The following is a 225,149-nucleotide window of genomic DNA, read 5'->3' as shown; positions in this document are numbered from 1 at the left end:
GCAGCCAGGGGCCCGACGTCGACGACGTCGAGGTCACTGACGACGACGTGCTGCTGCCGGTTGCCGGCATCCTGGATGTCCTCGAAAACTACGCGTTCATCCGCACCTCCGGTTACCTCCCGGGCCCGAACGATGTCTATGTGTCCCTGGCACAGGTCAAGAAGTACAACCTGCGCAAGGGCGACGCCGTTGTTGGCGCCATCCGCGCACCGCGAGACGGCGAAGACCGCGGCCAGCAGTCCGCCCGCCAGAAGTTCAACGCGCTGGTCCGCGTCACCTCGGTGAACGGCAAGACCGCCGAGGACCTCAAGGACCGCGTGGAGTTCGCCAAGCTCGTTCCGCTGTACCCGTCCGAGCGCCTGCGCCTCGAGACCGACCCCAAGAAGATCGGCCCCCGCGTCATCGACCTGGTCGCCCCGATCGGCAAGGGCCAGCGTGGCCTGATCGTCTCCCCGCCCAAGGCCGGCAAGACGCTCATCCTGCAGTCCATCGCCAACGCGATCACCACCAACAACCCTGAGGTCCACCTCATGATGGTGCTGGTTGACGAACGTCCCGAAGAAGTCACGGACATGCAGCGCACCGTCAAGGGCGAGGTCATTGCCTCCACCTTCGACCGTCCCGCAGACGACCACACCACCGTGGCCGAACTCTCCATCGAACGCGCCAAGCGCCTCGTGGAAATGGGCATGGACGTCGTGGTGCTCCTGGACTCGATGACCCGCCTGGGCCGTGCCTACAACCTGGCAGCGCCGGCCTCCGGCCGCATCCTGTCCGGTGGTGTGGACTCCGCTGCACTGTACCCGCCCAAGCGGTTCTTCGGTGCCGCCCGCAACATCGAAAACGGCGGCTCGCTGACCATCCTGGCAACGGCCCTTGTGGAGACCGGATCCAAGATGGACGAGGTTATCTTCGAAGAGTTCAAGGGCACCGGCAACATGGAGCTCCGCCTGTCCCGCCAGCTGGCTGACAAGCGCATCTTCCCCGCCGTGGACGTCAACGCCTCCGGCACGCGCCGCGAAGAAAACCTGCTCTCGGCCGAAGAGGTCAAGATCATGTGGAAGCTGCGCCGCGTTCTCTCCGGCCTTGAGACCCAGCAGAGCCTGGAACTCCTGACCAACAAGATCCGCGAGACCCAGAGCAACGTCGAGTTCCTCATGCAGGTTCAGAAGACGACGCTTGGTGCGAAGTCGGATAACGACAAGTAGCTGCGCTCACCGCTCAAAATATGCCGGCCTGATGGCCGGCATATTTTGGGCGGTTCGTCGTTAAGTCCCGTGAATCTAGACTTGTAAGAGTCGAAAGAGGTTTTGAAAATGTTTGAGTCCGTACAGGGCCTGCTTGATGAGCATGATGCTATCCAGGCGCAGCTTGGGGATCCGGCTGTTTATGCTGACCAGCGGCTGGCGCGCAAGCTGGGGCGGCGGTCTGCGCAGCTCAACGGCATTGTGGAGGCCTACCACAAGTGGCACGGAATCCAGGATGACCTTGCTGCCGCCAAGGAAATGGCTGCCGAGGACCCCGAGTTCGCTGCTGAGGTGCCCGAACTCGAGGCCGCCCTTGAGACGACTGCCGCGAAGCTTCGCCGGCTGCTGATTCCCCGGGACCCGGACGATGCACGCAACGTGATCCTTGAGGTCAAGGGCGGTGAAGGCGGCGACGAGGCTGCCCTGTTCGCCGGCGACCTGCTGCGCATGTACACCCGCTACGCCGAGTCACGGGGCTGGAAGACCGAGATCATCTCCGCCACGGAATCCGACCTCGGCGGCTACAAGGACGTCCAGGTGGCCGTCAAGGGAAGCTCCAACGATCCCGCCGAAGGCGTCTACGCCCGGCTCAAGTTCGAGGGCGGCGTGCACCGTGTCCAGCGCGTGCCCGTGACCGAATCGCAGGGCCGCATCCACACGTCGGCCGCGGGCGTTCTTGTCCTGCCCGAGGTGGATGAGCCCGAAGAGCTTGAGATCAACCAGAACGACCTCAAAATCGACGTGTACCGGTCCTCGGGCCCCGGCGGCCAGTCCGTCAACACCACCGACTCCGCCGTCCGCATCACGCACCTCCCCACCGGAATCGTCGTGGCCATGCAGAACGAGAAGTCCCAGCTGCAGAACCGTGAAGCCGGCATGCGCGTCCTCCGCGCCCGGATCCTGGCGCACCAGCAGGAACAGATCGACGCCGAGAACTCGGCTCAGCGGAAGTCCCAGATCCGCACCATGGACCGGTCCGAGCGGATCCGCACGTACAACTACCCGGAAAACCGGATCGCCGACCACCGCACGGGTTACAAGGCGTACAACCTTGACCAGGTCATGAACGGCGACCTCGAGCCGGTCATCCAGTCCGCCATCGAGATGGACGAGCAGGCGCGGCTGGACGCCATCGGCGACTAGGAGCCCCGGGATCACATGACATCCGAGCACACTTCGGAGCCGCCTGCCCAGTCCCTGGCTGCTGCGGTCCGCGAGGCGACGGAGCGCCTGACCGAGGCCGGCGTGCCCAGCCCCCGGGTGGACGCCGAGTTGCTGGCCGACCATTTGCTGGGCGTGGGCCTGGCCCGGCTGCGGGCCATGATGCTCGGTGATGCGCCAGCCCCGGCAGGCTACGCCGAACTTGTTGCCGAACGCGCCGCCCGGATTCCGCTCCAGCACATCACCGGAGTTGCGCACTTCCGCTACCTGCAGCTCGCGGTTGGGCCCGGCGTCTTCATTCCCCGCCCGGAAACCGAGTCCGTGGTGCAGCTGGTCATCGACCGGCTGCACGTACTGGAACGTGCCGGCGTGGTCCGCCCCAAAGTGGTGGATCTTGGCACCGGCTCCGGTGCCATCGCCGGATCAGTCGCGCACGAGGTGCCAGAGGCCGAGGTGTTCGCGGTGGAGTTCAGTGAATTCGCGCACGCCTGGGCGGCGAAGAATCTCCGGCCGCTGGGGGTCACCCTGCTGCTGGGGGACCTGCGGAACGCGATGCCGGAACGGAACGGAACGTTCGACGTCGTGGTGTCCAATCCGCCGTACATCCCCGCCGAAGCCATCCCCAATGAACCGGAAGTGGCGCTCCACGACCCTCCGGAGGCGCTCTATGGCGGCGGAGCGGACGGCATGGAACTTCCGACGGCGGCCGCCGCCTCGGCGGCACGGCTCCTGGTTCCCGGCGGCTACTTCGTGATGGAACACGCCGAAGTGCAGGCCGGCTGGATATCGACGATGCTGAAGCGGACGGGGCTTTGGACCGACGTCACCACGCATTTTGACCTTAACGGCAAGGAACGCGCCACCAGCGCCGTCCTTGCTTTCCCGCCCGCGGAGTAATGAAAGAATGAGGCAGTGACCACTACGTACAACTGCACGGCCGACGACGAGCGGACCGCCGGAATCGCCCACGCACGGCGGGCGATCCTCGAGAAGAAGTGCGTTGTCCTTCCCACGGACACCGTCTACGGAATCGCTGCCGATGCCTTTTCCCCGCAGGCCGTCACCATGCTGCTGGTCTCCAAGGGCCGCGGCCGGAACATGCCACCGCCCGTCCTGATTCCGCGCCTGAATGCGCTCGACGGGCTGGCCACCGACGTGTACCCGGATGCCCGCGACCTGGCCGAAGCCTTCTGGCCCGGCGGGCTGACCCTTATCTTCCACGCACAGCCGTCCCTGGACTGGGACCTGGGCGAGACCAAGGGCACCGTCGCCCTTCGCATCCCGGACGATGAGGTGGCGATCGACCTGCTGACGGTTACCGGACCCCTCGCCGTGTCCTCGGCAAACCGGACCGGCCAGGCTCCGGCACAGACAGCCTTTGAAGCACGGTCCCAGCTCGCGGAGTCCGTGGAGGTCTACCTTGAAGGCGGCTTCCGGCCGGTCGAGGGAACCGACGCCCGGCCGTCCACCATCGTGGATGCCACATCGTTGCCGCTGCGCGTGGTCCGTGAGGGGGCCATCAGCATCGAGCGGCTGCGCGAGGTGGTTCCCGGAGTTCTCGACATCAACGGCAACGCGGCGGATGAGGCTGAGGTCGCCAAAGACGAGGCCGAGGTCACCGCGGCGCCGACAGCCGCTGCAGCAGGGGCAGCTGCGCCCGAGGGTGCTGCGGAAGCTGCTGATCAGCCCGACGCCGGCGAAAAGCCCGCAAGCGCCGAATGACGCTGCAGAGGCAACCGATACCGGTCCTCGGAGTGGACGCCACGCCCTTGGACGTCGACGGACTCACCGCAGTCCTCAACGGATTCGTCGCTGACGGCACCACCAGGACCGTCGTCGGACACAATCTCCACAGCGTGACGCTTTTCCACTCCGAACCCGAGTTCAGGAAGTTTTACGAGAACAGCGACGTTGTCCTTCTCGACGGTGCACCGGTCCTCTGGCTGTGGGGGAGGAGCCGGGAAAGGACGGGCCTGGACACACGGCCTGTCATGGACTATCGGCTTGGTTCAACGGACTGGATTCCCGCGCTGGGCCAGCTGGACGGGCTCCACAGCATCGCGGTCCTTGGGGCGGGCGCGACTGCCAACGCCAAGGCCGTGGCGAAGCTGCAGGACATCGTGCCGGGCGCCACTGTCTCCGGAATGCCGGGGGAGGGCTGGGACCCGGATTTGGAAGAGAAGGCCGCGGCGTGGCTGGCCGAAGTCCAGCCGCAGCTGGTGCTGATCGGCCTTGGCATGCCGTTGCAGGAAGAGGTGCTGTGGCGCCGCCTGCCGTCGCTGCCACCGGCGGTCTATTGCGCCGTCGGGGGAGCCATCGAGCAGATCGCCGGCATCCAGAAGCTGGCGCCCCGCTGGCTTGGCCGGCTTGGCCTGGAGTGGGCCTGGCGCCTGCTGCTGCATCCGCGCCGCGTGGCGTACCGGGTGTTTGGCGAGCCGTGGGTCCTGCTGGGACTGCTGGTGCGGCGCCGGCTGCGCGGCCAGAGCTGACAGAACAGGGCTGACAGGCCGGGCAAAACAGGCCGCGCGCCCCGCCTACGCTAGAACTTCTGGTCCTTCAGCGGGCCAAATCCCTTGCCGCGGAGCCCCGTGGAGAACGCCCGGAACCAGTCCGCGAGCCCGTGCAGATCGCCCCTGCGGAGGAAATAGCCGAGGTAGCCGCCCACATCGGCCACCAGGGATTTCACGCGGAAATGGCGGCGAATCAGGTAGCCGCGATTGCGGTAGTAGTAGTAGCGCTTGAAGGCGCCCTCCGGGACGATGACGTGCCAGCGGGCTCCAAACACGTGCTTCGTTTCGGAAAACGCGTGCGGGTGCATGATCGCAGCCGTGGTGACGGTGCCGAAGCGGATGCCCGCCTTGCGCAGCCGGATGGTGAAGTCCACCTCGTCGCCGCGGATGAAGAGGCGCATGTCCGGCAACCCCACCTTGAAGAAGACATCGGAGCGGATGAGCGCGCCGTTGAAGAAGTGGCCGTCGTTCGGCAGGAACCCCACTTTCTCGAGCGCGGCCCGGTCATGCGAGACCTTGCCGTCCAGCCGGAAGAAGAAGGAGAGCTGGTCGGGATGCCCCGGAGCCACCACCAGGGGCACAACAGCCTCCAGGTCCCGCGCTTCCGCTTCCCGGATCAGCGTGGCCAGGCACTCGGCATCCGCCGGCTCGGCGTCGTCGTCCATCATCCAGACCCAGTCCGCGCCGCTGGCCACGGCCTTGAGCGCTGCAAGGGAGAAGCCGCCGGCGCCGCCAAGGTTGGCTTCCGAACGGATGTAGTCCACATTTGCATGCTGGGCGGCGACGTCCTTTGCAGGCACCGTGCCACTGTCAACGAGGCAGATTGTGGACACCGGGGCCGTCTGCCCATTGATGGCTTTCAGCAGGACGGCGAGCTCATGGGGACGGTCAAACGTCACGGCGGCAACTGCGACCGACACTGGCATTGCGGGGATCCTTTCAGCACAGCCGTCGGCAAGTTTCCCGCCGGCGTAAGGCCGTGTGACGCGAAGCGATGTACCCGTTGGCGTTAGTATCTTGACTAGAGTCCACTGTAATACAGCCCCGTCAGGCACTATGCACTGCCTGTCTGTGCGCATGGCGACGGAGAAGTTTCATTTATTGCACGTCAGATCCACACCCAACGAGCCCGCATGGTCCGCCCGGCCTGACCCCGAATCCGCATCCGTATAACCTGCAGCATTCCAGCCTGCACCGCGGCAGCGTCTTGCGTTGCGTCAGCAGCGAGTACTGGTCCGGCGGCAAGCACTCTGCCGGCAGCATGCACAGTGCCACGGGAACGGTGGCCGCGCCATGATCATGTACCTGTCCATGATGCTGACGGCGGCGTTCGTCTCCTACGCGGCAACGTGGGGTGCACGGCTGATCGGCAACCGGCTGGAGCTGTTCGCGCCCATCCGCAGCCGGGATATGCATTCCAGCCCGGTCTCGCGGCTCGGCGGGCTGGGGATCTTCGCCGGCGTGCTGGCGGCGCTGGCCGTGGCAAGCCAGTCGTTCTTCGTCAAGGACATCTTCCGGAACAACGGTGCTCCGTGGGGTGTGCTGGCGGGTGCCGCCGTGATCGTGCTGGTGGGAGTGGCGGACGACCTCCTGGACCTCCGCTGGTGGGTCAAGCTGATCGGGCAGGCTTTAGCCGCGCTCGTGGTGGCCGTCTGGGGCGTGCGCATGACCATCATCCCGTTCATACCGGAACCGATCCGCTTCGACTCGGACCCGATCAACATCGTCCTCACCACAGGCCTCATCGTCGTCACGATGAACGCGTTCAACTTCATCGATGGGCTGGACGGTCTGGCGGCCGGGGTAGCAATCATCGGCGGGTCCGCATTCTTCCTCACCGCCTACTGGGTCCACCGGAACGCGCCGATCCTGGACCGTTCGGACCTCGCCACGCTGCTGACGGCAGTCCTCGTTGGCAGTTGCCTGGGCTTCCTGCCACACAACTGGTTTCCCTCAAAGATCTTCATGGGCGATTCCGGCGCGATGCTGATAGGCCTGCTGATGGCGTCAGCCGGTGTGGTCTCGACCGGTCAGATCACCTCGGGGCTTTATGACCGCGTCAACGGTATCCCCACAATCATCCCCATCCTGCTGCCGTTTGCCGTGCTGTTCCTGCCGCTCCTGGACCTGTGCCTCGCGGTGGTGCGGCGCACCGCCGTCGGCCGTTCGCCGTGGTCCGCCGACCGCGGGCATCTGCACCACAAACTCATGGACATCGGTTATTCCCACCGCACCGCGGTCATGCTGCTGTATTTGTGGGCGGCAGTGCTGTCCTTCGGCGGTCTGGCCTTTGCCGTCTACCCGTGGCAGGTTGTGCTCGCAGCAATGGTCGCCGCCACGCTGATCATGGGTCTGGTCACGGCCTGGCCGTATCTGAGCCGCCGCGGCGAGAACACCGGAGTGGGACAGGCGCCGGAGTAATACGCGCTTTTCGGAAAATTTCTATCTCGTGTAGAATTCAGGTGCGGGTCTTTCCTGCACCACTCCACCCTGCCCCGAAGATTGGGTTCGCATGACCTCCAACGCCGAGCCCGGACCTGCGTCCGGCAAAGGACCCGTTGGCGTCTCCGGGCCCACGCGGTCGCTCTGGCTCGGTCTGCTTGGACTCAGTTCTGCAGTCGCCGGTGGAGCCCTAATCCTGACCGGCGTGGTGGCTGCCCTGCTGAATGGCTGGACCGGTGTTGTGTCCAGCAGCCTCGGCGGCCTGTTGGTGGTCCTGTTCTTCGCGATCAGCCTGTTGATCGGACACTTCGTGGGGCGCAACAACCCCTCGGGTGCCGTGGGCCTGTTCGTGGCGACTTACTTCGTCAAGGTCATCGGTTTTGCCGTGGTGCTGTTCGCCGTCGGTGCTCCCGGCTGGCTACACGGCCGCTGGTTCGTTATTGGCGCCGTCGTGGCCGTGGTCACATGGCAGGCGGCCGAGATCTACGGCTTCAGCAAAGCCCGGTTGCAGATCTTCAACGACCCCGAACCGGACAAGGGAAGCTCCGATGACTAAGCGCAACCACGCCGAGAAAAACGAGCCTGGGACACCCGAACCGACGCCCGGTCCTGCCGCTGTACCCGGCGAGAATTCCGACGGCGGTTACAACGCTGGAATGGCCGTCTTTAGCTACATAATTGGCGGAATCATCGTCTGGAGTTTGATAGGGTGGGGACTGGATTATCTGTGGGGAACCCGCTGGATTGTGCTCGTAGGCGCTCTGCTTGGAGCTGCGGGAGGGTTCTATCTGTCCCATATGCACGGCCTCACCAGTTCAAGGAACTCAACTGGCGGGAACAGTGCAGCCAGCGGCCCGTCCGAGGACGGGAACAGTAATGCCAAATAATTTCACGAGGGGGAGGGCAAGCATGACGCGCGCCGGAACCCGACCAACGCCCAACGATGGACACTGCAGAGAGGAAACGCGTTGATCGCGCTTGCGCTCCCGGCCCAAAATTCAGGAGAGTTCACACCTCCCGGAATTGAAGAAATGCACCTGCCGGCAATCCTGCCGTGGGGTGCGGCAGACGGATTCTCCAAGCAGATGCTGCTGGTTATCCTGTCCGTCGTCATTATCGCCACATTCTTTGTGCTCGCTGCGCGGAAGCAGCAGCTCGTTCCCGGCAAGCTGCAGTTCGCAGGTGAAGCCGCCTACGGCTTCGTCCGCAACAGCATCGCCAAGGACATCATCGGCGGCAGGGACTTCATCAAGTACGTCCCGCTGCTGTTCAGCCTGTTCTTCTTCATCCTGGTGAACAACATCTACGGCGCAATCCCGCTGATCCAGCTCCCGAGCTTCTCACACGTCGGCGGCGCCTACGTGCTGGCTGCCATCGTGTACGTCACCTGGATCGGCATCGGCATCAAGAAGAACGGCTTGCGTTACTTCAAGCTCGCCACCGTTCCCTCCGGTGTCCCGGTCTACATCCTGCCGATCGTCATTCCGATCGAAATCATCTCCAACTTCCTGGTCCGCCCGGTCACGCACAGCCTCCGTCTGTTCGCCACGATGCTCGCCGGCCACCTGATCGTCATGATTGCCGGTTCCGGCATCGAATACCTCGTCCTGCAGGAGAACGTCCTCCTCAAGGGCACCTCGGTCCTGGTTCTCGCCGGTGCGATTGCCATGTACATGCTGGAAGCGCTGATCATGGCGCTGCAGGCGTACGTGTTCACACTGCTGACCGCGATCTACATCGAAGGCGCACTCCACGCCGACAGCCACTAGGCACCTCAAACTTCCCCTCGCGGGGATGAAGCAACCCAAACAACCTGCCATACACATGGCATCTTGAAAGGAAGAAAAATGGAAGGCTCCATCAACGGCTCCCTCAACCTCATCGGCTACGGTCTCTCGGCCATCGGCGGTGGTATCGGTGTGGGTCTCGTGTTCGCCGCCTACATCAACGGTGTGGCACGTCAGCCGGAAGCTCAGCGCGTCCTGCAGCCGATCGCATTCCTCGGCCTTGCGCTGACTGAAGCCCTCGCCATCCTGGGCCTGGTCTTCGCTTTCGTTCTCAAGTAAACCTTCAGAACTAAGCGAACATTCAGAACCGAGTAGATAAGGACGGGTGAAACATGAATCAGCTGATCATCTCAGCCGCCACTGAAGGCGCCGAGGCGGCTAACCCGCTCGTTCCCAATCCCTGGGAAATGGGCGTCGTCCTCGCCGGCTTTGCTGTCCTCTTTTTCATCGTGGTCAAGTTCGTTGTCCCGATGTTCGAGAAGACGTTCGCAGAGCGTGCCGAGGCCATCGAGGGGGGCATCGCCAAGGCTGAGAAGGCACAGGCTGAGGCTTCTGCCGCACTCGAAGAGTACAAGCAGCAGCTCACTGATGCCCGTGCCGAGGCCAACCGCATCCGCGAGGAAGCACGTGCCGAAGGCGCTCAGATCCTGGCGGAACTGAAGGAGAAGGCTGCAGCCGAGTCTGCGCGGATCACCGCCCAGGCACACGTGCAGATCGAATCCGAGCGCCAGGCGGCAGTTGTGTCGCTGCGTTCAGAGGTGGGCACTCTTGCCACCACGCTTGCGGGCCGCATCGTTGGGGAGACCCTCGAGGACGACGCACGCGCGGCACGGGTTGTTGACCGCTTCCTGGCCGATCTGGAGTCCCAGAACGCAGGTGTAGCTAAGTAATGGCAGGTGTATCGAGCGAATCGCTGACCAAGGCGCTGACCGAGCTGGAGCCAAAGCTTCCGTTTGCATCGCTGCAGTTGGCAAAGGAACTTTTCGGGATCCTGGCAGCGGTGGACAGCTCGGCTGGCTTGCGCCGCGCCCTGACCGACCCCTCCCGCAGCGGTGAGGAAAAGTCGGGGTTGATCAAGCAGCTCTTTGGCGGAAAGGCTTCCGCCGAAGCCGTGGACATCGCAGCCGGTCTGGCCAGCTCACGCTGGGCATCGGCGCGGGACATCGGCGATGCACTCGAGACGCTTGCCGCAACGGTGGTCATCGCCGTTGCTGAAAACAAGTCGGCCGTTTCTGCCTCCGGTATTACCGGTCTGGAAGAACTGGAGAACGATCTTTTCTCCTTCAACCAGGCCGTGGCTGCCAGCCACGAGGTGCAGCGTGCCCTGTCTGAACCGCAGGCCAGCGCTGCAGCAAAGATCACACTGGCCGAAAGGCTCGTTCCTTCCGCAAGTGAGGAAGCCAAGGTCCTCATTGGACAGGCGGTGACGCAACCACGTGGCATCAAGGCAACCAGGCTCGTAACCCGTTTCGCCGAGCTCGCCGCCAAGCGCCAGCAGCGCTGGATTGCGACGGTCAGCGTCACGCGTCCCCTCACGGGGACGCAGGAGAACCGCCTGAAGACGGGACTGAACTCCCTCTACGGGCGCGAGCTGAAGGTCAACTTCAACGTTGACCCCACGCTGATCGGCGGCATCCGTGTCCAGGTGGGGGACGAAGTGCTTGACGCTTCGGTCCTCACCCGCCTGAACGACCTTCAGCGCCAGCTGGCCGGCTAGCCGGACAAGCACAACAAAACTGATAGAAACCCCGGTCATCGTGAGCAACGATGATCACGAATACAGGAGAGCAGGGACTGCAGATGGCCGAATTGACCATCAACGCCGACGACGTCCGTAATGCGTTGAACGAATTCGCGGCGTCCTACGAACCCGGAAACGCTGAGCGCGTAGAGGTCGGCCGTGTGACCGCCGCAAGTGACGGCATCGCCCGTGTTGAGGGCCTTCCCTCGGTCATGGCGAACGAGCTGCTTCGCTTCGAAGACGGCACCCTGGGCCTCGCCCAGAACCTCGACGTGCGCGAGATCGGTGTCATCGTCCTCGGTGACTTCACCGGCATCGAAGAGGGCCAGGAAGTTCACCGCACCGGACAGGTTCTGTCCGTGCCGGTCGGCGACGCCTTCCTCGGCCGCGTGGTTGACCCCCTGGGTGTGCCCATCGACGACCTCGGCGAGATCAAGGCCGAGACCACCCGCGCCCTGGAACTCCAGGCGCCGGGCGTTACCCAGCGCAAGTCTGTGCACGAGCCGATGCAGACCGGCCTGAAGGCCATCGACGCCATGATTCCGATCGGCCGCGGCCAGCGCCAGCTGATCATTGGTGACCGCCAGACCGGCAAGTCGGCCATCGCCATCGACACCATCATCAACCAGAAGGCCAACTGGGCTTCGGGCGATGTCACCAAGCAGGTGCGCTGCATCTACGTTGCGATCGGCCAGAAGGCATCCACGATCGCTGCTATCCGCCAGACCCTTGAGGACAACGGCGCGCTTGAGTACACCACGATCGTTGCCTCCCCGGCTTCCGACCCGGCCGGCTTCAAGTACCTTGCCCCCTACGCAGGTTCGGCAATCGGCCAGCACTGGATGTACGGCGGCAAGCACGTCCTCATCGTGTTCGATGACCTGTCGAAGCAGGCGGAAGCCTACCGCGCCGTGTCGCTGCTGCTCCGCCGCCCGCCGGGACGCGAAGCCTACCCGGGCGACGTGTTCTACCTGCACTCCCGCCTTCTGGAGCGTTGTGCCAAGCTCTCCGACGACCTCGGCGCAGGCTCGATGACCGGTCTTCCGCTCATCGAAACCAAGGCAAACGACGTTTCGGCTTACATCCCGACCAACGTGATCTCCATCACCGATGGCCAGATCTTCCTGCAGTCGGACCTCTTCAACGCCAACCAGCGGCCCGCTGTTGACGTGGGTGTCTCGGTGTCCCGCGTTGGCGGTGCCGCCCAGGTCAAGTCCATGAAGAAGGTCTCCGGTACCTTGAAGCTGGATCTCGCCCAGTACCGCGACATGCAGGCGTTCGCGATGTTCGCGTCCGACCTCGATGCTGCATCCCGCCAGCAGCTGACCCGTGGTGCACGCCTGATGGAGCTGCTCAAGCAGGGCCAGTACTCGCCGTTCCCGGTTGAGAACCAGGTCGTGTCCATCTGGGCAGGCACCCAGGGCTACCTGGACGATGTTCCGGTAGAGGACATCAGCCGCTTTGAGTCCGAATTCCTGGAGCACCTCAAGCACAAGTCCTCCATCCTCACGACGCTGGCTCAGACCAACGTCCTGGACGACGACACCGTGGCAGCTCTGAAGACCGCCATTGTGGACTTCAAGAAGGGCTTCTTCGGCGAAGGGGACGACAAGCTGGTAGGTGCGGGCCACGAGGAGCATGAAGCTATCTCGGAGGGTCAGGTCGACCAGGAAAAAATCGTCAGGCAGAAGCGCTAGTTTCGCTGGCAGGGACTGCCGGAACCCTTCGGGGATCCGGCAGTCCCGGCCATCGGGATCTTAGGAAAGGATAAGTATGGGAGCCCAGATCCGGGTCTACCGTCAGAAGATCAGCTCGACGACGTCGATGCGCAAGATCTTCAAGGCGATGGAACTGATCGCTACCTCGCGCATCGGCAAGGCCCGCGCCAGGGTAGCAGCTTCACTGCCTTACGCGAACGCGATCACGCGCGCTGTTTCCGCCGTCGCAAGCCAGAGCGAAATCGACCACCCGTTGACCACCGAGCCGGAGTCAATCCGCCGGGCCGCTGTCTTGGTAATCACCTCGGACCGCGGCCTTGCAGGCTCGTACTCCGCCAGCGTGCTCAAGCAGGCCGAAGGCCTGAACGAACTGCTCCGTGCCGAAGGCAAGGAAGTCAAGACGTACCTGGTGGGCCGCAAGGCGCAGGCTTACTTCGAGTTCCGGAACCGCCCGTACGGGCGCGTCTGGACCGGCAGCACCGATGCCCCGGAGTTCGCCACGGCACGGGAAATCGGCGCGGCGCTGCTCGAGGATTTTGCCATCGACTTCGAAGAGGGCGGCGTGGACGAGATCCATGTTGTGTACACCCGCTTCAAGTCCATGGTGACCCAGGAGCCGACCGTCATCCGACTTCTTCCCCTCGAAGTTGTGGAAGAGCAGGCGACCTCCGAAGCCGAGCTGCTGCCGCTGTACGAGTTCGAACCGGAGCCGGAACAGGTGCTCAACGCCCTGCTGCCGCGCTACATCGAGTCCCGTATTTTCGCGGCCATGCTGCAGGCTGCGGCTTCTGAGCTTGCTGCACGCCAGCGGGCGATGAAATCCGCCGGTGACAACGCCACGGACCTCATCAAGAAGTACACGCGTCTGCGCAACACCGCTCGCCAGGCAGAGATTACGCAGGAGCTTTCCGAAATCGTGGCCGGTGCCGACGCACTCGCGTCCTAGCCGCCGGGATCTCGGATTCAGCCAGACCTGCACCAACAGATAAACTTAACCCCACGCCATCTACGAGTGAAGTGAGAGAGATGACTGCCACCGCTACCGAACACGTAGCCGCAACGTCCGGTGCCACCGGCCGTATTGCACGTGTCATTGGCCCGGTTGTCGACGTCGAATTCCCGGCTGACGCAATCCCCTCGATTTACAACGCACTCACCACCGAGATCACTCTCAACGGTGAGACCAGAACCATCACGTTCGAGACCTCCCAGCACCTGGGTGACAACCTCGTCCGCGCAATCTCCCTGCAGGCAACCGACGGCCTGGTCCGCGGCACGTCCGTAGTGGACAGCGGCTCGCCGATCTCCGTGCCTGTTGGCGACGGCGTCAAGGGCCACATCTTCAACGTCCTCGGCAAGCCGCTGGACGTCGACGAGTCCGAGATCCAGGCTTCGGACTACTGGCCGATCCACCGCAAGGCCCCGTCCTTCGCGTCCCTTGAGGGTTCCACCGAGATGCTTGAAACGGGCATCAAGGTCATCGACCTCCTCACCCCGTACATCAAGGGTGGAAAGATCGGCCTGTTCGGTGGCGCCGGCGTGGGCAAGACCGTTCTGATCCAGGAAATGATCACCCGTGTTGCCCGCAACTTCGGTGGTACCTCCGTGTTTGCCGGTGTCGGCGAGCGTACCCGTGAGGGTAACGACCTCTGGGTTGAAATGGAAGAGGCAGGCGTCCTCAAGGACACCGCGCTTGTGTTCGGCCAGATGGACGAGCCGCCGGGAACGCGTCTGCGCGTGGCCCTGTCCGCCCTGACCATGGCGGAGTACTTCCGCGATGTCCAGAACCAGGACGTGCTGCTCTTCATCGACAACATCTTCCGCTTCACGCAGGCAGGTTCCGAGGTTTCCACGCTGCTGGGCCGCATGCCTTCCGCGGTGGGTTACCAGCCGAACCTTGCCGACGAGATGGGTCTCCTGCAGGAGCGCATCACGTCCACCAAGGGCCACTCCATCACCTCGATGCAGGCCATCTACGTCCCCGCAGATGACTACACCGACCCGGCACCGGCCACGACCTTCGCACACCTGGACGCGACCACGGAACTTTCCCGTGAAATCGCTTCCCGTGGTCTGTACCCGGCCGTGGACCCGCTGACGTCAACGTCCCGAATCCTGGACCCGCAGTACATCGGCAAGGACCACTACAACACGGCTGTCCGTGTGAAGCAGATCCTGCAGAAGAACAAGGAACTCCAGGACATCATCGCCATCCTCGGTGTTGACGAACTGTCCGAAGAGGACAAGATCGTCGTGTCGCGTGCACGCCGCATCCAGCAGTTCCTCTCCCAGAACACCTACACCGCCAAGCAGTTCACCGGCGTTGAGGGCTCCACCGTTTCCATCAAGGACACCGTGGAAGGCTTCACCGCCATCTGCGACGGCGAACTTGACCACGTAGCAGAGCAGGCGTTCTTCAACGTCGGCGGCCTGGACGACGTCGAGCGCCAGTGGGCCAAGATTCAGGAACAGACCAAGTAATATGGCTGAGCTTGAGGTTGAGATTGTCGCAGCGGACCACTTCGTGTGGTCCGGGGCGGCCAAGATGGTCAAGGCCCGCACCAGCGATGGTGAAATCGGAATCCTGCCCGGCCACTCGCCCGTGCTGGCGATTTTGGCCGAGGGTCAGCTGGCAATCGAGCCGGTTTCCGGCGACCGCATTGCCGTAGATGTTGACGGCGGGTTCTTCTCCGTCGACAACAACCGGGTGGTAATTGTTGCTGACAACGCCCAGTTGGGTGACGCGGCCACTGCGGGGATCCGATAGCACAACCCTGATGGACGTTACTTCCTTTCCGTTCATCGCCATAGCGACCGTGTTTGCGGTGCTGATTTTTACGCTGTGCCTTTTCGGGGTGCGCCGCTTCAACCTGCGGCGCGCCCTGGGCACGGTGGACGCCTCCATTCGTACGGCTGGAAAGAGCTGGCGGATGGGGGTTTGTCGTTATCAGGACAATGAGCTGGAGTGGTTCAAACTGCTGTCTCTCAGCGTCCGGCCCCGCCACCGCTTCAAACGGAGCTCCCTTGAGCTGCTGGGCCGGCGCCAGCCCACGGAGGCTGAGCTGGTCAAGGTCCAGCCCGACGTTGTGATCGTGGAACTTCGGTACGAGGGACAGGACGTTTTCCTGGCAATGAAGTTCGACGCCTACACTGGCCTGTCCTCGTGGCTCGAAGCGGGGCCGGTCATCGGCGTCGGGACCTGGCGCTGAGTTCCAGCTCCCTCTCGGCCACAATACGGCGCCAGCGAATGTTTCAAAACCTGAAAATATTAGTGACACAAAAAATGATCCCCGGCACGAATGCCGAGGATCATTTCGTTTGAGATAAATCTAGACGACGGTTACGCCCGTAGCCTGGGGACCCTTGGCGCCCTGGCCGATTTCGAACTGAACGCGCTGGTTCTCGTCGAGGGTCTTGAAGCCACCGGTCTGGATCTCGGAGTAGTGAACGAAGACATCGCCATCGGAGTCGTCCGGGGTGATGAAGCCGAAGCCCTTTTCAGCGTTGAACCACTTGACGGTTCCCTGTGCCATTTATTTCTCCTCAGTATGGAACTTTTTAAGGCCAGCACACCTCGTACTGGTCTTGGTTACTCCGCGAGAAGAATCCTGGCCTGCACTCCCGATAACCGGAATTGCGTTGCAGGAGCTTCGCGCTCGCAACATGTCTTGCGAGCATGAAAAACACCTACACAAAGACTGATATAAGAATTTCATGGGCAAACCGTCTGGTCAACGGGCAAAACGCGAATTCCGGCAAATTTTGGGCAAATCCGGAGTAAACGGCTGATCACCGGTGGCTACGGAGCCGGGCAGTCAGAAAAGCCGGGATTCGATGTCGTCAACGCCCCGCATCGCGTCGTAATCCAGGGTCACGCAGTCAATGCCGCGGTCCGCCGCGAGCACTCTGGCCTGCGGCTTGATTTGCTGGGCCGCGAAGATGCCGCGTACCGGTGCCAGCAGCGGATCCCGGTTGAGCAGTTCAAGGTACCGCGTCAGCTGCTCCACGCCGTCGATGTCGCCGCGGCGCTTCAGTTCAATGGCCACCGTGGCGCCGCCCGCGTCCCGGGCAAGGATGTCCACGGGCCCGATGGCGGTGAAGTACTCCCGCCGGATCAGGGAGAACCCCTCGCCGAGGGTTTCGATCTGGTCGGCGAGGAGCCGCTGCAGGTCGGCCTCGACGCCGTCCTTGATCAGGCCCGGGTCCTGTCCCAGTTCGTGGGAGCTGTCGTGGATCTGTTCATGGATGTTGATGATGAGCCTGTCGTCCGTCTTGGCCGACTGCACGGTCCACTGCTCGACGACGCCCACTTCGACGTCGGCCTCCTCCGGGGATGTGACGCGGAGAACGGCGGGCGGGCTCATCCAGTTCAGGGGCTTGTAGGAGCCGCCGTCGGAGTGCACCAGCACGGAACCGTCGGCCTTCACCAGCAGGAGCCGGGTGGCGAGGGGGAGATGGGCTTTGAGCCGGCCAACATAATCAACGGAGCAACGGGCTATGACGAGACGCACGCCCTACACCATACCTTCTCCGCAGCCCCTTCTCGGCCGGTGCGCCGTTCACCGGTGGGACACTTGGCCTGCAGTAGCACGGTGTCATGCAGGGCAGGGGAGGGCCACCGGCTGAGGCAGAATGGAGGCATGCCCCGCTCGAACCGTCCCCGCCGCGCCAAAGCCGGACGCGGTGCGGCCGGAAATGCCCCGGGCGGAGGAAAGCACGGCGCAGGTCCCGCCCCGGAACTTGACCTGGAGCGGGCCCGCGCGGGAATCGGCCGCCGGGAAAGTGCGCCGGACGGCGACTGGATGGTGCGGACCATGACAGCCCGCAACGCCGAAAAGACGTACATCTGCCCGGGCTGCTCCACCGCTGTGCTGCCCGGGATCGCCCACCTTGTGGTCTGGGCGGACGACCACCTGTTCGGAGCTGCCGCGGGGCTGGCCGAGCGGCGCCACTGGCACACCAACTGCTGGACGTCCCGCAACTTCCGGTACCGGTAACGCAAGGTGACCCGTGCCGGGGGCAACCCGGCCGGAAGATAAGCTGGTGCGCATGACTTTTGACCCGGCGTCGTACGTTTTCAGCCAGCCATCAGCAGCCACCGCGATCCGCGCCTCCACGGTGCTTCCCGCCCGGCGCGAAAACATCGAAATCCGCACCGAGGACGGCCATACGCTGGTGGGCGAACTGGCGGTGCCGGAATCGGGTCCAATCACTGCCACGCTGATCACCCTTCACCCGCTGCCCACGCACGGCGGCTTCATGGATTCCCACGTGTACCGCAAGGCGTCCTACCGGCTGCCGGCGCTGGCGGGGGTGGCCGTACTGCGCTTTAACACCCGCGGCACGTCCTCGCCGCGCGGAACCAGTGACGGAGCGTTCGAAGAAGGCATCGGCGAGCGGTACGACGTGGAGGCGGCGGTGCGCTTCGCCGTCGAACGGGGGCTGCCCAACCGCTGGCTCGTGGGCTGGTCCTTCGGCACCGAACTCGCCCTCATGTACGGCGCCGTGGAACCGGTGGCCTCCCAGGTGGAGGGCGCCGTACTGCTGTCACCGCCGCTGCACCGCGCCACCGACGAGCACCTGTTGCTCTGGTCGGCGTCCGGCAAGCCGCTGACCGTCCTGGTGCCCGAGCACGACGACTACCTCCAGCCCGCCGCCGCGGAGGCCCGCTTCAGCCTCGTGCCGCAGGCCAGGGTGGTGGGGGTCGACGGCGCCAAGCACCTGTGGGTGGGGGAAAAGCAGGCCGCCCGGGTGCTCAACGAGATCGTCGACGACGTTACGCGTGACGGCTCAGGATCCGCGGGCCTCCCGCAGGAGTGGGAAGGCCCGGTGGCCACTGCCGCCGTCTGAGGCGGACGCTCTAGTGCTTGTCCTGGCGGACGATGTAGATCTCCTTGATGAGCAGCAGGGTGGCAGCCGCCGTCGGGATGGCAATCAGTGCCCCGAGGACGCCGAGCAGGCTGCCGCCGGCAATCACCGAGATCACCGCGACGGCGCCGGGTACCGCCACCGCCTTCTGCATGACGCGCGGCGAGATGAAGTACGCCTCGAACTGCAGGTAGGCGAAGTAGCAGATGGCATAGGCCAGGGCGGACTGCCACCCCAGCGTGAGCGTGATCAGGATGACCACCACGCCGGCGATCATCCCACCAACCAGCGGAATGAAAGCCAGCAGCGCCACGACGAACGCCAGCAACACGGCGAACGGCACGCCGATGATGGACATGACGATGAAGGCGAAGGTGGCGTTCAGGAGGGCCACGACAGCCTGGCCGATGACGTAGTTGCCCACAGAGCGGGTGATCTCCTCGGACAGCGCCTCGACCCGTGAGCGCCGCGAGCGGGGCGCCAGCCGGTAGCCCCATTTCTTCATGGCCGGCAGAGCGGCCAGGAAGTAGAGGCTGAGCACCAGTACGATCAGCGTGCCGAAGAGGCCGTTGGCCACCGTCGAGCCGAAGCCGACCACACCGCCGAAAATGCCGCTCATGGCCTCCGGGTTCTTGACGAACTTGTCCAGCTCCTCCGTGATGCGGTCGCGCACGCCGAACTGGTTGTCCACCGTCCGGAAGAAATCCGAGTTGATGAAGTCGCGCACCCACACCGGGGCCTGCTTTACGAGTTCGGTCACCTGCTCCACGATCGTGGGGATGAGGGTGGCAAAGAAACCGACGACCGCGAGCATCAGCACGGACACTGCCACGAGGATGCCGGCGGGCCGGGGAATCTTCCGGCCCTCAAGCCAGCGCACCACCGGGTCCAGACCGAGGGCGATGAACAGGGCAGCCACGATCCAGAGCAGGAGTTGGGTGGTGTGGGATCCGATCCAGTAGACCAGCAGGGCCAGGCCCACGCCCACGGTGCCCATGAATCCCAGATACAGCGGGTGCTGCGCCGAGATGCGGGGGCCGGGAGAACCGAAACGTGCCCTGTCCCCGGGTTCCTCGGCCCCGAGGTTGTCGGGATGTTCCGGGGGGAACTCAAAACGGAGCCTGGGCTGCGCGCCGGGGATTGGCTGGCGCAGGCGCCTCAACACCGCGTCCAGGGCGGCGGGACGGGTCTTCGTCCGTGCCGGCTTCTGCGGCGTCGCGGGCTGCGGCGCGGTGCCGTGACCTGCCGCGTTCTTTGCGGCTGAGTCCTGGGGTGCCGGCAGGCTCTGGGGGGAGTCGGCGTCGGGCAGATCCTCGGGGCCGCGCGTGGACGGATCCGTGTGTTCAGTCACTGCTTTTTGATGCCTTTACCGTCCGTGGCGCCGCGGCTGCGGGCCGGGTGTGATGATCATCGCAAACACTATCAGCAGCCTTGTGAATAGCCGGGCGGGCGGCGTTTCCCCGGAGTGGCAGCCGCGGCCCTGAACCCCCCGATCCGGCCTATTGGTAACAAAACGGTTACTATTGGAGGTAAACCCCCGCTGATGATAGGTATTCCTTTGCGTTTCAAGACTGCAGTTGCACTTGTGCTGCTGGGCCTCCTGACACTGCTGGCCGGCATCGGGCAGACGACCTTCTGGGCCCCCGCCGAGACAGTGACGGCAACGGCCGCCGCCGGCGAAGCCGCGCCCCTGACCGTTATCGACCAGAAGCTGCGCACCCTCGAAGGTGGATCGGTCACCATCAAGGTCAAGGGCGAGGGCAGCTTCCTGCTCGCCGCAGGACGCCCGGATGATGTCGACGCCTGGGTGGGCAAAACCGCCCACAATACGGTCACCGGACTCTCCGATGACAAGAAGTCGCTGCAGGTGAAGCACACCGACGGCGAAGCCAGCGCGCCGTCGCCGGCCGGCTCTGACCTCTGGGTCAGTACCGAGAACGCCAGCGGCGAGCTCGACTACACGTGGTCCGCCCCGGCCGACGGCGATTGGTCCCTGCTGCTCGCAGCGGACGGAAAGAAGCCTGCGCCGTCGTCCATTTCCATGACGTTCCCCAATGACACCTCCATGCCGTGGGCCGTGCCGCTCATGGTCCTCGGCGGGCTCCTGATCCTTGCCGGTGGGGCACTGCTGGTCCTCAAGCCCAAGGGCGGTGCGTCCGGCGACGGCGGATCCTCCGACGGCGGGTCCTCGAGCAACGCGTCCGCTGACAAGGCCAGCGACAAGCAGGGCAGCCCGTTCGCTCGGCGCGCCCGCGCCAAGGCAGCAGCCAAGGCCGGCGAACGGCCCTCCTCCGCCCGGCTCAGCGTGGTGGTTGCGGCCACCACGGCCGCTGTCCTTGCCGGCGGCGCGGCTGCCGCGCAGGCCAGCACGTCGTCTGCTCCGGCCTCTACCTCCGCTGCATCCACGACGAGCGCATCCGCGGCCCCTGAAGCCGGCGGCACGCCGGTGGTCCTGGACGCCCAGTTCCGCCGCATCCTGGAACAGGTGGCCAGCGCCACCGACGCCGGCGACGCCGCGAAGGACGCCAAGAAGCTTGCCGCCCGGGTTGCCGGGACGGAACTTGAGGTCCGCACCCAGAACTACAAGATCCGGTCGCGTGTGGCCTCCTACGATGCACGCATGCCCGTGCGCTCCACAAAGCTGCTGACTACGGTGGTCACGGACAAGCGCGAATGGCCGCGCTCCGTCCTGGCCGTCACACAGGGTGAAGGCAACGTTGTGCCGCAGCTGCTCACGCTCGTGCAGAATTCCCCGCGGGAGAACTACAAGCTCGTGGGCACGTCACCGCTGCAGCCCGGCACCACTTTCCCGGCGATCGCACGCGGCGGCACGGAGTCCCTTGCCGCGGGCGACAAGTCCGGCCTGCTCTACAGCGGGCAGGAAGCGCTCTCCGGCCTGGCAGACCGGCTGACCAAGTCCAACTCCACGTTCAAGAGCAAGCTGGTGGAAGGGGAGTCCTCCCCGTACATCGCGGACACGCTGTCCTACCAGGCTGACATTGTGAAGGACGGCGTGGACGGCAAGTTCGCGTTCACGCACAAGGTTGTTCCGGAGAACACTGTCGTGTTCCGGACCGAGGACGGCGGGGCCCTGGTCCTTGGCCGCCTGACCTTCAACTTCGACGGCACCCCCAAGGCGGAAGGCGACAAGCTGTCCATTGGCAACGATGCGGCCGTGCTCGCCGGCGGCAAGGAAACCACCACCGGCATGGTGCTGAAGTTCGCCGAATCCGTGGCCGTGTACGTGCCGCCGGCCGCCTCGAAGGATCCGATGAAGCTCGTGGCTGCCACGCGCGGACTGGTTGGCGCCAGCTTCAAGTAGGGAACGGCTTTCCGTAAACCTGCTGTCACTGGAGCGGCCGCGGTGCTTACCGCGGCCGCTCTTGTGGCTAGAGTGGGAGCTATGAGTTCGCCAGCTTCCCGCCCTGTCCCTTCGGCCGCGAGCCAGCTTAACCTTCGCGGCGCCGTCGATCTCTCCTCCCTCAAGCAGCGGCCGGCGCCGCCGGTGCCGCCGGTGCCCAACAATGCTCCCGCGGCAGGCGACCCAGAGGCCCCGCAGGCCGACGGCGGACCCGCCCTCCGCGTGGACGTCACCGAGGCGAACTTCCAGAGCCTTATCGAGCTCTCCGCCCAGGTGCCCGTGGTGTTTGTCCTCTGGGCCGCCTATTCGCCCGAATCAGCCGGCGTGCTGGATGCGCTTGACCGGAACATCCAGAGCTACGGCGGCCGGCTGGTCCTCGCCGCTGCGGACGTCGAAGCGTTCCCTCAACTGGCTCAGGCCTTCCAAGTGCAGGCCGTCCCCACCGCCGTCGCCGTGCTCAAAGGCCAGCCGGTTCCGCTCTTCCAGGGTGGCGCGGACGAGCAGCAGGTCCGCCTCCTGCTGGACGAACTGCTGACGGTTGCCGCTGCCAACGGGGTGACCGGCAGCGTCGGAGGCGGCGCAGGTTCAGCTGAAGAACCCGGCCCCGCCCCTCTGCCGCCGCTTCACCAGAAGGCCTTCGACGCCATTGAAGAGGGTGACTACGCCGCTGCGGCCGCTGCCTACCGGCAGGCGCTCGCCGAGATGCCGGCGGACGCCGAGGCCAAGGCGGGCCTGGCGCAGGTGGAGCTCATGGAACGCCTGCAGAGCCTTTCCGGACCCGAGGGCGAGGCCCTGCGCCTGCTCGCCGCGGATGAACCCGACAACCTCACGGCCCAGCTGGGCGTGGCTGACCTCGATCTCGCGGGCGGCCACGTGGAGGATGCCCTGAACCGCGTGGTCGCGTTCATTGGCAGGAACTTCGGGCCGGAACGCGAGACCGCCCGCGTGCGCCTGCTCGAGCTGTTCGAAGTTGTCGGGACCACGGACGAACGCGTGGGCAAGGCCCGCCAGGCCCTGGCCCGGGTGCTGTTTTAGTGGCAGTGCCCGCGCTGTTCCGGCCCCTGACGCTGCGGTCCCTGGAACTGCAGCACCGCGGCTGGGTTTCGCCGATGTGCCAGTACAGCTGTGAACCCGACGAGGCCCCTGGCGTGCCCAACGACTGGCACCTCATGCACCTGGGATCATTCGCCGCGGGGGGAGCGGCCCTCATCCTGACCGAGGCTGCGGCAGTGAATGCAGAGGGGCGCATCAGTCCACGCGACGCGGGGCTGTACAACGACGAGCAGGCGCTGGGCTGGGAGCGGATCGTCCGCTTCGTGCACCGCCACGGTGTCGCCGACACCAAGATCGGTGCCCAGCTCGCCCATGCAGGACGCAAAGCGTCCACGTACTGGCCGTTTTCCGGCCAGAGCGGATCGGTTCCGGCGTCCGACGGCGGCTGGGAGACGGTGGGTCCGGGCGCCCAGGCCTTCGACGGCTACGCGCCGCCCGCCGCCATGACGGAGGATGACATCCAAGGCGTCATCGCCGATTTTGCCGCCGCAGCGTCCCGTGCCGTGGACATCGGTTTCGACACCATCGAACTGCACGGTGCCCACGGATATCTCCTTCACGAGTTTCAGAGCCCCCTGATCAACGACCGCACCGACTCCTGGGGCGGCAATGCGGAGGGGCGGAACCGGCTGACCTTGGCCGTCATCGATGCTGTCCGCAACGTCATCCCGGAGTCCATGCCGCTGCTGCTTCGGATTTCGGCAACCGACTGGGCAGAGGGCGGAATCAGCGTCGAGAACTCGGTCAGCCTGGCCGCGCAGGCCGCCGAGCGCGGCGTCGATCTTGTGGATGTGTCCAGCGGCGGGGCCGTGGCGCACCAGCAGATCCAGCCCGGACCGGGCTACCAGACAGATTTCGCAGCCCGGATCCGCCGCGAAACAGGAGTCGCCACCGGTACCGTGGGGCTGCTGACGTCCCCGGACCAGGCGGAGCATGTGGTGGCCACCGGGCAGGCCGACGGCGTCTTTATCGCCCGGGCAGCACTGCGGGATCCGCATTGGTGGCTCCGGGCCGCCTTTGAACTTGGCCACGACCTGCGCTGGGCGCCGCAGTATGAACGGGCCGTGCCGCGCCGTACTTTTTGACGGCCGGGCCTTCTGTGTTTTCTACTCCTTCCGGAGGATCCCCCCGGTGACAGGCCGCGGCTAGGGTAAGGGCATGAGCACTCCCTTAACAGCCCTTTCGATCAGGGGGCTTGCCAAGCGCTTCGGCACCAAGATCGCGGTGGACGGCATCAGCCTCGACGTTCCCGCCGGTTCGTTCTTCGGCATCGTCGGGCCCAACGGTGCCGGCAAGACCACCACCCTGTCCATGGCCACGGGCCTTCTCCGCCCGGACTTTGGAACGGCGGTGGTCCACGGGGTGGACGTCTGGGCGCAGCCGCTGGAAGCCAAGAAACTGATGGGCATTCTGCCTGACGGGGTGCGACTCTTTGACCGGCTCAGCGGTGAGCAGCTGGTCACCTACGCCGGGCTGCTCCGGGGCATGGACCGGAACGTGGTGGCGGCCCGGGTGGGGGAGTTGCTCGCAGCTTTGGACCTCAGCCAGGACGCGGGCACCCTGGTGGTGGATTATTCCGCCGGCATGACCAAGAAGATCGCGTTGGCATCCGCACTGATCCATGCTCCGAAGGTCCTCGTGCTGGATGAGCCCTTCGAATCCGTGGATCCCGTCTCCGCCGCCAACATCAGGGACATCCTGGACAGGTATGTGGCCACGGGCGGCACCGTGATCGTGTCCAGCCACGTGATGGACCTCGTGCAGCGGATGTGCGATCACGTGGCCGTTATTGCCGGCGGCCGGATCCTGGCCGCCGGAACGGTCGACCAGGTGCGTGCCGGCGCCACCCTGGAGGAACGGTTCGTGCAGCTCGTGGGCGGCAGGAGCCAGAGGGAGGGGCTCGAATGGTTGCGCACCTCCTGAGGCTGAAGCTCACGCTGCTCCGGAACGGCCTGCGGCGGAGCCCCTGGCAGCTGGTGGGGCTGGCGTTCGGCGGACTGTATGCGCTGTTCATCGTCGCCATGTGCGTGGTGCTGCTGGTCCTGCTCCGCCAGGAGGACCCGGGCCTTGCCCAGACCGTCGTGGTGCTTGGCGGCTCGGCGGCCCTGCTGGGCTGGGGGATTGTGCCGGTCATTGCCTCGGCCGTGGACATGACGCTGGACCCTGCCCGGTTCACGACGTCGGCCGTGCCCATGCCGCAGCTTCTGGCCGGACTCGCGCTCGGCGGCCTCATCGGGCTCCCGGGGATGGCCACCTCGCTCGTCGCCCTGGGCACCGTGGTCACCTGGTCCCGCGGCGTGCTGCCAGCTGCGGGCGCGCTGGTGGGCGCCGTCCTGGGCGTGCTGACCTGCGTGGTGTTCTGCCGGGTCGTCACTACGGCTACTGCGAGCCTGGCGGCCTCACGGCGGTTCAAGGACGTCAGCGGCATCGCCTTCATGGTTCCCCTCGTTCTCCTGGGTCCAATCACCGCCGGCATTTTCCAGGGCATGGCTGGTTCCGGAGCCTTCCTGTCCGACTTGGCCGGCAAGATTTCCTGGACGCCGCTGGGGGCCGCCTGGTCGCTGGGCGGCGATCTCGAAGCCGGGCAGCCCGGCCCGGCGGGACTCAAGCTGCTCGTTGCCGCGGCCACGCTGGCGGGGCTTTCCTGGTGCTGGAAGCTGCTGCTGGAACGTGCGCTGGTCACGCCGCCGTACAGCGGAAGCAGCCGCCGGAAGGGCGGCCGGCTGGGGCTGTTCTCCCTTCTGCCCGCGACGCCGGCCGGTGCCGTCACGGCGCGGGCCCTGACCTACTGGTTCCGTGATCCCCGGTATTCAGGTTCGCTGGTGGTCATTCCGCTTCTGCCGGTTGTACTGGCTTTCCAAGGCAGCCAGACCAACGACTATGGCGTTCTGACGATCACCGGGCCGCTCACGGCGTTCCTCCTGGCGTGGTCCATTTCGGGGGATGTGTCCTACGACAACACCGCATTCGCCCTGCACGTTGCGGCCGGTGTGCGGGGAATCCATGACCGGCTGGGGCGTGCCCTGGCCTGCCTTGCCTTCGCGTTGCCCACGGTGCTGATCCTCGCCATCGTGCCGTTCTTCATCACGGGGACTGGGCGTGGTGGCCCGCCATCCTGGGGATGTCCGTGGGAGTGCTGCTGACCGGGCTGGGCCTGTCCTCCGTGGTGTCCGCGCGCTACACGATTGCCGTGCCACTTCCCGGCGACAGCCCGTTCAAGAAGCCCCCGGGCAATGTGGGGCAGACGCTCGCCGTCCAGTTTTGCGGGATGGGTGTCCTTCTGGTGCTGGTCCTCCCGGAGGCCGGCCTGGTCCTCGCGCAGGTGCTCACCGGAGACCCGCTGTTTGGCTGGATCAACCTGGCACTGGGGCCGGTCCTTGGCACGGCACTGTTCATTGTGGGGGTCCGGGTGGGCGGGCGCTGGCTCGATGCCCGCGGCCCGGAGCTCCTGGCCCAGGTCACCCTCAACCGCTGAAAACACCCAACCCCAGAATTCATCTGCCGGGCGGCGACCCGCCGTGGTTGACTAGCAGGACAGCTGAGAGAAAGGCCGAAAATGGAGGTCGTCATACTTCCGGGCGGCAGGCAGGTTGCCTCCCTCGTGGCAGACGCAGTGGAAAGCCTGCTGCGCGGCAAGCCCGACGCCGTGCTGGGGCTGGCCACGGGATCATCGCCGCTGCCGGTCTACGACGAACTCGCCCGGCGCCACGAGCAGGCCGGCCTGGACTTCAGTCGTGCCTACGGATTCACCCTGGATGAGTACGTCGGGCTGGAACCCGGACACCCCGAGTCCTACCGGGAGGTGATCCGCCGCGACTTTGCGAACCGGGTCAACATCGACCCGGACAACATCCTGGGACCGGACGGAAGCGCACCGGACATCCCGGCGGCCTGCCGCGCCTACGAGGACCGGATCAGGGAGCGCGGCGGCATCGATCTGCAGATTCTGGGCCTTGGCACCGACGGACACATCGGCTTCAACGAGCCGGGGTCGTCCCTGGCCTCCCGCACCCGGATCAAGTCGCTCATCGAGCAGACACGGCGCGACAACGCCCGCTTCTTCCGCAGCCTTGAGGAGGTTCCACACCACGTGGTGACCCAAGGCCTGGCCACCATCCTCGAGTCGCGGCACGCCATCCTGCTGGCCACGGGAGCCCAAAAGGCGCAGGCCGTGCACGACCTGGTCGAGGGACCCCTCGCCGCGATCTGCCCTGCCTCAGTCCTGCAGCTGCACCCGCACGCCTCCATCGTGTTGGACGAGGCCGCCGCGTCGTCACTGAAGCTCGCCGACTACTACCGGCACACCTACGACCACAAACCCGCGTGGCAGGGCCTCTGACCGGAACCTTCGCCCGGGTCCTCCCGCGGCCGCGCCGGCGGAACGGCTAAGATGGTTGCCATGAGTAGCATGACGGATCCTCTCGACAACGACCCCATGCGTGAGCTTTCCGGCGCCGGATCGTCCACCGCAACGATTGAGCGCGAGGAACTGCGCCAGGAAGTGGAGCCCGGCGACCGTGAGCGCTTTGCACACTACGTGCGCAAGGAAAAGATCATGGAGTCCGCGATGACCGGCGAACCGGTCATCGCGCTGTGCGGCAAGGTCTGGACGCCCGGACGGGATCCGCAGAAGTTCCCGGTCTGCCCGATGTGCAAAGAGGTCTATGACGGCCTCCGCCCGGGCAACGACGGCGGCAGCGGGTCCGGCGGAGACTCAGGCAACAACAAATAGTGACGGAGACACTCTTCGGCGGACCCACCCTGCCCCCGGCTTATCCGGAACGTGCAGCCTGGGGAACCGCCCCGAAGCTCCGTGCCTGGCAGCAGGAAGCCCTGGATCTTTACTTCAGCAAGGCTCCGCGCGATTTCATGGCCGTAGCCACCCCCGGCGCCGGCAAGACCACGTTTGCCCTCCGGGTGGCCTCCATGCTGATCGAGGCCGGCACGGTGAACCGTGTCACCATCGTCGCGCCCACAGACCACCTGAAGCGGCAGTGGGCTGACGCTGCCGCACGCGTCGGCATCGCCATTGACCCGAACTTCAAGAATTCGGACGGCCAGCACGGCCGCGGGTTCATCGGCGTCGCCGTGACCTACGCGCAGGTGGCCAGCAAGCCCATGCTGCACCGGGCCAAGACCGAGGCCGCCCGCACCCTGGTGATTCTGGACGAAATCCACCACGGCGGCGAGGCCCTGTCCTGGGGCGACGGTCTCCGCGAGGCCTTCGACCCCGCGGCCCGGCGGCTGTCCCTGACCGGTACGCCGTTCCGGTCGGACACCTCGCCGATTCCGTTTGTGGAGTACACCGAGGACCGCGAGGGCATTCGCCGCTCGAAGTCGGACTACACCTACGGTTACGGCAACGCGCTGCGTGACCACGTGGTGCGTCCGGTCATCTTCATGGCGTATTCGGGGCAAATGCGCTGGCGCACCAGCGCTGGCGACGAGATGGCCGCTTCCCTCGGCGAGGCGGCGGTCACCAAGGACATCACGTCACAGGCCTGGCGGACCGCCCTGAACCCGGCCGGGGAATGGATCCCCGCCGTTTTGGCAGGAGCGGACAAGCGGCTCAGCGAGGTCCGGCGGTCCGTTCCCGACGCCGGCGGCCTGGTGATCGCCACCGACCACGAGGACGCCCGGGCGTACGCCGGCCAGCTCAAGAAGATCACGGGCGAGTCGCCGACGGTGATTCTGTCCGATGATGCCAAGGCCTCCAACAAGATCGAGGAGTTCAGCGCGGGCGACAAGCGCTGGATGGTAGCCGTGCGCATGGTGTCCGAAGGCGTGGACGTGCCGCGCCTTTCGGTGGGCGTCTACGCGACCTCCACGTCCACCCCCTTGTTCTTCGCCCAGGCAGTGGGGCGCTTTGTGCGGTCCCGGAAGCGGGGCGAGACGGCCTCTGTCTTCCTCCCGTCCGTTCCCCAGCTGATGGCGCTGGCCAACAGCATGGAAGCCGAACGTGACCATGCCCTGGACCGGCCACAGAACGATGACGCGGACGGCCTGATGGACCTCGAAGAGTCGCTGATGGACGAGGCGAACCGCGAGGAGAAAGCCTCGGACAGCCTGACCAAGGGCAAGTTCGAGGCGCTGGACTCGCAGGCGTCCTTCGACCGCGTGCTGTTCGACGGCGGCGAGTTCGGCACCGGAGGCGACATCGGCTCCGAGGACGAACTCGACTTCCTCGGCATCCCGGGCCTGCTGGACGCCGAGCAGGTGGGCATGCTGCTGCGCCAGCGCCAGCACGAGCAGCAGGGCCGGAAGAAACGCCAGAGCCCCGCAGCTGCGCCCGCCGCCCCCGCAGTACCGGACCACCGGATGCTGATGGACCTGCGGAACGAGCTGGCGAAGAACGTGGCGGCCTGGTCTGCGCGGACGGGCACCCCGCACGGCGTGGTGCACACGAAGCTCCGGACCGTCTGCGGCGGGCCTCCCGTGGCACAGGCGAACGAGGAGCAGCTTCAGTCCAGGCTGAAAAAGCTCCAGGACTGGTTCATCGGCAGGAAATAGCAGGGTGGGAACCTACTCGAGGTCCACGCCGCCCAGCTCCATTTCGGCGTAGGTGTCGTCGAGGTTATCGGCGATGCCCGCCGTCAGCCGTTTGATCACGGTGACCGAGTAGCCGGCCTGGACCGCATCCAGTGACGTGGCCATGACGCAGTGGTCGGTGGCGAGGCCCACCACCACGACGTCCTCCACGTCGTGGCTCTGGAGCCAGTCGTCGAGGCCGATCGCGTCTTCTTCCGGCGCGTAGTCGGGGTCGGCCGCTCCGGGCAGGGAACCTGGCTGCCGTTCGCCGGTGGGGACGGCCTCATCCGGTGCCAGCAGGCCCTCGAACCCGGAGTATGCTGCGGTGTACAGGCCCTTGTGGAAGTACGCCTGGATGTGTTCGGTGTCGAGCTCAGGATGAAGCTCGGCGCCCGGGGTCCCGGCGACGCAGTGCGTCGGCCAGGTGTCCTTGAAGTCCGGGGCTTCCGAGAAATGGGCGCCCGGATCGATATGCCAGTCCTGCGTGGCCACGATGTGGTCGAACTGGCCGTGGTGGTTCTCGACGTATTCGCTGATGGCCCCGGCCACGGCGGCCCCGCCCTCCACGGGAAGCGCGCCGCCCTCGCAGAAGTCGTTCTGGACGTCGACGATGATGAGTGCACGTGCCATCAGATCTCCTCAGTTCTCTTCGTAGATTGTGGGGATTGCCGGCTCGCCGCGATGCAGGCGGTGGACCACCGCCGGCAGTTCGGCCAGGGAGTCAGCGTGACGCTGCCGGGCACGCAGGACGCCTTCGTGGCCGGTCCAGCCCGGCAGGAGCTCGCCGTTCTTGACGAACTGCTGCAGTAGCGTGCGGTCGTTGCCGTCGTCCGCCGGCCGGTGGCCCACACCGATGAGCTCCTGAGTGGCCGTGCCGTTGTCGTTGAGCCGGCGGAGGGCGTACTTCCGCCCGCCCTTGCTCACCTTGTTCTTGGCGGCCTTGGCTACGGAGACGAACTCCCCGGCGTCGTTGGTCCGGCTGACCAGCTTGTAGACCATGCTCGCGGTGGGTGCGCCGGAGCCGGTCACGAGGGAGGTGCCCACACCGTACGAGTCAACAGGGGCGGACTGCAGCGCCGCAATCGCGTATTCGTCCAGGTCCGAGGTCACCGTGATGCGGGTGTGCTCGTTGCCCAGGTCATCCAGCAGCTGCCGAACCCACTGCGCCTGCTCAACCAGGTCGCCGGAGTCCAGCCGCACGGCGCCCAGCTTGTCACCGGCGATGTCAACGGCCGTACGGACGGCGGTTTCGACGTCGTACGTGTCCACCAGCAGCGAGGTGCCGGCCCCCAGGGAGGCGACCTGCGCCTCAAAGGCGTCCCGCTCGGTGTCATGGAGGAGCGTGAAGGAGTGGGCGGCGGTGCCCACCGTCTTGAGGCCGTACCGCAGACCGGCCTCAAGGTTTGAGGTGCTGTCGAACCCGGCGATGACGGCGGCACGGGCGGCAGCCGTGGCTGATTCCTCCTGCGTCCGCCGGGACCCCATCTCAATGCAGGGCCGATGGCCGGCGGCCATCACCATGCGCGACGCCGCCGAAGCGATGGCGCTGTCGTGGTTGAGGACGGACAGGACGTACGTCTCCAGGATGCATGCCTCGGCAAACGTCGATTCGACGATCAGGATGGGGGAGTTGGGGAAGTACGCCTCGCCCTCGGCATAACCCCAGATGTCGCCGGTGAACCGGAAATCGGCCAGGTAGTCGAGCGTCTGCTTGTTAACCACGCCGGTGCGCGCCAGGAATTCGAGCTCCGCCTCGCCGAACCGGAACGCCATGATGCCTTCGAGTAGCCTGCCCGTACCGCCCACAATCCCGTAGCGGCGGCCGTCCGGGAGCCGGCGCGCGAACGCCTCGAACACGGCCTTGCGGTGCGCGGCGCCGGAATGGAGGGCCCCCTGCAGCATGGTCAGCTCGTAATGGTCGGTGAACAGGGACGTGCGGGGCTGCTCCCAGCTGGCGGAGTTACTCACAAAAATCACTCTAGTCCCCACCGGCTCCCACGTCTCGCTTCGCTTCGCCGCTGGGCCCTCGCCGGTGTGGGCCCAGCATCGCCATAGAATGGACAGATGACCTTAAGCGTTGCGCTCGGCCCTGACACCCAGGAGAGCATCCAGACCGGAACGGCGGTGTCCACCGACGCCCTGACCGCCCCGGACGTCCCTTGGAACCTTGTTATCTGGAATGACCCAGTCAATCTGATGAGCTACGTCGCCTACGTCTTCCAGAGCTACTTCGGCTACTCGGAGACAAAGGCCAACAAGCTGATGCTCGAGGTCCACAGAAAGGGCCGGTCCATCGTTGCCCACGGCAGCAAGGAACAGGTGGAGCAGCACGCGGTCGCGATGCACGGGTTCGGCCTGTGGGCCACCGTGGAGAAGGCCACCGGCGGAGACAGCGGGGGCGGCAAAAGCGGCGGCCCGGGCAAGGGCAAGGGAAAACGTGGCTAAGGCTTTCAAATACGGACTAAAGGGCATCACCGGTTTCCTGGAACCGGCCGAGAGGGAACTGCTGCGCAGCCTGTTCGCCGACGTCATCTCCATGCTGGAGCCGGCGGACCGCGGCTCCGAAGATCCGCTCGCCGCGATGATCGGACTGGACATGGAGGTCCGGGAACCGTCGGACCGAGCCCTCCGCCGGCTGCTGCCCAACGCAGTGAAGGACGACGCCGCGGCCTCGCTTGAGTTCCGCCAGCTCACCGAACGCTCACTGCGGGAAAGCAAGATCGGCGCGCTGCGCGCTGCCGCGCTGGGCCTGGACAAGGACGAGCTCGTCCTGACCCCGACTGATGCCCGGCACTGGTCCACGGCGCTCAACGACGTACGGTTGGTGCTCGCAGAGCGGCTCGACATCCGGGACGAAGCGGACGCCGACCACGTGCACCAGATGCAGGACTGGTCCCAGGCCGAGGACGTGGAAAGCTACCTCGCCCTGGTCTACAACTTCACCACGTGGCTGCAGGAGTCGCTTGTGCAGGCGATGCTGCAGTCACTGGACGCCCGGCCCTGAGCGGTTCCGGCGGTGAGCGGTTCCTTCGGCCCCGGCCGGTTTCGGCTGCGCCAGATGTGACAAATTCGACATGAGTCGCTCGCCACAAGTGATGGCCGCACCTCACGGGAAGACCTATCCTCAAATAATCATGACTTCAGCATCGAGCATGGATCCGGCAGCAGGAGCTGCAGCGGAGTCCGCAACGGCCGACGGCGTAAATGTGGGATCGCTGCCGATCGGCGTCTTCGACTCCGGGGTCGGCGGCCTCACGGTGGCACGGTCGATCATCGACCAGCTGCCGAACGAATCCATCCTCTACGTCGGCGACACCGCCCACGGCCCGTACGGGCCACTGCCCATCGCGGAGGTGCGCGCCAACGCCCTCGGCGTCATGGACGAACTCGTGGACTCCGGTGTCAAGCTGCTCACCATCGCCTGCAACTCGGCGTCGGCCGCGGTGCTCCGGGATGCCCGTGAGCGCTACACGGCGCGTTACGGAATTCCCGTCATCGAGGTGATCCAGCCGGCCGTGCGCCGTGCCGTCGCGGCCACCCGCACCGGCCGGGTAGGCGTGATCGGCACCTCCGCCACCGTGGGGTCCCGGGCCTACGAGGACACTTTCGCCGCGGCGCCTGACCTGGAGATCACGTCCGTGGCCTGCCCGGCGTTCGTGCCCTACGTGGAGGCAGGCATCACCACGGGGCAGGAACTGCTCGACGTCGCCCGGGAGTACCTTGAACCGCTGAAGACAGCGGGCGTGGATACCGTGGTGCTGGGCTGCACGCACTACCCGCTCCTGACCGGCGTGATCTCCTACGTCATGGGTGAGGACGTCACCCTGGTCTCCAGCGCCGAGGAAACCGCCAAGGACGTCTACCGGGCGCTGGCCAGCAACGGCCTCGAACGGACGGACCCGGCGCCGCCGGAGCACAGCTTCATCGCCACCGGGGATCCGGCCCAGTTCGAAGCCCTGGCCCGCAGGTTCCTCGGGCCGGAGGTGCTCAGCGTCAAGCACGTGGACCACGTTGCGGCGCAGTACCCCACGGGCAGCCTGGCACGGATCACCCCCGAAATGATTGCCGCCGCGCGCAATGCGGCAGCACGCCCGCGCATCTCCAACTTCGTCGGGCAGGCGGCCGGCAGCGGAGCAACCCCCGGGGGGTCCTTCCTGTGAAACTCACCATCGTTGGCTGCACCGGCTCATTTCCCGGTCCCGGATCACCCGCCTCCTGCTACCTGTTGACCGCCAACGACGGCGAGCGGGTCTGGAAGGTGGTCATGGACCTCGGCAGCGGGGCCCTGGGCGCCATCCAGCGGTACACCGACCTTGAGGACATCGACGCGATCTTCCTCACACATTTGCACCCCGATCACTGCATGGACCTTTGCGGCCTGCACGTGGCGGTGCGCTGGAAGCCAGGTGGCTGGGACCGGGGCAGGATCCCCGTCTGGGGTCCCGCCGCCACCGCCGACAGGATGGCAACTGCCTACGGGCTGGACCTGGACCCGGGGATGCACGAGGAGTTCGACTTCACCAACTGGACCGAGCGCCAGTCCGTCACCGTCGGGCCTTTCACCGTGACGCCGTTCGCCGTGAACCACCCCGTCGAGGAGGCCTACGCGCTGCGCGTGGAGGTGACCGAACCGGACGCCGCCGGGAATGCCGTGACCCGCGTGCTGACCTATTCGGGCGACACCGATTCGTGCCGCGGGCTGGAAGAGGCGGCCAAGGACGCAGACCTCTTCCTCTGCGAGGCGGCCTTTGAGGAAGGCCGCGACGACGGCATCAAGGACGTCCACCTGACCGGCAAGCGGGCCGGGGAGGCTGCCACCGCCGCCGGCGCCCGCCGCCTCCTCCTCACCCACATTCCGGTGTGGACGTCACAGACCAAGGTCATGGCCGAGGCGCGTCCCGCCTTTACCGGTGACGTGGCCGTGGCCGTGGCGGGCGTGCACTACACGGTCTGACTGGCATTGACTGACGTGGCACTGACTGACGTGGCACCGACTGACCTGGGCACTGACTGACGTGGCACCGTCCCGCCTGCAGCCTCGATAAGCTAAAGGCATGACTTCCGAAGCAACCACTGCCCCCGTCATCCGTGCCGACGGCCGCACCCCGGACCAGCTCCGGCCCATCAGCATCACTCGCGGCTGGTCCAAGCAGGCCGAGGGATCGGCGCTCATCGAGTTCGGCAATACCCGGGTCCTGTGCACAGCTTCCCTCACCGAAGGCGTTCCGCGCTGGCTCAAGGGCGAAGGCCGTGGCTGGGTGACCGCCGAATACGCCATGCTCCCGCGTGCCACGAACACCCGGTCCGACCGTGAGTCCGTCAAGGGCAAGATCGGCGGCCGCACGCACGAAATCTCCCGCCTGATCGGGCGCTCGCTGCGTTCGATCATCGACACCAAGGCCCTGGGCGAGAACACCATCGTGCTGGACTGCGATGTCCTGCAGGCCGACGGCGGCACCCGGACGGCCGCCATCACCGGCGCCTACGTGGCGCTCGCCGAGGCCATCCGCTTTGCCCGCGAGAACAAGATGATTGCCCGCAACGCCCAGCCCCTGATCGACACCATTGCCGCTGTGTCCGTGGGGATCATCGACGGTATCCCCATGCTGGACCTTCCGTACATCGAGGACGTGCGGGCCGAAACCGACATGAACGTGGTGGTGACCGGCTCCGGCAAGTTTGTGGAGGTCCAGGGCACCGCCGAAGGCGCACCCTTTGACCGGGACGAACTCAACAAGCTGCTGGACTTGGCCCTGCTGGGGACCGAACAGCTGGCGGCCATCCAGCGCGAGACCCTGGCCGAAGCGCCGTGAGTGGGGACAACGCTGTGAGCGGCGGGCCCGCACCCCGGCTGGTGCTGGCCACACGCAACGCCGGCAAACTGCGGGAGCTGCGCGAGCTGCTGCGCGGGCAGATCCCCGGGCTCGACGTCGACACGCAGGTGGTGGACGCGGCCGCCGTCGGAGCCCCCGACGTCGCGGAAACCGGGGTGACCTTTGCGGAAAACTCGCTGCTGAAGGCCCGAGCGGTGGCCGAGGCCACGGGGCTGGTGGCCATCGCCGACGACTCCGGGCTGTCCGTGGATGTCCTTGGCGGCGCGCCAGGGATTTTCTCCGCGCGCTGGGCCGGCCGCCACGGTGACGACGACGCCAACCTGCACCTGCTGCTGGCCCAGCTGGCCGACGTGCCGGATGGGCACCGCGGTGCCGCCTTCGTGTGCGCGGCGGCCCTTGCCGTGCCGGCGTCGGCATCCGGGGACGGGGCCCGCGAAGTGGTGGAGTACGGGCAGCTTGCCGGCACGCTGCTGCGTGAACCGCGGGGCGAAGGCGGGTTCGGCTACGACCCCGTCCTGGAACCCCTGGGCCTGGACCGCAGCTGTGCTGAGCTCACCCCGGAGGAGAAGAACGCCATCAGCCACCGCGGCCAGGCGTTCCGTGCGCTGCTTCCCTCGATCGTCGAGGCGCTGCGGTGATTGCTGACAACTGCTAGTCGCTGTAAACAGAAAGGCACCTCAGTTCTGAGGTGCCTTTCCGCGTTTGGGGGCTCTGCCCTCCTTGAGGGAAGCCTGCCGGAGCGCCGGTCAGTCGAGGTTTGTTTTGCGCTCGGTCTCGGGCGCGTGCTCCTCGATGAACTCTTCCACCGGATCCGTCCCGAAGGCGGCGGCCTCGCGCTTGGCGGCCATGCCGCGGATGACTTCAATGCCCACCGGGATCACCGAGAGGAGGACAATGACGATGAAGATGATGTCGAGGTTGTCCCGCACCCACGGGACCTTGTCGCCCAGCAGATAGCCGAGAAGCGTCACACCGCCACCCCAGAGGACAGCGCCGATGACGTTGAACAGGAAGAACTTCCGCTTGTCCATCGCGGCGACGCCCACGATGACGGGAACGAAGGTGCGGATGATGGGCACAAAGCGCGCGAGGATCAGGGCCTTGCCGCCGTGCTTTTCGAAGAACTTGTGTGCACTGTCGACGTTCTCATGCTTGAAGAGCCTTGAGTCCGGCTTGTTGAAGATGGCAGGGCCGGCCTTGGACCCGATGAGATAGCCCGTCTGGTTGCCAATGATGGCGGACACGATGATCAGCGCGGCGAAGAGCCAGATGTTGAATTTGATCGTGTCCGTGGCCACGAGCAGGCCCGCCGTAAAGAGCATGGAGTCCCCGGGCAGGAAGAAACCGATCAGCAGCCCGGTTTCGGCGAAGATGATCCCGCATACCAGCAGAACAACCCACGGGGCAAGGGCCGGGTCGGCGAGGAAGACCTGGGGGTTGAGCCAATCGGGCAGGAATGATGCCAGATGCGGCTGGACGGGGCCGGCGCCACCCAGCGCGGGCACGGCAAAGTCGCTCAATGCATTAAAGTTCACGTTTCAAGGGTACTTGACCGGCTCGGGGCCACCGCCGGGCTACAGTTGTCCCCGTGAGTTTGGACTTTACGGCGATCGACTTCGAGACCGCCAACGGCTTCCGCGGTTCGCCGTGCGCCGTTGGCCTCACCAAGGTCCGCGGCGGCGTCATCGTCGAGGAGGCCTCGTGGCTGATGCGGCCGCCGGAAAACCACGACTCCTTCGATTACCACAACATCCGCGTCCACGGCATCAGGCCCGAACAGGTGGCCGGCCGGCCACGCTTCGGGGAGCTGTTTCCGGAGATCGGTGCGTTCATCGGCGGCGACATCCTCGCGGCCCACAACGCTGCCTTCGACCTCGGGGTGATCCGGTCCGGGCTTGAGGTCTCGGGGCTACCCGGTCCTGCCTACGACTATGTATGCACCGTGATGCTGTCCCGGCGCTGCTACTCCCTGGTTTCAAATTCACTGCCCTTTGCCGCCGAGGAGGCGGGCGTGCCCCTCGTGAACCACCACGACGCGGCCGAGGACGCCCGGGCGTGCGCCGGCATCCTCATCGACATCGCGGGGCGCAACCGGGCCAACAGCATTGCCGAGCTCTACCTTTCGCTGGGGCTGGCCATACCGCAGCAGGCCGCGTTCGATCCTTCCAGCGGTGAGCTTTCAAAGGCAACCGCTTCAGCACTCGCCGCCGCGGGCGGCGCCAGTGTGACCCGGCCGTTCCGCAGCGGATGGCCCGAGGAAGGCCCCAACCCCGAGCCCAATCCCGACGCCGAACCGGGGAACCCGCTGTTCGGCCAGACCGTCGTGTTCACCGGCCAGCTCGCGATGCCGCGGCCCGAAGCGAAGACGCGGTCCGCTGAACTGGGGGCGCGCCCGGAAAGCCGGGTCACGGCGCGGACCAGCGTCCTGGTGGTGGGGGACGGCTTCGTGGCCGGCGACCTGCGCTCCGGCCGGCTCACCGGCAAGGCAAAACGCGTGCTGGAGCTGCATGACCGCGGCCAGGCCATCGAGGTGATCTCCGAAGGGGAATTCCTGCAGATGGTGGGCGGCGCACCCGTACACATGGCGCAATAAAGCTTCCCCCGCCGCGTCCCCTCTCCTAGCCTTGCCCCATGGGCGAACGAGGCGAAGTGGGCACACAGGGCAAACCGGCAAGTCAGGGCGGGCTGGGTTCCGTCTTCGCCTTTCCCAACCCGGTCAACGAATACGCGGCGCGCATCACCGCCGGACTGGTGGTCCTGCTGGCTGCCGTAACACTGCTCACCGGCTTCGGCTGGGGCCTTGCGGTCATTGCCGCCGGGTTTTGGCTCCGCGTCCTGTTCGGGCCGAGGATCTCCCCGCTCGCCCTGCTTTCGGTCAGGGTCCTCGCCCCGCGGCTGGGACGGGTCAAGCTGGTGCCCGGGCCGCCCAAGCGTTTCGCGCAGGGCATCGGCGCCGCGATGTCCACGGCGGCCGCCGTCCTGCTGGCCGCCGGCCTTGCCCCCGCCGCGTGGATTTTGCTGGCCGTGCTCATTGTTGCCGCCTCGCTGGAGGCCTTCGCCGGGTTCTGCCTGGGCTGTGCCATCTTCGGCCTGCTGCAGCGCCGTGGCCTCGTCCCCGAGGACGTCTGCGAGGCGTGCAACAACATTCCGCTCAGCCAGATGTGACGGCAACCAGCTGCCCGGCCATGCTGCGGATCACCTCGGGGGCCTCAAGCGCTGCCAGCCAGTCCGCCGGCAGGCAGGCCGTGCCGTAGTACGCGCCCAGGATGTTGCCGGCGATGGACCCCGTGGAATCGCTGTCGCCGCTGTGGTTGATGGCCACGGCGATGGCGGCCCTGAAATGGTCCGCCGGATCGGGCGCTCCATCTCCTTGTGTCCCGGGAGCTGTGGCCAGGACCGCGTAAAGCCCGACGGCGAGAGCCTCCTCCGCCACCCAGCCCTCACCGAGTTCACGGACCAGTTCCTCCGGGCTGAGCACCGTGCCTGGTCCGGCTTGGCCGGCGAGGCGGATTGCAGCCTCCAGCCGCTCGTGGAGTTCAGGTGCTGCCTCCGGATCAGCCAGCACATGGGCTAGCGCTGCCTGCGCTGCCTCCGGCACGCTGGCGCCCTGCACAAGCAAATGGATGAGCAGGCTGAAAACACCCGCGCTCTGCCGGGCCGAAGGATGCCCGTGCGTGAGTGAGGCCGCGTCGGTGCTCAACTTGTAGACGGAGTCTGCCGGGATGTGCGGAACCAGGCCGAAGGGCGCCGAGCGCATCACGGTTCCGCAGCCCTTGGAATCTGGGTTGACCGGCCGGAAGACCGTTCCCATCTCGCCGGTGGCCAGCCCGCTCAGGCACGCGTTGCCGGGATCCCGCCTGTGCCGCAGCACGTCCTGGCCGTCAATCCAGCGAGGCTGCGGCTGCGGCGCCGAGTCGGGAAGGGGCACGCCCTGCGTGTCCAGCCAGCGCAGGTACGCCAGCCACACACAGGCGTTGGCGTCGGCACCGACGCCCGAGTTGGCCCACTCCAGGGCCTCGACGATCCCGTCGACCGTGTACAGCGTCATTTGGGTGTCGTCCGAGAAATGGGTTCCGCCGCCGAGCGCGGAAAAATCCCGGAGTCCGGCGGCGCCGAAACGGCGCCGGATCTCGTCTATCGGATCGAACTCGACGGCGTAGCCGAGCGAGTCGCCCAGGGCACCGCCGAGCAGGCAGCCATGGATGCGGGACTCGGGGGACGGAACGGTGCCGGGATCATTGCTCATGCAGGCAAATTTACCTGCCCGCCGGATCTCTCCCGACTCCGTGATCTTGGACGCTGTGCTGTTGGATGCTGTGATGTGGCGCTCCCAATGCCGGGCGTCCGGTCGCCGGACGATAAGCTCGGATTCAGCAACCGCCCAGACTTTGCTGCCAGACTGCTGGGGCCGGCTCCCGACGTGAGCGGCATTCCCCGCTGACGAAACAAAGGATTCCCACGCCATGACCTCCCCTGTGTCCGTCCACCCCACCGACGACCGGCCTTCTGCCGGTGACAACGGATTCCGGCCCGGACTGCTGTCCAGGCTTGGAGCGGAGGCGTTCGGAACGCTGTTTCTGGTGGTCGCCGGGCTGGGTGTGCCGCTCTTCACCCTGCCGCAGTCCAACCCGCTACCCGGCGCACTCGCCGGAGGCCTCGCCGTGACAGCGGCGATGCTGGCCTTCGCGTACATCTCGGGCGGGCACTTCAACCCGGCCATCACCTTGGGCAACCTGGTGGCGGGCAGGATCGGCATCGCCGCCGCAGCGGCGTACATCGGGGCGCAGCTGGTTGGGGCGGCGGCGGGCGCGCTCACCCTGTTCGGCATCCTCCGCACGGTGCCCAACATTCCCGACCCGCGCACGGCCTTTGACACTGTCACGGCAGGGTTCGGTGAGCACTCCGTGATCCAGACGTCGATGGCCGGCGTCCTGCTCGCCGAAGTGCTGGGAGCGGCCCTCCTGGTCGCCGTGTTCCTTGGCATGACGGCCCGCCGCAACAACCACGCGGCCGCCGCCCCGTTCGCCGTCGGGCTGGCGTTTGCCGTGCTGCTGCAGCTGGGCCAGGCCCTTGGCAACGCGCCCTTCAACCCGGCCCGCGCCACCGCTTCTGCGCTCTTCAGCAGCAGCTGGGCGCTGGGGCAGCTGTGGCTGTTCTGGGTGGCCCCGATCGTCGGTGCCAGCATTGCAGGCCTTGTTTTCCGTGGGTTCGCCGACGCCCGGGGCCGCGGTGCCGCCGCCGACGCGGACCACTCCTTCGACGCCGCAGATCCCGAGTCTGACCTCACGGACGACTTTGACGAAGACCCGGACGAGCACCCCTCGGCCGCCGCGGAATCCCGGCCGGCCGAGGGGCACGTCGCTGACGGTCACGGGGCTGATGGACATGTGGCAGACGCGGGCCGCACGGCCGGATCGGCTGACGCAGGCCGTGACGAGGCGCGCGACTTCTTCGACGGGCCGCGCGGCAAGGAGTCCTGACGCGCCGAAGCGCGGGGTCGGCTATTTTGTCAGTGCCCGCGTCTAGCTTATGAATATGCGGTTATTGCACACTTCCGACTGGCATCTGGGCCGGTCTTTCCACGGCGTCGGCATGCTGGACGCCCAGCGCGCCTTTGTCGACCAGCTGGTGGCCCGGGTCAGGGAACTCTCCGTCGACGTCGTGCTGATCGCCGGCGACGTCTACGACAGGGCACTGCCCGGGGTCGACGTCGTCGACCTCCTGGACGACGCCCTGGTCCGGCTGACCGGGGCAGGCGCCCGGGTGATGCTGACCAGCGGAAACCACGACTCCGCCATCCGGCTCGGCTTCGCTTCGCGGCTTCTGGAGAAGGGCGGCGTTCATCTGCGCACCCGCCTCCAGGAGCTGGACGCCCCCGTGATCCTGCCGCTCGGCGGCGCGGGCACGGACCCGGTACTGGCGATCTATGGCATCCCTTGGCTCGAACCCCGGCTGGTCGCTGAGCAGCTCGGGGTGGACACCGCCAGCCACTTCGAAGTCACCCGTGCTGCCACCGAACGCATCAGGGCCGACGTCGCCGCGCGAGCCGAATCCCGGCCGGTCCATTCGGTTGTGCTGGCACACACCTTCGCCAGCGGCGGCATCAGCTCGGACAGCGAACGCGACCTGAGCATCGGGGGAGTGGGGGCCGTGCCGCTGGACCTGTTCGACGGCTTCAGCTACACGGCGCTCGGCCACCTGCACGGCCGGCAGTCCCTGTCCACGGCGGTGCGGTATTCGGGGTCGCCGCTGGCCTACTCCTTCTCGGAAGCGAAGCACCAGAAGGGCGGCTGGCTCGTTGACGTCGACAAGTCCGGGGTCACGGCCGTGGAGGAGGTCCTCTGGGAGGCGCCGCGGAAACTTGCCGTCCTCCGGGGGACGCTCGACGTGCTGCTGGAGTCACCTGAGCACGCCTGGGCCGAGCAGGCGTACTGCCAGGTGACCCTGACGGACGCCCAGCGGCCGGCCCAGGCCATGGAGCGGCTGCGTGCCAGGTTCCCGGACACGCTCGTCCTCGGTTTCGAGCCGGAGGGGGCGCCCGCCGGCTCCGGCGCGAGCTACAGCAGCCGGCTGGCGAAGGCAGAGGATGACCTCGCCGTCTGCTGCGGATTCCTGGAACACGTCCGCGGCGGCCGGGAACCCGACGCCACGGAACAGGCCGCCCTCACCGAAGCTTTGGAGAACGTGCGTCTGCAGGAGGCATCACTGTGAGGATTCACCGTCTGGAAATCTCCGCGTTCGGGCCGTTTGCCGGAACCGAGGAAATCGATTTCGACCGGCTGAGCGCCCACGGGCTGTTCCTGCTCAATGGCCCCACCGGCGCCGGCAAGACCAGCGTGCTGGACGCCATCTGCTACGCCCTCTACGGGTCCGTTCCCGGCGCGCGGCAGGACGGCAAGCGACTGCGCAGCGACCATGCGGACCCGGCCGCCGAACCCCGCGTGACCTGCGAATTTACGGCCCGGGGCAGGCGTTTTGAGGTTTCCCGCACGCCGGCCTGGGACAAGCCCAGCGCCCGCGGACGGAACGGGTTCACCACGCAGCAGGCCAAGACCCTCCTGCGCGAACGGGTGGCAGGCGCGTGGGTGGAAAAGTCCGGCCGCAATGACGAAGCCGGGGCGGAAATCACCGCGCTCCTTGGCATGGACCGGGAGCAGTTCACCCGCGTGGTTCTGCTCCCCCAGGGGGACTTCGCCGCGTTCCTCCGGTCCAAGGCCTCGGACCGCCTCGAACTGCTGCAGAGGCTTTTCGGAACCGAACGTTTTGAGGCAGTGGAGCGGGAGCTTGCGTTACAGGCCGCCGGGGCCGCGAGGGAAGTAGCCGAGCTTGAGGGCAGGCTGGGCCTGCTGGTGGCGAGGGCCAGCGCGGAGGCCACGGCTCTCGAAGTCGATCCCGACGCAGCGCCGGAACCTTCCGGCGGTCCCGAACTCCTGTCATGGCTGGAGGCTGCAGCCTCGGAGCGTGCCTCGGCACTGGCCGGGGATGCAGAATCCTGCGAGGAGCAGCGCCGCCGGTGCGCGGAGCGGCTCGAAGCGGAGCTGGCAAGGGAGGGAAGACGCCTGAAGCTTGCTGCCGCCCTGCGCCGGAGGGCAGAGGCGGAGGCCGCCGCCCCCGGTCTGACCAGCGCGGGAGCCGCCCTTGACCTGCACCGGAGGGCCGAGCTCCTCGGAGGCCAGTTGAAGGCCGTGACCGCGGCAGAGGCCTTGTTTGCCCGGGCGGAAAAAGCCTTGGACCTCGCCTCTGCCGGCGTGCGGGAGGCAGCGAGGTCCGGCTCCGAACTGGCAGCCACGGAGTCCAGCCCTGCAGAACGCAGCCCTGCAGAACACAGCGCCGTCGTACAGCACATTGCCGTCGACGTGGCCACCGAGCTTCCGCGGCTGCGGGCGCTGGCCGCCGTGATCGGCGAACGCCTTACCGACGAGGACCGGCTGGGTGGCCTGCACGCGCGGGCCGCCGGGCTCGCGCAGCGGCGGCAGGAACTCACCCGTGCCGGAGATGACCACGCCGACCGGCTGCGTTCCCTGCGCACCGAGATGGAGGCCCTGCGTGCAGCCCTGCAACCGCTTGAACAGCTGGCAGGGGAATCCGTGCTGCGCACCAAGGAGGCGGCGGCCGCCGACGAGCTGGTGGACGTTGTTCGGCGCTATGGAACGGCGGCGGCCGGGTGCGCTGCCGTCACCGAGCGGCACCTCAAAGGCAGGGAACACCATCAGGAACTGCGCCGGCAGTGGCTGGACGTCCGCGAGGAACGCCTGTCCAATGCGGCGGCCGAATTGGCTTCGCGGCTGGAAGACGGGACGCCCTGTCCCGTCTGCGGCAGCCCGGAGCACCCCGAGCCGGTTCCCGCCGGGGACTCCGTCCTAGGGCTTGCCGAGAAAGAGGAACGAGCCAAGGAGCGCAGCGAGGCGGCCGAGAGGGCGCTGTCTGCACTGGAAACCGAGCTCTCCGAGGCCAGGCAGCTGGTAGCCGTTCTCGCCGGCCAGGGCGGCGACACCGATCCCGCCGAAGCGGAGGAGGCCGCCCAGGCCGCCCGGGAAGCTGCTGCCGAGGCGGCCGCGGCTGTAACGGAGCTGGCAGCCAGCAGGAGCCGGCAGGAGGAACTGGCCGAACGCATCGACGCCACCGAGCAGGTACGCGTGGACACGTTGTCGCAGCTGGCGCAGGCGGAATCCGCCCTGACCGAAGTCGAAGGGCAGTGCGCCGCCCTGGAATCGTCGCTCGAAACGCTTCGTGCCGGCCACGCCAGCCTCGGTCTCCGCAGCGACGCCGTCGGCCAGGTCGTCAGCATTCTCGAACAGGCTGACGCTGCCCGGAGGCAGCTGGACCAGGCTGCGGCCCGCCTGGCTGAGGCACGGAGCGAGCTGGACCGCGCTCTTCCCGAGGCCGGATTTGCATCGGCCGCTGAGGCCCGCCAGGCCCTGCTGCCGGGGACGGAGGCGGCGAGGCTGGAGACGGCTGTCCAGGCCGGACGGGACGAGGAGGTGCGGCTTGAGGAACTGTTCGCCAGCGAAGAGCTCGTTGTCGCTGCAATGGAACAGACAGCCAGGGAACGTGATAACGGCTCCGCGGCCGCCGCGCCGGACCTGGACCAGCTGCGCACCGAAGCCGAACAGGCGGCCCAGGCAGCAAAGGACCTTGGACTCGCGGCGGGCATGGCGCGGCAGGCAGCCAAGACCGTGGGATGCCTCCGTGCGGAGTATGAGGAACTCGCTGAATCCGGCCGGGAGCCCCGGGAACGCGCTGAAGTCCTGAAAGGCCTTTCCGAAGCGGCCCGCGGCTCCGGCGACAACAGCTACCGCATGAGCCTGAACGCGTACGTCCTGGCGGCACGGCTCGAGCAGGTAGCCATTGCCGCATCGGAAAGGCTCGTCGCCATGAGCGACGGCCGCTACACGCTGCAGCACTCGGACGCGCGGGCGGCCCGGAACGCCAAGTCCGGGCTGGGGCTGGAAGTCGTTGACGAATGGACCGGCCGACGCCGCGACACCTCGACTCTCTCGGGCGGGGAATCCTTCATGGCCTCGCTGTCGCTTGCCCTGGGCCTGGCGGACGTGGTGCAGCAGGAGGCCGGCGGAGTTGACATTGAAACGCTGTTCGTCGACGAAGGCTTCGGCAGCCTCGACGAACAGGCGCTGGAGCAGGTCATGGATGCGCTGGAGGGCCTCCGTGACGGAGGCCGCGTGGTCGGCCTGGTGAGCCACGTGGGGGAGATGAAGCAGCGCATCGGCAGCCAGCTTCAGGTGGTGAAGCAGCGCAACGGCTCCACGTTGCACATCGTTGATGCACTCCTAACGGTCTGAACCCGGTGATGCCCGCCGTCAGGATTTCAGCGTCCGGTATCACGGTTCCACTATCATGGGACTGTTACCGGGTTCGGCGCATCGGGAGGAGGGACGATGCGCACGTCTGAACGAGCCCGCATACATGAGCACTTCAACGGCGCCCCAACCACCCGCCGACCCCCGTCCCATCACCCCGGCCGCCAGCACCAAGGCGCCGGCGCCGCAGTTCGGCGGCCGTTTCGCGCGCCTGCCGGCACTGGCTGGCAGGAGATTCCTGCCCGTGGGCCTGTTTGCCCGCCTGCCCCTCGCGATGCTGACGCTGGGAACCCTCACCCTTGCCACGTCGGTCACCGGCTCGTATGCCGTTGGCGGAGCCGCTGCCGGCGCCGTCGGTATCGGCTCGGCCGTCGGCGCGCCCATCCTCGGCTGGCTGGCTGACCGGTTCGGCCAGCGCCCGGTACTGCTGATCTCGGCGGGCCTGAATGTTGTGGCCGTGCTGGCCGTCATTGCCACCGCATATTTGCTTCCCGGCGTGCACGACGTCGGCGCCGCGTGGGGCGTCATCGCGGCCGCGTTGGCGGCAGGCCTCAGCTGCCCCCAGGTCGGCCCGCTGGCCCGAGTCCGGTGGATGGCCCTCACAGCCGAAAGCCGGCGCGCTGGGGACAGCACCGATCTGGACGTCGCGCTGTCCTATGAGAGCACGGCCGATGAACTGACCTTCGTGCTCGGTCCGGCGCTCGTGGGCGTCCTGGCCAGCCTGGTCGCCCCTTGGCTGCCGCTGGCCGTGGCCGCCGCGCTCACGTTGACGCTCGTTCCCGCCTTCGCCGTCCACCGTACCCACACGGCTGTTCCGCGGCGGCCCGCCACCGGTGCCCGCGCGGGCACCGGTAGTACGGGCAGCGGAAGTGCAGGAACCCGAGACGGCAGCCGGCTTGCCGGCCTGGCCCCCGTGGCACTTCCGGTCCTGGCCATGGTGTGCATGGGCACGTTTTTCGGCTCCACACAGGCAGCGTTGAGCGCGTTTGCCGCCGGTGTCGCAACGTCAGAGGCGGCCGGACTCCTGTACGCCGTCATGGGGGTCAGCTCGGCCGCGGCCGCCATCTCGGTGGCATATTGGCCAGCCGGCTTCCCGGTGACTGCCCGCTGGGTGACCGGGGCGGCAGCAATGGCCGGGTTGTCGGCCCTGCTGTTCCTTCCAACCGACGGCGGGGGCATGGTGCTGGTCCTGCTCGCACTGGGCCTGCCGGTGGGTCCGGTCATGGTCACGGTGTTTGCCATCGGCGGGCTCGTGGCACCGGCGGGCCGGCTGGCTACTGTGATGACGGCGCTCGCCAGCGGCATCGTCGCCGGCACCGCCCTTGGTTCGTCCATCGGCGGCCAGCTGGCGCAGGAAGGGGGCCACCAGGCCGCTTTCGTCGTCTCGGCCGCGGCCGCGGCAGCGCTGTTTGCTCTCGGGACGGCGGCCGCCGTCGTCGTCCTTTCCCGGAAGCGGTCAGCTCAGGCGAGCTGACCTTCGATCCGGGCCGCGCTGGCGGTTAGGGCAGCGGCCACCTCGGACGGATCCTGCGACGAGCGGATGTAGACGACGGCGACCGCCGCCGGACGTCCGCCGGGCACCCGGACCGGTGCGGCAAGCGAGGAAACCCCGGCGATAACCTCGTCGTGGCTTGCCGCGTAACCGCGCTTTCGCGCCTCGGCAGCTTCGGGGCGATAGGGCACAGCGGGAGCCAGCTGGCCCCACTCGTGCTCCGTCAGGGCGGACTGGATGGCGATGCCGGGTGCACCGGAACTGATCGGATGGCGGGACCCCGGATGCTGGACCACTGTGGCGGCCGAATGCCGGGGTTCCACCGTCACGAGCGTCACGCAGTCCTGGTGGTCCCACACAGCCACGAAGGCCGTCATGTTGAGTGTGTTGGCCAGCTGGGTCAGTTCCGGAAGGGCGGCGGTCTGCAGGTTCCGCGAAACGCCGCGCGCCAGCACCGCGAGGCCGGGGCCGGGCTGGACCCGGCCGGCGTCGTCCCGTACCAGCAGGGAATGGTCCTCAAGGGTTCGCAGAATCCGGTAGGCAACAGAGCGGTGGACGCCCATGGCCTCCGAAAGCTCGGCGATGGTCAGCGGGCGGTCGGCTTCGGCAAGGATTTCCAATGCGCGGATGCCCCGGGAGAGGGTCTGCGATGGGGAGGCCTGGGCGGGCGCAACCTGCGCTGCGGCACCGGCGTTGGGAGTCATGGTGTCCATCCTAGGCATGTCAGCGGGGCGGCTAAGCAAAAGGGCTTGTGTGGCCCGTCACCTTGGGCTACCGTTCCATATAGGAATTGCCTGTTCAACTATAGAACAGTTCATCTACGGAACAGTTTAGAGCTACTGCGGCACGGTGCGCCAGAGACAGGGACGGTGCACCCAAAGGATCAACGATGATGGCCAATCCAGCAGCGGGCCCCGGTATTCCGGGCAGGACCTCGGTGCCCCGCGCCCACCGCTTCCGCGGCAGTCTGGGCCGATTCGCCACGGGTGTCGCCATCGTCACTTTCGACGGCGTCACCAAGCGGCACGGCATCACCGTCAATTCCTTCACGTCCGTCTCCATGGACCCGCCACTGGTCCTGGCCAGCATCGCCCGCACCGCCAAAGCCCACGACGAGCTGGCAGGCCGGCCCTTCACCGTCAATATCCTGGGGGCCGAGCAGCGGCAGCTAGCCATGCACTTTGCGGGGCGTCCGGGTCCGGAGCCCAGATGGGTGGAAGGGGCAACGGCGCCCCGGCTCTCCGGCGTGCTCGCCTACTTCGAGTGCCGGCCCTGGGCAGCGTACGACGGCGGCGACCACACCCTATATCTCGGTGAGGTGGTGGACTTCGACCACCGCAGCGGCGACGCCCTGGCGTTTGCCAACAGCGCCTTCACCACCATCCCGGAGAGCCAGCTGGGGATAGAAGACCTGCTGTAGGCGGCGCTTTCCACCATTAAGTGACAGTTTCAACGACGAATGGAGGCAGCAATGGGCATCAGAACCGGCCAGCAGTACTTGGACAAACTCAATGCGATGACCCCGCACATCGTGATCGACGGTGAAGTGGTCAGCGAAAAAGTTGCCGAACACCCGGCCTTCCGCAGCGTTGCCCGGCAGTACGCGAAGCTGTTCGACATGCAGCACGACCCTCGGCACCAGGGGGCTCTGACCTATGCCTCACCGACCACGGGGGACCTCGTCAACGCGTCCTTCCTGGTTCCCCGGACCATCGAGGACCTGCAGCACCGGCGCCGGGCGACCTCCACGTGGGCGGAGGCGACCAACGGATTCCTCGGCCGCACTGGTGACTACATGAACTCCGCACTCACCGCCCTGGGCACGGCCGGGAAGTGGTTCGCCCAGGCGGATCCCAAGTTTGCCGAGAACATCGGCAACTACTACGAGTGGGCGCGCGAAAACGACATGCTGGCAACCCACACGCTGATCCCGCCGCAGGTGAACCGGTCGGTTTCCGGTTCGGAGCAGCTGGGCGGACAGCTCACGGCACACATCGTGGAGGAGCGCGACGACGGCATCGTGGTCCGCGGCGCGCGCATGCTCGCCACAATCGCACCAATAGCCGATGAGCTGCTGGTCTTCCCGTCCACGGTGCTGCGTGGCACGCCGGAGGATGCACCTTATTCCTTTGCTTTCGCCATCCCCAATGACACGCCGGGGCTCCGGTACCTCTGCCGGACCTCGCTGTACAACGGCGGCAGCATCCACGATGAACCACTGGCGTCCCGCTATGAGGAAATGGACGCGGTGGCCGTCTTTGACGACGTCTTTGTTCCAAGCGACCGCATCTTCATGCTCGGCAATCCGCAGCTCTGCAACTCGTTCTACGCCGAGACCGGTGCCGGTGCCCTCATGACCCACCAAGTGGTCACCCGGACCATCGCCAAGAGCGAGTTCTTCCTTGGCCTGGCCTCCGAACTCGCCGATTCGATCGGCATCGACGGATTCCAGCACATCCAGGAGGACATCGCCGAGCTGATCATCGACGTCGAAATCGGCAAGGCGCTGGTCCGCGCGTCGGAGGCCGACGCCGAACTCAACGAGGCTGGCATGATGCTGCCCAAGTGGACCACCCTCAACGCTGCCCGCAACTGGTATCCGAAGGTGGCGCAGCGCTTCCCGCAGATTATCCGGAAGTTCTCCGCGTCGGGACTGATGGCCCTGCCCGGCGAAGCGGACGTCAACAGTGATGCCAGGGCGGACATCGACCTGTACCTGCAGGGGAAGACGCTGACCGGGCCCGAGCGGGTCCGGCTGTTCAAGCTTGCGTTCGACGCCTCGATCTCAGGTTTCTCCGGCCGGCAGTCCCTCTACGAGTACTTCTTCTTCGGGGACCCTGTCCGGATGGCCGGGGCGCTGGTCAACACTTACGACCGCGAACCGGCCAGGGCGCGGCTGCGCGAGTTCCTGCACCGGACGGACTGAGGGGTGTGTCGGATCACACTTTCGTAGTATCCTCACACTAACTGACCGTTCGATCAGTAAATCACCGCTCTTCATCACCACCGGCAGTAGCACTGCCCCCATCCACGGAGTTTCAATGACCGCAGCTTCACACGTCGATTCAGAGGCGGGCCCGAGCAGCAAGCGTGAGGAACGCAAAGTCCTCGCCGGCACGCTGGTGGGCACAACCATCGAGTGGTACGACTTCTTCATCTTTGCCCAGTTGACGGCAACGCTGCTCTCGCCGCTGTTCCTGGCTCCGCTGAACGAGTCCAACCCGGGCTTGGCGCAGATCCTCTCCTTCGCCCTGATCGGCATCAGCTTCCTGTTCCGCCCGCTCGGCGCGATCATTGCCGGGCACCTGGGCGACCGCCTGGGCCGAAAGGCGATGCTGGTCTTCACGCTCATCATGATGGGTGCGGCGACGGCGCTGATCGGCATGCTGCCCACCTACGCCCAGATCGGCTTCTGGGCTCCGGTCCTGCTGATCACCCTCCGGATCGTCCAGGGCTTCTCCGCCGGCGGCGAATGGGGCGGTGCGGCCCTGATGGCAGTGGAACACGCCCCCAAGAGCAAGCGCGGCCTGTTCGGCGCCTACCCGCAAATCGGCGTTCCCGTCGGCATGATCCTGGCCACCGGACTGCTGTTCTTCATCAACACCAGCATGTCCAAGGAAGACTTCGCCTCGTGGGGCTGGCGCGTTCCGTTCCTGCTCTCCATCGTGCTGATCGTGGTGGGCTACCTGATCCGCCGCGCAGTTGCCGAGAGCCCCGTCTTCAAGGAAATGATCGAGCGCAAGGAGAAAGCCAAGGCCCCGCTTGGCCAGCTGATCAAACACCACAAGAAGTCGGTGCTCTACTCCACCATGATCTTCATCGGCAACAACGCAGCGGGCTACTTGCTGATCGCGTTCTTCATCTCCTACGCCACCAGGACACTGAAGATGCCGGTAGCGGAGATCCTGCTGGCCACTACCCTGGCGTCCTTCGGCTGGCTGATCTTCACGCTCGTGGGCGGCTGGCTCTCCGACAAGATCGGCCGGGTCAAGACGTTCCTCATCGGCTACGGCATCGTGTTCGCCTGGATGATCCCGATGTTCGCCCTGATCGATACCAGGAACATCATGCTTTACGGCCTGGCACTCTTCGTGCTGACCATTGGCCTCGGTCTGTCCTACGGTCCGATGTCAGCCATGTATGCCGAGATGTTCCCGGCCAACGTCCGCTACTCCGGCATCTCGATCGGCTACGCCTTCGGTGCGATCCTGGGCGGCGCATTCGCCGCGACCATCGCCGAAGCCTTGATGCAGAGCACGAAGTGGACCGGGTCCATCGGCATCTACATCATGATCCTGTGCGTCATCTCGGGCATCGGCGTGATCCTGGCGAAAGAGACGAGGGGCAGGCCGCTCGGCGTCAGCCGGCACTGAACCGTGCGTCAGCCGGCACTGAGCCTGGCTGACTGGACAGCAAAGCGGGTCCGGACCGAACGGTCCGGACCCGCTTTGCTCTGTGTTGAAAGATGGGGGCCCTAGAGTTGAAAGACCGGGCCCTAGATGCGGGCGCCGTGCAGCACGGCAATGGCGTCTTCGTCGCTCAGTTGGTCAAAGTGCCGGTAAAAGGCTCCCACAGCGCGGAATCTTCCCGGCAGGTGGAGACACAGGACGTTGCAGACCCGGGACAGTGACTTCTCCGCCTCGATCGATCCGACGGGCGCGGCGGCCACTACCGCTGCAGCGCCGGCCATCCGTACCGCCTCGACCGCTGCCCGCATGGTGGCCCCGGTCGCCAGGCCGTCGTCCACCAGCAGGGCCGTCTTGCCATGCACATCGGGGTCCACGGCCGGATAGCTGCCGGCGCGGCGCATCAGTTCGGTCCGCTCCCGGTGCTCCACCTGATCGAGCCACTCCTGCCGCACGCCGTCGTCAAGAATCCGCTCCACTAGCGGCCTGTTGAGAAGGCGGACGATCCTTCCGCCTGAGTAGGCCAGCGCGCCGAATGCTGTCTCGTCATGGCCCGGGATGCCAAGCTTGCGGACCAGTAGGGCCCCGAAGGGCAGGTGGAGGACCTCGGCCGCGGCGGCGGCCACCGGGATGCCGCCCCGGGCCAGGCCCAGAACCAGAGTGTCCGGGCGCTCGCGGAATTGCGGAAGGGCGGCCGCAAGCTGCCGTCCTGCGTCTTCCCGGTCCTCAAAAACCACGGCCATGGATTCCTCTTCCGGTGTCTCCGCCCCCCAAAGTCCAGCCTACGCCCGTCGGCTCCGGCGGGAGCTAGCTGCCCAGGAACGTGATGGCCGCCTGCTTGAAGGCGCGGCTGGTGATGGCGTTGGTGTGCGTGCGCCCGGGCAGGACGAGCTGCTCGGCCATGGAGCCGGCCTTCAGGGCCAGTTCGGCAAGCTGGGGCATGGACGCGGCGCGCTCATCGTTTTCACCGGCCACCAGCAGCACGGGCATGTGCGGCACGGCCTCGGCCGGGTCGTACGGTTCACCCTTGATCGCCTCAACCAGGGACAGCAGGGCGAAGATGTTGTTGCTCGGCAGCGCCTGCGCCATGCTCAGCAGTCCGGCCGTGGACGCGTCATCAATGGGCGTGCCGTCGGCCAGGTACCGCTGGGCGGCCACGAGGTCGAAGGCCGCCAGCGGGTCGGCCATGTTCGGGCCGCCCAGGACCAGCCGGTGGACCAGTTCCGGCTGGGTGGCGCCGAACTCCCAGGCGAGCCGCGAACCGAGGGAATAACCGATCACGTCCAGCCCGCTGCCGGGGTCAGCATCCCGCAAAGGCCGGGCGCCGGCGTCGAACGCGATCTGCAGGAGGTCCGCCCTGATCCGGCTGGGGGAGTAGGAGTCCATGTCCTCCGGTGCGCCGCTCCGGCCGTGGCCGGGAAGGTCGACGGCGATGACGCGGCGACCGGCCTCCAGGAGCGCCGGGATCCAGCCAGTGTCCTCCCAGTTCAGCTTGCTGGACGCAGAGAAACCGTGGATGAGGAGGATGGGGCGGAGGCCGGCGTCCTTCCCGGGTTCGTGCACTTCGACGTATAGCTGGGGGTCGGTGCCCTCGACCGTGTGGGAGTGCTGTTCGCCGGTGTGTCTGCCGCTCATCGCCTCAGTCCTCGTCAAGTCTCAGTCCTTGTCAGGTACAGGGCTCGCCGGGACTGCTTCGTCGCCGGTCCGCCGTGGATGGGCACCACTCTACCTGCCTGCGGACCGGGGAAATCCACGGCTAGGAGTGCCGGGCGCGCCGGGATGCCGCGAACCGGGCGCCTGCCCAGCAGGCGGCGGCGATGCAGGCAATGAGCAGCAGTGTGCTGATCAGCTGGATGCGGCTGCTCTCAGCGCTGAAGCCCACGGCAAACACCACCCCAAGCAGCACGAGGCCGAACACGGTGAGCCCGGGGAAGCCCTTCATCCGCAGCGGCAGGGGGGTGCCGTCGCGGTCCGCCCGCCGGCGCAGGATGAGCTGGGAGACCAGCGCCGAACCCCAGACCACGAGGCAGGTGGACCCCACCAGTTGGAACAGGGCGGGCAGGATGCGCTCGGGGAACAGCAGTTCCAGGACCGTGGCGATGAAGCCGAACGCTACGGAGACGCCGACGGCGGCCATCGGCACGCCTGCGCGGCTGAGCCGGGACAGGAATCCGGGAGCCTCGCCGCGCTGTGCGAGCGAGAACACCATGCGGGACGCCCCGTAGAGGTTGGCGTTGAGGGCGGACAGCAGGGCGACGACGGCCACCAGGGTGATGGCGGTGGCGGCACCCGGGATGCGGGCGGCATCCAGGACGCCCGCGAACGGCGAGGACAGGGCCCCCGAAGTGGCCGGAAGCACTGCTGCGATCACGAAGACTGAGCCGATGTAGAAGACGAGGATCCGCCATACGACAGTCCGGATGGCCTTGGTGACGCTGTGCTCGGGGTCTTCGGTCTCAGCGGCTGCAACGCTCACGATCTCTGTGCCGCCAAACGCGAAGATCACCACGAACAGTGCCGTGGCAACGCCGGCCAGGCCCGATGGCGCGAAGTCTCCCGTGATGTTGGCCAGTGCCGGGGATCCCACATCCGGCAGGAGCCCCAGGAGCAGCGCGGCGCCGATGGCGAGGAACAGGACGATGGCGGTCACCTTGAGGATGGCAAACCAGAACTCGAACTCGCCGAAGTTCTTCACGCCGGCGAGGTTGATACCCGTGAATAGCACCATGAACACCAGGGAGAGCGCCCACACCGGAACCACCGGCCAGACCGAAAACAGCAGCCCCGCGGCGCCGAGCGCTTCGGCGGCGATGACCACCACCAGCTGCAGCCACCAGAGCCAGCCCACGGTTGCCCCGGCGGTCTTGCCCATGGCGCGTTCGGCGTAAACGGAGAAAGCGCCGCTGTTGGGGTTGGCTGCTGCCATCTCGCCGAGCGCCCACATAACCAGGATGATGAGCGTGCCGGCCACAAGGTAGGAAACCAGGACTGCAGGGCCGGCCGCCTGGACGCCGGCGCCCGAGCCCAGGAAGAGCCCGGCGCCTATGGCGCTGCCCAGGCCCATCATGGTGAGTTGGCGGGGCTTCATGCTGGGGCGGAGCTGAACTGCGGGTCGCTCTGCTGTGGACTTCATCGTCATGCTGCGTACCTTCTTGGGGTTTGGGGGAACTGGTCCTTTTGGGACCTTTCGAATTTACACCCAACTTCCGGCGAAACATTTTGCATCCCGGGCCACCGGCCGTAGAATCAGTTTGAGTCAAGTTGACTATAACTAATCCAGGGCGAGTCCGAACGGTCTGGCCGATCGCAGCGAAGCGGGTGATCCGTGTACACCACCTCAGCCAACGTGGCCGAGCGGCAGTCCGCGCCGCCGTCGCTGGCCATTTCCACGGTGATTTTCGCGCTCCGTCCCAGCGAGTCTTCCGGCCGCCCCACGCTTTGGATCCCGCTGGTGCGCCGGATCCGGGAACCATTCAAAGGCCAGTGGGCACTCCCGGGCGGTCCGCTTACCCACACCGAGTCCCTCCAGGATGCGGCATCGCGGAACCTGCAGGAAACCACGGGGCTGGCACCCAGCTACCTCGAGCAGCTCTACGCCTTCGGCGGCCTGCACCGCTCACCCACCCAGCGCGTGGTGTCCATCGTCTACTGGGCGCTGGTGCAGCCCACCGAAGCCGCACTCGCGGACGAATCAGAGAACGTCCGGTGGTTCCGCGCCGACAAGCTCGGTAGCCTGGCCTTCGACCACAACGCGATTGTGGACTATGCCCTCTGGCGCCTGCGGAACAAGCTGGCCTACGGCTCCATCGCCTACCACTTCCTGGGGGAGTACTTCACCCTCGCCCAGGTCCGCGAGGTCTACGAAGCCGTGCTGGACACGCAGCTCGACCCCGCCAACTTCCGCCGGCAGATCAAGTCGACGCCGGAAATCGAAGAAACCGGTGAATACCTCCAGGGCGGCAAGCACCGCCCGCCGCGTCTTTACCGATTTACCGGCCGGCCCGGCCTCGACCCAGATAACAGGAGCACCCCATGAGCAGCGTCAACACCGCCATCCAGCTGATCACGCGTGAACAGGCCGAGAAGGCCACTGCAGCCGGCACCGGCGGCACCTGCAGCCCGGCGCTTGCCAAGGGGCCCTGGGAGTATGACCTCGCGGAAACACTCGCCGGTGTTCCGGCCTACGGTCCCGGAGCCTCCAGCGCTGACGTTGCACCTGCCTCCACGCCGCGCCAGGGCCAGCTTCCCAAGGCATACAAGCTGGCCGGCGAAGCCGAGCTCGACGCCCGGATCCGCGCTGCCAAGGCGGCGCTGGGTGACCGGGCCGTCATCCTGGGCCACTTCTACCAGCGCGACGAGGTTGTCCAGTACGCAGACTTCGTCGGCGACTCCTTCCAGCTGGCCAACGCCGCACTGACCCGGCCCGACGCCGAAGCGATCGTGTTCTGCGGCGTGCACTTCATGGCCGAAACCGCTGACACCCTCTCCAAGCCCGAACAGGCTGTCATCCTGCCCAACCTCGCCGCCGGATGCTCGATGGCCGACATGGCCGACGCCGATTCCGTGGAGGACTGCTGGGAACAGCTGGAGGAAATCTTCGGCACCGAGCCCGACGCCGAAGGCCGCGTTCCGGTCATCCCCGTCACCTACATGAATTCCTCCGCCGCACTGAAGGCCTTTTGTGGCCGGAACGGCGGCATCGTCTGCACGTCCTCCAACGCCAAGACGGTCCTCGAGTGGGCCTTCGAACGCGGCCAGCGTGTCCTGTTCTTCCCGGACCAGCACCTCGGCCGGAACACTGCAAAGGCGCTGGGCGTCCCGCTCGAGCAGATGCCCATGTGGAACCCGCGCAAGGAACTCGGCGGCAACGACGAACAGGTCCTGCTGGACTCCCGCGTCATCCTCTGGCACGGCTTCTGCTCGGTCCACAAGCGCTTCAGCGTCGCCCAGATCGAGAAGGCCCGCGCCGACTTCCCCGGCGTCAACGTCATTGTGCACCCCGAATGCCCCATGGAAGTGGTGGACGCAGCCGACTCCGCAGGGTCCACGGACTTCATCCAGAAGGCCATCGCGGCAGCCACCGAGCCCACGGTCTTCGCGATCGGCACTGAGATCAACATGGTTAACCGGCTGGCGGCCCAGTACCCGCAGCACACCATCTTCTGCCTGGACCCGGTCATCTGCCCCTGCAGCACCATGTACCGGATCCACCCCGGCTACCTGGCCTGGGTCCTCGAAGAGCTCGTCGCCGGCCGCGTGGTCAACCGCATCACCGTGGACGATGACGTGCAGCAGGACGCCAGGACAGCACTCGAGCGCATGCTCGCCGCCAAGCCCTAATAGAGAGCCCACAATGACCAGCGAAAACGGAACGGCCGGCCGCCGGTTCGCCGTCGTCGGCAGCGGCATCGCCGGCCTCTACGCCGCCCTGCTCGCGGCGGAGGGAGGCGCCGACGTGGTGCTGCTGACCAAGGGCGCGCTCGCGGACAGCAACACGTACTTCGCCCAGGGCGGCATTTCCGCCGTCCTGGACGAGCCGTCGCCAGGGGACACCGTGGCCGCCCACATCGCCGACACCCTGAAGGCCGGCGCCGGGCACTGCAACCCGGCGGCTGTCCGGGTGCTCTGCACCGAGGCGCGCCGGGACATCGCCGGGCTCGGCCGCTTTGGCGTCCGCTTTGACCTGGACGACGACGGCGACCCCGCCCTAGGCCTCGAAGCCGCCCACTCCGCGCCGCGGATCCTGCACGCCGGCGGCGACGCCACCGGCGCAGGCATCGCCAACGCCCTGATCTGCGCCGTGCTGGCAGCGCAGGCCACGGGCAGGATCCGGCTGCTGGGCCACGCCAGCGTCACCGCTCTTCTGCAGCATGGCCGACGGGTTACGGGAGTCGAGTTCCTGCAGGACGGCCGGCCGGGCAGAATCCAGGCCGACGCCGTGCTGCTGGCGACGGGCGGGGCAGGGCAGCTGTTCGCGCAGACCACCAACCCTTCCGTTGCCACCGCGGACGGCCTTGCCCTCGCCTGGCGCGCCGGTGCTGCCGTCGCGGACCTGGAGTTCTTCCAGTTCCACCCCACCTGCCTGGTACGGCCAGACGGGGGACCAGCGGCCGGGGACGGCCAGGACCCGCTGCTGATCTCCGAGGCAGTGCGCGGCGAGGGTGCCATCCTCGTTGACGCCCAGGGCCGCCGGTTCTTGCACGGCTACCACCCCGACGCCGAGCTCGCCCCGCGCGACGTCGTTTCCCGGAGCATTGCCCTGCATCTGGCCGCGTTCGGCGACCCCAACGGCCACGTCTACCTCGACGCCCGGGTCATCGAGGACGCCAGGGGAGCAGGGTTCCTGGCGCGCCGCTTCCCCACGATCACCCGCCGCACCCTGGAAGCCGGCATCGACTGGACCCGGGAGCTCGTCCCTGTCGCGCCGGCCGCACACTACTGGATGGGCGGCGTCTCCACCGACCTGCACGGCCGCACCACAGTTCCCGGGCTCTTCGCAGCCGGCGAAGTTGCCTGCACCGGCGTCCAGGGCGCCAACCGCCTGGCCAGCAACTCGCTCCTCGAAGGATTGGTGTTCGGACGGCGGGCCGTTGAGGCGTTCCTTGACGACGCTACTTTGGCTGCGTCTCCCAACGGCACCGGATCGCGTGCTGTCTCGGCCGCTGGCGGCCTCCCCTTGACGCACGCTTCCGGGGCACCGTTAGTCGACTCCGAGGCCGACGACGGCACCCCTGCGCCCTATCCCGAGGGAAAAATAGGGGATGCGTTTTCGCGTAGTGCCCTGCGGCGGCTGATGACTGCTCAGGCCGGGGTGCTCCGTACCGGCGGGCTGCTGCGGGAGGCGGCGGCCGTGCTTGCCGAGTGGGCCGCCGTCGTACGTCCTGCAGCGGTGCCGAAGGCAGCGGACCCGGGGACCCACGAGGATGCCAACCTGCTGCTCGCCGCGCAGCTGCTGGTCCACGCGGCGCTGGAGCGGCGGGTATCGCTCGGCGCGCACTACCGCGACGACGGCCTGCCGGTGCCGGTCACCAGCCTGGACAACCAGGCGCACGACCTAGACGAAGAATTCAGAATGAGCCCGAAAGCGAGCCTTGTCCATGACTAGCCTGACCCTCCCTGCAGCACCCGTCCGCGAGATCCTGGAGCGGGCCTTCGCGGAGGATGCGCCCAGCGGCGACATAACCTCGCAGCTGCTGATCCCGGCCGAGGCCAGCGCCACCGCTGTGCTCAACGCCCGCGTCCCGGGGGTCTTCAGCGGCGGCAGCGTGTTCCGTGACGCCATGCTGATGGTGGACCCGGACACGCATGTGGAGCTGCTCGTGGCTGACGGCGAGGCGTTCGCGGCCGGAACAAAACTCGCCCGGGTCACCGGCCGGGCGCGAAGCGTGCTGCTCGCCGAGCGAGTCGGCCTGAACCTGGCACAGCGGATGAGCGCCATCGCCACCAAGACGGCGGAATTCGTGGCTCTGGCCGCCGGCACCAAGGCACGCATCACGGACACCCGCAAGACCACCCCCGGACTGCGCGTCCTGGAACGGTACGCCGTCCGCTGCGGCGGCGGCGCCAACCACCGCTACAGCCTTTCCGACGCCGTACTGGCCAAGGACAACCACCTGGCCGTCATGACCGGGGGAGACCCGGCCCGGCTCACTGCGCTGCTGGCCGACGCGAAGGCCCAGCTGGGACACACCACGCACTTCGAGGTGGAGGTGGACAGCGCCGACCAGATCGAACCCGTCCTGGCCGCCGGGGTGGACACCATCATGCTGGACAACTTCGGCCTCGAGGAACTCCGAGCCGGTGTCCGGCAGGTCGCCGGGCGCGCCTTGGTGGAAGCCAGCGGCAACGTCAACCTCCGCACGGTGGCGGACATCGCCGCCGCCGGTGTGGACGTCATTTCCGTCGGCGCCCTGACGCACAGCGTCACGGCCCTGGACCTTGGCCTGGACGTCGAACTGACAGTGGGGTGAACGCACCATGATCTTCCTGGACGCAGCAGCCACAACACCCGTCCGCCGGGATGTGCTGGAGGCCATGTGGCCCTACCTCACTGGCGAATTCGGCAACCCGTCAAGCCACCACTCGCTCGGGGACTCGGCTGCGCGGGCGCTCGCGGATGCCCGCAAGACTGTGGCCGCGGTTTTGGGCTGCAGGGCCGCGGAGATCGCCTTCACGTCGGGAGGCACGGAGGCGGACAACCTCGCGGTCAAGGGTATTGCCCTGGCACGGCAGGCCGCGGACCCGACGCTGAACCGGGTGGCGATCAGCGCCGTCGAGCATCCCGCCGTGGAGGAGTCCGCGCGGTACCTCGAACGCTTCCACGGCTTCACCGTGGACGTCGTGCCTGTGGACGGGAACGGGATGGTGACTCCGGAGGCGCTCGCTGCGGTGCTGCGGGACGAAACCGCGCTGGTCAGCATCATGTACGCCAACAACGAGGTGGGCACCGTCGAGCCGGTGGCCGAGCTGGCGGCCTTGGCGAGAGGGCGGGGGATCCCCTTTCACACCGACGCCGTGCAGGCCGCGGGCTGGCTGCCGCTGGACGTGAAGGCGCTCGGGGTGGACGCGCTGAGCATCTCCGGGCACAAGCTCGGGGCGCCCAAGGGCAATGGAGTCCTGTTCGTTCGGGGCCGGACCCGCATCGAGCCGCTGGTGCATGGCGGCGGCCAGGAACGCGGCCGGCGGTCCGGCACCGAAAACGTTGCGGGCGCCGTGGCCCTGGCCACCGCCCTCACCCTGGCGCACGCCGACCGGCCCGCGCTCGCGGCCCGCGTCACGGGCCTCCGCGACCGCTTTATCGCCGCGGTAATGAACGGCGTTCCCGGAGCCCTGCTGACCGGCCATCCGTCCGAACGGCTGCCGTCCGTGGCGTCCTTCTGCTTCCCGGGAACCAGCGGGGAGTCCGTTCTCCTGGAACTCGAGCGCCAGGGCGTGGTGTGCTCCAGCGGTTCGGCGTGCGCGGCCGGATCGGATGCTCCGTCACCGGTGCTGGTGGCACTCGGCATCGAAGCGGAGGTGGCACAGACTGCCGTGAGGTTCAGCTTTGATTCGTCGGTGACCGCCGCCGACCTGGAGGCTGCCGCCGCGGCGGTGGCGTCCGCCGTCGGAAGTGTCCGGAACCTGGGCGGCGTGCCGGTCAGCTAGCGGCCGTGACGGGGTTGGTGAGCTCGCCGATTCCGCCCACCCGGCAGGTGACGGTGTCGCCCGGCTGGATGCCGGCGCTCGAGGCCGGGAACCCGGTGAGCACCAGGTCGCCGGGGTGCAGGGTCATGAACGACGTCAGGTAGACGAGGATCTCGTCCACCTTCCAGCCCAAGCCGGCCGTGCTTGCCGCGGGCAGTTCGGTGCCGTTGTGGACGACGCCGACGGGCAGGTCCGTGTGGTCCAGCCCGGTGACAATCCAGGGGCCGGCTGGCGTGAAGGTGTCCTGGCTTTTGGCGCTCAGCCACAGCTCATCCGACTTCTGCCGCCAGCGTGCGGTGACGTCGTTGCCGATGGTGTAGCCCAGTACGGCGGTCCGTGCGGTGTCGGGGGTCAGGTGTTTCGCGGTACGGCCGACGACGACGGTAAGTTCCGCCTCCGGCTCCACCAGTCCGATACCGCCCGGCAGCTCAATTGCCTCGCCCGGCCCGATCACGCTGGTGGCGGCCTTGTGGAAGGCCTGCGGGGGAAGGTCCCGGCCGGCCTGCCCGGTGTTGTGGGCCATTCCAAGGACATTGGCCGGCACGCTGGGAGCCAGGAACGTGAAGCTCTCCTCGGAGACCTCAGCCCCGGGCTCCCATCCTCTGCGGTGGCCGCTGCCGGCGTTGGCGCGTGAACCGGGAAACGGGGACTCCACCACCGTCCATGTCCGTCCCGCGGGGCCGGCGAAGTCCGCGGCGTCATTGGCCACGAAGAACTGTTCAGGAAGCTGTGCCGTGTCTGAGTCCGTCTCTGTCACTATGTCTGGGGACGACGACGAGGCAGGGTCGAGGGGCCGGACGCGGGCGATCCGCCGCGGGAGAGCTGGGGTCATTCAGCCATCGTAGGTGCCCGGCGAGCCGTCCGGAACTGCGTGACAGTGCTGTCCGGAACTGCGTGACATCAGTACAGCTCGCCGACGGGGATCTCCACAGCCAGCCGGTTGGCCGGGCCGGCGAGCGGGCAGGCCCAGGCCTCGTTGTAGGCGCACGACGGGTTGTAGGCAAAGTTGAAGTCCAGCACATACTGGACTTCCGGGCCCGAACCGCGGACGACGCCATGGAATGCGCCCTTGATGGTGTCCAGGAGGTAACGGCCCGCGCCGTAGCTTCCGCCGGGCTGGCCAGCGGTGGCGTCCCGGAACGGGACGAAGATCCCGCCCCCGTAGCCCATCAGCTTCCACACGGCCAGTTGTCCCAATTCCGGCAGGTCGAAGGTTCCCAGGCGGACAAACCGGACCACACCGTCTGTCCCTGTTTCGACGTTCATTTCCCGCCCGGCACCCTCCTTGGTCAGGGGGACGTAAAAGCGGTAGATGGGGTCGTAGTCGGCAGTCTTGAGGCCGTAGAAGGACGCCTTGGCCTCGGCTGTCAGGGCCGACGCCGGATGGGTGCCGAACATGCGGTCACGCTCCTGGCGCCAGTAGGCGTGGGCCTCATCCGGGCTGTCCGCGGCGATCTTGCGCACGGTGTCGTAGAGGGCGAAAGTCCGCAGCCGCCAGTCTGCAATGTCGAGCGCGGACATGTTCGCCTGGGTCTCCTCCGCTGGGTCCAGTTCATGTTCGGCCATGACTTCAGCCTAGACCCTTTGTGATGCCCGTCCGCCCAGGCCGCCGGGAACAGGGAGACCGCGAAACGCTGGCGCGCAGCCCCGGGATGGGACCGGCGTCCCGGCTAGGCTGGAGCCATGACAGGGATCACGGCTTCTGGACGTAGGGGCATCGCCGCCGTCGTACTGTTGACGGCGGGACTGGTGGCTGGCTGCAGCAGCGACGGCAAGGGTGCGCCCGCCTGGACCGCGGAGCCTGGCACCAGCCCGGCGACCGGTCCGGCATCGGGTTCCGCGGGCCCTTCCGCAACGGCCTCGGCCGGTGCCACCTCGACAGCCGGGGCCACGGCAGCTGCCTGGAAGGTCTTTAGCGACCCTGCCAAGACCGTGAGTTTCGAGCTGCCGCAGGATTGGATCGCCCAGGCGGTTGACCCTGACAAGGGGACCCTTCCCGGCGCCGTGAAGGTCGAGGTCAAGGATGCCGAAGGCACGTACCTGGCCACGCTGCAAACAGGCCTGCCCGATACCAACGCGGCGGGCTGCGCCGCTCCCGCCCGCAAGCCCTACGTCGTCGTCAGCAGTGTTCCCGTGGAGCTGCCGCACAGCGGCGGGCAGGGGACCATCGATCCGCACGTGGTGTTCAGGGTGATCCAGGGCTACCGCTACTTCGGCTCCTACGGCATCACCAACCTGGTGGGCGGCGCCGATTCCAAGGCATGCCAGCTGCAGAACGTGGTAAAGGGCCTGGCGGGCAAGGGGAACTACTCGTTCAGCGACGTGCGCTCGCTGAAGGCGTTCGCGCCGGATGAAAAGGTGGCCCCGGCCAAGGCCTTCGACACCCTTGACCAGGCCGCCGGCTACGTCAACAAAGGCTCCGAATTCGCCAACGTCCAGCGGATGCTAATGTCTCTGGAGATCAAGAACTAGTCCCGCTGCCTCCGGCACACCCCAGCCCGCAGCCGGGACTGACTGACGCCGCCTCACACCCCGGAGACCAATGGAACGAACTGTTGCTGCCCGCCTGGTATTCAAGACCGTGGCCGACACCAAGGTGGCGATGGCCATCTCCGTGGCGAGGAACGCCGGCTACACGTCCTTGGACGAGAACCTCAGCGTCACGGCCGGCGGGGAACAGGTTCCTCTGACTGAGCTTTCGGACCACCACGGGGGCAGGTTCCATTACATGGAGTTTGCTGACCCCACTGAGGTCACCGTGGATTACTCGGCTACGGTTGCGGGCCTCGCGGAACCTGAGGAGCCCTCCCTGATGGAGCTGATCCGCTATGTCCGGCCCAGCCGATATGCCGAGTCCGACCGGCTGCTTCCCACGTCCTATGCCGAGTTCGGCGGACTCCAGGGCGAGGAACTCCTGCACGCCGTACGCAACTGGGTGTTCAACGAACTGCGCTACGTCAGCGGCTCCTCCCGGGGGACGGACGGCGCCGTGGAGACCCTCCTGAACCGGCGGGGCGTCTGCCGCGACTATGCGCACCTGGCGATCTCGCTGCTGCGTGCCAAGAACGTGCCTGCGCGCCTGGCGGCCGTATATGCGCCGGGCCTTTCTCCGATGGATTTCCATGCCGTGGCCGAGGCCCACATTGACGGGGCCTGGCACGTGATCGACCCCACCGGCCTGGCGCCTAGGACTGCCATGCTGCGGATCACCGCCGGGCGCGACTCCTCGGACACGGCCTTCCTGTCCACCGTGGGCGGAAGCCTCTCCCTCCGGGAGATCAGGGTCTCCGCCACGGTGAACGGAGACCTCCCGGCGGATGATCCGGACAAACTGGCCGTCATCCGCTGACCGCAGGGCGGGGAGGCGAGCGACGGCGGGTCTGGCGTCCCGCCGTCGGCCGTCCCGACCACGGGGCCACAGGCCGTCCCGCTAACGGGACGGCAGCGACGCGCGCAGCTTCTCCGTGAGGCGGAGCAGCTCCCGCTGCTCCGCCGCCGTCAGCGCCGGGGCAACAAGCTCGGCGATGTCCCGCACGTGCTCCCGGCCGATTTCCTTCTGCAGCGCCGCGCCCTCCTCCGTCAGCTTCAGCAGCACACCCCGGCCGTCGTCCGGGGCCGCCATGCGCTCCACCAGGCCGCGCTTCTCCAGCCGGTCCACCAGCCTGCTCAGGCTGGACTGGCTCAGGAGCACGTTGTCGTTCAGTTCGTTCAGCCGCAGCCAGCCTGACGGGCACCGCGACAGCGTGAACAGCACGTCGTACTCGTTGACCGCCAGGTTCCGGAAGGCAGGACCGGACTGCAGCCGCCGCATCACGGCGACCTGCGCGCGGAACAGCGACTCCCAGGTTTCGGCGGCCAGCCGGACGGCGGACGTCGCCGGTGCATTCCGGGGTGTCATCACGCCTCCGTCGGGGAGGGAACGGCAGCTGTGTCCTGGCCGATCCCGGCGTCCGGGGCAGCGCCCTCACCTGCAGCGCCTTCGGCTGCGATCCGTGCGGCGACGCGTCCGGCGTGCGTGGGCGGAGCCGGGATGTGCGCGGGGGTGCGTTCCGCGTACTCCTTGCGCAGGACCGGCAGGACTTCCTCGCCGAACAGGTCCAGCTGCTCCAGGACGGTCTTCAGCGGCAGGCCGGCGTGGTCGATCAGGAACAGCTGGCGCTGGTAGTCGCCGAAGAACTCGCGGAACGAGAGGGTCTTCTCGATGACCTCCTGCGGGCTGCCGACGGTTAGCGGGGTCTGCGAGGTGAAGTCCTCGAGTGACGGGCCGTGGCCATAGACGGGGGCGTTGTCGAAGTAGGGCCGGAATTCCCTGACGGCGTCCTGCGAGTTCTTCCGCATGAAGAACTGTCCGCCCAGCCCCACGATGGCCTGGTCCGCCTTGCCGTGGCCGTAGTGCTCGTAGCGCTCGCGGTACAGGCCGATCAGCTGCTGGTAGTGCTCCTTGGGCCAGAAAATGTTGTTGGCGAAGAACCCGTCACCGTAGTACGCCGCCACCTCCGCAATCTGCGGCGTGCGGATGGATCCATGCCATACAAAGGGCGCCACGCCGTCGAGCGGGCGCGGGGTGGAGGTGAAGTTCTGCAGCGGCGTGCGGAACTTTCCGGACCAGTTGACGGTGTCCTCGTCCCACAGCTTGCGCAGCAAGCTGTAGTTCTCGATGGCGAGCTCGATCCCGTCCTGGATGTTCTTGCCGAACCAGGGATAGACCGGGGCCGTGTTGCCGCGGCCCAGCACCAGGTCCACGCGGCCGTCGGACAGGTGCTGAAGCATGGCGAAGTCCTCGGCGATCTTGACCGGATCATTCGTGGTGATCAGCGTGGTGGCCGTGGACAGCGTGATGCGCTCGGTCTGGGCGGCGATGTACGCGAGCGTGGTGGTGGGGGAGGAGGAGAAGAACGGCCGGTTGTGGTGCTCACCGAGGGCGTAGACGTCCATGCCGATTTCTTCGACCTTCTTGGCGATCGCCACGGACGCCTTGATCCGCTCGTGCTCGGTGGGGGTCCGGCCCGTGGTGGGGTCCTGGGTGATGTCGCTGACGCTGAATACGCCGATCTGCATGATGAGCCTTCCGTTCGCCGAGTTGTTCGGGCCTGTGCTGACAGTGTACCCGATTTCCATGCATTTGCATGTACTCGCCTCAACGTCTCCGGCGCCAGGATATTCCCGCCCCTCCCAACTAGATAGCAGTTCAGGGCGTTCCCGGGGTTGGGAACGCCCTGAACTGCTACTCAGACGGGGACCAGCCGCGCGCCAGCAGCGCCAAGCCGACCTTGCGGACAGCTGCCCGCGAATCGTTCTCCATGTGGGTCTTGCCGATCCGCACCAGGATCCAGTCCGCGGCGGCGAAATCCTCGTCGCGGCTGATGTCCTTTAGCACCTGCGCCGGATCCGAATGGCCCTCGCCGTCGTACTCCACGGCCACACTCACGTGATCCAGGTAGCCGCAGAGGGCGTTCCCAGCGCTGGGAACGCCCTGAACTGCTACCTAGTCGGGAAGCGGCAGGTCAGTCGGGGGAGCCGGGGGCGGCGCGCCGTCCGCTGAGCCTGGACACCCTGCCGGTGGTCCAGTCGGCGAGCTCAGCATCGACGTCGTCGTCCGCAGGGGAGAAGCCGGGCCTTTCCTTGAGCTGGCGCATGAGCTCCTTTTTCTCTTTCCGCCCCTCCACCAGCCGGTACAGCACGGGGACGAGCACCAGCGTGAGCGCCGTGGAGGAGACCAGGCCGCCGATCACCACGATGGCCAGCGGCTGGGAGATGAACCCGCCGCCGCCCGTCATGCCCAGGGCCATGGGGGTCAGCGCGAAGACCGTGGCCAGCGCGGTCATCAGGATGGGGCGGAGCCGCTGCCGGGCGCCGTGGGTGATGGCGTCGGCCACGCGCATCCCCGGTTTGCCGCCGTGCGGTTTACGGTACTGGTTGATCAGGTCGATCAGCACAATGGCGTTGGTCACCACGATGCCCACGAGCATCAGCATGCCGATCAGCGACGGCAGCCCCAGCGGCACCCGCGTGACCAGGAGCAGGGCCACCGCTCCGGTGGCGGCGAACGGCACCGAAACGAGGAGGATCAGCGGCTGCACCAGGGACTTGAACGCCGCCACCATGATCACGTAGACGATGGCGATGGCGGCCAGCAGCGCGAGGCCCAGCTGCCGGAAGGATTCTGCCTGCTGGGTGGTGGCGCCGCCGATTTCCGCGGTCACTCCGGCGGGAAGGTCCACGGCCTTGAGGCGGTTCTGCACCTCCGCGCTGACGGCGCCCAGATTGGATCCCGACGGCGTGATGGACACCTGCGCGGTCCGCTGGCCGTTGCTGGAGGTGATGGAAACGGGGACGTCGACCTGTTCGACGGCGGCAATCCGGCCGAGCGGAACAACACCCGAGGCGGTGGGGAGCGGGATGTCGCGGACGGCGGCGATGCTGGTGAAGCGTTTCCCTTCCCCGATCTGGACGGGGAAATCGTCCGTGTCGATTCGCACGGTGCCCGCGGGGACGGGGCTGATGGTGGAAGCGAGAACACCCGCCACCTGCTCTTCGGTCAGGCCGGCGGCAACGGCCTTGGCCCGGTCAACCTTCACCTGCACCACGGGCTGGCTGGCAGCCAGGTTGGTGGTCACCTCACTGCTTCCTGGAACTCCTGTCATGGCCTTGACCATGGCGTCTCTGGACTTCCTCAGGTCTTCGGAGGTGGCCGCCTTCAGGGTGATGTCCACCGTGGAGGACGCTCCGAAGCCGCCCTGCTGGGAACCGACGGAAATCTTGCCGGCAGCATGTGCCGCCGCCAGTTCGCTGCGGACGGTGTCCTGCAGCTTGCCCTGGTTCGCTTTTTCGTCAGTGACAACCGTGAACGAGGAATTGGAGGCGCCGGAGGACGTCAGCGCGGTGAAGCCCGCCTGCGCATTGCCGGAGGTCACCTGGACGTCCCTGATCCCGTCGATGCCAAGGAGCACGTCCTCGACCTTCCGGGCCGCGGCGCTGGTGTTTTCAAGGCTCGTGCCGGCCGGAAGCTCCTGCTTGACCGTCATGCTGTTCTCGCCTGAGCGTCCCAGCAGGTCGGTGGCGAGCAGCGGCGTCATTGCGGCGGTCCCGCCGAGGACCAGGACCGCCGCGATCAGGGTGAGTACCGGGTGCTTCTGGGTCTTGTTCAGGACGGGCAGGTAGCCGCGCTGGAGGATGCTTCGCTGCTCGGCCTCGTGCGCTTGCGCCTGGACTTCCCCGGCGGACCGCGGGGCCTCGCCGGCGCCTCCGTCCGCGGGGCTCTTCAGGAACCAGTACGCGAGCACGGGAACGATGGTCAGGGACACCAGGAGCGAGGAGAGCAGCGCAATGGTGACCGTCAGGGCGAACGGACGGAACAGTTCGCCCGCGAGCTCGCCGACAAACGCGATCGGGAGGAAGACGGCCACGGTCGTCAGCGTCGAAGCGGTGATGGCACCGGCCACCTCACGTATGGATGTGAGGATCGCGGTGAGCTTGGCTTCGCCGTAGCTCAGATGCCGCTTGATGTTCTCGATCACCACGATCGAGTCGTCCACCACCCGGCCGATGGCGATGGTCAGCGCACCGAGCGTGAGGATGTTCAGCGAATATCCCGTGCCGGAGAGGCCGATGAAGGTGATCAGCAGCGACAGCGGAATTGAGACGGCGGTGACCAGGGTGGAGCGGACGGACATGAGGAAGAGGAGAATGACGGTCACCGCGAAACCGAGTCCCAGGAGGCCTTCCGTGGTGAGGTCCTTGATGGACTTCTCGATAAAGGGTGCCTGGTCGAAGACGGGGGTGAACTTGGCGCCGGGGCCAAGCTCGGACTCGAGCTGCGGCAGCAGGTCCTTCACCGCGTGCGAGATTGCAACGGTGTCGCCCTCGGGCTTCTTCGTCACGGAGATGGCCAGCGTTTCGAGGCCGTTTGTCCGGGTGATGGATGTCCGGGCGTCGTCCTTGATGCTGACGTCGGCCACAGAGCCGATGGTGGTGCCGGCGTCGGCCCCGCTGAGCGGCAGGGCCTTCACCGCGGCAACAGAGTCGATCGGGCTGCCGATCTGCAGGGACAGGCTCTGGCCCTTTTCCTCAATCGTGCCCGCCGGGACAAGGTCGCCGTTGTTGGTCAGGGCGCTCCGGATCGACTGGATGGTCGCTCCGCTGGCGGCCATCTTGGCTGGGCTCGGCAGGATGAGGATGTGCCGGCTGGCGCCGCCGGTGACGTCGGCGCCGCGGACGCCGTCGAGCTTTTGCAGCCTCGGTACGGACAGCCGCTGCAGGTCTGTGTTCAGCTCACTCAGCGGCTTGTCGGAGGAGACAGCGAGGAAGACGATCGGGAAGTCGCTGATGCTGCCGGCGATTGCCTGGGGCTGGACGTCGTCGGGCAGCGTGCGCTTCGCGTTGGAAATCGCCCGATCGATCTGGTTCCGGGCCCGGTTCAGGTTGGAACCGTAGGTGAACACCAGGCTGATCTGCGAGACGCCGTTGCGGGAGGTGGACGACGTCGACTCCAGGCCTTCCACGCCGTTCAGCGCCGTCTCCAGCGGCCTGCTGACTTGCTTGTCCACCACCTCGGGCGACGCCCCGGGCATCGACGTGATCACCGTGATCCGCGGGAACTCAATCGAGGGAATGAGCTCCTGCTTCAGCGAGGACATGGTGATCACGCCGAACACCGAGGCGAGGATGGTGATCAGCGCGATGAGCGCGCGGTTCCCGAGGGATAGATGGGCCAGCCGGAACATCGCATGATCTCCTGGGTCGACGGACTGTTTGCCTTCAGTGGAGCCTGCCGCAACCCCGCGCCGGGTCAGCGCTGGACGGTCACCGCTGGACTGCGGGCGATGCTTCCAGCTGGAGGCTCTTGGCGGTGGCCTTCTCAAGCTCCGCCGCCAGCTCCGGGTGTTCGTTAAGCTTGACGCCGTAGCCCGGCATCATGTCCTTGAGCTTGGACTGCCAGCCCTTGAAGTTCTTGGGGAAGGACTTCTGCAGGAGCTCGATCATGATGGGCACGGCCGTGGAGGCTCCCGGTGAAGCGCCGAGGAGGGCGCCGATGGAACCATCGCGGGCGGCAATCACCTCGGTTCCGAACTGCAGCACGCCGCCCTTCTTCGGATCCTTTTTGATGATCTGCACACGCTGGCCGGCGGTGATGAGTTCCCAGTCGCTGTCCTTGGCCTCGGGGTAGTACTCGCGCAGCGCCTCCACCTTGTCGCCGTGGCGCTTGGCCACTTCTTTGACCAGGTAGGCGGTCAGGTCCATGTTGTCCTTGGCCACGGCGAGCATCGGGATGATGTTGCTCGGCCGGATGGACAGCGGGAGATCCAGGTAGCTGCCGTTCTTCAGGAAGTTCGTGGAGAAGCCGGCGTAGGGGCCGAACAGCAGGGAACGCTTGCCGTTGACGTAGCGGGTGTCCAGGTGCGGCACGGACATGGGCGGCGCGCCGACGGAAGCCTGGCCGTAGACCTTGGCGTTGTGCTGGGACGCGAGGGACGGGTCCGTGCAGCGGAAGAACTGGCCGGAGACCGGAAACCCGCCGAAGCCCTTGCTTTCCGGGATGCCGGAAGCCTGCAGCAGGTGCAGCGCTCCGCCGCCCGCGCCGACGAAGACGAACTTGGCCCGGATGCTGCCGCGCTCACCGGAAGCGGGGTGCTTGAGCGAAAGGTCCCAGCCGCCGTCGGAGGCCCTGCGGACATCGGTGACGTTGTGGCCGTAGTTGATTTCGACGCCATTGTTGGCCAGGTAGCCGGTGAGCTCACGGGTCAGGGCACCGAAGTCGACGTCGGTGCCTTCGGCAGCGCGGGTGGCGGCGACGCGCTGCTTCGTGTCGCGGCCCTTGACGATCAGCGGCGCCCACTTGGCGATCTGCGCGAAGTCCTCGGAGTACTCCATGCTCCGGAACAGGGGGTGCTCCTTGAGCGCGTTGTACCGGGTCTTGAGGAAGTTTGAGTTGTCGTCGCCGATGACGAAGCTCATGTGCGGAACGGTGTTGATGAAACCCTTGGGGGAGCCGATCAGGGAGTTGTCCACCAGATGGGACCAGAACTGGCGGGACAGCTGGAACTGCTCGTTGATGTGCAGTGCCTTGGCAGGATTGACCGAGCCGTCTGTGGCTGCGGGGGAGTAATTAAGCTCACACAGCGCCGCGTGTCCGGTACCGGCGTTGTTCCACGGTCCCGAGCTCTCCAGGCCGGCTTCGTCAAGCCGCTCGAACAGGGAGATGGTCCAGTTGGGTTCGAGCTGCTTGATGAACGCACCTAGCGTGGCGCTCATGATGCCGCCGCCAATAAGGACGACGTCGGCATGTTGGGTCTTGGAAATGAAGGTCACAATCAGTCTCCGATAGGCGGCTCTGGCTGTCACAGAATATCCCTGCACCGCCCACTAACTGAAATTGCGCCCCGGCGTCAAGGCCTCAGCTGGACCTTGGTGAAAACTTCATTTAATACCGGCGAGGCTGGATAGCTGATCACCCGGTCCGACAGGGCCAGGGCGGAGATCGGGAAGGCGATGGGGACGGCGGGCAATGACTCCGCGATCTGGGCATTGATGGTCTGGTACAGCTGCGTGCGTTCCTGGCCCTCCGGGAGTCCGCGGGCACGGTCGATCTTGGCGAACACCTGCGGGTCCTGGTAGCCGAACTCGCCGTTCTTCTCGCCGAAGAGCGGCGCGAGGAAGTTGTCCGCGTCGGAATAGGAGCCGTTCCAGCCGAGCAGGTGCAGGGCATGGTCGCCGGGGTTTTGCACCTTCTGCAGGTAGCCGTCCGTCCAGTCCACGGGGACGGGCTGGATGTTCAAGCCGACTGCCGTGAGCTGGCGGCTGATCTCCGCATAGACCTTCTCCGGCGTGGGCAGGTACGGCCGCGTGACGTTCATGGGGTAGTAGAACTTCAGGGCCTGGCCCTTGTAGCCGGCCTCTGCCAGGAGTTCCTTCGCCTTGGCTGGATCATGGCCCAGCGCGGGTGCGTTGTTGTTGAACCCGCTCAGCTTGGGCGGAACGAACTGCGAGGCCTGGGCGGTGTTGTCGATGAAGAAGCGCCTGATCAGCGTGTCTTTGTCGATGGCCAGTTCGATGGCCTGGCGGACCTTGAGGTCCTTCAGCACGGGAATTTCCTGGTTCATGCCCAGATACATCACGGAGAACGGGTCCCGCTGGATGATTTGCATGCCGCGTTTGACCAGCTGGTCGAAGTTCCCGACAGTCACGGCGTCATAGCCGTCGATCCTGCCGTCCAGGAGGGCCTGCAGCCGCGTCTGCGGATGGTCGTAGGTGACGAACTTGAGGGTGGCGATCTGTCCCCGGGTGCCCCAGTACTCCTTGTTGTCCGCGAGGGTAACGCCCGCACTGTCCCAGGCCGAGAAGCGGAAGGGGCCGGTGCCCACGGGATGGGTGGCGTATGCGGATAGCGCCTGGCCGCCGCGCCGCAGGCTGAGCCGGTCGGCCTTCCCCCCGGCGAGTGCCTTGGGGGAGGACATAGCAAAAGCGGGAAGTGTCAGGGCCTGGAGGAAACCGGTGAAGCGCTCCGTGAGGCTGATCCGCACCCGCAGCGCCGACAGGGCCGTGCAGGATTTGAAGACGGACAGTTCCTTGTGGTCGGAGTGTTCCTTGAACACCCCTTTGAAGGTAGTGCCCGGAGCCTGCTTCCGGAGTGCCTCGGAAAAGTTGAACCAGCGGTCGAAATTGGTGCACACGGCGTCGGCGTTGAAAGGGGAACCATCGTGAAACCTGATGCCGGGGCGAAGGGTGAAGGTGTAGGACATGCCGTCCGCCGATTCCGTCCACTCCGTTGCCAGCAGCGGCGTGGGCTCGCCCGTGGTCTGGTCGACGCCTACAAGTCCCTCCAGGACCTGCCGCGTGACCCGCTGCGATTCGACGTCGTTGGCCAGGGCGGGGTCCAGGCCCAGAGGCTGCGAGGCTGTGCCGAACGTGAAGGTCTCGGAAGGGGCAGCGGCGGCTGTTGTGGTGCGCGCCGCAGCGGATGACGGCGTGGGCTCAGCTTCGCTGGTGCAGGAAGTGAGGGACAGGCCCAGAAGAACGGCGCCGGTCTTGAGGGCTGTACGGCGCGGGATACTGCTGCTGGGCACTCGATTACCACCTCTGGACTGCTGGGGTGCGCGTGGGCGGCTGGTTGCCCGCCACCCAGTCTAATTGACGGATCGCGCGCCCTTGGCTTATGCGTGAGCCAGGACACGCCGGGCCGAATGGCGGCCGGACCGGCGCCGGGGCGGCGCAGGGGGGGCAAGCACAGCAAAAGGCCGCGGACCGCACTGTCGGGTGCGGACCGCGGCCTCTGCCCGGGACGAGTCCCGGACGAGGTTCAGCGATTACTTGGGCATCAGCACCGAATCCACGAGGTAAACGGTGGCGTTCGCCGTCTGGACGCCGCCGCAGATCACGTTGGCACCGTCCACCTTGAGGGCATCCTTGGTGCCGGTCACGGTTACCGATCCGCCCTGCACGGTCTTGTGCGTGCCCACGATCTTGTCCGGCGTGATCTGGCCCGGGACTACGTGGTAGGTGAGGATCTTGCTCAACAGGGCGTCGTCCTTCTTGAGGGTCCCGATCGTTGCTGCATCGACCTTGGCAAAGGCATCGTCAACCGGCGCGAACACCGTGAACTCGCTGCCGTTCAGCGTGTCGACGAGGTTGACCTTCGGGTTCAGCTTGCCGGAGACCGCGGCTGTCAGCGTCTTCAGCAGCGGGTTGTTCGAGGCGGCGACGGCGACGGGGTCCAGGGCCATGCCTGCGACGGAACCCTTACCGCTGGGAACCTGCTTGGCGTAGTCGGCACAGCCGGGCCCCGCGAGATTGGCTGCCGGATCCATGGCCGCCGTCGACGTCGCTGACGGTGATGGCGCCATGCTGGAGGCAGACGGCTCGGCGGCGGCCGACGAACTGCTGGACGTGCCGGCGGAGCCGCCGCAGGCGGTGAGGCTTAGCAGAGCGGCGGCTGCAATGCCTGCGACGGTGAAGGTTGAGCGCTTGAATGACTGCATTTCGATTCTCCTTAGTTGCGCCGAGGAACGGGACCGGAGGAAGTGCGGCGTCCTCCGGATCCTTCCGACTGTGGGGCACCGGCCCGGGTTGTGGGACAGGTGGGCGGTGTCTCACTGTGTATTCGCCTGGTCGGCAGCATCGGATGGGTGAACCGGGAAAGATTTTCCGGGGGCCTCATGGGCGGCCGGTTGACAGCGGCGCGTTAAACGAGGAAATCCCGGGCCGTGGCCCGGGATTTCCTTATTGCTGTTGTGCGCAAGGGGGGACTTGAACCCCCACGCCCGAAGGCACAGGAACCTAAATCCTGCGTGTCTGCCAATTTCACCACTCGCGCCCGGCTCCGCCTGGTGCGCCCTGCATACTGTCAGCAGCAGAAAAACGTACGACGGCGGATGCCAGCCTCAATTGTACCGTCACCTGTGCGGTCCTTGCGCAGGCGCGGGCAGCTTGTCAGGCGCAGGGTTATCCAACCTCTTCGAGCTTGAGGTCCTTGCGCAGCTTGGCGACGTGCCCGGTGGCCCGGACGTTGTACTGGGCCACGGCAACTTTGCCGTCCGGGTCTACCACCACGGTGGAACGGATGAGGCCCTCGTAGGTCCGGCCGTAGTTCTTCTTCTCGCCCCACGCGGCGTATGCCTCGGCAACTGCATGGTCCTCGTCCGACAGGAGGGGGAAGGTCAGGCCCTCGGCGTCGGCGAAACTGGCCAGCTTGCCCACCGGGTCAGGCGAGATCCCCAGCACTTCGTAGCCGGCAGCCTGAAGGGATGCCAGGCTGTCCCGGAAGTCGCAGGCCTGCTTAGTGCATCCGGGCGTGGCGGCGGCCGGGTAGAAATACACTATGGTGTTCCGGCCGCGGTAATCGCTGAGGCTGACGTCCGCTCCCGTTGCGTCCTTCAGTGTGAAGCCGGGGGCGGTGTCGCCCGGCGTAAGTTTTTCAGCCAACGTTGTCTCCTTGTTTTGGTGCAGGACATTTCAGCTTAGTAAGGCTTCGTGTCGGGTACTAATCAGGCTTAGTTATACTTAGTGGTATGCCTGATATGGATCGCTGGCCCACAGGGCGCCTCTTGTCTACGGCGGCCCGCCTCGTTGAGCACTCATGGAACGAGAAGCTGGGCGCCATTGGCCTGACCCACGCCGGCGTTATCGCCATCGAGGTGCTCTACAACAGTGGCCCCATGACGCAGGCGCAGCTGGCCCAGCTTGTCCGGGTGCAGGCCCAAACGATGGGTAAAACGCTGAGCCGCCTCGAGTCGCACGGGCACATCGTTCGCCAGCGCAGCACTTCGGACCGGCGCAGCCACGTCGTATCGCTCACGGAGCGCGGCACCGAAGCCGTCATGGCTGCAGCGGACATGGAACGGTCGGTCCTCGCCGCGGCGTCCATCGACCCGGACCTGCTCCGCCAGGAACTTCAGGCCGTGGTCCGGGAGCTGGCCAAGCGATTCGCATCGCCGGAGACTAACGCCATCGTTGCCGGCGCCGACTCCGGGATGACCGTCGAGGCCAATTCCTAGCACTGGAGCCGATTCCCAGCATCGGCGGCTACCCGCCGGCAGGGGGAGCGGCAGTGGTCCTGCGTGCCACCAAGTGCGGGGTCCGCACAACATGCCCGGCCGGCTGGGTTCCTTCTATCCGTGCCACGGCGCGGTCGACGGCCGCGGCGGCAAGCAGCGGCGCGTCCTGGCTGATCGAGGACAGCTGGACATAGCTGAGCCGCGCGAACTGGCTGTCGTCGTAGCCCAGCACTGACACATCTGCCGGGACCTGGAGCCCCTGTGCCCGGAGGCTCTCGATGACCCCGAGGGCTGACCGGTCGTTGAAGGCGATGACGGCTGTCGGCATGTCCGGGCCGAGGGTGTTGCCAGCGGTCATCCCGTCTTCCTCCATCGCGCCGCCGGCAACAATGGCCGGCTCCAGGCCGCGGCGTTCCATCTCCGCCCGGAAGGCAGACCGGCGCGGTTCTGCAGAAACCGCGGAACCGCCGTCGATATGGACGATCCGCCGGTGCCCCAGGGACACGAGGTGCTCCACCGCCATTCGGATTCCCTCGTAATCGTCACTGCTCACGGAGTCGGTAAGTTCGCCGACGTCGTTCCGGAGGAGGCTCACCACCGGCACCTGGCCGGCATACCGCCCCAGTTCGTCGCTGCTGAGCGTGGGCGAGATCAGGATCAGCGCCTCGGACCCGAAATCCAACAGAGCCTCGATCGTCCGGGCCTCGGGCCTGCCGCTGGTGACGCCGCCCAGTGCGAGTTCGTAGCCCTTGGCACAGGCCTCGGCGTAGGCGGCGTCCACAATTTCGGCGTGGAACGCGTGGGCCGTGGAGAAGCTGAGGCCCAGGAGTTTGGTCCGGGTGCTGCGCAGCAGCCGCGCACGGCTGTCTGGCCGGTAGCCGAGTTCGCGCGCGGCGTCGAGCACCTTCTGCCTCGTGGCTTCGGCCGCACCGGGCGCGCCGCGCATCACGATGGAAACCAGGGCCCGTGATACGCCGGCCGCGTCGGCTACGTCGATCAGGGTGGGGCGCCGTTGCTGTTCAGTCATGTGCCTCCTTGCTGCCAGAAGTCTATAGAACGATCTAGACATAAAACCAAAAGTTGTGCCACCATCAGTCCACTAGAACGATCTAGAACCCTGAGAAGAGGACTGAATCATGACCTACGTCCAGCAACCGGCCAGTGACAACCACCCCGTTCGTCTCGGCCTGATTGGAGCCGGCTGGATCGGCGCCTTCCATGCCGAGTCCGTGGCCCGCCGGATTCCCCATGCGCGGCTGGATGCCATCGCTGACCCCACGCTTCCCGCCGCCGGGGCCTTGGCGGGCAAGCTCGGCGTTGCCAGAATCACCGCAGATCCGGCGGACGTGATTAATGACCCCGACATTGATGGGGTCCTCGTGGCATCGCCTGCAAGATTCCATTCAGGCCTTATCGCGGCTGCGGCCCGGGCAGGGAAGGACGTGTTCTGCGAAAAGCCGGGCGGCCGCACTGTCGAAGAACTGGACGAGGCCCTGGCCGCTGCAGACGACGCCGGGGTCAATGTCCAGTTTGGCTTCAACCGGCGCTTCGCTGCGGACTTCGCCGCCGCTAGGAAACTTATCGACGAGGGCGCAGTAGGCACCCCACAGCTCCTCCGGTCCCTCACCCGGGACCCGGGTACTGCGGCCGGAATCGCCTCCCCGGAGCGGATCGCGCCCGGAACGATCTTTCTGGAAACGCTGATCCATGATTTCGACACCCTGAACTGGCTGAACCCGGGCGCGGTTCCGGTGAAGGTGCATGCGGTGGCTGACGCGCTGGTCGCCCCCGAAGCGAAAGCCGGGGGCCTGCTGGATACTGCGGTGGTCACGGTAACGTACAGCAATGGCGCCATCGCGGTGGCCGAAGCCAACTTCAATGCTCTGTATGGCTACGACGTGCGGGGTGAAGTCTTCGGATCGGCCGGAATGGTCTCTGCGGGCGGGCCGCAGGCATCAAGCGCCGTGAGCTACACGGCCGCAGGCATTGCCTCAGACACCGTGCGGCTGAACATTGATCTCTTCCATGACGCGTATACCGCGGAACTCGCCCGGTTCGTCGACGGCGTTGCGGCCCGCCGGGCCGGACGCGCGCCGGGCGGAATGGCGGTTCCGGGCGGCATTGATGCCCGCAACGCGCTGGCGGTGGCGCTGGCGGCGATCCGGTCGCACGAATCTGGCCTCCCGGTGGACGTTTCGGCTGTGGCACATCTGCAAGCGGCGGAGCCAGGGCTGCGGCTGGCGGGGCGGCAGCTCACGGGAGCGCAGCCTGCGGGGCCGGGCGCATGAGGTTCCGGCTGGCAGCGTGCGCCGAGATGATCTACGGCGAGTTGTCCCTCATCGAGCGGGTGCAGCGCATTCATGAGCAGGGGTTCGAGGTGGAACTCTGGGACACGCGGAACCGGGACATTCCAGCACTGGCCGCAACGGGTGCCCGATTTTCTTCCATGAGCGGATACTTCGGCGGCAGCCTCATCGACCCGGACAGTGCGGACCGGGTTGTTGAATCGGCGGAGAAACTCATTCCGACCGCGCTTGAGCTGGGTGTCGAGCGGATGGTTGTTCATCCGGCGGAACTTGGCGATGGCGGGGTCGCCGTGCGGCCGCTCCACCGCTCCACCGGACAGATGTGGCTGACCGGGCTGCGCACCCTGGAGCGGCTGGGCCGGCTCGGTGAACGGCATGGCGTGGTCTTTGCGCTTGAAAACCTCAACACGGTCCTGGACCACCCGGGCATACCGCTGGCCCGGGCCAAGGACACCCTGGCGCTGGTGTCCGCAGCTGACCACCCGCACGTGAGGATGATGCTGGATCTTTACCATGCCCAGATCGGCGAGGGAAACCTGATTGAACTTGTCCGCGGAGCTCTGCCGTGGATCGGGGAAATCCAGGTGGCCGACGTTCCGGGCCGGTTCGAGCCCGGAACGGGGGAGATCAACTACGGCGCCATTGCCGGGGCGCTCGCCGAGGCAGGCTACGGGGGCGTCATCGGGCTGGAAGCGGGTGCCTCGGGTGGGCCCGGGCTGGCATCGGGGGACCAGGCCCTCTCTGCCTTCCGGCACGCTTTCGTGGCGGGTTAGTCACACGGCCAAAACTATTATCGTCCTAATGTTAGGACAAACATTGACAATTGTGATCCGAGTCACGATGATCGGAGATATCAACATTTCGGCTGGTGCGACCTGGCACGGCCGAAGCCCGGATCAAAGGAGATTTTCGGTGAAGAAATTTTCATGGCGGAAGGCGGCGCTGGTTGCCGCTGTCGTGCCGATGATGGCCCTCAGCGCCTGCTCATCCACCGGCGGAAGGCCGGCGGAAAACGGAAATGCCGCGGCCGGCGGCCAGGCCGCGTCGACGCCGCGCATCAAGGTCGCCCTCATCACGCATGCCGCTCCCGGGGACACCTTCTGGGACATTGTCCGCAAGGGCGCTGAGGAAGCCGCAGCCAAGGACAATGTGGAGCTGCTCTACACCTCGGACCCCGAAGGCGGACGCCAGGCACAGCTTGTCCAGCAGGCGATTGATCAGAAGGTGGACGGCATTGCCGTGACACTGGCTAAGCCGGACGCGTTGAAGGACTCCCTCAAGAAGGCCACGGACGCGGGTATTCCTGTAGTCAGCCTTAATGCCGGCGAATCGGTCTCTGCACAATTGGGCGCCTTCACCCACTTCGGGTCAAACGAAAAGCTCGCTGGCGTCGCCGTCGGAACGAAGCTCAGCGAACTGGGCCTCAAACACCCCATCTGTGTCATCCAAGAGCAGGGGCATGTGGGTCTGGAGGCCCGCTGCGCAGGGGTCAAGGAAAAGGTGCCGGGAACGGAGATCCTGTACGTTCCCGGTACTGACATGGCCCAGGTTTCCTCCACGGTTACCGCCAAACTGCAGGCTACTGCTGATGCCGATGCCATCGTTGGCTTGGGTGCGCCCTACACATTGACCATCCTGAAGGCCGTGACCGGCGCCGGCAGCAAGGCCAAGGTGGCCTCGTTCGACATGAACCCTGAGCTCGCCCAGAAAATTGCCGACGGAGATGTCATTTTTACAGTTGACCAGCAGCCGTGGCTGCAGGGCTACGGCTCAATTGATGCACTGTGGCAGGCCAAGCGCGGTGGATTCAAGATCGGCGGCGGGCAGCCCGTGCTGACCGGCCCGTCCATCGTCGACAAGGCAGCAGCCAATGACGTCCTCAAGTTCGCCAAGGACGGCATCCGCTAACAGCCCGCCAGCCGGGCCCGGCCAACGCCGGGCGCGGAAGCAAGGAGAATCATCATGACCATGACCCCAACAATGACAAAACCAGCTGTGGCAGATGAGCGCGTTGCAAAACGCAACCCCCTGCAGAAGCTGCTCGGACGCCCGGAAGTTGGCGCCCTCGTCGGCGCGATCGTCCTCTTCGTCTTCTTCGCCTCGGTATCGCAGACGTTCATCCAGCCGAATGCCTTCGCCACAGTGCTTTACGGCAGTTCCACCATCGGCATCATGGCCGTGGGTGTGTCCCTGCTGATGATTGGCGGCGAGTTCGACCTTTCCACAGGCGTTGCAGTCATCAGTTCCGCCCTCACAGCGTCGATGTTCAGCTGGTACTTCAGTATGAACGTCTGGGTCGGGGTGATCCTGGCCCTCGTGGTCTCGCTCGGCATCGGGTACATCAACGGCTGGATCCTGATGAAGACCAAGTTGCCCAGCTTCATCGTCACGCTCGCGACGTTCCTGATGCTGACCGGCCTTAATCTTGGCCTGACCCGCATGATCGGTGGCGGCGTGTCCTCCCCGTCCATCTCCACCATGGACGGCTACCAGGCGGCTCGTGCCATCTTTGCCTCCTCGGTAAACATCGCCGGGGTGGATGTCAAAAACACCGTCTTCATCTGGATCGCCTTGGTTGCCGTGGCATCCTGGGTGCTGCTGCGCACCAAGGTGGGCAACTGGATCTTCGCGGTCGGCGGTGACGCCAACGCCGCCCGCGCCGTGGGCGTCCCTGTCAAAGCGACCAAGATCGGCCTGTTCATGGCGGTCGGTTTCTGCGGCTGGATCCTAGGCATGCACAACCTGTTCGCGTTCGACGCCGTCCAGTCCGGCGAGGGTGTGGGCAACGAATTCCTCTATATCATCGCTGCCGTCATCGGTGGCTGCCTGCTCACCGGCGGATACGGATCTGCCGTTGGCGGTGCCATCGGCGCATTCATCTTCGGCATGGCCAACAAGGGCATCGTGTACGCGCAGTGGAACCCGGACTGGTTCAAGTTCTTCCTGGGCCTGATGCTGCTCCTGGCCACCATCGTGAACCTGATCGTCAAGCGCCGCGCCGAACTGAAGTAGAAGGGGCCGAACACCAATGAATGCACACCGGATTGATCAGCAGACACTGCTGAAAGAAGAAAAAGACCCGCTGACCCACACCCCCGTGCACCTGCTTTCGCTTGAGAATGTGGGAAAGCATTACGGGAACATCGTCGCCCTCACGGACGTCACCATGGCCGTGGACAACGGCCGGGTCACTTGCGTCCTTGGCGACAACGGCGCCGGCAAATCCACTCTGATCAAAATCATCGCCGGCCTGCACCAGCACGACGAAGGCGTGCTCCACATCATGGGCGAAGAACGGAAATTCGATTCGCCCCGCGATGCACTGGACGCCGGCATCGCCACCGTCTACCAGGACCTCGCCGTCGTCCCCCTGATGCCCATCTGGCGCAACTTCTTCCTCGGCTCCGAGCTGACCACCGGCTTCGGCCTGTTCAAGCGCATGGACGTCCAGGCCATGAAGGACATCACCAAAAAAGAACTTGCCGATATGGGCATCGACCTGCGCGACGTCGAACAGCCCATCGGGCAGCTCTCCGGCGGTGAACGCCAGTGCGTCGCGATCGCCCGCGCCGTCTACTTCGGGGCGAAGGTCCTGATCCTGGACGAGCCAACGGCAGCGCTCGGCGTCAAGCAGTCGGGCGTCGTATTGCGCTACATCCTGCAGGCTCGCGATCGGGGACTGGGCGTCATCTTCATCACCCACAACCCCCACCATGCCTTCCCGGTCGGGGACCGCTTCCTGCTGCTCAAACGCGGCAGATCGATCGGCTATTACGACAAGAAGGACATCACCCTCGACGAACTCACCGCCCAAATGGCCGGCGGCGCCGAACTCGCGGAACTCGCCCACGAACTCGAACAGCTCGGCGGGCACGGCGACGTGGTCAAGGAAGTGCAGGCCGAAGTCGCCGACGTTGCTGACTCCACGGCCGACGCCCGCCGGGCGTCGAAGTAGGGGAGCCGTGACAAGGACCAGCATGACAGAAGTAACTCTCGGACTCGTAGGAGTGGGCCGAATCGGCGCCATGCACGCCCGGAACATCACCGGCCTCAATGAGCTGATGGGGCCGCAGGGCGCCCCGGTGCACCTCAAGCTGACCGACGTTGCCGCAGAACATGCCCGCTCTCTGGCCGGCGGAATCGGCGCCGGGTTCTTTCCCTCCGTTGAAGCCCTGCTTGACTCCGGCATCGACGGGCTGGTCATCGCCACCGGAACCGCCACCCATCCGGACCTGATCAAGGCCGGTGTGGACGCCGGAATCCCGGTCTTCTGCGAAAAGCCGGTCGCCGTGAACGTCGAGGAATCACTGCCTGTCCTCGACCATATCCGGGCCACGGGCGGCACAGTGCAGATCGGCCACCAGCGCCGGTTTGATCCGGGCTACCTGGAAGCCAAGCGCGCCTTCGACGCCGGGGAGCTGGGATGGCTCCACACCGTCAGGGCGGTCACCTGCGACATGACACCGCCGCCGGTGGAGTTCCTTGCGACATCTGGCGGGCTCTTCCGTGACTGCTCCGTCCACGACTTCGACATCCTCCGGTGGCTCACCGGCAAGGAAATCGTGGAGGTTTTCGCCAAGGGTTCCAACAACGGTGATCCGGCAATCGGTGCCGCCGGCGACGTCGATACGGCGCTGGCCGTGGTGACGTTCGACGACGGCAGCGTCGGAACGGTCTCGGCCACCCGCTACAACGGGGCAGGACATGACGTCCGGCTGGAACTCCAGGGATCGGCAGGGTCCGTCATGGTGGGGATGGATGCCCAGATGGCGATGTCCTCCGCAGAGCCGGAGGTGGGTTTCCCGGCCGGGCCGCCGCACAGGACGTTCGCCGAGCGGTTCCACACGGCGTACCGTGCCGAGATGGCGGCCTTTGTGGAGCTGGTGCTGGGGCAGCGGCAGAACCCGTGCACACCGGAGGACGCCGTCGCTGCTTCGATGGTGGCCGACGCCGCCCAGGCATCGCTGCACTCCGGGGAGCCAGTGCGGGTCGCGCTCCAGGCGGCGGGCTGACGCAGGAAGAAACTTCGCTGTCTGCCGCTGCCGAGGCGGAGTTGGGACGACAAAGCCCCGCCTTCAGGCTTGCGGCCTGAAGGCGGGGCTTCGGTGGTGCACCCCCCGGGACTTGAACCCGGAACCCATTGATTAAGAGTCAATTGCTCTGCCAATTGAGCTAGAGGTGCATCTGTTGTTTCGTTCATCCGTGGGCTTTTGTTTCCCTCGTTGACCTCCGCAACGACATGAAACTCTACACGAAGTTTTGGCCAGTGTGAAATCGAGCGGCGTGGAGGGTCCTGCCGCTAGCGTGGAAGCCTCAAAATCAGCGCAAAATCAGGGTTTTGATTGTTGCTTATGGCCCACAAATCCCCGTTCGGGGCCATCGAAACGTTCCTGATCCGCCCGAACTCCCGTGTGAAATAGCCCACAGGAGTGCCGGCATTTTCGCCGTTGAGCGGGACTGCCCAGATGCGCTGGCCCCTCAGCGCACCGAGGTAGGCCGTGCTGCCGACAATTTCGAGTCCACTGGGGGAGGAGTCTGCTGTCGACGGCCAGACAACCTTGGCGTCGATGAAGCCGTCCCGGTGGGGTGCCCCGGTGACTTCGGGCCACCCGTAATTTCCGCCGGGCTGGATCAGGTTGAGTTCGTCATTGACGTCGGGTCCGAATTCGCTGGCCCAGAGCCGGCCCTCGCTGTCCCACGCCAGGCCCTGGACATTCCGGTGGCCAAGGCTGTAGACGGGATTGTTAGGGAAGGGATTGCCGGGCGCGGGGGCGCCGTCCCTGGTGAGCCGCAGTATCTTGCCACCCAGGGCGTTCCGGTCCTGCGGCTGTGCCCTGCGCTGCGAGTCGCCCGTGCCGACGTAGAGGAACCCGTCCGGGCCAAAGCGGATCCTGCCGCCGTTGTGGGTGGAGGCCTTGGACATGCCGGAGAAGATCACCTCCGGCTCACCCAGCCGAAGGCCCCCGCCGCTGGCTGCCCCGGTGCCTTCCAGGCGCATGCGGGCAATCCGGTTGTCATCGGCCGAAGTGAAGTAGGCGTAGAGATAGTGGTCCGAGGCAAAGCCGGGCGACAACGCCAGGCCCAGCAGCCCGCCCTCACCGCCAGGAACGACGCCGCGAACGGCCCCGATGGTTCTGACCTTGCCGTCCGTCACGGATTTGAGCAGGGCGGAATCGCGTTCGGAAATAACTGCAGTGCCGTCCGGCAGGAACACCGTCGACCAGGGAATCTGCAGTCCCTCGATCCTGCCCCGCACTTCCGGCGCCCGTGGCGATGGGGCTGCCGTGCCGGAAGCAGCCGGCGCACTTGTTCCCGAGGTGCTAGTCCCCGGTGTGCCGGTGCCCGGGGTGGATGTCGCAGTTGCCCCGTTGGCCGTGGAGCCGGTGCTGCCCGGGGCGGGCTGGCCGCCGTCGTCCGTGCAGCCGGATAGCGACATCGTTAAAGACAGTGCCAAGGCGGTCACTGCCAGGGGCATGGCGGCGGCAGCCGTTGCGGGCTTTCGGGGGTGGTTGCGTGTCATGGCGTCCTCCGTCCGCAGTCTGCCGCCGCCGCGCGGGCGTTAGTGCCGGGACCGGCGCGGCGCCCGGAACCCAGCAGCCTCGGCGTGCGCCGGGGAAAGGAACCAGACTTCCGCCCTGGCGTCCTGGTAGCCCGCGCTGTCTTCGTCGTAATAGGTCATGGCGCTCACGTCGCCCTTGACGGCGTATCCATCCGGGGCGCTGCCGTCTGCGGCCGGCGAGGCCGAACCCTCGCCGTACGGCCGGTCCGCCGCGGTTTCTGAGTCTTCGCCGGAGGCCTGCTTGTGGGGGATGGGCTGTTCGCCGAAACCCCGTTCCGCACCGAAGCCCTGTTCCAGGTGATGAGGCTGGGGTTCGCGGTGATGAGGCTGGGCTTCGTGGCTGGCTCCGGCTTCCGTGGCAGCGGAGGACTGGATCCGCTGCTGGGTTTCAGCCTCAGCGTCCAGGGATTCGGCCGCGGCCGATTCCGCGCCCGGCAGGGTGGGGGCGTGCGGGTCCGTGTACTCGGCGTGGTGCGTCGGGGTGGCAGGCTGCGCCGCAGCCTGCTCGGTGGAACTGCCCGCCTCGGCACTGCCTGCATCCGACCACTGGGCATCCCATTCGGCCTTGTCACCGTCGTCGTCCCAGTCGTCAACATCCCCTCCGGCGGACCGCGCCGAGGAGGGGCGGGCGGTGGCGGCCTCCCAGGATTCGATGTCGGGTTCCACGTCCTCGGGGTCCGGGCGCGTGGCCGCGGGGGCGGGCTGGCCCGACAGCGGCGCGGCTTCGGCGGCTGCCGGCCCGGCGTCCGGTTCGGCCAGGCGGCCTGTTTCCGGTACGGTCCGGGTGGTGTCTGACGGAGGCCCCACCGCCGCTGTGGCGGCAGAAGCGGCCGACGGCGTCTCTTCCGTTCCGGTTGATGCTGCGGGAACGGTTCCGGCAGGGGACGTCACCTGTTCGGTCCGGGCCGCGCCGGTTGCCGTTCCCCGCGAGTTCCGGTTCAGCAGCCACCAGACGATGGCGATGATCAAAACAATGACAATGACCCAGATAATCCACTCCATAGCAAAGCCTTTCATCCGTCGCACGAGGTTGCCGTTGCTTGACGGTACGTCGCTGTCAATAGGGCTGTCTAGGTTTGTCAACGCCACCGGGGCAGAGGGCACGCAGGCCCTCTGTCCCGGAATGTGAGACGCGGGTCCACTATTTGATCGAAATTTTCTGGAAAATGGGCCAAACCGGCCACTTCCGGTCGTTGGCGGCCTTTCAGGAGTCATAGACTTTGACCCATGAGTGAGGACACCCAGATCGCAACCGATAACAAGCCTGACATCAAGCCCCGGAGCCGGATTGTCACCGACGGCATTCACGCAGCTCCGGCACGTGGAATGTTCCGGGCCGTGGGCATGGGCGACGACGACTTCGCCAAGCCCCAGATCGGCGTCGCGAGCTCCTGGAATGAAATCACTCCCTGCAACCTGTCCCTGAACCGGCTGGCCCAGGGTGCCAAGGAAGGCGTCCACGCCGGCGGCGGGTTCCCGATGCAGTTCGGCACCATCTCCGTTTCCGACGGCATCTCAATGGGCCACGAGGGCATGCACTTCTCCTTGGTCTCCCGCGAAGTCATCGCCGACTCCGTGGAAACCGTCATGCAGGCAGAGCGCATCGACGGCTCCGTGCTGCTGGCCGGCTGCGACAAGTCGCTCCCGGGCATGCTCATGGCCGCCGCGCGCCTGGACCTCGCCAGCGTGTTCCTGTACGCCGGCTCCATCATGCCGGGCTGGGTCAAGCTTGAGGACGGCTCCGAAAAGGAAGTCACCCTGATCGACGCCTTCGAAGCCGTCGGCGCGTGCGCTGCCGGCAAGATGAGCATGGAAGACCTCACCCGCATCGAGAAGGCCATCTGTCCCGGCGAAGGCGCCTGTGGCGGCATGTACACCGCCAACACCATGGCCTGCATCGGTGAGGCCCTGGGCATGTCCCTCCCCGGCTCCGCAGCTCCGCCCTCGGCAGACCGCCGTCGTGATGAGTTCGCCCGCAAGTCCGGCGAAGCAGTTGTGAACCTGCTGCGCCTCGGCATCACTGCCCGCGACATCATGACCAAAAAGGCGTTCGAGAACGCCATCGCCGTGACCATGGCATTCGGCGGCTCCACCAACGCCGTCCTGCACCTGCTCGCGATCGCCCGCGAGGCAGAGGTCGAACTGACCCTCGACGACTTCAACCGCATCGGCGACAGGATCCCGCACCTGGGCGACCTGAAGCCGTTCGGCCGCTACGTCATGACCGACGTCGACAAGATCGGCGGCGTGCCGGTCATCATGAAGGCCCTGCTCGACGCCGGCCTGCTGCACGGCGACTGCCTCACCGTTACGGGCAAGACGGTCGCGGAAAACCTCGCATCCATCAACCCGCCGGACCTCGACGGCAAGATCCTCCGCGCGCTGGACAACCCGATCCACAAGACCGGCGGCATCACCATCCTGCACGGCTCGCTCGCCCCCGAGGGTGCCGTGGTGAAGAGCGCCGGCTTCGACGCCGACGTCTTCGAAGGCAGCGCCCGGGTGTTCGAGCGTGAACAGGGCGCCCTGGACGCGCTGGACAACGGCGAGATCCAGAAGGGCGACGTCGTAGTCATCCGCTACGAAGGCCCCAAGGGCGGTCCGGGCATGCGCGAGATGCTCGCCATCACCGGTGCCATCAAGGGTGCGGGCCTGGGCAAGGATGTCCTGCTGCTCACCGATGGCCGCTTCTCCGGCGGCACCACCGGCCTGTGCATCGGCCACGTCGCCCCCGAAGCCGTCGACGGCGGCCCCATCGCCTTCGTGAAGGACGGCGACCGGATCCGCGTGGACATCGCAGCACGCACCTTCGACCTGCTCGTTGACGACGCAGAACTCGAAGCCCGCAAGGAGGGCTGGGCGCCACTGCCGGCCAAGTTCACCAAGGGAGTCCTGGCCAAGTACGCCAAGCTGGTGCACAGCGCCTCCACTGGCGCTTATTGCGGTTGATTCCTTCCCTTGGTGCGCGGCGCGGGCGCCGCGCACCAGAGGCCCTCGGAATCCTCCTATTAAGCCTGCCGCCCTGTGTGGGCAGGCTTCGGTAAGGTCCTACCGTTGAAGGGATCAGTTCGTGGACAATGATGTCCACATGGTGAGATCGCGGTTCGCTCCGTTGACACGCTTCTTACCAGAGGGAAAACTGAACGCATGATCGCATTCGTTACCGTCGGCGCCGTCGTCGTACTTACCAAGCGCGTGGCTCCATAGCCCGACTGGTAACGAACTGTCACGCGCAACCCCTCGAAAAGCCATCAGGCTGAGGGGTTTTTTTATTTTCCGGGCGGGACGAACGTTCAGTTTTCTCTAGCACCACACCAATTCAAGATCCACTAAGGAAGAGTTCGATGAGCAAAGGATCGCCCATCAGCCCCTCGCTGATGGCTTCAAAGTCCGCTGGAGCCGCCAAGGCTCCGGAACGCGTCGACAAGCCGGCTGAGGCCGGGGTCGACACTGCTGCAGCCGCCTCTCCTGTCCTTGGGCCGAACAACGTCGTACCCCCGACGGTGATGACCGGCTCAGAAGCAATTGTCCGCTCGCTCGAAGAACTCGGCGTCGACGACATTTTCGGTTTGCCCGGTGGCGCGATCCTGCCCACCTACGACCCCTTGATGGCCTCCAAAATGAACCACGTTCTGGTCCGTCACGAACAGGGAGCCGGCCACGCCGCGCAAGGCTACGCCATGGTCACCGGGCGGGTGGGCGTCTGCATCGCCACCTCGGGTCCCGGTGCCACCAACCTCGTCACCGCCATCATGGATGCGCACATGGATTCCGTTCCGCTCGTGGCCATCACCGGCCAGGTTGCCAGCGGAGTAATCGGCACCGATGCCTTCCAGGAAGCCGACATCGTGGGCATCACCATGCCCATCACCAAGCACTCGTTCCTGGTGACGGACCCCAACGACATTCCCCACGTCATGGCCGAGGCCTTCCACCTCGCCTCGACAGGCCGTCCGGGCCCTGTCCTCGTGGACATCGCGAAGGACGCGCAGGTGGGGCAGATGACCTTCTCCTGGCCGCCGAAGATCGACCTGCCTGGTTACCGCCCGGTGGTCCGCGGCCACAACAAGCAGGTCCGCGAGGCGGCGAAACTGATCGCCGCGGCCAGTAAGCCCGTGCTTTACGTGGGCGGCGGCGTGGTCAAGGCGCATGCCTCGGCCGAGCTGCGTGAGCTGGCCGAACTGACCGGCGCCCCCGTGGTGACCACGCTCATGGCCCGCGGTGTCTTCCCGGACTCACATCCCCAGCACGTGGGCATGCCGGGTATGCACGGTACGGTCTCGGCCGTGACCGCGCTGCAGCAGTCTGACCTCCTCGTCACCCTGGGCGCCCGCTTCGACGACCGCGTCACGGGCGTTCTCAAGACCTTCGCGCCGAATGCCAAGGTCATTCACGCGGACATCGACCCCGCTGAGATTTCCAAGAACCGCACCGCCGACGTTCCCATCGTGGGCTCGGTCAAGGAAATCATCCCGGAACTGACGGAAGCTGTCCGCGCCCAGTTCGGGACTTCCGGAACTCCGGACCTGGACAACTGGTGGGCTTTCCTGAACAACCTGAAGGAAACCTACCCGCTGGGCTGGACCGAACCCGAAGACGGCCTCAGCGCGCCGCAGCGCGTCATCGAGCGCATCGGCGCCCTGACCGGGCCCGAGGGCATCTACGTTGCCGGCGTCGGCCAGCACCAGATGTGGGCGGCGCAGTTCATCAAGTACGAGCGCCCGCACGCCTGGCTGAACTCAGGCGGTGCCGGCACCATGGGCTACGCCGTCCCCGCCGCCATGGGTGCCAAGGTGGGGGAGCCGGACCGTGTGGTCTGGGCCATCGACGGCGACGGCTGCTTCCAGATGACCAACCAGGAGCTGGCCACCTGCGCCATCAACAAGATCCCCATCAAGGTCGCTGTCATCAACAACTCCTCGCTGGGCATGGTGCGCCAGTGGCAGACCCTCTTCTACGAAGGCCGCTACTCCAACACCGACCTGAACACCGGCCACGAAACCATCCGGATCCCGGACTTCGTCAAACTCGGCGAGGCCTACGGCTGCGCGTCCTTCCGGTGCGAGCGGGACGAGGACATCGACGCAACAATCCAGAAGGCGCTGGAAATCAATGACCGCCCCGTGGTCATCGACTTCGTGGTCAGCCCCGACTCCATGGTGTGGCCGATGGTGCCCGCCGGGGTCAGCAACGACCAGATCCAGGTTGCCCGCAACATGACCCCGGAATGGGAAGAGGAGGACTGATCATGAGCCGCCACACACTGTCCGTTCTGGTCGAAGACAAGCCCGGTGTGCTGACCCGCGTGGCCAGCCTTTTCGCCCGCCGCGCCTTTAACATTAACTCCCTGGCCGTAGGCCCGACGGAAGTTCCGGGCATCTCCCGGATGACCGTCGTCGTCGACGCAGACGGTGACCTGATCGAACAGGTCACCAAGCAGTTGAACAAGCTGATCAACGTGATCAAGATTGTTGAACTGACCTCCGAATCTTCCGTACAGCGCGACCACATCCTGGTCAAGGTACGTGCGGATGCCGCAACTCGTCTGCAGGTGACCCAGGCTGCAGACCTGTTCCGTGCTTCAGTGGTCGACGTCTCCACAGACTCGGTGGTCATTGAAGCAACTGGCCATCCCGAAAAGCTCACGGCACTGCTTTCAGTGCTCGAGCCCTTCGGTATCCGCGAAATTGTGCAGTCCGGCACCTTGGCCGTTGGACGGGGATCCCGCTCCATGAGTGATCGGGCGCTGCGCTCCGCTTAGGCAGAGCGCAACGCCTGCAAACGCAGTACCGACAGACACATCTACAAGAAATCCACTCAAGAGGAGTTACGCAAGTGACTGAAATGTTTTACGACGACGACGCAGACCTGTCGATCATCCAGGGTCGCAAGGTTGCCATTGTCGGCTACGGCTCCCAGGGCCACGCCCACGCGCTGAACCTGCGCGATTCCGGCGTCGAGGTTGTCATTGCCCTCAAGGAAGGCTCAAAGTCCACCGCCAAGGCTGAGGAGGCAGGCTTCCAGGTCAAGAACGTTGCCGACGCGGCCGAATGGGCCGACGTCATCATGATCCTGGCACCGGACCAGCACCAGCGCTCGATCTTCAACGACTCCATCAAGGACAAGCTGACCCCGGGCAAGGCCCTCGCCTTCGCACACGGCTTCAACATCCGCTTCGGCTACATCAAGGCACCGGAGGGCGTCGACGTCATCCTGGTCGCCCCGAAGGCCCCCGGCCACACGGTTCGCCGCGAGTTCGAAGCCGGCCGCGGCATCCCGGACATCATCGCCGTCGAGCAGGACGCTTCCGGTTCCGCTTGGGAACTGGCCAAGTCCTACGCCAAGGCCATTGGCGGCACCCGCGCCGGTGTCATCAAGACCACCTTCACCGAAGAGACCGAAACGGACCTCTTCGGCGAGCAGTCCGTCCTGTGCGGCGGCGTGTCGCAGCTGGTCCAGTACGGCTTCGAAACCCTGACCGAGGCCGGTTACCAGCCCCAGATCGCCTACTTCGAGGTGCTGCACGAGCTCAAGCTCATCGTTGACCTCATGTGGGAAGGCGGCATCGCCAAGCAGCGCTGGAGCGTCTCCGACACCGCTGAGTACGGCGACTACGTCTCCGGCCCGCGGGTCATCACCCCCGAGGTGAAGGAAAACATGAAGGCTGTCCTGGCTGACATCCAGTCCGGTGCCTTCGCCAAGCGCTTCATCGACGACCAGGACAACGGCGCCGTCGAATTCAAGGAGCTGCGTGCCAAGGCAGAGTCCCACCCGATCGAGGGCGTTGGCCGCGAGCTGCGGTCCCTGTTCTCCTGGCAGCAGCAGGACCAGGACTACGTAGAAGGCTCTGCAGCCCGCTAAGGCTGCGCCCTTCACAGCGACAGTGAGGCCGGGTTCACACTTAACAATGTGAGCCCGGCCTTTCCGTACGCCTAGACTTTATTTACCCCCAGGACTTCAACGCAGAGGATCAGCTGTGTCAAAACCCGTAGTATTGCTTGCCGAAGAACTTTCACCCGCCACCATCGAGGCCCTTGGCCCGGACTTTGAAATCCGTCAGACCGACGGGGCCGATCGTTCCCAGCTGCTCTCTGCCATCGAGGACGTTGACGCCATCCTGGTCCGCTCCGCCACCAAGGTGGACGCCGAGGCCATTGCCGCCGCGAAGAACCTGAAGGTCATCGCGCGTGCCGGCGTTGGCCTGGATAACGTCGACATCAAGGCCGCCACCCAGGCCGGTGTCATGGTGGTCAACGCCCCGACGTCGAACATCGTTTCCGCCGCGGAACTGACCGTGGGCCACATCCTGAGCCTGGCCCGTCACATCCCGCAGGCCAGCGCCGCCCTGAAGGACGGCGAGTGGAAGCGCTCCAAGTACACCGGCATTGAACTCTTCGAGAAGAAGATCGGCATCATCGGCCTGGGCCGCATCGGCGCCCTGGTGGCCGCCCGCCTGCAGGGCTTCGACACCGAGATCCTCGCGTTCGACCCCTACATCACGTCCGCCCGCGCGGCACAGCTCGGCGTGAAGCTCGTCACCCTCGACGAGCTGCTCGCGCAGTCTGACTTCATCACCATCCACATGCCCAAGACGCCGGAAACGGTCGGCATGCTCGGCGCCGACGCCTTCAAGAAAATGAAGAACACGGCCTACGTGATCAACGTGGCCCGTGGCGGCCTCGTGGACGAGGAAGCCCTCTACACCGCACTGCAGGACCGCCAGATTGCCGGCGCCGCCGTGGACGTCTTCGTCCAGGAGCCCAGCACCGACCTGCCGTTCTTCAAGCTGGACAACGTTGTGGTGACCCCGCACCTGGGCGCGTCAACCGATGAGGCACAGGAAAAGGCCGGCGTCTCCGTCGCGAAGTCCGTCCGCCTGGCCCTTGCCGGGGAACTTGTTCCGGACGCCGTGAACGTCGCCGGCGGCGTGATCGCCCCCGACGTCCGCCCGGGCATCCCGCTGATCGAGAAGCTGGGCCGCATCTTCACGGCGCTGACCCACGCCTCCGTAACCCAGATCGACGTTGAGGTGGCCGGTGAAATCGCCGCGCTTGATGTCAAGGTCCTGGAGCTCGCCGCCCTCAAGGGGATCTTCGCCGACGTCGTCACCGAGCAGGTGTCCTATGTCAACGCCCCCGTGATCGCTGAGCAGCGTGGCATCAACGTCCGCCTCATCACCACCCCCGAGGCCGAGGACTACCGCAACGTGCTGACGCTGCGCGGCGCCCTGAGCGACGGCGCGCAGATCTCCGTGGCCGGCACCCTGACCGGTCCCAAGCAGGTGCAGAAGCTCGTCGGCGTGAACGGCTACGACGTCGAGATTCCCATCAGCGAGCACCTCGTTGTGGTTTCCTATGCTGACCGTCCCGGCGTCATCGGCACCATCGGCCACATCCTGGGCATGAACAACATCAACATCGGCGGCATGCAGGTGGCACGGAACGCGGAGGGCGGCCAGGTCCTGGCGCTGCTCACCATCGACAGTTCCGTCCCGCAGCAGGTGCTGGACGCCATCAAGGCCGGCATCGGTGCCGAGATGGTGCGCGAAGTGGACCTCGAGGACTAGTCCGACGAACGCTGGCCGGCAACGGCCAGGTCCCCAACGCGGGGTGAACCCCTTGTCCCCTGGAGTTCATTCCGGCCAAGTATGATTGGCCGGTCTGCGTACAATAGCTAGGTCGAATTTAAGGATCCAGCCGGCAGGCCGGCCAATACTTTTTGCACGTCCGCAAGGGACACCTCCACATTCTGCGGTCATCGTGGCGTGCGCACGCAATCCAGGTTTCAGGGAGCCCAATGAACGCCGTCCAGAGGTTCATCAGAAGCAAAGTGCTGCTGCTGACCGCTGCAATTCTGATCTTCGCCATGTGCCTGTCAGTCCTCGTCCAGACCCAGTCGCAGGCAGCGCTGAACCGGACCGTGGACCAGAACTCGCGCGGGCTCTACGACATCTTGGTCCAGGCCAAGGCGGGCTCGGACGGTACGCTCATGCAGCCCGAGATTGCCACCGGGCAGGGCGGCATCAGCTTCGACCAGCTGCAGAAGATCCGGGACCTGTCCGGCACGTCTGTTGCCGCGCCCATCAGCCTGGTCTCGCGCGTGACGCAGAACCTTGAGACCCCGCGCCTGGAGGCCATGGACTACCTGGGCTTCAACGCCGGACTCGTCGGCACCGCGACTGCCGGGCAGCCCGGCGGCACCGACCCCAGCAAATGGCCGGAAGCGCAGTCCGTGCTCAGCGACACCCCCAAGAAGTACCGCCTGACGGCCAGCGCCACAAGCTCCGACGGTTCCTCGCAGCACACACTCTTCAAGTCCACTGCCGAGGGCACTCTCGGCAAGGGCAAGCTCGTGGAGCAGCAGGTCGAGGGAGGCAACAGCATCCAGATCGCCGGTCCCGAAGGCGAGACCGGGATCAAGTTCCCGGCCCCGGCCGGAGGGTCCGAGCACAACCTGTTCAACCTCACTGTTGCCCTGCCCATGGCTCCGGAGGTCACGGAGTCCGTGGTCGCCGTCGACCCCGTTTCCGAGCGTGCCCTCCTGGGCACCTCCGGTGACTTCCTGGCACCCCTGGAAAAGGCACCGCCGGCCGACGCCCGCAGCGCCGAGGCAGTCGGCCAGCACCTGGAGAGCCTCTTCACCACCGGCATTGGAATGAAGGAGCTCGAGGAGGGTCCTGACTTCCTCGGCGTGAAGCTCAAGTACTGGGCTCCCATCATGACCCAGTACCAGCAGGCCAAGCGCAACGGGCAGCTCACGGAGGACTCCCAGGCCATCCCGCTGATCGTCCGCTCCGGCACTTCGGTTGACCTGAAGTACTCCGTGAAAATCGAGGAGATCGACGACTCCGGAAACGTGGTCAAGGAAGTCGGCACCGCTGAGCGCTCCCTCGACAAGGACTACCTGCCCTTCGTCTCCAAGTCGCCCTTTGCGTTGTCCTGGCCGGGGTCCACGGACTACTCCAAGCTGCTCGGCAACTCGGCGAACTTCAGCCGCGGCCTTTACAGCCCCCCAACCTGGAGCACCAACTTCGCCTCCGCCCCCAAGTACTCGGACGGCTCCACCGCAGGCAACGGTGCCGAGGACAAGACCGCCACCCCCGGCGAGTGGGTCACCGTGAACCGCCTGCCGGAGAAGAGCGCCAACGGCGAGGCCGTGGACCAGACCCAGCGCAACCCCGTGGACGAGCGCTCCTACCGGGAGAACCTCGAAACGGGCAAGAAGCTGGCCACTCCGCTGGCCATGGTCTACGGCACGTTCGATCCCGGCGCTGTCCAGAAGGCGGCCGGTGACGTCAACCGCCTTCCGCTCGGCGGCTACGATCCAACGCCCATGACGCTGACCAAGGACGCGCAGGGCAAGGACGTTGACACCGCGCTCAAGCCCTCCCTGAGCGCCACCGGACTCGTCAGCCAGTCGGCCGGCGCCATCACCGACTACTACGGCCTGGCTGCTGCCCGCGGCTACGAGAAGAACGCCTCCGTAATCGACGCTGTGCGCGTCCGCGCCAGCGCCGCCGGCAGCTGGAAGCAGGTCCAGCCCGAGGTGGACAAGCTCGCCGCCGAGATCCGGGACATGGGACTCGAAGCCACCGTTGTGGCCGGTTCTGCCCGCGAGGACGCCAACATCTTCGTTCCCGGCTACTCCAAGGACGACGCCGGGAAGGAATCCGCGCTGGGAACCGTCCAGCAGTCGTGGGTCAGGCAGAACGCCGCCGACGCCGTCGCCGGGTCACTGACGGCAACGAACCTGACGCTGCTGTTCCTCACGCTGTGCGGCGCCGCGCTGCTGACCGGCGCGTCGACTGTCAGCTACGTGCGGCTGCGCCGCAGCGAAGCCGGCACGCTGCGCGCCATGGGCTGGACCCAGCGCCGCATCCGCTCCTGGGTGCTGGAGGAGTTCGCCGTCGGCGCCGGGCTGCTGGCCGTGGCCGGCATAGTGCTCAGCCTCGTGAGCTGGAACATCGCCACGGCCATCGTCTCGGCGTCCGTGCTGGCCCTGTACCTGGGCGCGGCCTTCTTCGCCGCCCAGCAGCTGCGGCACCGCGAGGTAGTCGACCAGGAGCCGCAGCACGACGAAAAGCTCATCGCAGTCGACTCGCCGCTGACCTTCGCGAACAGGCAGCTGAGCACGCACCGCTTCAACGCCATCTCGCTGGCCGTTGCGGTTGGTGTGTTCGGCTCGGCAGTCGGCGGCCTGATCGCACTGCTGATCGACATTCCGCGTGCCGCCGGCGCCAGCGCCCTCAGTGGCCTGGCCGCCGCCAGCGTGGCCCTGCCGAGCATCGTCCTTGGCCTGTCCGGCGTGGCTGTGGGGCTCCTGCTCACCCTGGTGACCGGGCGCTTCGAGCTGAAGGCCAAGCGCCGGTACCTCGGCACGCTGCAGGCCATGGGCTGGAACCCGGACATGCTGGGCCAGGTCCGGTTCTTCGAAAATGCTTTGGTGGGTGCGGTTGCCGTGCCGCTGGGCATCCTCGGCGCCCTTGGCATCGGCCTTGTTCTTGCCCCCTACGCCGCGTTGTGGGCCGCAGTGGCCGGGCTCGTGGCGGTTCTCTGCTGGATTCCGATTGCAACGAAAGTGGTCAAATGACTAACGACCTGAACCTTCGCCGCGCCCGCGGGAACAACGAAGGCGAGAGCCCTGCCCAGACCCGGGCCAACACCATCGTCAAGGCGGCCGACCACGCCACCCCGCTGGAGCTGAACAACATCACCATCCGCTACGGCGGAGGCAAGAACGGGTCCGACGCCGTCAGCGTCGTGGACGGCTTTGACCTCACCCTGAGCGCTGGGGAGATGCACTGCGTGGCGGGCCGAAGCGGCTCGGGCAAGACCAGCATCCTGACCGTCGGAGCGGGCCTGACCCTGCCGACGTCGGGCCGGGTGCTGTGGGAGGGCGATTCCCTTGAAACTATGAGCGACGACGAGATCGCCGACCGGCGCCGGGCACTGATCGGCTACGTTGACCAGGGCGGCGCGCTGATCGACGGCATGAGCGCGCTCGAGAACGTCCTCCTCCCCGCGGTACCGGACGGCGAGGTGGAGCAGCGGCGCGAGATGGCCAAGGACCTGCTGGACCTTGTGGGCCTCGGACGCCGCATGCGGCACCGTCCCGAGCAGCTCTCCGGCGGTGAGCGCCAGCGCGTCGCCATCGCCCGCGCCCTGATCCTGGGCACCCGCGTCCTGGTGGTGGACGAGCCCACGGCGAGCCTGGACCGGGCCTCCGCCAACCGCATCATCAGCATCCTCAAGGACACAACGTCCGACGGCATTGCAGTCCTCGTGGCGTCACATGACCACGAACTGGTCCGGCTGAGCGATACGCTGACCGAACTGATCTAGATCCATCCCTCCGCATAAAGGTAACGTTCCGCCCGTGACTTCCTCAGACAAGAGCCCCTTCTACATCACCACGGCCATCACCTACCCGAACGGCGTGCCGCACATCGGCCACGCGTACGAGTACATCGCCACAGATGCAATGGCCCGGTTCAAGCGGCTCGACGGCTACGACGTGAAGTTCCTGACCGGCACCGACGAGCACGGGCTCAAGATTGCTCAGGCCGCGGAGAAGGAAGGCGTCTCACCCAAGGAACTGGTGGACCGGAACGCGGAAATCTACAAGGCCGCGCACGCCGCCCTCGGCATCACCTACGACCGGTTCATCCGCACCACGGACGCGGACCACTACACCGCCTCGCAGGCCATCTGGAAGAAGATGGAAGCCAACGGAGACATCTACCTGTCCAAGTACGAGGGCTGGTACTCCGTGCGGGACGAGGCCTACTACGGTGAAGATGACACCGTGGTCAAGGAAGACGGTGCTCGGTACACCAAGGAGACCGACACTCCGGTGACCTGGACCGCCGAGGAAAGCTACTTCTTCCGGCTGTCCGCCTACCAGGACAAGCTGCTGGCCCTGTACGAGGCTCAGCCGGAGTTCGGCGCGCCGCAGTCCCGCTTCAACGAGGTCATCAGCTTCGTCAAGCGCGGCCTCGAGGACCTGTCCATCAGCCGCACCACCTTCGACTGGGGCGTACCCGTCCCGGGCGACGAAAAGCACGTCATGTACGTGTGGGTCGACGCGCTGACCAACTACCTCACGGGCGCCGGCTACCCGGACGTCGAATCGGAGTCGTTCAAGAGGTACTGGCCCGCCGATGTCCACATCATCGGCAAGGACATCTCGCGCTTCCACGCCATCTACTGGCCGGCCTTCCTCATGAGCGCTGGCCTTGACCTGCCGAAGCGGGTCATGATCCACGGGTTCCTGCACAACAACGGCGTCAAGATGTCCAAGTCCCTTGGCAACGTCGTTGCCCCTGCTGATTTCGTCGCCCAGTACGGCCTGGACCAGGTCCGCTTCTTCTTCCTGCGCGAGGTTCCGTTCGGCGCCGACGGCAGCTATAACCACGAGGCCATCGTGGGCCGGATGAACTCCGACCTGGCGAACAACTTCGGTAACCTCGCCCAGCGCTCACTGTCCATGGTGGCCAAGAACTGCGAGGGCCGGGTACCCGTGCCGGGCGCGTTCACGGACTCGGACACTGCAATCCTGGCCCAGGCCAACGCGCTCCTGGAGCAGGCACGTGCGGCGTTCGAAAAGCAGGAGTTCAGCCGCGCCCTCGAGGCGATCTGGACGGTGCTGGGGGACACCAACGCGTACTTCGCCGAGCAGGCGCCCTGGGTGCTGCGGAAGACCGACGTCGAGCGCATGCAGACGGTGCTCTATGTCACCCTCGAGGTGCTGCGCATCGTGTCGATCCTCGCCCAGCCGGTCATGCCCACGGCCACCGCCGCCCTGCTCGGGTACCTCGGCCAGCCGGAAGGTGCGCCCCGGGAGTTCTCGGCCATCGCGACGCCGATCGCCGCGGGCACGGAACTGCCTGCCCCCGCACCGGTGTTCCCGAAGTACGAGGAACCCGCGGACGCCTAGGACGCTTCCTCACGTCCTGCAGCTTTTCCCCAAACGCTTCCTCACTTTCTTCAGGAAAGTGAGGAAGCGTTTGCGTTTGGGCGGCGAAAGCTGAGGAGGCGTTGGTTCCAGTGACCGAATAATGAGACGGCTTGACCAGAATGTGGATGGCTTGGCTACCCTAAAAATATGAGCGCATCTACCATCAATCTCGCTGTCATCCCGGGCGACGGCATTGGGCCGGAGGTCACCGCCGAAGCCTTGAAGGTTCTCGAAAAGGTCGTGGCCGCCGAGGGCGTCACCCTTGACCAGACCCACTACGAGCTCGGTGCCCAGCACTGGCTTGAGACCGGCGAGACCCTGCCGGATGCTGTTCTCGAGGACCTGAAGACGCGCGACGCCATCCTCTTCGGCGCCATCGGTGCAGCGCCGGGGGACACCCGCATCCCGTCCGGGCTGATCGAACGCGAACTGCTCCTCAAACTGCGCTTCAGCCTTGACCACTACGTCAACCTGCGCCCCTCCCGGCTGTACGGCACGGTGGGCAGCCCGCTGGCTGAACCGGGCAACATCGATTTCATCGTCGTCCGAGAAGGCACCGAGGGTCCCTACGTGGGCAATGGCGGCACTCTGCGCGGTGGCACGCCGCACGAGGTGGCCACCGAGGTTTCCCTGAACACGGCCCACGGCGTGGAGCGCGTTGTCCGGGATGCCTTCCGCCGGGCCAACGAGCGCCCGCGCAAGAAGCTGACCCTGGTCCATAAGCACAACGTGCTGGTCTTTGCCGGCCACTTGTGGAAGCGCACTGTCGAGGCCGTGGCCAAGGAATTCCCCGAGGTCACCCATGACTACCTGCACATCGATGCCGCGACCATCTTCATGGTCACCGATCCCGCCCGCTTCGATGTCATCGTCACCGACAACCTCTTCGGCGACATCATCACCGACCTTGCTGCCGCCGTTACCGGCGGAATCGGCCTTGCGGCCTCGGGCAACATCAACATGGACCGCACGGCGCCGTCCATGTTTGAACCCGTCCACGGTTCCGCACCCGACATCGCCGGCCAGCAGAAGGCGGACCCGACGGCTGCCATCCTGTCCGCAGCCCTCCTGCTGGACCACCTGGGCTACTCCGGCGCGGCCCGGCGGATCGAGGCCGCGGTGGTGGCCGACGTCGAAAGCCGCAACGGCGAAGTGCGCAGCACAAGCGCCATTGGCGACGCCATTGCGGCGGCCGTTTAGCCTCCGCCAGCAGGCGTAAGCTTGACCTGAATTACCAATCGCTGCCGTGGTCCGATGCTGAACCACGTTCAGATGCCAGGCAGCCGACCGTGGAGGAACCATGACTCAGACTGCCCATGGCGTCGAATTCACCCAGCAGCTCTCGGCCACCCCGAAGTCTGCTGAAGAGCGTGCAGCCATCCTGGCGAACCCAGGCTTTGGCGACCACTTCACCGACCACACTGCGATTGTTGACTACACGGTCGACGCCAGCGGCCAGGGCGGATGGCACGATGCGCGGATCGAGGCCTACGGACCCATCATGCTGGACCCGTCCGCCGCGGTGCTGCACTACGGGCAGGAAATCTTCGAGGGACTGAAGGCCTACCGTCACGCTGACGGTTCCATCTGGAGCTTCCGCCCGGAGGCCAATGCCGCCCGGATGAATAAGTCCGCCCGCCGCCTCGCGCTTCCGGAGATTCCGGCTGAATACTTCCTCGGCGCCATCCGCGAACTCGTGGCGGTGGACAAGGAATGGGTTCCCGCCGGCGACGGCGAGGCCCTGTACCTGCGCCCGTTCATGATCGCCACCGAGGCGTTCCTAGGCGTGCGGGCAGCCCGTGAGGTCTCGTTCCGCGTCATTGCCTCGCCGGCCGGAAACTACTTCGGCGGGGAGCTCAAGCCGATTTCGATCTGGATTTCGCGCGAATATGCCCGGGCCGGCCGGGGCGGCACGGGTGCTGCGAAGTGCGGCGGCAACTACGCTGCCTCACTCATCGCGCAGCAGGAGGCCGAGGCCAACGGCTGCAAGCAGGTGCTGTTCCTGGACCAGTTCAACGACAACGCCGTTGAGGAACTCGGCGGAATGAACGTCTTCTTCGTCATGAAGGACGGCTCGCTGGTCACACCCGCGCTGAGCGGCACCATCCTCGAGGGCGTGACCCGCTCATCGATCATCCAGGTGGCCAAGGACATGGGCCGTGAGGTGACCGAACGGAAGATCACGCTGGACGAATGGCGCGACGGCGTTGCCTCCGGCGACATCACCGAGGTGTTTGCCTGCGGCACCGCTGCAGTCATAACTCCCATCGGTGTCCTGAAGGACGCTACGGAATTCATTGGCTCGGAGGACGCAAAAGCCGGCGAGACCACCATGGCCATCCGCTCGCAGCTGCTCGGCATCCAGACCGGCGCCGTGGAGGACACCCACGGCTGGCTGACCCGGCTCGCCTGAGCCGCTTCGGCCAGATAACCAAAAAAGCGAACGACGGCGGGTGGCCGGCTGGGCTGTTTCGGCAGCTCACCGGCCGCCCGCCGTCGTTCTCCTGCAGTTCTGCTCCCGTTGGTCGCTTGTTCCGGGATGACAGAATGAAACCCGTGAACCAGCACATCACCAGCGCCTTGAACGACAGCAGCCCGCTGACGCGTTTCCGCCTCGCGCCCAACCCGGGGCCGATGAGCCTGGAGGGGACCAACTCCTACATCGTTCGGGAGCCTGGCCACGGGGCGGTGGTGGTGGTTGATCCGGGTCCGTTTGACGAGGCGCACCTTCAGGCGCTGTCGGCCGCCGGACCCGTGGAGCTGATCCTGGTCACGCACCGGCATACGGACCACACCGCTGGTTCGGCCCGCCTCGCCGAAATCACGGGCGCCCCCGTCCGGGCCGCCGCTCCCGAGCATTGCCATGGGGGAGCCGTGTTGCAGCCGGGGGAGACCATCGCCGCCGGCGGCACAGAGATCCGGGTGGTTTCCACCCCCGGGCACACCTCCGACTCCGTCTGCTTCCACCTGCCCCTAGACGGACCCGCCGGCTCTGTGCTGACCGGCGACACCATCCTGGGCCGGGGCACAACTGTGCTTGACCACCCGGACGGCACGCTGGCTGACTACCTCTCCTCCCTCGACCGGTTGGAGCGGCTGGGACCGGCCGCCGTCCTGCCGGCCCACGGCCCCGTCCTGCCGGCGCTCGACGCGGTGGTCCGCGCCTACCGGGACCACCGGCTGGACAGGCTCGCCCAAATCCGGACGGCCCTCGCCGGCCTCGGCCCGGACGCCTCCGTAGGCGAGGTCACCAGCGTTGTTTATGCCGAGGTCGACCCTTCCGTCCGGCGCGCCGCGGAGAATTCCGTGGCGGCACAGCTGGAATACCTGCGCCTCCTAAGGGAAAGGGGCTGAGACTGTAGGCTTGGACCCATGCGTATTGCCCGGTTTGTAGTCGATTCTGATCCCCTTTACGGCGTTGTTGAAGGCCAGCCCGGCAGTGAGGAAATCACTGTCATCAACGGCGATCCGTTCTTCAACGGTGTGGAACGCACGTCTGTGCGGCACAAGCTGGAGGATGTCCGCCTGCTGGCGCCCATCATTCCGCGCAGCAAGGTGATCGGCGTGGGGCGCAACTTTGTGGAGCACGCCCACGAACTCGGCAATGAGGTGCCCCAGCAGCCGCTGCTGTTCCTGAAGCCCAACACCGCCGTCGTGGGTCCGAACGATCCCGTGGTTCTGCCGGAGTTCTCCGAGGAGGTCTCCTTCGAGGCGGAGCTGTGCGTCGTCATTGGCCGCATCTGCAAGGACGTGCCGGAAGAGCGCGCCGACGACGTGATCTTCGGATACACCTGCGGCAACGATCTCACCGCCCGCGACGTGCAAAAGACAGACCTCCAGTGGGCGCGCGCCAAGGGCTTCGATACTTCTGCGCCGCTTGGTCCGTGGATCGAGACCGAACTGGATCCCGAGGACCTGTCCATCAAGGGCCGGCTCAATGGCGAACTTCGCCAGGACGGCAGCACCACCCAGATGATCCGCGGCGTCCGCGAGCTGGTTTCCATCGTCTCCAGCGCTTTCACGCTGCTGCCCGGCGACGTCATCATGACCGGCACGCCGGCCGGCGTCGGCCTCGTCCAGGCCGGCGACCGGTACGAAGTGGAGATCGAGGGCATCGGCCGCCTGTCGAACCCCGTAGTCCGCCGCTAGCCGCGGACGGGGCAGCCCAGTCGGGAACCCGGTCCGCAAGGCGGGGCAATGGCAGGGGTGCCCGGTTGGTAAAGTTGGTACCACTATGACTACCCCCTCCGCCGCTCCTGCTGCCATTCCTGCCGTCACCGCCGAAACGCCGGTCCGCGTCCGCTTCTGCCCGTCACCAACGGGCACCCCGCACGTCGGGCTGATCCGCACGGCGCTGTTCAACTGGGCCTACGCCCGCCACACCGGCGGCAAGATGATCTTCCGCATCGAGGACACGGACTCGGCACGGGACAGCGAGGAAAGCTACCACCAGCTGCTGGATGCCCTGAAGTGGCTCGGCATCGACTGGGACGAGGGCGTGGAGGTGGGCGGCCCCCACGCGCCATACCGCCAGTCGCAGCGCAGCGAGCTGTACCAGGACGTCATCGCCAAGCTCAGGGCAGGCGGCCACATCTATGAGTCCTACTCGACTCCGGACGAGATCGAAGCGCGCCACCGTGCCGCCGGACGGGATCCGAAGCTGGGCTACGACGGCTTTGACCGCGACCTCAGCGACGAACAGGTCGCTGCGTTCAAGGCCGAGGGTCGGGAGGCCGTGCTGCGGCTGCGGATGCCGGACGAGGACATCACCTTCACCGACCTCGTCCGCGGCGAGATTACGTTCAAGGCCGGTTCCGTCCCGGACTTCGCCGTGGTGCGGGCCAACGGGGCTCCTCTCTACACCCTGGTCAACCCGGTGGACGACGCCCTCATGGGCATCACCCACGTTCTCCGCGGTGAGGACCTGCTCAGCTCCACGCCGCGTCAGATCGCCCTCTACCGTGCGCTCTACGCGGTGGGCGTGGCGGAATACATGCCGGAGTTCGGGCACCTGCCCTACGTCATGGGCCAGGGCAACAAGAAGCTTTCCAAGCGCGACCCGGAATCGAGCCTGTTCCTGCACCGGGAGCGCGGCTTCATCCCCGAGGGGCTGCTCAATTACCTTTCCCTGCTCGGCTGGTCCCTGAGCGCCGACGAGGACATCTTCACGGTGGAACAGCTGGTGAAGAACTTCGACATCCACGATGTCCTGGCTAACCCGGCCCGGTTCGACCTCAAGAAGGCCGAAGCGATCAACGGAACACACGTCCGGCTGCTGGACCCTGCGGTCTTCCGCGAGCGGCTGGTCCCGTACCTCCGGCACGCCGGCCTGGTGGGGGAAATCCTCACCGACCGCCAGGAGGAAATCCTGACGGAGTCCGCGCCGCTGGTCCAGGAGCGGATCACCCTCCTCGGCGAAGCCCCGGAGATGCTGGCGTTCCTGTTCAAGTCCGACGACGCGATCGACGTCGCCGCGGACGCCCGCAAGGGCCTGCCGGAGAACGTCACCGAGGTTCTTGACGCAGCACTGGCCGCGCTCGAGCCGATCGAAGACTGGAACGCCGAAAACATCCAGTCCGCGCTGAAGCAGGCGCTGGTGGAGGATCTGGGGATCAAGCCCCGGCTCGCGTTCGGCCCCGTGCGCACCGCGATCTCCGGCCGCCGGATCTCCCCGCCGCTGTTCGAGTCCATGGTGATCCTGGGCAAGGAATCGTCCCTGGCGCGCCTGCGCGCTTTCCGCGGCTGATGTCACACCCCGCAGTGGAAGCCGCCGTCCTGTCCCGTGGCCTCGGGGCGGTAAGCGGTGTCCTGTTCGACATTGACGACACCCTCGTGGACCTTGCCTATGCCATGACCACGGCGCTGCGGGACGCCAGCGAACACCTCCTGCCCGGCCTGGACCAGGCCGGGTGGGAGAAGGTGGGGCGGATCTTCACGCACGAGACAACCCACTACTACGACCGCTACCTCGCCGGCGAGCTGACGTTCAACGAGCAGCGACTGCTCCGGGGCCGCGCAGCCCTGGGCCACTTCGGCGTGGAAATGGGCGAGGGGGAGGAGTCCCACAACTGGCTCAGCACCTACTCGCGGCTGCAGCCCAGCTACGTCAGGGCCTTTGAGGATGTCCTGCCGTTCCTCGATGCCCTGGACCAGGCCGGAATTCCCTATGGGGCCGTGAGTAACAACGTGCACGACTACCAGCGGGTGAAGCTGGACAGCGCCGGCCTGGAACGCATCCGATTCCTCGTGGGCACCGACACTGTCGGTGTCCCCAAGCCGGACCCCGCCATCTACCTCGAAGGCGTTCGTTTGATCGGCAGCACGCCTGCCTCCACGCTCTACATCGGGGACAACCGGCTCCTGGACGCCGAGGGCTCGACGGCGGCAGGACTGTTGGGCGTCTGGCTGAACCGAAGCGGGGAGCAGGCTCCGGGTTTCCAGGGGCAGGAGATCGCTTCCCTGCTGGAACTGCTGGCGCTGCCAGCCGGTTCCAGCTAGCCGGCCGGGTCCGTTGCCTGCGCCCGCTACGGGGTTCTGAACGTGTGGCGCAGGTAACGGCCCGCCGATTTGTGCGGTGCAAAAGTCTCGGGTAGAGTAATTACTCGTGCTGAGGGGCACGGAGCGAAAGAGAGAGACTTTCGACCGGCCCGAAAGTGCCAATGGGATATGGTGTAATTGGCAACACTACGGTTTCTGGTACCGTCATTCTAGGTTCGAGTCCTGGTATCCCAGCTCTGGATTTCTTCGGATTTTCCGCAGATGTTCAGGTGTTGCGAATCGAAATCATCGATTTGGAACAAAGCCAAATGTGTGAAAAACTATCTTGGCTTGATTAGCGGAAACGCTGATCGAAAAGTACACGGCCCCATCGTATAGCGGCCTAGTACGCCGCCCTCTCACGGCGGTAACGCGGGTTCGAATCCCGCTGGGGTCACAAGTAACCGGCTCCGGGCAACAGCCCGGGGCCGGTTTTGTTTTGCCGGAAAATTCGCGGTGCCTGCAAATTCCCCGGGCGAGTGCTGGGTGGGTGGGCCCCCCGGTAATGCACTCATTCGACCGAAATGTGGCCAGAACTGGCATGATGAGGCTGTGACCTCCAACCGGATCCCGCCAGCCAGCGGCCAGGAAATGGGGATGCAGCCTGCCGGCGTGCGCCTCCTGGAGGAGGTCCGCCGCGACTTGGCAGCTGTTTCGCTGCCGCTGGCCCTGCCGACGGCTGATCAGGCGCGGCTTGAGATCCGGAACTCTGTGGCCCAGCTCGATGATTACGTCTTGCCCCGTTACCGCAGCCTTGACGCTCCGCTGCTGGCCGTCGTCGGCGGCTCAACGGGTGCGGGCAAATCGACTCTCGTGAACGCGCTCGTCGGCCATCCGGTCACGCGTGCCGGCGCCATTCGGCCCACCACCCGCCAGCCCATCCTCCTGCACCATCCTTCGGACGCTGACTGGTTCGAGGACCAGCGCGTTCTGCCCGGCCTGAGCCGGATCCGCGGAACCGTCGTCCCGGCCGTAGCCCCGGCCGCCGTTGCGCCTGCGCCCCGCGGTCCGGCCGGAACGTCTACGGCCACCGCGCCCGTCTCGTCATTGGTCCTCGTGGGCGAGCCTGCCGTGCCCGAGGGCATCGCACTGCTTGATGCTCCGGACGTGGACTCCATCTCCGACGAGAACCGCAGGCTCGCCGGGCAGCTGCTGGCGGCAGCGGACCTTTGGATCTTCGTCACCACCGCCAACCGCTACGCTGACGCCGTTCCGTGGAAGCTGCTGCTGAACGCGGCGTCGAGGGACATCATGGTGGCGGTGGTCCTCGACCGCGTGCCGCCGGCCGCCGAAGCGGAGGTCAGCGAGGATCTGCGCAGCATGCTGGCACGGGAAGGCCTTGGTGCCGCCCGCCTTTTCGTCATCCCGGAAGTCCCCCTTGGCCGCTCAGGCATGCTGCCGGCCGAAACTGTGGAACCCCTGAAAGCCTGGCTCCGGGCGTTGGCCGCCGATGCAGCAGCCCGCGCTGACATCGCCAGGCGGACGTTGCACGGTGCGGTGCGGGAACTTGGCCAACGCGTAGGACGCATCGCTGACGCTGCAAAGGAGCAGCACCGCGCGGCCACCCTGCTGGGCGACGACGTACGGGCCGCCTACTGGGATGCGGGCACCCGGATCATCGACGCCACCAAGGACGGTGCCCTTCTGCGAGGCGAGGTCCTGGCCCGCTGGCAGGACTTTGTGGGAACGGGTGAGTTCTTCCGGACCCTGGAACAGAACGTGGGGCGGTTCCGCGACCGGCTTGGGGCATTCTTCCGCGGCGAGCCCGCGCCCGCGGTGAAAGTGGAAACCGCCATTGAAACGGGACTCCAGGCCGTCATCCTGGATGAGGCTGCCAAAGCGGCGGAGGACGCAGACCAGCGCTGGCGATCGGATCCGGCAGGCAGGCAGCTCCTGGGAACAGATGACCTCTCGGGAACGAGCCCCGGATTTGGGGACCTCGTGGCGGCGGAGATACGCGACTGGCAGACGGGCCTCATGGAACTCATCAGGACCGAAGGGCAGGACAAGCGGACCCAGGCACGGTGGCTCTCCTTCGGCATCAACGGCCTCGGCGCCGCCCTGATGATTGTGGTTTTCTCCATGACGGCCGGGCTGACCGGTCTTGAGATCGGCGTCGCCGGAGGGACCGCCGTCGTGGGCCAGAAGCTTCTCGAAGCTGTCTTTGGCGAGGACGCCGTACGCCGGCTCGCCCGTACGGCGCGCGACGACCTGAGCACCAGGTGCCGAAGCCTGCTGGCAGCCGAGCAGGAGCGCTTCCTTGATCGGCTGGCCCCGGAAGCCGGGCAGGCCGCCGTCGGGCTCGCCGAACATGCTCAGGCGCTCACGCGGCTGGCGGACGCCACGTGAACCGCCGGGGGAGGGCGAAGGAAGAGACGCGGCTGCAAGGCCGCCTCGACGCTTTGGGCAGGGCCCGGGAGCTGGCCGAGGGCGTGCTTCCAGACGCTGCCCTGGAGGACGTGCTCGGGGTACTGGAACGTGCCCGGTCACGGCGGGCGCTCTCGGCTGACCACACGGTGGTGGGCTTCTTCGGGGCGACCGGAAGCGGAAAATCCACCCTGTTCAACGCCGTGAACGGCGCCGAAATCGCGACGGCGGCGGCGCGCCGGCCCACTACATCCGAACCCTTGGCGAGTGTCTGGGGAGCCGACGGCAGTGAGCCGCTGCTGGACTGGCTGGATGTCCGCGCCCGCCACCTCGCAGACCCCGTGGACGGGTTCGCCGACGAGGATACCGGGCTGATCCTGCTGGATCTGCCCGACTTCGATTCCACCCGCACCGCGAACCGGGATATCGTGCAGCGGCTGGTGGGGATGGTGGACGTCCTGGTCTGGGTACTGGACCCGCAAAAGTATGCCGACGCCGCCGTCCACAACGGCTTCCTGGCTCCGCTGGCGTCACACGGGGCCGTCACGCTGGTGGTTCTCAACCAGGTGGACAGGCTGCCGGCAGCGGACGTCGAGCCCGTGCTGGAGTCGCTGCGGGGGATCCTGGCCCGCGACGGACTGGGCAGGGTGCAGGTCCTGGCGGCCTCCGCACTGACCGGAGCGGGAGTGGACGGCGTCCGGGCTGCCATCCGCCGCGTGGTTTCGCAGCGGGAGGCGCTGTCGCTGCGGCTGTCCGCGGACGTGACCAAGGCGGCGGCGCAGCTGGAGGAAGCCTCGGGCCGCGGGGAAGCCGCCGGCGTGAAGAGCGGGACCGTAGCGCGGCTTGCCAATGAACTGGCTGCAGCGGCCAACGTGCCCCTGGTGGCCGATGCGGTGTCCGCGTCCTACCGGATCGAGTCCACCCGGCGCACCGGCTGGCCGGTGACGCGGTGGCTGGTCCGCTTGAGGCCCGATCCGCTCCGCCGGCTCAATCTGCGACGCAATGGCAGCGCCGAGGTGAACCGGACGTCGCTGCCGCCGGCGGGCGCCCCGGAGCGTGCGCGGACCGATGCTGCGGTCCGCCAGTTTGCCGACGCCGCCAGTGACGGTGCCCCTGGCCCCTGGCGGGCAGCCATCCGCGCGGCGGCCCGGACGGGAAGGGACCGGTTGCCCGATGCCCTTGACCAAGCAATCGCCGGGGCGGATCTCGGTGCGGGCCGGAAGTCCTGGTGGTGGGGTGCGTTCAACGTGATCCAGTGGCTGGCGCTGCTCGCGGCCGTGGCCGGGCTGGGGTGGCTGGGTGTGCTTGCCGGGCTCGGCTACCTGCAGCTGCCCGTTCCGGAGGTGCCACGGGTGGAAGGCTGGCCGGTTCCCACCCTGCTGATTGCCGGCGGAGCTGCACTGGGGATTCTTCTTGCCGTGACAGCCAAATTCATCTCTGCGGGCGTGGCTCGCCGCCGCGGCGCGAGGGCCAGGAAGCGGCTCAACGCTGCTGTGGCAGAGGTAGCGGGCGGGCTTGTGGTGGAACCGGTGGAGGCGGAGGTCCGCCGGCTGGAGTCGTTCAACGCAGCGCTCCGGGCCGCCGCCAGCTAGTTCCCACACGCGCCGATCCTCATCCCATACCCGGGGCCCCAGGCCCGCGGCCGGTCAGCCGGCCGCCGTCTCCAGGGCTGCCGCTGCGTCCCGGACCTTGATCATGGTGCGGAGGTTTCGGGTGGTGGTGGAGGCCTTGTACTTCGGTTTGGCGGACAGTTTGCTGAACGGGCTCTCGAGTGTACCGCCGGCGGGCGCCAGCCACGCCAGGGCCTCGGGACCCAGCCGCTCCTGCTCCACGCCGTCCAGCGCTTTCCCCGAGGCGGACAGCTCATCCAGTGCAGCCGTGTCCGAGGCCAGGGTGAGATACGTGTGAGTGCTCTTGTCGTCGGCGGGATAGCGGCACGCGGCCACGAGCTCCGATACGCGGTCCGCTGTCAGCACCACCACCCAGGCGTCGTAGCCGAAGGCCTTCCGCAAGGTTGACTCGAATTCCTTCTTGACGGCGGCAGGGTCGAGATCGCTGGCCAGCACCACGTTGCCGCTGGCCAGCAGCGTCTTCACCCCGGTGAACGGTCCCGCCTTTAGGGCTTCCTTGAGGTTCACCATCCTGATGTTGATGCCGCCCACGTTGATGCCGCGGAGGAACACTGCGTAGCTGGTCATGCGCCCAGACTACTGCCCGACTGGCTTGGGCCTGGCTGTTCGGAGTGGCGTGGTTCGCGGACCGGTTGCCGGCAGATTGGTTCCGGCCGATCTGTATCCGGGCAGTGGCGGTGCGGTGGAGTGGTAGGTGTGGCCGGTGGGTGTGGTGATTTCGATGGTGTGCCGCGGTCCCGGTCTGGGTTGGGCTTTCCAGCCGGGGAGTTCTTTGGTGTGGTTGCATGCTTCGCAGAGGCCGGCGCCGTTGGCCAGGGATGTTGGGCCGTTCTCGTGCCAGGGGATGATGTGGTCGTGGTGGCGGATCGGGGCGTCGCAGTAGGGCGTGCGGCAGGTGTCGTCGCGGACCTGGATGAAGCGGTGCAGCTTTGGCGGGAACAGGCGCCGCCGTGAGTCCATGGCCACCAGCTCCCCGGTCTCGGGGGCGGTGTAGAGCCGCCGGACCCAGGTTTTGAGCTCCTCACGTCCGTCACTCTTTACCTGCGTTACCAGGTTGCGGGCAAAGGCAGCGGGGACGATGCCGTAGCCGGTGAGGCGTGCGGGTTCGCTGTCGCCTTGGAGGAGGGTGCGGTCGGTCATGACGAGGTTGATCTCGATGCCGGTAATGCCGCCGGCGGTGCCGGTGGCGCGTTCGACGAGGGTGTCGGCCTTGATCTGGTCCCGGGAACGCGGATCTCCGTCGGACTGAAGGGTATCGGCGTGCCGTGTGAGCGCCGCGTACACGGCGACGCCCTGGTGGGCGGGCAGCAGTGCGGTCAGGTAAGTCATGCAGTCCGGGGCGGGGCGCAGGCTCACCGACCGCTCCGACGCGGCGTGGCTGGCGCGCTGGACGACGGAACGGGGGTCCCTGCGGGTTGCGGCGGCCCGGGTTGCGGCAATGACTGTCCGGGTTCCGGCGCCGTTGAAGGTTCCGGTGTCGGCGGCGAGTTCCTCGTCGACGGCGGTCCTGTCGGCCACGGTCAGGCAGGCTGTTTCTTTCACGACGTACATGGCGCGCTCTTCATTGAGCTGGCCGGTGTCCAGGGCGGCCAGGCTGTGGGGCATTTCCTTGACCAGGGCCTTGGACATGCCGAGCAGCCGGCCGCCGCGGTGCGGGGACTCGCCCCGGGCCAGCGCGATCTGCTCAGCGGCGCCCATGCTGTGTTCCTTGGGGCGTTTCCTGCCCAGATCCTCCGCAGCTAGGGGGTTAGGACTGGCCTGCCCAGGGCCGTCCTGCGCCGCATCATCGACGTGTTCCTGGCGGTGCCGGATCTCGAAGGCAACCGCAAGCCGCGCCTGTTGCCCGGCAGCCCAGCACTTGAAGTCCTCGTAGCCGCGTATCTGGTCGATCAGCCCGGCACTGTCGGCGGTGAGGTCGGCCCGCAAAAGGACAGCTGCTGCCGCGCTCCGGTCTCTGATACTCAGCCAAGGTGTACCAGCGCCGGAGGCACGGCCGCCGTCGAACAGGACATCAGCAAACAGTGCCTCGGGAAACGGGTCCTTCGGGAAGTCATCGTCAGCAATCAGGGCGTCGGCGAAAGGATCCTCAGGAGAAACGTCGTCGGGGTACACGAAGTTGGGGTCATCGTCGTAGGCCAACCCGTGGACCGCAAACTCCGGAACCGCAGCAGACCGCACAACGCCGCCGCGCGGCGCCGCTCCTGTCAGTGCTGAATTCCGGCTGCCTTCCATGAACACAGTCTGCCAATGCCCACTGACATTAACGGGTCGGTCGGGCACCAGATGTGGGCGAGGTCTGAAAGTTTTTTAGATCCATCTCAGAACGAAAACTGGGTAGCAGCAGGGGGCGTTCCCAGCGCTGGGAACGCCCTGATCTGGTACCCACTTGGGCGCCGGGGCCCGTTGACGCGATGCTAGTCGTTATTCTTGCGGAGGGCTTCGGTCAGCACGCGGGCCGCGTTGCAGACAACCTCCGCGTGCAGCCGGCCGGGCTGGCGGGTGAGCCGCTCGATCGGGCCAGAGATGGAGACCGCGGCGATGACGCGACCCGAGGGCCCCCGCACGGGAGCCGAGACTGAGGCGACCCCAGGCTCCCGTTCGCCGAGGCTCTGGCCCCAGCCCCGCCGTCGTACTCCCGCCAGAACGGTGGGCGTGAAGCGCGCGGACTGCAGGCCCTCCAGCAGGCGGTCGTGGTCCTCCCAGGCGAGCAGCACCTGGGCGGCAGAGCCGGCCTTCATGGAGAGCTGGGTTCCCACGGGAATGGTGTCGCGGAGGCCAATGGGACGCTCGGCGGAGGCAACGCAGACCCGCCAGTCGCCCTGGCGGCGGAAGATCTGTGCGCTTTCGCCGGTGGCATCGCGGAGCTGCATGAGAACCGGCCCGGCCGAGGCGATCAGTCTGTCCTCGCCGGCGGCGGACGCCAGCTCAACGAGGCGGCTGCCGAGGACAAAACGGCCCTGGATGTCGCGGCTCACCAGGCGGTGGTGGACCAGCGCCAGCGCCAGCCGGTGCACTGTCGGCCGCGCCAGTCCCGTGGCAGCGACTAGCTGCGCCAGAGTCGTGGGTCCGGCCTCAAGCGCGTCGAGCACCTGTGCTGCTTTATCAATGACACCGACTCCACTAGAATTGTCCATGTACTGATATTGCCGTCTCAATATCTGAGATGCAAATCTTTTGACTGGCTTATTACCGGGGTCTGCTGTTTCAGTGGATCCAACAACAAACAGCATCGAAGGGAGATGGCCATGGCCAAAACATTGGCCGAGAAAGTCTGGGATGCGCACGTGGTGCGCAAAGGCGACGGCGAAGGCGCCAACGCCCAGCCTGACCTTCTGTACATCGACCTGCACCTCGTCCATGAGGTGACCTCCCCGCAGGCATTCGAGGGTCTCCGTCTGGCCGGCCGCAAGCTGCGCCGCCCGGACCTCACGATCGCCACCGAGGACCATAACACCCCGACGCTGGACATCGACAAGCCGATCGCCGACCTTACCAGCCGGACCCAGATCCAGACCCTGCGCAACAACTGCGAGGAGTTCGGCGTCCGCCTGCACCCGCTCGGTGACGCCGAGCAGGGCATCGTGCACGTCGTTGGCCCGCAGCTGGGACTGACCCAGCCCGGAATGACCGTCGTGTGCGGCGACTCGCACACCTCCACCCACGGCGCGTTCGGTGCGCTGGCCATGGGCATCGGCACGTCCGAGGTGGAGCACGTCATGGCCACCCAGACGCTGTCCCTCAAGCCCTTCAAGACCATGGCCATCAACGTCGAGGGCACGCTGCGCCCCGGCGTGACCGCCAAGGACATTATCCTTGCCGTCATCGCCAAGATCGGGACCGGCGGCGGCCAGGGTTACGTCCTGGAGTACCGTGGCTCGGCCATCCGCGCGCTGTCCATGGACGCCCGGATGACCATCTGCAACATGTCCATCGAAGCCGGCGCCCGCGCCGGCATGGTGGCTCCGGACGAGACCACCTACGCCTACATGAACGGCCGGCCGCACGCGCCGCAGGGCGCCGAGTGGGACGCCGCCGTCGAATACTGGAACACGCTGCGAACCGACGACGACGCCCTGTTCGACGCCCAGGTCGACCTGGACGCCAACACCTTGGAGCCGTTTGTCACGTGGGGCACCAACCCGGGCCAGGGCGTCTCGCTGTCGGCCAAGGTGCCGTCCCCGGAGGACTTCGGCGACGAGAACGCCAAGGCGGCGGCGGAACGCGCCCTGCAGTACATGGGCCTGGAAGCCGGAACGCCCATGAAGGAGATCCGGGTGGACACCGTCTTCCTGGGCTCCTGCACCAACTCGCGCATCGAGGACCTGCGTGCCGCGGCGGACATCATCCGCGGCCGGGAGAAGGACCCGAAGGTCCGGATGCTGGTGGTTCCCGGCTCGGCCCGGGTGCGCCTCGAGGCCGAGGCTGAGGGCCTGGACAGGGTCTTCAAGGACTTTGGTGCTGAATGGCGCTTCGCCGGCTGCTCAATGTGCCTGGGCATGAACCCGGACCAGCTGGAGCCGGGGGAGCGGTGCGCCTCCACCTCCAACCGCAACTTCGAAGGCCGGCAGGGCAAGGGTGGCCGCACGCACCTCGTTTCTCCGGTAGTTGCAGCCGCCACGGCCGTCCGCGGAACGCTGAGTTCGCCGTCGGACCTCGACCCGGCACCGGAATCCGCAGCCCTCACCACCGACGCCGCCTAGGAAGACGCCATGGAAAAGTTCACCACCCACACCGGCATTGGCGTTCCGCTGCGCCAGAGCAACGTTGATACGGACCAGATCATCCCGGCCGTGTACCTCAAGCGCATCACCCGCACCGGCTTTGAAGACGCGCTGTTCTCGGCGTGGCGCAAGGACCCTTCCTTCATCCTGAACCAGGAGCCGTTCAACGCCGGGTCCGTGCTGGTGGCCGGCCCGGACTTCGGCACCGGTTCGTCCCGTGAGCACGCCGTCTGGGCGCTCAAGGACTACGGCTTCCGCGCCGTGCTTTCCTCCCGGTTCGCCGACATCTTCCGCGGCAACTCGGGCAAGCAGGGACTCCTTGCCGCCCAGGTTGCCCAGGATGACATCGAGCTCATCTGGAAGACGCTGGAGAACGCGCCCGGGACCGAGGTGACCGTTGACCTCGCCTCCAAGACCGTGACCTGCGGCAACGTGGTTGCGCCGTTCGAGATCGACGACTACACACGCTGGCGCCTGCTCGAGGGCCTCGACGACATCGGGCTGACCCTGCAGCACGAGGAGGACATCACGGCGTACGAAGCCACGCGGCCGTCCTTCAAACCGCTCACGCTGCCGGCCAGGACCTCCTGACCGGGCAACCAAAAGCTTCGCCAGAAGGGCCCGCCGTGCACAGCCGCGGCGGGCCTTTCCATTGCCCCCGGTCCGGCAGCCGGACCCCACACGCCCGCGTCAGTATTTCGGTTCGGTAACGCGAGCTCATATGCTTAGCTGGTGCCTTTGTAAGGATTTGGGGGCGAGTAGTCGTGAGGAAACCGGTAAATGAGTAGTGTTCTGACAATCCGCGGAGGCGTCCCGCTAACTGGCCGTGTCAGCGTCCGCGGTGCCAAGAACCTTGTGCCCAAGGCCATGGTGGCCGCCCTGCTGGGCAACGAGCCGTCCGTGCTACGGAACGTTCCGGAAATCAAGGACGTCGAGGTGGTCACCAGCCTGCTCCAGCTGCACGGCGTGACCGTCGAGAAGGACCCCGTCACCGGCGACCTGACCTTGGATCCCAAGGCGGCAAAGACAGCGCCGAGCACGGCCATCGACGCGCATGCCGGTGACTCCCGGATTCCCATTCTGCTGTGCGGTCCCCTGATCCACGCGATCGGCGAGGCCTTCATCCCGGACCTGGGTGGCTGCAAGATCGGTGACCGGCCCATCGACTACCACTTGGACGTGCTGCGGCAGTTCGGTGCCGTCGTCGAGAAGCGCCCGGGCGGCATCCACATTTCTGCGCCCAAGGGGCTGCACGGGGCCAAGATCTCCTTGCCGTACCCCTCCGTCGGAGCTACGGAACAGGTCCTCCTGAGCGCAACCCGCGCCGAAGGCATCACCGAACTCTCCGGTGCCGCCACCGAACCCGAAATCGTCGACCTCATCGCCGTACTGCAGAAGATGGGCGCCATCATCAGCGTCCAGACGGACCGCACCATCCGCATCGAGGGCGTCCGCGACCTGGGCGGCTACAACCACCGGGCCCTGTCGGACCGCAACGAGTCGGCCTCATGGGCTTCCGCGGCATTGGTGACGCGCGGCGATATCTTCGTTGAGGGCGCCTCGCAGCGGGACATGATGACCTTCCTGAACACCTTCCGCAAGGTGGGCGGCGGCATGGACATCGGCGAGGACGGCATCCGCTTCTACCACCGCGGCGGCAAGCTCAGCCCCCTCGTCCTCGAAACCGACGTCCACCCGGGCTTCATGACCGACTGGCAGCAGCCCCTCGTCGTGGCCCTGACCCAGGCCGAAGGCGTGTCCATCGTGCACGAGACCGTCTACGAGAACCGCTTCGGCTTCACCGACGCCCTCATCCGCATGGGTGCCAGCATCCAGGTGCACCGGGAATGCCTGGGCAGCGTGCCGTGCCGCTTCGGGCAGCGGAACTTCCTGCATTCCGCCGTCATCTCGGGCCCCACGCAGCTCAAGGGAACCGACATCGACGTGCCGGACCTCCGGGGCGGCTTCAGCCACCTGATCGCCGCATTGGCCGCCACGGGCACCTCGCGGGTGACTGGAATCGACATCATCAACCGCGGCTACGAGCGGTTCACCGAAAAGCTGGCCGGGCTCGGCGCCGACTTCGACATCTCGTCGGCGAAGTAGCGGGGGCCCGGTGAAAGAATCGGCCAAAAGCCACACAACGTTCGTGATTATCGCCGGCATTGTCCGGCCGGTCCTGAACCTGATCATGAACAAAAAATGGGAGGGCACGGACAAGCTTCCCGCGGGCGGCTTCATCGCCGTGCCCAACCACTGCACCGAGATCGACCCCCTCGTGATTGGGCACATGCTGTACAGCAACAAGCGCGCCCCGCACTTCCTGGCGAAGTCGGGCCTCTTCAAGGTTCCGGTGGTGGGTGCCGTGCTGCGTGCCACCAAACAGATTCCGGTGGAACGCTCGACGGCGGGGGCTAACCGCTCGCTGCAGCTCGCCCAGGAGGTTGTGGCTGAGGGCGGAGCGATCATCATCTATCCCGAGGGCACGCTGACCCGCGACCCCGACCTGTGGCCGATGAAGGGCCACACTGGCGCCGCCCGCCTGGCCCTCGAGGCCGGCATCCCGGTGGTTCCGGTGGCACACTGGGGAGCGCACGAGCTCTTTCCCCGCTACGCCAAGCGGTTCCACCTGTTCCCGCGCAAGACGTCCAGGATCCTGGTCGGCGACCCCGTTGACCTCTCGCGCTTCGCGGGCCGGTCCCGGGACAGGGCCACGCTGGCCGAAGCCACGGAGGTCATCATGGATGCCGTGACCGGACTCCTGGCCGAACTCCGCGGGGAGCAGCCGCCGGCCCGGCGCTGGGACCCGACCGCCCACAACCAGACGAAGCACGGCCGCGATGTTGAGCGGGGCGGGAAATGACCCCTGTGTCTGCCCGGCCCGGCTCTGCCGTGTCCGTGGCAGTTTTGGGTGCCGGTTCGTGGGGGACCACGTTCGCGAAAACCCTCGCCGACGCCGCCACCGCCTCAGGCGTTGACCGCAGCATCCGGGTCTGGGGACGCCGGGAAGAAGTCGTGGCCGAGATCAACGGCAACCACCGGAACCCCCAGTACCTCGCCGACATCGACCTTCCGCCGAGCATCAGCGCGTCCACCGACGTTGCGGACGTGCTGTCCGGAGCTGATCTGGTCGTCCTTGCGGTGCCCGCGCAGTCGCTGCGCCTGCAGCTGCGCAAGTGGAAGCCCCTGATCGGGCCCGACGCCCTCGTGGTGTCCCTGATGAAGGGCCTCGAACTGGGCTCGGACGCACGGATGAGCGAGGTCATCGCCGAGGAACTGGACATCCCTGCCGACCGCATCGCGGTCGTATCCGGCCCCAACCTGGCCATGGAGATCGCCCGGGAGGAGCCCACGGCCTCGGTGGTTGCCTGTGCCGATGCCGCCGCCGCCGGCTGGATCGCGAGAAGCTGCACCGCCCCGTACTTCCGTCCCTACACCACCTCTGACATCGTCGGCGTCGAGATCGGCGGCATCGTCAAGAACGTCATCGCGCTGGCCGTGGGCATCTGCGAGGGAAAGCAGATGGGGGACAACACCAAGGCTTCCGTGATTACCCGCGGCCTGGCTGAAACCTCCCGGCTGGCCCTGGCCCTCGGCGGCAAAGCCCACACCATGGCGGGCCTGGCCGGCCTCGGGGACCTGGTGGCCACGTGCTCGTCACCGCTGTCCCGGAACCACACCGCCGGCCGCCTGCTGGGACAGGGGCTCACGCTGGACGAGGTCACCCAGAAAATGACCCAGACGGCCGAGGGCATCAAGTCCGGCCAGGCAGTCCACGAACTGGCCGGCAAGCTCGGCGTCGAAATGCCCATCACGGCGGCCGTCGTCGCGGTCCTCGCCGGAAAATTGTCCGTTGACCAACTCGGGCCGCTGCTGCTGTCCCGGGAACTCAAAGCCGAAGGCGATTACTGACAGTGTCGGAAGAAAACTTGACCGCAGCGGACAAGACCAACCAGAGCCAGACAACCCCTGACAAGCCGCGGGTGGCCGTCCTCTTTGGCGGCCGCTCCAGCGAGCACGCCGTCAGCTGCGTGACCGCCGCCGGAGTGCTGGGGGCCATCGACCGGAACAAGTACGACGTCGTTCCCATCGGCATTGCCAAGTCCGGCCAGTGGGTGCTCGCGTCCGGGGACACGGCCCAGTGGTCACTCGCCGCCACTTCGCTCCCGGAGGTTCCGCCGTCGGCCCAGACTGTAAGCCTCACGGAGATCGGCGGAGAACACCAGCTGATCGTGACGGCCCCCAACGAGGTGCCGCAGGAACTTGGCACCGTGGACGTGGTGTTCCCGCTGCTGCACGGGCCGTTCGGCGAGGACGGCACCATCCAGGGGCTCCTGGAACTCTCCGACACCCGCTACGTCGGCGCCGGCGTCCTGGCCTCGGCGGTAGGCATGGACAAGCACTTCATGAAGGTGGTCTTCGAGGCCGCCGGCCTGAAGGTGGGTCCATACATCGCCGTGACCGACCGGCAGTGGCGCAACGACCCCGAGTCTGTCCGCAAGCAGGTCGACCTGCTGGGCTTCCCGGTGTTCGTCAAGCCCGCCCGCGCCGGATCCTCGATGGGCATCTCCAAGGTGGACTCCCTTGACGGCCTGGACGCCGCCATTGAGGCCGCCCGCGGACATGATCCGAAGCTGGTGATCGAGGCCGGCATCGTGGGCCGGGAAATCGAATGTGCCGTGCTCGAGGGCCGCGGTGGCGATGCCCCCCGCACGTCCCTGCCCGGCGAGATCTCCGTGGCCGCCGGCGACCACGAGTTCTATGACTTCCAGGCCAAGTACGTGGATGACGCGGCCGCCCTGAGCTGCCCCGCGGACATGCCCGAGGAAGCGATTGCCCGCGTCCGCGAGCTTGCTGCAGCGGCGTTCGATTCTGTGGGGGCGGAGGGCCTGAGCCGGGTCGACTTCTTCTACACACCGGACGGCGACCTCATCATCAACGAGATCAACACCATGCCCGGGTTCACGCCGAAGAGCATGTACCCGCAGATGTGGGCGGCCACCGGACTGAGCTATCCGGAACTGATCGACGAGCTGATCCACCTGGCGCTGACCCGCAAGACGGGCCTGCGCTAGTCCCCACCGGCACCCTAACCTCGCTCCGCTCCGGCCAGGGAACCCTGCCGCCGTGGGCCCACCACCTGGCCTGCTACTTGCTGGTGGGCAGGTCCTGGACTTCCTGCTGGCCCACGCACTTGCGGCTGGCCTTGATCTTCGCAGCTGCGCCGGACAGGTCAGCAAGGACAGTGGCCGAGCTGATTTTCTCCGGATCCATCAGGATTTCCGTGGCGGGTTCCCGGCCGTAGGTGGTCAGCGTCCACACAGGATCACCCTCCTTGATCACCCAGTCGACGTCGTTGACGCTCACGCAGCGGTCAGTGGTGGGCCCGGGGACGTTGACCCCGCACCGCAGGACCACCCGCGACGGGTCGCCCCAGGCTGCAGTGGCCTGGCTATTCGTCTTCCGCAGGCGGGCGTCGCCAATGGCATCCGGAAGCGCCACCATCATCGGCGCGCAGGCCGGATTGGCTGCGTCGGCGGCGGGGGCAACGTCGACGGCGGGTGAACAGCCGCCCAGCGCCAGTCCAGTCAGCGTGGCGGCGACTGCTACCCTCAGCCTGCGGACGGGTTTCTGGGCGAGCGGGGAATGCATCCTTCAAGCCTATCGTTCCACCGGGAGCCGGACGGACCGCCGAGGTGCCGTCCGCACTCCTTGCCTGCCGGGGCCGGAAACACGCCATCCGAAAATGTCTGTCCGTGGCGGTAGCGTAGTGGCGTGCCCCAAACACCATTGACTGTCGCCCAACTGTCCGAAGCGGAGCTTCTGGCCCGGATTTTCCCGCGCCTGGAACTCAGCGCCCTGCACAGTGCCGCCGTGGTCCTCGGACCGGGCGATGACGCCGCCATCGTGGCGGTGCCGGACGGCAGGACGGTCATCAGCATCGACACCCAGGTCCAGGACCAGGATTTCCGGCTTGAGTGGAACAACGGCTACCGGACCACCGGCTACGACGTCGGATGGAAGGCCGCAGCGCAGAACCTTAGCGACATCAACGCCATGGGCGCGTCGGCAACCTCAATGGTGGTCAGCCTGACCATGCCCCCGGACACTCCGGTCGGATGGGTCGAGGACCTCGCGGACGGCCTCACGGCCGCCATCAGCAAGCTGGGGGCGGGGGCGTGCTCTGTCGCGGGTGGCGACCTTGGCCGCGGCCGCGAGCTGTCCGTCACCGTTGCAGTCCTCGGCACGCTCGACGGCGGCCGGCCGGTCCTCCGGTCCGGCGCCCGGGAAGGCGACACGGTGGCGATCGCCGGGCGGGCGGGCTGGGCCGCTGCCGGGCTGGCATTGCTGGAGTCTGCCCATCATGTGAGTTCGCTTACGCCGGAGCTGCTGTCACTGCTTGAGCTCCAGTGCCGGCCGGAGCCGCCGCTGGAGGCCGGGCCGCTGGCGCGCATGTCCGGCGCCACAGCCATGATGGACATTTCCGACGGCCTGGTGCGGGACGGAACCAGGTTGGCCGTGGCCAGCCACGTTGTGCTGGATCTGGATCCCGGGCAACTTGGCCAGCTCGCCGAGCCTCTCCGCTCCGCGGCCACCCTCCTGGGCGCCGACCCACGCGCCTGGGTGCTCGGCGGCGGGGAAGACCACGGGCTGCTGGCCACATTCCCGGCGGGCATGCAGGTGCCGCCCGGGTTTACTGGGATAGGCTCAGTACAGGCCTGCGGCGCAGACAAGGCGCCGGGCGTGACGATCGCGGGACGGCCCGCTGACTCCGTGGGATGGGATCACTTTGCAGACTAAGGTTGCCGCGAACGCGCAAGCGATGAAGCGGTGGTTGGGCAAGGCCGAAACCGCACTGGGCAACCACAGCGACCGCCTGAATGCCATCAATATCTTCCCGGTGGCGGACGGCGACACCGGAACCAACCTGTACCTCACAGTCCGTGCCGCAGCCCGGGCTCTCCAGGATACCGCCGTCGCAGACGCCGGCCAGGATGCGGCGCCCTCCGGTCAGGAGCAGACGCCCTTCAATCAACAAGTACAGCTCAATCAACAGGCGCAGCTCGGTCAACAGGCACAGCTCGGTCAACAGGCGCAGCTTAATGACGTGGGTGCCGTCCTGGCGCGCGCCGGCCAGGCGGCGATGGAACAGGCCAGAGGGAACTCCGGCACGCTGTTCTCCGTATTCCTCTGCGCTGCGGCCGAACCGCTGGCCGGGCACGCCAGGCTCACCTCCTCCCTCCTCGCCGCCGCCCTCAACCGGGCGCAGATCAGGGCCTGGTCAGCGCTGAGCGATCCCGTTCCGGGCACCATGCTCTCTGTGATGGAAGCAGCGGGCCGGGCCGCGGCCGCCGTCGACGCCGGCCAGAACGGCAACGACAGCAACCATGCCCTGGGCCTGGTCCTGGATGCGGCCGTCGAGGCCGCCCTCGAGGCCGTGGTCCGCACGGAGGGGCAGCTCGATGCCCTGCAGGCCGCGCACGTGGTGGACGCCGGCGGCGTGGGAATGCTGCTGATCCTGGACTGCCTCCGGTCGGCGGTGCTCGGCGAAGAGCTCCGCAGCGAACTGCTGGACGGCCTGCACGGGTACGATCTCCAGGACCCCCACATCCACGCCGACATGCCGGACGACGACGGCGTGGAGGTCATGTGCACCATCAGCCTGTCCCCGCTGGACGCCGCCACGCTCCGGCAGCGCCTGGATGAACTCGGGGACTCCGTGATCATGAGCCAGGTTGGCCCCTCCGCCGACGCGGAGGGCCGGTACCGGTGGCGGGTCCACGTGCACGTCCCGGACCCGGCTCCGGCCCTTGGACTGATCAGGTCGCTCGGCGATCCGGCGGACGTGTCCGTCAGCGAGCTCGCCCTGCCCCGCGATCCGTCAGGAGAAGTGAGCGCAGAAGGAAGATGAACGTCGAACTGGAACTCGGCCTGGAGCGCCGGATCGGCAAGCGCTCCGCGGCCGTGATCGAGAAACACCTGGGCATCACCACGGTGGGCGGCCTGCTCAACTACTATCCGCGCCGCTACCTCAACCGCGGTGAACTGACGCCCATCAGTGAGCTTCCGTTCGATGAGGACGTCACCCTCATCGCCCGCGTCGTCTCCAACAGCAAGCGGCAGATGCGCGCCCGGAAGGGCTTCATCATCGACGTCGTCATTACCGACGACGCCGGAACGGGCACGCTGAAAATCAGTTTCTTCAACGGCCACCGCGCCAAGAATGAGCTGCAGCCCGGCCGGCGGGCCATGTTCTCCGGGAAGGTGACGCGCTACGCCGGTTCGCTGGGACTCACCAACCCGGACTACCAGCTGCTGGACGAGGACCCCGATGTCCCCGGCATGGACCCGGAGAAGCTCGCGGCCATGCCCATCCCGATTTACCCTGCCACCGCGCACCTCACCAGCTGGTCCATCCAGAAAGTCGTGACTGCCCTACTGGAGACCGCAGACCTGAACGCCCTGCGGGATCCGCTGCCGGCGGCCATTTCGGCCCGCGAGAAATTCCTGCCGCTGCCGGAGGCCTACCGGCTCATCCACGCCCCGGAAACCGCGGCGGACTGGCGCAAGGCCAGGGACCGGTTCCGCTACCAGGAGGCGCTGGTCCTCCAGTCCGCCCTCGCCCGGCGCCGTGCCCAGCTTGCGTCAGAGGAAGCCACCGCCCGGCGCCCCGTGCCGGAGGGACTGCTCGCAGCCTTCGACCGCCAGCTGCCGTTCACCCTGACTGCTGGCCAGTCCGCCGTCGGCAAGACCCTCTCGGCGGAGCTGTCGCAGGACGGGCCCATGAACAGGCTGCTGCAGGGCGAGGTCGGCTCCGGCAAGACCATTGTGGCGCTGCGGGCGATGCTCCAGGTGGTCGACGCCGGGGGACAGGCTGCACTGCTGGCGCCCACGGAAGTGTTGGCCGCACAGCACTTCGATTCCATCCGGCGCACGCTGGGCCCGCTGGCCCGCGACGGGCTCCTGGGCGGGCTGGGCGACCATTCGGTGCAGGTCAGCCTGCTCACCGGCTCCATGCCGACCGCCGCGCGCAAGCAGGCACTGCTCGATGCCGCTTCCGGCACGGCCGGGATCGTCATCGGCACCCACGCGCTGTTGAGCGAAAACGTCACCTTCTTTGACCTTGGCCTCATCGTGGTGGATGAGCAGCACCGCTTCGGCGTGGAACAGCGCGATGCCCTGCGTGCCAAGGCCAGCAAGCCGCCGCACCTGCTGGTCATGACCGCCACCCCGATCCCCAGGACCGTGGCCATGACGGTGTTCGGCGACCTCGAAACCTCCGTGCTTGACGAACTGCCGGCCGGCCGGGCGCCCATTGCCACGCACGTGGTGGGACTCGCGGAGAATCCCGCCTGGGCGGCCCGCATCTGGTCCCGTTCCCGTGAGGAGATCGAGGCCGGACACCAGGTGTACGTCGTGTGCCCCAAGATCGGGGCGGACGACGACGGCGACTTCACTCCCGGCGAAGCGGAACCTGAGCCAGGGGAACTGGAGGGGGGCGGAGCCGCACGCGAACTGGCCTCCGTGACCGCCGTCGTCGAGCACCTCAAAGGGGAACCCGCCCTGGCGGGAGTGGCGCTGGCGCCGCTCCACGGACGCCAGGACCCGGTGCTGAAGTCCGAGACCATGGCTTCCTTCACCGCCAACCAGACAAAGCTTCTGGTATCCACCACAGTCATCGAGGTGGGCGTGGACGTGCACAACGCCACCCTGATGGTCATCCTGGACGCGGACCGCTTCGGCATCTCCCAGCTTCACCAGCTCCGCGGGCGCGTAGGCCGGGGTGGGCTGCCGGGCACGTGTCTGCTCGTGACCACGCTCGAACCGGGGCACCCGAGCCGGCGCAGGCTGGATGCCGTGGCGGCCACCACCGACGGATTCGAGCTGTCCCAGGAGGACCTCAAGCTGCGCCGCGAGGGCGACATCCTCGGCGCCTCGCAGTCCGGTGGCCGGTCCACGCTGAAGCTGCTCCGCGTACTGGAGCACGAGGACATCATTGCCCGAGCCAGGCAGGACGCCCAGAAGATCGTCGCCGCGGACCCCGCGCTGGCCGGCTACGCGGCACTCGCCGAGGCTATTGACGAGTACCTGAATCCCGAGAAGGAGGCGTTCCTTGAACGCGGCTAGCACGAACCCCGTCCCACCCCGGCCGGCACAGTCCGGGGACTGGGTATGAGCAGGATCGTTGCGGGTGCCGCGGGCGGAACCCCGCTGGCCAACGTTTCGGGGTCCCTGACGAGGCCCACCACGGACCGGGTCAAGGAGGCGCTGTTTTCCCGGTTGGACGCGTTCAACGTGCTCGGCGGCGCCCGGGTCCTGGACCTGTACGCCGGATCCGGGGCGCTGGGGGTCGAGAGCGCCAGCAGGGGAGCGGAAACGGTCGATCTGGTGGAGTTCGACGCCAAGGCCAGCGCCGTGTGCCAGCGGAACGCCGACCTCATCAACGGAGTCCTGGGCCGCAAGGCCGTCACGGTGCACCGCTCCAGGGTGGAGTCCTTCCTCGACCGCGCGGCCGAGGAGGCCAAATGGGACGTCGCCTTCCTGGATCCGCCATACCCCCTCGATGAGCCCGCGCTGGCGTCGGTCCTGGAAAAGCTTTCACCGCACCTCAATGACGGGGCGGTGGTGGTGGTCGAGCGGTCGTCCCGCGCTACCGAACCCCGGTGGCCGGAAGGCCTGGAGCGCTTTGCCGAGAAGAAGTACGGCGAGACCCGGCTGTGGTACGCCGAACCGTCCAGTGGCCCCGATGTGGACCTCGCGCTGGAGGCCGGGGACTGAGCTCCTGATCCGACAGCCGAGCTAGTCCGACAACAGGTCCAGTTCCACACCGGCAAGGACCCTGGCCGGATGCGGTCCGCGGGCCGTGAGGGCGGCGGACCACTCGGGAGGCCATGGCTTGCGGGTGCCGACAAGGATGATGTTCCCCGGATACTTTCCCGTGAACATGCCCGACTCGGCGCAGGCGGCGACGTCCGTCATGGCCTCCTGCAAGGCGGCCACCTGGCTCCGGACGAGCGTCAGGCCCGGCTCGTCGCCGACATTCACGATCAGCACGCCCCGTTCCGTGAGGAGTGCAGCGGCTTCCTCGTAGAACCCGGTGCAGGCAATGTGCGCCGGCGCCTCCGGGCCGGAGAAGATGTCAAGGATGACGACGTCGAAGCGCAGCTCCGCGGGCAGCTCCGACAGGGAAGCGCGGGCGTCGCCGATGACCGTATGGAGGTCGGTGCCTTCGGGCAGCGGCAGCCGCTCCAGCACGAAGTCCAGCAGCTCACGCTCGAGCTCCACGGCGTACTGCAGGGAGCCGGGGCGTGTCGCCTGGATGTACCGCGCCAGGGTCAGGGCGCCGGCCCCCAGATGCAGCGCGCGGATGGGCTCACCCCACGGAGCGGCGAGGTCCACGACATGGCCGATGCGGCGCAGGTATTCGTAGAAGATGTCCTCGGGGTCGGCCAGGTCCACGTGGGACTGCTCGGCCCCGCCGATGCTGAGCACGAACCCGCCGTGTGTATAGGTATCCGGTTCGATGACGGCGTGCTGGCCGGTGGCGCGCAGGAATCGCGATGCCCGGGCGCCGTCGGCCGTGGTCAGAGCCTGTCCCGGAGGGTCGCCAGCCGTGCGGCGGCCTCCTCGAGGACCTCGTCGCGTTTGCAGAACGCGAACCGCAGGAGGCTGCGCGTCCGCTCCGCGCCCTCGGGGTGGCAGAACACGGGCACCGGGATCGCCGCCACGCCCACCAGGCCGGGCAGGCGCCGGGCCAGGTCCACAGAGTCCCGGATGCCCAGTGGCGAGGTGTCCACGTTGACGAAGTAGGTGCCATCGGGCATGAACACGTCCAGCCCGGCCGCGCGCAGCCCCTCGCTGAGGATGTCGCGCTTTTTCCGCAGTGTGGCGGAGATGCCCTCGTAAAACTCGTCGGGCAGGGCCAGGCCGGTGGCGATGGCACTCTGGAACGGGGTGCCGGAACTGTACGTGAGGAACTGCTTCACTGTCCGGGCCGCTGCCACCAGGTGCTCCGGGCCGCTCAGCCAGCCGACCTTCCAGCCGGTGAAGGAGAACGTCTTGCCCGCCGAGGAGATGGTGACCGTCCTGTCGGCGGCCCCCGGCAGCATGGCCACCGGTATGTGGCGGACGCCGAACGTGAGGTGTTCGTAAACCTCGTCGGTGATGATGATCGCGTCGTGCTTCCGGGCGAGGTCGACGACGCGCTGAAGCACCTCGCGCGGGAACACCGCACCGGTGGGGTTATGCGGGTTGTTCAACAGCACGACTTTGGTGCGGTCGGTGAACGCCGCTTCCAGGGCTGCGGAGTCAGGCAGGAAATCGGGGGCCAGCAGAGGGGCAGTGACATGCGTGGCGCCGGAGAGCCCGATGATCGCGCCGTAGGAGTCGTAGAACGGCTCGAATGTCAGGACCTCATCGCCGGGGCCGACAAAGGCCAGCAGGGACGCGGCGATGGCCTCGGTGGCGCCGGTGGTGACGATGATTTCAGTGTCAGGGTCCGGTTCCAGCCCATAGAACCGGCTCTGGTGAGCGGACACGGCCTTCCGCAGCTGGGGGATCCCCTTGCCGGGCGCGTATTGGTTGGAGCCTTCGGCGATCGCGGCCTGGGCGGCCGCCTTGATCTCCGCGGGGCCGTCCTCGTCGGGGAAACCCTGCCCCAGGTTGATCGCGCCCGTCTGCGTGGCCAGCGTGGTCATCTCCTCGAAGATCGTCACGCCCAAAGCGCCGTCACTTGCCAGCAGGTTCGCCCCGGTGGCTGCACGTTGCCAGGGCGCCGGAAGTGTTTGTGTCATTGGTTTCTGCCTGTCTGTTCAGCCGCGGCCCCGTGGCGGCCGGTGCCCAAGTCATGGTATCCCGGGCCGCCGATACGGTAGGTTCGGAGCATGAGACGCGCCGTATGCCCAGGCTCCTTCGACCCCATCCACAATGGACACCTCGAGGTCATCGCCAGAGCCGCGAGCCTGTTTGATGAAGTGATCGTCGCCGTGTCCACCAACTATGCCAAGAAGTACCGGTTTCCGCTCGAGGAACGGATTGAGATGGCGAGGGAGACCCTGGCCTCCCTGCGCGGCATCGTGGTGGAACCCGTCGGAGAGGGCCTCCTGGCGGAGTACTGCCGGCAGCGCGGAGTGTCCGCCATCGTGAAGGGGCTCCGGTCGTCGTCGGACTTTGACTACGAGCTTCCCATGGCCACGATGAACCGGCAGCTGAGCGGAGTGGAGACCGTGTTCCTTCCGGCGGAGGCGCACTACCTGCACCTGTCGTCCACCCTGATCAAGGAAGTGGCCACCCTGGGCGGGAGTGTCTCCGAGTACGTCCCCCGGTCGGTGCTGAAACGGCTTCTTGCTGGCGCGCCTGCCGCGGGCCAGCCCTCCAGGGGGTAGGCTTGTCCGGTACGTTTCCGGTGCACGCCGGCCGCTTCCCCCGTCGTGGCATCCGGTTTGAGTCCGTCAGGGAGTTCAGGCTAAGATGGTACGTCGGTCATATGTTCAACAGGAGTTCTCATTAAGCGAGATGCAAGTTCGCCCTTGATGCTAGATGTCAAGGACCTCGGACGCAGTCCGGGGAGCATGCGTACACTGACGGAACATGTACCCGCGCCGGGAGATCTCGGCGTGGCGCTCATTGGCGTTCAGGAAGGCTCGGATATCGAGCTCGACCTGAAGCTTGAGGCCGTACACGAAGGAATTCTGGTATCAGGAACCGCCCTCGCCGAAGTAAACGGTGAGTGCGGCCGATGCCTGGATCCCCTTGCGTATGACCTTGAGGTCAATGTGCAAGAACTTTTCTTCTACGAAGGCGCACTGCCTTCCAATGAGGAAGACGATGAAGAGCAACGTCGAGTCGAGCACGATCTGATCGATCTTGAGCCGGTGTTGCGGGACGCAGTTGTTACCATGCTGCCGTTCCAGCCGGTGTGCCGGGAAGACTGCCAGGGCCTGTGTTCCGAATGCGGAGCGCGCCTGGAAGACGAGCCGGGGCACCACCACGAGGTCGTAGATCCTCGCTGGGCTGCCCTAGCTGATCTGGCTAAGCCTGACCGGCAAAATTGATTTGTAAGTGTTTTTCTAGAGAGAAATGAGTTAGCCGTGGCTGTTCCCAAGCGGAAAATGTCTCGCTCGAATACCCGCGCCCGCCGCTCCCAGTGGAAGGCGACTGCCCCCCACCTGGTGAAGACCGTCGAGAACGGCCAGGTCACCTACAGCCTGCCGCACCAGGCAAAGGTCGTCACCGACTCGGCTGGCACTGCGCTGTTCCTTGAGTACAAGGGCCGCAAGGTCGCGGACGTCTAATCGGCCTCCAAGCTGATCAGGATGTCTTCAACTGAAGAGCTTCTGAAGCGTCTCGGTGTCTTCATTGACGCCGGGACGCTTCGTCTTGCTCTGACACACCGTTCGTACGCCTACGAAAACGGCGGCATACCCACCAACGAGCGCCTTGAGTTCCTGGGCGACTCCATCCTGGGCTTCTCCGTTACCGATGCGCTGTACCGCGACAACCCGACGCTCCCCGAGGGCGACCTGGCCAAGCGCCGGTCGGCCGTGGTGAGTACCCGCGCCCTCGCCGGCATCGGCCGCAGCCTGGGCATCGGGGACTACATCTATCTTGGCCAGGGCGAGAAGCTCACCGAAGGCAAGAACAAGGCCTCGATTCTGGCCGACACCATGGAAGCCCTCATCGGCGCCACCTACGTGTCCAACGACATCGAGACCGCCCGCCAGCTGGTGATGCGCCTCATCGGACCGCTCCTGAAGGACGCCGCCGCCCTTGGCGCCGGCACGGACTGGAAAACCAGCATCCAGGAGCTGGCCGCGGGACGGCAGCTGGGCAGCATCTACTACGCCGTCGAGGGCTCCGGCCCGGACCACGCGCGCACCTTCGTCGCCGTACTCCAGATCGGCGGAACTGCCTACGGAAAGGGCTCCGGCCACTCCAAGAAGGAAGCCGAGCAGGAAGCTGCGGCAGATGCCTGGCGGAAGCTCTCGGGTGCGGAGGCCAAGCTTTCTGGTGCGGAGTCTGCGCCGGCGGACGTCTCAGCGGCCCCGTCGGAATCCGCCGCCGGCAGCTAACCGCCCGTGCCTGAACTTCCCGAAGTCGAGGTGGTCCGCCGCGGCCTGGTCAACTGGGTGCGCGGCCGGACCATCACCGGCGTCGACGTGGTTGACCCGAGGTCTGTGCGCCGGCATGCCCTGGGACCCGATGATTTCGCCGGGAACCTTGAGGGGGCCAAAGTCCTCGACGTCGTCCGCCGCGGCAAGTTCCTCTGGATGCCGCTGCAGGAGGACGGCGCGGCGCGCACTGATACAGATGCCAGCGGTTCAGGGCTGCCGGGCGTCGCGCTCATGGCCCACCTCGGCATGAGCGGACAGCTCCTGATGCAGGACAGCTCCGTTCCGGACGAGAAGCACCTAAAGATCCGCCTGCGGCTGAGCCCGGAGGGAACCATGCCGGAGCAGCTGCGGTTCGTGGACCAGCGGATCTTCGGCGGCCTCTTCGTCACCACGCTCGTTCCCACGGACGACGGCGGGCCCGGCGGGCTCGCGGAGGACCCGGTGCCGGTCATCGCCGAGGAAGCCTCGCACATCGCGCGCGACCCCCTGGATCCGCATTTTTCCTTTGACACTTTCTACCGCCGTCTCCGGAAGCGGAAGACCGGGCTCAAACGCGCACTGCTGGACCAGGGGCTCGTCTCCGGGATCGGCAACATCTACGCCGACGAGGCCCTGTGGCGGGCCAAACTGCACTATGCGCGGCCCACCGACACCCTCCGGCGGGCCGACGCCGAGCGCGTCCTCGCCGCTGCCCGCGACGTGATGACCGATGCCTTGGCCGCCGGCGGCACCAGCTTCGATTCGCTGTACGTCAACGTCAATGGCGCGTCCGGTTACTTTGAGCGGTCCCTCAACGCCTACGGCAGGGAGGGGGAGGAGTGCCGGCGCTGCGCGGCCGCGGGGATCCGCAGCATTCTGAAGCGCGAGCAGTTCATGAACCGTTCCTCCTACACTTGCCCCGTGTGCCAGCCGCGGCCGCGCAACGGCCGCTGGTGAGAATTGCCACCCTGCTTCGGAGGGCCCGGAAGGCCCTAAATCCGGGGATCCCGGCCCGTTAGCCGCTAGATTTGGTGGAGGATTAGCACCCGCTGCCGCCACCTTTGGAGATCTGAAAACCTTGCACCTCAAGAGTCTGACCGTCAGGGGCTTCAAGTCGTTTGCGTCGGCCACGACATTCGACTTTGAGCCCGGCGTCACGGCAGTTGTCGGGCCCAACGGCTCGGGCAAGTCCAACGTGGTGGACGCCCTGGCCTGGGTCATGGGGGAGCAGGGCGCCAAAACCCTCCGCGGTGGCAAGATGGAGGACGTCATTTTTGCCGGCACGTCCGGCCGTCCCCCGCTGGGCCGCGCGCACGTCTCACTCACCATCGACAACACCGACGGCGCACTGCCGATCGAATACAGCGAAGTCACCATCTCCCGCACGCTGTTCCGGACCGGCGGTTCCGAGTACGCCATCAACGGCTCAGCCTGCCGGCTCCTGGACATCCAGGAACTCCTCTCCGACTCGGGACTCGGCCGCGAAATGCACGTCATCGTGGGACAGGGGCAACTGGACCGGGTCCTGCACGCCACTCCCGAGGACCGCAGGGGCTTCATCGAAGAAGCCGCCGGCATCCTCAAACACCGGCGGCGCAAGGAAAAGACCGTCCGCAAGCTGGAGGCGATGCAGGCCAACCTCCAGCGGCTCAGCGACTTGACCGGGGAAATCCGCCGACAGCTCACACCGCTGGGCAAACAGGCAGAGGTGGCGCGGCGCGCGCAGACCGTCCAGTTCGAGGTCCGCGATGCCCGGGCCAGGCTGCTGGCCGATGACCTTGTCCAGCTCCAGAACACCCTTGCCCAGGACATCGCCGACGAGTCTGCGCTCAAGGCGCGGCGCGCCGTCGTCGAAACCCAGCTTGAGGAGGGCCGCCGGCGGCAGGCGTCACTGGAGCAGCTCGCTGCGGAGGCGACCCCCCGGCTGAACGCCGCCAGGGACACGTGGTACCAGCTGTCCGCCGGACGGGAGCGCCTGCGTTCGCTCGCATCCCTGGCCCAGGAACGCTGCCGCCTGCTTGGCTCCGCAGACCCGGCGCCGGAGCCGGGCCGGGACCCGGAACAGCTGGAGCGGCAAGCCGCACGGGTCCGCAGTGAGCAGGCGGACCTGGAAAAGGACATCCTTGAAGGGCGAGCCGCGCTGGAGGCCGCCACTGCCGCCAAGTCAGCGGCCGAGGATGCCGCCGCGGCCGAGGAGAAGCGGCTCACCGCCGCGCTGCGGGCCGCCGCCGACCGGCGTGAGGGCCTGGCACGCCTGGCCGGGCAGGTGGGGGCGGCGCGGTCAAAGGTGGAATCTGCCCAGGCCGAAGTCGGCAGGCTGCGAGAATCCTTGGCCGCTGGCGTTGAGCGCCGCCGTCATGCCCAGTCCGAATTCACCGCGCTCGAATCGCAGGTGGCGGGGGTCGAGGACGGCGAGGAAACCCTTGATGCTGAATACGAGGACGCCTGCGCAGCCCTAGACGGCATCCTCACCGAGATCGATTTGCTGAAAAGCACCGAACGCGACGCCATCCGCGAACGGGACGCGCTGAAGGCGCGGCACGAGGCGCTGCAGCTGGGTCTCAACCGCAAGGACGGCTCCGAACATGTCCTCGGTGCCGGGGTGGCTGGCACCGTCGGTCCGCTGGCTGCGGCCCTGAGCGTTGAGCCGGGCTATGAGGCAGCCGTTGCGGCAGCCCTCGGCAGCGCTTCGGACGCCATCGTGGTCCGGGACGCCGGAACTGCGGCGGAATTGGTGCGCCTCCTCAGGGAGGACGACGCCGGCCGGGCCACGCTGCTGCTCGAGGCCGCGGCGCCTCCCGCAGGAAGGCCCGCTGCCGGTCCACTGCCCGCCGGGGCCCGCCCGGCGGTGGACCTGGTGACGGCCTCCGGTACCACGGCGGCGGCCGTGCGAACACTGCTCGCAGCCACCGCCGTCGTCGAGGACCATGACACGGCGGCGGACCTCGTCGCCGAGCGTCCCGACCTTACCGCCGTGACGCTCGCGGGCGATGTGTTCACCGCTTGGACCGTCACCGGCGGTTCCGCGAAGGCGCCCTCACTGCTTGAGGTGCAGGCCGCCGTCGACGACGCCGCGTCCCGCCTGACGGCCGTCACCGCCGGGCTGGAACAGTGCCGCTTTGCCCTGGCTGCCGCCGGGGCCCGTCGCGCCGAGGCGCAGGAACGGGCGGACGCCGCCTTGGAGCGCCTGCACGAATCGGATGCCCGGCTGGCAGCGGTGGCCGAACGGCTGGGCCACCTCAACTCGGTCCTGCGCAGCGCCGTCGGCGAAAGCGAACGGCTGGCGGCGTCACTGGCCCGCGCAGAGGCAAACATCGTGACCGAGCAGGAGGCGCTGACGGCGGTGACCGCCCGGCTGGCGGCGGCACAGGACGCACCCGCCGAGGAGGAACCGTCCACGGAGCAGCGGGACGCACTGGCCCTGGCCGCATCGCAGGCGCGGTCCGCCGAAATGGAAGCCCGTCTGTCCCTGCGCAGCCGGGAAGAACAGCTCACGGCCATCCGCAACAGGGCCACTTCGCTGGAACGGGCGGCAGCCTCGGAACGCCGGGCGCGAGAACAGGCGGCCGAACGGGCGCGGCGTCGAAGGATCCAGGCCAAGCGGGCGGCAGCTGTCTCGGCCACGGCGGAGGAGCTGATCCGGTTCAGCGACGTTTCCGTTGAGCTGGCCAGCCGGGAGCGCGACCACGCCGAGCAAGTCCGGGAGCAGCGGGACCGGGAACTGGCCGATATCCGCACTGCCAACGACGCGCTGGCCCGCGAACTGGCGGAACTGACTGACTCGGTGCACCGCGATGAGCTGGCCCGCGCGCAGCAGCGGCTCCGGATCGAGGCGCTGGAAACGAAGTCGGTGGAGGATCTGGGACTCACCGCAGACCAGCTCGTGGCCGACTACGGGCCGGACCAGCCGGTGCCCGTGGCCGCTGCCGCTTCCAAGGACAAGTGGGCCGCGCTGCGGGCGCCGGTCGATGCCGAGGGCCAGCCAGTGGTGGAGGGCGTGCCGTTCGTTCGGGAGGAACAGGAAAAGCGGCTCCGCAAGGCCGAACGCGACCTGTCATCGCTGGGCAAGGTCAACCCCCTGGCGCTGGAGGAGTTCGCCGCGCTGGAGGAACGCCACCAGTTCCTCAGCACCCAGCTGGAGGACCTCAAGGCCAGCCGCAAGGACCTGCTGGACATCATCAAGGAAGTGGATGACCGCGTGCAGAAAGTCTTCTCGGAGGCCTTCGCGGACACCTCGGCCCAGTTCGTGCGGGTCTTCGGCCGGCTCTTCCCCGGCGGCGAGGGCAGACTGGTGCTGACCGACCCCACGGACATGCTCACCACAGGCATCGAGGTCGAAGCCCGGCCCGCCGGCAAGAAAATCAAGCGGCTGTCCCTGCTGTCCGGCGGCGAGCGGTCGCTCACCGCGGTGGCCCTGCTCGTGGCCATCTTCAAGGCCCGGCCCTCGCCGTTCTACGTTATGGACGAGGTCGAAGCCGCCCTTGATGACACCAACCTCGGCCGGCTCATTACGATTTTCGAAGAGCTCCGGGAATCCAGCCAGCTGATCGTGATCACCCACCAGAAGCGGACCATGGAGGTGGCCGACGCGCTCTACGGCGTGACCATGCGGGGCGACGGCGTGTCCACCGTTATCAGCCAGCGGCTGGGAGCGGACGTCTAGGGGACGTCCAGGACGGGGCGGCCGTGGCCGTCCGTGCCGCTGCGGCTTGTGAGAAGCGACTGTGCTCGTGAGAAGCGCCTGTGGCTTGTGAGAAGCTAGGGGTGTGAATGACATCATCCCCATTCTTCTGCCCATTCTTGCTGCCCTGGTAGTTATCGGCGGGCTGGTCCCGGTGCTGATGAAGGCCCGGAAATCCGGCAACCAGTACCCCGGCACCCGGGACGCCAACGACCCCGTTGAGCCGCTCGCGGGCGGAGGCACGCTCCTTGAGGACCGCCCGGCTGCCCCTGCCGCGCCTGCCGAGAGCAAGGTTCCGGACGCCGTCGACCTTGAAGGGCTGGAAGCCGACGTCCCGGATGACGCGGCCGGCCTGGAAACCATTCAGGTGGAGACGCCGCTGCCCGTGGCCGGCCGGCTCACCCGCCTCCGGGAGCGCCTGGTCAAGTCCAACAACGTGCTCGGCAAGGGCCTACTGGCACTGCTCTCCAGCGACAAGATCGATGAGAACGTCTGGGATGAGGTGGAGGAGACCCTGCTCCTGGCCGACCTTGGCACTGAACCCACCATGCAGCTGGTGGACTCGCTCCGCGAACGCGTCAAGGTCCTGGGCACGCGCGACCCCGAGCACGTCAAGGCACTGCTCCGGGAAGAGCTCATCAAGATCGTGGACCCGTCCATGGACCGGAGCCTGCGGATTGAACGGCACGCGGACAGGCCTGCCGTCATGATGGTGGTTGGCGTCAACGGAGTAGGCAAGACCACCACCGTCGGAAAGCTGGCCCGCGTCCTCGTTGCGGAGGACAAGGACGTCCTGCTCGGCGCTGCCGACACCTTCCGCGCAGCCGCCGCCGAGCAGCTGGCAACCTGGGGACAGCGAGTGGGGGTTCCCACCGTGAAATCCGACATCGACGGCGCGGACCCGGCGTCCGTGGCCTACGAGGCCGTGAAGGCCGGCATCGAGCAGGAAGTCGACGTCGTCATGATCGACACCGCCGGCCGACTGCAGAACAAGGTCGGCCTGATGGACGAGCTCGGCAAGGTCAAGCGCGTCGTGGAAAAGCTGGCGGAGGTGGACGAGGTCCTCCTGGTGCTGGATGCCACCACCGGCCAGAACGGGCTCAACCAGGCGCGGGTCTTCGCCGAGGTTGTCAACATCACCGGCATCGTGCTGACCAAGCTGGACGGAACAGCGAAGGGTGGCATCGTCGTCGCCATCCAGAAGAGCCTCGGCGTGCCGGTCAAGCTCATCGGCCTCGGCGAAGGCGCGGACGACCTCGCACCGTTCGAGACAGAGGCTTTTGTCGACGCCCTCCTGAACTAATCCCCATCCCAAGTAGGTAGCAGCAGGGGGCGTTCCCAGCCATGGGAACGCCCCCTGCTGCTACACAGTTGGGTCAGGCTGGCGCTGCACCGTCTCCCGCGCTGCCACCCAGCCCAGGGCAGCAGCCAGCAGCACGGCGCCTGTCGCTGCGAATGCCCAGCTGTAGCCCAGCCGGTCCGCCAGCAAACCGACGAGCACCGGCCCGAGGATGGCACCGATGTCGGACGTCATCTGGTAGGCCGCCAGCACGGGGCCGCCCGAACGTTCGCGGCCGATCACATCGGCAACCGCGGCCTGCTGCGCCGGATTGAGCATTCCCGCTCCCACTCCCGCCAGCATCGATGCAGCCAGGAACCACCCCAGCCCTTGCGTCAGGCCAATCCCGGCCGTCGCCGCGCCGGTGACCACGAGGCCGGCCACCATCATAGGCTTCCTGCCCAGAGTGTCCGCCAGCCTGCCCGAAACGGTCAGGGCCAGGGCGTTCCCGGCAGCGAAGACCGCCAGCGCCCAGCCGGCCGCCTCGGGCCCGGAGCCGAGGGCCGTGACGGCAAACAGCGGCACCGTGGCCATGCGCACGCCGAACGTCGCCCAGCCGTTGGCGAAGCTGGAGAGCATGGCTGCCCGGTAGGCGCTGTCGCGGAAGGCCTCGCCGAGTTTCATGGCGGGCGCGCCCGCTTCCTGGCCGCGGGCTGAACCGGGAACATGGCTGAGCTGCGTCTGCACCACCAGAGCCGCAAGGACGAGGGCGCCGGCGTAGGCCAGGAAAGGGATACGCAGGCCGAAGCCGGCCAGCAGGCCACCCACGATCGGCCCGCAGACGTTGCCGATCAGGAACGCGGACGCGTACGCGCCCGACACCCGGCCGCGGCTCTCCGGCGGTGCCAGCCTGATGACCAGCGCCATCGATGCCACCGTGAACATGACCGACCCGGCGCCGCCCAGCCCGCGGAAAACCAGCAACTGCCAGTAGTTCTGGGCGAACGCGCAGGCCGCGGTGGATGCCGCGACGATGAGCAGGCCGGCCACATACACGGGCCGCTCGCCGAGCCTGCCGATCAGGGCACCGCCGGCGGGTGCGAACAGCAGCCGCATGAGCGCAAAGATACTGACGATGACGGCGGCGGCCGTCGCCCCGACGTCGAATGTGGTGGCGAACTGCGGCAGCACCGGTGCCACGAGGCCGAATCCGAGAGCGATTAGGAAGGCGGCGACGAGCATCACCTTGATGTCACGGGGCAGCCGGGCGCCGTCGGCGCGGCGGACCGCACTGAACCGGGGTTTGCCTGCGGCATTACGGGGGAGTGGCGTCATGAAGCTGGGAATCCTTGCGAAACGGGCGGTACGGGCATTTGGGGCGGCTGAAACATAACCGTAACAAGCAGGATATGCACCATTTACGTCAGGGAGGTTGTTGTAACAGACTGGCAATCTAAATCCTCCGCCAGCGAAACACACCGCGGCAAAACTTGAACCAGAACGCAAAAGGCGTTGGGACAGGCGGGCATACCGCACAAAAAAGTAAGAGAGGACGCAGACCATGGAACTCACCGCAGGTCTCGTTTGGCTCCTGGTCGCTTCAGCGCTCGTGCTGTTCATGACCCCGGGCCTGGCATTCTTCTACGGCGGCATGACCCGTGCGAAAGCCGCCCTGAACATGATGATGATGAGCTTCGTCGCCATCGGCACCGTAGGTATCATGTGGGTCCTGTGGGGCGCTTCGATGGCTACGAGCAACACAGACAACTTCTTCCAGATCTTCGCGAACCCCTTCAGCCACTTCGGCTTGCACAACTTCACTGATCCGGCGGACCTGCTCAAAGTCGGCTACGCTGCCACGTTCGCCATCATCACCGTGGCGCTGATCTCCGGAGCCGTCGCTGACCGCGCCAAATTCTCGGCCTGGACCATCTTCACGCCAATCTGGGCCACGCTGGTTTACGCCCCCCTGGCCTACATGGTCTGGGGCGGGGGACTCTTCTCCAAGGATGGCTGGTTCGGCCAGACTTTCGCTCCGGTCATTGACTTCGCCGGCGGCACAGTTGTCCACATCAATGCCGGTGTGGCCGGCCTCATCCTTGTCCTGATCATCGGCAACCGCAAAGGCTTCGGCAAGGACCCCAACCACCGCCCGCACAACATCCCGTTCGTCATGCTGGGCGCAGCCATCCTCTGGTTCGGCTGGTTCGGCTTCAACGCCGGTGCAGCCGCGACTGTTGAACAGGCCGGCCTCATCTGGATCAACACCCTTGCGGCCCCTGCAGCCGCAATGCTTGGCTGGCTCGCTGTCGAGCGGTACCGCGACGGACACCCCACTTCCCTTGGTGCAGCATCCGGCGTCGTGGCCGGTCTGGTGGCCATCACCCCCGCCTGCGCGAACGTCTCGCCGCTCGGGGCCATCGGCCTCGGCGTGGTGGCCGGCGTCGCCTCTGCCCTGGCCGTCGGACTGAAGTTCAAGCTCGGCTATGACGACTCGCTGGACGTCGTCGGCGTTCACCTTGTCTCCGGCGTCGTCGGCACTGTGGCGATCGGCTTCCTCGCAACCCCGACCCAGGGCCAGGCAGGACTCTTCTACGGCGGCGGTACCACCCAGCTCGTCGCCCAGCTATTGGCAGCAGCCCTGTCCATCGTGTTCACCTCGGTGATGACCTTCATCATCGCCTACCCCATCCACAAGTTCATGGGCTTCCGGGTCTCCCAGGAACAGGAAATCGTAGGCGTGGACCTCAGCCTGCACGCCGAAACCGCGTACGAGTTCGGTGTCGGCGGCCACGGCGGCAGCTTCCAGCCCCTGCACGAACTGATTACCGGTAGTGCAAGCGACGGCAAAAAGACGGACGATAAGAAGACAGAAGCAGCAGCAGGTAAGGAAAGCGTGGGGGCATGAAACTGATCACAGCAATCGTTCGTCCGGAGAAGCTCGAATCGATCCGCGAAGGCCTGGAGGCCTACGGGGTCCAGGGCCTGACGGTCAGTGCGGCCAGCGGCTACGGCCGGCAGCGCGGCTACACCGAGGTCTACCGCGGCGCCGAGTACAACGTGGACCTGCTGCCCAAGATCCGCGTTGAGGTGCTGGCCACGGACGAACAGGCTGATGACATCCTGGATGTCATCATCGCCAGCTCCAACACGGGCCGCGCCGGCGACGGCAAGGTCTGGACGGTCGATGTCTTCGAAGCAGTGCGGGTGCGGACGGGTGAACGCGGCGTAGCCGCCATCTAGCACCAGCCAACAGCCCAACGCAGCGGGAGGGCCGGTCACCAAAACGGTGACCGGCCCTCCCTGCGCGCGTTAAGCCTCTGTGGGTGCGGGCCCGTCGGAGCCAGCCCGGTATTCCTCCAGCGGGACATTGCCTGCTGCCCAAGCGGCCAGCACCGGCTCGACGATCCGCCAGCACTCCTCCGCGGTGTCGCCCCTGACGGACAACAGGGGGTCACCAGTCAGGACGCCTTCCAGGACTTCGCCATAGGGGAGCAGTTCGGAGGCGTTGAGTTCGGCCACGAGCGCGGCGCGGTCCAGGCTGAAGATGTCTCCGGGGCCGTTCACGTCGACGTCGAGCTCCAGCGTGTCCGGGCCGAAGCCAATGCGGAGCGTGTTGGGGGTGTCCCTTCCCGTGAAGCCGGCGGGGAGGTGCGGAACCGGGCGGAAGGTGACCACGGCCTCCTTGCGCTTGTCGCCCAAGGCCTTGCCGGAGCGCAGGATGAACGGCACGCCCTTCCAGCGCCAGTTGTCGATGTTCACGTGCACCTCGGCCAGGGTCTCGGTGTTCCGGTCCGGGTCCACGCCCTCCTCCGCGGTGTAATCGGGGATGTCCTTGCCGCCGAGGCTTCCCGCCAGGTAGCGCGCCCGCCGGGTGCTGTCCGTGTAGGGCGGCTTGATGCTGCTGGCCCTGATTACGGCGGCAATGGCGTCGCGGAGGTCGCGCTCGCCGATGGTGGCCGGCGGCTCAACGGCCAGCAACGCCATGATCTGCAGCAGGTGGCTCTGGATCATGTCGCGCAGTGCGCCCGCGCCGTCGTAGTAGCGCGCCCGGCCCTCCAGCGCCAGGTCCTCGTCGAAGATGATTTCCACCTTGGCGATGTGGTCGCGGCTCCAGACCGGCTCCAGGAAATTGTTGGCAAACCGCAGGCCGAGGATGTTCAGGACGGTGGCCTTGCCCAGGAAGTGGTCCACCCGGTGGATGTGGTCCTCCGGGACCAGGGTCAGGAGGGTCCGGTTGAGTTCACGGGCGGACTCCTCGCCGGAGCCGAAGGGCTTCTCCATGACCAGGCGTGTCCCGGCGGGGACCTGCTCCGGGCGCAGGATTTCGCAGGCCTTCTGGCTGACCTGCGGCGGCAGGGCGAAGTAGACGGCAACCGGGCCCTCGAGTTCGGCCAGGAGTTGCCCGAGCGGGCCGTCCGCGGTGACGTCGGCCTGATGGTATTCCGTGGACTTTGCCATGGCCGCCAGCGCGTCCTTGCCGGCGTCGCCAGCTGTTTCGCCGGCAGCGTCAAAGGCGGCATGCACGCGTTCCTGCCACTGTTCCCGTGACCACGGATCCGAACCGGCCCCCACGAGCTTCAAGCCGGCGGCGCGGCCGGTGGCCACCAGCCTGGCCAGGCCGGGGAGAAGAAGCCGGCCGGTGAGATCGCCGGAGGCACCGAGGATGAGCAGGGTTTTTACAGTCACTTGGCTCGTCACCCTGCCAGCATGCCACCTTCAAGGCGTGTCTTGATACCCTAGATAGTCGAGTCCCGTACATCCACTGAAAGAAGTACACGGCGCGTGTTCAATTCACTCTCTGACCGGTTGACAGCAACCTTCAAGAACCTCCGCGGCAAAGGCCGCCTCACCGAGGCAGATGTCGACGCCACAGTCCGCGAGATCCGGCGCGCCCTGCTGGATGCGGATGTTGCCGTGCCCGTGGTCCGGGAATTCACCGGGCAGGTCCGTGAGCGCGCCCTTGGCTCCGAGGTCTCCGGGGCACTGAACCCCAGCCAGCAGATCGTGAAGATCGTCAACGAGGAGCTTGTAGAGATCCTCGGCGGCGAGACGCGGCGCATCCGGATGGCCAAGACCGGCCCCACCGTCATCATGCTCGCCGGCCTCCAGGGCGCCGGCAAGACCACCTTGGCCGGAAAGCTCGCCAAGTGGATGAAGGCGCAGGGCCATAGCCCCATCCTTGTCGCCTGTGACCTCCAGCGCCCCAATGCCGTGACGCAGTTGCAGGTTGTGGGCCAGCGCGCGGGCGTTCCCGTCTTCGCGCCGCACCCGGGCGCCACCTCCGAACTGGCCCACCCGGCCGGCGACCCCGTCGCCGTCGCACGCTCCGGCGTCGAGGAAGCGCGCCAGAAGCTGCACGACGTCGTCATCGTGGACACCGCCGGCCGCCTCGGCGTTGACGCCGACATGATGGAGCAGGCGCGCCAGATCCGCCGGGCCATTGTCCCCAACGAAGTCCTCTTCGTGATCGACTCGATGATTGGCCAGGACGCCGTCAACACGGCGACCGCTTTCGACGAAGGCGTGAACTTCACCGGCATCGTGCTGTCAAAGCTCGACGGCGACGCGCGCGGCGGTGCCGCGCTGTCCGTTTCGTCGGTCACCGGCAAACCCGTGATGTTCGCCTCGACCGGTGAAAGCCTGGACGACTTCGAACTGTTCCACCCGGACCGGATGGCCTCGCGCATCCTGGACATGGGTGACGTCCTGTCCCTCATTGAGCAGGCTGAAAAGTCCTGGGACAAGGACGAAGCCGCCCGGATGGCGAAGAAGTTCGCCGACCAGGAGGACTTCACGCTGGATGACTTCCTCGCGCAGATGCAGCAGATCCGCAAAATGGGCTCCATGAAGAAGATGCTCATGATGATGCCCGGTGCGCAGAACATCCGGCAGCAGTTGGAGCAGTTCGACGAGCGCGAGATCGACCGGGTGGAGGCCATTGTCCGCTCGATGACCCCGCACGAGCGTGTGGCACCCAAGATCATCAACGGCTCCCGCCGGGCCCGCATCGCCCGCGGCTCGGGCGTGCACGTGTCCGAGGTCAACGGGCTGCTAGAACGCTTCGCCCAGGCCCAGAAGATGATGAAGAAGATGGCCCAGGGCGGCGGCATGCCGGGAATGCCCGGCATGCCCGGCATGGGGGCCGGCGGTGCCCGGAAGGGCGGCAAGAACGCGCCCAAGAAGAAGGCCCGTTCCGGCAACCCTGCCAAGGCGGCGCAGGAGCTTCGCGAAGCGGAGGCCAGGCGGGCCGGGGCATCCAAGGCGGTGCCCACCGGAGCAGCCTTCGGCCAGCAGTCGGGCGACTTCGATCCGTCCCAGCTGAACCTGCCCAAGGGCTTCGACAAGTTCATGGGCGGCAAATAGGGCGCACGGTGATGTCGGCCGGCGCCGATGTCAGACCGCTGCCATAAGGTTGGGTCATGTATAAGCAGCGGGTAGTGTTCGTCCACGGTGCCGGTAACTTCGGCTCCGCGGCGTGGCCGCGCCAGCACGGCATGGCCCTGCAGTACGACGCCCTGTTTCTTCGGCGCCACGGCTTTGATGCAGAGGCCGAACCGCTGGAGACCGACTTCGCCGAGGACGCCCGCATTGTGCTGCGGTCCCTGGCCGACGACGGGCGCGGGGCAGCCGGGGGCCACGTTGTGGCGCATTCGCAGGGCGCCATCGCCGCGATGATGGCCGCCGTCGAACGCCCGGACCTGGTGTTCTCGCTGACGCTCGTGGAACCGGCCTGCCTGTCGCTCACCGCCGACTTGCCTGCCACCGCCGCGCACCGCGCCCTGATGGAGCCGCTGTTCGAGGTCAGGCACCAGCTCGGCGACGACGACTACGAACGTGAGTTTTTGCGCCGCGCCTTCGCCGCGGACACACCGGAGCCCAGTACCCCCGAGGCGAAGCGGGCTGCGCGCCGGCTGCGCCTGCAGGCAGCACCGTGGCAGGCGCCGCTGCAGATTGTGCCGGGTGTTCCCACCCTGGTCCTCACCGGTGGCTGGGAGCCGCTCTACGAGGAAATCGCCGGCTACCTGCGGGAGACTGGCGCCCTGCACCGCATTGCTGCGGGTGGGCACCGGCCCCACGACTCGCCGGAAGGCGACCGCTACATCAGGGCGTTCATCGCCGAGGTCAGCCGGCGGCAGCAGCCCAGGGCCTCCTGACGGACGCGGCCTCCCGACGGACGCGGCGTCCTCACGGACGCGGCCTCCTGACGGACGTTCGGGGACCCCGCCCGGCCGGCCCCCAATGCCAGCCGGACGGGACTCCAAAGAGCCGTCAGTTGGGGGCTGACTCCGGAAGCCGCAGCTCGGGCAGGTACACCTTTCCGCCCGCAGCGAGGAATTCCTGGCTCTTCTCCCGCATGCCCTCCGCCATCTCGGCGAGGGCGGCCTGCGCCTCGGCGGAGCCATACTCGTTCCGGATGTCCTGGCTGATCCTCATGGAGCAGAACTTGGGCCCGCACATCGAACAAAAATGCGCCGTCTTGGCAGGTTCCGCCGGCAGGGTCTCGTCGTGGAAGGACTCGGCCGTCACCGGGTCCAGCGACAGGGCGAACTGGTCGCGCCACCGGAACTCGAACCGGGCCTTGGACAGTGCATCGTCCCGCTCGTTCGCGCCGGGGTGCCCCTTGGCAAGGTCGGCCGCGTGGGCGGCGATCTTGTACGTGATGACGCCGGTCTTCACATCGTCCTTGTTCGGCAGGCCTAGGTGTTCCTTGGGCGTGACATAGCACAGCATGGCCGTGCCGTAGCGGGCGATCTCGGTGGCGCCGATGGCCGAGGTGATGTGGTCGTAGCCGGGGGCCACGTCCGTGACCAGCGGGCCCAGCGTGTAGAAGGGCGCACCCTTGCAAAGCTCCTGCTGGCGCTCAACGTTCTCCCGCACCAGGTGGAACGGTATGTGCCCCGGCCCTTCCACCATGACCTGCACGTCGTACTCCCAGGCCCGCTGGGTCAGCTCAGCCAGGGTGTCCAGTTCGGCGAACTGCGCGGCGTCGTTGGCGTCCGCCGTCGCGCCCGGCCGGAGGCCGTCGCCCAGTGAGAAGGCGACGTCGTACTTGGCGAAGATCTCGCACAGCTCGTCAAAGTGGGTGTACAGGAAGTTTTCCTGGTGGTGGGCAAGGCACCAGCCGGCCATGATCGAGCCGCCGCGGGAAACAATGCCGGTCACGCGGTTCGCCGTGAGCGGCACGTACCGCAGCAGCACGCCGGCGTGGATGGTCATGTAGTCCACACCCTGTTCGCACTGTTCGATGACGGTGTCGCGGAAGATTTCCCAGGTGAGGGCGTTCGCTTCACCGTTGACTTTTTCCAGGGCCTGGTAGATCGGCACCGTGCCGATCGGCACGGGGGAGTTGCGGATGAGCCACTCACGGGTGGTGTGGATGTCGTCGCCCGTGGACAGGTCCATGACCGTGTCTGCGCCCCACTGGGTGGCCCACTGGAGCTTGTCCACCTCCTCCGCAATGGAGCTGGTGACGGCCGAGTTGCCGATGTTGGCGTTGATCTTCACCAGGAACGCCTTGCCGATGATCATCGGTTCGGATTCCGGGTGGTTGATGTTGGAGGGGATGATGGCCCGTCCCGCGGCGAGTTCGCTGCGGACCAGTTCCACATCGCAGTTTTCGCGGAGGGCCACGAAACGCATTTCGGGCGTGATGGTGCCCTGCCGGGCATAGTGCATCTGCGTCACGGTCTTGCCTTCCGCCGCACGGCGGGGCACCGGCCTGGCGCCCTTCCATTCGGCGGAAGCGGCGCCGCGGCGCACGGCTGACTTGCCGTCGTCGAGCAGGTTCCGTTCACGTCCGTCGTACGTCTCCGTGTCTGCCCGTGCCGCAATCCATTCCGAACGGAACGGCGCGAGGCCCACCACCGGGTCGCTGCCCGGACCCGCCGTGCGGTAAACCCGCAGCGGAGCGTTCTGCTCGCCGTTCGGTGATGGCTCCAAGGCGATTTCCGTTACCGGAACCCGCAGGCCGTCCCCCTCCAGATAGGCCAGTGAATGGGATTTCAGCGACTGCGTGAGACGGCCGGCAGCATCACCGGCGGCTTCACTTTGGGCTGCATCCATTTGGGCAGGGGTCAGTTGTGATTTCTGGGTGCTCAATTTACTGCTCACTTCCTTCGCCGGCATTACCCGGACAGGTTCAACGGTCGCAGGCTGCACCAGCCTGATCTCAGCCCCTGCAGGGGCACCCGTGTGGTCGTAGACGAAGCTACCACACCCTAGATTGGGCCCGTCCATCTGTGAAGACCCAGCTGGAAAGGCCGGATCCCGGTTGCGGGAGCCGATTAGGCTGGAACCATGGCGCACATCATCGAATTCAGCGGACCTGTGCTGACTGCTGCGGATGAGGAATGCCGGGGGCTCTGGGCCGTGGACGGGACGCTGACGTTCAACTCTCCGGGCCAACGGCCGGACGCCGTCCTGGACGGCTGGGTCCTGCCCGGTTTCGCGGATGCCCACTGCCACATCGGGCTGGGCCCGGGCGGTCCTGTGGACGACGACGTGGCGTACGACCAGGCCATGACGGACCGCAACTCCGGCACGCTCCTTGTCCGGGACGCCGGGGCCGCCAGCGACACCCGGTGGCTGCAGCAGCGGACCGACACCCCACGAATCATCAGGGCGGGCAGGCATGTGGCCCGGTCCCGTCGGTACCTGAGGAACTTCGCGGTGGAAGTCGAACCGGAGGGCCTCGTGGAGGCGGTGCGCAAGCAGGCGCGGGAAGGGGACGGCTGGGTCAAGCTGGTGGGGGACTGGATCGACCGGACCGCCGGCGACCTCGCAGCGTCGTTCCCACCCGCGGCCGTGCGGGATGCCGTCCGGGCCGCCCACGACGAGGGGGCCAGGGTCACGGCGCACTGCTTTGGCGAGGACACCCTGGATGACATGCTGGACGCCGGCATTGACTGCATCGAGCACGCCACCGGCCTGCTGCCCCGGCACATTCCGCGATTCGTCGAGCAGCAGGTGCCGATCGTACCGACACTCATCAACATTGCCACCTTCCCGGACATCGCCGCCCACGCCGAGCCGAAGTTTCCGCGGTATGCGGAGCACATGCGCGCACTGTGGGCACGCCGCCGTGAGCGTGTCCTGGAGGCCTACGAGGCCGGCGTCGAAATTTACGCGGGAACGGATGCCGGCAGCGTGATCCGCCATGGCCGCATCGCGGAAGAAATCCTCGAACTTCACGCCGCCGGGATTCCGGCACCGGCGGCGTTGGACGCGGCCTGCTGGCGTGCGCGCCGCTGGCTGGGGGCCGATGGCCTGGCCGAAGGGGCGGCCGCCGACGTGGTGGTCTGCCGGGAGGACCCTCGCGCCGTGCCGGAGACCATCCGCAGCCTCACGAATGTGGTGCTACGGGGACAGATCGTGCATTAGGAATAAATTGAAGCTTCAAGTAATTTAGAGATGTAGAGGCCGCCGAAATCCGGTGGTCCGGACATTCGGGAGTATTCAATGGCAGCAGCAGACAGCAGCCAGGACTTGCTTCCTGCCGACCTCACCATGGGCACCGTCATGCTCAAGGTGGGCGACATGAAGCTCATGACCGATTACTACCAGCGCGCCCTTGGCCTCGACGTCGTCGCCGAGCAGGATGGCGGACTCTACCTCGGCCGGCTCAAGACGCCGCTGGTGCACCTCGCCCCCGCTCCGGGCCTCAACATTCCCGGCCGGGGCGAGGCCGGCCTCTTCCACACGGCGCTCTTGTTCGGGGACCAGTCCTCGCTGGCCGCCACCATTGCCAGCGCGGCCCAGTATGAGCCGCAGTCCTTCGTGGGCAGCGCCGACCATCTGGTGAGCGAGGCGTTCTATTTCACCGATCCGGAAGGCAACGGGATCGAACTCTACTGGGACCGTCCACGCGAGGCCTGGTCATGGGACGGCAAGAACGTGGTCATGGACAGCCTGGCGCTGCCGCCGCAGAAGTACCTCCAGGACCACCTCACGCAGGAGTCCGTGGAAGGCCAGCGCGGCACCGATGCAGGGGTGGGGCACGTCCACCTGCAGGTGGGCGACGTCCAGTCCGCCCATGACTTCTACGTCGGCACCCTGGGATTCGAAAAGACGGCAGGCTGGCACGGCCAGGCCCTCTTTGTGTCCGCCGGCGGCTACCACCACCACATGGCCATGAATGTCTGGAACAGCCGGGGCGCCGGCCCTCGCCAGGACACGCTGGGCCTCGGCGAGGTCCTCATCGAGGTCCCCTCGGGGGACGACGTCGGCGCCCTCGCCGACCGCCTCAGGGTCGCCGGAGTCGAATCGCACCACACCGGCGCCGAGCTCCGGTTCGAGGATCCGTGGCGCAACCGCCTCCGCGTCGCCGTTCGATAAGCCAGTGCGCTAAGCCCGGCGGGGCCCGGTTGGGTTAGGCTGACATTCGAAGGGCCCCGGCACCGCCGCTACCGGGGCATGCACCGCCGACGGAATGAGAACGAATCCATGGGCTTTACCGAAGTGTTTGTCGCCACCCACAAGGACGCCCTCAAGCGTGCCGAGGCGCTGGAAGGCGGCGCCGCTGCCGGCGACGGCATCCGGATTGCCGGCATCAGTGATTTTGAGATCGAACAGCTCGGCGACCTCGCCGGTGCCGCGGTGCACGCCGCGGGCGCGGATTACGAGCTGGCCATGGTGGACGTGGCAAGCGATTCACTTCTGGGCGTGCCGGCGGCGATGGTCCGGGCGCTGGCCGAGCTGCTCACCTACGAATCCGAGGGTGAGGGCAACGTTTTGGACGAGGTGGCCGAGCGCTGGGCCGCCGAGGATGACATGCCCTTTGGTGCCGGGGAAGCCAGGAACTACGTCCAGCAGCTGGCAGAGCTCGCCGGCACCGTGGACGAAGGCAGCAGGACCGGTCTCTACGTCTGGTCTTCCTAGCGCGCCATAAGCCTCCGTCCGCATGTCAAGTCGAAATAACGCGGACGATCTGGCACAATAGACAGGTACTCGATCTGCGTGGCCCCTCTCTCCGCGTCTGGATCCTGTCCTTTTCGAACCCCCAAGTACGGCCCGCCCCACGGGTGCAGAACGCGGGTTCAACCCCGTTTCAGAAACAGGAGTGACCACAAAAGTGGCCGTAAAGATTCGCCTTAAGCGCTTCGGTAAGATGCGCGCACCGTACTACCGCATCGTCGTCGCCGATTCGCGCACCAAGCGTGATGGCCGTGCCATCGAAGAGATCGGCAAGTACCACCCCACCGAGGAGCCCTCATACATCGAGGTCAACTCCGAGCGTGCACAGTACTGGCTGTCCGTCGGCGCGCAGCCGTCGGAGCAGGTCGCCGCGATCCTGAAGATCACCGGTGACTGGCAGAAGTTCAAGGGTCTGCCGGGCCAGGAAGGCACCCTGAAGACCAAGGCCGACAAGGAAGCATTCGTTGCTCCGGAGAAGGGTTCCGTGATCATCCCGGAAGCCATCACCAAGAAGGCCAAGGCATCGGAAGCCCCCGCCGAGGCTGAAGCAGAGACCACCGAGGCTGAGTAAATTGCTGGCAGAAGCGCTCGAACACCTTGTCCGCGGCATTGTCGACTCCCCTGAGGATGTCAAGGTCAGTGCCAAGAACAACCGCCGCGGGGATACCCTCGAGGTGCGCGTTCACCAGGAAGACCTCGGACGGGTAATCGGACGCCAGGGCCGCACCGCGCGTGCATTGCGCACGGTCGTAGCGGCGCTGGCAGATGGCGAGCAGGTCAGGGTCGACGTCGTCGACACCGACCGCCGCCGGTAACGCGCCTGCAGCACTTGCCTTACAGTCCGGCCCCTCCACCAGCTAACGGTGGAGGGGCCGGACTGCTTTGGGCCCTGACACTAGTCAGGACGTCCGCAAAGTCTTAACCACGCATCAACACGCAGTCCAAACAGAGGAACACATGCAGCTTCAGGTGGCCCGTATCGGCAAGCCCCACGGAATCCGCGGCGAGGTGACCGTCCAGGTGCTCACCGACGCGCCGGAGGACCGGTTCGTTCCCGGCACCGAGTTTGTGGTGGACCCCGCCTCCGCCGGGCCGCTCACCGTGCGCAGCGCCCGCTGGAACAAGGACATCCTCCTGCTCGGTTTCGAGGGGGTGGCCGACCGGAACCGTGCCGAGACCCTGCGCGGCGCCAAGCTGTTCATCGAAACCGAAGAACTCGACGAGGATGACGACGAGGGCTGGTATGAACACGAGCTCGTCGGCCTCGAGGCCCGCGTCGCTTCCCAGGCCGTAGGCAAGGTCACCGCCCTGAACACCATGCCCGTCCAGGACCTGCTCGTCGTCGAAACGCCGGACGGCAAGGAAATCCTCATCCCGTTCGTGGAGCAGATCGTCCCCGAGGTGAACATCGAGGAGGGCTACATCCTGCTCACTCCGCCGGCTGGCCTGTTCGAGATCAACGAGGAGGGCCCGGAGGACCCGGAGACCAGGGGCTCGGACTCCGCCGAGGATGAGACTGAGCCGGAGGCCAAAGCCTAGATGAGAATCGACGTCGTCAGTATTTTTCCCGAGTACCTGGCACCGCTGGAGCTGTCGCTCATCGGCAAGGCCCGCCAGGACGGGTTGCTGGACCTAAACGTGCACGATCTCCGCACCTTCACCACCGACCGCCACCGCACCGTGGACGACACGCCTTACGGCGGCGGCGCCGGCATGGTCATGAAGGCCGAGCCGTGGGCGCAGGCCCTAGAGTCCGTGGCGGCTGCCCGGCCGGCCGGTGCTACCAAGCCCGTGCTGATCGTCCCGTCTCCGGCGGGGGAGCGCTTCAACCAGGCGCTGGCCTACGAGCTTGCCGAGGCAGAGCAACTAGTGTTCGCCTGCGGGCGGTACGAGGGCATTGACGAGCGCGTCATCGAATGGGCCGAGGAACACTTCACCGTCCGTCCGGTCAGCCTCGGCGACTACGTCCTCAACGGCGGGGAAGTGGCCGTCCTGGCCATGGTGGAAGCCATCGGCCGGCTGCTCCCCGGAGTGGTGGGAAACCCCGAGTCGCTCGTGGAGGAGTCGCATTCGGACGGCCTGCTCGAGTACCCCGTCTACACCAAGCCGTCGGTCTGGCGCGACCGGGAGGTTCCGGCGGTCCTGCTCAGCGGCAACCACGGCAAGATCGCGCAATGGCGCCGGCACGAACAGTACCGCAGGACGGCGGAACGCCGTCCTGACCTGCTTCGGACGTTCGACGCCGGGACCCTGCCCCGCGCAGACCGCACCGCCCTCTCGGACCTGGGGTACGACGTCGTCGACGGTCACCTCAGGCGGCGGCCGGACCATGAAAGCGGGCCAGACGCCTGAGCCTCAGGAGTGTCGCATGATCCATATGGCGCAAAGGGTTCCATAATTTACCAATTCGTGCCATATGGGGCATAATTAATCCTTGTGTCTGCTGGGTCCGCGCCTGCCACAGGGGGAGCGTAACCAACAGCAAGGCACCCCGGTACCGCCAAAGGGTGGCGGGACCGGACCTCAACACTTCGGCAGCGATTCCCGGAAATATCCGGGCTTGGCTGCCGTGACCCAAAGTGGATGACCTGTGGCGTCCACCAGGAGTGGATCAATGCATATCCTCGATTCCGTAGATGCAGCCTCGCTGCGCACTGACGTTCCCGAGTTCCGCGCGGGTGACACCCTCAAGGTTCACGTGAACATCATCGAAGGCAAGAACTCCCGTGTCCAGGTATTCCAGGGCTTCGTCCTGGGCCGCCAGGGCGACGGCATTCGCGAGACCTTCACCGTCCGCAAGGTTTCCTTCGGTGTCGGCGTTGAGCGTACCTTCCCGGTGCACTCCCCGATCATCGAAAAGATCGAGGTCGTCACCAAGGGTGACGTCCGCCGCGCCAAGCTTTACTACATGCGTGCACTGCGCGGTAAGGCTGCGAAGATCAAGGAAAAGCGCGACTTCAGCACCGCCAAGTAAGTCCCGACGGACTTTCACGGCGGGTCCCCAACCCGTGTCCGGCCAGCGCCGGAGCCATCCGCAACAGCGCGCCACAGGATACGGATCATGGACCAGACAAAACGCCAGCCAGGGAAACCGGGCTGGCGTTTTGCGTTGCTGGCGGTGCTGGCTGCCGTCCTGGTCAGCGGGCTGATCCGCTCCCTGTGGCTGGACGTCTATTACATTCCTTCTGCCTCGATGGAGCCGCTGTTCGGCACGGGTGACAGGATCTTGGTGTCCCGCACCGACTTCCAGTCGGAGCCGATCCGCCGCGGCGACGTCGTCGTGTTCGACGGCCGGGGTTCATTCGCACCGCTGAACAGCGGGGAAGGTCCGCTGCAGGAAGCGGCGGCCGCGGCAGGCCATTGGCTGGGACTGACCGGCAGTGATACTACATATGTAAAGCGGGTCATCGGGCTCCCCGGCGACCACGTGGTCTGCTGCGACGCCGGCAAACGCCTCACAGTCAACGGTCAGCCGCTCGTGGAACCCTACCTGTATGACGGTGATGCAGCGAGCACCCAGAAGTTCGACGTGACTGTTCCTGAGGGCCGGCTGTGGTTGCTCGGGGACCACCGCTCGGTGTCCGCGGACTCCCGCAGCCTGTTGGGTGCACCGGGCGGCGGTATGGTGCGGTCGGACAGGGTGATCGGCAGGCCGGTACAGATTCTCTGGCCGCTTGATAGATTTGCGTCAGTGGCGCGGCCACCGTCGGCGGCCATTACAACAACAAAGGATGGACAGTAGATGCCGGAAATCGATCCCGGGAGCTCCGAACCGCGGCAGGCTGCTGCGAGGCCGGGACGGCACGCCGCCCAGGAGCCCGTTTCGGAGGTGTCTGCCTCCGGCGGTTCCGGACCCGGGTCACCTACTCCTGCCGGCCCGCGCCGCCAGGAACAGGCCCGTGCCCGCAATCCCTTCCTGCTGTGGCTGAAGGAAATCGCCACGGTGGTGGTGATCGCCGTCGTGCTGTCCTTCCTCATCAAAACCTTCCTGTTCCGGGCCTTCTACATTCCGTCCGAGTCGATGGTGAACACTCTGGACATCAACGACCGCATCTTCGTGAACCTCCTAGTGCCGGAGCCGTTCGCCCTGGAGCGCGGCGACGTGGTGGTCTTCAAGGACACCAAGGGCTGGCTGCCGCCTACACCGCAAAAGGCCGACGGGCCGTTCAGCGTCGTGGAGGACGGGCTGACCTTCGTGGGCCTGCTGCCGGACAATTCCGAGCAGCATTTGGTCAAGCGGGTCATCGGCCTCCCCGGGGACCACGTCGTCTGCTGTGACGCCGGAGGCAAGATCGCCGTCAACGGCGCAGCGCTGGACGAGACATACGTCAATCCTGCCGAAGTTCCGGCAGTGCGCACCTTCGACGTCGTCGTGCCCCAGGGCAAGGTGTGGGTGATGGGTGACAACCGCAACCACTCGGCGGACTCCCGTGCCCACACCGACACCAACGGCGGCTTCGTGGACATCGCCGACATCGAAGGCAAGGCAGCCGTCATCGCCTGGCCCATGAACCGCTGGGCGGCCCTGGACAATTATTCCGATGTCTTCAAGAAAGTGCCGTCGGCAGGTTAGCCATGTCTGTTGCACCCACGCTTGACTACGAGAAGCGCTTCCTTCCCCGCGGGGCGCGGTTCCTGGCCGGCGTCGACGAGGTAGGCCGAGGCGCCCTCGCGGGGCCGGTGAGCGTGGGAATCGCCGTCGTGGACCTGCAGAACATGGAACTGCTCGCAGATGTCCGGGACAGCAAGCTGCTTAAGGCAGCAGACCGCGAACGGCTCGATCCCCTGGTGCGGGCGTGGAGCGCCGCCTCCGCGGTCGGACATGCCAGCGCGCGCGAAATCGACGAACTCGGCATCATGGGCGCCCTCCGGGCCGCCGGAAACAGGGCCTGGTTTGAGATCCTCTGCGCTGGCATCACGCCGGACGTCGTCCTGCTGGACGGCAGCCACAACTGGCTCTCGCCCGCCGTCCAGCCTTCACTGTTCGACGAAGTCATCACCGACCCCGGCTGTGACGCGCCCGTCCACACCCTGGTCAAGGCCGACATGCAGTGCCTCAGCGTCGCCGCCGCGAGTGTCCTTGCCAAGGTCGAGCGGGACCTGCACATGCGGCAGCTCCACCTCGAGTACCCGGACTTCGGCTGGGACGTCAACAAGGGCTACGGCACCGCAGCGCACCGGGAAGCGATCCGCACGCGCGGCCCAAGCCCCTACCACCGGGTCAGCTGGAACCTGCTGACGGAGTAGTGCGGTGCGTCGTGCGGTGCGCGGGTTCCCGCCGCATGGTGCAAGATGGAACCATGAGTGCCGAAGACCTTGAGAACTATGAGACCGACATGGAGCTCCAGCTCTACCGGGAGTACCGCGACGTTGTGGGTCTGTTCAGCTATGTGGTCGAGACCGAGCGGCGCTTCTATCTCGCCAACCACGTGGACCTGCAGGCGCGCAGCGCCGACGGCGAGGTCTACTTCGATCTCACGCTCCAGGACGCCTGGGTCTGGGACGTGTACCGTTCAGCGCGGTTTGTGAAGAGCGTCCGGGTCATCACGTTCAAGGACGTCAACGTCGAGGAACTGCCGCGCAACGAGGAGCTCGCGCTGCCCAAGGACGTCGACCTCGGCAACTGAGGTTACTGCCTCCCCGCGTTCCTCCAGCGACTCCTCGGGGCGTCACCGTTCCTCCACAGCCGGTCTTTCTCCGGGATCCCTGCCTCCTTTCCCCTGTATCCCGACGGACTTTCCCACATAGCCCAATAGCGCCCTATTCCGGGTGAGCCAGGCCCCCGCAGTCTTGTTGCGGAGGTGGACATGAAAGCCAAGGATCTGCTGGGCCGGCGCGGGGAAGAGCTCGCGGCGGAGTACCTGGAATCGCTGGGGATGCTGATCGTGGAGCGCAACTGGCGCTGCCCGGACGGCGAAATCGACATCGTCGCACTCGACGGTGACGCCCTCGTCACTGCCGAGGTGAAAACGCGGCGTTCGCTCGCTTACGGCCACCCGTTCGAGGCCGTGGGCGCAGACAAGCTCGCCCGGCTTCACCGCCTCGGTTCGGCCTGGTGCCGAGACCATGGACTGCGCTTGCCGCTGCGCCGGGTGGACGTCATTGCCGTGCTGGACAACGGCGTCGGCAAACCCACCGTTGAGCACCTCAGGGAGGTGCTGTGATGGCGCTGGGGAGAGCCTATTCGGTGGCCCTCGTCGGCCTCAACGGCTACATCGTGGAGGTCGAGGCCGACATCGGCCAGACACTGCCGGCCTTTGTGCTTCTGGGCCTCCCGGACGCCTCCCTCAACGAAGCCAGGGACCGCATCCGCTCGGCGGCGCAGAACTCCGGTATTCCGCTGAGCCGGCGGAAGATCACCGCCAACCTGATTCCGGCGTCCCTGCCCAAGCGCGGTTCCGGCTTCGACCTTGCCATCGCCATGTCGGTGCTGCGTGCGGCGGAGGACATCAGGCCCACCGGGCGCACCATCTTCATCGCCGAGCTGGGACTGGACGGACGCCTCCGGCCTGTCCGCGGCATACTTCCGGCCGTGATGTCCGCGGTGCAGGCCGGGTTCCAGGACATCGTGGTGGCCCAGGCGAATGCAGCAGAGGCCGAACTCGTCCCCGGTGCCAGGGTCCGCGGCTACCGGACCCTCGCACGGCTGGTGTTCGATTTTGGCGCTGACCCGCAGGAGCTTGTCCTCGACTTCACGCCGGAGGACGAACCCGCCGGGACAGGGCCTGTCTCCGTGGACGCGCCCCTCCCGGACATGTGCGACGTGTCCGGCCAGGCAGAGGCACGCCGCGCCCTTGAGGTAGCCGCCGCCGGTGCCCACCACCTGCTGCTGACCGGACCGCCCGGCGCCGGCAAGACCATGCTGGCCGAGCGGCTTCCCGGGCTTCTGCCTGATCTGCGCGACACGGAGGCGATGGAGGTGACGGCGATCCATTCCCTGTGCCAGCTCCCCACAGCCGGGGTGCAGCTGGTCCGGCGGCCGCCCTTCGAGAATCCCCACCACACAGCCACGGCCGCGGCGATCATCGGCGGCGGGTCGGGGCTGCCGCGTCCCGGGGCCGCATCGCGGGCGCACCGCGGAATCTTGTTCCTCGACGAGGCGCCCGAATACGAACGCAGGGTCCTGGATGCACTCAGGCAGCCTCTTGAGAGCGGCGAGCTGGTCATCCACCGCTCGGCCGGAGCAGCGGCCTACCCCGCGCGGTTCCAGCTGGTGCTGGCAGCCAATCCGTGTCCGTGCGGCAAGGCCGCGGGGAAGGGCATTGAATGCACCTGCACCCCCTTCATGCGGCGCCGCTACATGTCGCGCATGTCCGGGCCGCTCCTGGACCGTGTGGACATCCAGCTGCAGGTGGACCGCGTGTCGCTGGCCGACTTAGGCCAGTCCGGGGGAGCGGAGGACAGCGCAACGGTTGGTGCCCGCGTCCTGGCTGCCCGGGGCCGCCAGCTGCAGCGGCTTCAGCCCTGGGGCATGGAAACGAATTCCCAGGTGCCCGGTCGCATCCTGCGCGGCGAACTGAAACTGGCGGCCGCCACCACCCGGATCCTGGATCATGCACTGGAACGGGGCGTACTCACGGCCAGGGGCTATGACCGCGTCCTCCGCCTCGCCTGGACTCTGGCCGACCTTGGTGGCCGGGAGCAGCCGGACGGGAACGACATCGGACAGGCCCTGAGCCTCCGCCAGACCGCTTCGCCAGCCGCGTGAAAGGAACCCACATGCAGAACGACAGACTTGCCCGTGCCGCACTGTCCAGGCTGATGGAGCCACAGGACGTCGCGGGCCTGGCCCTGGTGCACGTGGCCGGGGCTGAGGACGCGTTGCGGATAGCCACCGGCCAGGTCAGCTACGGGCCGGGGCTGGAACAGGACATCACCGGGTTGCTGGCAGAGCACAGTTCGGTGAACTCCTGGGCCGGCCTCGGTGCCGCGCTGAAGCGCTGGGCACCGAGAATTCCCGACCTCGCACCGGAGCGCGACCTGGCCACCATGCAGCGCCTGGGCGGTCGGATGATCATCCCGGCGGACGGGCTCTGGCCGCGCCAACTGGACGATCTTGGCCTGCACCAGCCGATCAGCCTTTGGTGGCGAGGCATTGAGCTGGAGCTTCCCCCAGCGGCCAAAGCGGTAGCCCTGGTGGGCTCGCGGGACAGCACCAGCTATGGCGCGTCAGTCACCGGTGACCTTGCCTACTCCCTGGCACAGCGGGGATTCACAGTGGTGTCAGGCGGCGCGTACGGGATTGATGCCCACGCGCACCGGGCAGCCCTGGCAGGGGGCTCAGGTGCAATGCCGACCATCGCCGTGATGGCCGGCGGCGTGGACCGCTTCTATCCCTCCGGGAACGAGGATCTCCTCCGCGCCGTTGCCAACCAGGGTGCCGTGCTCGCCGAAGTTCCACCCGGATCTGCCCCCACCCGTTACCGGTTCCTCCAGCGGAACCGACTGATCGCCGCCCTCGCGTCCGTCACTGTTGTGGTGGAGGCAAGGTGGCGGTCCGGGGCCTTGAATACCGCCCATCACGCGGAAACCCTGGGCCGTGCGGTGGGAGCCGTTCCCGGCTCAGTCCACAGCGCCAACTCGGCTGGCTGCCACCGGCTCCTGCGCGACGGAGGCGCCGTCTGCGTGACTGATGCCGGGGAGATCACCGAGCTTGCGTCGCCCAGCGGCCAGTCCTTGCCTGACGAAAGGAGCGGTCAGGCGGCCGATCACGACGGCCTCACGCTTGAGGACCTGATCCTGCTGGACGCCCTCCCGCTGCGGTCTGCCAGCTCCGTCGAAAAACTCTGCAGCGTGGCCGGACTGGGCGCCGACTCTGTGCGCGCGGGCCTTGGCAGGCTGGCACTGCTGGGACTGGCCGTCTCCGAAAAGGGAGGCTGGAAGCGCACCAAGCAATCAGCATAGGTCTGATTATCCGTGCCGTTTCTTGATTCTGTGCCAAATGCTGGGACAGTGGGGGAGTGGAGAAACAGGAACTGCCGGCCGCCCTCGCCCGGGCCGTGACGGGTTTCGGACGATACCTGACGGGCGAGCGGGCCCGGTCCGAACACACCGTGCGCGCATATCTGTCCGACGTCTCCAGCCTGCTGGGCTATGCGGCCGGTGAAGGAGTCACCGAGCCCGCGGGGCTCGAACTGGGCACCCTCCGGCGCTGGCTCGGCAGCCAGAGCGAGGCCGGCGCGTCCCGTTCCACGCTTGCCCGCCGTGCCGCCACGGCGCGGACCTTCACCTCCTGGGCGCTGCGGGAAGAACTGATCGAAACCGATCCGGCCCTGCGCCTGCAGGCCCCCAAGCGTGATGGTTCCCTGCCGGGCGTGTTACAGCAGCAACAGCTCTCTCGCCTGCTGGCGGATCTCAACGAGGCGGCCAAAGTCGGTGATCCCATGGCGCTGCGCGACCGGGCCATGGTTGAGCTGCTTTACGCCACCGGTGTCCGCGTCGGCGAGCTGGCGGCTCTGGACGTCGATGACCTCGACCCGGACCGCAGAACCCTGCGCGTACTCGGTAAAGGCAACAAGGAACGGACGGTGCCCTACGGGCTCCCGGCTGCGCTCGCCGTCGACGACTGGCTGCGCCGCGGACGGGGAAGGCTTGCTGCCGGGGACAGCGGACCGGCTCTCTTCCTCGGTGCGCGCGGCCGGCGCGTGGACCAGCGCCAGGTCCGCAGCGTGGTGAAGGGACTGTTCGACGCGCTCGGCGATACCTCCGCCACAGGCCCGCATGCCCTGCGGCACACCGCAGCGACGCATCTGCTCGACGGCGGCGCAGACCTTCGAGCGGTCCAGGAAATACTCGGTCATAGCAGCCTCGCGACCACCCAAATCTATACCCACGTATCCGTGGACCGTCTGCGGAAGAGCTATCAGCAGGCCCATCCGCGCGCCTAGGCCGTTTCTTCGGCGCGTCTTCTACACCACGCCGAATTGCACTGGCGTAATTAGACGGCGTACGGCACAATAAGATCCAAGTTCGGCAACTTTCAAGTTGTGCTTGAAGCACAGTATTCGGGCGCCTCTTGTCAGTCCGGCAAGTAATTTCATAGATTGGCAGGAATCACAGGCATCACGCGGTGCCCGGAGCAGCAAATATCTGTCCATGCAGGTCGTTGGGGAAGACGTACCTACAGCTATGGAGGATGGAATGTCTGTTGCAATGACCCGCGGTGTGCTGTTTATTCACTCGGCCCCTACCGCACTGTGCCCTCACGTTGAGTGGGCCATCGGATCCGTCGTGGACAAGCGAACGGATCTGGAGTGGACCCCTCAGCCCGCCGCGCCCGGAATGTTCCGCTCGGAGCTGTCCTGGACCGGCGCGCAGGGGACAGGTGCGCAGCTTGCGTCTGCCCTTCGGGGCTGGGCACACCTGCGCTTCGAGGTCACCGAAGAACCCAGCCAGGGCGTGGACGGCGGACGCTGGTCCCACACACCCGAGCTGGGCATTTTCCATGCCGTGACGGACGTGCACGGCAACATCATGGTGTCAGAGGACCGCATCCGCTACGCCTATGAGGCCGGCGCCGGCGATCCCTCAGCCGTTTATCACGAGCTGTCGCTTGCCCTCGGTGAGGCGTGGGACGAGGAGCTGGAACCGTTCAGGCACGCCGCCGAAGGTGCTCCGGTGCGCTGGCTGCACCAGGTCGGTTGACGAGAAAGGTCGGTTGACGCCTGCCCGGCTGATACACCAGCCTTGGCAATCCCCCATAGCAACGGAGAAGCCCCCGCCAACCGGCGGGGGCTTCTTCGGCCATTCGTTGCCACATCACACGCTGCGGATGGCGACGACGGCGTTGTGCCCGCCGAAGCCGAACGAGTTGCTGAGCGCGACGATGTCACCGGCCGGCAGTTCGCGGGCCGAGGTCACAACGTCGAGCGGGATCTCCGGATCCTGGTTCTCGAGGTTGATGGTGAGGGGAGCCTTGCGCTCGTGGACTGCCAGGACGGTGAGGACGGCCTCGACGGCGCCGGACGCGCCGAGCAGGTGGCCCATCTGCGACTTGGTGGCCGAGACGGCAACGTTCCCGACGTGGTTGCCGAGCGCCGCCTTCAGGGCCGTGTACTCCGGCTTGTCTCCGACCGGCGTCGACGTTGCGTGGGCGTTGACGTGGACGACGTCCTCCGCCTGGATGCGGCCGTCGAACATGGCTGCCTTGAGGGCGCGGGTGGCGCCCAGGCCTTGGGGGTCCGGTGCCGTGATGTGGTAGGCGTCGGCGGTCACGGACGTACCGGCGAGCTCGCCGTAGATCCGTGCACCGCGGGCGAGGGCGTGCTCCTCCGCTTCCAGCACCAGCGCGCCGGCGCCTTCGCCCATGACGAAGCCGTCACGGTCAAGGTCATAGGGGCGCGAGGCGTGCTCGGGATCGTCGTTGCGCCGGGAGAGGGCCTGCATCGAGGAGAACGCTGCCAGCGGCATCGGGTGGATGGCGGCTTCGGCGCCACCGCACATGACGACGTCGGCCTTGCCTGAGCGGATCAGGTCCAGTCCGAGGTGCATTGCTTCCGTACCGGACGCGCAGGCGGAAACGGGAGTGTGCGCACCGGCGCGGGCGCCCAGGTCCAGGCTGACGGCGGCGGCCACGCCGTTGGGCATGAGCATCGGAACCGTCATGGGCAGGACGCGGCGGGGGCCCTTCTCCTTCAGCGTGTCCCACGCGTCCAGGAGCGTCCAGACGCCGCCGATGCCGGTGGCGAAGGCCACGGCCAGCCGGTCTGGGTCGATTTCGGTGATGCCTGAATCGGCCCACGCTTCGCGTGCGGCGATGACGCCGAACTGGGTTGACGGGTCCATACGCTTGGCCTCAACGCGACTCAGAACGTCGAGGGCGGGCGTGGAGCACCGGGCGGCGAAGTGGACCGGCAGTTCGTACTTGGCTACCCACTCATCCTCGAGAGTGTGGGCTCCGGAAACCCCCTTCAGCGCGTTCTGCCACATCGTGGGTACATCGCCGCCGATGGGCGTGGTGGCACCCAGACCTGTAATGACTACTTTGCGTGTCATGGGATCACTCTCTGTCGGTGCGCCTGCCGTGTCCTGTGCTGCTGGCCGGAGGCCGGAGTGGGTGGCGTGCGGGGGAAATCTGCAAAAAAATTAGGGGTGGTGCATCGGCTGGCCGATCCGGAAAGTCCGGGCCGGCCAGCCGGGTTCAGCCGTGAAGGCTGAAGCCTGTAGCGGCAGAAGCCGATGACGGCTGGTGTTTTACTTACGCCTGGGCGTTGGAGATGAAGTCCACGGCGTCGCCGACGGTCTTGAGGTTCTTGACCTCTTCGTCCGGGATGCGGACGCCGAACTTCTCTTCGGCGTTGACGACGATGGTCATCATGGAGATGGAGTCGATGTCCAGGTCCTCGGTGAAGGACTTGTCCAGCTCGACGGCCTCGGGGGCCAGGCCGGTCTCTTCGTTGACGATTTCAGCCAGTCCGGCCAGGATCTCTTCGTTGCTAGCCATTGATGGCTCCTTTTCTTGTTATTGCCGGCAGAGGATGCCGGAAATGGGCAAACCGCGGTTGCGGCTTGGTTCTCGGAATTGCTACGGAAGGACAATTACCTGGGCGCCGAAGACCAGCCCGGCGCCGAAGCCAATCTGCAGGGCCAGTCCGCCGCTCAGTGCGGGGTTTTCCTGGAGCAGGCGGTGCGTGGCCAAGGGAATCGAGGCCGCCGAGGTGTTGCCGGCATCGGCGATGTCCCGGGCCACGGTGACGGTCTCGGGCAGCTTCAGCTTCTTGACCATCTCATCGATGATCCGCATGTTGGCCTGGTGCGGAATGAAGGCCACCAGGTCCTCGGCCTGGACACCGGCGGCGTCCAGAGCCTGCTGGGCTACCTTGGCCATCTCCCAGACCGCCCAGCGGAACACCGTCTGGCCGTCCTGGCGGAGGGTCGGATAGAGTTCCTGCGCCTCTTCGAGGAGCGCGAGGTCGCCGGTGGAGTCGGACCGGCGTGCCGCCAGGCCGAGGTCGCGGACGTCCAGCATGGAGCGGGTCATGCCGATGGCATCCCACTTGCTGCCGTCCGAACCCCACACCGACGGCGCGATGCCGGGGGTGTCCGACGGGCCGATGACGACGGCGCCGGCGCCGTCGCCCAGCAGGAACGAGATGGTGCGTTCGCGGTTGTCGATGACGTCGGAGAGCTTTTCCGCGCCGACAACGAGGACGTAGTTGGCGGCCCCCGAACGGACCAGCGCGTCGCCTTGGGCTATGCCGTAGCAGTAGCCGGCGCAGGCAGCGGAGATATCAAAGGCCGGGGCCGGCGTGGCGCCCAGCCGGTCGGCAAGGCTCGCGGCAGCGGACGGCGTGGCGTACGGGTGGGTCACCGTGGAGACGATGACGGCGCCGAGCTGGGATGCCTCGATGCCTGCCTTCTGCATGGCCTCACGGGCGGCGCCCTCGGCCATGTCGATCACGCTGACGTCTGCGGGTGCACGGTGGCGGGTGACGATGCCGGTACGCTGGCGGATCCACTCGTCGGAGGAATCGATCCACTGGCACACGTCCTCATTGGTGACCAGGACGTCAGGGCGGTAAGCGCCGAGGCCCAGGATCCGGGTGTGCTCGTTGAGTGGGGTCTGCTTCAGTACCGGCGTGCTCATGCCTGTCCTTCCAGTTCTGCGAAGAGTGCAAGGGCCGCGGACAGGTCGTCCGGCGTTTTGACAGCAACGGTCTTGACGCCCGGCATGCCCCGCTTGGCCAGTCCGGCCAGGGTGCCCGCCGGAGCGAGTTCGATGACGCCGGTGACTCCGCGGTTCACGAGGGTCTCCATGCAGAGGTCCCAGCGGACCGGCCGCGACACCTGTGCGATCAGGCTGTCGACGGCGGCGGTGCCCGCTGTAACCTCCTGGCCGTCGAAGTTGGACAGCAGCGGCACGGCAGGTGCCTGTGGCTGCAGTTCCGGGCGGAGCGCCTCGAGGGCGCTCACAGCGGGAGCCATGTGTGAGGTGTGGAATGCCCCGGCGACCTTCAGCGGAATCACGCGCGCCTTGGCCGGCGGATTCTCGGCCAGTGCCTTGAGCTGTTCGAAGGTGCCGGCGGCGACGGTCTGGCCCGCGCCGTTGACATTTGCTGGCGTTGCGCCGGCGGCCTCGATGGCGGCGAGGACTTCGGCGGGGTCGCCGCCCACCACGGCGCTCATGCCGGTGGGGGTGACGGCAGCGGCCGCGGCCATGCTGTTGGCGCGTTCGCGCACAAACGTCATGGCTTCCTTTTCGGTGAGCACGCCGGCCAGCGCGGACGCCGTGATCTCACCCACCGAGTGCCCGGCCAGGATGACCGGCAGAGTGCTGAGTTCGACGTCGAACAGCGACTTGGCGGCTACCAGCCCGGCCGCGACAATGAGCGGCTGCGCGACGGCGGTGTCCTTAATGGTTTCCTCGTCAGAGGTGGTCCCGTGCGCAGTGAGGTCGATGCCTGCAATTTCGCTCAGGGAGGCCAAATGGCCTGCTACGGAGGGCAGTTCCAGCCAAGGGGCGAGGAAACCGGGGGTCTGTGAGCCCTGTCCAGGGCAGACGATTGCAAGCACGTATCCAGCTTTCCAAATTACCGGGTGATCCATTGGTGTTTCCGTACACCAAGCTCACGGGGTCAGGTTGTAGGAAGTCTACAACGGTTCAATTCGTGTTCCGCGCGGCAACACGCTCGACGGCGGGCTTCGGCGGAGTGGAAAGCCGCCCCACCACCAGGGCTGCCTGGAGCACGAAAGCCTCGCGGGGGAGTAGCGGATCCCAGCCTGTCACATCACAAACACGCTTGAGACGGTACCGCACCGTGTTGGCATGGACGAAGAGTTCCCGCGCTGTCGCCTCGAGTGAATGCCCCAGCTCCAGGTAGGTGCCGAGCGTTTCCACCAGCCCGTTGGACGCCGCGAGGAGCGGCCGGTAGATGTTTTTCACCAGCGACCGCCGGGCGGCATCGTCCCCGGAGATGACACGTTCCGGCAGGAGATCGTCGGCTGCCACCGGGCGCGGAGCGGCGGGCCATGCCCGGGCGGCAGTGAGGCCGGCGAAGGCAGACTGCGCCGAGCCGCTGGCCTCCAGCAGGGAGCTGGCTTCCGCGCCGTAAACCACCGGACCGGGCGCGAACATTTCGCTGAGCTTCACATACGCGGTTTCCCGGTCGTGAACGCCGCCCAGGATCAGGATGAGGCGGTCGCCTTGGATTCCCACGAGGGCATCCTCCGCGTACCGGCCAGCCATGCGGCGCAGTTCGCTGACGTAGCTGGCGCTGGGTTCCGACGGCGAGTTCCCCACCATCACGGTGAAGCGCTCCTGCGCCTTCCAGCCGAGCGCGGCGATCCTGGAGCGTAGCGCGTCAGTGTTTTCGCCGCGCAGGATGGCGTCCACAATCAGGGCTTCGAGCCGCGTGTCCCAGGATCCCCGGGATTCCGCGGCCCGGGCATACACGTCGGCGGCGGCAAAGGCCACTTCCCGCGAGTACCGGAGGACTGCTTCGCGCAGGGAGGGCTGGTCCGCTTCGGGAGCGATGACCGGAACCTGGTCCTCCACCACTTCCACGACGATCCGGATGAGCTGGAGCGCCTTTTGCAGGCTGATGGACCGGGTCAGTTCCGTCGGGGCGGTGCCGAAAACGTCGGACAGGATCCAGGACGGGGAACTGGGGCGCTCATACCAGGTGACGAAGGCCGCGATGCCGTTCTGCGCCACGAGGCCCAGCGCGGAGCGCTCGTCCGAACTGAGCCGGCTGTACCACGGCAGGGATTTTTCCAACTGGCGCATGGTGGTGGTGGACAACTGACCGACGCTGGCCCTGAGCTTTTTCAGGGTCTCCGTCTTCTCCGGGGTCATGGTCCGGGAGGGCGGTTTGCGCGGTGCAGGGGAGGGGGACGGCTCGGGCATAATTCGAGCATACGGTGCCTGCGGGGCAAGCTCCATTTTGTGCAAAGGCTACAACTGCGGTTGGGCTGCGTCACAGCTCGTCCGGCGGTTCCCGAAGTACTGCTGAAGTACCGCAAACGACGACGGCGGCCCCCACCGTGGGTGGGGACCGCCGTCGTTCGTAGTAGGGCTCAGCCGGCCGAGTTAGGACTCGCCTCCGGCGTTGCCCGTGGTGCCGGCGTTCACGTTGAGCAGGCGGTACTTCTCGATCGCCTGCGCCGGTGCCTGTCCGTCAACCTCACCCTTGGCTGCGAGCAGCTGCAGGGTCTTCACGACGACGGAGTGGGTGTCGTTTTTGAAGAAGCGGCGGGCGGCGGCGCGGGTGTCGGAGAAGCCGAAGCCGTCGGCGCCGAGGGTGGCGAACTCGTTCGGGATGAACTGCCGGATCTGGTCCGGGACGGCCTTCATGTAGTCCGAGACCGCCACGACGGGTCCCTGTGCACCGGCAAGCTGCTTGGTGACGAAGGGTTCGCGGGCGGCCTGGCCGGGGTTGAGGAAGGCTTCTTCCTCGGCGGCGAGGCCGTCGCGGCGCAGTTCGTTCCAGGACGTGACGGACCAGACGTCGGCGGAGACGCCCCAGTCTTCGGCGAGGATCCGCTGGGCTTCGAGGGCCCAGGGGACGGAGACGCCGGAGGCGAGGATCTGGCTCTTGGGGCCTTCGGTGCTGGAGGCGGCGAGCTTGTAGATGCCCTTGAGGACGCCTTCGACGTCGAGGTTCTCCGGTTCGGCGGGCTGGGTGATGGGCTCGTTGTAGACCGTGAGGTAGTACATCAGGTTCCGGTCGGTGGAGTCGTGCCCGTACATGCGTTCGAGGCCGTCGCGGACGATGTGGCCCATTTCGTAGCCGTAGGCGGGGTCGTAGGTGACCACGGCGGGGTTGGTGGAGGCCAGCAGCGGGGAGTGTCCGTCGGCGTGCTGGAGGCCTTCGCCGGTGAGGGTGGTCCGTCCTGCGGTGGCGCCGATGATGAAGCCGCGGGTCATCTGGTCGGCGGCGGCCCAGAAGGCGTCGCCGGTGCGCTGGAAGCCGAACATGGAGTAGAACACGTAGACCGGGACCAGGGGTACGCCGTGGGTGGCGTAGGCGGTGCCGGCGGCGGTGAAGGCTGCCACGGCGCCGGCTTCGTTGATGCCGGGGTGGATCAGCTGGCCCTGCGCGGATTCCTTGTAGGCCAGTACCAGGTCGCGGTCCACGGACAGGTAGTTCTGGCCCTTGGGGTTGTAGATCTTTGCCGTCGGGAAGAACGCGTCCATGCCGAACGTGCGCGCCTCATCCGGGATGATCGGCGCGATGTGCTTGCCGAAGTTCTTATCCCGCATCAGGTCCTTGAGCAGGCGGACGAACGCCATGGTGGTGGCGGCCTGCTGCTTGCCCGAACCACGCTTGGCCACCTCGTAGGACTTCGCCTCGGGCAGCTCGATGTCCGAGTGCTTCGAACGCCGTTCCGGAACCGAACCGCCCAGGGCAGCGCGGCGCTCGAGCAGATACTTGATTTCCGGTGCGTCCGTGCCCGGGTGGTAGTACGGCGGACGGTACGGGTCCTTCTCCAGCTGCTCATCCGTGACGGGGATCCGCAGGTGGTCGCGGAACTTCTTGAGGTCGTCGAGGGTGAGTTTTTTCATCTGGTGGGTGGCGTTGCGGCCTTCGAAGTGCGGGCCCAGGCCGTAGCCCTTGACCGTTTTGGCCAGGATCACGGTGGGTTTGCCCTTGAATTCGGTCGCGGCCTTGTACGCGGCGTAGACCTTGCGGTAGTCGTGCCCGCCGCGCTTGAGGTTCCAGATCTCGTCATCGGAGAGGTCAGCGACGAGGTCCTTGGTCTGCGGGGTCTTGCCGAAGAAGTGTTCGCGGACGAACCCGCCGGATTCGGCCTTGTAGGTCTGGTAGTCCCCGTCCGGGGTTTCGTTCATGATCTTCACCAGCGAACCGTCGGTGTCGCGGGTGAGCAGGTCATCCCACTCCCGGCCCCAGACGACCTTGATCACGTTCCAGCCCGCGCCGCGGAAGAACGCCTCGAGTTCCTGCATGATCTTGCCGTTGCCGCGCACCGGCCCGTCCAGGCGCTGGAGGTTGCAGTTGATCACGAAGTTCAGGTTGTCCAGGTTCTCGTTCGCGGCGAGCTGGAGCAGGCCGCGGGACTCGGGCTCGTCCATTTCCCCGTCGCCCAGGAACGCCCAGACCTGCTGCTCACTCGTGTCTTTCAGGCCGCGGTTGTGCAGGTAGCGGTTGGACTGGGCCTGGTAGATCGCGTTCATCGGGCCGATGCCCATCGACACGGTCGGGAATTCCCAGAAGTGCGGCATCAGGCGCGGGTGCGGGTAGGAGGACAGCGCGTGGCCTTCCTTGGACTTTTCCTGCCGGAACCCGTCCAGGTCCTCCTCCGAGAGCCGGCCTTCCATGAACGCGCGGGCGTACATGCCCGGGGACGCGTGGCCCTGGAAGAACACCTGGTCCCCGCCGCCGGGGTGGTCCTTGCCGCGGAAGAAGTGGTTGAACCCGACCTCGTACAGGGTCGCCGCGCCGGCGTAGGTGGAGATGTGCCCGCCCACCCCGATCTCGGGCCGCTGCGCCCGGTGCACCATGACCGCGGCGTTCCAGCGCATGTACGCCCGGTACCGGCGCTCGAACTCCTCGTTCCCCGGGAACTGCGCTTCCTGGTCCACCGGGATCGTGTTCACGTAATCCGTGGTGGTCACCATCGGAACCCCGACGCTCTGCGCGCCGGCACGCTGCAGGAGACTACGCATGATGTATTGGGCACGCTCCGTGCCCTGTTCCCTGATCAGCGCATCCAGGGACTCAACCCACTCGGCGGTCTCTTCCGGATCACGATCAGGCAGCTGGTTAGTCAACCCGCTGAGGATATGGGAGGTATCTTCTCCTGCAGCCACGTCCAACCTCTCTTTGCGCGCATTCACCGGCGCACTCAGGTCCGGCAGGGTAGCTGCCCGGCGTGAACGCGTCGTGTGCGTCATATCGGTTACAACAGCCCGGTCATGTGCGCCGGGCAGGGTTCTATCTCGTGTGTATGACTGCCTATTCGGTGGAGGCGGTCGCCCCTCTAGGCATAGTTGTCAACAGTCACTGTAGCTCTGACGGCCTGCGGATGCGTAGCCGCGCTTGAACCGGCTGCCCTATTTGACCGTCATACTTGTTGTGTGACGCACAATAAGCCGCGCAGCGGCGCACGTAGCTTGAAGCACACGCCCAAAGGGTGTTGGCTTGGAGTAATCGAAATCACCATGCACAGGAGGAACACGTGAGCGAGGCCGACGCCGCCACTTCGGTAAATGTGGCGGAAAAATTGGGTTTCAAGGACGGGGATCTGATTCAGGAGTTCGGTTACGACGACGACGTCGATCTCGACTTGCGTGATGACATAGAGGATCTGACGGGGTCAGAGCTTCTGGATGAGGATGATCACGACGTCGTGGACGCCGTGATCTTCTGGTGGCGGGACGGCGACGGCGACCTCGTGGATACGCTCGTCGACTCGCTGACGACGCTCACCGAGGGCGGGGTGGTGTGGGTCCTCACGCCCAAGTCAGGCCGTCCCGGATATGTTTCGCCCTCCGACATCCAGGACGCGGCACCGACTGCGGGACTGCACTGCACCACGTCCGCGGGCGTTTCCAAGGACTGGAGCGCCACGCGCCTGGTGACCAGGAAGAACAAGTGACCGCACGGGCCGCCATCGCATCGGCGGACCTTGCCGGGGTGCCCGCGGTTGGGCAGCAGGCGCCGGACTTCACCCTGGTTAATCAGTTCGGTGAACCCGTCCGGCTTGCCGACTTCCGCGGACGCAACGTGGTGGTGGTTTTCTACCCCTTTGCGTTCTCCGGCATCTGCACAGGCGAGCTGTGTGAGATCCGGGACAACCTCGCAGTCTTCGAACATGCCGACGCCGAGGTGCTGGCGGTCTCGGTGGACAGCAAGTTTGCCCTCCGGGCGTACGCCGAGCAGGAAGGCTACGGCTTCAGTCTGCTGGCCGACTTCTGGCCGCACGGCGCCGTAGCCGGGAAGTACGGCGTGTTCGACGAGGAAAGCGGAATGGCACGGCGCGGGACGTTCATCATCGACGCCGGCGGAACGGTCCGCTACGTGGTTGTGAATCCGCGGGGCGAGGCCCGTGACCTCGCCGAATACCGACGCATCCTGGCAGAACTGGCCAAGGGTTAGGCGTCAGGGCCAGCCCATGGATCAGCGGCGGACCGGCATCGGCCTGACAGGGTTCGCCAGTCTGCCTCCCGCCCCGCCCGCCGAGTCAGCAGCCAGCGACCTCGACGTGCTGGGCGGGATCCGGGACGTGCTCGCCGGGCTGCCCCTGGCGCTACTGACCGGGGCCGGCCTGAGCACGGACTCGGGCATTCCGGACTACCGCGGGCCGGATTCGCCTCCACGCTCACCCATGACCTATCAGGAGTTTCTCGGCGATGCTGCCAACCGTCAGCGATACTGGGCGCGTAACCACATTGGCTGGTCCCACTTAAGGCGGGCCAATCCCAACGCCGGCCATGCCGCCGTCGCCGTCCTCGAGCAGCGCGGGCTCCTGACCGGACTGATCACCCAAAACGTGGACCGCCTCCATGAGGACGCCGGCAGTGTTAATGTGGTGGACCTTCACGGACGCTTCGACCAGGTAATTTGCCTCGAGTGCCGGCGCACGTACTCGCGGCAGCTGCTCGCGAGGGTTCTGGAAGAGCTGAATCCGGACTTTCTGGACCATGCCATGAACTCCGGCCTTGTCGAGATGGCCCCTGATGCCGACGCCACTGTGGAGGACCTGCGACTGATCCGCAGTTTTGTGGTCGCCCGTTGCCCCGCGTGCGGCGGTGTCCTGAAGCCGGACTTTGTGTACTTCGGCGAAAACGTCCCCAAGGAGCGGGTGCAGCGCGCGTACGCAATGGTGGATGACGCCGAAGCCCTGCTTGTTGCCGGTTCCTCGCTTAGCGTCATGAGTGGGCTGCGGTTTGTCCGCCATGCGGCCAAGCAAGGCAAACCGGTTGTCATCATCAACCGTGGCCAGACGCGCGGCGACGACCTCGCCACGATCAAGCTGGAAGCCGGAGTAAGCGAGTCCCTCGCCTGGCTGGCAGAAGAATTGCCCCCGCTCGCCGCGGCCCGACCCGATTAGCGTTTGAGGGCATTGTTCGGGTAGAGTCTATGTTCGTTGGTTCGAGCGCTTCGGTGCGAAAAACCTCTCTTTGGGTCTTTAGCTCAGCTGGTAGAGCGCCACGTTTACACCGTGGATGTCATCGGTTCGATCCCGGTAGGACCCACCCTAATTACCCCGTTTGACCAGGCTCAAGAGCTTGGTCAGGCGGGGTTTTTGTGTTTCCGTTGCGCTTTTTGAGGGCGGCTGTTGCCGTTTCTGACGGCCGGCTGTTCCTGCGAAGAATGTCTGTGCCCGGCCATAGCCTGCGGGCATGGAACACGTACTTGTGAGGACTGCTGCCGACGGGCAGCCGGGGGCTGTCATCCGCGGCGGGCAGGAATGGACGGTGGGCGCGGAACCGTTGCGTTGGTTTGAACGCATCAGCTGGTGGGAGGCGCAGCGCCGGATGCCGCTGGGACTTAGCCGCGTCGACGTCGAAGTGTGGCGGCTGCAAACCCGGCTGGGGCGAAATGCCGGATCAGCGCTGACCACCATGGAGATCGTCCGCGACGGACTCGGCGGCGGGTGGAGACTGCGGAGCGCTGTGGCGGACAACGCCGCCGCGGAAAACGCCATCGCGGATGCGGCCTGAGCAGGAGGCCAAACAACCAGAAAGGCCCGGAATACTACAGGGCCTGGGAATTGGATAAGCCTTCCACCGCGACTATTGGGGGATGCCGCGGTGGAAGGCTTGAAATTGAATATACCGTGAACTTTCGGAAACACAAACTGTTAAGGAGGCGTCCGTCCGCGAGGTGCTCTTCGCGCTGCGGGCGCATGCGGCTGATGCTGGCATGCCTTCAGCAGCAGCCCTACAGCCAGTATGATGTTAGGTGTTCAGTTGACTGGACGCCTTGGCATCGTCGCCGGTGTTTCGAGCGCGATGCAATCTGCCGACCCCGCTGTCTGAGCGCGTATCGAAAAGGAGAATCATGGCCGATTCCCGTACCCCCAAAGCCAATGACGGACTGGGCAGCGCCTCCCCGGCGCCGGCTGTTACGCGAGCTGCCGCCGTACTGGAGTCGCTTGCTGCATCCGCCACTGGCCGGCTTACCCTTAGTGACCTCGCCCGGGACCTTGGAATCCCCAAATCGTCAACTTCCAACCTTCTGCTGGCCCTCGAGGAGGCCAGGCTCATCAGTAGGCAGGGCGCCGAATACACGCTGGGGCGGAAGCTGGTTGAATTGGGAGCCGCCTACTTGAGCCGGCTCGACGAAGTCCAGGAGTTCTACCGTTTTTGTGAGCAGGCGCCCACGCTGTCAGGTGAAACGGTGCGCATTGCCATGCTGGATGGCACCAACGTTATCTATCTGGCGCGCTACGAGGGCCACCCGGCGGTCCGCCTGACCTCCAACATAGGCGACAAGATGCCGGTGTCACTCTGCGCCGTAGGCAAGGCCTTGATCGCCAGGCTTCATGACCACGACATCGACGCGATGTTCGCTGACGATGCGGAGCTTCCCGTGCTGACGCCCAAATCACTGCGAACGGGAGCGGAACTAAAGGCCCAGTTGGAGCAGATCCGCAAGCAGGGATACGCGTTTGAAGATGAGGAATCCACCACGGGTGTGGTGTGTCTCGCCGTGACTGTACCAACCCGCGGAGCGCATGGCCCCAGTCTCGGCCTGTCCGTCACCGCACTGAAGGCAACGTACTCGCAGGAGCAGGGCGCGCAGATGGTCAAAGAGCTGAAAGAGCTGGCCAGATCCCTCGGCAACCCCATGGGCTAGTCGGAAACCCCGGCACTATTGGCTAGTCGTTCATCATGTTGTACTCTGTTCAGCATAGTGACCGTCGCAATAGTGGTGTCACTACTCACCAGGCCAACGGGGGCCTGGCGTGTCTTTGAGGGAGTGCTAGTGACAACTCGTACTGATTCACCGCTGGCTGATGCGGACGGCGCCGTCGTCGAACCGGAACAGCTGCGAAGGGCAACACTTGCCAGCTCCGTAGGCTCCGCTCTGGAGTATTACGACTTCTACATCTACGGCCTGGCTTCGGCCCTCATCTTCGGGCCGCTGTTCTTCAAGCCGCTCGGCGATGAGGGTGCGCTGATCGCATCATTCGCCACATACGGCGTGGGCTTCGCTGCCCGCCCCTTCGGCGGCATCGTCTTCGGGTACATCGGAGACCGGTTCGGCCGGAAAATGGTGCTGATCCTGACCATCGGCCTGATGGGCGCCGCAAGCTTCGCCATCGGCCTGCTGCCGACATTCGAGCAGGCAGGAATGCTCGGTGCGGTACTCCTGGTCATCCTCCGGATCGTCCAGGGCCTCGGTGCCGGCGCGGAGCAGGCCGGCGCAACGACGCTGATCTCCGAAGTGGCCCCGCCCCGCCGTCGTGGTTTCTTTGCCTCACTTCCGTTTGTGGGGATCCAACTGGGCACCCTTCTGGGCGCCGGCACCTTCGCCCTCATCGCCACCGCCAACAAGGCCGTGCTCGAAGGCTGGCTCTGGCGTGTGCCGTTCCTGGCCAGCGTGATCCTCATTGCGATTGCGGTGTTCATCCGGCTGCGGCTCAAGGAAACCCCGGTGTTCCAGGAGCTGGAGAAGCACAAGAACGTCGTCAAGAACCCGGTGGGCCAGCTCTGGAAGCACTCCAAGAAGAACGTTCTCGTGGGCATCGGCCTGCGCATGGGTGAGAACGGAAACTCCTCCATCTATTCGGCGCTGCTGGTGGCGTTCCTGGCGGCCCCGGCCGGCGTTTTCCCGGGCGACAAGTTCATCGGTCCGGTGGGTCTCCTGATCGCCGCCGGTTTTGCCGCCGTCATGGTGGTCACCTTCGGTGCGATGTCCGACCGCTTTGGCCGCGTGCCGGTCTACCGTTACGGCGCCCTGTTCCAGGCTGTCATCGCCTTCCCGGCCTTTTACCTCGTGAGCCTGGGCAATGTGACCCTGGTGTGGGTCGTCATGGTGGTTGGCATCGCGCTCGGCGTGCAGTCCATGCTGGGACCGCAGTGCCCGCTGCTGCCTGAACTGTTTGGATCGCAGTACCGGTTCACGGGTGTCGCCATGGCGCGCGAACTCTCCGCCGTGCTGGCTGGCGGGCTGGTTCCGCTGGTGGGAGCGGCACTGCTCGCTGCCACCGGCTACTCCTGGCTGGTCCTGGCGCTCTACTCGCTGGTCCTTGCGCTGATCTCCTTCGTGAGCACCTTCTTCACGCCGGAAACCAGGGGCCGCGACCTGGTTGCAATCGAGGATGCCCACTAGACGCCGCTGAGCCGGAAAACACACAGCGCGAACGTACAGTTGCGGCCCATCCCTACGCGGGGTGGGCCGCAAGTGTACGTTCGCGCCTGGCGTTGGGGGCCGCAAGTGTGCGTTCGCGCCCGGGGAGAGTGCAAAGGGGAGAGCCGGGCAACCATGTGGCTGCCCGGCTCTCCGGTGATTCCTTTGCAGGGGTGTCCTGCGGCAGGCGGTTTAGTAGAAGTGGACCGTATCCACGAGGTGGGGGAGTTCGCCGCCGTCCAGGAACGTCCTGAGGTTGCTGCAGAAGCGCTCTGCGATCAGGCGGTTCTCCGCCGCGCTCAGGGCCGAGGTGTGCGGAGACACCATGACGCGCGGGTGGCTCCAGAGCGGGCTGTTCTGGGGCAGCGGCTCGACGGCGAAAACGTCAAGGCAGGCGTAGGCCACCTGTCCGTTTTCCAGGGCCTCGAGCAGCGCGTCTTCGTCCACCACGGTTCCGCGGCCCACATTCACGAACACCGTGCCGGGTTTCATGGCGGCGAAGACCTCGCGGTTGAAAAGCTTCTCCGTGTACGGCGTGCCCGGGAGGGTGTTCACCACGGCGTCGGCCGAGGCGAGCAGACCGGCGAGTCCGTTGTTGTCCGCCACTTCCTCGATGCCGTCGATCGGCTCCACGGAACGCTTTGTGCCGCTGACCTTCATGCCGAGTGCGCGGGCGATGCGGGCGGTTTCCAGCCCGATCTCCCCGAGCCCCGTGACCACCAGCGATGAGCCATTGACCAGCTTGGTGGGTATCCGCAGCTCCGGCCACACCTTGGCGGCCTGGTCCTGGGCAAGCTCAGCGGTCCGCTTGAAACCGTTGAGGATGCCCAGTGCCGCAAACTCCGCGAGGGGCAGGGCGTGCACCCCTGCGGACGTGGTCACCTTGAACTTGTTCAGGGTCCCGGCATCGAGCCCTGAGGCCTTGACTGCACCACCGGCGCCCGCCGCCATGGCGTGGATCCACTGCAGGCGGGGATTATCCTTCGCGATCCGCGCCAGGCCCGCGGGGCTTTCGTTCGGAAAGCCGTAAAGCACGTCGGCCTTGCCCAGCATCTCCCAGTAGCGCTCCTCCTGCTCAGGGGTGCGTTTGAAGGCGGGGTCGCCGGCGTGGTCTGCTGGGAACCGTTCGGGCGGCAACAGGTCGGGCTCGTAAAGAACGGTCACGGAGGGATCTACGGCGCGGATGCGTTCCACGAACTCGGCTTCGAGCGGGACGGCGATCGCGACGGTGGTTTCAGTCGTCATGCTGTTCATCATACTGAATAGAGGCTAGAATACTGAACAGATTTCCAAGGATTGGCCATTGACCACAACGAAGTGAGGTTCCCTGCGGATGAGTGTACAGAGAACAGGCTTCGTGGGCCTGGGCCTGATGGGGGCGCCGATGGCGGCGAATCTGGTCCGGAAGGGGTGGGCGGTAACGGCGTGCAACAGGTCCTCTGCCGCGCTGGAGGATTTACGCCGGCTCGGCGGATCCTCTGCAGAAACCGTGGAGCTACTCCGGGACGAGCCGGTGATCGTCTTCATGCTGCCGGACCTTGCCTACATTGAGGACGCGGCGTCCGGGCTGCTCGCGAGCTGGCGGACATCACCGCCGGCGGCCGGCACCGCGGTGGTGGTTATGAGCAGCGTTTCCCCCACCGGGGTCAAGGATTTCGGGCGTAGGGTCCAGGCGGCCAGTTCAGGCAATGCCGTGGTGCTGGATGCACCGGTCAGCGGCGGGACGAAGGGTGCCATCGAGGGGACCCTGGCCATCATGGCGGGGGCTGACCACGACGCCGACTTCCGCCGGCTGCTTCCGCTCTTCGAGGCCATGGGCACCACAGTGAGGCTCTTGGGACCGCTCGGTGCCGGGTCGCTGGCAAAGGCGTGCAATCAGCTGGTGGTCGGAACAACGACGGCGGCGCTCGCCGAAGCGGCCGAGCTCGCCGAACGGTCGGGCGTCGATGTCGCCGCCCTCTATGAGGTCCTGTCCGGCGGCCTCGCCGGCAGCCGCGTCCTGGACCAGGTGGGCCCGCGGATTGCCCGGAAGGACTACACGCCTACCGGCCCGGCAAAATTCATGCACAAGGACCTGTCCTTCGTCGTGGAGTCCGCCGACGCCGCCGGGGCCGCCGTTCCGATGGCGCGGGCCGGCGTCGAACTTTATGCCGAACTGAAGCGCCAGGGCCTGGGGGACCAGGACCTGGCCGTTGTCCGGCAAACCATTTCAAACCTCAGCAGGGCGGGCGCCGTGAGCGCCACAGAAGGGACCTCTTCATGACTTCACTTTTTGATTTGACCGGGCGGGTTGCGTTGGTGACTGGTTCGAGCCGGGGGATTGGTAATGCGTTGGCGCGGGCGTTGGCTGATGCGGGTGCGACGGTGGTGCTGAACGGTGTGGATGCTGAGCGGTTGAAGGCTGCGGAGGCGGTGATGGCGGCTGGGTACGCGCCGGGACGGGTGCACGGTGTGGCGTTTGATGTCACGGACGACGCGGCGGCCGCGGCCGGTGTGGCCTGGGTCGAGGAGCATGTGGGCCCGTTGGAGGTCCTGGTTAATAATGCCGGGATCCAGCACCGGGTGCCGATGCTGGAGTTGGATGTGAAGGATTGGGAGCGGGTGATTTCCACGGATCTGACCAGCGCGTTCCTGGTGGGCCGGGAGGCGGCCCGTTACATGATTCCGCGCGGTCACGGGAAGATCATTAACATCTGTTCGGTGCAGACGGACCTGGCCCGCCCCACGATCGCGCCGTATGTCGCGGCGAAGGGCGGGCTGCGGAACCTGACCCGGGCGATGACGGCTGAGTGGGCGGGGTCGGGGTTGCAGATCAACGGGATCGCGCCGGGATATATCAATACCGAGATGACGCAGAACCTGGTCGATGATGAGCAGTTTAATGCCTGGATCCTGGGCCGGACCCCGGCGGCGCGGTGGGGCACGGTGCAGGACCTGGCCGGTCCGGCGGTGTGGCTGGCCTCCGCCGGGTCTGATTTCGTGAACGGGCAGACGATCTTTATCGACGGCGGAATGACGGTGGTGGTCTGATGACACACACAAGGGAGGCTGGTTTGCCGGTGTCGGGGCCGGCGGTCGTGGCGCACGCGAAGGGGGACTTGCGGATCGAGGAGGTCCCGCTGAAGGCGCCGGCGCCGGATGAGGCGGTGGTCGAGGTGCTGTATGGGGGGATTTGCGGGTCGGACCTGCATTACTGGCTGCACGGTGCGGCGGGCGAGTCGATCCTGAGGGCGCCGTTGGTGCTGGGGCACGAGATTTCCGGGCGGGTGGTCCGGGCGGCGGGGGACGGGACCGGCCCGGTGGCGGGGACGCCGGTGGCGGTGCATCCGGCCACCCCGGGACCGGGTGAGGGGCCTGATGCGCCGCGGTATCCGGCGGAGCGGCCGAACCTGTCCCCGCGCTGCACGTACCTGGGTTCCGCGGCGAGGTATCCGCACACGGACGGGGCGTTCAGCCGGTACGTGAACCTGCCGGTCCGGATGCTCCGGACCTTGCCGGACAGCCTGGACCTGCGGACGGCGGCGCTGATCGAACCGGCGTCGGTGGCCTGGCATGCGGTGTCCCGGGCCGGTGACGTGGCCGGTAAAACCGCCCTGGTGATCGGGTCCGGGCCGATCGGGGCGTTGGCGGTCGCGGTCCTCAAACGCGCCGGCGCGGCCCGGATCGTCGCGGTGGACATGCACGCCAGGCCGTTGGAGATCGCCGCGGCGGTGGGCGCGGACGAGGTCCTGCACGCCACCGACGCGGAGGCGATCGCCGCGGTCCAGGCCGACGTCGTGATCGAGTCCTCCGGGAACCACCACGGCCTGGCCTCCGCGATCCAGGGCGCGGCCCGGGGCGGGACCGTGGTCATGGTCGGGCTGCTGCCCACCGGCCCGCAGCCGGTCCTGATCTCGCTGGCCATCACCCGGGAACTGGACCTCAAAGGCTCGTTCCGGTTCAACGACGAAATCGACGAGGTCATCGCCGCCCTGGCCGACGGCACCCTGACCATCGGCCCGGTCATCACCCACGACTACCCCGTCACCGACGCCCTCAACGCGTTCGACATCGCCCGCAACTCCGCCCAATCCGGCAAAGTCCTCCTCAACTTCGGAGGAACAGGAAATTAGGCCGAGTGCTGGCGCGGCTGCAGCGGAACGAACACCCTCGGCTGCTCCACCCACACCGGTTCCATTTCCGCGATGGTGCGGCGCATGATCCTGCTCGACGCCTCGCGGGCCTCTGATGCATGGCCTCCGAAGATGGCTTCTGCCACGTCCAGGTGCCACTGCAGCGTGAGATCCCGTGGGCGGTCGGGCATCAGCCCGTGCACGGTACGGCCGGTCAGGGTCTCAGCCACCTGGCCCACGAGGTTGGCGAACATCTCGTTGCCGGAGCCACTGAGCAGGAGGGAGTGGAACTGGATGTCCAGCTCCAGGAAGCGGGGGACGTCGCCGGCCTTGCCGGCGTCGCGCATGGCCAGGGCCACGTCGAGCAGCTCCTGCCGGAGTTCCTGCGGTGCGTTGACCGCCGCGAGTTCGGCAGCCACGGGCTCGACGGCGGAACGCAGCTCAGCGAGGGAACGCAGCTGGGCGCCGCGCCCTTCCCCGGCCAGGCGCCACCGGATCACGAGCGGATCGAACGGGTTCCAGCGGTGCGCCGGCAGGACCTTGATGCCCACGCGCTTAGTGGTCTCCACCAAGCCCAGGGACTGCAGCACGCGGACGGCTTCCCGAATCACGGACCGGGATACCTGCAGTTCTTCCTCCAGCTGCTCAGCCAGCATCACGTGTCCTGGCGGGAGGCTGCCGTCGACGATTCTGGTACCCAGGTGCTCGACGGCACGGTGATGGAGGCTGGTTGACATAGTGGTAAGCATAATCGGGCCGGAAGGCTTTGTTGCCCCGCCCACGGGGGGAGTCTGGACGCCGCCGGAGGGGCGCGTCATAGACTTTTGATGACGCGGTTAGCTTCCAAGGAGTGGACACCCGCTTTCGCCCTTGACCGCGAATATATATGCTTTATTCACAGCCTGCTTTTCTAAAGCGCGTCCCGCAGCGCATGCGGGACCCACTGCACATACGTTGCACACACTGAATTGGAGTTTTGATGTCAGCACACATCGGTGTCACCGGCCTCGCGGTGATGGGCGCCAACCTGGCCCGCAACCTTGCCCGCAACGGCTTCACGGTTGCCCTGCACAACCGGTCGGTCGGAAAGACCGACGCCCTGCTCGAAAAGCACGGCCACGAGGGTGACTTCGTCCGGACCGAATCCCTTGAAGAACTGGTTAACTCCCTCGAAAAGCCGCGCCGCGTCCTGATCATGGTCAAGGCCGGCAAGCCGGTGGACTCCGTGATCGAGCAGCTGGAACCGCTGCTGGAGGCCGGCGACATCATCATCGACGCCGGCAACTCGCACTACGAGGACACTCGCCGCCGCGAAGCCGCGCTGGCCAAGAAGGACCTCCACTTTGTGGGCGTCGGCGTTTCCGGCGGTGAGGAAGGCGCCCTCAACGGCCCCTCCATCATGCCCGGCGGCTCCAAGGAATCGTACAAGGCCCTCGGCCCGCTGCTGGAGAAGATCTCCGCAAAGGTCGACGGCGAACCGTGCTGCGCCTGGGTCGGCACCGACGGTGCCGGCCACTTCGTCAAGATGGTCCACAACGGCATCGAGTACGCCGACATGCAGGTCATCGGCGAAGCCTTCGATCTCCTTCGTTCCGGCGCCGGCATCGAGCCCGCTGAGCAGTCCAAGATCTTCACCGACTGGAACAAGGGCGAGCTGTCCTCGTTCCTGATCGAAATCTCTGCCGAGGTCCTAGGCCACGTGGACGCCAAGACCGGCAAGCCGTTCGTCGATGTCGTCGTGGACGCCGCCGGCCAGAAGGGCACCGGCCGCTGGACGGTCATCTCCGCCCTCGAGCTGGGTTCACCGGTCTCCGGCATCGCCGAGTCCGTGTTTGCCCGGGCCCTGTCCTCCCAGTCCGAGCAGCGCAAGCTCGGCCAGGAACTGCTGGCCGGCGAGGAAGTCGCCGTCGAGGTTCCGGAAACCTTCGTCGAGGACGTCCGCCAGGCACTCTACGCCTCCAAGCTGGTCTCCTACGCCCAGGGTCTGGACATGCTGACCTCGGCCGCCAGGGAATACGGCTGGGACCTGAAGCTGGATGAGATCGCCTCCCTCTGGCGTGCGGGCTGCATCATCCGCGCCGAACTGCTCAAGGACATCACCAAGGCGTACGCTGCCGACGAGAAGCCGGCCAACCTGCTGTTTGCCCCGGCCTTCACCAAGGCCATCGCTGAGGCCCTTCCCGCCTGGCGCCGCGTCGTTGCGACCGCTGTCCAGCTCGGCATCCCGGTGCCCGTGTTTTCCTCGTCGCTGGCCTACTACGACGGCCTGCGCCGCGAGCGCGTCGCTGCTGCCCTGATCCAGGGTCAGCGCGACCTGTTCGGTGCCCACACCTACGGCCGGATCGACGCCGAGGGCACGTTCCACACCCTCTGGGGCGAGGACAAGTCTGAGGTTGAGGCAGTGGATACCCACTAGCTTCAACGCGACACCGGCACTCACACCACCGGTGACATTAAGCGCCGGCGCCTCCCGGATACTCTGGGAAGCGCCGGCCGTTGCCGTCTACCGGCGTTGCGATTTCTTTGCTTCCCGTCCCAAGGAGTGCCGCGCATGTCCCAGCCAGTCGCGTTTGTCACCGGTGCGTCCGCCGGCATCGGGTTCGAGTCCGCCAAAAAGCTCAGCCAGCGCGGGTTCACGGTGTATGCCGGGGCGCGGCGGGTGGACAAGATGGAGCCGCTGAAGGCATTCGGGGTGAATGTGCTGGGACTGGATGTCACGAATGAGGCATCCATGGAAGCGGCCGTGGGCACCATTCTGAAAGCCCACGGGCGGATCGATGTCCTGGTGAACAACGCCGGCTACGGCTCCTACGGTTCCCTGGAGGAAGTGGAGCTGGCCGAGGGCCGCAGGCAGTTCGAAGTCAACGTGTTTGGCCTGGCACGCATGACCCAGCTGGTGCTTCCCGCCATGCGTGCAGCGGCCCGCGGGAGGATCATCAACGTGTCCTCCATTGGAGGCAAGATGTATGAGCCCCTGGGCGCCTGGTACCACGCCACGAAGTTCGCCGTGGAGGGACTCAGCGACTCGCTGCGCCTGGAGCTCAAGCCCCACGGCATCAAGGTGTCCATTATCGAACCGGCCGGAACGCACACCGAGTGGGGCGGCATCTCCGGCGAGGGCTTGCTGGCAACCTCCGGCCATGGCCCGTACCGGGAGCAGGCCAAAGTCGTGGCCGCGGCGCTGGCTTCCACCTCAGGATCCGGCATGTCAACGCAGCCGGACGTCATCGCAGATGCCATCGTCCACGCCGCGACGTCAGACCGGCCGAAGACCCGCTATCCGGCCGGCAGGGGCGCCCGCGCCATCGTGACGCTGCGCCGACTCCTGCCGGACCGGATGTTCGACGTGGTTTTCTGGGCCATTTACCAGCGGCTGGGCCGCTAGATCCGGTATTCGATGTAATACTCAGCCGGGTCCACGGCTGGCTTGGTCTCCCGCTGGGCGTCGCGGTGCCGCCAGCTCGCCGGGATACCCGTGACGATGGACTCTGGTGGCGCATCCTTGACCACGACGGCGTTCGCCCCCACGGCGCTGTCATTGCCGATGACGATCGGACCCAGGATTTTCGCCCCGGCGCCGATCGTCACGCGGTCCCCGATGGTGGGGTGGCGCTTGACCTTGGCGAGGGAACGGCCGCCGAGCGTGACGCCATGGTAAATCATGACGTCCTCGCCGATCTCGGCCGTTTCGCCGATGACAACACCCATGCCGTGGTCGATGAAAAAGCGGCGTCCGATGGTGGCACCGGGATGGATCTCGATGCCGGTCAGGAATCGTGTGAGTTGCGAGATCAGCCGGGCCGGGAACCGCGTGGACGGGTTCTGCCACAGCTTGTGCGTCAGGCGGTGCGCCCAGATGGCGTGCAGCCCTGAGTACGCGAAAAAGTTCTCGAAAGAACCTCGAGCCGCCGGGTCGTGGGACCGGGCGGCGTCGAGGTCTTCCTTAAGTCTTGCGAAGAAACCCACAAAGATCTTTCTACAGGAAACGGAAAGCAGCTGGCTAAGGCCTAGCCGCGGATGTCGTCATAGAGCACGGTGGAGATGTAACGCTCACCGAAGTCGCAGACGACCGCCACGATCAGCTTGCCCGCGTTCTCTGGGCGCTTGGCCAGTTCGAGGGCGCCCCAAACGATGGCGCCGGAGGAGATGCCGCCCAGGATGCCTTCCTTGACGCCGAGCTCGCGGGCGACGGCTACGGAGTCCTCCAGGGTGGCGTCCAGGACCTCGTCGTAGACGTTGGTGTCCAGGAGTTCCGGGATGAAGTTGGCGCCGAGGCCCTGGATCTTGTGCGGGCCGGGTGCGCCCCCGTTGAGGATGGGGGAGTCCTTGGGTTCCACGGCAACGATCTGGATGTCGGGGTTGCGCTCCTTCAGAACCTGGCCGACACCCGTGATGGTGCCGCCGGTGCCGATGCCGGAGACAAAGATGTCAACCTTGCCGTCGGTGTCGGCCCAGACCTCCTCGGCGGTGGTCTTGCGGTGGATTTCCGGGTTGGCTTCGTTGGCGAACTGCTGGGCCCAGATGGAGTTCTCGGTGTTGGCCACGATTTCCTGGGCCTTTTCCACGGCACCGCGCATGCCTTCGGAACCCGGGGTCAGCACAATCTCGGCACCGAAGGCGCGGAGCATGACGCGGCGTTCGGTGGACATGGTTTCCGGCATGGTCAGGATGACCTTGTAGCCGCGGGCTGCGCCCACCATGGCCAGGGCGATGCCGGTGTTGCCGGAGGTGCCTTCGACGATGGTTCCGCCGGGCTTCAGCGCGCCGGATTGCTCTGCGGCGTCGATGATGGCGACGCCGATACGGTCCTTGACGCTGTTGGCCGGGTTGTAGAACTCAAGCTTGACCGCAACAGTGGCGCCCAGGCCTTCCGTGAGGCGGTTGAGCTTGACCAGCGGGGTGCCGCCCACCAGCTGTGTTACATCGTCGTAGATCCGTGCCATGTGTACTTGCGCCTATCTCTCAGGAGGGAATACTTTGGTCAGCCTAACGATGGGGTCAGCGCCCCTGCTAAGCATTAAGCCATGCAGAGTAATATTTCCGCGCCTTGGCCAGCTTCGGGTTAATAATGACCTGGCAATACCCCTGCTCCGGGAACTTGGCGTAGTAGTTCTGGTGAATGTTCTCCGCCGGATAGAACACAGGGAGCCGGCTGACCTCTGTCACAATCGGCCGGGACCACAGCGCCTGGTTCCGTTCGATCGCCTCCTCGAAGAGGATCTTCTCCTCGGTGGTCTCATAGAACATTGACGAGCGATACTGCGTGCCGACGTCGTACCCCTGGCGGTTGAGCGTGGTGGGGTCGTGCAGGACGAAGAACATGTCCAGGATGACCTCGGCCGGGATGACATCCTCATCGAATGTCACAGCAACCACCTCCGCGTGCCCAGTGGTGCCGGAGCAGACGGAGTAGTAGTCCGGGTCGCGGTCGTGGCCGCCGGTGTACCCCGAAACCACCGACGTGACGCCCTTTGTTTTCTGGTAGACGGCGTCCAGGCACCAGAAGCAACCCCCGCCAAGCACAAAAGTTTTCATGTCCTCTTCAATGGTTCGCACGCGCGGATGATTCCCCCAGCCCACCCTAGGGTCATATGCCGGTCGGAGGCCAGAGCCGACTATAGGGTAAAAATATGAGTATGGAACCTGTGAACAGTGACGTTGCAGCGGGACCGGAAGAAGTTCCCGACGCCGCCGAGTCACCCGCCGCTGCAACGCTGGGGCAGCTCATGCTGGCCGTGGAGGAGCTCTGGCCGGAGTCGCTTGCAGAGGCATGGGACGAGGTGGGGCTCGTGGCCGGCCATCCGTCAGCTGAAGTCACGCGCGTCATGTTCGCCGTGGATCCCACGCTTGAGGTCATTGACGAGGCCATCGAATGGGGCGCGGAACTGCTCATCACCCATCACCCGCTGCTGCTCAAGGGTGTCACCTCGGTTGCCGCCAACACGCCCAAGGGCCGGGCGGTCCACCGTCTGATCGAGTCCGGCACGGCACTGCTGACGGTCCACACCAACGGAGACTCAGCGGTGGGCGGCGTTTCCGACGTCCTTGCCGACGCCCTGGGCCTGGAGAACGTATCGCCACTGACTCCGGCAGCCGACGGTCTTCCGGAGGAAGGCATCGGGCGCGTAGGGGACCTCAACGAGTCAATGACGCTGGGCGATTTCGCCGCGCGGGTTTTCGGCATCCTCCCCTCGGTGGCCGGCGGCGTGCGCGTGTCCGGGGACAAGGACGGGCTGGTGCACCGGGTTGCCGTGTGCGGCGGGGCCGGTGATTCCCTCTTCAACGAGGTCAGGGCCAGCAACGCGGACCTGTACATCACCGCCGACCTGCGCCACCACCCGGCCTCTGAAGCCAGGGAGGCGGCCGTGAACGGCCGCCCCTACCTTATCGATGTCTCGCACTTCGCCAGCGAATGGCTGTGGCTCCCCGCCGCCGCCGAGGCGCTGGGCAATGTGCTCGCAGACCAGGGCCTCGACGTCGAAATCAAGGTCAGCACCACCAACAGCGACCCGTGGGACTTCATACTGACTCCCGGCGGCGACTAGAGTCTAGAAAACCCCCACAGGGGTGCCGGCCAAGGGCCGGGTGGATCAAGCGGAGGTAAAACGTGGCCAAGGCAGCACCGGCGGAACAATTGAAGTTGCTCGAGCTCCAGGGCCTGGATGCACGGCTGAAGTCACTGTCCAACCGCCGCCGCAGCCTTGAAGCCGATCCCCGGATCACGGATCTCGAAGCCGCCCTTAGCGTTGCCAACGCGGAACTGGGCGCCGCGAAACTCGCCGTCCACGACGCCGAAGCCGAACTGAAGCGGGCCGAGGCAGATGTGGAGCAGGTGGCAACCCGGATCGAACGGGACGAGGCCAGGCTCAACAGCGGCACCGGTCTCTCCAAGGATCTCGTTGCACTGCAGAAGGACATCGCCTCGCTCAACAAGCGCCGTTCAGACCTGGAGGACGTCGAACTGGAGATCCTGGAGCGGCTGGATGTCCTGCGCGAACGGCAGGCGGCCCAGCAGAGCATCGTGGACGACATCCAGGGTTCGTTCGGCGTGATCCGGGCAGAGCTGGACGCCGGCCTCGCCGAGGTTGCCGCGGAGGAGAGCGAGGTGGCCAGCAGGCGGACGGGTTTCGCCGCAGGGCTGGACGCCGGAATGCTTGCGGTTTACGAGAAGACGCTGGCCCGGCGCGGCGTGGGCGCGGCACGGCTCTTCCACGGAACGTCGGAAGGGTCGGGCATGAAGCTGAGCCCCGGCGACCTGGCCGAGATCAAGGCCGCCCCCGAGGACGACATCGTATTCTGCCCGGACTCCGGCTGCATCCTGGTGCGCTCCGCGGAATGGGTCTGACGCAGATACAGCGGCGGTACCGCAGGCCTAGCCCGGCAGGATGATGTTGAGGGCGTGGGCCTTGCGCGCCGTGCCCGGAACGAGTTCGGCCTGCCACTTCTCGGCTGCCGCCTTCCGCAGCTGCTCCGGCGTCGCCGGGGCCTTGCCCCGCCGCGTCAGCAGGTGCCGGGCCAGCTCGCCCCGGGTGTGCTTGGCAAAGTGGCTGACAACCTTGCGTGCGCCGTTCACCTCAGTGAAGACGTTGACCGCCACGGTGTCCGCCGGCGGGGGAGTCCAGGCCGCTGCGTAGGTGCTGGACCGGCAATCGACCAGGAGCTGGCCACCGGCAATTTCGCCAAGGGCGTCGGTCAGCTGCGGTTTCCAGAATGAGGCAAGGCGTCCGACGTCGGGCAGTGCCGTTGACATGGACAGCCGGTAGGCGGGCACTGAGTCGGCGAACCGGATGGCGCCCCAAAGTGCGGAGATGACCAGCACCGATTCATCCGCCCGACGCCGCTGCGCCGCCGTCATCGACTTGTAGCCGAGGGCGTCGTACAGCACGCCGGAGTACACCTGGTGCGCCGGCGCCGCCGGTTCGGCGTGGAGCCGGGTGTTGCGTTCGACGTCGTCCTTGAGCGAGGCTCCGACGCCCAGCAGGGCGAGGGCGTCCCCATGTGCGCTGACTGTCCCCAGCGCGTCGAGTACCTTTGCCCGGTAGGTATTCAGCACAGGGAAACTCAAGGAAGCCCAGTCCATGGCGTCTCCACGGACGGCCGGAGTCTTGCCTTCGGATGGGGGGAGCAGAATCAGCACCGTACGATCTTACCGGCCGGGGGTGGGGTCAGTTGGGGGGCGTGAGCTCAGCCCAGGGAACGGCCCAGGAAGTCCAGCACGTCCGGCAGGATGGACCGCCAGTACAAGGCGTCGTGTCCGCCCGGCTGAAAGCCGCCCTCCACCCGGCCGGGAAGTCCCGAACGGTACTGGCGCACTGTAGCAGCCAGATCATCCTCACTGCCGCAGTCGATCCTTTTGGGAATCGCTGCAAGCCTCGGCCGGAGCGCAAAAACGTTATTCGCCTCGAAATCAGCCGGCCCGTCGAAAGCGCCGTGCATGCCCTCTTCATAACTGGACCAAACCGCCGGGCTCATGGCCGCAACGGCGCGAAGTCCGGACACCCGGCCCCGCGACGCCATGAGGAGGGCGCCGAACCCGCCCATCGACGTGCCGAAGACGCCGACCTTTCCGAGGTCGAGCCCCTGATCGCCCAGGAACGGCAGGAACTCCTCTACGAGCATCGCCTGCGTGTCGCTGCCATCGGCGCGGGCATGCCACCAGGAGTCGCCGCCGTCCACGGCGGCAACCGCAAAGGGCGGGCCGCCGTCATCCAGGTGGCGCTGCAGGGCCCGGTCCGCCGCGAGGTCGCCCAACAGAACCTCACTGCTGCCGCCCAGCCCGTGCAGGAAGACAGCCACCGGCAGCAACTGGCGGGCTTGCTCCGGGAGAGGCACGGCCAGGGCCCAGTGCGTCGTGACCGACGGACGGAAGCGAGAAACAAATGCGCCTGTTCGGGTCGACACCGTGGAAGGCGGCGATGGGGGAGCCGGCGGGATGGCCGCCGTCGTTGTTCCCGGCGAAGTAGGTGTTCCGGCCGAACCGGGCGGGGAGCTGGTTGTGGTGGGGCCGGGAACCGGCGCAGGCGGCGCCGTGCAGGCTGCGGCCGCGGCCAGTCCCGCAGCGATTCCCGCCAGCTGCAGCATGCGTCGCCGCGGAAAGGACGACTGGTCCATTTCCCGATCTTAGCCCCCGGAACCGGCGCGTGTCCGGGCCCGCGGGAAAGCCCGTAAACTGGACTGCGGATGGGTTGACCAGGCGGCCGCGCGCCACGCAAGTGGCTCGAGGAACGTCCGGGCTCCACAGGGCAGGGTGGTGGGTAACGCCCACTCGGGGTAACCCGCAGGCCAGTGCCACAGAAAACAGACCGCCTGCGTCGCGCCGATTTGAAAGCGGCACGAAGCAGGTAAGGGTGAAACGGCGGTGTAAGAGACCACCAGCTTCCCGGGTGACCGGGAAGGCTAGGTAAACCCCACCCGGAGCAAGGCCAGACAGGACACGTTTGAGGGCTGCCCGCCCGAGTGTCCGGGTAGGCCGCTGGAGGGCGCCGGCAACGGCGCTCGTAGATGGATGGCCGCTACTCCCGCGCCGGCAACAGCGCGGGAGCACAGAACCCGGCGTATCGGTCAACCCATCCACTTTCTTGACCGGGCAACAGGCATCACACCCGGTGTGAGTGATTTCACGGGCTCCGGGGCAAGAGAAGCGCCCGGGCCCACCTAGAATGGATGGTGAACGTAGAAGTTCTTCCGCCGGATCTGCGTTCGCAGCCGGCGGTTTTTCTTTGCACGGTCGACGGCATCCGGGGTGGACCGAACCCCGCCGGTGCCAGCTTGCCCTGGATAACTTCCAGTGGCCGCCATCCGGTTTACGAGGACGTAGCCGGTTGAACCAAGGAAGGTAGTTCTGTGAGCCAGACGTCAGATTCTTGTCTTGATACGTGGATGGGCCGGGAGGCTCTCGCCGAGGCCATGATCCCGGTGATCGGCCGGCTGTACCGTGAAAACAACGTGGTCACCTCCATCCACGGACGCAGCCTGATCAACAAGTCCACGATGAACATCCTGAAGGCGCACCGCTTCGCGCGCCGGATGAGCAAGGATGAGCTGCTCCTGGAGGAGACGGCGCCGCTGCTGAACACGCTGGCACGGCTGGACCTGGGCGCCGCTGCCATCGACATCGCCCGCCTGAACCAGAAGTTCAAGTCCGACGGCGGCGACCTGACTTTGGAGGAATTCCTCCGTGCCGAGCTCGCCGGGATTGTGGGCAAGCGCGGCGCCGACGACCGCACCAGCACCGACGTCGTGCTCTACGGCTTCGGCCGGATCGGCCGGCTCCTGGCCCGCCTCCTGATCGAAAAGGCGGGCGGCGGCCACGGCCTGCGCCTGCGCGCCATCGTGGTCCGGCGCGGCTCCGACAACGACCTGACCAAGCGCGCAAGCCTGCTGCGCCGCGACTCCGTGCACGGTTCCTTCGAGGGGACCATCAGGGTGGACACCGACGCCAACACGATTACGGCCAATGGCGTCCAGATCCAGGTCATCTACTCGGATAACCCGGCCACCATCGACTACACCGCCTACGGCATCAAGGACGCCCTCGTGGTGGACAACACCGGCCGCTGGCGCGACGCCGAGGGCCTCGGCCAGCACCTGCTGAGCAAGGGCGTGGCCCGTGTCCTGCTGACCGCGCCGGGCAAGGGTGAGCTGAAGAACATCGTCCACGGCATCAACCACCGCGACATCACCGATGCGGACCGGATCGTGACGGCAGCCTCCTGCACCACCAACGCCATCACCCCGGTCCTGAAAGCCCTCAACGACAAGTACGGCGTGATCCACGGCCACGTCGAGACGGTCCACTCGTTCACCAACGACCAGAACCTGATCGACAACTTCCACAAGGGCGACCGCCGCGGACGCTCCGCTGCGCTGAACATGGTGATCACCGAGACCGGTGCCGCCAAGGCCGTAGCCAAGGCGCTGCCCGAACTGCAGGGCAAGCTCACCGGCAGCTCAATCCGCGTCCCCACCCCGGACGTGTCCCTGGCCGTCCTGAACCTCAACCTGGAAAACGGCACCACCAAGGACGAGGTCAACAACTACCTGCGGGAGATGTCGCTGCACTCGGAGCTGCGCAAACAGATCGACTACATCGACTCACCCGAGGTTGTCTCCACCGACTTCGTCGGCTCCCGCCGTGCAGGGATCGTTGACGGCCTCGCCACCATCGCCAACGACAAGAACCTGGTCGTCTACGTCTGGTACGACAACGAGTTCGGCTACAGCTGCCAGGTGGTCCGCGTCATGGAGGAAATGGCCGGAGTCAACCCGCCGACCTTCCCGGCCAAGGACTCCGACAAGGACGCCGCCCCGGTTCTGGCCGTGGCAGCCTCGGTCTAACAGAAGCGTTCCGTCAGCCCCGCCGGCACACCTGTGCCGGCGGGGCTGACCCGTTCCCGGGAACTTCCCGGGCAATTCTCTGGAATCAGCCGGGAAACGGGCACAAACTTGTGTCATGGAACAGAACCCGACACTCCAGCATGAGACAACCCTGGAACATGCCCTCGATGTTGCAAAGGCCAACCAGAAAGAAGCCCAAAGGCTTCTGGACCAGGCACGCACCTCGCATGCGGCAGGGGAAATCGGCGATGACAGGGTGGCCCAGCTGGAGCGGCTGCTTGAACTCGCCAACACCGATCTTCATCGGGTCATGCGCGAGCAGTAGGCCACCCGCCCTCCACAGGGCACCTGTCCTCCACACTGTGGATACCCGCACCGCGACGGGTGAATTCGCCTAGGCTCCTGGATGTGTACCCACATCCTGACCCGGATTCCCGGCGCCCCGAGGCGAGCCTGTGAGTGTCAGCTGGGCCGGCTACCGGCGCGCCCGCCGCCGCTCCCGGCAGGCCTGGGCGGTGCTCGGTGTCGCCGCGGTATCGGTAGTTGCCGCCACGGTGTGGTTTTTTACGGCCGGCCAGTTCAGCGCCGCCGAGCCTGCTGTGTCCGGCCCCAGCGAGGCGCCGGTGTTCGATGCCGGCTGGATGAAGCCCGTGACACCCCCGTACCCGGTGCCGCTGGGCAGCGCTGCCGCTGCACTGGAAGCCTTGGCCGTGAAGGGCAGGGCATCCGGCAGCGACTACGACCGGTCCGCCTTCGGCCAGGCCTGGCAGGACGCCGACCACAACGGCTGCGACACCCGCAACGACGTCCTGCGCCGTGACCTTCACGACGTTGAGTTCACCAAGGGATCGAAGTGCAAGGTTGCCGCCGGCACCATGCATGAGCCGTACGTCGGGCTGGTGGTCAGGTTCGTCCGCGGCGCAAATTCCAGTAAGGACGTGCAGATCGACCACGTCGTCGCGCTGGGCGACGCCTGGCAGAAGGGGGCCCAGCAGCTGACGCCGCAGCAGCGGCAGAACCTTGCCAATGATCCGCTCAACCTCATTGCCGCGGACGGTGACGCCAACCAGGAGAAAAGCGCGTCGGACGCCGCCACATGGCTGCCGAAGAACAAGGCACTTCGGTGCCACTATGTGGCGCGGCAGATTTCGGTGAAGGCAGCGTACGGCCTCTGGGTCACCCGGCCGGAGAAGGACGCCATGGCCCGCGTGCTGGATTCATGCCCGAAGCAGCAGACGGTGGTGCCCCGGTAGGGGCCCAGCGGCAGAAACAGCGCCGGTATCAGTGACCGAACGGGTCAGGGTCCACGCCCGGCATCCAGGTCAGGCCCGGGACGCCCCAGCCGCTCTTCTTGGCCTGCTTCATCGCCTTGCGGGCATACCTGTCGATGAGGCGGTTGACGTACAGCTTGCCGTCCAGATGGTCGTACTCGTGCTGGATGATGCGGGCAAACCACCCGGTCGCTTCGAAATCCACCGGCTTTCCGTGCCCGTCAAAGCCCTGCACCCGTACCCATTCGGCGCGCTTGAGCGGATACTGCTCCCCGGGGAAGGAGAGGCAGCCCTCCACTTCCTCGTCCGGATCCGGCAGCGCCCCGGACACCTTGGAGAGGGTCAGCACAGGATTCACCACGGCGCCGGCCGGGGGGGCGCCGTCCTCGTTCTCGAACTTGTAAACAAAGATCCGCTTGCCCACGCCGATCTGCGGCGCGGCCAGTCCGACGCCGTTCGCCTTGTCATTTGTTTCGAACATGTCGGCAATCAGCTGGCGAAGCCCGTCGTCGAACTCCTCCACTTCAGCAGCCCGGCGGTGCAGCACCGGCTCACCCCAGATGGTGATGGGCAGAACAGTCATGTCAGGGGATTCCTTCGGCGCCTTGCCGGGGGGAGCCGGCTGGGGGTGAAAACCAACAAAGGCCGCACCGGGTAACCGGTACGGCCTTTGTTGCTGGCCGGCAATAAAACTGCCGTCCTCGGTGCGGGTGAGCGACGGGGGTTGAACCCGCGACCTCCTGGACCACAACCAGGCGCTCTGCCAACTGAGCTACGCCCACCATGTGCCCTGCAGACGGTCCGGTTTCCCGGCCTTCCGAAAAGGCAACGACAAATAGTTTACCTGCTGTTGGGGGGTGCTTTTGCCACTTTTGGCTCTTTCCGCAAAATTTTCCTCAAACGTGGCGCAGATTACTTTCCCGGCTGCTGCGCTGCGGGCGGCAGAACGCTTTCCGAGGCCTGCTGGTCGACGGCGGAGGGCGACGACGAGATGCGCTGGGAGATCTTCTGGGACGTGGCGCTGTCCGGTCCGGGCGCCGGCACAAAGACGGCTTCCCGGTAGTACCGCAGTTCGTCGATGGAATCCTTGATGTCCCCGAGTGCGCGGTGGCCGCCGAGCTTCGCCGGCGCCTGGAAGTAGGCGCGTGCATACCAGCGCCGGGCCAGTTCCTTGATGGTGCTGACATCGATGATGCGGTAGTGCAGGTGCTCCACCACCGAGGGCATGTCCCTGGCGAGGAAGACCCGGTCCGTTCCCACCGAGTTGCCGGCGAGGGGCGCCTTGCGGGGGTCGGGAACCCACTTGCGGATGTAGTCCAACACCAGGGCCTCTGCCTCGGCCATTGTTTTGCCGGCCGGAAGCTCGTTCAGCAGACCTGACCGGGTGTGCATGTCCCGGACGAAGTCGTTCATCTGCGCGAGCGCGGCGTCGTCCGGCTTGATCACCACGTCCACCCCATCGCCGAGGATGTTCAGTTCGGAGTCGGTCACCAGGGCCGCGACCTCGATCAGGGCGTCATTGACGCTGTCGAGGCCGGTCATTTCGCAGTCGATCCAGACGATGCGTTCGTTAGTAATAGGCACCCGTTCAGCCTACCGTTTAGCCGCGTGCAAGCCTTGGAGAGGCGCTCCGGTGCTAATATTTCGGGTACGTGGCAACGCCTTATTGCGGCGGACGCGTCCCCGGCGCCGCCCAATTGGCTGGCCGCTCAGCTTGGCTGCAGATGGGGCAGCACGCCCAAAAGAGATATGCCTAAAGAGATAGGCGCAGAAGAGATTGGACGATCCTGAGATGACGGCGCCTGTGCCTGCGATAGGGGAAACGTCCACCGGCACTTCCACGGACCCGGCCCGGCCGGAAGTGGACAACCCACGCTCGCCGATCCTCTCCGGCTTCATCGGTTCCATGTTCCTGCTCGTCGGTTCTTTCGGCGTCGGCTGGCTGGCGCCCGTCTCGGAGCTGCGGCGGATGCCGCTGTTCATCTGGATGCGCACCGAGGCGTTCGGCGTCGGGCTCTCCATTGTGCTGCTTGCGGTGGGCGGCATGCTGCTGGTCCGGGCGTGGCTCAGGCTTGGCCAGCACATCCACGTGTGGGGCCGGGAGGCCCGCAAGGCCACCCTGCAGGCCATCGTCGCGTGGGGCCTTCCCATGATGTTCACCGTCCCGCTGTTCAGCCGGGACGTCTACGCGTACATCGGTCAGGGCCGGCTGATGGTGGAGGGCTTCAACCCGTACGAGAACGGCATTTCGGCCCTGTCCAACTACTTCCAGCTGGGCGCGGACAAGATGTGGACCGAGGCCCCGGTTCCCTACGGCCAGGTGTTTTTGTGGATCGAGCAGTTCGTGGTCTGGTCCACCAATGTCCACCCGGAAGCCAGCATCATGCTGTTCCGCCTGGCCGCTGTGGCGGGTGTGGTGCTCTGCATCGTCTACGTCCCCAGGCTTGCCGAGCTGCACGGGGTCAATCCGCACCGTGCCCTTTGGCTGACGGCGGCGAATCCGCTCTTCCTGACCAATTTCATCGCCAGCGTCCACAACGATTCGCTCATGATCGGGCTCGCCCTCGCCGGCCTGTACTACTGTGCCACGCGGCGGGTCATTTTCGGCATTGTCCTCGTCACGGCCTCCATCGCGGTGAAACCGATCACCGTGGTGTTCCTTCCGTTCATCGGCCTGCTTTGGGCCGGCAAGGGGGCCAGCTGGCCCCGGAAGTTTGTGTTCTGGGGCCTGACGGCCGGAATCAGCCTTGCCCTGCTCTACCTGATGAGCTTGGTGAACGGCTTTGGGTTTGGGTGGATCAACGGCCTATCGGCGCCCGGCAGCGTCTGGATCTGGTACGCCCCCGTGGGGCTGCTCGGCCTGGTGGTCGCGTCCATCGCCAACGCGTTCAGCCTGGACGGCTGGGGGCTGGCCAAATGGGTTTACGACGCCGGCAAGCTCCTCGCCGTGGGCATCGTCGCCTGGCAGATTTTCCGGGGCGAACACGACCGCCTCATGCGCCGCCTGACGCTCGCCTTCGCGGCTGTTGTGGTGCTGTCGCCCATGATCCAGTCCTGGTATGTGGTGTGGCTGATCCCGCTGTTCGCCGTCACGGGCATCCGTGACGACTGGCAGGTCAAGGCCCTGTACTTCATCGTTTCCTTCTTCATGGTCTATGCCATCTCGGACCAGCTGGAGGTCTTCCCCTACCTGCAGACCGACGATCTGGGTCTTGCCCTCGCGCTGGCCCGCAATGCAGCCGCCATCATCGCCCTGCTGTTTGCGCTGTACCTGATCTTCCTGGACCGCAGCACCAAGCTGCTTTTCAGCAAGGCGGACCAGCCCGTGACGGTACGCCCAATCATCTGACCTAAAGGTTTTTCAGGGCTTCCCTGCGCGAGAGCGGGCTGAGCGACGGGCCGTTCCGTGTCACGAACTCCAGGACCCATTCGGGATCGGTTTTGGCGTACTCACGCAACGCCCACCCGATGGCCTTGCGGATAAAGAATTCCTTGTCGGCCATGTTCGCCTCGATGACGGCAGTGAGCAGGCCGGTGTCCGTCTGGATTTTGGCTCCCAGCTGGGCCGTAATCGACGCCCGCCGGATCCAGAGGTCGGGATCGACGCTCCACTGGAGCAGTACGCGGGTTAGTTCCTCCCGGTGGGCCTTGAGCAGTGCGCCGATCCGATGGGCCACCCCGTCCACATAGTCCCAGGATGAGCCCGTTCGGATGATCTCCTCATACACCGGAAGCATCCGCGGGTCTCCGGCCACGCTCCGCAGCCCGGTCAGGTCAATCGCCGCGTAGCGTTCCTCGCGGTAGCGGGCTTCACGCCACAGGACAAGCACCGTTGACCGCAAATCGTCGGCGGTTACAAAGGGCTGCGCAGCGGCCACGGCCTTGGCTATCCTGCGCACCTCCGGCACGGGGACGCCCAGGGATGGCGTTGCGGACTTCATGTAGGCCTGCGCGGCGGCGCCGCGGATAGGGTCTGCCGCCGCCCGCAGTTCTGAGCGAATCAACGCCAGCACCGCTTCATTTGCCATGCTGCCGCGTCATCCCACCTGCAGCCGTACAACGGCGCGGCCGGGAACAGCGGCACTGACCACCTCAAACCCGGCGGCCAGGAACAGCCCGAGCGTGCCCTGGTAGAGATCCGGTGGCCCGGCCTTCGGCCGTTGCCCGGGATCCACCGGATACCCCTCCACAGCGGCGGCACCATTGGCGCGCGCGTGGTCGACGGCGGCAGCGAGCAGGGCTGCGGCCACACCGCTGCGCCGGTGGCCGGGAGCAACGACGAAACAGCTCACCGACCACACGCTCCCAGCGCCGCTGCCGTCGTCGGTGACTGCCGCGCCGGCCGCCTTGAACACCTGGGAACGGAGGATGCGCGGGTAGCACTGCCGCGGCTCCACTGCACACCAGCCGACGGCGGAACCGCCGCGGTATGCCAGGACACCCGGTGCCGGCCCGCCGCCGTCGAACTTGTCTTTCAGCTGTGCCTTGCGGTCAGCGGGCGGGGTGGCAGCAAAGCTGGCACCCGGCAGGGCAAAGAACCGGCACCAGCAGCGTGAGGGCTCACCGCGGACGCCGAACAGTTGCTCGACGGCGGGCCACTTAGCGGCCGCTGTGGTGATGCCGCCTCTTGCCTCCTGTGCAGGGTCTGTCATGGCCGCCTTCCCTTGCTGCCGGGGACTGTCTAGCTGCGAGACTGTCTTCCTGAAGCTATGAAGCCGGTTTGCCGGCCAGCTCGGTGCTCCGGCGGAGCGTTACTTCGCCTGCAACCGCGACGGTGGCGGCGACCGCTTGGCCGGAACCCGTGCCGGGCACTGCCAGCCTGCCGATCTCCTCCAGGGGCAGGCGGACAGTGGACAGGGCCGGCCGGAAGTCGCGCAGGGTTTCGATGTCGTCAAACCCGGCGATGGCGGCGTCCCGGGGGATCCGCAGCCCCCTGGAACGCAGCGCGGCGGTGGCCCCGATCGCCATGACGTCGTTGACGGCGAAGATACAGAGCCGGGGCCGTCCGGCGTCAGGACCGGCACCGCCGCTGCCGCCGTGCGCGCCGATGCGGGCTGCGAGCTCCAGGCCCGCCTCGTAACCGCCCGTGCGGTCGAATCCGGTGTGCAGGACGTCCGCCGGCGGCAGCCCGACGTCCGCCAGGCCTCGCTGGAAGCCGCGAACCCGGTCGTCGGAGGTCAGGAGCCCCTCCGGCCCGGCAATGATCACGAACTCCCCGGCATGTGAGGCGGCCAGTTCCCGGGCGAGTGCGGCAGCGAGATCCTCGTTGGGAACCTCAACCACGTGGTAGCCCGCGTCGGATTCTGCGCCCACCACGGCGTGACCCACCACGCCCACCCGGCCGCCGTTGCGGCAGTAGCGGTCAAGCTCGGCGGCCAGTTCGGCGTTGCCCTGCCTGTCGGCCGTCCGCGCAGACCGCGACCCTGCGATCACTATCGAGTCCGCCCGGCGCGCGGCAAAGGCTGCCACGGCCGCGCGCTCGTCGGCGGGGCTGCCCGCCGTGGTGGCCAGCAGCACCATCTTGTTCTGGTGCCGGGCGGCGGTCTGGACGCCGCGGGCGATGGCCGAGAAGTAGGGGTCGGCAATGTCGTGCACGATGAGTCCGATGAGGCCGGAGCTCGACTTGGCGAGGCCCTGAGCCTGGGCGTTGGGGATGTAGCCCAGGGAGTCCGCCGCCTTCCGGACACGCTCTGTAATGTCGGGTCCGGGGGTCCTGGCCGAACCGTTCAGGACACGGCTGGCGGTGGCAGGGGAGACTCCGGCCAGGCGGGCTACTTCGGTCAGCGTGCTTGCAGCCACAGGCGCAACTCCTCTTCAACAGGCCCCAGCCTCGGGAAACTCGGCTGATGCTCACATTATCGCAGTTGGAGAAAAGTTAGGAAAGCGCTTGCCAGATTGGTCGCGCTTCTGCACTATAGAAGTAGTGGGAATGCGCTTTCCCGGTTTCCACCACGACTGAATGTTTCCACCACGACTGAATGAGGACTCATGGGCTTCGAAACAAAGACGATCCGTATCGCCATGAACGGCATTACCGGCCGGATGGGCTACCGCCAGCACCTGCTGCGCTCCATCCTCCCGATCCGCGACGCCGGCGGCTTCACCCTGCAGGGCGGCACCAAGGTCCAGGTCGAGCCGATCCTCGTCGGTCGCAATGAAGCGAAGATCCGCGAGCTGGCTGAACTTCACAAAGTATCGGAATGGACCACCGACCTCGACGCTGTGATCAACGACCCCACTGTCGACGTCGTCTTCGACGCCTCCATGACCAGCCTGCGGGCCGCAACCCTGAAGAAGGCCATGCGCGCCGGCAAGCACATCTTCACCGAGAAGCCGACGGCGGAAACCCTCGAGGAGGCCATCGAGCTGGCCCGCATCGGCAAGGAAGCCGGGGTCACCGCCGGAGTCGTGCACGACAAGCTGTACCTCCCCGGCCTGGTCAAGCTGCGCCGCCTTGTGGATGAAGGGTTCTTCGGCCGGATCCTGTCCATCCGCGGCGAATTCGGCTACTGGGTTTTCGAGGGCGACGTGCAGGCGGCCCAGCGCCCGTCCTGGAACTACCGCAAGGAAGACGGCGGCGGAATGACCACGGACATGTTCTGCCACTGGAACTATGTCCTGGAAGGCATCATCGGCAAGGTCAAGAGCGTCAATGCCAAGACCGCCACCCACATCCCCACCCGGTGGGACGAGGCCGGAACCGAATACAAGGCAACGGCAGACGACGCCTCCTACGGCATCTTCGAGCTAGAAACGCCTGGCGGAGACGAGGTCATCGGCCAGATCAACTCCTCCTGGGCCGTCCGCGTCTACCGTGACGAGCTGGTCGAGTTCCAGGTTGACGGCACGCACGGATCCGCAGTTGCAGGCCTGAACAAGTGCGTCGCCCAGCAGCGGGCCCACACCCCCAAGCCTGTCTGGAACCCCGATCTTCCGGTCACCGAATCGTTCCGCAGCCAGTGGCAGGAAGTCCCGGCCAACGCCGAGCTGGACAACGGCTTCAAGCTTCAGTGGGAAGAGTTCCTGCGCGACGTCGTCGCCGGCCGCGAACACCGCTTCGGGCTGCTCTCGGCCGCCCGCGGCGTGCAGCTCGCCGAACTCGGCCTGCAGTCCAGCGATGAACGCCGCACCATCGACATCCCGGAGATCACGCTCTGATGACTTCACTGATCCTTCCCACATCCGACGGCGGAACCCGGGAGTACCGCCTCCGTTCCGCCACCGCCTGGGCCAAACCGACGGCGCCGCTGACATCCCGCCGGGCATACGCGGCCGCCCACGTCATCCCCGAGGTCACCGCGGACAACACCCCCGGCGCCCCGGCCCGGCTCGACTGGGAGGCCACCCTGGCCTACCGGCACGAGCTGTGGTCCTACGGGCTGGGCGTCGCCGACGCGATGGACACCGCCCAGCGCGGCATGGGCCTGGACTGGGCTGCTACCCAGCAGCTGATCAAGCGCACCGGCGCGGAGGCGGCCTCCGTGGTCTCCGCCGGCGGAACGGCCACGGCCGGCATGACAGTCCGGGACCTCGTGTCCTGCGGCGCCGGCACCGACCAGCTGGACCTCGCCACACTGCCGTCCGGCGAAGCCGGCCTGCAGGCTGTCCTCGCCGCCTACCGCGAGCAGGTCGCCGTCGTCAGCGAAGCCGGACCCAAGGTGATCCTCATGGCCTCCAGGGCACTGGCCCAGGTGGCGGCCGGTCCCGAGGACTACCTGAAGGTCTACTCCACGCTGCTCCAGGAGGCCGACCAGCCGGTCATTCTGCACTGGCTCGGCACCATGTTCGATCCCGCACTGGCCGGCTACTGGGGCTCGGACAGCGTCTCCGTCGCCACCGAGACGTTCCTGTCCCTCATCCGCGAGAACGCGGACAAGGTGGACGGAGTCAAGGTCTCCCTCCTGGACGCCTCGCATGAAATCGCGCTGCGGGCAGCGCTTCCCCTGGGCGTCCGCCTCTACACCGGCGACGACTTCAACTACCCGGAACTGATCGACGGCGACGGCACCCTCCACTCGGACGCCCTGCTGGGAATCTTCGCGGCAATCTATCCGGCCGCGTCCGCGGCGCTGCAGAGCTACGACGCCGGCGATGCCGCCAAAGCGCGTGCCATCCTGGACGCCACCCGGGAACTGGGCAAGCACATCTTCAGCGCCCCCACGTTCTACTACAAGACAGGGATCGCCTTCCTGTCCTGGCTCAACGGCAAGCAGCCGGGATTCCAGATGGTTGGCGGGCTGCACTCGGGCCGTTCCGTGGTGCACCTTGCGAAGACCTTCGAACTGGCCGACGAAGCCGGGTTGCTGAAGGACCCCGCCCTCGCAGCGTTCCGGATGTCCGATTTCCTTCGCATCAATGGAGTGGGAGTATGACCTTCAATTCAGAACGGTCCCCTTTTTCACGGCTTTCCCTCAACAGCGCTACCACCAAGAAGTGGACCCTAGCCGAGGCCGTTGACGGCTGCGCCCGTGCAGGCATCCCCGCCATCGGGCCGTGGCGGGACATCGTGGCCGAGGCCGGGCTCGACAGGGCAGCCAAGCTGATCAAGGACGCCGGACTTCGGGTTTCCTCGCTGTGCCGCGGCGGGTTCCTCACGGCTCCGGACGCCGACGGGCAGGCGGCAGCGCTCGCCGACAACCGGGCCGCGATCCTCGAGGCCGTTGCGCTGGATACACAGGAATTGTTCCTCGTGGTCGGGGGCCTGGCGCCGGGGGAGAAGGACGTCGTGGCTGCCCGCGAGCGCGTGGCTGACCGTCTCGAAGACCTTGTCCCGTTTGCCGTCGAGCACGGCGTCCGGCTGGTGCTGGAACCCCTGCACCCGATGTACGCTGCCGACCGCGCGCTCATCTCCACCCTGGGGCAGGCACTGGAGCTGGCGGCGCCGTACGACGCCCGGGCGGTGGGGGTTGCCGTCGACACCTTCCACGTCTGGTGGGACCCGGAGCTGAAAGCCCAGATTGAACGCGCCGGCAGGGAGAACCGGATCGCCTCCTACCAGGTGTGCGACTTCAACCTGCCGATCGCGGCGGACGCACTGCTCTCCCGCGGCATGATGGGCGACGGCGTGATTGACTTCGCCACGATCAGCACCTGGGTCCGGGATGCGGGCTACACCGGCGACATCGAAGTGGAGATCTTCAACCAGGAGATCTGGGACGCCGACGGCAACGACGTCCTGGCGAGGATGAAGGACCGCTACGCGGAGCTCGTGCAGCCCTTCGCCTGAGCCCGCAGCAAGGACCCGGCGTAAGCAGAGGTCCGGTCCCCGACACGGGACCGGACCTTGCTCTGTCCGACACCCTTCGCCATTTGCCCTTACCTCGGTGCCTTTCCGCGGGTAGGGTGGCGCCAGGAGGGGAAACCATGGTCAGCCAATTCAGGGATGCCGAGGCGAACATTGTTGTCGCCGCACAGCCGGAGCGGGTTTGGAAGGCACTGACGGATCCCGCCGACGTCAAGGAATACTTCCTCGGCACGCACGTCACATCCACCTGGCGGGAAGGTGAATCTGTGACGTTTGAGGGGGAGTGGCAGGGCAAGTCTTATCGGGACAAAGGGACCGTGCTGGAAGCCCGCCCCAACGAACTTTTGCGCATCACCCACTACAGCCCTTTATCGGGACTTCCCGACGAGCCGGAGAACTACCACACCGTGGAGTACGGTCTGGAGCCCGTCGCGGAGGGCACCCGGGTCAGCATCACCCAGGGCAACAACAAGAGTGATGGCGAGGCGGCGGAGTCGGAAAAACTTTGGGGCATGGTGCTTGGCAACCTCAAGGAGTATCTGGAGGACTGACCTGCATGGGGCTTGCGGCCCTACCGCTATCGGCCGGCCTGCACCCTGCGCCGGTGCGCAGCGGCGCGCAGCTGGATGATCCGCGCTGCGCCGGCCATGGCCACGAGGACACCTCCGCCGACTGCCGCGATGAAGAGCGACATCCCCAGCGACACCGCCCCTTCCAGGCCGAAGAACTTCACCTGGACGAGTTCCTGGTTCTGCAGGATAAAGGCGATCAGAAGCACCAGAACCACCAGCGCCGAGGCCACTGCCGCCCAGATCATCCCGGCACGGGTCACGCGCCGCTCGGGCTCCACCGCACCTGGCTGCGGTGACGCAGTTCCGTCGTAGCCCGGAATGGCGGCTGCGCCGGGATGGCGGCCCGCGGCGCCGGTACCTGCAGCCGCGTCCGACGGAGTCGGGTCAAGGGGCGCTGCGGCGCCTGGCTGACCTGCCGCCGGGCTCGGAGGCCGTGGCGTCTCCGGATCGGTGGGGTTTCCGCCGGACTGGCTGTGTTGCATGCGGGTGTTCCTTCCTCGACGGCGGTCCAAGTTGGGCCAGCCTGTGCGAATCGCCGCAAATAACCGGCGCCCAATCCGATCATAGGCACAGTCTGCCCGCAATAGTAAGCATGCTTTGCAATTTCCGCCGGGCAAAGAAAAACGCCCCGCTCCGAAGACCGGGGTGTCCATGATGGCCCTGTGCATCGATAGGATGTCCGACCCATCACAACGCACCCTATGAAGGGCCCCCACTGCTTCGTGGGTCTCTTCCGCAAGTCGCATAACTGCTTGGTAGAAAAACAATGCGACAGCCTGTGCGGGCTTTGTTCTACACTCGACAGTACGCATACCGGGCGTACCCCCAATTTGCCCAAGTAGTACACACCCTCACGAAGGGAGGGCGCACCCCAATGCGCCGCAATCGTGTTATCGCTGGAACGTCCGTTGTTCTCCTCGGCGTCGCTGGTCTCGTGGCCGCGTCCCTCGCCGCCGGCGGTGGGAACACCGCAGAGCAGGCGCCGGAACCAACCACGACTGCCGCGGCGCCATCGCCATCCCCAGAGTCACCCGGCGAGACCCCGGCACGTGCGGGTGAGGTGAGGATCGCTGCTGTGGGAGACATGAACGGCGAGAAGACATCGTCACCGAATAGCGCGTCCGGGCGCAACGGTGCGGCGATCACCAGGCTCGTGCGGACCAACCAGATTGACGCGTTCTTGGGGCTCGGGGACTTCCAGTACGACACCGGGTACTGCGCCGACTACGTAAACTACTGGACGAAGCTTTGGGGTGGCACGAAACCCAAGTTGTACTGGGTGTCCGCACCCAACCATGACTGGCAACCCGGACGGAACGAAGACCTCGACAACTTCATGAACGGCCAATGCCCCGGTGCCCCCGCGAAGGCTGCGATCAACCAGCAGCGCGGATTCATCGGGAACGGGGCCCCGTACTCGAAGGACTTCGGGAAATGGCACTTCGCCTTCCTGTCGTCCGCGCACTGGCGGTACAACCCGGCACAGGCCAAGAAGCTGACGACGTGGCTGGACAAGGACCTCGCTGCCGCGCAGGCGGCAGGTAAGCATCTGGCGGTGGTGCACCACGACCCGTACTTCACGTCAGACACCGACGAACACGGGCGGTCCGCTGAACTCAAACCGTGGATCGACGTGATGTGGAAGCACCGGGTGCGGTTCACCCTCTCAGGGTCACAACACAACTACGAACGCTCATGTCCCGTGAACAACGCTGACCAGTGCGTCAGTGACGGGATCACAGCGTTCCAGGTTTCCACGGGAGGTATCGGCCTCCGCTCCTTCATCAGCAATCCGTCATACATCGTGAAGCGGTTCAACGACACTCACGGCTTCCTTCGGATGACACTCCGAGACAATGGGTCTTTCGACTGGAACTTCGTTCCAACGTCGGGATCGAGCAAAGACTCAGGTACGCGTCCCGCACCAAAGTAAATGCCACCGCCAAGCATCCCCGACCCACGAGCACCATCAACGTTAAGCCAAGGAGGTCGCCGAAGGCATCATCGGCAAGGACCCCAACGACATCGTCAGGATCTACGCCAAGCTCCTCTGGGCTGACGCCCTGCAGCCAGGCGACCTCGTATACCCACACTGTCCTGCGAACGGGAGGCCTCGCCGCCGTGGAACCGCGATTGAAACGGCCTCTCAGCAATCCCCACCGCACTGACGACGCCGCCCTCGCCCTCGACGTCCACGATCCGCCGGACCCTGCAACCGCAGACCTTATCCGTCCCGAACCGAAGAGACGCCCGAGGGCCTCCCTGCACGGACTACCAGCCCAGACAAAGAAAAACACCCCGGTCCGAAGACCGGGGTGTAACTGATGACCCGACTCATCCGGAAAGGATGTCTCGACTCACCACACTGTGCCCCAGGAGGGAATCGAACCCCCGACCGGCGGATTAGGGGATGCTGCTTTTCGTCATCATTCATCCTCGCCCAACAGTCTCGAGATTCCGCGAAACAAGCCGGTGTGCGCGATCGTTGCATTTCAAGATTTGTCATTGATGCCGAGTTCGGGGGCGACTTCTTCGGGTGTCCGGAACAGTGCTTTCGCCGGCGCTAGAGACGTGCGCTGACGTTCTTCTGGTTGCCCTGGCCATCCTTCCACCTCTTCCGCACACTTGCTGAGAGGCCGGTGTCCGCCTTTAGGCTCGGTAGGAAGAGATCTAAGCCAGTCCTGGAGTTCATCGGCCAGAATGATTGGCTTGGTGTTCGCGTATCGGGCTAAGAGGTCGTGGCGACGTATGGCGATGCGAAGCGTGCTCACCGTATAGCCGGTGGCTGTGGCTGCCTCTTCTAGGTTGTAAGCGAGCTTGGACTTTTCAATGGGCGCCGGATCCACGTTCATGCCGCCGATGCTAGGCCACGAAGTCGACGCTTGGTACGTATGCTCAACGGATGGATGATGCCCCTATGGTCACTGCAGCAGATGTTGCCGTAAAGGCTCAACGTGTCTACCGCGATGGTTTACGGAATGTGCCGGATCGGATGTGCGGCTGAATCCCGCGACATTCCGGGGGTTTTTGTCGTTGAGCGCAGTTGGTCAGGATGGCCGTTTGTGGACCTCCTGCGGACTTTGCCGGCCGGAAAGCCTAAGCCTCCGCTGAGAACTGAGAAGCCCCCTCTGGGCTTACGACTGGCGGGCGCTTCTTGCTGCGGAAAACTTGAGGTTTCCTTGATTTGAGCGGCGTATAGTCCTGTGAGCCGGCGCCGCTACACGCCTTCTGCGGCTCCGGTGGTGGCCCGCCCTGTCCCCAATCGGGGCGGGCCACCACTTCTTAGCGGGGTGCCGGTGGCTCTTTGAGGCCGTTCCTGAGGTTGTACGCCCGGTTCCTGGCCTTCTGCCTCTCCGTCCCGATCCGTGTGCTCCTTGCCCGCATAGCAGGCGGACCTACGGGCGTCTTGCGCGGCATCGCCTTGATCTCTTCAATGTCTTCACGGCTGAACCGGATGTCGGTCGGTGTGATCCTGATGTGCGGCCAGTCCGAGACGCGAGCATAGATGGTGCTCGTCGACACCTTGAGCATCTCCGCCACTTCCTTGACGGTGAAGACCTCGTCTTCCATGGGCTAGATCGCAGCGTTTGTGACAGGGCCCCCGATTGAAAACCAAAGAAGCAGCCTCCACACATGGGGGGAATGCGGAGGCTGCCACTGATAACGCTAACAACCTCCTATTATTCACACAACTTTATAAGCCTGCAGCCATTCGCCATCCGTTTTTCATTTGACCGTCGTATCATCCGTTTACCGCTGCCGTAAGGGGGTCTCGATGTAATCTACGGCCTCGGTAGGTGGCCCGCTCCTGTCTGGGGGAATGAGCGGGCCACCGCTACCCTATTCATTGACTACCAACGGAACGGGTCGCCCTCTGGCTCGGCCCACGTCGCTTTGTCCTTTCTGGTCCCCGCAACTGGGTGGCAGGATGAAGCGTGGACATAATTGGTTTCCTGGAAGCCCGAATCAGCGAAGACGAAGCCGTCGCCCAAGCAGCGTCCCCTGCGCCCTGGGAATGGTTCGGGGAAGCAGGAACGCCCGCGTCAGCGCTCTACTCCGCGAACGAACAGGCTGTACTTGACGCATACGCATACGCAGACCACGCACCCGGGTACCTCGCCTGCAAGCCCGAAGACCGGCTTTACATCGCCCAGTTCAACCGGGGGCAGGATCCTTGCTGAATGGGTGGCCAAACGGCAGATGCTTGCTAACGTCCCGCTCCGGTGCGATCGTGGCCATTTATGACCACGACCGCCGCCGGAATTTCCTGGATCCCAGTGATCTAGGGCTTTTCTTTTTGCCTGTTGGCGAGAACGGCTATTTTGTTGGCGAAAAACGGCACAGCTAGGGGACAAGCATGGAACAGCCACAGGACAGAACGGGACAAGGCGAGCACGCTGGTGAGCGTGACGCGAGCATGAGCAAGCTGAATCAGATCCGGTCTGATGCGACGCTCGTTGCAGACCAGTACGGCGCGATGGATGCGACAGAGTCCATTGTGATTGAGATGGCCGAGGACACGCTGTGTCTCGTCGCCGCGCTTGACGCCGTACTGGAGCTACACAATTCAGATGGGCAGAGATGGGTCGGGTTTCCCCGCGCCGACCGTCAGGAGCGCTACTGCACGCACTGCAACAAGGCGGCTCCGTGCCCGACCATCGCTGCTGTCATTTCGGAGTTGGAGGATCCCCGTGGCTAGCATCGTCGAGTTCCTCGAAGCACGCATCGCCGAGGATGAGGCAGAAGCGCGGCGTGACCTTGAAGGGCTCGCCATGACCGAAGCAAAGGCTGACCTACGTGTTTTCGCTGAGTGTGAGGCCAAGCGAAAAATCATCGCCCTAGCGGACGACGTGGAACAGATGGACGCCCAGCTTAGCGCCGAGTCGGGCGGTGAGGACCTAGGAACAGCGGACGCGATCCTCAAGGCCCTGGCCGCCGTCTACGCCAGCCACCCGGACTACCAGCAGGAGTGGACCCGTGGCTAGCATCCGGACCCGGGAGACGAAGAAGGGCGCGTCCCACACAGTGACCTGGCGTGATCCTGAGGCCGGCCTGAAATCCCGCACGTTCGATGACAAGCAGAAGGCGCAGGAGCTCGAGGACTTCCTCGACTCGAACGGCAACAGCTTCAAGCTCGCAGCCAAAGCGAAGGTCCGCAAGGACTCCACCGCGCCGACCGTGGCAGAGGTCGTCGAGGACCACATCAACCAGCTCCGCAAGCCCCCAGCCAGGCACCGTCAGCAAATACCGGCGGCAGCTGGCCAACCACATCGCCCCCAGTGACCTCGGCAAGACACCGGTGGACCGCGTGGACCGGGAAGCTGCAATCCTGTGGATGGATGGGCCCGTGGCCCAGTCCCGCGCCAACCAGCCCACCGGGCAGCCGCTCTCGCGCAAAACCAAGGCGAACATCCAGGGATTTTGATGGAGTGACTCGCAAGGTCGAGGCGCGGGCGATCGCCAAGTCGAAGAATGACCGGGGCTCCAAGGCGGAGCAGGCTTTGATTTCAGCGTTGAAGGAGCGGGCGATGCCGGCCGGTGAGGACATCACGGCGGACACACGAATGAATAGGTTGGCGGAGGTCTGGTGGGTTGAGTTTAAGGACCAGGATCGCCCCATCAACACGCAGCGACGCTATCGGGAAGTCCTGGATTCGTACGTTTGTCCAGGGGTCGGTGGCCTCGCGATCAGGGAGGCGACGGTGTCGCGCCTGGATCGGTTCCTCAAGGCGACGAGGACCCAGCACGGAAACGGATCTGCGAAGCTGGCCAAGACCGTCCTGTCGGCCATGTTGGGCCTGGCGGCACGCCATGGGGCCATCGAATCCAATCCACTTCGCGACGTCACCAAAGTCCCTGTGAACCGGAACGAGGTGCGGGCGCTGACCGTTGAAGAGGCGGCCGCGCTGCGGGCCGGCCTGTACCAATGGCAACTCGACTCTAGTCCCCCGCGGCCGAAAGCGCCCGAGCGACCTGCTTCATGTCGTCGATGTCATGCTTGCCACCGGCGCCCGGATTGGGGAGGCTTTGGCGCTCAGGTGGAAGGATGTTGACCTAAAGGCCGAGCGGGCCACGCTCACCGTCACGGGAACGGTCATCTATGTGCCGGGAGAGGGGATGATATCCAGGAGCACCCCAACTCCACCAACTCCCGGCAAAGGTACTTCCTGCCGCCTTTCGCGGTGGAGATGCTCATGCGCCGCCAAGTCCAGCAGCTTGAAGCGAATCCATGGGACGTGGTCTTCCTCTCGTCTACGGGCACCTTGCGTGAGCCTGGCAACTTCCGCAAGCAGTGGCGGTCCGCCCGAGATGACATCGGGTTCCAGTGGGTCACTCCGCACACGTTCCGCAAATCAGTCGGCACGCTCCTGGCCAATGCCGAGGGAATGGCCTCGGCATCGGCGCAACTAGGCCACTCGAATGAGCAGATCACAAGCCGGCATTACGTCCAGAAGACGCACCAGGCCACGGACATGACTGCGCTGCTGCAGGCCTTTGGGGGAGGGGCTCTTTGATGGTTGCCGAGGCTGCCAGCGCAGCAGCATCCACTTGGGATTTCTGGACGGTCACGGGTGGACGTCCAAGTTCAACGTGCTGATGTACTACCTGCGGCTCAAGTGGGTTGGCAAGGTAGTGGAGACCGATGACTCAGATCGGCAGATAGCCATTCTCCGCCTGTATCGGATGTCGGCGTTGGGCAAGTCGATTCCGGTGGGTAATCGGTGGATTGCCCAGTTCTCAGCTAAAAAAATAAAGCGGCCCTGATCGGCGTTTCCGCAGGTCAGAGCCGCTTTTCGTGTGCCCCAGGAGGGAATCGAACCCCCGACCGGCGGATTAGAAGGCCGCTGCTCTATCCCCTGAGCTACTGGGGCAATGGCTTTCCGGCACATTGCTGGCGCCTAAAAAGTCTACATTGACTTGCGTGCTGTCAGCGTCAGGCGCGTGGCTGTTTCATCCTTCCGTTACCCGCCTCCCAAGCTTGTTTTCCACATACGGAACTTCGACTCTCGCGGTCCCCCTGCTGCCGGTTGATGCTTGGAATGCCTGCAAGGGGCACGACAATTCGAGACAGGACACCAACATGACCGACACCGTTACGATCCGCGGCTTCGTTGCCACGGAGATCCGCAGTTCAACAACTCCCGGGGGCGTTCCCACCGCCTCATTCCGCATCGGTTCCACCGAGCGGCGGTACGACCGCACCGCGAACGCCTGGGTAGACGGCAACATCAACTGGTTCACCGTCCAGGGGTACCGCCAGCTGGCCGGGAACATGGGATGCAGCATCAAGAAAGGTCAGCGCATCGTCGTCGTGGGCAAGCTGAAATTGCGCAGCTGGGAGAAGGACGGGCGCATCCACCATGAGGCCGAGATCGACGCGGATGCCGTGGGCCACGACCTCAAGTATGGCACCGCCAACTTCATCCGCAATTCCGGTAGCCCACAGGCCGCTGACGCATTTGGTCCCGCAAACGGCGACCGCAGCGCCTCCGGGTCCTCGGCTGTGGGCGAAGACGGAGCCGACGAGGACCGGGAGGAAGATGACGAATCCGATGAAGACCCGGCCGCAGCAGGCATCTTCGTGGACGACACCGGCGACGAGTCGCAGCTCGATGCGGAAACGGGCGAACTCACCGGAGCGGCTGCCTGAACGCCGGTGGCGTGCGGCACCGCACCCCCTGGCGGTGCCGCATGGCAGAATGGCAGCGTGATGCGAGCGATGACACCCCAGCGGAACAAGGCAATCCGCGGCAAGGCAACTAGTGCCCGGCGAAATGCCAAGAGGGTTACAGGCCGGCTCGCTTTGGCGGCTGTATTGCTCTCGGCGCCCGCCGCCTGCACCGTTCCATGGGATCAGGCGACCGTGAACCAGACGGCGGAAGGACAGGCCGCCGGAGAAAAGGCGGCCACGCAGACTGCCACGGCAGCGGCGGCGGCAGCCTCAGCCTCAGCGTCGGCAAAACCGTCGGCATCTGCGGCGGCCACCAAAGCGCCTGCCGCCGCCGGGGCCACGGCGGCGCTGCAGCGGACCATGACTGACGTCCTGGGAAGCGTTGTCGCAGCCAACCCCAAGCCGGCCACGGCGGACATCACGGCGGCGCTCACGGCGGCTGGCGTTCCGGCGCGGAGCCTGGAGGTCTCGGCGGGGCGCACGCCCACCGGACTCGAGGTGGATTCCATGGAAGCGGCGGCGGTCCAGGCAAAGGAATGTGTGATCGGCCAGATCCGTGAGGGAAAGGTGACGGTGACCGTGCTGCCGGCGCTGTCGAACGGGAAGTGCTTCGTGGGAGCCCCGGCCTGACGCGAATGTGAGATATGCCCGCCAACCCACTAGATTTGGAACCATGGCGGAATTTATCTACACAATGACCAAGGCCCGAAAGGCTGTTGGCGAAAAACTTATTCTCGATGACGTAAGCATGTCCTTCTTCCCGGGTGCCAAGATCGGTGTTGTTGGCCCCAACGGTGCCGGTAAGTCCACCATTCTGAAAATCATGGCCGGCCTGGACACCCCCTCCAACGGCGAGGCCCGGCTCAGCCCCGGCTACACCGTGGGCATCCTGCTGCAGGAGCCGCCGCTGAACGAGGAGAAGACCGTCCTGGGCAACGTCCAGGAAGGCGTGGGCGAGATCTTCGGCAAGATTCAGCGCTTCAACGCCATCTCCGAGGAGATGGCCAGCCCGGACGCAGACTACGACTCACTCCTCGAGGAGATGGGCCACCTGCAGGAAGCCATCGACTCCGCCGACGCCTGGGACCTGGACTCCCAGCTCGAGCAGGCCATGGACGCCCTCCGCTGCCCGCCGGCCGACGCGGATGTCACCCTGCTCTCCGGTGGTGAGCGCCGCCGTGTGGCGCTCTGCAAGCTGCTCCTGCAGAAGCCGGACCTCCTGCTCCTTGACGAGCCCACCAACCACCTCGACGCCGAGAGCGTGCTGTGGCTGGAACAGCACCTCTCCAGCTACGAGGGCGCCGTTCTCGCCGTCACCCACGACCGGTACTTCCTGGACCACGTCGCGGAATGGATCGCCGAGGTGGACCGCGGCCACCTGTACCCCTACGAGGGCAACTACTCCACCTACCTGGAGAAGAAGCGCGCTCGCCTGGAGATCCAGGGCAAGAAGGACGCCAAGCAGGCCAAGCGCCTCGCCGACGAACTCGAGTGGGTCCGCTCCAACGCCAAGGGCCGGCAGACCAAGTCCAAGGCGCGTCTGGCACGCTACGAGGAAATGGCGGCCGAGGCAGACCGCACCCGGAAGCTGGACTTCGAAGAGATCCAGATCCCGCCGGGACCGCGCCTTGGCGGCCTGGTCCTCGAAGCCAAGAACCTGCAGAAGGGCTTCGACGACCGCACCCTGATCGATGGCCTGTCCTTCTCCCTGCCACGCAACGGAATCGTCGGTGTCATCGGCCCGAACGGTGTGGGCAAGTCCACGCTGTTCAAGACCATCGTGGGCCTTGAGCCCCTCGACGGCGGCGAGCTGAAGATCGGCGACTCGGTCAAGATCTCCTACGCCGACCAGAGCCGCGGCGGCATCGACCCCAACAAGACCCTCTGGGAGGTCGTATCCGACGGCCTGGACTTCATCCAGGTGGGCAACGTTGAAATGCCGTCCCGCGCCTACGTTGCGGCGTTCGGGTTCAAGGGACCGGACCAGCAGAAGAAGGCAGGCGTGCTCTCCGGTGGTGAGCGCAACCGCCTGAACCTGGCGCTGACCCTCAAGCAGGGCGGAAACCTGCTCCTGCTCGACGAACCGACCAACGACCTCGACGTCGAAACCCTCAGCAGCCTGGAAAACGCGCTGCTGGAGTTCCCGGGCTGCGCCGTCGTGGTCTCCCACGACCGCTGGTTCCTGGACCGGGTGGCCACCCACATCCTCGCCTACGAAGGTGACGAGGAGAACCCGTCGAAGTGGTACTGGTTTGAGGGCAACTTCGAATCCTATGAGGAGAACAAGGTGCAGCGCCTCGGCCCCGACGCCGCCAAGCCGCACCGCGTCACGCACCGCCGCCTGACCCGCGACTAATCGTGAGCTCGAAAAGGCCGGCCCCGGGATTAAACCCGGGGCCGGCCTTTTCGTATCCGGAGTCCGTCAGGCCTTGCGCATCTGATGCTGCAGGATCTTGGTCTGGACAGCCCCGGCCACTTTGCTCTTGATGTCCGTCGGCACCCGGACCATGCCTTCCTGCGCCACGGACGCCACGTGCAGGCCCTCCCGGTTGAAGATCTTGCCCGTCGCGAGGCCGCGCGCTCCCTGGGCGCTGGGTGATTCCTGCACATACAGGAGCCACTCGTCCACACGGACGGGACGGTGCCACCACATGGCGTGGTCGAGGCTCGCCACGCTCATGCCCGGCGTGATCCAGCTCAGCCCGTGCTTGCGGAGGATCGACTCGAGCAGCGTGTAGTCGCTGGCGTAGGCCAGCGCGGCGCGGTGCGTGTTGGCGTGGTCCGGCATGGGGCTGAAGGTCTTCATCCACACGGCGTTGCGTGCCTCCTTCTTCCCCGTGGCCGCCACATACAGGGCAGGATCCACATGGCGGATGTCGAAGGGCCGTTCGTACGCCCAGTGCCGGGCGACGGGGTGGTCGAACTTGCCCAGCAGGTCAGCGGTGCTGGGCAGCGTCTCCGGGTCGGGGATGCCGGCAGGCATCTCGGACTGGTGCTCAATGCCGTCGTCGAAGGCTTGGAATGAGGCGATCATGGACAGAATCGGCGTGCCGTCCTGGTAGGCGTGCACGCGCCGGGCCGAGAACGAGCGGCCGTCCCGCAGGCGCTGGACCCCGAAGGTGATGGGCTTGTTCGCGTCGCCAGGCCGGAGGAAGTAGCCGTGCATGGAATGGACGGTGCGGTCCTCGTCTATGGTGCGCATTCCCGCGATCAGGGACTGGGCCAGGACCTGGCCACCAAAGACGCGCTGATGCGGCTGGCGCTGCGACGGACCCATGAAAATGTCCTCGTCGGTGCGGGCGCCTTCCAGCTCGCCGAGGTCAAGCAGTTCCAGGAGGGAGTTCGTGGGGTCATTCGTGGGCAAGGCCTGCAATCCGGCGTCCGCTTCAGTCATGGTTTGACTCTAGACGGCGCCCCGGTACCGCTCAACCGGGCCCCAGCCGGTAGTGTTCTTAACGTGTCTGATCTCCTTACCCAGTCTTTCCGCTTCGCCGACCCCCGCGACCTCGCCGATCTGAAGACCTTCGCCACCCGCGCCAAGGCCATCGATGACGGCGCCATCCGCCTGCAGGCGGCCGGCACGGTACTGGCAGCCTACGTCTGCGTGCTCCGCCCCCGGATCCTGGGGGAGTCCACCCCCACGATTCTCGGCCTGCGCACCATGGGACTGGCGGAGCCGTCCGCCGTTGACGTCACGGTTCCGCTGGCAGCAGTCCTGGACCGGCTGGCCCGGGCAGGCGAGAACGACGCCGACCTGCCGGTCCCGCCGTCGACAGTCACCGAATCATGGGCCGGCGTGGGCGCGCCGCGCAGCGGCTGGGAACTGGTGGACACCGTGCCCGACGCCGAACTGCGGCGGGCCGCCGAAGCCGGCATCGCCGAGGTGGCCGGCATCGTCCCGGACAAGCCCGGAGCCATGATCGTGAACAATGCCCGGGCCGCCGTCTGGGGACGCGGCCTGGAGGAACGGCACGGCGTGCCGGCGGGAGCGGCGTTCGCCGCCCTAGCCCTGGGATTCCTGGGCGAGGACGAACAGAAGCTGTACCGTTCCGGGCGCTGGTTCCGGCTCAGCGGCAGCCGCGGGCACGTGCTGGCCCGGACGGGCGCCGGCCTGCTTTAAGCCAAGCTGGTCGGTGCCGGCCGGTTCCCGGCCGCGAAAGAGGAGCCGCGGTATTAGCCCTGCGCGTCGGACGGGCTGTTCACCATGGAGAGTGCAGCGCGTTCCATGTAGTCCCACAGCGTGCCCTCATGCAGCGGCGGCAGGTCCAGGGAATCGACAGCCGTCCGCATGTGGTACAGCCACCGGTCCTTGGCCTCGGGCGTCACCCGGAACGGCATGTGGCGCATCCGCAGCCGGGGATGGCCGCGCTCCTCGCCATAGGTGGTGGGGCCGCCCCAGTACTGCTCCAGGAACATCAGGAAGCGGCGCTTGGCAGGGCCCAGATCCTCTTCCGGATACATGGGGCGCAGCAGCGGATCGGTGGCGACGCCGTCGTAAAAGACGTCAATGAGCTTCACGAACGTCTCGTGGCCGCCGACGGCGTCGTAGAAGTTGTCCGTGTAACCCGGCTGGCTGAAGGGGTCGTTGCGCATCAGCGGCTTGCGGACGCCCGGCTCCGGCGGGGTGGGGAGGGATGGAATGGTCATGGCTACTCTCCGGCCTTCTGCTGGGGTGCGTGTTCGGCATCGGCCGATTCGTCCGGCTCGGCGGGCGGGACGTAGTTTCCTTGCGAGCGGTTGCCTACGCGGAGGATCTCGCCGTTGCGGAGGTACCAGATGGCGCCGTTCTCGTCGCGGACGCGCGTGATCCTCAGCCCGATCGATTCCACGACGCCCACCACCTCGCTGGTTTCAATGATGTCGCCGATGCCGTACTGGTCCTCGATGGTGATGAAGATGCCGGCGAGGAAGTCCCTGATCAACTGCTGGGCGCCAAAGCCGATGGCGATACCGAGGATTCCCACGCTGGTGAGAAGCGGAGCCACGTCGACGTCGAGGTTCTTCAGCATGTAGATGCAGGTGATAACGGCGATGACCACGCCCATGCCGCTCTTCAGCAGCGAGCCGATCGTGTTGGCCCGCTGCACGCGCCGCTCATGGTCCAGGGCGCGCAGCGCCGGTGCCACCCAGCGGAAGTGCGGTTTCTTGAACAGTGACGTGCCGTTCGCCACGCGCCGGGTGATTCTGGCGATCAGGAAACTCGCGATCAGCCACAGGACGATGCCTGCGCCGAGGCTGATGGCCACACCGGCCAGGTCAAGTCCGGTGGGCTCCAGTGAGGCCGAGGGCGTTGTGAACATGCTGTACATCTGCAGGAAGGCTCCTTGCTGCTGTCCGGCGGCTGCCGGTCTCCGCGCTTACCGGGGAGGCCGGCCGCTCTTTGGTCGCTTTTAAGCCTAGCTGGGTCTGGCGCTGGTTAAGGACTTCCGGCTGTGGTAAAGGGAGCGTGCAGTACGGGGAAATTTACGCTACGGGCAATGAAACACACCTGGTTGGCCTCATCGTGCATCTGTTCCGCCCGGGCGATGTGCCCAGGATCCGCAACCGTCACGTGAGGGCGGAGCGTCACGGTTTCGAACTGGCCACTGCCGTCGCGGTTCAGTCGCATCGTGCCGGTGGCGTTGTCCTCATAGGACAGGACCACCACGCCGTGCCTCACCGCGACGTGCAGGAAGGAGAGCATGTGGCACTGCGCCAGCGCCGCCAGCAGCAGTTGCTCGGGGTTGTACCGGGAGCGGTCGCCGTGGAAGGTGGGGTCAGCCGAGCCCCGCAGGACCGGCAACCCGGGAATCTCGATGTCGTGGTCCCGGGAGTAGTCCCGGTAGGACGACGTGCCGCTTCCAAGGTTGCCGGTCCAGCGGACCGTCAGCGCATAGTGGTGTTCGTCGAGCGCCACTGATCCGTCCTAGACGTCCGCCGCGCGGGCCCGCAGCGCCCGGGCCACGCCGTCGCGGTTTTCCAGCATCATCCGGCGCAGCGCAGCGCTCTCCTCAGGCAGCGACGCCAGGAACTCGTCGGTCCGGTCCACGGTGGCCTGGCTCGTCAGCTGCGCGGGGTACAGTCCGACGACGATCTGCTGCGCGAGGGCATGCGTCCGTTCGGCGACGATCCCGGGCACGGCCTCGAAGTACTTCTCCGAGTACGGCTCCAGCAGCGCAGTGTCCAGCACCCGCGTGAAGCCGGCGACTGCCGAGGCCTGGATCGCGTTGGAGAGATCGCCCTTGACCACGATCGACTCCCAGGCCTCGGCCTTGGCCTCCGCGGTGGGGATGGCAGCCTTGGCCAGGGCTGCCGCGTTCTGGCCGCTGGAGGTGTTGTCCCGTTCCAGTTCCGCGTCGATGTCCGCCTGGCCCAGCCTGCCGCCGGCTACGAGGGCGGCCACGAGCTCCCAGCGGAGGTCCTGGTCCACAGTCAGCCCGGCCAGGGCGACCGAGCCGTCCAGCAGCCCGGCGATTTGGTCCAGCTGCCGCCCGCTGCGGGCCAGGAGCGCGAACGACTTAATGAACTGCAGCTGGGCGTCCGAACCGCCCGGCACGTCCGAGGCGAGTTCCCAGAGCCGGTCGACGGCGGCAACGGTGGTGGCTTCGCGGTGCTCCTCGGCCACGTAGAAGGTGAGTGTCGTGGCCAGCTGCCGCAGCTGCACCAGAATCACGGAGGAATCAGACTCGGAGGCGATGTTGGCCAGGATCAGGTCGACGTATCCGCGGGCGGGGCTTTCCCCGTCCCTTGCGGCGTCCCAAGCCGAGCCCCACACCAGGGTCCGCGGCAGGCTCTCGCGGAAATCCTTCAGGTGCGCCGTGGCCGTGGCGAGGGACTGCTCGTCCAGGCGCACCTTGGCGTAGGCGAGGTCATCGTCGTTGAGCAGGATCAGGTCCGGGCGCTTGAGTCCGGCCAGTTCCGGCACTTCGGTGCGTTCGCCGTCGACGTCCAGCTCCTCGCGGTGCACGCGCTCCAGCGTGCCCTCGTCGGTGAGGTCATAGAACCCCACTGCCAGGCGGTGCGGCCGGATGGTGGGCTGCTCGGCAACCGCGGACTGCAGGATGGCAAAGGACGTGATCGAGCCGTCCGCATCCACTGCCAGCTCCGGCTTGAGCGAGTTCACGCCGGCCGTTTCCAGCCACAGGCGGCCCCACTGGTCCAGGTCGCGTCCGCTGGCCTTCTCCAGTTCGACCATCAGGTCGCCGAGCTCGGTGTTCCGCCAGGAATGCTTGGCAAAGTACTCGCGCACGCCGGCCATGAACTTGTCCGGCCCCACCCAGGCCACAAGCTGCCGCAGCACGGAGGCGCCCTTGGCATAGGTGATGCCGTCGAAGTTCACCTCGACGTCCTGCAGGTCGTCGATTTCGGCGAAGATCGGGTGGGTCGTGGGGAGCTGGTCCTGGCGGTAGGCCCACGACTTTTCCACCGAGGCGAACGTGGTCCACGCGTTCTGGAACTTGGTGTTCTCCACCGCGGCCAGGTGCGACATGTATTCGGCAAAGGACTCGTTGAGCCACAGATCGTTCCACCAGCGCATGGTCACGAGGTCGCCGAACCACATGTGGGCCAGTTCGTGCAGCACGGTGATGGCGCGCCGTTCCACCTGCGCCTCCGGGACCTTGCCGCGGAAGACATAGCCCTCGAGGATGGTGACCGCGCCGGCGTTTTCCATGGCGCCGGCGTTGAACTCCGGCACAAAGAGCTGGTCGTACTTCTCAAACGGGTACGGGCAGGCGAACTCGGCCTCGAAGAACTCGAATCCCTGCCGGGTGAGCTCAAAGATGTTGTCCGCGTCCAGGTACTGCATGAGGGACTTGCGGGCGAAGACGCCCAGCGGCACAACGCGGCCATCCGAACTGGTGACGTCGCTGCGCACCGACTGGTACGGACCGGCGATCAGGGCGGTGACGTACGAGGACAGGCGGGGCGTGGGCGTGAAGTCCCAGACCGAGCGGGCGCCGCCGTCGTTCCCCGGGGTAGCCGCCACCGGCCCCGGCGTCGGGGAATTGGAGATGACATCCCAGTGCGAGGGCGCGGTGACCCGGAACCGGAAGGTGGCCTTCAGGTCGGGCTGTTCAAAGACGGCGAACATCCGGCGCGAATCCGGCACCTCGAACTGCGTGTACAGGTACACCTCGCCGTCCACCGGGTCCACGAAGCGGTGCAGGCCTTCGCCGGTGTTCATGTAAGGGGCGTCCGCCACCACGGTCAGCTCGTTGTCCGCAGCAAGGTCCGGCAGCTGGATCCGGACGCCGTCGGACACCTCGGCCGGGTCCAGTTCCCGGCCGTTCAGCGTCACGCTGTGGACAGCGTCCGTCACGGCGTCGATGAACGTCGACGATCCCGGCGCCGCCGTGAACCTGACGGTGGTGGTGGAACCGAAGACTGTCTCACCCCTGGTCAGGTCCAGGCTGACATCGTAGGAGTCGACGGCGATCAGGGCGGCGCGCTCGCGTGCTTCGGCGCGGGTCAGGTTCATGCCTGGCAAGGTTATGCCTCCAGAGGTTGTGGTGGCCGGACGGGCCCGGCCCGCAGGCTGCAGCTCACGGTGTTCACGGGCGCTGTTGCATCACTGTGAAGTCATTGTTTCATTTCGGCGCCGCTTGGCAAGTTACCTGGCTCACTTGGCTGGTTCATTGCCGTAGCCAGTCCCCTCCAGCGGGCCCCGCGCAGGGGTAGCGTTAAGGCATGGGAAAGATCCTCGATGCTGTGGACACCAAGGCGCTGCGGTTCGCGATCGGCTTCCCAGTGTTGCTTGCTACCGGGTTCGCGGTCTGCGCCGTGCTGTTGCGGCCGGATCTGCCGGAGCCGCTGGCGGTCATGTGGAATACCAACGGCGGTACCGCCTTCGCGCCATTCCCCGCCTTTGTGGGCGGCGGGGCCGCCCTGATTGTCCTCGTCGGCTGGCTGGTGCTGTTGCAGGCTGTGCCGCTTTCGCGGCCCACCGTGATGCGCCGGATCATGATGGGCGCAGGGCTGACGGTGAGCCTTTTTGTCACCGCCGTGCTGGCGGCCGCCCTGGTAGGCCAAGCCGGGGCGGCGGACGCCCGGGAATCCAGTGTGGATGTGATTGTCCTGGCCATGGGCAGCGGTGCCGCGCTGTCCTTGGGGGTGATCATTGGATTCGTCTTCAAGGCGGACCACCAGTGGACCCCGGAGGACGACCGCGCCCTGCAGCACGCGCTGGAGCAGGAGCTCGATCCCGATCTTGCCGGGGATTCCGTGCGGTTCTGGGTGCATGCGCGCAGCTCCGTCTTTGTCATGATCGCCATCGCCAGCCTGTTTCCCGCTTCGCTGATTGCCATCGCCGTGCCGTGGCTGGGGGCCCTGCTGGTGGCGGCCGCCCTGGTTGGGGCCGCGTTCCTGTTCGCCAGGGTCACCGCGGACCGCAGCGGACTGCGCGTTTTCCTCGCCGGCATCCTGCGCGTCATCGATGTCCCCGCTACCGCCATCTCTGCAGCCCATCCGGCGGACGTCCGCGCCGCCGACTACGGCGGCTGGGGCTACCGCAACCACGACGGAACCGCAGCGGTGCTCGTCAGCAGCGGCCCCGCCGTCGTCGTCCGCAAGACCGACGGCCACCGGCTCGCCGTAAGCGGCGGAAACCCCGACTCCGCTGCCCTTCTGGCGGAGGTCCTGACCCGCGTTGCGGCACGGGCACGCCGCGACGCCCGCCCGCCGGCCCAGGGTGACGCGGAAGCGTAACTGCCCGGGCGGCTCCTCACTGGCCGAGGCACACCGAGTACTCTTGGATCTGTTGATTTGACCTGTACCAGCCCGGCTGCGCCCCGGTGCTCATGACTGAACGGAAGCTACCGTGACAACAAACCCTGCATTTCCGCGGGTCCACATCGCCACCGACCACGCCGGCATGGAGCTGAGCGCTCACCTGGTCAAGCACCTGACGGCGAACGGCTACGACGTGGTGGATCACGGCCCCAAGGAATACGACGCCCTGGACGACTACCCGTCGTTCTGCATCAACGCGGCGCTCGCAGTGGTTGCGGACCAGGAAGCCGGCGTCCACGCACTGGGCATCGTGCTGGGCGGATCCGGAAACGGCGAGCAGATCGCGGCCAACAAGGTCAAGGGCGTCCGCGCCGCCCTCGCCTGGAACCACGCCACCGCCACGCTGGCCCGCGAGCACAACGATGCCAACGTCGTGGCTGTCGGCGGGCGCCAGCACAGCGTCGAGGAGGCGACGTCCCTGATCGAGGCCTTCCTGCAGGAGCCTTTCAGCAACGACGAGCGGCACATCCGGCGCATCGGCAAGATCGCCACCTACGAAACCACCGGCGAGATCGTCGAATAGTGCCGGAAGGCCACTCCATACACCGGCTGGCCCGCCAGTTCGCTGACGTGTTTGCCGGCGAGCGGCTGGCTGTCAGCAGCCCCCAGGGCCGCTTTGCCGCCGGCGCCGCCCTGCTGGACGGGCACACCATGATGCACGCGTCCGCGCACGGCAAGCACCTGTTCCTGCACTTCGAGCACGGGCTGGTGCTGCACGTCCACCTGGGCCTCTACGGGGCCTGGGATTTCGGCGGGGACAGACAGTTCCGCGGTGCCTCCAGCATTGGCGCGCCCCGCAGGGTGGGGGAGCGGGAAGTGGCCGACCGCACCGGCGACACTGTTCCGGCCGAGTACGCCGGCCCGCCGGCGCCGGTCGGAGCCGTGCGGGTCCGGCTGGTGAGTGACCATGGCTGGGCCGACCTGCGCGGCGCCACCACGTGCGCGGCCATCACCGACGCCGAGGCGGCAGCCGTGCTGGAGCGTCTGGGTCCGGATCCGCTCCACAATACCGGCGGCAGCCGGGACGACTTCATCCGGCGCATCCTGGCGAAGCGGACGCCGCTCGCCACGTTGCTGATGGACCAGAAGGTGATTGCCGGCGTCGGGAACGTCTACCGGGCCGAGGTGCTGTTCCGCGGCCGGATTGACCCCCTGCTTCCCGGCCGCGCGCTCACGGCGGACGCCGCCGGCCTCCTCTGGGACGACACCGCCGCGGTGATGGCCGACGGCGTCCGCGACGGGCGGATCATCACCACCACCGCCGGCTTCTGGACCCGGAGTGATCAGCTTCCGCCGGGGGAGGAGGCGCACTTTGTCTACCGCCGCCATGGCCAGCCCTGCCGCGTCTGCGGCACTCCGGTTGCCCTGGCCGAACACGCCGCCCGCAAACTGTACTGGTGCCCGTCCTGCCAGCAGCCCGCCTGAGCTGACCGGCTGCGGGCGAGGAAGTGGCGGGCGATGACTGACGGGCCGGTACGGGAGTATTCCTGGGCGCGGGTCTCCGCCAGGCGCCTGGAGCGCCAGTGGCTTGCGGCTCCTTCGCAAACCGGTACCCCGGCCGACATCGTGCGGGCCATGTGCGGCGCGCACGCCCAGGTAATGCAGGCCGCGGAGCTGTCCGTGGGGATTCGCGGCGCTGGAATTTCCAGGGGCGACGTCCGCAAAGCGCTCTGGAGGACGGAAACCTGGTCAGGACCTTCGGGCCACGGGGTACCGTGCACCTGCTGCCCGCAGCCGACCTCTCCCAGTGGACCGGGGCGCTGGGTGCCATTCCGCCCGCACCGGCGGTGGGACAATTCCTGACATCCGGCCAGACGGATGAGATCGTGGCCGCAATTGCAGACGCGCTGCGGGACGCCGAGCTGACCGTCGACGAACTCACTGACGCTATTGTCGCCAGAACCGGTACCTGGGCGGCTGAACCGATGATGCCCGCATTCCAGACCGTGTGGCCGCGCTGGCGCGCGGCGATGGGGACCGCGGGCTTCCGCGGGGCGCTGTGCTTTGGCGCCGGCAGGGGCCGGGCAACGACATACCGCAGCCCTGGGCAGCTACTTCCCGGGTTCCGGCCGGCCGATGCTGCGCCGGCGCTGGGCTGGCTCGTCCGGGCCTACCTGCAGGCCTACGGACCCGCTACCCCCGCGCATTTCGCCCGGTGGCTGGCGGTTCCGCGCCAGTGGGCGTCCGGCCTCTTTGATGACCACCGCGGAGAGCTGGCCCAGGTCACCGTGGCAGGGATGCCGGCCTGGGTGCTGCGGAGCGACACCGGGGCCATCACCACGGAACCTTCGGGCATCAGGCTGCTTCCCTACTTCGATTCCTTTGTGGTGGCCGGCCAGCCCCGGAATCTGCTGTTCCCGGGTGTGGCAAGTACCCGTGCCCTGGCCAGGGGGCAGGCTGGTAACTATCCCGTCATACTCATCGACGGCGTTGTCCGCGGACTGTGGCACCATCGCCGTTCCGGAAAGAAAGTGGAGATCACTGCCGAGCTGTTCCAGTCGGCGGGGGCATCTCAGCTGGAGGAGCTGGCCCAGCAGGCGGATCGGGTGGGAAACTTCCTCCAGTCGGAAGCGCGCCTCACCCTCGGCACGGTGGATGTCGGGGGTCACGCCTAAGCCCCCGGCATCACCATGGGCAGCCTTAACGTGAAAGAGGCCCCTCAGCGAGGGGCCTCTTTGGTGTGGAGGGGACGACGGGAATCGAACCCGCGTAATCAGTTTGGAAGACTGAGGCTTTACCATTAAGCTACGTCCCCGAGGAAAGCGTTCCGGCGCACTGGCCTTTGGGCTTTTCTTCGGCGGCTGTTCAAGCCGGATATAACTAAACCTAATTCATGCCCCACGTGTCAAATGTGCAAACGCGGCAGGGATGAACGTAGACTGTCCTGTGCATTACGGGGTGTAGCTCAGCTTGGCTAGAGCGCCTGCTTTGGGAGCAGGAAGTCGCAGGTTCAAATCCTGTCACCCCGACTCTGCGGCCCGGGCCCCAGGCCTGGTCACAACAACGCGTTTGCAGAACCCATCCAACAAAACCAGGAGTACTTAGACCGTGAAGAGCGCTGTCGAGAACCTCACCCCCACGCGGGTCAAGCTCAATGTTGAGGTCCCCTTTGAGGAATTGAAGCCCAGCATCGACGAGGCATACAAGACTGTTGCTTCGCAGATCCAGGTCCCTGGCTTCCGTAAGGGCAAGGTTCCTGCCAAGCTGATCGACCAGCGCGTCGGCCGCGGTTACGTCCTGGAGACGGCCATCAACGAGGGCCTCAACGGCTGGTACCAGGCTGCCGTCCAGGAATCCGGCATCCGCCCGCTGAGCCGTCCCGAGGTTGAGATCACCGAGGTTCCGGACCCCTCCGCCACCGACGGCGAGCTTAAGTTCCAGGCCGAGGTTGACGTCCGCCCCGAGATCGAACTGCCCGACTACGCCGGCATCAAGGTTGAGGTTGCCGCAGCCGAGTCCTCCGACGCCGATGTCGACAAGGCCCTCGATGAACTGCGCGGCCGCTTCGGCACGCTCAAGACCGTGGAGCGCCCCGCCGCTGACGGCGACTTCCTCAGCATCGACATCACCGCAAGCATCGACGGCGCCGAGGTCGACTCCGCTTCCGGACTGTCCTACCAGGTTGGCGCCGGCACCATGCTCGAGGGCATGGACGAGGCCGTCACCGGCCTGAGCGCTGACGAGGACGCCATCTTCGACACCACCCTCGTGGGCGGCGACCACGCCGGCGAGTCCGCCCAGGTCAAGGTTGTTGTCAAGTCCGTGAAGGAGCGCGAGCTGCCCGAGGCGAACGATGACTTCGCCCAGCTGGCTTCCGAGTTCGACACCCTGGCCGAACTGCGCGAGGACCTCGCCAAGCAGGCCGCCGACTCCAAGGTCGTCGAGCAGGGCGTCGAAGCCCGCGACAAGGTCCTGGACAAGCTCGTCGAGCTGGTTGAGGTTCCGGTTCCGGAATCTGTCGTCGAAGAGCAGCTCGAGCAGCACTTCAAGGCCGAGAACTCCCACGGTGAAGGCGAGCACGACACCGAAGAGCACCGCGCCGAGGTCAAGGCCAACACCGAGCGCGCCTTCCAGAACGAGATCATCCTCGACGCCATCGCCGAGAAGGAAGAAGTGGGCGTCAGCCAGAATGAGCTGATCGACTACATCGTCACCACCGCCAGCCAGTACGGCATGGACCCGAACCAGTTCGCCCAGATCATCGACCAGAGCGGCCAGGTTCCCATGATGGTCTCCGAGGTCCGCCGCCGCAAGGCGCTGGCCGTCGTCCTGGGCCAGGCCGAGGTCACCGACTCCGAGGGCAACAAGGTCGACCTGAGCGACTTCGTCCGCCCCGGCGGCGAAGAGGCTCCGGCCGTCGAAGCCGAAGCAGAAACCGAAGCTGAAGAGGCAGCCGGCGAGGCCGTCGCGAACGACGACCCCGCGGCCGTGAAGTTCTAGCAGCTGCACGCATCAGTGCCGCCAGCCCCCGGGTCCTCGGATCCGGGGGCTGGCGCGTTAACGGCCGGTGTACAGCTCCCGCGGCCAATCGTGCGCCGTCAGCGAACAGCGCGATTCCGGCGAACAAATCCGCCCCGAAAGCGGTTAGTGTCCAAGTAGTGAAGTTCAGTGATGTCGTTCAGTGATGTCACCGTCACCAGCGAGAGGTAAGTACAAATGTCACAGCAAGCAGCGGCCCCCCGCATGGCAACCGTCGATCCTGCAGCCCAGGATAACTACATCTACAACCGCCTGCTGAAAGAGCGCATCATCTGGCTTGGCTCCGAAGTCCGCGACGAGAACGCGAACGCCATCTGCTCACAGCTGCTGCTGCTTTCCGCCGAGGATCCCAACAAGGACATCTACCTCTACATCAACTCTCCCGGCGGCTCGGTGACGGCCGGCATGGCCATCTACGACACCATGCAGTTCATCCCCAATGACGTCGTTACCGTCGCCACCGGCCTGGCTGCGTCCATGGGACAGTTCCTGCTGTCCTCCGGCACCAAGGGCAAGCGGTACGCCACCCCGAACGCCCGTATCCTGATGCACCAGCCTTCCGGCGGCATCGGCGGAACGGCTTCGGACATCAAGATCCAGGCCGAGCTGATCCTCCACATGAAGAAGATCATGGCTGAGCTCACCGCGGACCAGACCGGCCAGACGGTGGAAACCATCCTCAAGGACAACGACCGCGACAAGTGGTTTACCGCCACCGAAGCGCTCGAGTATGGCTTCTTCGACAAGATCTCGGCGCACGCAGGGTCTGTCGCCGGCGGCGGCGGAACCCAGAACGCTTCATCCAACGGCCAGAGCTAACCGGCATCAAGACAGAACTGAATCCAGGAGCAATGAACATGAACTACAATTTCGGATCGTCTGCCGGTAACCTGCCGACAAGCCGTTACGTTCTGCCGCAGTTCGAGGAGCGCACGCCGTACGGCTTCAAGCGACAGGACCCCTACACCAAGCTCTTCGAGGACCGCATCATCTTCCTCGGTGTCCAGGTGGACGACGCCTCTGCCGATGACGTCATGGCACAGTTGCTGGTGCTGGAGTCCACGGACCCGGACCGCGACATCACCATCTACATCAACTCGCCAGGCGGCTCCTTCACGGCCATGACCGCGATCTACGACACCATGCAGTACATCCGCCCTGAGATCCAGACCGTGTGCCTGGGCCAGGCGGCAAGTGCCGCTGCCGTGCTGCTGGCCGCCGGAACGCCGGGCAAGCGGCTGGCGCTGCCCAACGCCCGCGTCCTGATCCACCAGCCGGCGCTGTCCGGCGGCCAGGGCGGACAGGCATCGGACCTGGAGATCCAGGCGGCCGAAGTCATGCGCATGCGGACCTGGCTGGAGGACACCCTGGCCAAGCACTCCGGCCGGACGCCGGAACAGGTCAACAACGACATCGAGCGGGACAAGATCCTCACCGCCGCAGAGGCACAGGATTACGGCCTGATCGACCAGGTTCTCGATTCCCGCAAGATCAAGCCGCAGGCACTTGCCCGCTAAATACGGGCGCATGCCGGGTAAATGGCAGTAACGGACGCCGGTGCGGTTTATATCTTTGAACCGCACCGGCGCCCGGTTTCCACCCCTCGGGCCGAATGTGACCTAGAGTGGATGTAATCATTGCCGGATCCGCCAGGTACGGCCGTGATTCCAGCAACCGGTGCAAGCTGCCCTTGCGGCAAGATACTAAGGGGTTCACATATGGCTCGGATTGGCGAGAGCGCGGATCTGCTCAAGTGCTCTTTCTGTGGCAAGAGCCAGAAGCAGGTGCGCAAGCTCATTGCCGGGCCCGGCGTCTACATCTGCGACGAGTGCATTGAGCTCTGTAACGAGATCATCGAGGAAGAACTCGCAGAGGTCGCCGATCTGGGCAGCTTCGAACTGCCCAAGCCCCGCGAGATCTTTGACTTCCTGCAGGAATACGTCATTGGCCAGGAACCCGCCAAGCGTTCCCTCGCCGTCGCGGTTTACAACCATTACAAGCGGATCCAGGCCGGTCATGCGCCCAAGAGCGGCACATTGGCGGACGGCGTCCACCACGACGACGTTGAAATCTCGAAGTCCAACATTCTCCTGATTGGCCCCACCGGCTGCGGCAAGACCTACCTTGCGCAGACCCTGGCGCGCCGGCTGAACGTGCCCTTTGCCGTTGCCGACGCCACCGCCCTGACAGAAGCCGGGTATGTGGGCGAAGACGTGGAGAACATCCTCCTCAAGCTCATCCAGGCCGCCGACTATGACGTCAAGAAGGCCGAACAGGGCATCATCTACATCGACGAGATCGACAAGATCTCGCGCAAGAGCGAAAACCCCTCGATCACCCGAGACGTTTCGGGCGAGGGCGTGCAGCAGGCGCTGCTGAAGATCCTCGAAGGAACGGTTGCCTCGGTTCCACCGCAGGGCGGCCGCAAGCATCCGCACCAGGAATTCATCCAGATCGACACCACCAACGTCCTCTTCATCGTTGCCGGCGCCTTTGCCGGCCTGGAGGACATCATCGGTTCACGCTCCGGACGCAAGGGCATCGGTTTCGGCGCGCCGCTGAACGAGGTCAAGAACACCGACTCCTACGGCGAAGTGATGCCGGAAGACCTGCTGAAGTTCGGGCTTATTCCGGAGTTCATCGGCCGCCTGCCGGTCATCACCACCGTGTCCAATCTTGACCGTCCGGCCCTGATCCAGATCCTGTCCACGCCCAAGAACGCCCTGGTCAAGCAGTACCAGAAGATGTTCCAGCTGGACGGCGTGGAGCTGGTGTTCGACGACGCCGCCCTGGACCTGATTGCCGACCAGGCCCTGGAACGGGGAACCGGAGCCCGCGGACTGCGCGCCATTATGGAGGAAGTCCTCCTGCCGGTCATGTTCGACCTGCCCAGCAGGGACGACATCGCCAGCGTGGTCATCACGGCGGACGTCGTGGCCAAGAAGGCCCAGCCCACCATGATCACGCACGACGTCGTGGCCAAACGGCGGAACAAGTCCGCCTAGCCGGAACAAATCGGTCTGGCCGGAACAAATCGGCCTGGCCGGAATAAATCCACCCAGTCCGCCGCTGTCGCTTAAGCGTGGCCTGAGGATATTCCTCTGCGGCGCGCCATACCCCAAGACTTCCCTGAGGAGATTTGCTGTGTCTGAGAACGCTGCCAACAAAGCCGACTTCTGGTTCGACCCCCTCTGCCCGTTCGCCTGGATCACCTCCCGCTGGATCGGCGAGGTGGAAGGCGTCCGTAACATCAAGACTGAGTGGCACGTCATGAGTCTGTCCGTGCTGAACGAAGGCCGCGACCTCGACCCGAAGTACCGTGAAGCCATGGACAAGGCCTGGGGCCCGGTCAGGGTCATCATCGCCGCGCAGGAGCAGCATGGCGACCACGTGGTCAAGCCGCTGTACGACGCCATGGGATCGCAAATCCACGACGGCGGCCAGAAGGACTTCTCGATCGTCATCAGCAAGGCCCTGGCCGACTGCGGCCTTCCCGCCGAACTGGCAACCGTCGCTGACTCCGACAAGTACGATGCCCAGCTTCGGGCCAGCCACGAAAAGGGCATCTCCCTGGTGGGCCAGGACGTCGGAACACCGGTGGTGGCCTTCAACGGCACCGCGTTCTTCGGACCTGTCCTCACCCGTATTCCGCGGGGAGAGGAAGCCGGGAAGATCTGGGACGCGTCGGTGACCCTCGCTGCCTACCCGCACTTCTTTGAGATCAAGCGCAGCCGGACCGAAAGCCCCGCCTTCGACTGAGCTGTTTTTGACTAAACCGACGGGCCGCCGTCGGGCGTTTCAAGAGCCCCGGCAGAACTACATGAGAGTAGTTCTGCCGGGGCTCTTGCGCATCCGGAACCGGAGGACAAAGATAGAACTTACCCACTTCGAAAGAAGCGGGACGCAAGAACCAAAGATTCAGTGACATGCTTCCAACGCAGCCTTCGGCAAAGTTAGAAGCAGGCTACCAGTGACAAGGTAGGAAGACCTGAAATTTCCAAGGATCTTGCCAGACTGTCAAAGATGTCACCAGACAGCCGAAAAGTCGAAGCCCCACCAACGGCAAAACGCTGATGGGGCTTCCCCTTTGCCCAAAAAACAGCTGCCCAAATACCGAAGCCCCACCAGCGCCGTGGCGCTGATGGGGCTTCGAAGTGTCCGGCCGGGGCTCGTCAGGCCTGTGCCGGTTCCTCGGCGGGGGCCAGCTCCACGTCGCTCACGGTAAGCTCGCCCTCACCCGTGTTGAGCGAGATCTCCTGCGCGTTGGCCGCGGCCTTGAGGTCCGCGAGCCCTGCCCGAAGCTGGGCCACGAGCGGCTCCGGGGCCGTAATCGTCGCCGACAGGACCTCGGTGCGCTGCTTGACCTTGGCCTCGGACTTGGCCTTCCGGATGCCGCTGAGCGCAATGCCCACGGTGCCCAGCATGCCGGTGTCGCCGTCGGTGATCTCCAGCGGCGCCGGCCAGGCGGCACGGTGCACGGAGCCAGTCCGCCACCAGCTCCAGACCTCTTCGGTGGCGAAGGGCAGGAACGGCGCGAAGAGGCGCAGCAGCGAATCCAGCGTGGTGGCCAGGGCAGCGAGCACGGAGGCCTGCTCGGTCTCGCCGGCGGCACCGTAGGCGCGGTCCTTGATCAGCTCGACGTAGTCGTCGGTGAACTGCCAGAAGAACGATTCGCTAATCTGCAGGGCCCGGGCGTAGTCGTAGTTGTCGAACGCCTTGGTGGCCTGGGCCACGACGTCGGAGAGCTGGGCCAGCAGGGCACGGTCCAAGGGATTGGTCAAGGGCCCCGACGCGGGTGCTTCTTCCGCGTTGGGCAGACCAATCCCGGGGTTGGTAAGAACGGACAGGTCCGTGGAGACCACTGAGTTCTCCGTGGCGCCGAGGTTCAGGACGAACTTCGAGGCGTTCAGCAGCTTGATGGCCAGGCGGCGGCCGATCTTCATCTGCGCGATCTCGTAGGCCGTGTCGGCGCCCAGGCGTGCGGAGGCAGCCCAGTAGCGGACGGCGTCGGAGCCGTACTCGTTCAGGACGTCCGTCGGCACCACCACGTTGCCCTTGGACTTGGACATCTTCTTCCGGTCCGGGTCCAGGATCCAGCCGGAGATGGCCGCATGCTTCCAGGGTGCGACGTCCTGCAGGGCGTCGGCGCGGACGGCGGAGGAGAACAGCCAGGTGCGGATGATGTCGTGGCCCTGCGGGCGCAGGTCGAACGGGAACACCTTGGCGAACAGGTCCTCGTCCCGGCTCCAGCCACCCACGATCTGCGGGGTCAGGGAGGAGGTGGCCCAGGTGTCCAGCACGTCGGCGTCACCGGTGAAGCCGTTGGGCTGGTCGCGCTGGGATTCGTCGTAGCCCGGTGCGGCGTCGGCCGCAGGGTCTACCGGCAGCAGGTCGTCGGACGGCAGGACTGGGTTGTCGTAATCCGGGTTGCCCTGGGCGTCCAGCGGGTACCAGACCGGGATCGGCACGCCGAAGAAGCGCTGGCGGGAGACCAGCCAGTCACCGTTGAGGCCGGCGATCCAGTTCTCGTAGCGGGAGCGCATGAAGGACGGGTGGAAGTCGATGTCCTGCCCGCGGCTGATCAGCCGTTCGCGGCGGTCCTCGTCGCGGCCGCCGTTGCGGATGTACCACTGCCGGGACGTGACGACCTCGAGGGGCTTGTCACCCTTCTCGAAGAAGTTCACCGGGTGGGTGATTTTCTTCGGCTCGCCGTCGAGCAGGTCGGCTGCCGTGAGCAGCTCCACCACGGCCTCCTTGGCGGAGAACACCGTCTTGCCGGCGATCGCGGCGTAGGCCTCGCGGCCGGCATCCGTGGTGATCCACTCCGGAGTCTCGGCGAGGATGCGGCCGTCGCGGCCCACGATCGCGCGGGTGGGAAGCTGGAGTTCGCGCCACCAGGTCACGTCGGTCAGGTCACCGAAGGTGCAGACCATCGCGATGCCCGAGCCCTTGTCCGCCTTGGCCAGCGGGTGCGCCTTGACCTCCAGCTCGACGTCGAACAGGGGGGACTTCACGGTCTTGCCGAACAGCGGCTGGTACCGCTCGTCGTCGGGGTTGGCCACCAGGGCGGCGCAGGCCGCGAGCAGTTCGGGACGGGTCGTCTCGATGAAGATCTTCTCGCCGTCGGCCGTGAAGAACGGGTAGCGGTAGTACGCGCCGGGCACCTCGCGGTCCTCGAGCTCGGCCTGCGCCACGGCGGTGCGGAAAGTGACGTCCCAGAGGGTGGGGGCCTCGGCCATGTAGGCGTCGCCGGCGGCCAGGTTGGCGAGGAACGCGCGCTGGGAGACGGCCCGGGAGGTGTCGTCGATGGTGCGGTAGGTGAGGTTCCAGTCGACGGACAGGCCGAGGGTCTGGAACAGGTTCTCGAAGACCTTTTCGTCCTCGACGGCCAGCTCTTCACACAGTTCGATGAAGTTCTGCCGCGAGACGACGTCAAAGTCCCGCTGGTTCTTCGCCGGCTGAGCCGGCGGCTGGTAATCCGGGTTGTACGGGATGGCGGGATCGCAGCGGACACCGTAGTAGTTCTGGACGCGGCGCTCGGTGGGCAGGCCGTTGTCGTCCCAGCCCATGGGGTAGAAGACGTTCTTGCCGGTCATGCGCATGTAGCGGGCCTGCACGTCGGTCTGCGTGAAGGAGAACATGTGGCCCACGTGGAGGGAACCGGAAGCGGTGGGCGGGGGAGTGTCGATCGAATAGACCTGTTCCCGGGTGGTGTCCGGGTCGAACCGGTAGGTTCCTTCCTCGAGCCAGC

General features: G+C 66.2%; 212 protein-coding genes, 9 tRNA genes, 1 other RNA gene, 1 pseudogene and 1 riboswitch (2 of these 224 only partly in view). Of the genes and pseudogenes, 157 read left to right on the top strand and 66 right to left on the bottom strand.

From position 1 onward, the window contains the following. The 5 genes from rho to QFZ23_RS15975 all read left to right on the top strand — a co-directional run. Nucleotides 1–1,208: the 3' portion of a transcription termination factor Rho gene (gene rho / locus QFZ23_RS15995; protein WP_306924379.1), read on the top strand. The gene continues 967 nt to the left of window position 1, outside the view; 1,208 of the gene's 2,175 nt are visible here — the last part of the coding sequence; its start codon lies beyond the left edge, outside the window; its stop codon occupies nt 1,206–1,208. A gap of 108 nt (nt 1,209–1,316) precedes the next feature. Beyond that, nucleotides 1,317–2,390 (top strand): peptide chain release factor 1, encoded by a 1,074-nt coding sequence (prfA, locus tag QFZ23_RS15990; protein ID WP_306924378.1) that lies wholly within the window; start codon nt 1,317–1,319, stop codon nt 2,388–2,390. Nucleotides 2,391–2,405: 15 nt separating this feature from the next. Then, nucleotides 2,406–3,305 (top strand): peptide chain release factor N(5)-glutamine methyltransferase, encoded by a 900-nt coding sequence (gene prmC / locus QFZ23_RS15985; protein WP_306924377.1) that lies wholly within the window; start codon nt 2,406–2,408, stop codon nt 3,303–3,305. Nucleotides 3,306–3,320: 15 nt separating this feature from the next. Next, on the top strand, nt 3,321–4,130 hold the full coding sequence (locus QFZ23_RS15980; RefSeq protein ID WP_306924376.1) for an L-threonylcarbamoyladenylate synthase: 810 nt from the start codon (nt 3,321–3,323) through the stop codon (nt 4,128–4,130). Continuing rightward, entirely contained in the window at nt 4,127–4,897 is a 771-nt protein-coding gene (locus QFZ23_RS15975) for a WecB/TagA/CpsF family glycosyltransferase (RefSeq protein WP_306924375.1), read from the top strand. Before QFZ23_RS15980 ends, QFZ23_RS15975 begins: the two co-directional genes overlap by 4 nt. Before the next feature lie 50 nt (nt 4,898–4,947). On the opposite strand, the gene QFZ23_RS15970 is transcribed toward QFZ23_RS15975, so the two are convergent. After that, nucleotides 4,948–5,844 carry a glycosyltransferase gene (locus QFZ23_RS15970; RefSeq protein WP_306924374.1) on the bottom strand — a complete coding sequence of 299 codons (897 nt, stop codon included), beginning with the start codon at nt 5,842–5,844 and terminating at the stop codon, nt 4,948–4,950. Between the two features lie 367 nt (nt 5,845–6,211). Here QFZ23_RS15970 and QFZ23_RS15965 point away from each other — a divergent pair, with 367 nt between their 5' ends. The 12 genes from QFZ23_RS15965 (at nt 6,212) to QFZ23_RS15910 (ending at nt 15,815) form a co-directional block, all read left to right on the top strand. Further along, complete coding sequence (locus tag QFZ23_RS15965; RefSeq protein WP_306924373.1) at nt 6,212–7,339, top strand: MraY family glycosyltransferase; 1,128 nt, start codon at nt 6,212–6,214, stop codon at nt 7,337–7,339. A 91-nt stretch (nt 7,340–7,430) separates the two neighbouring features. Continuing rightward, the gene (locus QFZ23_RS15960; RefSeq protein WP_306924371.1) at nt 7,431–7,916 is read left to right on the top strand and encodes a hypothetical protein; all 486 of its coding nucleotides are present in this window, start codon (nt 7,431–7,433) and stop codon (nt 7,914–7,916) included. Next, the gene (locus QFZ23_RS15955) at nt 7,909–8,247 is read left to right on the top strand and encodes an AtpZ/AtpI family protein (RefSeq protein WP_306924369.1); all 339 of its coding nucleotides are present in this window, start codon (nt 7,909–7,911) and stop codon (nt 8,245–8,247) included. Before QFZ23_RS15960 ends, QFZ23_RS15955 begins: the two co-directional genes overlap by 8 nt. A gap of 81 nt (nt 8,248–8,328) precedes the next feature. Continuing rightward, nucleotides 8,329–9,129, top strand: a complete 801-nt coding sequence (gene atpB, locus QFZ23_RS15950) for a F0F1 ATP synthase subunit A (protein WP_306924367.1) — start codon at nt 8,329–8,331, stop codon at nt 9,127–9,129. Between the two features lie 78 nt (nt 9,130–9,207). Beyond that, on the top strand, nt 9,208–9,426 hold the full coding sequence (atpE, locus tag QFZ23_RS15945; protein ID WP_003804776.1) for an ATP synthase F0 subunit C: 219 nt from the start codon (nt 9,208–9,210) through the stop codon (nt 9,424–9,426). Nucleotides 9,427–9,479: 53 nt separating this feature from the next. Beyond that, nucleotides 9,480–10,037 (top strand): F0F1 ATP synthase subunit B, encoded by a 558-nt coding sequence (locus QFZ23_RS15940; protein ID WP_306924365.1) that lies wholly within the window; start codon nt 9,480–9,482, stop codon nt 10,035–10,037. Next, nucleotides 10,037–10,864: a F0F1 ATP synthase subunit delta gene (locus QFZ23_RS15935; RefSeq protein WP_306924363.1), complete on the top strand. Its 828-nt coding sequence runs from the start codon at nt 10,037–10,039 to the stop codon at nt 10,862–10,864. Before QFZ23_RS15940 ends, QFZ23_RS15935 begins: the two co-directional genes overlap by 1 nt. 83 nt (nt 10,865–10,947) lie before the next feature. Further along, on the top strand, nt 10,948–12,585 hold the full coding sequence (atpA, locus tag QFZ23_RS15930; protein WP_306926894.1) for a F0F1 ATP synthase subunit alpha: 1,638 nt from the start codon (nt 10,948–10,950) through the stop codon (nt 12,583–12,585). A gap of 76 nt (nt 12,586–12,661) precedes the next feature. Continuing rightward, nucleotides 12,662–13,552, top strand: a complete 891-nt coding sequence (locus QFZ23_RS15925; protein ID WP_306924361.1) for a F0F1 ATP synthase subunit gamma — start codon at nt 12,662–12,664, stop codon at nt 13,550–13,552. Nucleotides 13,553–13,632: 80 nt separating this feature from the next. Next, nucleotides 13,633–15,087, top strand: a complete 1,455-nt coding sequence (gene atpD / locus QFZ23_RS15920) for a F0F1 ATP synthase subunit beta (RefSeq protein ID WP_306924359.1) — start codon at nt 13,633–13,635, stop codon at nt 15,085–15,087. Between the two features lies 1 nt (nt 15,088). Next, nucleotides 15,089–15,373: a F0F1 ATP synthase subunit epsilon gene (locus QFZ23_RS15915; RefSeq protein WP_306924356.1), complete on the top strand. Its 285-nt coding sequence runs from the start codon at nt 15,089–15,091 to the stop codon at nt 15,371–15,373. Between the two features lie 10 nt (nt 15,374–15,383). After that, on the top strand, nt 15,384–15,815 hold the full coding sequence (locus tag QFZ23_RS15910) for a DUF2550 domain-containing protein (protein WP_306924354.1): 432 nt from the start codon (nt 15,384–15,386) through the stop codon (nt 15,813–15,815). A 120-nt stretch (nt 15,816–15,935) separates the two neighbouring features. On the opposite strand, the gene QFZ23_RS15905 is transcribed toward QFZ23_RS15910, so the two are convergent. Together QFZ23_RS15905 and nucS are read right to left on the bottom strand one after the other, a co-directional pair. After that, nucleotides 15,936–16,139, bottom strand: coding sequence for a cold-shock protein (locus tag QFZ23_RS15905; protein ID WP_003804766.1), 204 nt, complete (start codon nt 16,137–16,139; stop codon nt 15,936–15,938). 282 nt (nt 16,140–16,421) lie between these two features. Continuing rightward, the gene (gene nucS / locus QFZ23_RS15900) at nt 16,422–17,117 is read right to left on the bottom strand and encodes an endonuclease NucS (RefSeq protein ID WP_306924352.1); all 696 of its coding nucleotides are present in this window, start codon (nt 17,115–17,117) and stop codon (nt 16,422–16,424) included. A gap of 129 nt (nt 17,118–17,246) precedes the next feature. Between nucS and QFZ23_RS15895 the strand changes: the two genes are divergently transcribed. Both QFZ23_RS15895 and QFZ23_RS15890 read left to right on the top strand, forming a co-directional pair. Continuing rightward, nucleotides 17,247–17,603, top strand: coding sequence for an ATP/GTP-binding protein (locus QFZ23_RS15895; protein ID WP_306924350.1), 357 nt, complete (start codon nt 17,247–17,249; stop codon nt 17,601–17,603). A 52-nt stretch (nt 17,604–17,655) separates the two neighbouring features. After that, on the top strand, nt 17,656–18,456 hold the full coding sequence (locus QFZ23_RS15890; protein ID WP_306924348.1) for an alpha/beta hydrolase: 801 nt from the start codon (nt 17,656–17,658) through the stop codon (nt 18,454–18,456). A 10-nt stretch (nt 18,457–18,466) separates the two neighbouring features. On the opposite strand, the gene QFZ23_RS15885 is transcribed toward QFZ23_RS15890, so the two are convergent. Then, the gene (locus QFZ23_RS15885; RefSeq protein ID WP_306924346.1) at nt 18,467–19,825 is read right to left on the bottom strand and encodes an AI-2E family transporter; all 1,359 of its coding nucleotides are present in this window, start codon (nt 19,823–19,825) and stop codon (nt 18,467–18,469) included. Between the two features lie 192 nt (nt 19,826–20,017). Between QFZ23_RS15885 and QFZ23_RS15880 the strand changes: the two genes are divergently transcribed. The 8 genes and pseudogenes from QFZ23_RS15880 to QFZ23_RS15845 all read left to right on the top strand — a co-directional run bounded on the left by QFZ23_RS15880 (nt 20,018) and on the right by QFZ23_RS15845 (nt 29,398). Further along, nucleotides 20,018–21,796: a hypothetical protein gene (locus tag QFZ23_RS15880; protein WP_306924344.1), complete on the top strand. Its 1,779-nt coding sequence runs from the start codon at nt 20,018–20,020 to the stop codon at nt 21,794–21,796. 81 nt (nt 21,797–21,877) lie between these two features. Beyond that, entirely contained in the window at nt 21,878–22,870 is a 993-nt protein-coding gene (locus QFZ23_RS15875; protein ID WP_306924342.1) for a tetratricopeptide repeat protein, read from the top strand. A 5-nt stretch (nt 22,871–22,875) separates the two neighbouring features. Then, nucleotides 22,876–23,973 (top strand): NADH:flavin oxidoreductase/NADH oxidase, encoded by a 1,098-nt coding sequence (locus tag QFZ23_RS15870; protein WP_306926892.1) that lies wholly within the window; start codon nt 22,876–22,878, stop codon nt 23,971–23,973. Between the two features lie 73 nt (nt 23,974–24,046). Next, complete coding sequence (locus QFZ23_RS15865) at nt 24,047–24,811, top strand: ABC transporter ATP-binding protein (protein ID WP_306924340.1); 765 nt, start codon at nt 24,047–24,049, stop codon at nt 24,809–24,811. After that, nucleotides 24,793–26,363: pseudogene (locus QFZ23_RS15860) on the top strand (transporter). Before QFZ23_RS15865 ends, QFZ23_RS15860 begins: the two are co-directional and overlap by 19 nt. A gap of 81 nt (nt 26,364–26,444) precedes the next feature. After that, complete coding sequence (nagB, locus tag QFZ23_RS15855) at nt 26,445–27,227, top strand: glucosamine-6-phosphate deaminase (protein ID WP_306924338.1); 783 nt, start codon at nt 26,445–26,447, stop codon at nt 27,225–27,227. 51 nt (nt 27,228–27,278) lie between these two features. Beyond that, nucleotides 27,279–27,620, top strand: coding sequence for a DUF3039 domain-containing protein (locus tag QFZ23_RS15850; RefSeq protein WP_306924337.1), 342 nt, complete (start codon nt 27,279–27,281; stop codon nt 27,618–27,620). Continuing rightward, complete coding sequence (locus QFZ23_RS15845; protein WP_306924335.1) at nt 27,620–29,398, top strand: DEAD/DEAH box helicase; 1,779 nt, start codon at nt 27,620–27,622, stop codon at nt 29,396–29,398. Before QFZ23_RS15850 ends, QFZ23_RS15845 begins: the two co-directional genes overlap by 1 nt. 12 nt (nt 29,399–29,410) lie before the next feature. On the opposite strand, the gene QFZ23_RS15840 is transcribed toward QFZ23_RS15845, so the two are convergent. Further along, nucleotides 29,411–30,046, bottom strand: a complete 636-nt coding sequence (locus QFZ23_RS15840; protein WP_306924333.1) for an isochorismatase family protein — start codon at nt 30,044–30,046, stop codon at nt 29,411–29,413. 9 nt (nt 30,047–30,055) lie between these two features. Continuing rightward, nucleotides 30,056–31,384, bottom strand: a complete 1,329-nt coding sequence (locus tag QFZ23_RS15835; protein ID WP_306924331.1) for a nicotinate phosphoribosyltransferase — start codon at nt 31,382–31,384, stop codon at nt 30,056–30,058. A 96-nt stretch (nt 31,385–31,480) separates the two neighbouring features. Between QFZ23_RS15835 and clpS the strand changes: the two genes are divergently transcribed. The 6 genes from clpS to rdgB all read left to right on the top strand — a co-directional run bounded on the left by clpS (nt 31,481) and on the right by rdgB (nt 35,888). After that, nucleotides 31,481–31,861, top strand: coding sequence for an ATP-dependent Clp protease adapter ClpS (clpS, locus tag QFZ23_RS15830; RefSeq protein ID WP_306924329.1), 381 nt, complete (start codon nt 31,481–31,483; stop codon nt 31,859–31,861). After that, complete coding sequence (locus tag QFZ23_RS15825) at nt 31,854–32,420, top strand: DUF2017 domain-containing protein (protein ID WP_306924328.1); 567 nt, start codon at nt 31,854–31,856, stop codon at nt 32,418–32,420. The genes clpS and QFZ23_RS15825 overlap by 8 nt, the downstream gene beginning before the upstream one ends. A gap of 130 nt (nt 32,421–32,550) precedes the next feature. After that, complete coding sequence (gene murI, locus QFZ23_RS15820; RefSeq protein ID WP_373427886.1) at nt 32,551–33,576, top strand: glutamate racemase; 1,026 nt, start codon at nt 32,551–32,553, stop codon at nt 33,574–33,576. Next, on the top strand, nt 33,573–34,370 hold the full coding sequence (locus QFZ23_RS15815; protein WP_306924327.1) for an MBL fold metallo-hydrolase: 798 nt from the start codon (nt 33,573–33,575) through the stop codon (nt 34,368–34,370). Before murI ends, QFZ23_RS15815 begins: the two co-directional genes overlap by 4 nt. A 100-nt stretch (nt 34,371–34,470) precedes the next feature. After that, nucleotides 34,471–35,229 carry a ribonuclease PH gene (gene rph / locus QFZ23_RS15810; protein WP_003805875.1) on the top strand — a complete coding sequence of 253 codons (759 nt, stop codon included), beginning with the start codon at nt 34,471–34,473 and terminating at the stop codon, nt 35,227–35,229. 14 nt (nt 35,230–35,243) lie between these two features. Further along, the gene (gene rdgB / locus QFZ23_RS15805; RefSeq protein WP_306924325.1) at nt 35,244–35,888 is read left to right on the top strand and encodes an RdgB/HAM1 family non-canonical purine NTP pyrophosphatase; all 645 of its coding nucleotides are present in this window, start codon (nt 35,244–35,246) and stop codon (nt 35,886–35,888) included. Between the two features lie 108 nt (nt 35,889–35,996). On the opposite strand, the gene QFZ23_RS15800 is transcribed toward rdgB, so the two are convergent. Next, nucleotides 35,997–36,770, bottom strand: coding sequence for a DedA family protein (locus QFZ23_RS15800; RefSeq protein ID WP_306926888.1), 774 nt, complete (start codon nt 36,768–36,770; stop codon nt 35,997–35,999). A 68-nt stretch (nt 36,771–36,838) separates the two neighbouring features. Here QFZ23_RS15800 and QFZ23_RS15795 point away from each other — a divergent pair, with 68 nt between their 5' ends. Both QFZ23_RS15795 and QFZ23_RS15790 read left to right on the top strand, forming a co-directional pair. Beyond that, nucleotides 36,839–37,843 carry an exonuclease domain-containing protein gene (locus QFZ23_RS15795; RefSeq protein WP_306924324.1) on the top strand — a complete coding sequence of 335 codons (1,005 nt, stop codon included), beginning with the start codon at nt 36,839–36,841 and terminating at the stop codon, nt 37,841–37,843. A 38-nt stretch (nt 37,844–37,881) separates the two neighbouring features. Continuing rightward, nucleotides 37,882–38,415, top strand: a complete 534-nt coding sequence (locus tag QFZ23_RS15790; RefSeq protein WP_306924322.1) for a DUF4395 domain-containing protein — start codon at nt 37,882–37,884, stop codon at nt 38,413–38,415. Here the strand turns inward: QFZ23_RS15790 and QFZ23_RS15785 are convergent. Then, the gene (locus QFZ23_RS15785) at nt 38,402–39,496 is read right to left on the bottom strand and encodes an ADP-ribosylglycohydrolase family protein (RefSeq protein WP_306924320.1); all 1,095 of its coding nucleotides are present in this window, start codon (nt 39,494–39,496) and stop codon (nt 38,402–38,404) included. The genes QFZ23_RS15790 and QFZ23_RS15785 overlap by 14 nt on opposite strands. 217 nt (nt 39,497–39,713) lie before the next feature. On the opposite strand from QFZ23_RS15785, the gene QFZ23_RS15780 reads away from it, so the two are divergent. From QFZ23_RS15780 to QFZ23_RS15765, 4 genes are all read left to right on the top strand, one after another. Continuing rightward, nucleotides 39,714–40,730, top strand: coding sequence for an MIP/aquaporin family protein (locus QFZ23_RS15780; protein ID WP_306924318.1), 1,017 nt, complete (start codon nt 39,714–39,716; stop codon nt 40,728–40,730). 55 nt (nt 40,731–40,785) lie between these two features. Further along, entirely contained in the window at nt 40,786–41,961 is a 1,176-nt protein-coding gene (locus QFZ23_RS15775) for an exonuclease SbcCD subunit D (protein ID WP_306924316.1), read from the top strand. Further along, nucleotides 41,958–45,050, top strand: a complete 3,093-nt coding sequence (locus QFZ23_RS15770; RefSeq protein WP_306924314.1) for an AAA family ATPase — start codon at nt 41,958–41,960, stop codon at nt 45,048–45,050. The genes QFZ23_RS15775 and QFZ23_RS15770 overlap by 4 nt, the downstream gene beginning before the upstream one ends. Nucleotides 45,051–45,174: 124 nt before the next feature. Then, the gene (locus tag QFZ23_RS15765; RefSeq protein ID WP_306924313.1) at nt 45,175–46,542 is read left to right on the top strand and encodes an MFS transporter; all 1,368 of its coding nucleotides are present in this window, start codon (nt 45,175–45,177) and stop codon (nt 46,540–46,542) included. Here QFZ23_RS15765 and QFZ23_RS15760 read toward each other — a convergent pair. Then, the gene (locus QFZ23_RS15760) at nt 46,530–47,264 is read right to left on the bottom strand and encodes an IclR family transcriptional regulator (RefSeq protein ID WP_306924312.1); all 735 of its coding nucleotides are present in this window, start codon (nt 47,262–47,264) and stop codon (nt 46,530–46,532) included. The genes QFZ23_RS15765 and QFZ23_RS15760 overlap by 13 nt on opposite strands. Nucleotides 47,265–47,452: 188 nt before the next feature. Between QFZ23_RS15760 and QFZ23_RS15755 the strand changes: the two genes are divergently transcribed. The 3 genes from QFZ23_RS15755 to QFZ23_RS15745 all read left to right on the top strand — a co-directional run bounded on the left by QFZ23_RS15755 (nt 47,453) and on the right by QFZ23_RS15745 (nt 50,933). Then, the gene (locus QFZ23_RS15755) at nt 47,453–47,980 is read left to right on the top strand and encodes a flavin reductase family protein (protein ID WP_306926886.1); all 528 of its coding nucleotides are present in this window, start codon (nt 47,453–47,455) and stop codon (nt 47,978–47,980) included. A gap of 51 nt (nt 47,981–48,031) precedes the next feature. Then, the gene (gene hpaB, locus QFZ23_RS15750; RefSeq protein ID WP_306924310.1) at nt 48,032–49,486 is read left to right on the top strand and encodes a 4-hydroxyphenylacetate 3-monooxygenase, oxygenase component; all 1,455 of its coding nucleotides are present in this window, start codon (nt 48,032–48,034) and stop codon (nt 49,484–49,486) included. Nucleotides 49,487–49,601: 115 nt separating this feature from the next. Beyond that, nucleotides 49,602–50,933, top strand: coding sequence for an MFS transporter (locus tag QFZ23_RS15745; RefSeq protein WP_306924308.1), 1,332 nt, complete (start codon nt 49,602–49,604; stop codon nt 50,931–50,933). Between the two features lie 122 nt (nt 50,934–51,055). Here the strand turns inward: QFZ23_RS15745 and QFZ23_RS15740 are convergent, their stop codons facing one another. The 3 genes from QFZ23_RS15740 to QFZ23_RS15730 all read right to left on the bottom strand — a co-directional run bounded on the left by QFZ23_RS15740 (nt 51,056) and on the right by QFZ23_RS15730 (nt 54,105). Continuing rightward, nucleotides 51,056–51,709, bottom strand: a complete 654-nt coding sequence (locus QFZ23_RS15740; protein WP_306924307.1) for a phosphoribosyltransferase — start codon at nt 51,707–51,709, stop codon at nt 51,056–51,058. 64 nt (nt 51,710–51,773) lie between these two features. Then, entirely contained in the window at nt 51,774–52,601 is an 828-nt protein-coding gene (locus QFZ23_RS15735) for an alpha/beta fold hydrolase (RefSeq protein WP_306924306.1), read from the bottom strand. Between the two features lie 121 nt (nt 52,602–52,722). After that, a complete protein-coding gene (locus QFZ23_RS15730) occupies nt 52,723–54,105 on the bottom strand; it encodes an amino acid permease (RefSeq protein WP_306924304.1) in 1,383 nt (460 codons plus the stop codon). Nucleotides 54,106–54,291: 186 nt separating this feature from the next. Here QFZ23_RS15730 and QFZ23_RS15725 point away from each other — a divergent pair, with 186 nt between their 5' ends. The 5 genes from QFZ23_RS15725 to QFZ23_RS15705 are packed head-to-tail and all read left to right on the top strand — an operon-like array spanning nt 54,292 to nt 60,110. After that, entirely contained in the window at nt 54,292–55,002 is a 711-nt protein-coding gene (locus QFZ23_RS15725) for an NUDIX hydrolase (RefSeq protein WP_306924302.1), read from the top strand. Beyond that, nucleotides 54,999–56,306, top strand: a complete 1,308-nt coding sequence (gene nadA / locus QFZ23_RS15720; protein WP_306924301.1) for a quinolinate synthase NadA — start codon at nt 54,999–55,001, stop codon at nt 56,304–56,306. Before QFZ23_RS15725 ends, nadA begins: the two co-directional genes overlap by 4 nt. 13 nt (nt 56,307–56,319) lie before the next feature. Continuing rightward, nucleotides 56,320–58,071 (top strand): L-aspartate oxidase, encoded by a 1,752-nt coding sequence (gene nadB, locus QFZ23_RS15715; protein ID WP_306924300.1) that lies wholly within the window; start codon nt 56,320–56,322, stop codon nt 58,069–58,071. Then, nucleotides 58,064–58,936 carry a carboxylating nicotinate-nucleotide diphosphorylase gene (gene nadC, locus QFZ23_RS15710; RefSeq protein WP_306924297.1) on the top strand — a complete coding sequence of 291 codons (873 nt, stop codon included), beginning with the start codon at nt 58,064–58,066 and terminating at the stop codon, nt 58,934–58,936. Before nadB ends, nadC begins: the two co-directional genes overlap by 8 nt. A gap of 7 nt (nt 58,937–58,943) precedes the next feature. After that, nucleotides 58,944–60,110 (top strand): cysteine desulfurase family protein, encoded by a 1,167-nt coding sequence (locus QFZ23_RS15705; protein WP_306924295.1) that lies wholly within the window; start codon nt 58,944–58,946, stop codon nt 60,108–60,110. On the opposite strand, the gene QFZ23_RS15700 is transcribed toward QFZ23_RS15705, so the two are convergent. Together QFZ23_RS15700 and QFZ23_RS15695 are read right to left on the bottom strand one after the other, a co-directional pair. Further along, on the bottom strand, nt 60,103–60,981 hold the full coding sequence (locus QFZ23_RS15700; RefSeq protein WP_306924293.1) for a fumarylacetoacetate hydrolase family protein: 879 nt from the start codon (nt 60,979–60,981) through the stop codon (nt 60,103–60,105). The genes QFZ23_RS15705 and QFZ23_RS15700 overlap by 8 nt on opposite strands. Before the next feature lie 68 nt (nt 60,982–61,049). Beyond that, a complete protein-coding gene (locus QFZ23_RS15695) occupies nt 61,050–61,715 on the bottom strand; it encodes a DUF1684 domain-containing protein (RefSeq protein ID WP_306924291.1) in 666 nt (221 codons plus the stop codon). 117 nt (nt 61,716–61,832) lie between these two features. Between QFZ23_RS15695 and QFZ23_RS15690 the strand changes: the two genes are divergently transcribed. Continuing rightward, nucleotides 61,833–62,621 carry a hypothetical protein gene (locus QFZ23_RS15690; RefSeq protein WP_306924289.1) on the top strand — a complete coding sequence of 263 codons (789 nt, stop codon included), beginning with the start codon at nt 61,833–61,835 and terminating at the stop codon, nt 62,619–62,621. A 70-nt stretch (nt 62,622–62,691) separates the two neighbouring features. Continuing rightward, complete coding sequence (locus QFZ23_RS15685) at nt 62,692–63,498, top strand: transglutaminase-like domain-containing protein (protein ID WP_306924288.1); 807 nt, start codon at nt 62,692–62,694, stop codon at nt 63,496–63,498. Between the two features lie 81 nt (nt 63,499–63,579). Here QFZ23_RS15685 and QFZ23_RS15680 read toward each other — a convergent pair whose 3' ends face one another. The 9 genes from QFZ23_RS15680 to bcp form a co-directional block, all read right to left on the bottom strand. After that, complete coding sequence (locus QFZ23_RS15680) at nt 63,580–64,047, bottom strand: MarR family winged helix-turn-helix transcriptional regulator (protein WP_306924286.1); 468 nt, start codon at nt 64,045–64,047, stop codon at nt 63,580–63,582. Beyond that, nucleotides 64,047–65,207, bottom strand: a complete 1,161-nt coding sequence (locus QFZ23_RS15675) for an LLM class flavin-dependent oxidoreductase (protein ID WP_306924284.1) — start codon at nt 65,205–65,207, stop codon at nt 64,047–64,049. The genes QFZ23_RS15680 and QFZ23_RS15675 overlap by 1 nt, the downstream gene beginning before the upstream one ends. A 166-nt stretch (nt 65,208–65,373) precedes the next feature. Continuing rightward, nucleotides 65,374–65,577, bottom strand: a complete 204-nt coding sequence (locus tag QFZ23_RS15670) for a hypothetical protein (protein WP_306924282.1) — start codon at nt 65,575–65,577, stop codon at nt 65,374–65,376. Nucleotides 65,578–65,653: 76 nt separating this feature from the next. Beyond that, nucleotides 65,654–68,872: an efflux RND transporter permease subunit gene (locus QFZ23_RS15665; protein ID WP_306924281.1), complete on the bottom strand. Its 3,219-nt coding sequence runs from the start codon at nt 68,870–68,872 to the stop codon at nt 65,654–65,656. A gap of 79 nt (nt 68,873–68,951) precedes the next feature. Continuing rightward, a complete protein-coding gene (locus QFZ23_RS15660) occupies nt 68,952–70,457 on the bottom strand; it encodes a malate:quinone oxidoreductase (protein ID WP_306924279.1) in 1,506 nt (501 codons plus the stop codon). Between the two features lie 77 nt (nt 70,458–70,534). Continuing rightward, complete coding sequence (locus QFZ23_RS15655; RefSeq protein WP_306924277.1) at nt 70,535–72,211, bottom strand: ABC transporter substrate-binding protein; 1,677 nt, start codon at nt 72,209–72,211, stop codon at nt 70,535–70,537. A 240-nt stretch (nt 72,212–72,451) separates the two neighbouring features. Next, nucleotides 72,452–73,123 (bottom strand): fasciclin domain-containing protein, encoded by a 672-nt coding sequence (locus tag QFZ23_RS15650; protein ID WP_306924276.1) that lies wholly within the window; start codon nt 73,121–73,123, stop codon nt 72,452–72,454. Between the two features lie 253 nt (nt 73,124–73,376). After that, nucleotides 73,377–73,458 (bottom strand) — tRNA-Leu (locus tag QFZ23_RS15645). A gap of 128 nt (nt 73,459–73,586) precedes the next feature. Next, complete coding sequence (gene bcp / locus QFZ23_RS15640) at nt 73,587–74,066, bottom strand: thioredoxin-dependent thiol peroxidase (RefSeq protein ID WP_306924275.1); 480 nt, start codon at nt 74,064–74,066, stop codon at nt 73,587–73,589. Between the two features lie 95 nt (nt 74,067–74,161). Between bcp and QFZ23_RS15635 the strand changes: the two genes are divergently transcribed. After that, the gene (locus tag QFZ23_RS15635; protein WP_306926884.1) at nt 74,162–74,638 is read left to right on the top strand and encodes a MarR family winged helix-turn-helix transcriptional regulator; all 477 of its coding nucleotides are present in this window, start codon (nt 74,162–74,164) and stop codon (nt 74,636–74,638) included. 28 nt (nt 74,639–74,666) lie between these two features. Here QFZ23_RS15635 and QFZ23_RS15630 read toward each other — a convergent pair whose 3' ends face one another. Next, nucleotides 74,667–75,665, bottom strand: coding sequence for a LacI family DNA-binding transcriptional regulator (locus tag QFZ23_RS15630; protein WP_306924273.1), 999 nt, complete (start codon nt 75,663–75,665; stop codon nt 74,667–74,669). Nucleotides 75,666–75,774: 109 nt separating this feature from the next. Here QFZ23_RS15630 and QFZ23_RS15625 point away from each other — a divergent pair, with 109 nt between their 5' ends. From QFZ23_RS15625 to QFZ23_RS15600, 6 genes are all read left to right on the top strand, one after another. After that, nucleotides 75,775–76,926, top strand: a complete 1,152-nt coding sequence (locus tag QFZ23_RS15625; RefSeq protein WP_306924272.1) for a Gfo/Idh/MocA family oxidoreductase — start codon at nt 75,775–75,777, stop codon at nt 76,924–76,926. Continuing rightward, nucleotides 76,923–77,717 carry a TIM barrel protein gene (locus tag QFZ23_RS15620; RefSeq protein ID WP_306924270.1) on the top strand — a complete coding sequence of 265 codons (795 nt, stop codon included), beginning with the start codon at nt 76,923–76,925 and terminating at the stop codon, nt 77,715–77,717. The genes QFZ23_RS15625 and QFZ23_RS15620 overlap by 4 nt, the downstream gene beginning before the upstream one ends. Before the next feature lie 139 nt (nt 77,718–77,856). Beyond that, nucleotides 77,857–78,852, top strand: a complete 996-nt coding sequence (locus tag QFZ23_RS15615) for a substrate-binding domain-containing protein (protein ID WP_306924268.1) — start codon at nt 77,857–77,859, stop codon at nt 78,850–78,852. Between the two features lie 54 nt (nt 78,853–78,906). Continuing rightward, nucleotides 78,907–79,956, top strand: a complete 1,050-nt coding sequence (locus QFZ23_RS15610) for an ABC transporter permease (RefSeq protein WP_306924266.1) — start codon at nt 78,907–78,909, stop codon at nt 79,954–79,956. A 16-nt stretch (nt 79,957–79,972) separates the two neighbouring features. Then, entirely contained in the window at nt 79,973–80,899 is a 927-nt protein-coding gene (locus tag QFZ23_RS15605; protein ID WP_306924264.1) for an ATP-binding cassette domain-containing protein, read from the top strand. A gap of 22 nt (nt 80,900–80,921) precedes the next feature. Beyond that, entirely contained in the window at nt 80,922–81,956 is a 1,035-nt protein-coding gene (locus QFZ23_RS15600) for a Gfo/Idh/MocA family protein (RefSeq protein ID WP_306924261.1), read from the top strand. Between the two features lie 94 nt (nt 81,957–82,050). Here the strand turns inward: QFZ23_RS15600 and QFZ23_RS15595 are convergent. The 3 genes from QFZ23_RS15595 to QFZ23_RS15585 all read right to left on the bottom strand — a co-directional run bounded on the left by QFZ23_RS15595 (nt 82,051) and on the right by QFZ23_RS15585 (nt 84,505). Continuing rightward, nucleotides 82,051–82,126: transfer RNA gene (locus QFZ23_RS15595), tRNA-Lys, on the bottom strand. 117 nt (nt 82,127–82,243) lie between these two features. Continuing rightward, nucleotides 82,244–83,464, bottom strand: a complete 1,221-nt coding sequence (locus QFZ23_RS15590; protein ID WP_306924258.1) for a PQQ-dependent sugar dehydrogenase — start codon at nt 83,462–83,464, stop codon at nt 82,244–82,246. Nucleotides 83,465–83,503: 39 nt separating this feature from the next. Next, complete coding sequence (locus QFZ23_RS15585) at nt 83,504–84,505, bottom strand: sunset domain-containing protein (RefSeq protein ID WP_306924256.1); 1,002 nt, start codon at nt 84,503–84,505, stop codon at nt 83,504–83,506. A 225-nt stretch (nt 84,506–84,730) separates the two neighbouring features. Here QFZ23_RS15585 and ilvD point away from each other — a divergent pair, with 225 nt between their 5' ends. The 18 genes from ilvD (at nt 84,731) to QFZ23_RS15495 (ending at nt 107,955) form a co-directional block, all read left to right on the top strand. Beyond that, nucleotides 84,731–86,452: a dihydroxy-acid dehydratase gene (gene ilvD / locus QFZ23_RS15580; RefSeq protein WP_306924254.1), complete on the top strand. Its 1,722-nt coding sequence runs from the start codon at nt 84,731–84,733 to the stop codon at nt 86,450–86,452. A 395-nt stretch (nt 86,453–86,847) separates the two neighbouring features. Beyond that, nucleotides 86,848–88,749, top strand: coding sequence for an acetolactate synthase large subunit (locus tag QFZ23_RS15575; RefSeq protein WP_306924252.1), 1,902 nt, complete (start codon nt 86,848–86,850; stop codon nt 88,747–88,749). 2 nt (nt 88,750–88,751) lie between these two features. Next, nucleotides 88,752–89,264, top strand: a complete 513-nt coding sequence (gene ilvN, locus QFZ23_RS15570) for an acetolactate synthase small subunit (protein ID WP_050054685.1) — start codon at nt 88,752–88,754, stop codon at nt 89,262–89,264. A 74-nt stretch (nt 89,265–89,338) separates the two neighbouring features. Next, the gene (gene ilvC / locus QFZ23_RS15565) at nt 89,339–90,364 is read left to right on the top strand and encodes a ketol-acid reductoisomerase (protein ID WP_306924249.1); all 1,026 of its coding nucleotides are present in this window, start codon (nt 89,339–89,341) and stop codon (nt 90,362–90,364) included. Between the two features lie 115 nt (nt 90,365–90,479). Then, on the top strand, nt 90,480–92,069 hold the full coding sequence (gene serA, locus QFZ23_RS15560; protein WP_306924247.1) for a phosphoglycerate dehydrogenase: 1,590 nt from the start codon (nt 90,480–90,482) through the stop codon (nt 92,067–92,069). Between the two features lie 230 nt (nt 92,070–92,299). Beyond that, the gene (locus QFZ23_RS15555; RefSeq protein ID WP_306924245.1) at nt 92,300–95,092 is read left to right on the top strand and encodes an ABC transporter permease; all 2,793 of its coding nucleotides are present in this window, start codon (nt 92,300–92,302) and stop codon (nt 95,090–95,092) included. Next, nucleotides 95,089–95,844 carry an ABC transporter ATP-binding protein gene (locus QFZ23_RS15550; RefSeq protein ID WP_306924243.1) on the top strand — a complete coding sequence of 252 codons (756 nt, stop codon included), beginning with the start codon at nt 95,089–95,091 and terminating at the stop codon, nt 95,842–95,844. Before QFZ23_RS15555 ends, QFZ23_RS15550 begins: the two co-directional genes overlap by 4 nt. Before the next feature lie 34 nt (nt 95,845–95,878). Further along, nucleotides 95,879–97,438: a methionine--tRNA ligase gene (gene metG / locus QFZ23_RS15545; protein ID WP_306924241.1), complete on the top strand. Its 1,560-nt coding sequence runs from the start codon at nt 95,879–95,881 to the stop codon at nt 97,436–97,438. 168 nt (nt 97,439–97,606) lie between these two features. Then, a complete protein-coding gene (locus QFZ23_RS15540; RefSeq protein ID WP_306924240.1) occupies nt 97,607–98,659 on the top strand; it encodes a 3-isopropylmalate dehydrogenase in 1,053 nt (350 codons plus the stop codon). Nucleotides 98,660–98,759: 100 nt separating this feature from the next. Beyond that, on the top strand, nt 98,760–99,872 hold the full coding sequence (locus tag QFZ23_RS15535; protein ID WP_306924238.1) for a branched-chain amino acid aminotransferase: 1,113 nt from the start codon (nt 98,760–98,762) through the stop codon (nt 99,870–99,872). A 143-nt stretch (nt 99,873–100,015) separates the two neighbouring features. Then, complete coding sequence (locus QFZ23_RS15530; RefSeq protein WP_306924236.1) at nt 100,016–100,813, top strand: MBL fold metallo-hydrolase; 798 nt, start codon at nt 100,016–100,018, stop codon at nt 100,811–100,813. An 18-nt stretch (nt 100,814–100,831) separates the two neighbouring features. Then, nucleotides 100,832–101,608, top strand: coding sequence for a fumarylacetoacetate hydrolase family protein (locus tag QFZ23_RS15525; protein WP_306924234.1), 777 nt, complete (start codon nt 100,832–100,834; stop codon nt 101,606–101,608). Between the two features lie 85 nt (nt 101,609–101,693). After that, entirely contained in the window at nt 101,694–103,205 is a 1,512-nt protein-coding gene (gltX, locus tag QFZ23_RS15520) for a glutamate--tRNA ligase (protein WP_306924232.1), read from the top strand. Then, nucleotides 103,205–103,957, top strand: coding sequence for an HAD family hydrolase (locus QFZ23_RS15515; protein WP_306924230.1), 753 nt, complete (start codon nt 103,205–103,207; stop codon nt 103,955–103,957). Before gltX ends, QFZ23_RS15515 begins: the two co-directional genes overlap by 1 nt. A 162-nt stretch (nt 103,958–104,119) precedes the next feature. After that, nucleotides 104,120–104,191, top strand: a tRNA-Gln gene (locus tag QFZ23_RS15510). Between the two features lie 129 nt (nt 104,192–104,320). Further along, a tRNA-Glu gene (locus tag QFZ23_RS15505) sits at nt 104,321–104,393 on the top strand. Between the two features lie 194 nt (nt 104,394–104,587). Then, complete coding sequence (locus QFZ23_RS15500) at nt 104,588–106,345, top strand: dynamin family protein (protein ID WP_306926883.1); 1,758 nt, start codon at nt 104,588–104,590, stop codon at nt 106,343–106,345. Then, entirely contained in the window at nt 106,342–107,955 is a 1,614-nt protein-coding gene (locus QFZ23_RS15495; protein ID WP_306924228.1) for a GTPase, read from the top strand. The genes QFZ23_RS15500 and QFZ23_RS15495 overlap by 4 nt, the downstream gene beginning before the upstream one ends. A 54-nt stretch (nt 107,956–108,009) precedes the next feature. On the opposite strand, the gene QFZ23_RS15490 is transcribed toward QFZ23_RS15495, so the two are convergent. The 3 genes from QFZ23_RS15490 to QFZ23_RS15480 form a co-directional block, all read right to left on the bottom strand. Next, nucleotides 108,010–108,561 (bottom strand): DUF1697 domain-containing protein, encoded by a 552-nt coding sequence (locus tag QFZ23_RS15490; RefSeq protein WP_306924225.1) that lies wholly within the window; start codon nt 108,559–108,561, stop codon nt 108,010–108,012. Between the two features lie 9 nt (nt 108,562–108,570). Then, nucleotides 108,571–110,226: an HNH endonuclease gene (locus QFZ23_RS15485; RefSeq protein WP_306924224.1), complete on the bottom strand. Its 1,656-nt coding sequence runs from the start codon at nt 110,224–110,226 to the stop codon at nt 108,571–108,573. Nucleotides 110,227–110,408: 182 nt separating this feature from the next. Then, on the bottom strand, nt 110,409–111,128 hold the full coding sequence (locus QFZ23_RS15480) for an IclR family transcriptional regulator (protein WP_043420062.1): 720 nt from the start codon (nt 111,126–111,128) through the stop codon (nt 110,409–110,411). A gap of 111 nt (nt 111,129–111,239) precedes the next feature. On the opposite strand from QFZ23_RS15480, the gene leuC reads away from it, so the two are divergent. From leuC to QFZ23_RS15450, 6 genes are all read left to right on the top strand, one after another. Further along, the gene (leuC, locus tag QFZ23_RS15475) at nt 111,240–112,694 is read left to right on the top strand and encodes a 3-isopropylmalate dehydratase large subunit (protein WP_306924222.1); all 1,455 of its coding nucleotides are present in this window, start codon (nt 111,240–111,242) and stop codon (nt 112,692–112,694) included. A 9-nt stretch (nt 112,695–112,703) separates the two neighbouring features. Then, a complete protein-coding gene (gene leuD, locus QFZ23_RS15470; protein WP_003806025.1) occupies nt 112,704–113,306 on the top strand; it encodes a 3-isopropylmalate dehydratase small subunit in 603 nt (200 codons plus the stop codon). Nucleotides 113,307–113,495: 189 nt separating this feature from the next. Beyond that, nucleotides 113,496–114,821 carry a UDP-N-acetylglucosamine 1-carboxyvinyltransferase gene (murA, locus tag QFZ23_RS15465; RefSeq protein WP_306924221.1) on the top strand — a complete coding sequence of 442 codons (1,326 nt, stop codon included), beginning with the start codon at nt 113,496–113,498 and terminating at the stop codon, nt 114,819–114,821. 10 nt (nt 114,822–114,831) lie between these two features. Continuing rightward, a complete protein-coding gene (locus QFZ23_RS15460) occupies nt 114,832–115,578 on the top strand; it encodes a lysophospholipid acyltransferase family protein (RefSeq protein ID WP_306924219.1) in 747 nt (248 codons plus the stop codon). Continuing rightward, nucleotides 115,575–116,627 carry an NAD(P)H-dependent glycerol-3-phosphate dehydrogenase gene (locus QFZ23_RS15455; RefSeq protein ID WP_306924216.1) on the top strand — a complete coding sequence of 351 codons (1,053 nt, stop codon included), beginning with the start codon at nt 115,575–115,577 and terminating at the stop codon, nt 116,625–116,627. Before QFZ23_RS15460 ends, QFZ23_RS15455 begins: the two co-directional genes overlap by 4 nt. 17 nt (nt 116,628–116,644) lie before the next feature. Continuing rightward, the gene (locus QFZ23_RS15450) at nt 116,645–117,790 is read left to right on the top strand and encodes a D-alanine--D-alanine ligase family protein (protein WP_306926882.1); all 1,146 of its coding nucleotides are present in this window, start codon (nt 116,645–116,647) and stop codon (nt 117,788–117,790) included. 73 nt (nt 117,791–117,863) lie between these two features. Here QFZ23_RS15450 and QFZ23_RS15445 read toward each other — a convergent pair whose 3' ends face one another. After that, the gene (locus QFZ23_RS15445) at nt 117,864–118,367 is read right to left on the bottom strand and encodes a DUF3515 family protein (RefSeq protein WP_306924215.1); all 504 of its coding nucleotides are present in this window, start codon (nt 118,365–118,367) and stop codon (nt 117,864–117,866) included. Between the two features lie 123 nt (nt 118,368–118,490). Here QFZ23_RS15445 and QFZ23_RS15440 point away from each other — a divergent pair, with 123 nt between their 5' ends. Genes QFZ23_RS15440 through rsmD form a run of 4 tightly spaced genes read left to right on the top strand, consistent with a single transcriptional unit; the run spans nt 118,491 to nt 123,494 of the window. Next, nucleotides 118,491–119,516 carry a thiamine-phosphate kinase gene (locus QFZ23_RS15440; protein WP_306924214.1) on the top strand — a complete coding sequence of 342 codons (1,026 nt, stop codon included), beginning with the start codon at nt 118,491–118,493 and terminating at the stop codon, nt 119,514–119,516. A 22-nt stretch (nt 119,517–119,538) separates the two neighbouring features. Further along, nucleotides 119,539–120,627 (top strand): DAK2 domain-containing protein, encoded by a 1,089-nt coding sequence (locus QFZ23_RS15435; RefSeq protein ID WP_306924213.1) that lies wholly within the window; start codon nt 119,539–119,541, stop codon nt 120,625–120,627. Beyond that, on the top strand, nt 120,624–122,843 hold the full coding sequence (locus tag QFZ23_RS15430; RefSeq protein ID WP_306924210.1) for an ATP-dependent DNA helicase RecG: 2,220 nt from the start codon (nt 120,624–120,626) through the stop codon (nt 122,841–122,843). Before QFZ23_RS15435 ends, QFZ23_RS15430 begins: the two co-directional genes overlap by 4 nt. 45 nt (nt 122,844–122,888) lie before the next feature. Further along, the gene (gene rsmD, locus QFZ23_RS15425; RefSeq protein ID WP_306924208.1) at nt 122,889–123,494 is read left to right on the top strand and encodes a 16S rRNA (guanine(966)-N(2))-methyltransferase RsmD; all 606 of its coding nucleotides are present in this window, start codon (nt 122,889–122,891) and stop codon (nt 123,492–123,494) included. A 21-nt stretch (nt 123,495–123,515) separates the two neighbouring features. Here the strand turns inward: rsmD and QFZ23_RS15420 are convergent, their stop codons facing one another. Then, the gene (locus QFZ23_RS15420; RefSeq protein WP_306926880.1) at nt 123,516–124,304 is read right to left on the bottom strand and encodes a spermidine synthase; all 789 of its coding nucleotides are present in this window, start codon (nt 124,302–124,304) and stop codon (nt 123,516–123,518) included. Beyond that, entirely contained in the window at nt 124,301–125,509 is a 1,209-nt protein-coding gene (locus tag QFZ23_RS15415) for an aminotransferase class I/II-fold pyridoxal phosphate-dependent enzyme (protein WP_306924207.1), read from the bottom strand. Before QFZ23_RS15415 ends, QFZ23_RS15420 begins: the two co-directional genes overlap by 4 nt. Nucleotides 125,510–125,599: 90 nt before the next feature. On the opposite strand from QFZ23_RS15415, the gene coaD reads away from it, so the two are divergent. The 7 genes from coaD to ftsY all read left to right on the top strand — a co-directional run bounded on the left by coaD (nt 125,600) and on the right by ftsY (nt 133,791). Continuing rightward, on the top strand, nt 125,600–126,100 hold the full coding sequence (gene coaD, locus QFZ23_RS15410) for a pantetheine-phosphate adenylyltransferase (RefSeq protein WP_306924206.1): 501 nt from the start codon (nt 125,600–125,602) through the stop codon (nt 126,098–126,100). Nucleotides 126,101–126,244: 144 nt separating this feature from the next. Then, nucleotides 126,245–126,769, top strand: a complete 525-nt coding sequence (locus QFZ23_RS15405; protein WP_306924204.1) for a YceD family protein — start codon at nt 126,245–126,247, stop codon at nt 126,767–126,769. Between the two features lie 36 nt (nt 126,770–126,805). Then, the gene (gene rpmF / locus QFZ23_RS15400) at nt 126,806–127,009 is read left to right on the top strand and encodes a 50S ribosomal protein L32 (RefSeq protein WP_009356569.1); all 204 of its coding nucleotides are present in this window, start codon (nt 126,806–126,808) and stop codon (nt 127,007–127,009) included. Nucleotides 127,010–127,030: 21 nt separating this feature from the next. Continuing rightward, nucleotides 127,031–127,786: a ribonuclease III gene (rnc, locus tag QFZ23_RS15395; protein ID WP_306924202.1), complete on the top strand. Its 756-nt coding sequence runs from the start codon at nt 127,031–127,033 to the stop codon at nt 127,784–127,786. A gap of 6 nt (nt 127,787–127,792) precedes the next feature. Then, complete coding sequence (mutM, locus tag QFZ23_RS15390; RefSeq protein ID WP_306924201.1) at nt 127,793–128,764, top strand: bifunctional DNA-formamidopyrimidine glycosylase/DNA-(apurinic or apyrimidinic site) lyase; 972 nt, start codon at nt 127,793–127,795, stop codon at nt 128,762–128,764. A 121-nt stretch (nt 128,765–128,885) separates the two neighbouring features. Further along, nucleotides 128,886–132,470 carry a chromosome segregation protein SMC gene (smc, locus tag QFZ23_RS15385; RefSeq protein WP_306924199.1) on the top strand — a complete coding sequence of 1,195 codons (3,585 nt, stop codon included), beginning with the start codon at nt 128,886–128,888 and terminating at the stop codon, nt 132,468–132,470. A gap of 103 nt (nt 132,471–132,573) precedes the next feature. After that, nucleotides 132,574–133,791, top strand: coding sequence for a signal recognition particle-docking protein FtsY (gene ftsY, locus QFZ23_RS15380; RefSeq protein WP_306924197.1), 1,218 nt, complete (start codon nt 132,574–132,576; stop codon nt 133,789–133,791). Nucleotides 133,792–133,851: 60 nt separating this feature from the next. Here the strand turns inward: ftsY and QFZ23_RS15375 are convergent, their stop codons facing one another. Then, nucleotides 133,852–135,102 carry an MFS transporter gene (locus QFZ23_RS15375; RefSeq protein ID WP_373427885.1) on the bottom strand — a complete coding sequence of 417 codons (1,251 nt, stop codon included), beginning with the start codon at nt 135,100–135,102 and terminating at the stop codon, nt 133,852–133,854. A 226-nt stretch (nt 135,103–135,328) separates the two neighbouring features. Between QFZ23_RS15375 and QFZ23_RS15370 the strand changes: the two genes are divergently transcribed. Further along, complete coding sequence (locus tag QFZ23_RS15370) at nt 135,329–136,675, top strand: ammonium transporter (RefSeq protein WP_306924196.1); 1,347 nt, start codon at nt 135,329–135,331, stop codon at nt 136,673–136,675. Continuing rightward, entirely contained in the window at nt 136,672–137,010 is a 339-nt protein-coding gene (locus QFZ23_RS15365) for a P-II family nitrogen regulator (RefSeq protein ID WP_003806050.1), read from the top strand. Before QFZ23_RS15370 ends, QFZ23_RS15365 begins: the two co-directional genes overlap by 4 nt. Nucleotides 137,011–137,079: 69 nt before the next feature. On the opposite strand, the gene QFZ23_RS15360 is transcribed toward QFZ23_RS15365, so the two are convergent. Then, on the bottom strand, nt 137,080–138,468 hold the full coding sequence (locus QFZ23_RS15360) for a glucose-6-phosphate dehydrogenase (RefSeq protein WP_306924193.1): 1,389 nt from the start codon (nt 138,466–138,468) through the stop codon (nt 137,080–137,082). 84 nt (nt 138,469–138,552) lie between these two features. Between QFZ23_RS15360 and ffh the strand changes: the two genes are divergently transcribed. Together ffh and QFZ23_RS15350 are read left to right on the top strand one after the other, a co-directional pair. Further along, on the top strand, nt 138,553–140,133 hold the full coding sequence (gene ffh, locus QFZ23_RS15355; RefSeq protein WP_306924191.1) for a signal recognition particle protein: 1,581 nt from the start codon (nt 138,553–138,555) through the stop codon (nt 140,131–140,133). A gap of 56 nt (nt 140,134–140,189) precedes the next feature. After that, nucleotides 140,190–140,924: an alpha/beta fold hydrolase gene (locus QFZ23_RS15350; protein ID WP_306924189.1), complete on the top strand. Its 735-nt coding sequence runs from the start codon at nt 140,190–140,192 to the stop codon at nt 140,922–140,924. A gap of 115 nt (nt 140,925–141,039) precedes the next feature. On the opposite strand, the gene thiC is transcribed toward QFZ23_RS15350, so the two are convergent. Beyond that, a complete protein-coding gene (thiC, locus tag QFZ23_RS15345) occupies nt 141,040–142,833 on the bottom strand; it encodes a phosphomethylpyrimidine synthase ThiC (protein ID WP_306926877.1) in 1,794 nt (597 codons plus the stop codon). Between the two features lie 31 nt (nt 142,834–142,864). Beyond that, nucleotides 142,865–142,972: riboswitch (TPP riboswitch) on the bottom strand. A 95-nt stretch (nt 142,973–143,067) separates the two neighbouring features. On the opposite strand from thiC, the gene QFZ23_RS15340 reads away from it, so the two are divergent. The 17 genes from QFZ23_RS15340 to QFZ23_RS15260 all read left to right on the top strand — a co-directional run bounded on the left by QFZ23_RS15340 (nt 143,068) and on the right by QFZ23_RS15260 (nt 156,327). Then, a complete protein-coding gene (locus QFZ23_RS15340; RefSeq protein WP_306924187.1) occupies nt 143,068–144,150 on the top strand; it encodes an amidohydrolase family protein in 1,083 nt (360 codons plus the stop codon). A gap of 78 nt (nt 144,151–144,228) precedes the next feature. After that, the gene (locus tag QFZ23_RS15335; protein ID WP_306924184.1) at nt 144,229–145,104 is read left to right on the top strand and encodes a VOC family protein; all 876 of its coding nucleotides are present in this window, start codon (nt 144,229–144,231) and stop codon (nt 145,102–145,104) included. A 108-nt stretch (nt 145,105–145,212) separates the two neighbouring features. Continuing rightward, nucleotides 145,213–145,647 (top strand): hypothetical protein, encoded by a 435-nt coding sequence (locus tag QFZ23_RS15330; protein ID WP_306924182.1) that lies wholly within the window; start codon nt 145,213–145,215, stop codon nt 145,645–145,647. A 193-nt stretch (nt 145,648–145,840) separates the two neighbouring features. Continuing rightward, complete coding sequence (gene rpsP / locus QFZ23_RS15325; protein WP_102972220.1) at nt 145,841–146,254, top strand: 30S ribosomal protein S16; 414 nt, start codon at nt 145,841–145,843, stop codon at nt 146,252–146,254. A 1-nt stretch (nt 146,255) separates the two neighbouring features. Next, a complete protein-coding gene (locus tag QFZ23_RS15320) occupies nt 146,256–146,498 on the top strand; it encodes an RNA-binding protein (protein ID WP_076802241.1) in 243 nt (80 codons plus the stop codon). Nucleotides 146,499–146,640: 142 nt separating this feature from the next. Then, a complete protein-coding gene (gene rimM / locus QFZ23_RS15315; RefSeq protein WP_306924178.1) occupies nt 146,641–147,222 on the top strand; it encodes a ribosome maturation factor RimM in 582 nt (193 codons plus the stop codon). Then, a complete protein-coding gene (gene trmD / locus QFZ23_RS15310) occupies nt 147,223–148,035 on the top strand; it encodes a tRNA (guanosine(37)-N1)-methyltransferase TrmD (protein ID WP_306924176.1) in 813 nt (270 codons plus the stop codon). It begins immediately after the preceding gene. 262 nt (nt 148,036–148,297) lie between these two features. After that, complete coding sequence (rplS, locus tag QFZ23_RS15305) at nt 148,298–148,657, top strand: 50S ribosomal protein L19 (RefSeq protein WP_111905994.1); 360 nt, start codon at nt 148,298–148,300, stop codon at nt 148,655–148,657. Nucleotides 148,658–148,744: 87 nt separating this feature from the next. Then, on the top strand, nt 148,745–149,425 hold the full coding sequence (gene lepB, locus QFZ23_RS15300) for a signal peptidase I (RefSeq protein WP_306924173.1): 681 nt from the start codon (nt 148,745–148,747) through the stop codon (nt 149,423–149,425). Beyond that, a complete protein-coding gene (gene lepB, locus QFZ23_RS15295) occupies nt 149,426–150,256 on the top strand; it encodes a signal peptidase I (protein WP_306924171.1) in 831 nt (276 codons plus the stop codon). It abuts the gene before it with no gap. A 2-nt stretch (nt 150,257–150,258) separates the two neighbouring features. Next, nucleotides 150,259–150,930, top strand: a complete 672-nt coding sequence (locus QFZ23_RS15290; protein WP_306924169.1) for a ribonuclease HII — start codon at nt 150,259–150,261, stop codon at nt 150,928–150,930. Nucleotides 150,931–150,983: 53 nt separating this feature from the next. Further along, nucleotides 150,984–151,310, top strand: coding sequence for a DUF2469 domain-containing protein (locus tag QFZ23_RS15285; protein WP_003806068.1), 327 nt, complete (start codon nt 150,984–150,986; stop codon nt 151,308–151,310). Between the two features lie 180 nt (nt 151,311–151,490). Beyond that, the gene (locus QFZ23_RS15280) at nt 151,491–151,847 is read left to right on the top strand and encodes a YraN family protein (RefSeq protein ID WP_306924167.1); all 357 of its coding nucleotides are present in this window, start codon (nt 151,491–151,493) and stop codon (nt 151,845–151,847) included. Further along, nucleotides 151,847–153,391 carry a YifB family Mg chelatase-like AAA ATPase gene (locus QFZ23_RS15275; RefSeq protein WP_306924165.1) on the top strand — a complete coding sequence of 515 codons (1,545 nt, stop codon included), beginning with the start codon at nt 151,847–151,849 and terminating at the stop codon, nt 153,389–153,391. The genes QFZ23_RS15280 and QFZ23_RS15275 overlap by 1 nt, the downstream gene beginning before the upstream one ends. Before the next feature lie 11 nt (nt 153,392–153,402). After that, nucleotides 153,403–154,587 (top strand): DNA-processing protein DprA, encoded by a 1,185-nt coding sequence (dprA, locus tag QFZ23_RS15270; RefSeq protein ID WP_306924164.1) that lies wholly within the window; start codon nt 153,403–153,405, stop codon nt 154,585–154,587. A 56-nt stretch (nt 154,588–154,643) separates the two neighbouring features. Next, the gene (locus QFZ23_RS15265) at nt 154,644–155,570 is read left to right on the top strand and encodes a tyrosine recombinase XerC (protein WP_306924161.1); all 927 of its coding nucleotides are present in this window, start codon (nt 154,644–154,646) and stop codon (nt 155,568–155,570) included. 253 nt (nt 155,571–155,823) lie between these two features. After that, the gene (locus tag QFZ23_RS15260) at nt 155,824–156,327 is read left to right on the top strand and encodes a DUF3145 domain-containing protein (protein ID WP_003806074.1); all 504 of its coding nucleotides are present in this window, start codon (nt 155,824–155,826) and stop codon (nt 156,325–156,327) included. Nucleotides 156,328–156,441: 114 nt separating this feature from the next. Here the strand turns inward: QFZ23_RS15260 and QFZ23_RS15255 are convergent, their stop codons facing one another. The 6 genes from QFZ23_RS15255 to aceE form a co-directional block, all read right to left on the bottom strand. Beyond that, nucleotides 156,442–157,677, bottom strand: a complete 1,236-nt coding sequence (locus QFZ23_RS15255; RefSeq protein WP_306924159.1) for a beta-ketoacyl-[acyl-carrier-protein] synthase family protein — start codon at nt 157,675–157,677, stop codon at nt 156,442–156,444. Nucleotides 157,678–157,879: 202 nt separating this feature from the next. Beyond that, nucleotides 157,880–158,125 (bottom strand): acyl carrier protein, encoded by a 246-nt coding sequence (locus QFZ23_RS15250; protein ID WP_003806076.1) that lies wholly within the window; start codon nt 158,123–158,125, stop codon nt 157,880–157,882. A gap of 81 nt (nt 158,126–158,206) precedes the next feature. Beyond that, a complete protein-coding gene (locus QFZ23_RS15245) occupies nt 158,207–159,268 on the bottom strand; it encodes a beta-ketoacyl-ACP synthase III (RefSeq protein WP_306924156.1) in 1,062 nt (353 codons plus the stop codon). Continuing rightward, nucleotides 159,265–160,194, bottom strand: coding sequence for an ACP S-malonyltransferase (locus QFZ23_RS15240; RefSeq protein WP_306924154.1), 930 nt, complete (start codon nt 160,192–160,194; stop codon nt 159,265–159,267). The genes QFZ23_RS15245 and QFZ23_RS15240 overlap by 4 nt, the downstream gene beginning before the upstream one ends. Nucleotides 160,195–160,282: 88 nt before the next feature. After that, nucleotides 160,283–161,527 (bottom strand): PucR family transcriptional regulator, encoded by a 1,245-nt coding sequence (locus QFZ23_RS15235; RefSeq protein WP_306924153.1) that lies wholly within the window; start codon nt 161,525–161,527, stop codon nt 160,283–160,285. Between the two features lie 183 nt (nt 161,528–161,710). Next, on the bottom strand, nt 161,711–164,452 hold the full coding sequence (gene aceE, locus QFZ23_RS15230) for a pyruvate dehydrogenase (acetyl-transferring), homodimeric type (RefSeq protein WP_306924151.1): 2,742 nt from the start codon (nt 164,450–164,452) through the stop codon (nt 161,711–161,713). A gap of 368 nt (nt 164,453–164,820) precedes the next feature. Between aceE and QFZ23_RS15225 the strand changes: the two genes are divergently transcribed. The 7 genes from QFZ23_RS15225 to QFZ23_RS15195 all read left to right on the top strand — a co-directional run bounded on the left by QFZ23_RS15225 (nt 164,821) and on the right by QFZ23_RS15195 (nt 169,925). Continuing rightward, entirely contained in the window at nt 164,821–165,240 is a 420-nt protein-coding gene (locus QFZ23_RS15225) for a DUF3052 domain-containing protein (protein ID WP_190602328.1), read from the top strand. Next, the gene (locus QFZ23_RS15220) at nt 165,237–165,740 is read left to right on the top strand and encodes a peroxiredoxin (RefSeq protein WP_306924148.1); all 504 of its coding nucleotides are present in this window, start codon (nt 165,237–165,239) and stop codon (nt 165,738–165,740) included. The genes QFZ23_RS15225 and QFZ23_RS15220 overlap by 4 nt, the downstream gene beginning before the upstream one ends. Nucleotides 165,741–165,756: 16 nt before the next feature. Beyond that, nucleotides 165,757–166,695, top strand: a complete 939-nt coding sequence (locus QFZ23_RS15215) for an NAD-dependent protein deacetylase (RefSeq protein ID WP_306924147.1) — start codon at nt 165,757–165,759, stop codon at nt 166,693–166,695. A gap of 72 nt (nt 166,696–166,767) precedes the next feature. After that, nucleotides 166,768–166,840: transfer RNA gene (locus QFZ23_RS15210), tRNA-Val, on the top strand. 147 nt (nt 166,841–166,987) lie between these two features. Continuing rightward, nucleotides 166,988–167,308 (top strand): hypothetical protein, encoded by a 321-nt coding sequence (locus QFZ23_RS15205; RefSeq protein ID WP_306924145.1) that lies wholly within the window; start codon nt 166,988–166,990, stop codon nt 167,306–167,308. Between the two features lie 340 nt (nt 167,309–167,648). Beyond that, nucleotides 167,649–168,446 (top strand): IclR family transcriptional regulator, encoded by a 798-nt coding sequence (locus tag QFZ23_RS15200; RefSeq protein WP_306924143.1) that lies wholly within the window; start codon nt 167,649–167,651, stop codon nt 168,444–168,446. Between the two features lie 129 nt (nt 168,447–168,575). After that, complete coding sequence (locus QFZ23_RS15195; protein WP_306924142.1) at nt 168,576–169,925, top strand: MFS transporter; 1,350 nt, start codon at nt 168,576–168,578, stop codon at nt 169,923–169,925. Nucleotides 169,926–170,135: 210 nt separating this feature from the next. Here the strand turns inward: QFZ23_RS15195 and QFZ23_RS15190 are convergent, their stop codons facing one another. Continuing rightward, a complete protein-coding gene (locus QFZ23_RS15190) occupies nt 170,136–171,200 on the bottom strand; it encodes a D-2-hydroxyacid dehydrogenase (RefSeq protein ID WP_306924140.1) in 1,065 nt (354 codons plus the stop codon). 76 nt (nt 171,201–171,276) lie between these two features. Between QFZ23_RS15190 and QFZ23_RS15185 the strand changes: the two genes are divergently transcribed. From QFZ23_RS15185 to QFZ23_RS15175, 3 genes are read left to right on the top strand one after another with little or no spacing between them, the layout of a single operon-like run. Continuing rightward, nucleotides 171,277–172,206, top strand: a complete 930-nt coding sequence (locus tag QFZ23_RS15185) for an NAD(P)-dependent oxidoreductase (RefSeq protein ID WP_306924138.1) — start codon at nt 171,277–171,279, stop codon at nt 172,204–172,206. Further along, the gene (locus QFZ23_RS15180; protein WP_306924136.1) at nt 172,203–172,973 is read left to right on the top strand and encodes an SDR family oxidoreductase; all 771 of its coding nucleotides are present in this window, start codon (nt 172,203–172,205) and stop codon (nt 172,971–172,973) included. Before QFZ23_RS15185 ends, QFZ23_RS15180 begins: the two co-directional genes overlap by 4 nt. Continuing rightward, nucleotides 172,973–174,055 carry an L-idonate 5-dehydrogenase gene (locus QFZ23_RS15175; RefSeq protein WP_306924134.1) on the top strand — a complete coding sequence of 361 codons (1,083 nt, stop codon included), beginning with the start codon at nt 172,973–172,975 and terminating at the stop codon, nt 174,053–174,055. The genes QFZ23_RS15180 and QFZ23_RS15175 overlap by 1 nt, the downstream gene beginning before the upstream one ends. Here QFZ23_RS15175 and QFZ23_RS15170 read toward each other — a convergent pair. After that, nucleotides 174,052–174,792 carry a FadR/GntR family transcriptional regulator gene (locus QFZ23_RS15170; protein WP_306924133.1) on the bottom strand — a complete coding sequence of 247 codons (741 nt, stop codon included), beginning with the start codon at nt 174,790–174,792 and terminating at the stop codon, nt 174,052–174,054. The genes QFZ23_RS15175 and QFZ23_RS15170 overlap by 4 nt on opposite strands. 242 nt (nt 174,793–175,034) lie before the next feature. Here QFZ23_RS15170 and gndA point away from each other — a divergent pair, with 242 nt between their 5' ends. Further along, the gene (gene gndA / locus QFZ23_RS15165; RefSeq protein ID WP_306924132.1) at nt 175,035–176,471 is read left to right on the top strand and encodes an NADP-dependent phosphogluconate dehydrogenase; all 1,437 of its coding nucleotides are present in this window, start codon (nt 175,035–175,037) and stop codon (nt 176,469–176,471) included. 135 nt (nt 176,472–176,606) lie between these two features. Beyond that, nucleotides 176,607–177,440 carry an oxidoreductase gene (locus QFZ23_RS15160; RefSeq protein ID WP_306924130.1) on the top strand — a complete coding sequence of 278 codons (834 nt, stop codon included), beginning with the start codon at nt 176,607–176,609 and terminating at the stop codon, nt 177,438–177,440. Here QFZ23_RS15160 and epsC read toward each other — a convergent pair. From epsC to msrA, 3 genes are all read right to left on the bottom strand, one after another. Further along, nucleotides 177,437–178,021: a serine O-acetyltransferase EpsC gene (gene epsC, locus QFZ23_RS15155; RefSeq protein ID WP_306924128.1), complete on the bottom strand. Its 585-nt coding sequence runs from the start codon at nt 178,019–178,021 to the stop codon at nt 177,437–177,439. The two genes, QFZ23_RS15160 and epsC, sit on opposite strands and share 4 nt — an antisense overlap. A gap of 41 nt (nt 178,022–178,062) precedes the next feature. Next, nucleotides 178,063–178,998 carry a cysteine synthase A gene (cysK, locus tag QFZ23_RS15150; RefSeq protein WP_306924127.1) on the bottom strand — a complete coding sequence of 312 codons (936 nt, stop codon included), beginning with the start codon at nt 178,996–178,998 and terminating at the stop codon, nt 178,063–178,065. Between the two features lie 67 nt (nt 178,999–179,065). Further along, the gene (msrA, locus tag QFZ23_RS15145) at nt 179,066–179,590 is read right to left on the bottom strand and encodes a peptide-methionine (S)-S-oxide reductase MsrA (RefSeq protein ID WP_306926875.1); all 525 of its coding nucleotides are present in this window, start codon (nt 179,588–179,590) and stop codon (nt 179,066–179,068) included. A gap of 101 nt (nt 179,591–179,691) precedes the next feature. On the opposite strand from msrA, the gene QFZ23_RS15140 reads away from it, so the two are divergent. Beyond that, a complete protein-coding gene (locus tag QFZ23_RS15140; protein ID WP_306926873.1) occupies nt 179,692–180,600 on the top strand; it encodes a Nif3-like dinuclear metal center hexameric protein in 909 nt (302 codons plus the stop codon). Nucleotides 180,601–180,662: 62 nt separating this feature from the next. After that, the gene (locus QFZ23_RS15135) at nt 180,663–181,400 is read left to right on the top strand and encodes a zinc ribbon domain-containing protein (RefSeq protein WP_306924125.1); all 738 of its coding nucleotides are present in this window, start codon (nt 180,663–180,665) and stop codon (nt 181,398–181,400) included. Between the two features lie 27 nt (nt 181,401–181,427). On the opposite strand, the gene QFZ23_RS15130 is transcribed toward QFZ23_RS15135, so the two are convergent. After that, complete coding sequence (locus tag QFZ23_RS15130; RefSeq protein ID WP_306924123.1) at nt 181,428–182,192, bottom strand: YaaA family protein; 765 nt, start codon at nt 182,190–182,192, stop codon at nt 181,428–181,430. Between the two features lie 47 nt (nt 182,193–182,239). Beyond that, nucleotides 182,240–182,956 (bottom strand): alpha/beta hydrolase, encoded by a 717-nt coding sequence (locus QFZ23_RS15125; protein WP_306924121.1) that lies wholly within the window; start codon nt 182,954–182,956, stop codon nt 182,240–182,242. A 1-nt stretch (nt 182,957) separates the two neighbouring features. Here QFZ23_RS15125 and QFZ23_RS15120 point away from each other — a divergent pair, with 1 nt between their 5' ends. From QFZ23_RS15120 to QFZ23_RS15100, 5 genes are all read left to right on the top strand, one after another. Next, nucleotides 182,958–183,179: a hypothetical protein gene (locus QFZ23_RS15120; RefSeq protein WP_306924119.1), complete on the top strand. Its 222-nt coding sequence runs from the start codon at nt 182,958–182,960 to the stop codon at nt 183,177–183,179. A 57-nt stretch (nt 183,180–183,236) separates the two neighbouring features. Next, nucleotides 183,237–183,628: RNase P RNA component class A (gene rnpB, locus QFZ23_RS15115), an RNA gene on the top strand. Nucleotides 183,629–183,898: 270 nt separating this feature from the next. Next, nucleotides 183,899–185,392, top strand: a complete 1,494-nt coding sequence (locus QFZ23_RS15110; RefSeq protein WP_306924117.1) for a glyceraldehyde-3-phosphate dehydrogenase — start codon at nt 183,899–183,901, stop codon at nt 185,390–185,392. A gap of 115 nt (nt 185,393–185,507) precedes the next feature. Then, nucleotides 185,508–185,717, top strand: coding sequence for a hypothetical protein (locus QFZ23_RS15105; RefSeq protein WP_306924115.1), 210 nt, complete (start codon nt 185,508–185,510; stop codon nt 185,715–185,717). A 130-nt stretch (nt 185,718–185,847) separates the two neighbouring features. Continuing rightward, nucleotides 185,848–186,645: an HNH endonuclease family protein gene (locus tag QFZ23_RS15100; protein WP_306924113.1), complete on the top strand. Its 798-nt coding sequence runs from the start codon at nt 185,848–185,850 to the stop codon at nt 186,643–186,645. A 28-nt stretch (nt 186,646–186,673) separates the two neighbouring features. Here QFZ23_RS15100 and def read toward each other — a convergent pair whose 3' ends face one another. From def to orn, 3 genes are all read right to left on the bottom strand, one after another. Beyond that, nucleotides 186,674–187,246 (bottom strand): peptide deformylase, encoded by a 573-nt coding sequence (gene def / locus QFZ23_RS15095; protein WP_306924111.1) that lies wholly within the window; start codon nt 187,244–187,246, stop codon nt 186,674–186,676. Nucleotides 187,247–187,372: 126 nt separating this feature from the next. Beyond that, nucleotides 187,373–187,445 (bottom strand) — tRNA-His (locus QFZ23_RS15090). A 130-nt stretch (nt 187,446–187,575) separates the two neighbouring features. After that, nucleotides 187,576–188,247, bottom strand: a complete 672-nt coding sequence (orn, locus tag QFZ23_RS15085; RefSeq protein ID WP_306924109.1) for an oligoribonuclease — start codon at nt 188,245–188,247, stop codon at nt 187,576–187,578. Nucleotides 188,248–188,455: 208 nt separating this feature from the next. Here orn and mptB point away from each other — a divergent pair, with 208 nt between their 5' ends. Next, nucleotides 188,456–190,012 carry a polyprenol phosphomannose-dependent alpha 1,6 mannosyltransferase MptB gene (gene mptB, locus QFZ23_RS15080; protein ID WP_306924108.1) on the top strand — a complete coding sequence of 519 codons (1,557 nt, stop codon included), beginning with the start codon at nt 188,456–188,458 and terminating at the stop codon, nt 190,010–190,012. A gap of 1 nt (nt 190,013) precedes the next feature. Here the strand turns inward: mptB and QFZ23_RS15075 are convergent, their stop codons facing one another. From QFZ23_RS15075 to QFZ23_RS15065, 3 genes are read right to left on the bottom strand one after another with little or no spacing between them, the layout of a single operon-like run. Continuing rightward, nucleotides 190,014–190,691 (bottom strand): DNA alkylation repair protein, encoded by a 678-nt coding sequence (locus QFZ23_RS15075; RefSeq protein WP_306924106.1) that lies wholly within the window; start codon nt 190,689–190,691, stop codon nt 190,014–190,016. A 9-nt stretch (nt 190,692–190,700) separates the two neighbouring features. Continuing rightward, a complete protein-coding gene (locus QFZ23_RS15070) occupies nt 190,701–191,315 on the bottom strand; it encodes a GNAT family N-acetyltransferase (RefSeq protein ID WP_306924105.1) in 615 nt (204 codons plus the stop codon). Nucleotides 191,316–191,370: 55 nt separating this feature from the next. Beyond that, nucleotides 191,371–192,462 carry a LacI family DNA-binding transcriptional regulator gene (locus tag QFZ23_RS15065; RefSeq protein WP_306924103.1) on the bottom strand — a complete coding sequence of 364 codons (1,092 nt, stop codon included), beginning with the start codon at nt 192,460–192,462 and terminating at the stop codon, nt 191,371–191,373. Nucleotides 192,463–192,651: 189 nt separating this feature from the next. Here QFZ23_RS15065 and QFZ23_RS15060 point away from each other — a divergent pair, with 189 nt between their 5' ends. The 4 genes from QFZ23_RS15060 to QFZ23_RS15045 all read left to right on the top strand — a co-directional run bounded on the left by QFZ23_RS15060 (nt 192,652) and on the right by QFZ23_RS15045 (nt 196,458). Then, nucleotides 192,652–193,821: a Gfo/Idh/MocA family protein gene (locus QFZ23_RS15060; RefSeq protein ID WP_306924101.1), complete on the top strand. Its 1,170-nt coding sequence runs from the start codon at nt 192,652–192,654 to the stop codon at nt 193,819–193,821. Then, a complete protein-coding gene (locus tag QFZ23_RS15055) occupies nt 193,821–195,035 on the top strand; it encodes a dihydrodipicolinate synthase family protein (protein WP_306924099.1) in 1,215 nt (404 codons plus the stop codon). The genes QFZ23_RS15060 and QFZ23_RS15055 overlap by 1 nt, the downstream gene beginning before the upstream one ends. Further along, the gene (locus QFZ23_RS15050; protein WP_306924097.1) at nt 195,032–195,889 is read left to right on the top strand and encodes a sugar phosphate isomerase/epimerase family protein; all 858 of its coding nucleotides are present in this window, start codon (nt 195,032–195,034) and stop codon (nt 195,887–195,889) included. Before QFZ23_RS15055 ends, QFZ23_RS15050 begins: the two co-directional genes overlap by 4 nt. A 137-nt stretch (nt 195,890–196,026) precedes the next feature. Further along, on the top strand, nt 196,027–196,458 hold the full coding sequence (locus tag QFZ23_RS15045; protein WP_306924095.1) for an SRPBCC family protein: 432 nt from the start codon (nt 196,027–196,029) through the stop codon (nt 196,456–196,458). 26 nt (nt 196,459–196,484) lie between these two features. On the opposite strand, the gene QFZ23_RS15040 is transcribed toward QFZ23_RS15045, so the two are convergent. Next, a complete protein-coding gene (locus QFZ23_RS15040; RefSeq protein WP_306924093.1) occupies nt 196,485–196,961 on the bottom strand; it encodes a LapA family protein in 477 nt (158 codons plus the stop codon). Nucleotides 196,962–197,353: 392 nt separating this feature from the next. On the opposite strand from QFZ23_RS15040, the gene QFZ23_RS15035 reads away from it, so the two are divergent. Then, nucleotides 197,354–198,412 (top strand): hypothetical protein, encoded by a 1,059-nt coding sequence (locus tag QFZ23_RS15035; protein WP_306924091.1) that lies wholly within the window; start codon nt 197,354–197,356, stop codon nt 198,410–198,412. A gap of 559 nt (nt 198,413–198,971) precedes the next feature. On the opposite strand, the gene QFZ23_RS15030 is transcribed toward QFZ23_RS15035, so the two are convergent. Beyond that, entirely contained in the window at nt 198,972–199,331 is a 360-nt protein-coding gene (locus QFZ23_RS15030; RefSeq protein WP_306924089.1) for a hypothetical protein, read from the bottom strand. 430 nt (nt 199,332–199,761) lie between these two features. Then, nucleotides 199,762–200,049, bottom strand: a complete 288-nt coding sequence (locus QFZ23_RS15025) for a helix-turn-helix transcriptional regulator (protein WP_306924088.1) — start codon at nt 200,047–200,049, stop codon at nt 199,762–199,764. Between the two features lie 365 nt (nt 200,050–200,414). On the opposite strand from QFZ23_RS15025, the gene QFZ23_RS15020 reads away from it, so the two are divergent. The 6 genes from QFZ23_RS15020 to QFZ23_RS14995 all read left to right on the top strand — a co-directional run bounded on the left by QFZ23_RS15020 (nt 200,415) and on the right by QFZ23_RS14995 (nt 202,994). Then, nucleotides 200,415–200,660: a DUF6221 family protein gene (locus QFZ23_RS15020; protein WP_306924087.1), complete on the top strand. Its 246-nt coding sequence runs from the start codon at nt 200,415–200,417 to the stop codon at nt 200,658–200,660. Between the two features lie 236 nt (nt 200,661–200,896). Beyond that, complete coding sequence (locus QFZ23_RS15015) at nt 200,897–201,178, top strand: hypothetical protein (RefSeq protein WP_306924086.1); 282 nt, start codon at nt 200,897–200,899, stop codon at nt 201,176–201,178. Continuing rightward, entirely contained in the window at nt 201,171–201,464 is a 294-nt protein-coding gene (locus tag QFZ23_RS15010; RefSeq protein ID WP_306924084.1) for a DUF6221 family protein, read from the top strand. The genes QFZ23_RS15015 and QFZ23_RS15010 overlap by 8 nt, the downstream gene beginning before the upstream one ends. Continuing rightward, nucleotides 201,457–201,762 carry a hypothetical protein gene (locus QFZ23_RS15005; RefSeq protein ID WP_306924082.1) on the top strand — a complete coding sequence of 102 codons (306 nt, stop codon included), beginning with the start codon at nt 201,457–201,459 and terminating at the stop codon, nt 201,760–201,762. The genes QFZ23_RS15010 and QFZ23_RS15005 overlap by 8 nt, the downstream gene beginning before the upstream one ends. 146 nt (nt 201,763–201,908) lie before the next feature. Then, nucleotides 201,909–202,532 carry a hypothetical protein gene (locus QFZ23_RS15000; protein ID WP_306924081.1) on the top strand — a complete coding sequence of 208 codons (624 nt, stop codon included), beginning with the start codon at nt 201,909–201,911 and terminating at the stop codon, nt 202,530–202,532. Between the two features lie 141 nt (nt 202,533–202,673). After that, nucleotides 202,674–202,994, top strand: coding sequence for a tyrosine-type recombinase/integrase (locus QFZ23_RS14995; protein WP_373427884.1), 321 nt, complete (start codon nt 202,674–202,676; stop codon nt 202,992–202,994). A gap of 284 nt (nt 202,995–203,278) precedes the next feature. On the opposite strand, the gene QFZ23_RS14990 is transcribed toward QFZ23_RS14995, so the two are convergent. After that, a tRNA-Arg gene (locus QFZ23_RS14990) sits at nt 203,279–203,351 on the bottom strand. Between the two features lie 209 nt (nt 203,352–203,560). Here QFZ23_RS14990 and QFZ23_RS14985 point away from each other — a divergent pair. The 3 genes from QFZ23_RS14985 to ettA are packed head-to-tail and all read left to right on the top strand — an operon-like array spanning nt 203,561 to nt 206,507. Continuing rightward, nucleotides 203,561–204,130: a single-stranded DNA-binding protein gene (locus tag QFZ23_RS14985; protein ID WP_306924080.1), complete on the top strand. Its 570-nt coding sequence runs from the start codon at nt 203,561–203,563 to the stop codon at nt 204,128–204,130. Between the two features lie 60 nt (nt 204,131–204,190). Continuing rightward, a complete protein-coding gene (locus QFZ23_RS14980; RefSeq protein ID WP_373427941.1) occupies nt 204,191–204,781 on the top strand; it encodes a DUF6993 domain-containing protein in 591 nt (196 codons plus the stop codon). 43 nt (nt 204,782–204,824) lie between these two features. After that, on the top strand, nt 204,825–206,507 hold the full coding sequence (ettA, locus tag QFZ23_RS14975) for an energy-dependent translational throttle protein EttA (protein WP_306924077.1): 1,683 nt from the start codon (nt 204,825–204,827) through the stop codon (nt 206,505–206,507). 66 nt (nt 206,508–206,573) lie between these two features. On the opposite strand, the gene QFZ23_RS14970 is transcribed toward ettA, so the two are convergent. Continuing rightward, complete coding sequence (locus tag QFZ23_RS14970) at nt 206,574–207,545, bottom strand: acyl-CoA thioesterase (RefSeq protein ID WP_306924075.1); 972 nt, start codon at nt 207,543–207,545, stop codon at nt 206,574–206,576. A 63-nt stretch (nt 207,546–207,608) separates the two neighbouring features. Between QFZ23_RS14970 and QFZ23_RS14965 the strand changes: the two genes are divergently transcribed. Then, a complete protein-coding gene (locus QFZ23_RS14965; RefSeq protein ID WP_306924073.1) occupies nt 207,609–208,271 on the top strand; it encodes a hypothetical protein in 663 nt (220 codons plus the stop codon). 53 nt (nt 208,272–208,324) lie between these two features. Here the strand turns inward: QFZ23_RS14965 and QFZ23_RS14960 are convergent, their stop codons facing one another. From QFZ23_RS14960 to pepN, 4 genes are all read right to left on the bottom strand, one after another. After that, nucleotides 208,325–208,798 carry a globin gene (locus QFZ23_RS14960; RefSeq protein ID WP_306924070.1) on the bottom strand — a complete coding sequence of 158 codons (474 nt, stop codon included), beginning with the start codon at nt 208,796–208,798 and terminating at the stop codon, nt 208,325–208,327. Between the two features lie 2 nt (nt 208,799–208,800). Then, nucleotides 208,801–209,460: a mechanosensitive ion channel family protein gene (locus tag QFZ23_RS14955; RefSeq protein ID WP_306924068.1), complete on the bottom strand. Its 660-nt coding sequence runs from the start codon at nt 209,458–209,460 to the stop codon at nt 208,801–208,803. A 107-nt stretch (nt 209,461–209,567) separates the two neighbouring features. Then, nucleotides 209,568–210,047: an OsmC family protein gene (locus QFZ23_RS14950; RefSeq protein ID WP_306924067.1), complete on the bottom strand. Its 480-nt coding sequence runs from the start codon at nt 210,045–210,047 to the stop codon at nt 209,568–209,570. A gap of 9 nt (nt 210,048–210,056) precedes the next feature. Next, a complete protein-coding gene (gene pepN, locus QFZ23_RS14945) occupies nt 210,057–212,609 on the bottom strand; it encodes an aminopeptidase N (protein ID WP_306924065.1) in 2,553 nt (850 codons plus the stop codon). Between the two features lie 209 nt (nt 212,610–212,818). On the opposite strand from pepN, the gene QFZ23_RS14940 reads away from it, so the two are divergent. From QFZ23_RS14940 to QFZ23_RS14925, 4 genes are all read left to right on the top strand, one after another. Then, nucleotides 212,819–213,835 (top strand): hypothetical protein, encoded by a 1,017-nt coding sequence (locus tag QFZ23_RS14940; RefSeq protein ID WP_306924064.1) that lies wholly within the window; start codon nt 212,819–212,821, stop codon nt 213,833–213,835. Between the two features lie 112 nt (nt 213,836–213,947). After that, the gene (locus QFZ23_RS14935) at nt 213,948–214,442 is read left to right on the top strand and encodes a ribose-5-phosphate isomerase (protein ID WP_306924062.1); all 495 of its coding nucleotides are present in this window, start codon (nt 213,948–213,950) and stop codon (nt 214,440–214,442) included. Then, on the top strand, nt 214,442–215,344 hold the full coding sequence (locus QFZ23_RS14930) for an Fpg/Nei family DNA glycosylase (RefSeq protein WP_306924060.1): 903 nt from the start codon (nt 214,442–214,444) through the stop codon (nt 215,342–215,344). The genes QFZ23_RS14935 and QFZ23_RS14930 overlap by 1 nt, the downstream gene beginning before the upstream one ends. A 290-nt stretch (nt 215,345–215,634) precedes the next feature. Continuing rightward, nucleotides 215,635–216,534: a winged helix DNA-binding domain-containing protein gene (locus tag QFZ23_RS14925; protein ID WP_306924058.1), complete on the top strand. Its 900-nt coding sequence runs from the start codon at nt 215,635–215,637 to the stop codon at nt 216,532–216,534. A gap of 66 nt (nt 216,535–216,600) precedes the next feature. On the opposite strand, the gene QFZ23_RS14920 is transcribed toward QFZ23_RS14925, so the two are convergent. After that, nucleotides 216,601–216,674: transfer RNA gene (locus tag QFZ23_RS14920), tRNA-Gly, on the bottom strand. 139 nt (nt 216,675–216,813) lie between these two features. Here QFZ23_RS14920 and QFZ23_RS14915 point away from each other — a divergent pair. The 6 genes from QFZ23_RS14915 to QFZ23_RS14890 all read left to right on the top strand — a co-directional run bounded on the left by QFZ23_RS14915 (nt 216,814) and on the right by QFZ23_RS14890 (nt 222,157). Further along, nucleotides 216,814–216,888 (top strand) — tRNA-Pro (locus QFZ23_RS14915). Between the two features lie 79 nt (nt 216,889–216,967). Further along, nucleotides 216,968–218,359, top strand: a complete 1,392-nt coding sequence (gene tig / locus QFZ23_RS14910) for a trigger factor (RefSeq protein ID WP_306924056.1) — start codon at nt 216,968–216,970, stop codon at nt 218,357–218,359. 243 nt (nt 218,360–218,602) lie between these two features. Then, complete coding sequence (locus QFZ23_RS14905) at nt 218,603–219,217, top strand: ATP-dependent Clp protease proteolytic subunit (RefSeq protein ID WP_306926869.1); 615 nt, start codon at nt 218,603–218,605, stop codon at nt 219,215–219,217. Nucleotides 219,218–219,255: 38 nt separating this feature from the next. Further along, nucleotides 219,256–219,915, top strand: coding sequence for an ATP-dependent Clp protease proteolytic subunit (locus tag QFZ23_RS14900; protein ID WP_003803394.1), 660 nt, complete (start codon nt 219,256–219,258; stop codon nt 219,913–219,915). Nucleotides 219,916–220,116: 201 nt separating this feature from the next. Further along, nucleotides 220,117–221,403 carry an ATP-dependent Clp protease ATP-binding subunit ClpX gene (gene clpX, locus QFZ23_RS14895; RefSeq protein WP_306924053.1) on the top strand — a complete coding sequence of 429 codons (1,287 nt, stop codon included), beginning with the start codon at nt 220,117–220,119 and terminating at the stop codon, nt 221,401–221,403. Between the two features lie 139 nt (nt 221,404–221,542). Further along, entirely contained in the window at nt 221,543–222,157 is a 615-nt protein-coding gene (locus tag QFZ23_RS14890) for a mycothiol-dependent nitroreductase Rv2466c family protein (protein ID WP_306924051.1), read from the top strand. A 413-nt stretch (nt 222,158–222,570) separates the two neighbouring features. Here the strand turns inward: QFZ23_RS14890 and valS are convergent, their stop codons facing one another. Continuing rightward, nucleotides 222,571–225,149: the 3' portion of a valine--tRNA ligase gene (valS, locus tag QFZ23_RS14885; protein WP_306924049.1), read on the bottom strand. Its footprint extends 100 nt past the window's final position; 2,579 of the gene's 2,679 nt are visible here — the last part of the coding sequence; its start codon lies beyond the right edge, outside the window; its stop codon occupies nt 222,571–222,573.

The sequence above is a fragment of the Arthrobacter globiformis genome (genome assembly GCF_030818015.1).
In the GTDB taxonomy this organism is placed as follows: domain Bacteria; phylum Actinomycetota; class Actinomycetes; order Actinomycetales; family Micrococcaceae; genus Arthrobacter; species Arthrobacter globiformis_C.
This window is presented reverse-complemented; position numbering and strand designations above follow the sequence as displayed.

What these genes read in the sequence shown, in the direction of transcription:
- dprA (WP_306924164.1), top strand. Translation starts at nt 153,403, where the DNA reads ATGCAGAACGACAGACTTGCCCGTGCCGCACTGTCCAGGCTGATGGAG.
- QFZ23_RS15730 (WP_306924304.1), bottom strand. Translation starts at nt 54,105, where the DNA reads ATGACGATGAAGTCCACAGCAGAGCGACCCGCAGTTCAGCTCCGCCCC.
- pepN (WP_306924065.1), bottom strand. Translation starts at nt 212,609, where the DNA reads ATGAACCTGACCCGCGCCGAAGCACGCGAGCGCGCCGCCCTGATCGCC.
- QFZ23_RS15965 (WP_306924373.1), top strand. Translation starts at nt 6,212, where the DNA reads ATGATCATGTACCTGTCCATGATGCTGACGGCGGCGTTCGTCTCCTAC.
- QFZ23_RS14995 (WP_373427884.1), top strand. Translation starts at nt 202,674, where the DNA reads ATGCGCCGCCAAGTCCAGCAGCTTGAAGCGAATCCATGGGACGTGGTC.
- QFZ23_RS15940 (WP_306924365.1), top strand. Translation starts at nt 9,480, where the DNA reads ATGAATCAGCTGATCATCTCAGCCGCCACTGAAGGCGCCGAGGCGGCT.
- QFZ23_RS15245 (WP_306924156.1), bottom strand. Translation starts at nt 159,268, where the DNA reads ATGAGCACGCCGGTACTGAAGCAGACCCCACTCAACGAGCACACCCGG.
- QFZ23_RS15575 (WP_306924252.1), top strand. Translation starts at nt 86,848, where the DNA reads ATGAGCAAAGGATCGCCCATCAGCCCCTCGCTGATGGCTTCAAAGTCC.
- QFZ23_RS15785 (WP_306924320.1), bottom strand. Translation starts at nt 39,496, where the DNA reads ATGAGCAATGATCCCGGCACCGTTCCGTCCCCCGAGTCCCGCATCCAT.
- QFZ23_RS15745 (WP_306924308.1), top strand. Translation starts at nt 49,602, where the DNA reads ATGACCGCAGCTTCACACGTCGATTCAGAGGCGGGCCCGAGCAGCAAG.
- QFZ23_RS15740 (WP_306924307.1), bottom strand. Translation starts at nt 51,709, where the DNA reads ATGGCCGTGGTTTTTGAGGACCGGGAAGACGCAGGACGGCAGCTTGCG.
- atpE (WP_003804776.1), top strand. Translation starts at nt 9,208, where the DNA reads ATGGAAGGCTCCATCAACGGCTCCCTCAACCTCATCGGCTACGGTCTC.
- atpA (WP_306926894.1), top strand. Translation starts at nt 10,948, where the DNA reads ATGGCCGAATTGACCATCAACGCCGACGACGTCCGTAATGCGTTGAAC.
- QFZ23_RS15250 (WP_003806076.1), bottom strand. Translation starts at nt 158,125, where the DNA reads ATGGCTAGCAACGAAGAGATCCTGGCCGGACTGGCTGAAATCGTCAAC.
- QFZ23_RS15705 (WP_306924295.1), top strand. Translation starts at nt 58,944, where the DNA reads ATGATCTTCCTGGACGCAGCAGCCACAACACCCGTCCGCCGGGATGTG.
- def (WP_306924111.1), bottom strand. Translation starts at nt 187,246, where the DNA reads ATGACTGTTCTGCCCATCACCATCTGGGGTGAGCCGGTGCTGCACCGC.
- QFZ23_RS15625 (WP_306924272.1), top strand. Translation starts at nt 75,775, where the DNA reads ATGACCTACGTCCAGCAACCGGCCAGTGACAACCACCCCGTTCGTCTC.
- QFZ23_RS15635 (WP_306926884.1), top strand. Translation starts at nt 74,162, where the DNA reads ATGGATCGCTGGCCCACAGGGCGCCTCTTGTCTACGGCGGCCCGCCTC.
- QFZ23_RS15680 (WP_306924286.1), bottom strand. Translation starts at nt 64,047, where the DNA reads ATGACACCCCGGAATGCACCGGCGACGTCCGCCGTCCGGCTGGCCGCC.
- QFZ23_RS15275 (WP_306924165.1), top strand. Translation starts at nt 151,847, where the DNA reads ATGGCGCTGGGGAGAGCCTATTCGGTGGCCCTCGTCGGCCTCAACGGC.
- QFZ23_RS15160 (WP_306924130.1), top strand. Translation starts at nt 176,607, where the DNA reads ATGTCCCAGCCAGTCGCGTTTGTCACCGGTGCGTCCGCCGGCATCGGG.
- QFZ23_RS15200 (WP_306924143.1), top strand. Translation starts at nt 167,649, where the DNA reads ATGGCCGATTCCCGTACCCCCAAAGCCAATGACGGACTGGGCAGCGCC.
- QFZ23_RS15550 (WP_306924243.1), top strand. Translation starts at nt 95,089, where the DNA reads ATGACTAACGACCTGAACCTTCGCCGCGCCCGCGGGAACAACGAAGGC.
- QFZ23_RS15070 (WP_306924105.1), bottom strand. Translation starts at nt 191,315, where the DNA reads ATGACAGACCCTGCACAGGAGGCAAGAGGCGGCATCACCACAGCGGCC.
- QFZ23_RS15500 (WP_306926883.1), top strand. Translation starts at nt 104,588, where the DNA reads ATGGGGATGCAGCCTGCCGGCGTGCGCCTCCTGGAGGAGGTCCGCCGC.
- nadB (WP_306924300.1), top strand. Translation starts at nt 56,320, where the DNA reads ATGACCAGCGAAAACGGAACGGCCGGCCGCCGGTTCGCCGTCGTCGGC.
- QFZ23_RS15515 (WP_306924230.1), top strand. Translation starts at nt 103,205, where the DNA reads ATGTCACACCCCGCAGTGGAAGCCGCCGTCCTGTCCCGTGGCCTCGGG.
- QFZ23_RS15285 (WP_003806068.1), top strand. Translation starts at nt 150,984, where the DNA reads ATGAGTGCCGAAGACCTTGAGAACTATGAGACCGACATGGAGCTCCAG.
- QFZ23_RS15330 (WP_306924182.1), top strand. Translation starts at nt 145,213, where the DNA reads ATGGGCTTTACCGAAGTGTTTGTCGCCACCCACAAGGACGCCCTCAAG.
- QFZ23_RS15280 (WP_306924167.1), top strand. Translation starts at nt 151,491, where the DNA reads ATGAAAGCCAAGGATCTGCTGGGCCGGCGCGGGGAAGAGCTCGCGGCG.
- QFZ23_RS15600 (WP_306924261.1), top strand. Translation starts at nt 80,922, where the DNA reads ATGACAGAAGTAACTCTCGGACTCGTAGGAGTGGGCCGAATCGGCGCC.
- QFZ23_RS15925 (WP_306924361.1), top strand. Translation starts at nt 12,662, where the DNA reads ATGGGAGCCCAGATCCGGGTCTACCGTCAGAAGATCAGCTCGACGACG.
- QFZ23_RS15060 (WP_306924101.1), top strand. Translation starts at nt 192,652, where the DNA reads ATGGGCTTCGAAACAAAGACGATCCGTATCGCCATGAACGGCATTACC.
- murI (WP_373427886.1), top strand. Translation starts at nt 32,551, where the DNA reads ATGACTTCAGCATCGAGCATGGATCCGGCAGCAGGAGCTGCAGCGGAG.
- nadA (WP_306924301.1), top strand. Translation starts at nt 54,999, where the DNA reads ATGAGCAGCGTCAACACCGCCATCCAGCTGATCACGCGTGAACAGGCC.
- QFZ23_RS15235 (WP_306924153.1), bottom strand. Translation starts at nt 161,527, where the DNA reads ATGCCCGAGCCGTCCCCCTCCCCTGCACCGCGCAAACCGCCCTCCCGG.
- QFZ23_RS15960 (WP_306924371.1), top strand. Translation starts at nt 7,431, where the DNA reads ATGACCTCCAACGCCGAGCCCGGACCTGCGTCCGGCAAAGGACCCGTT.
- QFZ23_RS15605 (WP_306924264.1), top strand. Translation starts at nt 79,973, where the DNA reads ATGAATGCACACCGGATTGATCAGCAGACACTGCTGAAAGAAGAAAAA.
- nadC (WP_306924297.1), top strand. Translation starts at nt 58,064, where the DNA reads ATGACTAGCCTGACCCTCCCTGCAGCACCCGTCCGCGAGATCCTGGAG.
- QFZ23_RS15370 (WP_306924196.1), top strand. Translation starts at nt 135,329, where the DNA reads ATGGAACTCACCGCAGGTCTCGTTTGGCTCCTGGTCGCTTCAGCGCTC.
- mptB (WP_306924108.1), top strand. Translation starts at nt 188,456, where the DNA reads ATGACGGCGCCTGTGCCTGCGATAGGGGAAACGTCCACCGGCACTTCC.
- QFZ23_RS15290 (WP_306924169.1), top strand. Translation starts at nt 150,259, where the DNA reads ATGTCTGTTGCACCCACGCTTGACTACGAGAAGCGCTTCCTTCCCCGC.
- QFZ23_RS15455 (WP_306924216.1), top strand. Translation starts at nt 115,575, where the DNA reads ATGACCCCTGTGTCTGCCCGGCCCGGCTCTGCCGTGTCCGTGGCAGTT.
- QFZ23_RS15765 (WP_306924313.1), top strand. Translation starts at nt 45,175, where the DNA reads ATGAGCACTTCAACGGCGCCCCAACCACCCGCCGACCCCCGTCCCATC.
- QFZ23_RS14905 (WP_306926869.1), top strand. Translation starts at nt 218,603, where the DNA reads ATGGCAACCGTCGATCCTGCAGCCCAGGATAACTACATCTACAACCGC.
- QFZ23_RS14960 (WP_306924070.1), bottom strand. Translation starts at nt 208,798, where the DNA reads ATGACCATTCCATCCCTCCCCACCCCGCCGGAGCCGGGCGTCCGCAAG.
- coaD (WP_306924206.1), top strand. Translation starts at nt 125,600, where the DNA reads ATGAGACGCGCCGTATGCCCAGGCTCCTTCGACCCCATCCACAATGGA.
- QFZ23_RS15415 (WP_306924207.1), bottom strand. Translation starts at nt 125,509, where the DNA reads ATGACACAAACACTTCCGGCGCCCTGGCAACGTGCAGCCACCGGGGCG.
- hpaB (WP_306924310.1), top strand. Translation starts at nt 48,032, where the DNA reads ATGGGCATCAGAACCGGCCAGCAGTACTTGGACAAACTCAATGCGATG.
- QFZ23_RS14970 (WP_306924075.1), bottom strand. Translation starts at nt 207,545, where the DNA reads ATGACTGAAGCGGACGCCGGATTGCAGGCCTTGCCCACGAATGACCCC.
- clpX (WP_306924053.1), top strand. Translation starts at nt 220,117, where the DNA reads ATGGCTCGGATTGGCGAGAGCGCGGATCTGCTCAAGTGCTCTTTCTGT.
- msrA (WP_306926875.1), bottom strand. Translation starts at nt 179,590, where the DNA reads ATGAAAACTTTTGTGCTTGGCGGGGGTTGCTTCTGGTGCCTGGACGCC.
- QFZ23_RS14940 (WP_306924064.1), top strand. Translation starts at nt 212,819, where the DNA reads ATGGGAAAGATCCTCGATGCTGTGGACACCAAGGCGCTGCGGTTCGCG.
- QFZ23_RS15685 (WP_306924288.1), top strand. Translation starts at nt 62,692, where the DNA reads ATGGAACGAACTGTTGCTGCCCGCCTGGTATTCAAGACCGTGGCCGAC.
- QFZ23_RS15030 (WP_306924089.1), bottom strand. Translation starts at nt 199,331, where the DNA reads ATGAACGTGGATCCGGCGCCCATTGAAAAGTCCAAGCTCGCTTACAAC.
- QFZ23_RS15340 (WP_306924187.1), top strand. Translation starts at nt 143,068, where the DNA reads ATGGCGCACATCATCGAATTCAGCGGACCTGTGCTGACTGCTGCGGAT.
- gltX (WP_306924232.1), top strand. Translation starts at nt 101,694, where the DNA reads ATGACTACCCCCTCCGCCGCTCCTGCTGCCATTCCTGCCGTCACCGCC.
- QFZ23_RS15850 (WP_306924337.1), top strand. Translation starts at nt 27,279, where the DNA reads ATGGTTGCCATGAGTAGCATGACGGATCCTCTCGACAACGACCCCATG.
- QFZ23_RS15650 (WP_306924276.1), bottom strand. Translation starts at nt 73,123, where the DNA reads ATGCAGTCATTCAAGCGCTCAACCTTCACCGTCGCAGGCATTGCAGCC.
- rplS (WP_111905994.1), top strand. Translation starts at nt 148,298, where the DNA reads ATGCATATCCTCGATTCCGTAGATGCAGCCTCGCTGCGCACTGACGTT.
- QFZ23_RS15445 (WP_306924215.1), bottom strand. Translation starts at nt 118,367, where the DNA reads ATGCATTCCCCGCTCGCCCAGAAACCCGTCCGCAGGCTGAGGGTAGCA.
- QFZ23_RS15630 (WP_306924273.1), bottom strand. Translation starts at nt 75,665, where the DNA reads ATGACTGAACAGCAACGGCGCCCCACCCTGATCGACGTAGCCGACGCG.
- QFZ23_RS15690 (WP_306924289.1), top strand. Translation starts at nt 61,833, where the DNA reads ATGACAGGGATCACGGCTTCTGGACGTAGGGGCATCGCCGCCGTCGTA.
- gndA (WP_306924132.1), top strand. Translation starts at nt 175,035, where the DNA reads ATGTCAGCACACATCGGTGTCACCGGCCTCGCGGTGATGGGCGCCAAC.
- QFZ23_RS15555 (WP_306924245.1), top strand. Translation starts at nt 92,300, where the DNA reads ATGAACGCCGTCCAGAGGTTCATCAGAAGCAAAGTGCTGCTGCTGACC.
- nagB (WP_306924338.1), top strand. Translation starts at nt 26,445, where the DNA reads ATGGAGGTCGTCATACTTCCGGGCGGCAGGCAGGTTGCCTCCCTCGTG.
- QFZ23_RS15255 (WP_306924159.1), bottom strand. Translation starts at nt 157,677, where the DNA reads ATGACACGCAAAGTAGTCATTACAGGTCTGGGTGCCACCACGCCCATC.
- ettA (WP_306924077.1), top strand. Translation starts at nt 204,825, where the DNA reads ATGGCGGAATTTATCTACACAATGACCAAGGCCCGAAAGGCTGTTGGC.
- QFZ23_RS15895 (WP_306924350.1), top strand. Translation starts at nt 17,247, where the DNA reads ATGCCCCGCTCGAACCGTCCCCGCCGCGCCAAAGCCGGACGCGGTGCG.
- QFZ23_RS15485 (WP_306924224.1), bottom strand. Translation starts at nt 110,226, where the DNA reads ATGGAAGGCAGCCGGAATTCAGCACTGACAGGAGCGGCGCCGCGCGGC.
- QFZ23_RS15525 (WP_306924234.1), top strand. Translation starts at nt 100,832, where the DNA reads ATGCGTATTGCCCGGTTTGTAGTCGATTCTGATCCCCTTTACGGCGTT.
- QFZ23_RS15610 (WP_306924266.1), top strand. Translation starts at nt 78,907, where the DNA reads ATGACCATGACCCCAACAATGACAAAACCAGCTGTGGCAGATGAGCGC.
- rsmD (WP_306924208.1), top strand. Translation starts at nt 122,889, where the DNA reads ATGAGCAGGATCGTTGCGGGTGCCGCGGGCGGAACCCCGCTGGCCAAC.
- QFZ23_RS14980 (WP_373427941.1), top strand. Translation starts at nt 204,191, where the DNA reads ATGCGAGCGATGACACCCCAGCGGAACAAGGCAATCCGCGGCAAGGCA.
- QFZ23_RS15620 (WP_306924270.1), top strand. Translation starts at nt 76,923, where the DNA reads ATGAGGTTCCGGCTGGCAGCGTGCGCCGAGATGATCTACGGCGAGTTG.
- QFZ23_RS15955 (WP_306924369.1), top strand. Translation starts at nt 7,909, where the DNA reads ATGACTAAGCGCAACCACGCCGAGAAAAACGAGCCTGGGACACCCGAA.
- QFZ23_RS15540 (WP_306924240.1), top strand. Translation starts at nt 97,607, where the DNA reads ATGAGCGCATCTACCATCAATCTCGCTGTCATCCCGGGCGACGGCATT.
- rnc (WP_306924202.1), top strand. Translation starts at nt 127,031, where the DNA reads ATGTCTTCAACTGAAGAGCTTCTGAAGCGTCTCGGTGTCTTCATTGAC.
- lepB (WP_306924171.1), top strand. Translation starts at nt 149,426, where the DNA reads ATGCCGGAAATCGATCCCGGGAGCTCCGAACCGCGGCAGGCTGCTGCG.
- QFZ23_RS15590 (WP_306924258.1), bottom strand. Translation starts at nt 83,464, where the DNA reads ATGACACGCAACCACCCCCGAAAGCCCGCAACGGCTGCCGCCGCCATG.
- QFZ23_RS15875 (WP_306924342.1), top strand. Translation starts at nt 21,878, where the DNA reads ATGAGTTCGCCAGCTTCCCGCCCTGTCCCTTCGGCCGCGAGCCAGCTT.
- QFZ23_RS15735 (WP_306924306.1), bottom strand. Translation starts at nt 52,601, where the DNA reads ATGAGCGGCAGACACACCGGCGAACAGCACTCCCACACGGTCGAGGGC.
- QFZ23_RS15905 (WP_003804766.1), bottom strand. Translation starts at nt 16,139, where the DNA reads ATGGCACAGGGAACCGTCAAGTGGTTCAACGCTGAAAAGGGCTTCGGC.
- QFZ23_RS15700 (WP_306924293.1), bottom strand. Translation starts at nt 60,981, where the DNA reads ATGACCCCAGCTCTCCCGCGGCGGATCGCCCGCGTCCGGCCCCTCGAC.
- QFZ23_RS15755 (WP_306926886.1), top strand. Translation starts at nt 47,453, where the DNA reads ATGGCCAATCCAGCAGCGGGCCCCGGTATTCCGGGCAGGACCTCGGTG.
- QFZ23_RS15695 (WP_306924291.1), bottom strand. Translation starts at nt 61,715, where the DNA reads ATGGCCGAACATGAACTGGACCCAGCGGAGGAGACCCAGGCGAACATG.
- QFZ23_RS15140 (WP_306926873.1), top strand. Translation starts at nt 179,692, where the DNA reads ATGGAACCTGTGAACAGTGACGTTGCAGCGGGACCGGAAGAAGTTCCC.
- QFZ23_RS14955 (WP_306924068.1), bottom strand. Translation starts at nt 209,460, where the DNA reads ATGTACAGCATGTTCACAACGCCCTCGGCCTCACTGGAGCCCACCGGA.
- QFZ23_RS15335 (WP_306924184.1), top strand. Translation starts at nt 144,229, where the DNA reads ATGGCAGCAGCAGACAGCAGCCAGGACTTGCTTCCTGCCGACCTCACC.
- QFZ23_RS15585 (WP_306924256.1), bottom strand. Translation starts at nt 84,505, where the DNA reads ATGGAGTGGATTATCTGGGTCATTGTCATTGTTTTGATCATCGCCATC.
- QFZ23_RS15075 (WP_306924106.1), bottom strand. Translation starts at nt 190,691, where the DNA reads ATGGCAAATGAAGCGGTGCTGGCGTTGATTCGCTCAGAACTGCGGGCG.
- QFZ23_RS14900 (WP_003803394.1), top strand. Translation starts at nt 219,256, where the DNA reads ATGAACTACAATTTCGGATCGTCTGCCGGTAACCTGCCGACAAGCCGT.
- QFZ23_RS15180 (WP_306924136.1), top strand. Translation starts at nt 172,203, where the DNA reads ATGACTTCACTTTTTGATTTGACCGGGCGGGTTGCGTTGGTGACTGGT.
- clpS (WP_306924329.1), top strand. Translation starts at nt 31,481, where the DNA reads ATGACCTTAAGCGTTGCGCTCGGCCCTGACACCCAGGAGAGCATCCAG.
- QFZ23_RS15775 (WP_306924316.1), top strand. Translation starts at nt 40,786, where the DNA reads ATGCGGTTATTGCACACTTCCGACTGGCATCTGGGCCGGTCTTTCCAC.
- QFZ23_RS15780 (WP_306924318.1), top strand. Translation starts at nt 39,714, where the DNA reads ATGACCTCCCCTGTGTCCGTCCACCCCACCGACGACCGGCCTTCTGCC.
- prmC (WP_306924377.1), top strand. Translation starts at nt 2,406, where the DNA reads ATGACATCCGAGCACACTTCGGAGCCGCCTGCCCAGTCCCTGGCTGCT.
- atpD (WP_306924359.1), top strand. Translation starts at nt 13,633, where the DNA reads ATGACTGCCACCGCTACCGAACACGTAGCCGCAACGTCCGGTGCCACC.
- QFZ23_RS15430 (WP_306924210.1), top strand. Translation starts at nt 120,624, where the DNA reads ATGAACGTCGAACTGGAACTCGGCCTGGAGCGCCGGATCGGCAAGCGC.
- prfA (WP_306924378.1), top strand. Translation starts at nt 1,317, where the DNA reads ATGTTTGAGTCCGTACAGGGCCTGCTTGATGAGCATGATGCTATCCAG.
- ilvN (WP_050054685.1), top strand. Translation starts at nt 88,752, where the DNA reads ATGAGCCGCCACACACTGTCCGTTCTGGTCGAAGACAAGCCCGGTGTG.
- lepB (WP_306924173.1), top strand. Translation starts at nt 148,745, where the DNA reads ATGGACCAGACAAAACGCCAGCCAGGGAAACCGGGCTGGCGTTTTGCG.
- QFZ23_RS15975 (WP_306924375.1), top strand. Translation starts at nt 4,127, where the DNA reads ATGACGCTGCAGAGGCAACCGATACCGGTCCTCGGAGTGGACGCCACG.
- QFZ23_RS15865 (WP_306924340.1), top strand. Translation starts at nt 24,047, where the DNA reads ATGAGCACTCCCTTAACAGCCCTTTCGATCAGGGGGCTTGCCAAGCGC.
- QFZ23_RS15185 (WP_306924138.1), top strand. Translation starts at nt 171,277, where the DNA reads ATGAGTGTACAGAGAACAGGCTTCGTGGGCCTGGGCCTGATGGGGGCG.
- QFZ23_RS15480 (WP_043420062.1), bottom strand. Translation starts at nt 111,128, where the DNA reads ATGGACAATTCTAGTGGAGTCGGTGTCATTGATAAAGCAGCACAGGTG.
- QFZ23_RS15035 (WP_306924091.1), top strand. Translation starts at nt 197,354, where the DNA reads ATGCGCCGCAATCGTGTTATCGCTGGAACGTCCGTTGTTCTCCTCGGC.
- QFZ23_RS15175 (WP_306924134.1), top strand. Translation starts at nt 172,973, where the DNA reads ATGACACACACAAGGGAGGCTGGTTTGCCGGTGTCGGGGCCGGCGGTC.
- QFZ23_RS15170 (WP_306924133.1), bottom strand. Translation starts at nt 174,792, where the DNA reads ATGTCAACCAGCCTCCATCACCGTGCCGTCGAGCACCTGGGTACCAGA.
- QFZ23_RS15040 (WP_306924093.1), bottom strand. Translation starts at nt 196,961, where the DNA reads ATGCAACACAGCCAGTCCGGCGGAAACCCCACCGATCCGGAGACGCCA.
- QFZ23_RS15970 (WP_306924374.1), bottom strand. Translation starts at nt 5,844, where the DNA reads ATGCCAGTGTCGGTCGCAGTTGCCGCCGTGACGTTTGACCGTCCCCAT.
- leuC (WP_306924222.1), top strand. Translation starts at nt 111,240, where the DNA reads ATGGCCAAAACATTGGCCGAGAAAGTCTGGGATGCGCACGTGGTGCGC.
- QFZ23_RS15790 (WP_306924322.1), top strand. Translation starts at nt 37,882, where the DNA reads ATGGGCGAACGAGGCGAAGTGGGCACACAGGGCAAACCGGCAAGTCAG.
- QFZ23_RS15015 (WP_306924086.1), top strand. Translation starts at nt 200,897, where the DNA reads ATGAGCAAGCTGAATCAGATCCGGTCTGATGCGACGCTCGTTGCAGAC.
- QFZ23_RS15760 (WP_306924312.1), bottom strand. Translation starts at nt 47,264, where the DNA reads ATGACTCCCAACGCCGGTGCCGCAGCGCAGGTTGCGCCCGCCCAGGCC.
- rph (WP_003805875.1), top strand. Translation starts at nt 34,471, where the DNA reads ATGACTTCCGAAGCAACCACTGCCCCCGTCATCCGTGCCGACGGCCGC.
- QFZ23_RS15105 (WP_306924115.1), top strand. Translation starts at nt 185,508, where the DNA reads ATGGAACAGAACCCGACACTCCAGCATGAGACAACCCTGGAACATGCC.
- ilvD (WP_306924254.1), top strand. Translation starts at nt 84,731, where the DNA reads ATGAGTGAGGACACCCAGATCGCAACCGATAACAAGCCTGACATCAAG.
- murA (WP_306924221.1), top strand. Translation starts at nt 113,496, where the DNA reads ATGAGTAGTGTTCTGACAATCCGCGGAGGCGTCCCGCTAACTGGCCGT.
- rimM (WP_306924178.1), top strand. Translation starts at nt 146,641, where the DNA reads ATGCAGCTTCAGGTGGCCCGTATCGGCAAGCCCCACGGAATCCGCGGC.
- QFZ23_RS15190 (WP_306924140.1), bottom strand. Translation starts at nt 171,200, where the DNA reads ATGATGAACAGCATGACGACTGAAACCACCGTCGCGATCGCCGTCCCG.
- QFZ23_RS15350 (WP_306924189.1), top strand. Translation starts at nt 140,190, where the DNA reads ATGTATAAGCAGCGGGTAGTGTTCGTCCACGGTGCCGGTAACTTCGGC.
- QFZ23_RS15490 (WP_306924225.1), bottom strand. Translation starts at nt 108,561, where the DNA reads ATGACCAGCTACGCAGTGTTCCTCCGCGGCATCAACGTGGGCGGCATC.
- QFZ23_RS14985 (WP_306924080.1), top strand. Translation starts at nt 203,561, where the DNA reads ATGACCGACACCGTTACGATCCGCGGCTTCGTTGCCACGGAGATCCGC.
- QFZ23_RS15435 (WP_306924213.1), top strand. Translation starts at nt 119,539, where the DNA reads ATGAAGCGGTGGTTGGGCAAGGCCGAAACCGCACTGGGCAACCACAGC.
- QFZ23_RS15675 (WP_306924284.1), bottom strand. Translation starts at nt 65,207, where the DNA reads ATGCAGATCGGCGTATTCAGCGTCAGCGACATCACCCAGGACCCCACC.
- QFZ23_RS15910 (WP_306924354.1), top strand. Translation starts at nt 15,384, where the DNA reads ATGGACGTTACTTCCTTTCCGTTCATCGCCATAGCGACCGTGTTTGCG.
- QFZ23_RS15915 (WP_306924356.1), top strand. Translation starts at nt 15,089, where the DNA reads ATGGCTGAGCTTGAGGTTGAGATTGTCGCAGCGGACCACTTCGTGTGG.
- QFZ23_RS15055 (WP_306924099.1), top strand. Translation starts at nt 193,821, where the DNA reads ATGACTTCACTGATCCTTCCCACATCCGACGGCGGAACCCGGGAGTAC.
- cysK (WP_306924127.1), bottom strand. Translation starts at nt 178,998, where the DNA reads ATGGCACGGATCTACGACGATGTAACACAGCTGGTGGGCGGCACCCCG.
- QFZ23_RS15375 (WP_373427885.1), bottom strand. Translation starts at nt 135,102, where the DNA reads ATGACGCCACTCCCCCGTAATGCCGCAGGCAAACCCCGGTTCAGTGCG.
- QFZ23_RS15215 (WP_306924147.1), top strand. Translation starts at nt 165,757, where the DNA reads ATGGATCAGCGGCGGACCGGCATCGGCCTGACAGGGTTCGCCAGTCTG.
- trmD (WP_306924176.1), top strand. Translation starts at nt 147,223, where the DNA reads ATGAGAATCGACGTCGTCAGTATTTTTCCCGAGTACCTGGCACCGCTG.
- leuD (WP_003806025.1), top strand. Translation starts at nt 112,704, where the DNA reads ATGGAAAAGTTCACCACCCACACCGGCATTGGCGTTCCGCTGCGCCAG.
- QFZ23_RS15935 (WP_306924363.1), top strand. Translation starts at nt 10,037, where the DNA reads ATGGCAGGTGTATCGAGCGAATCGCTGACCAAGGCGCTGACCGAGCTG.
- QFZ23_RS15890 (WP_306924348.1), top strand. Translation starts at nt 17,656, where the DNA reads ATGACTTTTGACCCGGCGTCGTACGTTTTCAGCCAGCCATCAGCAGCC.
- QFZ23_RS15260 (WP_003806074.1), top strand. Translation starts at nt 155,824, where the DNA reads ATGTCTGTTGCAATGACCCGCGGTGTGCTGTTTATTCACTCGGCCCCT.
- QFZ23_RS15205 (WP_306924145.1), top strand. Translation starts at nt 166,988, where the DNA reads ATGGAACACGTACTTGTGAGGACTGCTGCCGACGGGCAGCCGGGGGCT.
- QFZ23_RS15365 (WP_003806050.1), top strand. Translation starts at nt 136,672, where the DNA reads ATGAAACTGATCACAGCAATCGTTCGTCCGGAGAAGCTCGAATCGATC.
- thiC (WP_306926877.1), bottom strand. Translation starts at nt 142,833, where the DNA reads ATGGATGCAGCCCAAAGTGAAGCCGCCGGTGATGCTGCCGGCCGTCTC.
- QFZ23_RS15025 (WP_306924088.1), bottom strand. Translation starts at nt 200,049, where the DNA reads ATGGAAGACGAGGTCTTCACCGTCAAGGAAGTGGCGGAGATGCTCAAG.
- QFZ23_RS15045 (WP_306924095.1), top strand. Translation starts at nt 196,027, where the DNA reads ATGGTCAGCCAATTCAGGGATGCCGAGGCGAACATTGTTGTCGCCGCA.
- QFZ23_RS15665 (WP_306924281.1), bottom strand. Translation starts at nt 68,872, where the DNA reads ATGTTCCGGCTGGCCCATCTATCCCTCGGGAACCGCGCGCTCATCGCG.
- QFZ23_RS15840 (WP_306924333.1), bottom strand. Translation starts at nt 30,046, where the DNA reads ATGGCACGTGCACTCATCATCGTCGACGTCCAGAACGACTTCTGCGAG.
- QFZ23_RS15880 (WP_306924344.1), top strand. Translation starts at nt 20,018, where the DNA reads ATGATAGGTATTCCTTTGCGTTTCAAGACTGCAGTTGCACTTGTGCTG.
- QFZ23_RS15535 (WP_306924238.1), top strand. Translation starts at nt 98,760, where the DNA reads ATGACTCAGACTGCCCATGGCGTCGAATTCACCCAGCAGCTCTCGGCC.
- QFZ23_RS15050 (WP_306924097.1), top strand. Translation starts at nt 195,032, where the DNA reads ATGACCTTCAATTCAGAACGGTCCCCTTTTTCACGGCTTTCCCTCAAC.